The sequence below is a fragment of the Caldovatus sediminis genome, from assembly GCF_014644455.1.
In the GTDB taxonomy this organism is placed as follows: domain Bacteria; phylum Pseudomonadota; class Alphaproteobacteria; order Acetobacterales; family Acetobacteraceae; genus Caldovatus; species Caldovatus sediminis.
On sequence record NZ_BMKS01000006.1, the window covers coordinates 1 to 226,130 of the forward strand.

Annotated in this window: 198 protein-coding genes, 1 tRNA gene, 1 pseudogene and 1 riboswitch (1 of these 201 running past the window's edge); of the genes and pseudogenes, 125 read left to right on the top strand and 75 right to left on the bottom strand. The window is 75.5% G+C overall.

What is annotated here, in order from left to right; genetic code table 11:
- Positions 1-25: 25 nt before the first annotated feature.
- The 5 genes from IEX99_RS11145 to IEX99_RS11165 all read right to left on the bottom strand — a co-directional run bounded on the left by IEX99_RS11145 (position 26) and on the right by IEX99_RS11165 (position 3,090).
- Positions 26-253, bottom strand: coding sequence for a hypothetical protein (locus IEX99_RS11145; RefSeq protein ID WP_188900201.1), 228 nt, complete (start codon positions 251-253; stop codon positions 26-28).
- Positions 254-471: 218 nt separating this feature from the next.
- Positions 472-690 (bottom strand): helix-turn-helix domain-containing protein, encoded by a 219-nt coding sequence (locus IEX99_RS11150; protein ID WP_188900203.1) that lies wholly within the window; start codon positions 688-690, stop codon positions 472-474.
- Positions 674-907, bottom strand: coding sequence for a helix-turn-helix domain-containing protein (locus tag IEX99_RS11155; RefSeq protein ID WP_188900205.1), 234 nt, complete (start codon positions 905-907; stop codon positions 674-676). Before IEX99_RS11155 ends, IEX99_RS11150 begins: the two co-directional genes overlap by 17 nt.
- Positions 908-1,411: 504 nt before the next feature.
- A complete protein-coding gene (locus tag IEX99_RS11160) occupies positions 1,412-1,717 on the bottom strand; it encodes a helix-turn-helix domain-containing protein (RefSeq protein ID WP_188900207.1) in 306 nt (101 codons plus the stop codon).
- 62 nt (positions 1,718-1,779) lie between these two features.
- The gene (locus tag IEX99_RS11165; RefSeq protein ID WP_188900209.1) at positions 1,780-3,090 is read right to left on the bottom strand and encodes a tyrosine-type recombinase/integrase; all 1,311 of its coding nucleotides are present in this window, start codon (positions 3,088-3,090) and stop codon (positions 1,780-1,782) included.
- A 328-nt stretch (positions 3,091-3,418) separates the two neighbouring features.
- On the opposite strand from IEX99_RS11165, the pseudogene IEX99_RS22500 reads away from it, so the two are divergent.
- From IEX99_RS22500 to IEX99_RS11180, 4 genes and pseudogenes are all read left to right on the top strand, one after another.
- Positions 3,419-3,626, top strand: a pseudogene (locus IEX99_RS22500) (IS3-like element ISMtsp5 family transposase); the annotation flags it as partial.
- 174 nt (positions 3,627-3,800) lie between these two features.
- On the top strand, positions 3,801-4,874 hold the full coding sequence (locus tag IEX99_RS11170) for an LLM class flavin-dependent oxidoreductase (protein WP_188900211.1): 1,074 nt from the start codon (positions 3,801-3,803) through the stop codon (positions 4,872-4,874).
- A 94-nt stretch (positions 4,875-4,968) separates the two neighbouring features.
- Positions 4,969-5,937 carry a Bug family tripartite tricarboxylate transporter substrate binding protein gene (locus IEX99_RS11175; protein WP_188900213.1) on the top strand — a complete coding sequence of 323 codons (969 nt, stop codon included), beginning with the start codon at positions 4,969-4,971 and terminating at the stop codon, positions 5,935-5,937.
- Between the two features lie 202 nt (positions 5,938-6,139).
- Complete coding sequence (locus IEX99_RS11180; protein ID WP_188900216.1) at positions 6,140-6,439, top strand: hypothetical protein; 300 nt, start codon at positions 6,140-6,142, stop codon at positions 6,437-6,439.
- 19 nt (positions 6,440-6,458) lie between these two features.
- Here IEX99_RS11180 and IEX99_RS11185 read toward each other — a convergent pair whose 3' ends face one another.
- Genes IEX99_RS11185 through IEX99_RS11195 form a run of 3 tightly spaced genes read right to left on the bottom strand, consistent with a single transcriptional unit; the run spans position 6,459 to position 9,268 of the window.
- Positions 6,459-7,889, bottom strand: a complete 1,431-nt coding sequence (locus IEX99_RS11185; RefSeq protein WP_188900218.1) for a ferric reductase-like transmembrane domain-containing protein — start codon at positions 7,887-7,889, stop codon at positions 6,459-6,461.
- Positions 7,886-8,368: a thioredoxin TrxC gene (gene trxC, locus IEX99_RS11190; protein ID WP_188900220.1), complete on the bottom strand. Its 483-nt coding sequence runs from the start codon at positions 8,366-8,368 to the stop codon at positions 7,886-7,888. Before trxC ends, IEX99_RS11185 begins: the two co-directional genes overlap by 4 nt.
- 12 nt (positions 8,369-8,380) lie before the next feature.
- Positions 8,381-9,268, bottom strand: a complete 888-nt coding sequence (locus IEX99_RS11195; protein ID WP_188900222.1) for an MBL fold metallo-hydrolase — start codon at positions 9,266-9,268, stop codon at positions 8,381-8,383.
- An 85-nt stretch (positions 9,269-9,353) separates the two neighbouring features.
- On the opposite strand from IEX99_RS11195, the gene IEX99_RS11200 reads away from it, so the two are divergent.
- The 6 genes from IEX99_RS11200 to IEX99_RS11225 all read left to right on the top strand — a co-directional run bounded on the left by IEX99_RS11200 (position 9,354) and on the right by IEX99_RS11225 (position 14,479).
- On the top strand, positions 9,354-9,695 hold the full coding sequence (locus IEX99_RS11200; protein WP_188900224.1) for an ArsR/SmtB family transcription factor: 342 nt from the start codon (positions 9,354-9,356) through the stop codon (positions 9,693-9,695).
- Between the two features lie 42 nt (positions 9,696-9,737).
- Positions 9,738-10,274, top strand: a complete 537-nt coding sequence (locus IEX99_RS11205; protein ID WP_188900226.1) for a rhodanese family protein — start codon at positions 9,738-9,740, stop codon at positions 10,272-10,274.
- Positions 10,275-10,467: 193 nt separating this feature from the next.
- Complete coding sequence (locus tag IEX99_RS11210; RefSeq protein ID WP_188900228.1) at positions 10,468-11,256, top strand: sulfite exporter TauE/SafE family protein; 789 nt, start codon at positions 10,468-10,470, stop codon at positions 11,254-11,256.
- A 301-nt stretch (positions 11,257-11,557) separates the two neighbouring features.
- Positions 11,558-12,829, top strand: a complete 1,272-nt coding sequence (locus tag IEX99_RS11215; RefSeq protein ID WP_188900230.1) for an alpha-hydroxy acid oxidase — start codon at positions 11,558-11,560, stop codon at positions 12,827-12,829.
- A 9-nt stretch (positions 12,830-12,838) separates the two neighbouring features.
- Positions 12,839-13,612: an SDR family NAD(P)-dependent oxidoreductase gene (locus IEX99_RS11220; RefSeq protein WP_188900232.1), complete on the top strand. Its 774-nt coding sequence runs from the start codon at positions 12,839-12,841 to the stop codon at positions 13,610-13,612.
- 42 nt (positions 13,613-13,654) lie between these two features.
- A complete protein-coding gene (locus IEX99_RS11225; RefSeq protein ID WP_188900234.1) occupies positions 13,655-14,479 on the top strand; it encodes a TauD/TfdA dioxygenase family protein in 825 nt (274 codons plus the stop codon).
- 120 nt (positions 14,480-14,599) lie between these two features.
- Here the strand turns inward: IEX99_RS11225 and IEX99_RS11230 are convergent, their stop codons facing one another.
- The 3 genes from IEX99_RS11230 to IEX99_RS11240 all read right to left on the bottom strand — a co-directional run bounded on the left by IEX99_RS11230 (position 14,600) and on the right by IEX99_RS11240 (position 16,222).
- On the bottom strand, positions 14,600-15,022 hold the full coding sequence (locus IEX99_RS11230; RefSeq protein WP_188900236.1) for a hypothetical protein: 423 nt from the start codon (positions 15,020-15,022) through the stop codon (positions 14,600-14,602).
- 64 nt (positions 15,023-15,086) lie between these two features.
- Positions 15,087-15,431: a hypothetical protein gene (locus IEX99_RS11235; protein WP_188900238.1), complete on the bottom strand. Its 345-nt coding sequence runs from the start codon at positions 15,429-15,431 to the stop codon at positions 15,087-15,089.
- Positions 15,428-16,222, bottom strand: coding sequence for a glycosyltransferase family 2 protein (locus IEX99_RS11240; protein ID WP_229677960.1), 795 nt, complete (start codon positions 16,220-16,222; stop codon positions 15,428-15,430). The genes IEX99_RS11235 and IEX99_RS11240 overlap by 4 nt, the downstream gene beginning before the upstream one ends.
- 200 nt (positions 16,223-16,422) lie before the next feature.
- Between IEX99_RS11240 and IEX99_RS11245 the strand changes: the two genes are divergently transcribed.
- The gene (locus tag IEX99_RS11245; RefSeq protein WP_188900241.1) at positions 16,423-17,802 is read left to right on the top strand and encodes an NAD(P)/FAD-dependent oxidoreductase; all 1,380 of its coding nucleotides are present in this window, start codon (positions 16,423-16,425) and stop codon (positions 17,800-17,802) included.
- 382 nt (positions 17,803-18,184) lie between these two features.
- On the top strand, positions 18,185-18,475 hold the full coding sequence (locus IEX99_RS11250) for an ACT domain-containing protein (protein WP_188900243.1): 291 nt from the start codon (positions 18,185-18,187) through the stop codon (positions 18,473-18,475).
- 176 nt (positions 18,476-18,651) lie between these two features.
- On the opposite strand, the gene IEX99_RS11255 is transcribed toward IEX99_RS11250, so the two are convergent.
- The 3 genes from IEX99_RS11255 to IEX99_RS11265 all read right to left on the bottom strand — a co-directional run bounded on the left by IEX99_RS11255 (position 18,652) and on the right by IEX99_RS11265 (position 23,877).
- Positions 18,652-20,106 carry a sulfatase-like hydrolase/transferase gene (locus IEX99_RS11255; protein ID WP_188900245.1) on the bottom strand — a complete coding sequence of 485 codons (1,455 nt, stop codon included), beginning with the start codon at positions 20,104-20,106 and terminating at the stop codon, positions 18,652-18,654.
- A 373-nt stretch (positions 20,107-20,479) separates the two neighbouring features.
- Entirely contained in the window at positions 20,480-21,763 is a 1,284-nt protein-coding gene (locus tag IEX99_RS11260; RefSeq protein ID WP_188900246.1) for a capsule biosynthesis protein, read from the bottom strand.
- The gene (locus IEX99_RS11265; protein WP_188900248.1) at positions 21,760-23,877 is read right to left on the bottom strand and encodes a capsular polysaccharide export protein, LipB/KpsS family; all 2,118 of its coding nucleotides are present in this window, start codon (positions 23,875-23,877) and stop codon (positions 21,760-21,762) included. Before IEX99_RS11265 ends, IEX99_RS11260 begins: the two co-directional genes overlap by 4 nt.
- A 461-nt stretch (positions 23,878-24,338) precedes the next feature.
- Between IEX99_RS11265 and IEX99_RS11270 the strand changes: the two genes are divergently transcribed.
- From IEX99_RS11270 to IEX99_RS11310, 9 genes are all read left to right on the top strand, one after another.
- Positions 24,339-24,749, top strand: coding sequence for a DVU3141 family protein (locus tag IEX99_RS11270; protein WP_188900250.1), 411 nt, complete (start codon positions 24,339-24,341; stop codon positions 24,747-24,749).
- Between the two features lie 20 nt (positions 24,750-24,769).
- A complete protein-coding gene (locus IEX99_RS11275; RefSeq protein WP_188900252.1) occupies positions 24,770-25,597 on the top strand; it encodes an ABC transporter permease in 828 nt (275 codons plus the stop codon).
- 21 nt (positions 25,598-25,618) lie between these two features.
- Positions 25,619-26,272 (top strand): ABC transporter ATP-binding protein, encoded by a 654-nt coding sequence (locus tag IEX99_RS11280; protein ID WP_188900254.1) that lies wholly within the window; start codon positions 25,619-25,621, stop codon positions 26,270-26,272.
- On the top strand, positions 26,229-27,473 hold the full coding sequence (locus IEX99_RS11285) for a capsule biosynthesis protein (RefSeq protein WP_229677961.1): 1,245 nt from the start codon (positions 26,229-26,231) through the stop codon (positions 27,471-27,473). Before IEX99_RS11280 ends, IEX99_RS11285 begins: the two co-directional genes overlap by 44 nt.
- The gene (locus IEX99_RS11290; protein WP_229677962.1) at positions 27,463-29,334 is read left to right on the top strand and encodes a polysaccharide biosynthesis/export family protein; all 1,872 of its coding nucleotides are present in this window, start codon (positions 27,463-27,465) and stop codon (positions 29,332-29,334) included. The genes IEX99_RS11285 and IEX99_RS11290 overlap by 11 nt, the downstream gene beginning before the upstream one ends.
- Positions 29,335-29,455: 121 nt before the next feature.
- Positions 29,456-29,698 carry a hypothetical protein gene (locus IEX99_RS11295; RefSeq protein WP_188900256.1) on the top strand — a complete coding sequence of 81 codons (243 nt, stop codon included), beginning with the start codon at positions 29,456-29,458 and terminating at the stop codon, positions 29,696-29,698.
- 85 nt (positions 29,699-29,783) lie between these two features.
- Positions 29,784-30,833 carry a capsular polysaccharide export protein, LipB/KpsS family gene (locus tag IEX99_RS11300; protein WP_188900258.1) on the top strand — a complete coding sequence of 350 codons (1,050 nt, stop codon included), beginning with the start codon at positions 29,784-29,786 and terminating at the stop codon, positions 30,831-30,833.
- A gap of 87 nt (positions 30,834-30,920) precedes the next feature.
- The gene (locus IEX99_RS11305) at positions 30,921-31,601 is read left to right on the top strand and encodes an NIPSNAP family protein (protein ID WP_188900260.1); all 681 of its coding nucleotides are present in this window, start codon (positions 30,921-30,923) and stop codon (positions 31,599-31,601) included.
- 300 nt (positions 31,602-31,901) lie between these two features.
- Complete coding sequence (locus IEX99_RS11310; RefSeq protein ID WP_188900262.1) at positions 31,902-32,243, top strand: hypothetical protein; 342 nt, start codon at positions 31,902-31,904, stop codon at positions 32,241-32,243.
- On the opposite strand, the gene IEX99_RS11315 is transcribed toward IEX99_RS11310, so the two are convergent.
- The gene (locus IEX99_RS11315; RefSeq protein WP_188900264.1) at positions 32,240-33,841 is read right to left on the bottom strand and encodes an MBL fold metallo-hydrolase; all 1,602 of its coding nucleotides are present in this window, start codon (positions 33,839-33,841) and stop codon (positions 32,240-32,242) included. The genes IEX99_RS11310 and IEX99_RS11315 overlap by 4 nt on opposite strands.
- 75 nt (positions 33,842-33,916) lie before the next feature.
- On the bottom strand, positions 33,917-34,087 hold the full coding sequence (locus IEX99_RS11320) for a hypothetical protein (protein WP_188900266.1): 171 nt from the start codon (positions 34,085-34,087) through the stop codon (positions 33,917-33,919).
- 20 nt (positions 34,088-34,107) lie between these two features.
- Between IEX99_RS11320 and IEX99_RS11325 the strand changes: the two genes are divergently transcribed.
- The gene (locus IEX99_RS11325) at positions 34,108-34,923 is read left to right on the top strand and encodes a tripartite tricarboxylate transporter substrate binding protein (RefSeq protein ID WP_188900269.1); all 816 of its coding nucleotides are present in this window, start codon (positions 34,108-34,110) and stop codon (positions 34,921-34,923) included.
- A gap of 11 nt (positions 34,924-34,934) precedes the next feature.
- Positions 34,935-35,747, top strand: coding sequence for an alpha/beta fold hydrolase (locus IEX99_RS11330; protein ID WP_188900271.1), 813 nt, complete (start codon positions 34,935-34,937; stop codon positions 35,745-35,747).
- 3 nt (positions 35,748-35,750) lie between these two features.
- Here the strand turns inward: IEX99_RS11330 and IEX99_RS11335 are convergent, their stop codons facing one another.
- Both IEX99_RS11335 and IEX99_RS11340 read right to left on the bottom strand, forming a co-directional pair.
- Entirely contained in the window at positions 35,751-36,599 is an 849-nt protein-coding gene (locus IEX99_RS11335; protein WP_188900273.1) for an alpha/beta fold hydrolase, read from the bottom strand.
- 83 nt (positions 36,600-36,682) lie between these two features.
- Entirely contained in the window at positions 36,683-38,341 is a 1,659-nt protein-coding gene (locus tag IEX99_RS11340; RefSeq protein WP_188900275.1) for an amidase, read from the bottom strand.
- Positions 38,342-38,547: 206 nt separating this feature from the next.
- On the opposite strand from IEX99_RS11340, the gene IEX99_RS11345 reads away from it, so the two are divergent.
- Together IEX99_RS11345 and IEX99_RS11350 are read left to right on the top strand one after the other, a co-directional pair.
- On the top strand, positions 38,548-39,588 hold the full coding sequence (locus IEX99_RS11345; protein ID WP_229677963.1) for an MBL fold metallo-hydrolase: 1,041 nt from the start codon (positions 38,548-38,550) through the stop codon (positions 39,586-39,588).
- Between the two features lie 113 nt (positions 39,589-39,701).
- Positions 39,702-40,562, top strand: a complete 861-nt coding sequence (locus tag IEX99_RS11350; RefSeq protein ID WP_229677964.1) for a TIGR03620 family F420-dependent LLM class oxidoreductase — start codon at positions 39,702-39,704, stop codon at positions 40,560-40,562.
- Positions 40,563-40,761: 199 nt separating this feature from the next.
- Here IEX99_RS11350 and IEX99_RS11355 read toward each other — a convergent pair whose 3' ends face one another.
- On the bottom strand, positions 40,762-41,661 hold the full coding sequence (locus IEX99_RS11355) for an LLM class F420-dependent oxidoreductase (RefSeq protein ID WP_188900277.1): 900 nt from the start codon (positions 41,659-41,661) through the stop codon (positions 40,762-40,764).
- A gap of 84 nt (positions 41,662-41,745) precedes the next feature.
- On the opposite strand from IEX99_RS11355, the gene fgd reads away from it, so the two are divergent.
- The 4 genes from fgd to cofC are packed head-to-tail and all read left to right on the top strand — an operon-like array spanning position 41,746 to position 45,115.
- Positions 41,746-42,747: a glucose-6-phosphate dehydrogenase (coenzyme-F420) gene (gene fgd, locus IEX99_RS11360; RefSeq protein ID WP_188900279.1), complete on the top strand. Its 1,002-nt coding sequence runs from the start codon at positions 41,746-41,748 to the stop codon at positions 42,745-42,747.
- Positions 42,748-42,750: 3 nt separating this feature from the next.
- Positions 42,751-43,503, top strand: coding sequence for a coenzyme F420-0:L-glutamate ligase (gene cofE / locus IEX99_RS11365; protein WP_188900281.1), 753 nt, complete (start codon positions 42,751-42,753; stop codon positions 43,501-43,503).
- Positions 43,500-44,453, top strand: coding sequence for a 2-phospho-L-lactate transferase (gene cofD / locus IEX99_RS11370; RefSeq protein ID WP_229677965.1), 954 nt, complete (start codon positions 43,500-43,502; stop codon positions 44,451-44,453). Before cofE ends, cofD begins: the two co-directional genes overlap by 4 nt.
- Entirely contained in the window at positions 44,450-45,115 is a 666-nt protein-coding gene (cofC, locus tag IEX99_RS11375) for a 2-phospho-L-lactate guanylyltransferase (RefSeq protein ID WP_188900284.1), read from the top strand. Before cofD ends, cofC begins: the two co-directional genes overlap by 4 nt.
- Here cofC and cofH read toward each other — a convergent pair.
- Positions 45,107-47,473 (bottom strand): 5-amino-6-(D-ribitylamino)uracil--L-tyrosine 4-hydroxyphenyl transferase CofH, encoded by a 2,367-nt coding sequence (gene cofH / locus IEX99_RS11380; protein WP_188900286.1) that lies wholly within the window; start codon positions 47,471-47,473, stop codon positions 45,107-45,109. The genes cofC and cofH overlap by 9 nt on opposite strands.
- A 73-nt stretch (positions 47,474-47,546) precedes the next feature.
- On the opposite strand from cofH, the gene IEX99_RS11385 reads away from it, so the two are divergent.
- Positions 47,547-48,500: an LLM class F420-dependent oxidoreductase gene (locus IEX99_RS11385; RefSeq protein WP_188900288.1), complete on the top strand. Its 954-nt coding sequence runs from the start codon at positions 47,547-47,549 to the stop codon at positions 48,498-48,500.
- Positions 48,501-48,527: 27 nt separating this feature from the next.
- Positions 48,528-49,571, top strand: a complete 1,044-nt coding sequence (locus IEX99_RS11390) for an LLM class F420-dependent oxidoreductase (protein WP_188900289.1) — start codon at positions 48,528-48,530, stop codon at positions 49,569-49,571.
- 27 nt (positions 49,572-49,598) lie between these two features.
- On the opposite strand, the gene IEX99_RS11395 is transcribed toward IEX99_RS11390, so the two are convergent.
- The 15 genes from IEX99_RS11395 to IEX99_RS11465 form a co-directional block, all read right to left on the bottom strand.
- Complete coding sequence (locus tag IEX99_RS11395) at positions 49,599-50,519, bottom strand: tripartite tricarboxylate transporter substrate binding protein (protein WP_229677966.1); 921 nt, start codon at positions 50,517-50,519, stop codon at positions 49,599-49,601.
- A gap of 167 nt (positions 50,520-50,686) precedes the next feature.
- Complete coding sequence (locus IEX99_RS11400; RefSeq protein WP_188900291.1) at positions 50,687-51,637, bottom strand: LLM class F420-dependent oxidoreductase; 951 nt, start codon at positions 51,635-51,637, stop codon at positions 50,687-50,689.
- Positions 51,638-51,679: 42 nt separating this feature from the next.
- Positions 51,680-52,819: a glutamate 5-kinase gene (gene proB / locus IEX99_RS11405; RefSeq protein ID WP_188900293.1), complete on the bottom strand. Its 1,140-nt coding sequence runs from the start codon at positions 52,817-52,819 to the stop codon at positions 51,680-51,682.
- Between the two features lie 91 nt (positions 52,820-52,910).
- Positions 52,911-53,348, bottom strand: coding sequence for a nuclear transport factor 2 family protein (locus IEX99_RS11410; protein ID WP_188900295.1), 438 nt, complete (start codon positions 53,346-53,348; stop codon positions 52,911-52,913).
- Between the two features lie 4 nt (positions 53,349-53,352).
- Positions 53,353-54,138: a fumarylacetoacetate hydrolase family protein gene (locus IEX99_RS11415; protein WP_188900297.1), complete on the bottom strand. Its 786-nt coding sequence runs from the start codon at positions 54,136-54,138 to the stop codon at positions 53,353-53,355.
- 15 nt (positions 54,139-54,153) lie between these two features.
- Positions 54,154-55,059 carry a TauD/TfdA dioxygenase family protein gene (locus tag IEX99_RS11420; RefSeq protein ID WP_188900299.1) on the bottom strand — a complete coding sequence of 302 codons (906 nt, stop codon included), beginning with the start codon at positions 55,057-55,059 and terminating at the stop codon, positions 54,154-54,156.
- A 123-nt stretch (positions 55,060-55,182) separates the two neighbouring features.
- Positions 55,183-56,124: a dimethyl sulfoxide reductase anchor subunit family protein gene (locus IEX99_RS11425; protein ID WP_188900301.1), complete on the bottom strand. Its 942-nt coding sequence runs from the start codon at positions 56,122-56,124 to the stop codon at positions 55,183-55,185.
- On the bottom strand, positions 56,121-56,861 hold the full coding sequence (locus tag IEX99_RS11430; RefSeq protein WP_188900303.1) for a 4Fe-4S dicluster domain-containing protein: 741 nt from the start codon (positions 56,859-56,861) through the stop codon (positions 56,121-56,123). The genes IEX99_RS11425 and IEX99_RS11430 overlap by 4 nt, the downstream gene beginning before the upstream one ends.
- Positions 56,862-56,867: 6 nt before the next feature.
- Positions 56,868-59,735: a molybdopterin oxidoreductase family protein gene (locus tag IEX99_RS11435; protein WP_188900305.1), complete on the bottom strand. Its 2,868-nt coding sequence runs from the start codon at positions 59,733-59,735 to the stop codon at positions 56,868-56,870.
- Positions 59,736-59,852: 117 nt separating this feature from the next.
- Positions 59,853-62,945 (bottom strand): efflux RND transporter permease subunit, encoded by a 3,093-nt coding sequence (locus IEX99_RS11440; RefSeq protein ID WP_188900307.1) that lies wholly within the window; start codon positions 62,943-62,945, stop codon positions 59,853-59,855.
- A 10-nt stretch (positions 62,946-62,955) separates the two neighbouring features.
- Positions 62,956-66,057: an efflux RND transporter permease subunit gene (locus IEX99_RS11445; RefSeq protein WP_188900309.1), complete on the bottom strand. Its 3,102-nt coding sequence runs from the start codon at positions 66,055-66,057 to the stop codon at positions 62,956-62,958.
- Positions 66,054-67,355, bottom strand: coding sequence for an efflux RND transporter periplasmic adaptor subunit (locus tag IEX99_RS11450; RefSeq protein WP_188900311.1), 1,302 nt, complete (start codon positions 67,353-67,355; stop codon positions 66,054-66,056). The genes IEX99_RS11445 and IEX99_RS11450 overlap by 4 nt, the downstream gene beginning before the upstream one ends.
- A 75-nt stretch (positions 67,356-67,430) precedes the next feature.
- Entirely contained in the window at positions 67,431-68,885 is a 1,455-nt protein-coding gene (locus IEX99_RS11455) for an efflux transporter outer membrane subunit (RefSeq protein WP_188900313.1), read from the bottom strand.
- 46 nt (positions 68,886-68,931) lie between these two features.
- On the bottom strand, positions 68,932-69,738 hold the full coding sequence (locus tag IEX99_RS11460) for a shikimate dehydrogenase family protein (protein ID WP_188900315.1): 807 nt from the start codon (positions 69,736-69,738) through the stop codon (positions 68,932-68,934).
- An 8-nt stretch (positions 69,739-69,746) separates the two neighbouring features.
- Complete coding sequence (locus tag IEX99_RS11465; protein WP_188900318.1) at positions 69,747-70,883, bottom strand: acyl-CoA dehydrogenase family protein; 1,137 nt, start codon at positions 70,881-70,883, stop codon at positions 69,747-69,749.
- Between the two features lie 138 nt (positions 70,884-71,021).
- Here IEX99_RS11465 and IEX99_RS11470 point away from each other — a divergent pair, with 138 nt between their 5' ends.
- The gene (locus IEX99_RS11470; protein WP_188900320.1) at positions 71,022-71,732 is read left to right on the top strand and encodes a metal-dependent hydrolase; all 711 of its coding nucleotides are present in this window, start codon (positions 71,022-71,024) and stop codon (positions 71,730-71,732) included.
- A 43-nt stretch (positions 71,733-71,775) separates the two neighbouring features.
- On the opposite strand, the gene IEX99_RS11475 is transcribed toward IEX99_RS11470, so the two are convergent.
- The gene (locus IEX99_RS11475) at positions 71,776-72,327 is read right to left on the bottom strand and encodes a carboxymuconolactone decarboxylase family protein (RefSeq protein WP_188900322.1); all 552 of its coding nucleotides are present in this window, start codon (positions 72,325-72,327) and stop codon (positions 71,776-71,778) included.
- Between the two features lie 241 nt (positions 72,328-72,568).
- On the opposite strand from IEX99_RS11475, the gene IEX99_RS11480 reads away from it, so the two are divergent.
- The 8 genes from IEX99_RS11480 (at position 72,569) to hisA (ending at position 79,117) form a co-directional block, all read left to right on the top strand.
- Positions 72,569-73,444, top strand: coding sequence for a hypothetical protein (locus tag IEX99_RS11480; protein ID WP_188900324.1), 876 nt, complete (start codon positions 72,569-72,571; stop codon positions 73,442-73,444).
- The gene (locus IEX99_RS11485; RefSeq protein WP_188900326.1) at positions 73,441-74,658 is read left to right on the top strand and encodes a CaiB/BaiF CoA transferase family protein; all 1,218 of its coding nucleotides are present in this window, start codon (positions 73,441-73,443) and stop codon (positions 74,656-74,658) included. Before IEX99_RS11480 ends, IEX99_RS11485 begins: the two co-directional genes overlap by 4 nt.
- A gap of 24 nt (positions 74,659-74,682) precedes the next feature.
- Positions 74,683-75,561 (top strand): HpcH/HpaI aldolase/citrate lyase family protein, encoded by an 879-nt coding sequence (locus IEX99_RS11490; protein ID WP_188900328.1) that lies wholly within the window; start codon positions 74,683-74,685, stop codon positions 75,559-75,561.
- Between the two features lie 495 nt (positions 75,562-76,056).
- Positions 76,057-76,683, top strand: a complete 627-nt coding sequence (hisB, locus tag IEX99_RS11495) for an imidazoleglycerol-phosphate dehydratase HisB (protein ID WP_188900330.1) — start codon at positions 76,057-76,059, stop codon at positions 76,681-76,683.
- Positions 76,684-76,690: 7 nt separating this feature from the next.
- Positions 76,691-77,077, top strand: a complete 387-nt coding sequence (locus tag IEX99_RS11500) for a DUF2628 domain-containing protein (protein ID WP_188900332.1) — start codon at positions 76,691-76,693, stop codon at positions 77,075-77,077.
- A 38-nt stretch (positions 77,078-77,115) separates the two neighbouring features.
- The gene (hisH, locus tag IEX99_RS11505) at positions 77,116-77,772 is read left to right on the top strand and encodes an imidazole glycerol phosphate synthase subunit HisH (protein WP_188900334.1); all 657 of its coding nucleotides are present in this window, start codon (positions 77,116-77,118) and stop codon (positions 77,770-77,772) included.
- The gene (locus IEX99_RS11510; protein ID WP_188900336.1) at positions 77,769-78,380 is read left to right on the top strand and encodes a GNAT family N-acetyltransferase; all 612 of its coding nucleotides are present in this window, start codon (positions 77,769-77,771) and stop codon (positions 78,378-78,380) included. Before hisH ends, IEX99_RS11510 begins: the two co-directional genes overlap by 4 nt.
- Positions 78,377-79,117, top strand: coding sequence for a 1-(5-phosphoribosyl)-5-[(5-phosphoribosylamino)methylideneamino]imidazole-4-carboxamide isomerase (gene hisA, locus IEX99_RS11515; RefSeq protein ID WP_188900338.1), 741 nt, complete (start codon positions 78,377-78,379; stop codon positions 79,115-79,117). Before IEX99_RS11510 ends, hisA begins: the two co-directional genes overlap by 4 nt.
- 65 nt (positions 79,118-79,182) lie before the next feature.
- Here the strand turns inward: hisA and IEX99_RS11520 are convergent, their stop codons facing one another.
- Positions 79,183-80,460 carry an MFS transporter gene (locus IEX99_RS11520; protein WP_229677967.1) on the bottom strand — a complete coding sequence of 426 codons (1,278 nt, stop codon included), beginning with the start codon at positions 80,458-80,460 and terminating at the stop codon, positions 79,183-79,185.
- Between the two features lie 220 nt (positions 80,461-80,680).
- On the opposite strand from IEX99_RS11520, the gene IEX99_RS11525 reads away from it, so the two are divergent.
- The 11 genes from IEX99_RS11525 to IEX99_RS11575 all read left to right on the top strand — a co-directional run bounded on the left by IEX99_RS11525 (position 80,681) and on the right by IEX99_RS11575 (position 91,705).
- On the top strand, positions 80,681-81,151 hold the full coding sequence (locus IEX99_RS11525; RefSeq protein WP_229677968.1) for an Lrp/AsnC family transcriptional regulator: 471 nt from the start codon (positions 80,681-80,683) through the stop codon (positions 81,149-81,151).
- 302 nt (positions 81,152-81,453) lie between these two features.
- Complete coding sequence (gene rpe, locus IEX99_RS11530) at positions 81,454-82,146, top strand: ribulose-phosphate 3-epimerase (protein ID WP_188900342.1); 693 nt, start codon at positions 81,454-81,456, stop codon at positions 82,144-82,146.
- Positions 82,146-83,813: a heparinase II/III family protein gene (locus IEX99_RS11535; protein ID WP_188900344.1), complete on the top strand. Its 1,668-nt coding sequence runs from the start codon at positions 82,146-82,148 to the stop codon at positions 83,811-83,813. Before rpe ends, IEX99_RS11535 begins: the two co-directional genes overlap by 1 nt.
- Before the next feature lie 16 nt (positions 83,814-83,829).
- On the top strand, positions 83,830-84,942 hold the full coding sequence (locus IEX99_RS11540; RefSeq protein ID WP_188900346.1) for a glycosyltransferase family 4 protein: 1,113 nt from the start codon (positions 83,830-83,832) through the stop codon (positions 84,940-84,942).
- Positions 84,943-85,112: 170 nt separating this feature from the next.
- Positions 85,113-85,295 carry a hypothetical protein gene (locus IEX99_RS11545; protein WP_188900347.1) on the top strand — a complete coding sequence of 61 codons (183 nt, stop codon included), beginning with the start codon at positions 85,113-85,115 and terminating at the stop codon, positions 85,293-85,295.
- An 80-nt stretch (positions 85,296-85,375) separates the two neighbouring features.
- Positions 85,376-86,953: a bifunctional phosphoribosylaminoimidazolecarboxamide formyltransferase/IMP cyclohydrolase gene (gene purH / locus IEX99_RS11550; protein WP_188900349.1), complete on the top strand. Its 1,578-nt coding sequence runs from the start codon at positions 85,376-85,378 to the stop codon at positions 86,951-86,953.
- Positions 86,954-86,995: 42 nt separating this feature from the next.
- Positions 86,996-88,045, top strand: coding sequence for a DNA recombination protein RmuC (locus tag IEX99_RS11555; RefSeq protein ID WP_188900351.1), 1,050 nt, complete (start codon positions 86,996-86,998; stop codon positions 88,043-88,045).
- Positions 88,042-89,295, top strand: a complete 1,254-nt coding sequence (locus IEX99_RS11560) for a NupC/NupG family nucleoside CNT transporter (protein ID WP_188900353.1) — start codon at positions 88,042-88,044, stop codon at positions 89,293-89,295. Before IEX99_RS11555 ends, IEX99_RS11560 begins: the two co-directional genes overlap by 4 nt.
- Positions 89,292-90,035 (top strand): DUF4336 domain-containing protein, encoded by a 744-nt coding sequence (locus IEX99_RS11565; RefSeq protein ID WP_188900355.1) that lies wholly within the window; start codon positions 89,292-89,294, stop codon positions 90,033-90,035. Before IEX99_RS11560 ends, IEX99_RS11565 begins: the two co-directional genes overlap by 4 nt.
- A gap of 81 nt (positions 90,036-90,116) precedes the next feature.
- Positions 90,117-91,448, top strand: coding sequence for an aspartate aminotransferase family protein (locus tag IEX99_RS11570; protein ID WP_188900357.1), 1,332 nt, complete (start codon positions 90,117-90,119; stop codon positions 91,446-91,448).
- Positions 91,449-91,507: 59 nt separating this feature from the next.
- Entirely contained in the window at positions 91,508-91,705 is a 198-nt protein-coding gene (locus IEX99_RS11575) for a CsbD family protein (protein ID WP_308421488.1), read from the top strand.
- An 80-nt stretch (positions 91,706-91,785) separates the two neighbouring features.
- Here the strand turns inward: IEX99_RS11575 and IEX99_RS11580 are convergent, their stop codons facing one another.
- The gene (locus IEX99_RS11580) at positions 91,786-93,396 is read right to left on the bottom strand and encodes a GMC family oxidoreductase (protein WP_188900359.1); all 1,611 of its coding nucleotides are present in this window, start codon (positions 93,394-93,396) and stop codon (positions 91,786-91,788) included.
- A gap of 50 nt (positions 93,397-93,446) precedes the next feature.
- Complete coding sequence (locus IEX99_RS11585; RefSeq protein WP_188900361.1) at positions 93,447-94,586, bottom strand: LLM class flavin-dependent oxidoreductase; 1,140 nt, start codon at positions 94,584-94,586, stop codon at positions 93,447-93,449.
- Positions 94,587-94,759: 173 nt separating this feature from the next.
- Here IEX99_RS11585 and IEX99_RS11590 point away from each other — a divergent pair, with 173 nt between their 5' ends.
- Together IEX99_RS11590 and IEX99_RS11595 are read left to right on the top strand one after the other, a co-directional pair.
- Positions 94,760-95,494 (top strand): SDR family NAD(P)-dependent oxidoreductase, encoded by a 735-nt coding sequence (locus IEX99_RS11590; RefSeq protein WP_188900363.1) that lies wholly within the window; start codon positions 94,760-94,762, stop codon positions 95,492-95,494.
- A 29-nt stretch (positions 95,495-95,523) separates the two neighbouring features.
- Positions 95,524-96,240 (top strand): DUF1194 domain-containing protein, encoded by a 717-nt coding sequence (locus IEX99_RS11595; RefSeq protein WP_188900365.1) that lies wholly within the window; start codon positions 95,524-95,526, stop codon positions 96,238-96,240.
- A 334-nt stretch (positions 96,241-96,574) separates the two neighbouring features.
- Here the strand turns inward: IEX99_RS11595 and IEX99_RS11600 are convergent, their stop codons facing one another.
- Together IEX99_RS11600 and IEX99_RS11605 are read right to left on the bottom strand one after the other, a co-directional pair.
- Positions 96,575-98,281: a hydantoinase B/oxoprolinase family protein gene (locus tag IEX99_RS11600; RefSeq protein ID WP_188900367.1), complete on the bottom strand. Its 1,707-nt coding sequence runs from the start codon at positions 98,279-98,281 to the stop codon at positions 96,575-96,577.
- A 5-nt stretch (positions 98,282-98,286) separates the two neighbouring features.
- Positions 98,287-100,356: a hydantoinase/oxoprolinase family protein gene (locus IEX99_RS11605; protein WP_188900369.1), complete on the bottom strand. Its 2,070-nt coding sequence runs from the start codon at positions 100,354-100,356 to the stop codon at positions 98,287-98,289.
- A gap of 807 nt (positions 100,357-101,163) precedes the next feature.
- On the opposite strand from IEX99_RS11605, the gene IEX99_RS11610 reads away from it, so the two are divergent.
- Positions 101,164-103,611, top strand: a complete 2,448-nt coding sequence (locus IEX99_RS11610) for a GcvT family protein (RefSeq protein WP_188900371.1) — start codon at positions 101,164-101,166, stop codon at positions 103,609-103,611.
- Positions 103,612-103,912: 301 nt separating this feature from the next.
- Here the strand turns inward: IEX99_RS11610 and IEX99_RS11615 are convergent, their stop codons facing one another.
- From IEX99_RS11615 to IEX99_RS11625, 3 genes are all read right to left on the bottom strand, one after another.
- A complete protein-coding gene (locus tag IEX99_RS11615; RefSeq protein WP_188900373.1) occupies positions 103,913-104,692 on the bottom strand; it encodes an SDR family NAD(P)-dependent oxidoreductase in 780 nt (259 codons plus the stop codon).
- Between the two features lie 374 nt (positions 104,693-105,066).
- Positions 105,067-106,617: a Do family serine endopeptidase gene (locus IEX99_RS11620; RefSeq protein ID WP_188900375.1), complete on the bottom strand. Its 1,551-nt coding sequence runs from the start codon at positions 106,615-106,617 to the stop codon at positions 105,067-105,069.
- Between the two features lie 313 nt (positions 106,618-106,930).
- A tRNA-Gly gene (locus tag IEX99_RS11625) sits at positions 106,931-107,005 on the bottom strand.
- A gap of 217 nt (positions 107,006-107,222) precedes the next feature.
- A riboswitch (SAM riboswitch) is annotated at positions 107,223-107,301 on the top strand.
- Between the two features lie 53 nt (positions 107,302-107,354).
- On the opposite strand from IEX99_RS11625, the gene metZ reads away from it, so the two are divergent.
- From metZ to folE, 3 genes are all read left to right on the top strand, one after another.
- Positions 107,355-108,548, top strand: coding sequence for an O-succinylhomoserine sulfhydrylase (metZ, locus tag IEX99_RS11630; RefSeq protein WP_188900377.1), 1,194 nt, complete (start codon positions 107,355-107,357; stop codon positions 108,546-108,548).
- Positions 108,549-108,651: 103 nt separating this feature from the next.
- Complete coding sequence (gene apaG, locus IEX99_RS11635; protein WP_188900379.1) at positions 108,652-109,119, top strand: Co2+/Mg2+ efflux protein ApaG; 468 nt, start codon at positions 108,652-108,654, stop codon at positions 109,117-109,119.
- 152 nt (positions 109,120-109,271) lie between these two features.
- Positions 109,272-109,910, top strand: coding sequence for a GTP cyclohydrolase I FolE (gene folE / locus IEX99_RS11640; protein ID WP_188900381.1), 639 nt, complete (start codon positions 109,272-109,274; stop codon positions 109,908-109,910).
- A 31-nt stretch (positions 109,911-109,941) separates the two neighbouring features.
- Here folE and IEX99_RS11645 read toward each other — a convergent pair whose 3' ends face one another.
- From IEX99_RS11645 to IEX99_RS11665, 5 genes are all read right to left on the bottom strand, one after another.
- Positions 109,942-111,549, bottom strand: coding sequence for an ABC transporter substrate-binding protein (locus tag IEX99_RS11645; protein ID WP_188900383.1), 1,608 nt, complete (start codon positions 111,547-111,549; stop codon positions 109,942-109,944).
- Between the two features lie 376 nt (positions 111,550-111,925).
- On the bottom strand, positions 111,926-112,912 hold the full coding sequence (locus tag IEX99_RS11650; RefSeq protein WP_188900385.1) for a Bug family tripartite tricarboxylate transporter substrate binding protein: 987 nt from the start codon (positions 112,910-112,912) through the stop codon (positions 111,926-111,928).
- A gap of 28 nt (positions 112,913-112,940) precedes the next feature.
- Positions 112,941-113,132: a DUF6494 family protein gene (locus tag IEX99_RS11655; RefSeq protein WP_188900387.1), complete on the bottom strand. Its 192-nt coding sequence runs from the start codon at positions 113,130-113,132 to the stop codon at positions 112,941-112,943.
- A 96-nt stretch (positions 113,133-113,228) separates the two neighbouring features.
- Positions 113,229-114,686 carry an amidase gene (locus IEX99_RS11660; RefSeq protein ID WP_188900389.1) on the bottom strand — a complete coding sequence of 486 codons (1,458 nt, stop codon included), beginning with the start codon at positions 114,684-114,686 and terminating at the stop codon, positions 113,229-113,231.
- Between the two features lie 63 nt (positions 114,687-114,749).
- Positions 114,750-115,889, bottom strand: coding sequence for a M20 family metallopeptidase (locus IEX99_RS11665; RefSeq protein WP_188900391.1), 1,140 nt, complete (start codon positions 115,887-115,889; stop codon positions 114,750-114,752).
- A gap of 115 nt (positions 115,890-116,004) precedes the next feature.
- On the opposite strand from IEX99_RS11665, the gene IEX99_RS11670 reads away from it, so the two are divergent.
- The 23 genes from IEX99_RS11670 (at position 116,005) to rpsO (ending at position 140,861) form a co-directional block, all read left to right on the top strand.
- Entirely contained in the window at positions 116,005-116,436 is a 432-nt protein-coding gene (locus IEX99_RS11670) for a MaoC family dehydratase (RefSeq protein ID WP_188900393.1), read from the top strand.
- Positions 116,437-116,450: 14 nt separating this feature from the next.
- Positions 116,451-117,032: an LOG family protein gene (locus IEX99_RS11675; protein WP_188900395.1), complete on the top strand. Its 582-nt coding sequence runs from the start codon at positions 116,451-116,453 to the stop codon at positions 117,030-117,032.
- Complete coding sequence (locus IEX99_RS11680; RefSeq protein ID WP_188900397.1) at positions 117,029-117,988, top strand: bifunctional riboflavin kinase/FAD synthetase; 960 nt, start codon at positions 117,029-117,031, stop codon at positions 117,986-117,988. Before IEX99_RS11675 ends, IEX99_RS11680 begins: the two co-directional genes overlap by 4 nt.
- A gap of 201 nt (positions 117,989-118,189) precedes the next feature.
- Positions 118,190-121,039, top strand: coding sequence for an isoleucine--tRNA ligase (gene ileS, locus IEX99_RS11685; RefSeq protein ID WP_188900399.1), 2,850 nt, complete (start codon positions 118,190-118,192; stop codon positions 121,037-121,039).
- A 58-nt stretch (positions 121,040-121,097) separates the two neighbouring features.
- Positions 121,098-121,595 (top strand): signal peptidase II, encoded by a 498-nt coding sequence (lspA, locus tag IEX99_RS11690; RefSeq protein ID WP_188900401.1) that lies wholly within the window; start codon positions 121,098-121,100, stop codon positions 121,593-121,595.
- On the top strand, positions 121,592-122,191 hold the full coding sequence (locus IEX99_RS11695; protein WP_188900403.1) for a DUF3035 domain-containing protein: 600 nt from the start codon (positions 121,592-121,594) through the stop codon (positions 122,189-122,191). Before lspA ends, IEX99_RS11695 begins: the two co-directional genes overlap by 4 nt.
- A gap of 67 nt (positions 122,192-122,258) precedes the next feature.
- Entirely contained in the window at positions 122,259-123,686 is a 1,428-nt protein-coding gene (locus tag IEX99_RS11700; RefSeq protein WP_188900405.1) for a M16 family metallopeptidase, read from the top strand.
- Positions 123,683-124,951, top strand: a complete 1,269-nt coding sequence (locus tag IEX99_RS11705; RefSeq protein WP_188900407.1) for a M16 family metallopeptidase — start codon at positions 123,683-123,685, stop codon at positions 124,949-124,951. The genes IEX99_RS11700 and IEX99_RS11705 overlap by 4 nt, the downstream gene beginning before the upstream one ends.
- 74 nt (positions 124,952-125,025) lie before the next feature.
- Positions 125,026-126,678 carry a glucose-6-phosphate isomerase gene (pgi, locus tag IEX99_RS11710; RefSeq protein ID WP_188900409.1) on the top strand — a complete coding sequence of 551 codons (1,653 nt, stop codon included), beginning with the start codon at positions 125,026-125,028 and terminating at the stop codon, positions 126,676-126,678.
- Between the two features lie 313 nt (positions 126,679-126,991).
- Positions 126,992-128,434: a cytochrome ubiquinol oxidase subunit I gene (locus tag IEX99_RS11715; protein WP_188900411.1), complete on the top strand. Its 1,443-nt coding sequence runs from the start codon at positions 126,992-126,994 to the stop codon at positions 128,432-128,434.
- Between the two features lie 24 nt (positions 128,435-128,458).
- On the top strand, positions 128,459-129,526 hold the full coding sequence (cydB, locus tag IEX99_RS11720; RefSeq protein ID WP_188900413.1) for a cytochrome d ubiquinol oxidase subunit II: 1,068 nt from the start codon (positions 128,459-128,461) through the stop codon (positions 129,524-129,526).
- Complete coding sequence (locus tag IEX99_RS11725; RefSeq protein WP_188900415.1) at positions 129,526-129,642, top strand: DUF2474 family protein; 117 nt, start codon at positions 129,526-129,528, stop codon at positions 129,640-129,642. The genes cydB and IEX99_RS11725 overlap by 1 nt, the downstream gene beginning before the upstream one ends.
- Positions 129,643-129,721: 79 nt before the next feature.
- Positions 129,722-130,687, top strand: a complete 966-nt coding sequence (locus IEX99_RS11730; RefSeq protein ID WP_188900417.1) for an SMP-30/gluconolactonase/LRE family protein — start codon at positions 129,722-129,724, stop codon at positions 130,685-130,687.
- Positions 130,688-130,846: 159 nt separating this feature from the next.
- A complete protein-coding gene (metK, locus tag IEX99_RS11735; protein ID WP_188900419.1) occupies positions 130,847-132,034 on the top strand; it encodes a methionine adenosyltransferase in 1,188 nt (395 codons plus the stop codon).
- 93 nt (positions 132,035-132,127) lie between these two features.
- A complete protein-coding gene (trmB, locus tag IEX99_RS11740; RefSeq protein ID WP_229677969.1) occupies positions 132,128-132,841 on the top strand; it encodes a tRNA (guanine(46)-N(7))-methyltransferase TrmB in 714 nt (237 codons plus the stop codon).
- A 141-nt stretch (positions 132,842-132,982) separates the two neighbouring features.
- Positions 132,983-133,504: a ribosome maturation factor RimP gene (rimP, locus tag IEX99_RS11745; protein ID WP_188900423.1), complete on the top strand. Its 522-nt coding sequence runs from the start codon at positions 132,983-132,985 to the stop codon at positions 133,502-133,504.
- A 5-nt stretch (positions 133,505-133,509) separates the two neighbouring features.
- Positions 133,510-135,102: a transcription termination factor NusA gene (gene nusA, locus IEX99_RS11750; RefSeq protein ID WP_188900425.1), complete on the top strand. Its 1,593-nt coding sequence runs from the start codon at positions 133,510-133,512 to the stop codon at positions 135,100-135,102.
- Positions 135,047-135,862, top strand: coding sequence for an RNA-binding protein (locus IEX99_RS11755; protein ID WP_408869351.1), 816 nt, complete (start codon positions 135,047-135,049; stop codon positions 135,860-135,862). Before nusA ends, IEX99_RS11755 begins: the two co-directional genes overlap by 56 nt.
- On the top strand, positions 135,849-138,632 hold the full coding sequence (gene infB, locus IEX99_RS11760) for a translation initiation factor IF-2 (protein WP_188900427.1): 2,784 nt from the start codon (positions 135,849-135,851) through the stop codon (positions 138,630-138,632). Before IEX99_RS11755 ends, infB begins: the two co-directional genes overlap by 14 nt.
- An 83-nt stretch (positions 138,633-138,715) precedes the next feature.
- A complete protein-coding gene (gene rbfA / locus IEX99_RS11765; protein WP_188900429.1) occupies positions 138,716-139,162 on the top strand; it encodes a 30S ribosome-binding factor RbfA in 447 nt (148 codons plus the stop codon).
- Positions 139,159-139,575 carry an acyl-CoA thioesterase gene (locus IEX99_RS11770; RefSeq protein WP_188900431.1) on the top strand — a complete coding sequence of 139 codons (417 nt, stop codon included), beginning with the start codon at positions 139,159-139,161 and terminating at the stop codon, positions 139,573-139,575. Before rbfA ends, IEX99_RS11770 begins: the two co-directional genes overlap by 4 nt.
- Positions 139,572-140,561, top strand: coding sequence for a tRNA pseudouridine(55) synthase TruB (gene truB / locus IEX99_RS11775; RefSeq protein ID WP_188900433.1), 990 nt, complete (start codon positions 139,572-139,574; stop codon positions 140,559-140,561). Before IEX99_RS11770 ends, truB begins: the two co-directional genes overlap by 4 nt.
- Before the next feature lie 30 nt (positions 140,562-140,591).
- Positions 140,592-140,861 (top strand): 30S ribosomal protein S15, encoded by a 270-nt coding sequence (gene rpsO / locus IEX99_RS11780; protein ID WP_188900435.1) that lies wholly within the window; start codon positions 140,592-140,594, stop codon positions 140,859-140,861.
- A gap of 114 nt (positions 140,862-140,975) precedes the next feature.
- Here the strand turns inward: rpsO and IEX99_RS11785 are convergent, their stop codons facing one another.
- Entirely contained in the window at positions 140,976-141,491 is a 516-nt protein-coding gene (locus IEX99_RS11785) for a hypothetical protein (RefSeq protein ID WP_188900437.1), read from the bottom strand.
- A 591-nt stretch (positions 141,492-142,082) separates the two neighbouring features.
- Between IEX99_RS11785 and pnp the strand changes: the two genes are divergently transcribed.
- The 4 genes from pnp (at position 142,083) to IEX99_RS11805 (ending at position 150,256) form a co-directional block, all read left to right on the top strand.
- The gene (gene pnp, locus IEX99_RS11790) at positions 142,083-144,305 is read left to right on the top strand and encodes a polyribonucleotide nucleotidyltransferase (RefSeq protein WP_373285190.1); all 2,223 of its coding nucleotides are present in this window, start codon (positions 142,083-142,085) and stop codon (positions 144,303-144,305) included.
- A 155-nt stretch (positions 144,306-144,460) separates the two neighbouring features.
- The gene (locus IEX99_RS11795) at positions 144,461-145,861 is read left to right on the top strand and encodes an NAD(P)H-dependent flavin oxidoreductase (RefSeq protein WP_188900439.1); all 1,401 of its coding nucleotides are present in this window, start codon (positions 144,461-144,463) and stop codon (positions 145,859-145,861) included.
- A gap of 328 nt (positions 145,862-146,189) precedes the next feature.
- Positions 146,190-147,629: a lytic transglycosylase domain-containing protein gene (locus IEX99_RS11800; RefSeq protein WP_188900441.1), complete on the top strand. Its 1,440-nt coding sequence runs from the start codon at positions 146,190-146,192 to the stop codon at positions 147,627-147,629.
- Positions 147,630-148,096: 467 nt separating this feature from the next.
- Positions 148,097-150,256, top strand: a complete 2,160-nt coding sequence (locus tag IEX99_RS11805; protein WP_188900444.1) for an acetate--CoA ligase family protein — start codon at positions 148,097-148,099, stop codon at positions 150,254-150,256.
- Between the two features lie 29 nt (positions 150,257-150,285).
- On the opposite strand, the gene IEX99_RS11810 is transcribed toward IEX99_RS11805, so the two are convergent.
- A complete protein-coding gene (locus IEX99_RS11810) occupies positions 150,286-151,911 on the bottom strand; it encodes a glycosyltransferase family 2 protein (protein ID WP_188900446.1) in 1,626 nt (541 codons plus the stop codon).
- Positions 151,912-152,115: 204 nt separating this feature from the next.
- On the opposite strand from IEX99_RS11810, the gene IEX99_RS11815 reads away from it, so the two are divergent.
- The 8 genes from IEX99_RS11815 (at position 152,116) to IEX99_RS11850 (ending at position 158,822) form a co-directional block, all read left to right on the top strand.
- Positions 152,116-152,430, top strand: a complete 315-nt coding sequence (locus IEX99_RS11815; protein WP_188900448.1) for a hypothetical protein — start codon at positions 152,116-152,118, stop codon at positions 152,428-152,430.
- Between the two features lie 49 nt (positions 152,431-152,479).
- Positions 152,480-153,160, top strand: a complete 681-nt coding sequence (locus IEX99_RS11820; protein WP_188900450.1) for a 3-oxoacid CoA-transferase subunit A — start codon at positions 152,480-152,482, stop codon at positions 153,158-153,160.
- Between the two features lie 26 nt (positions 153,161-153,186).
- A complete protein-coding gene (locus tag IEX99_RS11825) occupies positions 153,187-153,831 on the top strand; it encodes a 3-oxoacid CoA-transferase subunit B (protein WP_188900452.1) in 645 nt (214 codons plus the stop codon).
- A gap of 12 nt (positions 153,832-153,843) precedes the next feature.
- Entirely contained in the window at positions 153,844-154,929 is a 1,086-nt protein-coding gene (locus IEX99_RS11830; protein WP_188900454.1) for an acyl-CoA dehydrogenase, read from the top strand.
- Complete coding sequence (locus IEX99_RS11835; protein ID WP_188900456.1) at positions 154,926-155,708, top strand: enoyl-CoA hydratase/isomerase family protein; 783 nt, start codon at positions 154,926-154,928, stop codon at positions 155,706-155,708. The genes IEX99_RS11830 and IEX99_RS11835 overlap by 4 nt, the downstream gene beginning before the upstream one ends.
- A gap of 4 nt (positions 155,709-155,712) precedes the next feature.
- Entirely contained in the window at positions 155,713-156,888 is a 1,176-nt protein-coding gene (locus tag IEX99_RS11840) for an acyl-CoA dehydrogenase family protein (protein WP_188900458.1), read from the top strand.
- Positions 156,889-156,922: 34 nt separating this feature from the next.
- Positions 156,923-157,360 carry an EamA family transporter gene (locus tag IEX99_RS11845; RefSeq protein WP_188900460.1) on the top strand — a complete coding sequence of 146 codons (438 nt, stop codon included), beginning with the start codon at positions 156,923-156,925 and terminating at the stop codon, positions 157,358-157,360.
- A 67-nt stretch (positions 157,361-157,427) separates the two neighbouring features.
- The gene (locus IEX99_RS11850) at positions 157,428-158,822 is read left to right on the top strand and encodes an amidase family protein (protein WP_188900462.1); all 1,395 of its coding nucleotides are present in this window, start codon (positions 157,428-157,430) and stop codon (positions 158,820-158,822) included.
- A 36-nt stretch (positions 158,823-158,858) separates the two neighbouring features.
- Here IEX99_RS11850 and IEX99_RS11855 read toward each other — a convergent pair whose 3' ends face one another.
- From IEX99_RS11855 to IEX99_RS11885, 7 genes are all read right to left on the bottom strand, one after another.
- On the bottom strand, positions 158,859-159,308 hold the full coding sequence (locus IEX99_RS11855; protein ID WP_188900464.1) for a DUF488 domain-containing protein: 450 nt from the start codon (positions 159,306-159,308) through the stop codon (positions 158,859-158,861).
- A gap of 1 nt (position 159,309) precedes the next feature.
- On the bottom strand, positions 159,310-159,933 hold the full coding sequence (locus tag IEX99_RS11860) for a DUF488 domain-containing protein (RefSeq protein ID WP_188900466.1): 624 nt from the start codon (positions 159,931-159,933) through the stop codon (positions 159,310-159,312).
- 171 nt (positions 159,934-160,104) lie between these two features.
- Positions 160,105-161,883: an ABC transporter ATP-binding protein gene (locus IEX99_RS11865; protein ID WP_188900468.1), complete on the bottom strand. Its 1,779-nt coding sequence runs from the start codon at positions 161,881-161,883 to the stop codon at positions 160,105-160,107.
- A gap of 14 nt (positions 161,884-161,897) precedes the next feature.
- On the bottom strand, positions 161,898-163,169 hold the full coding sequence (locus IEX99_RS11870; RefSeq protein WP_229677970.1) for a CCA tRNA nucleotidyltransferase: 1,272 nt from the start codon (positions 163,167-163,169) through the stop codon (positions 161,898-161,900).
- Entirely contained in the window at positions 163,169-163,510 is a 342-nt protein-coding gene (locus IEX99_RS11875) for a hypothetical protein (protein WP_188900470.1), read from the bottom strand. The genes IEX99_RS11870 and IEX99_RS11875 overlap by 1 nt, the downstream gene beginning before the upstream one ends.
- 58 nt (positions 163,511-163,568) lie before the next feature.
- Entirely contained in the window at positions 163,569-164,165 is a 597-nt protein-coding gene (locus IEX99_RS11880) for a CoA pyrophosphatase (RefSeq protein ID WP_188900472.1), read from the bottom strand.
- A 46-nt stretch (positions 164,166-164,211) separates the two neighbouring features.
- Positions 164,212-164,862, bottom strand: a complete 651-nt coding sequence (locus IEX99_RS11885; protein ID WP_229677971.1) for a DUF1285 domain-containing protein — start codon at positions 164,860-164,862, stop codon at positions 164,212-164,214.
- A gap of 145 nt (positions 164,863-165,007) precedes the next feature.
- On the opposite strand from IEX99_RS11885, the gene IEX99_RS11890 reads away from it, so the two are divergent.
- The 11 genes from IEX99_RS11890 (at position 165,008) to IEX99_RS11940 (ending at position 178,123) form a co-directional block, all read left to right on the top strand.
- Positions 165,008-166,027: an AAA family ATPase gene (locus IEX99_RS11890; protein WP_188900474.1), complete on the top strand. Its 1,020-nt coding sequence runs from the start codon at positions 165,008-165,010 to the stop codon at positions 166,025-166,027.
- 55 nt (positions 166,028-166,082) lie between these two features.
- Entirely contained in the window at positions 166,083-166,949 is an 867-nt protein-coding gene (locus IEX99_RS11895; protein WP_229677972.1) for a DUF58 domain-containing protein, read from the top strand.
- A 285-nt stretch (positions 166,950-167,234) separates the two neighbouring features.
- Positions 167,235-170,036 (top strand): DUF4159 domain-containing protein, encoded by a 2,802-nt coding sequence (locus tag IEX99_RS11900; RefSeq protein WP_188900476.1) that lies wholly within the window; start codon positions 167,235-167,237, stop codon positions 170,034-170,036.
- Between the two features lie 5 nt (positions 170,037-170,041).
- Positions 170,042-170,671 carry a LysE family translocator gene (locus IEX99_RS11905; RefSeq protein WP_188900478.1) on the top strand — a complete coding sequence of 210 codons (630 nt, stop codon included), beginning with the start codon at positions 170,042-170,044 and terminating at the stop codon, positions 170,669-170,671.
- Position 170,672: 1 nt separating this feature from the next.
- The gene (locus IEX99_RS11910; RefSeq protein ID WP_188900480.1) at positions 170,673-172,787 is read left to right on the top strand and encodes a hypothetical protein; all 2,115 of its coding nucleotides are present in this window, start codon (positions 170,673-170,675) and stop codon (positions 172,785-172,787) included.
- 70 nt (positions 172,788-172,857) lie between these two features.
- Positions 172,858-173,553: an ankyrin repeat domain-containing protein gene (locus IEX99_RS11915; protein WP_188900483.1), complete on the top strand. Its 696-nt coding sequence runs from the start codon at positions 172,858-172,860 to the stop codon at positions 173,551-173,553.
- Positions 173,554-173,665: 112 nt separating this feature from the next.
- On the top strand, positions 173,666-174,658 hold the full coding sequence (locus IEX99_RS11920) for a magnesium transporter CorA family protein (protein WP_188900485.1): 993 nt from the start codon (positions 173,666-173,668) through the stop codon (positions 174,656-174,658).
- A 5-nt stretch (positions 174,659-174,663) separates the two neighbouring features.
- Positions 174,664-175,437, top strand: a complete 774-nt coding sequence (locus IEX99_RS11925) for a hypothetical protein (protein ID WP_188900487.1) — start codon at positions 174,664-174,666, stop codon at positions 175,435-175,437.
- A gap of 92 nt (positions 175,438-175,529) precedes the next feature.
- Positions 175,530-176,501: an acetamidase/formamidase family protein gene (locus tag IEX99_RS11930; protein ID WP_188900489.1), complete on the top strand. Its 972-nt coding sequence runs from the start codon at positions 175,530-175,532 to the stop codon at positions 176,499-176,501.
- Positions 176,502-176,681: 180 nt separating this feature from the next.
- Positions 176,682-177,269, top strand: coding sequence for a GcrA family cell cycle regulator (locus tag IEX99_RS11935; protein ID WP_188900491.1), 588 nt, complete (start codon positions 176,682-176,684; stop codon positions 177,267-177,269).
- A gap of 137 nt (positions 177,270-177,406) precedes the next feature.
- On the top strand, positions 177,407-178,123 hold the full coding sequence (locus IEX99_RS11940; RefSeq protein ID WP_188900493.1) for a class I SAM-dependent methyltransferase: 717 nt from the start codon (positions 177,407-177,409) through the stop codon (positions 178,121-178,123).
- Positions 178,124-178,136: 13 nt separating this feature from the next.
- Here IEX99_RS11940 and IEX99_RS11945 read toward each other — a convergent pair whose 3' ends face one another.
- The 3 genes from IEX99_RS11945 to IEX99_RS11955 are packed head-to-tail and all read right to left on the bottom strand — an operon-like array spanning position 178,137 to position 180,948.
- Positions 178,137-179,603, bottom strand: a complete 1,467-nt coding sequence (locus IEX99_RS11945) for an ATP-binding protein (protein WP_188900495.1) — start codon at positions 179,601-179,603, stop codon at positions 178,137-178,139.
- The gene (locus tag IEX99_RS11950; RefSeq protein WP_188900497.1) at positions 179,603-180,334 is read right to left on the bottom strand and encodes a response regulator; all 732 of its coding nucleotides are present in this window, start codon (positions 180,332-180,334) and stop codon (positions 179,603-179,605) included. The genes IEX99_RS11945 and IEX99_RS11950 overlap by 1 nt, the downstream gene beginning before the upstream one ends.
- Positions 180,331-180,948: a MarR family winged helix-turn-helix transcriptional regulator gene (locus IEX99_RS11955; RefSeq protein ID WP_188900499.1), complete on the bottom strand. Its 618-nt coding sequence runs from the start codon at positions 180,946-180,948 to the stop codon at positions 180,331-180,333. Before IEX99_RS11955 ends, IEX99_RS11950 begins: the two co-directional genes overlap by 4 nt.
- Positions 180,949-181,070: 122 nt before the next feature.
- Between IEX99_RS11955 and IEX99_RS11960 the strand changes: the two genes are divergently transcribed.
- Entirely contained in the window at positions 181,071-181,973 is a 903-nt protein-coding gene (locus IEX99_RS11960) for a branched-chain amino acid aminotransferase (protein ID WP_188900501.1), read from the top strand.
- Between the two features lie 90 nt (positions 181,974-182,063).
- On the opposite strand, the gene IEX99_RS11965 is transcribed toward IEX99_RS11960, so the two are convergent.
- Together IEX99_RS11965 and IEX99_RS11970 are read right to left on the bottom strand one after the other, a co-directional pair.
- Positions 182,064-182,825: a sulfite exporter TauE/SafE family protein gene (locus IEX99_RS11965; protein ID WP_188900503.1), complete on the bottom strand. Its 762-nt coding sequence runs from the start codon at positions 182,823-182,825 to the stop codon at positions 182,064-182,066.
- Between the two features lie 109 nt (positions 182,826-182,934).
- Positions 182,935-183,924: a Bug family tripartite tricarboxylate transporter substrate binding protein gene (locus IEX99_RS11970; protein ID WP_188900505.1), complete on the bottom strand. Its 990-nt coding sequence runs from the start codon at positions 183,922-183,924 to the stop codon at positions 182,935-182,937.
- Positions 183,925-184,277: 353 nt separating this feature from the next.
- Between IEX99_RS11970 and phbB the strand changes: the two genes are divergently transcribed.
- A complete protein-coding gene (gene phbB / locus IEX99_RS11975) occupies positions 184,278-185,000 on the top strand; it encodes an acetoacetyl-CoA reductase (protein ID WP_188900507.1) in 723 nt (240 codons plus the stop codon).
- Positions 185,001-185,098: 98 nt separating this feature from the next.
- Here the strand turns inward: phbB and IEX99_RS11980 are convergent, their stop codons facing one another.
- From IEX99_RS11980 to IEX99_RS11995, 4 genes are all read right to left on the bottom strand, one after another.
- On the bottom strand, positions 185,099-185,896 hold the full coding sequence (locus tag IEX99_RS11980; RefSeq protein WP_188900509.1) for a calcium-binding protein: 798 nt from the start codon (positions 185,894-185,896) through the stop codon (positions 185,099-185,101).
- 639 nt (positions 185,897-186,535) lie between these two features.
- The gene (locus IEX99_RS11985) at positions 186,536-188,134 is read right to left on the bottom strand and encodes an ABC transporter substrate-binding protein (protein WP_188900510.1); all 1,599 of its coding nucleotides are present in this window, start codon (positions 188,132-188,134) and stop codon (positions 186,536-186,538) included.
- Between the two features lie 226 nt (positions 188,135-188,360).
- Positions 188,361-188,825: a PaaI family thioesterase gene (locus IEX99_RS11990; RefSeq protein WP_229677973.1), complete on the bottom strand. Its 465-nt coding sequence runs from the start codon at positions 188,823-188,825 to the stop codon at positions 188,361-188,363.
- Positions 188,826-188,994: 169 nt separating this feature from the next.
- On the bottom strand, positions 188,995-189,732 hold the full coding sequence (locus IEX99_RS11995) for an IclR family transcriptional regulator (protein ID WP_229677974.1): 738 nt from the start codon (positions 189,730-189,732) through the stop codon (positions 188,995-188,997).
- 206 nt (positions 189,733-189,938) lie between these two features.
- Between IEX99_RS11995 and IEX99_RS12000 the strand changes: the two genes are divergently transcribed.
- The 8 genes from IEX99_RS12000 to IEX99_RS12035 all read left to right on the top strand — a co-directional run bounded on the left by IEX99_RS12000 (position 189,939) and on the right by IEX99_RS12035 (position 199,326).
- A complete protein-coding gene (locus IEX99_RS12000) occupies positions 189,939-191,513 on the top strand; it encodes an acyl-CoA synthetase (protein WP_188900514.1) in 1,575 nt (524 codons plus the stop codon).
- 25 nt (positions 191,514-191,538) lie between these two features.
- A complete protein-coding gene (locus IEX99_RS12005) occupies positions 191,539-192,699 on the top strand; it encodes an FAS1-like dehydratase domain-containing protein (RefSeq protein ID WP_188900516.1) in 1,161 nt (386 codons plus the stop codon).
- Between the two features lie 32 nt (positions 192,700-192,731).
- Positions 192,732-193,697, top strand: coding sequence for a Bug family tripartite tricarboxylate transporter substrate binding protein (locus IEX99_RS12010; protein WP_188900518.1), 966 nt, complete (start codon positions 192,732-192,734; stop codon positions 193,695-193,697).
- Between the two features lie 4 nt (positions 193,698-193,701).
- Positions 193,702-194,928 carry a CaiB/BaiF CoA transferase family protein gene (locus IEX99_RS12015; RefSeq protein ID WP_188900520.1) on the top strand — a complete coding sequence of 409 codons (1,227 nt, stop codon included), beginning with the start codon at positions 193,702-193,704 and terminating at the stop codon, positions 194,926-194,928.
- Between the two features lie 177 nt (positions 194,929-195,105).
- Entirely contained in the window at positions 195,106-196,278 is a 1,173-nt protein-coding gene (locus IEX99_RS12020) for an iron-containing alcohol dehydrogenase (RefSeq protein ID WP_188900522.1), read from the top strand.
- A 207-nt stretch (positions 196,279-196,485) separates the two neighbouring features.
- The gene (locus tag IEX99_RS12025) at positions 196,486-197,085 is read left to right on the top strand and encodes a glutathione S-transferase N-terminal domain-containing protein (protein WP_188900524.1); all 600 of its coding nucleotides are present in this window, start codon (positions 196,486-196,488) and stop codon (positions 197,083-197,085) included.
- Positions 197,086-197,524: 439 nt separating this feature from the next.
- Positions 197,525-198,388, top strand: a complete 864-nt coding sequence (locus tag IEX99_RS12030; protein WP_188900526.1) for an isocitrate lyase/PEP mutase family protein — start codon at positions 197,525-197,527, stop codon at positions 198,386-198,388.
- A gap of 68 nt (positions 198,389-198,456) precedes the next feature.
- Positions 198,457-199,326, top strand: coding sequence for an LLM class F420-dependent oxidoreductase (locus tag IEX99_RS12035; RefSeq protein ID WP_188900528.1), 870 nt, complete (start codon positions 198,457-198,459; stop codon positions 199,324-199,326).
- Positions 199,327-199,555: 229 nt separating this feature from the next.
- Here IEX99_RS12035 and IEX99_RS12040 read toward each other — a convergent pair whose 3' ends face one another.
- From IEX99_RS12040 to IEX99_RS12055, 4 genes are all read right to left on the bottom strand, one after another.
- Positions 199,556-200,383, bottom strand: a complete 828-nt coding sequence (locus IEX99_RS12040) for a formyltransferase family protein (protein ID WP_188900530.1) — start codon at positions 200,381-200,383, stop codon at positions 199,556-199,558.
- Between the two features lie 53 nt (positions 200,384-200,436).
- Positions 200,437-201,771, bottom strand: coding sequence for an aminotransferase class I/II-fold pyridoxal phosphate-dependent enzyme (locus tag IEX99_RS12045; protein ID WP_188900532.1), 1,335 nt, complete (start codon positions 201,769-201,771; stop codon positions 200,437-200,439).
- Entirely contained in the window at positions 201,768-209,321 is a 7,554-nt protein-coding gene (locus tag IEX99_RS12050) for a type I polyketide synthase (protein WP_188900535.1), read from the bottom strand. Before IEX99_RS12050 ends, IEX99_RS12045 begins: the two co-directional genes overlap by 4 nt.
- A gap of 118 nt (positions 209,322-209,439) precedes the next feature.
- Positions 209,440-210,861, bottom strand: coding sequence for a glycosyltransferase family 4 protein (locus IEX99_RS12055; RefSeq protein WP_229677975.1), 1,422 nt, complete (start codon positions 210,859-210,861; stop codon positions 209,440-209,442).
- A gap of 651 nt (positions 210,862-211,512) precedes the next feature.
- Between IEX99_RS12055 and IEX99_RS12060 the strand changes: the two genes are divergently transcribed.
- Positions 211,513-211,779: a hypothetical protein gene (locus IEX99_RS12060; protein ID WP_188900537.1), complete on the top strand. Its 267-nt coding sequence runs from the start codon at positions 211,513-211,515 to the stop codon at positions 211,777-211,779.
- 36 nt (positions 211,780-211,815) lie between these two features.
- Here the strand turns inward: IEX99_RS12060 and IEX99_RS12065 are convergent, their stop codons facing one another.
- On the bottom strand, positions 211,816-212,889 hold the full coding sequence (locus IEX99_RS12065; RefSeq protein WP_188900539.1) for a trypsin-like peptidase domain-containing protein: 1,074 nt from the start codon (positions 212,887-212,889) through the stop codon (positions 211,816-211,818).
- A 352-nt stretch (positions 212,890-213,241) separates the two neighbouring features.
- On the opposite strand from IEX99_RS12065, the gene cueR reads away from it, so the two are divergent.
- From cueR to IEX99_RS12100, 7 genes are all read left to right on the top strand, one after another.
- Entirely contained in the window at positions 213,242-213,649 is a 408-nt protein-coding gene (cueR, locus tag IEX99_RS12070; RefSeq protein ID WP_456304528.1) for a Cu(I)-responsive transcriptional regulator, read from the top strand.
- Entirely contained in the window at positions 213,646-213,858 is a 213-nt protein-coding gene (locus IEX99_RS12075; protein ID WP_188900541.1) for a cation transporter, read from the top strand. Before cueR ends, IEX99_RS12075 begins: the two co-directional genes overlap by 4 nt.
- 321 nt (positions 213,859-214,179) lie before the next feature.
- The gene (locus IEX99_RS12080) at positions 214,180-215,229 is read left to right on the top strand and encodes an NAD-dependent epimerase/dehydratase family protein (RefSeq protein WP_188900543.1); all 1,050 of its coding nucleotides are present in this window, start codon (positions 214,180-214,182) and stop codon (positions 215,227-215,229) included.
- A 63-nt stretch (positions 215,230-215,292) separates the two neighbouring features.
- Entirely contained in the window at positions 215,293-216,348 is a 1,056-nt protein-coding gene (locus IEX99_RS12085; RefSeq protein WP_229677976.1) for a dihydrodipicolinate synthase family protein, read from the top strand.
- Between the two features lie 14 nt (positions 216,349-216,362).
- The gene (locus IEX99_RS12090; RefSeq protein WP_188900545.1) at positions 216,363-217,517 is read left to right on the top strand and encodes a Gfo/Idh/MocA family protein; all 1,155 of its coding nucleotides are present in this window, start codon (positions 216,363-216,365) and stop codon (positions 217,515-217,517) included.
- A 2-nt stretch (positions 217,518-217,519) separates the two neighbouring features.
- Positions 217,520-218,680 carry a dihydrodipicolinate synthase family protein gene (locus tag IEX99_RS12095; protein WP_188900547.1) on the top strand — a complete coding sequence of 387 codons (1,161 nt, stop codon included), beginning with the start codon at positions 217,520-217,522 and terminating at the stop codon, positions 218,678-218,680.
- Between the two features lie 4 nt (positions 218,681-218,684).
- The gene (locus tag IEX99_RS12100) at positions 218,685-219,494 is read left to right on the top strand and encodes a sugar phosphate isomerase/epimerase family protein (RefSeq protein ID WP_188900549.1); all 810 of its coding nucleotides are present in this window, start codon (positions 218,685-218,687) and stop codon (positions 219,492-219,494) included.
- A gap of 15 nt (positions 219,495-219,509) precedes the next feature.
- Here IEX99_RS12100 and IEX99_RS12105 read toward each other — a convergent pair whose 3' ends face one another.
- From IEX99_RS12105 to IEX99_RS12115, 3 genes are read right to left on the bottom strand one after another with little or no spacing between them, the layout of a single operon-like run.
- Positions 219,510-220,961 (bottom strand): enolase C-terminal domain-like protein, encoded by a 1,452-nt coding sequence (locus IEX99_RS12105; RefSeq protein ID WP_188900551.1) that lies wholly within the window; start codon positions 220,959-220,961, stop codon positions 219,510-219,512.
- A complete protein-coding gene (locus IEX99_RS12110) occupies positions 220,958-221,782 on the bottom strand; it encodes a sugar phosphate isomerase/epimerase family protein (protein WP_188900553.1) in 825 nt (274 codons plus the stop codon). The genes IEX99_RS12105 and IEX99_RS12110 overlap by 4 nt, the downstream gene beginning before the upstream one ends.
- Entirely contained in the window at positions 221,782-222,816 is a 1,035-nt protein-coding gene (locus IEX99_RS12115; protein ID WP_188900555.1) for a Gfo/Idh/MocA family protein, read from the bottom strand. The genes IEX99_RS12110 and IEX99_RS12115 overlap by 1 nt, the downstream gene beginning before the upstream one ends.
- Before the next feature lie 95 nt (positions 222,817-222,911).
- Here IEX99_RS12115 and IEX99_RS12120 point away from each other — a divergent pair, with 95 nt between their 5' ends.
- The 4 genes from IEX99_RS12120 to IEX99_RS12135 form a co-directional block, all read left to right on the top strand.
- Positions 222,912-223,775, top strand: coding sequence for a GNAT family N-acetyltransferase (locus tag IEX99_RS12120; RefSeq protein WP_188900557.1), 864 nt, complete (start codon positions 222,912-222,914; stop codon positions 223,773-223,775).
- 102 nt (positions 223,776-223,877) lie between these two features.
- Positions 223,878-224,903 carry a tripartite tricarboxylate transporter substrate binding protein gene (locus tag IEX99_RS12125; RefSeq protein WP_188900559.1) on the top strand — a complete coding sequence of 342 codons (1,026 nt, stop codon included), beginning with the start codon at positions 223,878-223,880 and terminating at the stop codon, positions 224,901-224,903.
- Complete coding sequence (locus tag IEX99_RS12130) at positions 224,900-225,457, top strand: tripartite tricarboxylate transporter TctB family protein (RefSeq protein WP_188900561.1); 558 nt, start codon at positions 224,900-224,902, stop codon at positions 225,455-225,457. Before IEX99_RS12125 ends, IEX99_RS12130 begins: the two co-directional genes overlap by 4 nt.
- A gap of 9 nt (positions 225,458-225,466) precedes the next feature.
- On the top strand, positions 225,467-226,130 hold the start of the coding sequence (locus IEX99_RS12135; protein ID WP_229677977.1) for a tripartite tricarboxylate transporter permease. The gene runs 863 nt beyond the window's last position; the window shows 664 of its 1,527 coding nt (coding positions 1-664); it begins with the start codon at positions 225,467-225,469; its stop codon lies beyond the right edge, outside the window.

Consider the following 226,130-nt stretch of genomic DNA (forward strand, 5'->3'; position numbering starts at 1 on the left):
CGCGGCGGCGGCAGTCATGCTCGCGTCACGCATCGCGGCCGCCCTCCCCGCGCTGCGGCGCCTCGGCGAAGAGCAGCACGTGCGAGTGATCGCCCGGCTCGCCGTCGCGCTTCGGCAGGATCAGCACCCGCACGCCGCCGAGCCGGCCGGCGAGATATTCGATCCCGCGCCCGCTGACGCGGCGCCAGAGTTTCGCGGCGGGCAGCATCGCACCGCCGCTGCGGGAGGGGGTGGTGGGGGTTATGGGGTCCATTCGTCGGGTCCTTGAAGAAGGACCCGATGGACGCGGGCTGCGCGCGGCACTAAAGTGCGGCTCTTCCTAGTCGCCGCCATGTGTTGCGCCGCCGCCGGCCCCCGCCCATCGGGGCCGGCGGTTTCACATCGCGAGCGCGGCCAGCCGCAGCGCGGCGAGCAGCGCGAGCAGGATCAGCGACGCGGCCAGCGGGCCGAGCGCGAGCAGGCGGGCGCGCATCAGGCGCCCTCCCGCTCGGGCGCGGCGTCGCCCCCGTCGAGCAGCGCGCGCAGCGCCTCGGCCGGGATCAGCGTGGCCCGGCCGACGCGGACCAGGCGCAGCTTGCCGGCGCGGGCAAGGCGATAGAGCGTCGCCCGGCTCAGCCCAGAGACGCGCTCCGCGGCGCGGACGCGGTAGGCGAGCGGCGCCAGGCCGGCGCCATCAGGCGGCGCGGCCATGCGGCGCCTCCGCCCGCTCCGTCCCGCCGCGCGTGCCGGCCTCGATCCAGCGTCGCAAGGCATCGCTGGGATAGCGCCAGCGGCCGCCGATCCGGCAGACCGGCGGGCCGTCGCCGGCGAGCCGCAGGCGCCGCAAGGTCTCGGGATGAACGCCGAGCCGCCGCGCCACCTCGGCGGGCGGAAGCAGCGCCTCGATAGGATCGTTGGACGATGACATGGATCCCCTTCGCTCGAAGGGGCGGCCGGAGCGCCGGGAGGTCGCACCCTCGCTTCGTCGGGAAACGTGACTTCGTGCGAAAAGCGCTCTAAAACCTCTTCGGCGGTCCGACCGCCATTTACCTAGCCAGCCTGGCCCCTCGGTGTTGCAGCACCGGGGGGCTTCTTTCGAAGAAGCCCCCTTCGGGGGTTTTCGGCCGCGCCGTCGCACCGTGCGACGACGTGCCCCAAGCAGGCGAATTCTGCACGCCCTCTGCACTCAACACAACATACAATGAAGGCAACGCCGCGCGATCCCGCAGAAAACCTGGCGTTCGCGCGGGAGTTCGGCGAGGCTGAAGCGCGGCCAGCCGCTACGCGGGGGTGCGGAGCCCCCACGAAAGGCATCGAACGCGCCACCGAGTCGCGACACGGCTGCGCAACACCGCGCGCGCAGGCAGAAACCGCGCCGCTTGTCAACCTCGAACGACACGGCCGCGCTGGCGCGGCCAGCATCGCGCCGGCGCTACGGCGCGGCGGCCAGCGCCCGGCGCACCGCCTCGGGCTCGCGCGCGATCACCGCAAGCAGCACGCGCGCCGTGCGGTCCGGCCGCCGCCGCCCCTGCTCCCACGCCTGCACCGCCGTCACGTCGAGCCCGAAGCGCCGCGCGAAGGCCGCCTGGGAAAGCCCGAGCGCATGGCGCAGCGTCGCCACGTCCACCGCCTCCGGCACCCGCGCCTCATACTCGCGCAGCGGCGGCGCCAGCTCGCCGCGCAGATGCGCCGCCGCCTCGCGCAGCCCCTCGACCAGCGCCCTACCGCGCCGGGTCATCCCGCCGGAGCGCGGCGCGGACTTCGGCAATGCCCGCCCGGATCGCTTCAAGGCCGGCGCCCTCACGCCGCCCCCGGCCGCGCCGCCGGCAACGCCACCACCTCCGCCGGCGCGCGCGTGCAGAACGCCCCCCAAGCCTCCATCAGCGCCCGCCGCCGCTCCAGCAGGTCGGAGCGCGCATAGGCCGCCTCGGCCTTGTCCTTGATCGCGTGCGCCAAGGCGCGTTCCACCACCTCGCGCCCCTCCGGCCGCGTCTCGCCCGCCCAGTCGCGGAAGGTCGAGCGGAAGCCGTGCGCCACCGCCGCCCGCCCCTCGGCGTCGCGCCAGCGCGGCGGCTCGCCCTCGGCCAGCCCGTCGCGGCACATGCCCCGGACCAGCATCGAAAGCGCCATGTCCGACAACGGCCGGCCCGCGCGCCCGCCGGGGAACACCAAGGCGTCCGGCCCCGCCGCCAGCGGGCGCACCGCTTCCAGCACCGCGAGCGCCGCCGTGGACAACGGCACCCGATGCGCCCGTCCGGCCTTCATCCGCGCCGCCGGCACGGTCCACACCCGCGCCGCAAGGTCCACCTCGCGCCAGGTCATGCCGCGCACCTCGCCGGTGCGCGCGGCCGTCAGGATCGCGAAGCGCAGCGCCAGCGCCGCCACCCCCTCGCGCGCCCCCAGCGCCGCCATGAAGGCCGGCATGTCCCGCCAGGGCAGCGCCGGGTGGTGGCGCACCGGCTTCGCCTTGCGCGGCGGCGGCAACAGCGCATCGAGATGCCCCTTCCAGCGCGCCGGGTTCGCGCCCGCGCGCCAGCCCTTCGCCGTCGCCGCGTCAAGCACCGCCTCGATGCGCTGGCGCAGCCGCGATGCCGTCTCCGGCGCCCGCTGCCACACCGGGCGCAGCACCCGCAGCACCGCGTCGGTATCCACCTCGGCCACCGGCAGGTCGCCGAGCACGGGATAGGCGTAGGCGGCGAGCGTCGCCGACCACTGCGCGGCGTGCTTGGTGTTGCGCCAGCCCGGGCGCTTCGCCGCGATCAGCGCCTCGGCGGCGGCGCGGAAGGTCCGCCGCTCGGCCTCGGCGCGCGCCCGTTCGGCCGCCTCGGCCTCGGCCCGCGCCCGCCGCTCGGCCTCGCGCGCGGCCAGCGGGTCGCGCCCGGCCTGCCGCGCCGCCTGCGCGCGCGCCCGGGCCTCGGCGAGCGGCACCCCGGGGAAGGTCCCAAGCCCCATGTCGCGCCGCCGCCCGTCCGGGGCGCGGTAGCGCAGCACCCATTGCGCCTTCCCGGGGCCGCGCACCCAGAGATGCAGCCCGCCCCCGACCGAGAAGCGGCACGGCGCGCCGCGCACGAACACCGCCCGCACCTCGGTTGCCGTCGCCGTCCGCCGCATCGCGCCCTCCGCTCCGCCGTGGTTGGGGGCGGGCGGGGTCGGGCTTTTCCCCTGCCGCCCGCCGTGGTGGGACCGACCGCCCGCCGTGGTGGGACCGACCGCCCGCCGTGGTGGGACCGACCGCCGCGCCCTTCTCCGCCGCAGGGGATCAGCGCCCCCCACCCGGCCCGATCCCACCGCCGATCCCACCATAAACGCCGCGCTGGCCTGACACAATGTGCGACGGCCGGAGACGACGAATCGCGGCAAGGCCAGGAAAAAGGCCGCGTTCGGCGCGGCGGTGGGAACGGCCCGAGCCGGCCGGAGACGCCCTCTTGGCGGACACTCCCTCCGCCATGGCGTGCGCCGCCATTTCGGCGGCTTTGCCCGGGGCGTCGCGCGGGGCCTCTCCGCCCGCCACGACCACGGGAGCCAATACATGGCCGACGATTTCCGGAAGGAGACCGCTTGGTCCCGGGCTCGGAAGTTCCCCTGCCTTCGTCCGCGCGCCGGCGGGCAGCCGCAAGAAGAACCTGTTGCGGCTGCGCAGCTTCGACCTGCCGCGGTCAGGGACGAGCAGCTTCAACCCGCGGCGCTGGCCGCATGGGCTTCAACCCGGTATCCTGGAAATTGAGGCGGTACAGCGGCGCGGCGCACAACTCCCGGCCGTTTCCAGTCGTCCGCGATCTGCTCTAGGCTGCCCGCAACAATGCGTCGCGGAGGACCGGTCCATGGAATTCGGCGTGCTGTTCACCTCGCACCCCAACCCGGCCGAGGAGCCCTACCCCCACCGCGCCGTCCACGCCCGCACCACCGCCGAGATCGAAGAGGCGGAGCAGTTCGGCTACGACACCGCCTGGGTCGCCGAGCACCACTTCTCCACCCAGTACGGCATCCTGCCCGACTGCTTCGCCTACCTCGCCTACCTCGCCGCCCGCACCAGCCGCATCGGGCTCGGCGCCGCGGTGATCACGCTGCCGCTCAACGATCCGATCCGCACCGCGGAGAACGCCGCCTTCGTGGACATCCTCTCGAACGGGCGGATGCGGCTCGGCATCGGCTCCGGCTACCGGCCCTACGAGTTCGAGGGGCTGGGCAAGGACTTCGAGGCGCGGCGCGAGATGGTGGCCGAGGCCGTGCCGCTGATGCGCGAGGCCTTCCTGCGCCGGCGCTGGAACCATCAGGGCCGATTCTACCGCGGCCGGGTCGAGGCGCCCTACGAGATGCTCCCGGTGCCGGTGCAGGAGCCGCACCCGCCGCTCTACATGGCCGGCGGCACGGAGCGCTCGATCGCCTATGCCGGCCGGAACGGCTTCGGGCTGATGCTCTCCACCCTGCCCGGCGCCGAGACGCTGGCGCGCCAGATCGCGATCTACCGCCAGGGCCTCGCCGAGGCGCCGGCGGAGCTGCGCCGCAACCCCGCCGCCGGCCAGGTGGACGTCGCCCGCTACGTCTACGTCGCCGACACCGACGCCGAGGCGCGCGCCGACACCGAGGAGGCGATCATCCGCCACATCGCGCATTTCGGCGGCAGCGGCACGGCGGGCTACCTCGGCACGGTGTCGGAGAAGGGCCAGTCGCTGAACTACGACGACCTGCTCGCCACCACGCTGCTGCACGGCTCGGCGGAGACGGTGATCGCCAAGCTGCGGGCGCTGGAGGCGAAGACCGGCCTGACCAGCCTGCTGCTGCACTATCCGCCCTACTACGGTGCGGCGAAGATCCGCCGCAGCCTGCAGCTCTTCGCCGAGCGGGTCATGCCGGCGTTCCGGCCCCCGCGCGGCGCCGTGGCCGCCGCCGATTAGCGCCCGTCCGTCCCCGCGCCGCCCCGGACCGCCCGGGCCGGCGCGGCGCCAGCATGACGCCACAAGTCCGATGTCAAGCCTGGGAGGAAACCGCATGACCATCACCCGCCGCGCCCTTGGCGCAGCGTCGCTGCTGGGCGGGCTCGCCGCTTCCGCCCGCGGGCGGGCGGCGGCCTGGCCCGATCGCCCCGTCCGGCTGGTCAGCCCCTTCGCGCCCGGCGGCCCGCAGGACGTGCCGGGCCGCTTCTTCGCGGAGGTCCTGACGTCCAGGCTCGGCCAGCCCGTGGTCTACGACAGCCGGGCGGGCGCGGGGGGCCTGGTGGGCACGCAATACGTCGCGCAGGCGACCGACGGCCACACCTTCCTCATCACCTCCACCGCCATTGCGACCCTGCCGGCGCTGCGCCGCGATCTGGGCTTCGACCCCTTCACCGATCTCCTGCCGGTGACGCTGGTGATGCAGTCGCCCTTCACCATCGTCGTGCGCGCCAACGGCCCTGCGAGCTTCGCGGAGCTCCTCGCCCGCGCGCGAGAGGCTCCGGGCCGCCTCACCTACGGCACTTCGGGGGTCGGTTCCTCGACCCACCTCGTCGGCGCGATGCTGCTGCAGCGGGCCGGGGTGGAGATGACGCACGTCCCCTATCGCGGGGCGCAGCTCAACATGACCGCGCTGCTGGCCGGCGACACCGATTGCTTCCTCGGCGACGTCTCCGTCCCGCTGCCACACATCCGCGCCGGCACCGCGCGCTGCATCGCAGTGACGACCGAGACGCGGGCGCCGCTGCTGCCGGACGTGCCGACGGTGGCGGAGGTGGTGCCCGGCTTCGCCGCGACGCTCTGGTACGGGTTGTTCGCCGCGAAATCCGCGCCGGCCGAGGCGATCCGGCGCGTCCTGAGCGAGCTCGCGCCGCTCCGCGCCCCGGACAGCGAGCTCCGCCGCCGCTTGTCGGAGACCGGCGCGGAGCTGCTGCTGACCGGGCCGGAGCCGCTGGCGGAACGCCTGCGGACCGAGATCCCGCAATGGCGCGCGGTGGTAGCGGCGGCCGGACTGCGGGTCGAGTAGCCACGGCAAGCCGAGTTGCGCGGCGAGCGGATGCGCGCGCCAGGGCGTGCTTGGCCGGCCGAGCCGGGGGCGCGGCACCTGCCGGCCGTCCCCGGCGCCCTGGGACAGGTCGGCCGGCGTGGCGGCGGAGCACCGAGCGATGGAACGATGGCCTGACGGACGATCCGACGGGGATCCCACACACCCTGCCCAGGGACGGGGCGTGACGGCGCGCGCGACGGGCGCCGTCGCCGCCCTCGGCCTGCACCTCCTGCTCCTGGCGCCGCCGGTCGCGGCGCAGACCGGCGGGGCCGCCGCCGGGGACGCCGCGGCCGGCGAGGCCGCCTACGCCCGCGCCTGCGCGCGCTGCCACGCCGACCCGCGCGCCATCGGCGGACGGGCGGCGCGACTGGACGACCCGGCGCGGCGCGCGGCGCTGGATCGCTTCCTCGCCCGCCACCACGCGCCCGACGCCGCGACGCGCGCCGCGATCGTCGCCTGGCTGGCCGAGGCCGCGCGCTGAGGCCTCGCCCCGGCCGCGATCACGCGCCGCGCAGCGCGAAGGCGAGGACGCCGAGCGCGACCGCGCCGAGCATGAGCAGGAAGGCGCGCCGCAGCCGGCGCCCCTCGCGGTCGCCGGGGGCGCCGTAGTCGAAGCGCTCGTAGCGGATCCGCCCGGCCGGCACGCCGAGCCGCTCGAGCGCGCCCGCCGCCGCCTCCATCATCGGCACCGGGCCGCAGAGCAGCGCCAGGGTCCGGCGCGGGTCGAGGCCGCGGAGCAGCTCGGCCAGCGCCGCCTCGGACACCGGGCCCACCCCGCCGGTCCAGCCGGGCGGCGCCGGTGCGTCCACCAGATGCGTCGCCACGAGGTCGAGCCTGCCGCGCATGGCCGCGATCTCCTCGCGGAACACCTGCTGTTCGGGCCTGCGCGTCGCGACCAGGACGCGCACCGGGCGTGCCTCGCCGCGCGCGGCGAGGTGGCGCAGGATGCCGATGATCGGCGCGATGCCGACCCCGCCGGCGACCAGCAGCAGCGACTCCGCCCTGCGCCCGGCCACCGTCAGCGCGCCGTGCGGCCCGTCGAGCGCCGCCGGCGTGCCGGGGGCGAGCGCGCCGATGCGGCGCGTCATGTCGCCGGCCTCCTGGATCACGAGGCGCAGCAGCGGCCATTCCTCGGGCGCCGAGGCGATCGAGAAGGGGTTGTCGGAGACCGGATGGCGCCGGCCGAACACCACCCAGACGAACTGCCCCGCCGCGAAGCGGAAGGGGGCGCCGGCGTGCTGGCGGAGCGTCACCTCCCACAGCCCGGGGGCGAGGGACCGCACCGCCTCCACCCGCCAGTCCTGGCGCGCGGCGCGCCAGGCGCGCAGCACCCAGACCTCGAGGAGGGAGGCCGCCGCGACCGCCACCAGCGCCAGCCCGACCGCGCCGACGACGGGGTGCGCGCGCAGATAGGTGCCGTGCCGCAGCGCATGGTCCACCAGCAGCAGCGCCGCGAGCGCGGCGAGCGCGCCGTGTCCCGCCCGCCAGAGATGGTAGCGGAAGGCCAGCCGCTCGCGGCCGAGGGCGAGGCCGATCAGCGCCAGCAGCGCGGCCAGGGCGAGCGTGCCGCTGAGCAGCCCCGGCGCGGTCGCCATCCGCCCGAGCCGCGCCAGCGCCGCGCCCGGATCCTCCGCCCCCGCCGCGGCGAGGGCGAGGAGGTGCAGCAGGGCCACCAGCCCCACCGCGATGCCGGCGAGGCGATGGAACCCCATCGTCACGTCGAGCCCGACGCGCCCCGCGATCGCCTCGAACCGCCCGGAGGTGAGGAACTGCAGCAGCAGCATCGCCCCGGCGGCGAGCCCGGCGGCGCTGCCGAGCTCGGCCCAGGCGTCGAGCGGCTCCGGCCCGAAGGCCGCGGCGGCGGCGAGCACCGCCAGCGCCGCGGCGGGGTAGAGCGCCGCCAGCAGCGGCCCGGGCAGTCCGCGCCTCACGCCGCGCCGGTGCGGCGGTCCGCGGCGGCGCCGGCCGCGGGCGGCGCGACCCGGCTGGCCCAGGCGACGATGCGGTTCGCCGGCATCGCGCCCGCCTGCCGCGCCACCTCCTGCCCGCCGGCGAAGAGGGAGAGGGTCGGGATGCTGCTGATGCCGAGTTCGGCGGCGAGGGCGGGGGCCTCCTCGGTGGAGACCTTGACCAGCCGCATGCGCGGCTCCAGCGCGCGCGCCGCCGCCTCGAACTCCGGCGCCATGGCGCGGCACGGGCCGCACCAGGACGCCCAGAAGTCGACCAGCAGCGGGATGCCGCTATGGCGCAGGTGCCGGCGGAAGCGCTCCTCGGAGAGCGCCAGCGGGCGCCCCTCGAACAGCGGCGCGTGGCAGTGGCCGCAGCGCGGCCCCTCGCCGAGCCGCGCCTCCGGCACCCGGTTCAGGCCGTCGCAGCGCGGGCAGACGATCTGGACGGTTCCGTTGGCCATCGGCTCCTCCCCTCACCGGATCGCGGCGGCCGCGCCGCCCTTGGCCCTCACCGGGATGCGGAGGTAGCGCACGCCGTTCTCCTCCGCCTCCGGGAAGCGCCCGGCGCGGATGTTGACCTGGATCGAGGGCAGCAGCAGCAGCGGTGCCGCAAGCGTGCGGTCGCGCTCGGTGCGGAAGCGCACGAACTCCTCCTCGGTCACGCCGTCCCTGACGTGCGGGTTGTGCGCGCGCTGCTCGGCCACCGTGCTCTGCCAGGCGTAGTGGTCGCGCCCCGGCGCCTTGTAGTCGTGGCACATCCAGAGCCGCGTCTCCGGCGGCAGGGCGAGCAGCCGGCGGATCGAGCGGTAGAGCGTGCGCGCGTCGCCGCCGGGGAAGTCCGCCCGCGCCGTGCCGTAGTCGTGCATGAACAGCGTGTCGCCGACGAAGACGTCGTCGCCGATCCTGTAGGCGACGTCGGCCGGGGTGTGGCCCGGCACGTGCAGCACCTCGACCTCGAGCCGGCCGAGCGGGAAGCGCTCGCCGTCGCGGAACAGCCGGTCGAAGTCGCCGCCCTCGGGCTTGAGGTCGCGCGCGTCGAAGACGGGGCGGAAGATCCGCTGCACGTCCTTGATGTGCTCGCCGATGCCGATCGGGGCGCCGGTGCGGGCCTTGATGTAGGGGGCGGCGGTCAGGTGGTCGGCATGGGCGTGGGTCTCCAGCACCCAGCGGATGGCGACGCCCTCCTCGGCGGCGGCGGCGAGGATGCGGTCGGCGAAGGCGGTGTCGGCCTCGCCGGAGCGGTGGTCGTAGTCGAGCACCGGGTCAATGACGGCGCCCTCCCTGGTCGCCGGGTCCCAGACCAGGTAGCTCACCGTGTTGGTGGGCTCGTCGAAGAAGGCGCGGATGACGGGCTTGTCCATGGGGTCCTCCGATGCCCCGGGGCGGGGCTTGACGGCAATATAAGACAACGCTTATTTAGCGCAAGCTTATGGAGCGGACGGACGGATGTCGGCGGCAGCGGCATTGGCCTGGCAGGGCCTGGACGGGCTGGAGGAGAAGGCGGCGGAGGCGGCGCGGTTGCTTCGCCTCCTCGCCAACGAGAACCGCCTGCTGGTGCTCTGCCACCTCGTCGCCGACGGCGAGATGAGCGTCGGCGCGCTGGCGGAGGCGCTCGGCCTCTCCCAGCCGGCGCTGTCGCAGCACCTCGCCCGGCTGCGCGAGGACGGTCTGGTGGCGACGCGGAAGGAGGCGCAGACGGTGTTCTACCGGCTCGCCGACCCCAAGGCGGCGCGCCTCCTCGCCGTGCTGCGCGACCTCTACTGCTGCCCGCCCGATTCCGCCGGCTGAGCCCCGCGACCGCGAACCGAACCGAGGACAGGACCCCGACCCATGCTCAAGACCATCTCTCCCGCCGAGGCCGCCCGCCTGCTGCGCGAGGAGGGCGCCACCCTGGTGGATGTGCGCGAGCCCGACGAGCACGCCCGCCAGCGCATCCCGGGCGCGCGCAACCTGCCGCTCTCGCAGCTCGAGGAGGCGGAGCTCGCCGTGCACCAGGGCAGGCCGGTGCTGTTCCACTGCCGCTCCGGCGCCCGCACCGAGGGCAATGCCGAGCGCCTCGCCGCCAAGGCCGGGCCGGGCTGCCAGGCCTACATCGTCGAGGGCGGGCTGGAGGCGTGGCGGCAGGCCGGGCTGCCGGTCGCCGAGGACCGCCGCCAGCCGATCGAGGTGATCCGCCAGGTGCAGATCGTGGCGGGCTCGATGGTGCTGCTCGGCGTCCTGCTCGGCGCCCTGGTCTCGCCCTGGCTCTACGGGCTCTCGGCCTTCGTCGGCGCCGGGCTGGTCTTCGCCGGCGTCACCGGGACCTGCGGCATGGCGTCGCTGCTGCGGCGGATGCCGTGGAACCGGCCCCGTCCCGCCACGGCCTGACCCCCGCGCGCGGCGGGCCCGGCCCGCCCTCCCGATCGCCGCGGCCGTCCCTCGCGCCTGAGGGGCGGGCCGGCCGCGGCGCGACCCGCGCGGCCCGCCCGGGACAGGGGGGCCGCGAGACCCCGCGTTGTCGCCACCACCCCCGACGCCGCCGCGGCCGACGCCCGGCGCGGCGGCGAGGAAGGCACGTGCCATGCTGACGCTCTCGTTCCTCCAGACCCTGCTCGGCGGCGCCTCCGGCTCGCTGGTCGGATTCTCGCTCGGCCTCGTCGGCGGCGGCGGGTCCATCCTCGCCGTGCCGCTGCTCGTCTATCTGGTCGGCGTGCCGGTGCCGCACCTCGCCATCGGCACCAGCGCCGTCGCCGTCGCGGCCAACGCCGCGGCGAGCCTCGCCGGGCACGCCCGCGCCGGCCATGTGCGCTGGCCCTGCGCGCTCGTCTTCGCCGGCGCCGGCGTGCTGGGCGCCTTCGCCGGGGCGCAGCTCGGCAAGCGGGTGGACGGCCAGGCGCTGCTCGCCGCCTTCGCGGTGATGATGCTCGTCGTCGCCGCGCTGATGCTGCGCCGGCGCGAGCCGGGGGAGGAGCGCAAGGTCCGGCTGAACCGCGCCAACGCCCCGGCGCTCGTCGGCACCGGGCTCGGCGTCGGGGCGCTCTCCGGCTTCTTCGGCATCGGCGGCGGCTTCCTGATCGTGCCGGGGCTGATCCTGGCGACCGGCATGCCGATGCTGCAGGCGGTCGGCACCTCGCTCGTCGCGGTCACCGCCTTCGGCCTGACGACCGCCGCGAGCTACGCCTGGGCGGGGCTGGTGGACTGGACGCTGGCCGCGGTCTTCATCGGCGGCGGTGTCGTCGGCAGCCTGCTCGGCGCCCGCGCGGCGCGCCATCTGGCGCGGCGCCGCGGCGCCCTGGCGCGGGTGCTGGCGGGGCTGATCATCGGCGTCGCGGCCTACATGCTGGCGCGCAGCCTCGGCCTGATCGGCTGAGCCGCGCGCCCGCGCGCGGGGGGAGGCCCGCGCCATCGCCAGCGCCTTCCCCGGCTTCGGCGCCTCGGGCTTCTCGCGCGGGAAGGCATGCCCCTCGCCGGGGAGCAGCGCCGGCCCGGGGCGGCCGCGAGCGCCTCCCCGGCCGCCTCGCCTCTCCGCCATCGCCGCCTCCCGCGTCCCGCCGGAAGGGCCATGCGCGACCCGCCGGCCCCCCTTGGCGGCGGCGGCGCGCGCGGGCAGGGTGCGCAGGATGCCCCGGCGGCGCTCGGCGCCCCGGCGCGAGACAGGGGAAACGCCCGAGATGAGCGCGAGCAGCGGAACCTTGGACCAGGCGCGGAGCGGATCGCCGGCGGCGGCCGGCGCGCCGCGCCCGACCTTCGCCGCCGCCCGCCCGAAGCCGGCCGTCCCGCGCCACCTGCGCCGCTTCCTCGCGCTGCACGACTTCGAGGACGCGGCGCGTCGCCACCTGCCCCGCATGCTCCACGGCTTCGTCGCCGGCGGCGTCGAGACCGACTGGACGCTGCGCGAGAACCGCGCCGCCTTCGGCGACTGGGCCTTCGTCCCGCGCGTGCTGGTGGACACCTCCGGCCGCAGCACCGCGGCCACGCTGTTCGGGCGCGCGTACGCCGCGCCCTTCGGCATCGCGCCGATGGGCGCCTCCGCCCTGATCGCCTACCGCGGCGACCTGGTGCTGGCGCAGGCCGCGGCGGCGGCGAACATCCCGATGATCATGAGCGCCTCCTCCCTGATCCCGCTGGAGGAGGTGCGGCGCAACGGCCCCAACACCTGGTACCAGGCCTACCTCCCCGGCGAGGCCGCGCGCATCGAGCCGCTGGTGGACCGCGTCGCCGCCGCGGGCTTCGACACCTTCGTCCTGACCGTGGACGTCCCGGTCGCCGCCAACCGCGAGAACAACATCCGCAACGGCTACGCGATCCCGCTCAAGCCCAATCTCCGCCTCGCCTGGGAGGGGATCACGCATCCCCGCTGGCTCCTCGGCACCCTGCTGCGGACCATCGCGAGGCACGGCATGCCGCATTTCGAGAACATGGACGCCGGGCGCGGCCCGCCGATCGTCTCGCGCACCCTGATGCGCGCCTTCGGCGAGCGCGACCGGCTGAACTGGCAGCACCTCGAGCTGATCCGCCGCCGCTGGAAGGGCAGGCTCGTGGTGAAGGGCGTGCTGGCCGCGGCCGACGCGAGGATCGCGCGCGAGAGCGGCTGCGACGGCGTCATCGTCTCCAACCACGGCGGGCGGCAGCTCGACGGCGCCATCCCCTCGCTGCGCGCGCTGCCGGAGGTGGCGGCCGAGGCGGGCGGCATGACGGTGATGCTCGACAGCGGCGTCCGCCGCGGCACCGACGTGCTGAAGGCGCTCGCCCTCGGCGCGCAGTTCGTCTTCGTCGGGCGGCCGTTCCTCTGCGCCGCCGCGCTCGGCGGCGAGGAGGGCGTGGTGCACGCGATCCGCCTGCTCGCCGAGGAGGTGAACCGCGACATGGCGCTGCTCGGCATCAACCGCCTGTCCGAGCTGGGACCGGCGCTGATCCGCCGCGTGCGCGGCGGCGGGGGCTGAGGGCGCGCCATGCGCCGCTCCCCCTTCGACCTGACCGGCAAGGTGGCGCTCGTCACCGGCGGCAACGGCGGCATCGGCTTCGGCATGGCGCGGGCGCTGGCCGAGGCGGGGGCCGACGTCGCGATCTGGGGCACCAGCGCCGCGAAGAACGTCGCGGCGCGCGAGGCGCTGGCGCGCGCCGGCCGCCGCGTCCTCGCCCTCGAATGCGACGTCGGCGAGGAGGCGGCGGTCGAGGCCGCCTTCGCCGAGACGCTGCGCGTCCTCGGCCGGGTGGACGCCTGCTTCGCCAACGCCGGCACCTATGGCGGCCGCCGCACGCCCTTCGCCGAGATGTCCGCGGAGGAGTGGCGGCGCGTGCTGCGGGTCAACCTCGACGGCGCCTTCTACACCCTGCGCGCCGCGGCGCGGCACATGACGGCGCGCGGCGGCGGCGGCGCGCTGGTCGGCACCGCCTCGCTCGCCGCGATCGAGGGCGCGCCGCGCAACGAGCACTACGCCGCGACCAAGGGCGGGCTGATCTCGATGATCCGCGGCCTCGCCGTGGAACTGGCGCGGCACGGCATCCGCGCCAACGCCATCCTGCCCGGCTGGATCGAGACGGAGATGACCGCCGGCGCCATCGCCGATCCGAAGTTCAGCGCCGCCGTGCTGCCGCGCATCCCGATGCGGCGCTGGGGCACCGGCGCCGATTTCGGCGGCATCGCGGTCTATCTCGCGAGCGACGCCTCCGCCTACCACACCGGCGACAGCTTCGTCATCGACGGGGGCTACGCGCTGTTCTGACGATACCGGGCGCCTCGCGCACCGTCAGGGGACCGACGACGCATGTCCGACGCCGTCCTGCCGACCTTCCGCCCGCTCACGCCGGTGCTCGGCGCCGAGGTGATCGGGCTCGACCTCTCCCGCCCCATCGGGCCCGCGGTGCGGGAGGCGCTGCGCGAGGCCTTCCGCCGCCACCTGCTGCTGCTGATCCGCGGCCAGGAGGGGGTGACGACCGAGCAGCAGACCCGCTTCGCCGGGATCTTCGGCCGCGTGGAGCTGCGCGAGAAGAACCGCGTCCGCAACGCGGAGGCGGGCGCCCAGCACGTCTCCAACGTCCGCCCCGACGGGGTGTTCGGCCTCGGCGAGCTCGATTTCCACTGCGACCAGCTGTTCCAGCCGGAGCCGCTCTCCGCGCTGATCCTCTACGCGATCGAGGTCCCCGAGACCGGCGGCGACACGCGCTTCGTCAACACCGTCGCCGCGCATGCTCGCATGCCGGAAGCGCTGCGCACGCGCATCGCCACCCTCGCCTGCCGCCACGCCTACACCTTCGCCGGCGCGCTGGCGCAGGACTGGAACGTGGACGACGCGGCGGTGCAGCCCCTCTCCGCCGTGCATCCCATGATCTGGCGCGGGCCCGGCGGCGACGAGCCGGGCGCGATCTGGGTCAACAAGCTGACCACGGTGGAAGTGCTCGGCCTGCCGCCGGAGGAGGGCCGGGCCCTGATCGCCGAGGTGCGCCGCCACCTCTACGACGGGGACCTCGCCTACACCCACCGCTGGCGGCCGGGCGACCTGGTGCTGTGGGACAACCGTCGCCTGCAGCACGCGCGCACGCCCTTCGACCCGGCAGCGCGGCGGACGCTGCGGCGCAGCCCGATCCTCTGACCGGAGCCGGCGCGCGCCGGTTCAGGCCGGTGGCGGCGTTGCCGGCCGCGCTACCGCCCCGCGGAGGCCGGGCGCGAGGCCACCGCTCGCCCGGCTCCGCGCAGGGGCGGCGGGCCGCGATCAGGCCGACTGCTGGACGATCGCGCTCTCCAGCCCGCGCACCCACTCGTTGTAGAGCGGATGCGCCTCGGCGCCGCCGTAGAGCAGGTTGGCGCTGGAATCGATGTGGCGGAATGAGAAGCCGTGCAGGTCGTAGCGGATCTCCAGCGCGATCATGCGCCGGCCGTCGGACCGGCGGGCGACGATCGGGCCGCCGCGGCGCGGCTCGGAGGTCGTCCAGCCCTGCGTCGCGGCCGCGGTCAGGATGATGCGCCGGCGCTCCGCCAGGCCGCCGCGGCCGTCGCTGAGGAATGGGGTGCCGCTGACCGTGTGCACCGGCTGCTGGCGGCACGCCATGAGCGCGCCGCCGCCGAGCAGGGCGGCGGCGAGTGGCGCCGCGGAGCGGAGCAGGCCGCGGCGGTCGGCGGTGGCGTGGCTCGTCATCGGCGTGCGTTCCCCCGCCCGCGTTGTCCCTGGTGCTGCGGCGGCTGCCGTCGTCGCGGGCGGATCAGACCGGCGGCTGCGCCACGATGTCGTTGGCGAGGTTCTGCACCCAGCTGTTGTAGTTCCGGTGGATGCTCGCGCCGTCGTAGAGCAGGTTGCGGCTGTCGGCGTAGCGGATCGAGAAGCGCTGCGCGTCGTAGGGGATGTCCACCACCGCCAGGTGGTCGCGCAGGACCAGCGTGCCGCGGATCAGCCCGGGACGGATCTCCTGCATCTGCCAGCCGCGGCCGGCGCCGGCGCGCCGGATCTGGTTGGCCCGCTGGGCGAGGGTGCGGGCGCAGGCGGCGAGCCCGACCGCGCCGCCGCCGAGGCCCGCCATGGTCCGAAGCAACGGGCGGCGTCCCGTCATCGCGTCTCCGTCTCCGTCCGTCCGCGGTCGCGGCGCCGGCGGCCTTCCCGCCGCGCCCCGGCGAGGCTGCGCAGGAGGCCGGCGGGGTCCATCCCCCGCGCCAGCAGCCTGCCCGCCACCATCATCACGATCCGCGCGATGTCCGCAACGGGTCTGAAATGGCTCGGGCGTCGCGACGAGGCCGGGCCGTAGAGGGCCGGGATGTCCTCCGCCACGACGCGGCATCCGGCGCGCGCCGCGTCGATCAGGATCGCGCTCTCGAAGGCGAAGCGCCGGCCGTCCCGCCGTGCGTAGCGTTCGAGGCCGGCGAGCGCCGCCGCGGGATAGACGCGGAAGCCGCACTGGCTGTCGGGGATCGCCTGCCCCGCCGCCCAGGAGATCCAGAAATCCGCCACCCGGTTGGCCCGGCGCCGCGCCGCCGGCTGCCCGCCCGCGCGCGCCGCCGCCCGGCGCGAGCCGATCACCAGGCAGCCCGGCCGCGCCCGCGCCGCCGCGACCAGGCGGGGCAGGTCCTCGGGCCGGTGCTGCCCGTCGCCGTCGAGGGTCGCGACCAGTCCGGCGCCGAGCGCCAGCGCCCGTGCCATGCCGTGCCGCAGCGCCGCGCCCTTGCCCTGGTTGGGGGCGAGGCGCAGCACCTCGGTCGCGCCCGCCGCCTCGGCCAGCGCCGCCGTGCCGTCGGTCGAGCCGTCGTCCACCACGAGCACCGGCGCCCCGGGCAGGGCGGTGCGGGCGCGGCGGACGACGTCGCCGATCGTCGCCGCCTCCTGGTAGGCGGGGATCACGACCGCCACGCGCACCCGCTCCGGTGCCGCTCGGGCGCCGCCGGTCGCGGAAGGCATGTGGGCGGTGGGGCCGACTATGGTATTGCCTCGGATGCAGGGATCGGGGATCGGGGGCCGACGGCACCCGGCGCGTCGGGCGCGGCGCTCGCGCGGCGGAGGGGGCCGGAGCCCGACGCTAGCCCGGATCGCCGCCCGCAGATAGGCTTGTGATGGCACCACCGCTCGACGACACCCGCCGTCCCGACGCTGCCCCGGCCCCGCGCGCCGCGCCCGAGGCGGAGGCGGCCTGCGACGTGCTCGTCATCGGCGGCGGGCCGGCGGGCTCGACCGCGGCCGCGATCCTGGCGGAGCGCGGGCGCAGGGTCGTGCTGCTCGAGAAGGACCGCCATCCGCGCTTCCACATCGGCGAGTCGCTGCTGCCGCTCAACCTCCGCCTGTTCGACCGCCTCGGCGTGCGCGACCGGGTGGCGGCGATCGGCGTGTACAAGCCCGGCGCGCGCTTCGTCTCCGATTCGCACGGCGGCAAGCACGTGGAGTTCGCCTTCGCCAACGGGCCCAACCCCGACTACCCCTACGCCTACCAGGTGCGCCGCAGCGAGTTCGACGCGCTGCTGTTCCGCCGCGCGCGCGAGGCCGGCGCGCAGGCCGAGGAGGGCGTGCGGGTGATGGACGTGACGCTCGGCCCGCGCGGCGCCGGCCACCGCGTCGTCGCGCGCGACGAGGCGGGGCGGGAGCGGCGCTGGCGGGCGCGCTTCCTGATCGACGCCTCCGGCCGCGACACCTTCCTCGCCGGCCGGATGCAGGCGAAGCAACGCTACCCGCACCACCACTCCGCCGCGCTCTACGGCCATTTCCGCGGCGTCGCGCCGTTCGGCGGCGCGGCGGAGGAGGACGGCAACATCACCATCCACCTCTTCGACGAGGGCTGGATCTGGATGATCCCGCTGCCCGAGGGGGTGATGAGCGTCGGCCTCGTCAGCACGCCGGAGTTCTTCAAGCGCCGCAGGGGGAGCTTCGAGGAGTATCTGCTCGCGACGCTCGCCGGCATCCCCTCGGTCGCGGCGCGCATGTCGGGGGCGGAGCTGCTCTCGCCGGTCACCGCCACGGGCAACTACTCCTACCGCTCGCGGGTGATGCGCGGCGAGGGCTGGCTGATGGCGGGCGACGCCTACGCCTTCATAGACCCCGTGTTCTCCTCCGGCGTGCTGCTGGCGATGGCGAGCGCGGAGATGGGGGCGGAGGCGGCGGACGCCTGGCTCGACGACCCGGCGCGGGCGGAGCCGCTGCTGCGCGCCTTCGAGCGCAAGGTGGACCGGGCGATCCGCACCTTCGCCTGGCTGATCTTCCGCTTCCACACGCCGGTGATGCGCGACATGTTCATGGAGCCGCGCAACCGCTTCCGCATGCGCGAGGGGCTGATCGGCCTGCTCGCCGGCAACGTGCACGCCAACGTCAACCGCGAGCTCCCGGTGCTCGCCTTCAAGGCCAGCTATTACCTGCTGAACGTGCTCTACCGCCTCGGCTACCGGCATCGGGGGGAGGGGCTGGTCCGCGGGGTGGCGGCCGGGTCGGCCGGCGTCGGCCCGTAGGCGGACCCGTCCGCAGGGCGCCGGCCGCCCCTGGCGCGGCATCCCTTGCATCCTCCGGCACCGCTCCGGCACTGGCCCCGAGGCCGGGCCCGTCGCGGGCCGCCCGGTCGGATCTCCCGCCGGAGAGGCGGCGGGCATGGGCGGGACCGACGGAGGCCCGCCGTCCGCGCCGGCCGGGCGTTGCCGCGCGCGCCGTCGGCGCCGCCGCTGGATCTCCCCGTCCCGGTGCGATATAAGGTTCACATGAGTCGCCTCCGGACCTTCATCGGCACGCGAATTACCAACCCGGCCGCCTAGGCGCTCCGGCGCGGGGCGCCGCGTGGCGGCCGGTTCCCGCCGCCCGCCTGCCCCTGTCGACCGACCGATGCCCGGAGCCCTACCGATGAAGGTCCAGTTCGATCCCGCCGCGCTGGTCGCGGCCCGCTTCCTCGTCGTCGCCGAAGCCTCCCCCGGCCTCCTCTCGCGGCTGCTGCAGCCCTTCGCCAAGCGCGACCTCACCCCCGACGCGATGCGCGCGACGCGCGAGGGCGAGACCATGCGCGCCGAGATCGCGCTGCACGCCCTGGAGGCACGCCTCGTGCACCTGATCGCCGGGAACCTCGGCCAGGTGATCGGCGTGCGCGGCGTGCAGACGCTGCTCTCGGAGGCCGAGGAGGACCGGCTGGCCGCCTGAGGCGGGCGCCGGCCGCGCCGCGGCCTCCGGCGCGCGGACGGTGCGGACGAGGCCGCCGGCCGAGGCCGCGCCGGGCATCGGGAAGCCGGCGGGCCTTCGCGCTTGTCCCGCCCGCGCACCCATCCGTCCCGGCGCCGCGGACCACGGGGCGGTGCGCCCTCCGGGGCGGTGCGCGGCTACGCCTCCAGCGCCGCGCGGACCGCCTCGTGCAGCCCGGCGGGGTCGAGGTCGCGCCTCTCGCCCTTGCCGGGGCGGTCGCTGCGCCAGACCAGGTAGTCGGTGGCGAGCCCGTCGCGCGGGCGGTCCGGCAGGGCGGGCAGGTGGTCGCCGTAGACGGCGAGCACCAGGGGACGGTCCGACGCCGCCGCGGCGTCGGCGATGGCGCCGAGCATCGCATCGGCGTCGCGCAGATGGGCGAGCCAGGTGCCGAGCGGGTCCGGCCCCGGCCATGGGCCGTGCGCCTGCATGGTGATGGCGAAGAGGAAGCGCGGCGCGCCGTCGGTCCGCGCCGCCTCGATCTCGGCGACGACGCGCGCGGCGACGGCGGCGTCGGCGATGTGGCGCCCGGCCCGCGGCGCGCCCGCGAAGGCCCGCTCGTCGAGGAAGCGCTCGAAGCCGAGTGTCGGCAGGGCCCGGTGGCGGCCGAAGAAGCGCCGGTCGAAGGGGTGCAGGCAGATGGGCGCGGCGTAGCCGGCGGCGCGCAGCGCCCAGGCGAGCGAGGGCACCGTGCCGCCGCGCGCGAAGCGGAAATAGGGGTGGAAGCGGTCGAGCCCGAGCGCCGGTTCGGGCAGCCCGGTCAGCACGCCGAACTCGGCGCGCATGGTGTTGGCGCCGAAGGCCGGGGCGGCGAAGCGCCCCTGCGCCAGCGCGGCGCGGCGCAGCGCCTCCCAGCGCGGCAGCGTGCAGGCATCGGCGCCGCGCGCCGCGGCGGCGGGGAGGCGGCGCGGGTCGCAGAAGCTCTCGGCCTGGATCAGGACAAGATGGGGCGCGGCGGCCGCGTGCAGGCGCAGCGGCGGCCGCGCGGCGAGGCGGGCACGGCGCGCCGGGCGCTCGGCGCGGGCGAGGGCGCGATGCCGCGCGAGCATCGCGCTCGGCCCGAGGAGCGCCGCATCGGTTGCCGGATCCCCGGTGATCCGGACGGCCGGCGGGCGGATGACGGTCGGCCAGGCCAGGGCTGCGGCTGCGGCGGCCAGCGCGAGGCGACCGGTCTCGCCGAGCCCGGCCACGGGCGGCTCGGCCAGCCAGGCGAACGCCGGGGCGAGGAGGAGGAGCACGGCGGCGGCCGCGAGCGGCGCCGCCCCGACGAAGGGCAGGTAGAGGCCGGGATGCCGGACGACCCCGGGCAGCAGCGCGATGTCCGAGAACACCACCGGCTCGCCCAGCGTCCGCCGCTTCGCCCCGTCGGCCAGGGCGAGACCGAGGGCCAGGGCGAGGACCACCAGTCCCGCAAGCACCGGCCGGGCGGTTGCCGCCAGCAGCAGCGCCCAGAGCAGCGCCGCCGGCGCCACGTCGGCGGCGGCCCGGGCCGGAGGGTGCCGGCCGGCGACGCCGGCGACCCGGCGCACCAGCAGCCAGCCGACGAGCGGCGGCAAGGCGCCGAGCGCGAGATGGGCGAGGGCACGAACCGTCATGCGAACAGGCGGCGGCGCGCCGCGGCGCGGCTGCGCCGGCATCGCCGCGCGGCAACGGCCGCGCCGGTGCGGCGGTCGGCGCACCTTCGGGGCTGCGCCGCGGGCGGAGGTGCCGGTCTCATCGGGAGGGCGCCAGCATAGCGCCGGAGCGGCGCCCCGGCGACCGGGGCGCCCCGCCGCATCGCCGCTCGGGGGCCGCGCCCGAGGGCGCGCCGCCGCGGGCGCCGACGGGCCCATGCCGGCGCGGGCCGGTGCCGACCCGGCGACCGCGCCTCGGGCCCCGGAGGCGGAGTTCCGGTTCGCCCGGCTTCGCCGCCTGGGCGGCGGGCCGCATGCGCGGCCTCGGCATCGGGCGGTGACCGGCGCCCCGGCGTCAGGCCGCGGCGGCGACGGCCGCCGCGGCGCGGCCGTCGGCGAGCGCGAGTTCGCCGGGGCGGGCCTCGAGCCGCTGCACGGCACTCTCCACGCCGATGCGGATGCCAGCCTCGCTGAAGAAGCCGCCACGGATCAGGCAGCGGGCGATCACCACGCGGCGGAAGGCGTCCACGAGCGCGGCATCCGGCGGCCCGGCGCCGGTCCAGTAGGCATCGAGGCGGCCCTGCCAGGTCAGCCCCGGCATGTCGTAGAGCGCGTGGCCCAGCGTCGCGACCGGCTTGCCCGCGGCGAGCGCCTGCATGCCGGCGGTGCTGTTGACCGTCACGACCCCGCGCGCCCGCTCGAGCAGCGGACCGAACGGCGCCTCGCCGAGGTAGAGAACGCGGTCCTCGCGCAGGCCCGCGGCGCGCGCCGCCCGCCGCACCACGGCCCCCCAGCGCACCAGGCCGTTGTCGAGGGGATGGCCCTTCACGACCAGCCGCGCCTCCGGCGGGGCGGCACGGGCGAAGGAGCCGATCACCTCGGCGATCGCCTGCCGCACGGACTGGTAGGGCGAGTGGCGGCGGATCTGGTAGTCGCCGTCGAGCTGGAGCGGCAGGAGCCAATAGGGCAGCTCTTCCCCGAGCAGCCCGCGCATCCGCCAGGCCGAGGCGGCGCGCGCCACCGGCCGCCGCGCGCCGCGGCGCAGCCAGCCGAGATACTCGTGCAGGGGGTGCCAGGGCCGGTGGGTCCGCCAGTGGGGAAAGTCGCGCCGGCCGAGCAGTGCGGCGAAATTATACACGACATCCTCCGCCGCCCGGCGCAGGAAGCGGCCGGAGAGGTCGATCTCCGGCGGCTCGGGCGGCAGGTGGCGGGCCTGCTCGCGGATCCAGCACGGGTCGCGCGGCAGGCGGGAGTGGCCGTTGACGCCGTCGCGCTCGAGGGTGATCCAGCCGGGGCGGAGATAGCCTTCCTCGAAGACGTGCACCGCGCAGCCGAAGGCGCGGGCGATCGGGATGGCGGCCTCGTGCAGCGGGCGGCAGTCGCTGAACATCACGAGGTCGGTCACCGCGTGCTGGCGCACGATGCGGTCGAGCGCCGCCGGCCAGTCCTGCGGGCGCCCCGTGAAGTCGAGCGCGCCGGGGCGCGGCCAGAACAGCCGGTCGCCGGCGTTGAAGTTGACGCGCAGCACGGCGTGGCCGCGCCCGGCCAGCGCCTCGCCGAGTCGGGCGAAGAACGCGGTGGCGAGTCCCTGGAGGAACAGGAAGCAGCGCCTCCGGCGCTCCGGCCGCAGCTTGCTCATGCGCCCTCGGTCCAGCGGCGCAGCGCCGCCTGCGCGCGGCCCTGCCAGCGCCGCAGCCGCGCGATCAGACCCGGCCGCCACGGCGTCGGATCGGCGAGGCGGTCGAGCACCACTTCCACCGGACAGGGGAGTTCCGTCACCGGGTCCACGTAGCGCGGATACAGGATCAGGCAGGCTGCGACTAGTTCATCGATTGTTAAGTCGTACCCGTGTCGCCGGGAAGGCACGGGCGCGCGGTCCTCGGTAAGGCCCCAGCCGGCGTAGAAGGGCGTGCCCCAGCAGACGACCCGCAGGCCGCGCAACAGCGCCTCGAAGCCGGTAAGCGAGGTCAGGGTGTGCACCTCGTCCACGGCGGCGAGCAGCGCAGTCATCGGCGCGTCGCAGACCACGCGGTCGGCGAAGCGCAGGGCCTCGCGCAGCGGCACGCGGCCGCGCCGGAAGCCGGCCTCGACGTCGGGGTGCGGCTTGAACACCAGGAAGGCGTCGGGCCCGGCCGCCTCGCGCGCAGCGCGCAGCAGGTCGAGGTTGCTGCGCACGCCGCCGGGCGCGGCGCCGAGCCGTACCGAGAGGTCGTCCTCGACCTGGCCCGGGACCAGGATCCGCCGCGCGCCGGGCGGGGCGCCGAGCGCGAACGGCGCCGCCGCGGCGCCGCCGAGATTGTATTTGGTCACGCCGCGCTCGAGCAGCGCCGCGCGCAGGGCCGCGGCGCGGGTGAGCAGGGCGGGATCGAACCTCGTCCCGGCCAGCAGCCGCTCGAGCCGGCTCGGCGCGGCGGGGTCGAGGTGCAGGCCGGGCGCGGCGTCGAGCACCAGCGAGGCGCCGGGCAGGAAGCCGGCGCCGAGGCCTGCCGAGCGGATGAAGCCGTCCTCGACGTAGGCGACGCCGAGGCCGGCCGCCGCGGCGCGTTCGGACAGGCCGCGCGGGACCCGGGTGGCCCACACGGCGAGCGTGGCGCCTGCGTCGCCGCGACGCCGCGCCGCCGCGACGGCGGCGCGCACCCCGTTGCGGAACGCCGGCGTGCCGGCCTCCGAGGCGAAGGCGGCGGCGATGCGCCGGCGCTTCCAGAAGGCCATGCCGCAGCAGACCACGATGCGCCGGTTCTCCGCCTCGACGACGCGCCAGTCGGCGAGCTGGCGGAGCGCCTCGGCCAGGGTCCAGGGACGGCTGCGGAAGGGATCGGCGCAGCGCGTGGCGGCGACCAGTGCGGCGAAGAGGTCGGTCGCGTCGCGCGCCGGCCCGGGCCGGCGCGGCACCTGCGGCGCGTCCCGCGTCGCGCCCCAGCCGGCGAACGGGGCGGCGGGGTCGTGGCAGGCCACGGGCACGCCGGCGGCGAGGGCGAGCAGGCCGAGCGGATCGTCGAGCAGGTGCAGCACCGCGGCGGCATCGAGCAGCGTCCAGGGCGCGAGCGGGGCGGGGAGGCAGCCGGGCAGGGTCGGCCGCGCGGTCGGCGGCGCCCCGGGCGAGCGGACGACGCGCAGCGGCCGGCCGATCGCCAGGGCTTCGGCCGCCGCGACGCGGTGCATCGCCGCGGCGGCCGGCGCGCGGTCGGCGCGGCACGGATCCAGGACCAGCACCGCCTCACGGCGGCCGCAGCCGAGGCCCGACTCCGGGCCCGGATCGGGCAGCCCGGTCGGGCCGCCGATGCGGGCCTCGGCGAGCAGTGCCATCGCCTGCGCGGCGTCGGCGCGGAGGGCTGCCCAGGCGGCGAGGGAAGCGGCCGGCGCGCCGAGGCCCTCCGCCAGGACGAGGGCCAGGGGGTCGGCCGCGGCACCCGGCGCGGGGACGGCGAGCAGGGCGACCGGCGCGTGCCGGCGCCCGAAGCGCGGCGCCTGCCAGGGACCGGCATCGAGCAGGACGCAAGCCGGCGCCGCGCCCGTCCCGCCCCCTCGTCCGGCCCGGCCGGCGCGCCAGGGCGATGCCGCCGGCAGCAGCAGCGGCGGCAGCGGCTCGGACGGGGCCTGGCGGTGCCAGCGGCGGGCCGGCTCGATCGCCGTCGCCTCGGGAAAGAAGGCCGGCAGGTGCGGCAGCGCGCGCAGCAGCGCGGCGGGCGCCCGATAGCGGATCGGCGCCAGGGCCGCACGACCGGCGGGCGCCGAGGGCGGGCCGCTCCGCAACCGATCGGCCGGCGGTCCGGTGCGGGATGACGAAGGCACGCGCTGTGTCCCGGCTTCCCTCGGCCAGCCGCGCGGCGGACGCCGTCCCGCCGGCCAGCGGCCCCCCTGCGCTTCCCCTGGCGCTTCCGCGCCCGCCCCTCGACTCCCTCGCCCCCGGCGCTGCGCGGGTGGCGCCCGCGCACCGTCGCGGCTGCGTCAGGCGGCGTCTTGGTGCTATCTACTACGATCCGGAGGGGCGATTGTCACCGCGATCGGCCATGGCCGGGAGCCGCAACCGGAAGCTTTCGGTTCGCCGCGGATCTGCTATCGGGAATACGAAGGGGTCGGCCTGCGGCTGGCGCGGCGGGTTTCGGCCGGTCGGCGGCGAAGGGCTCCGGGGGGCAGGTTTGGACTGCGAGGGGGAGCGGATGCGACAGGCGTTGCGGCACGCCGGCGCGGGGATGCCGAGGGCGCGGCGGGCGATGCCGGTCGTCGCGCTGGCGGCGGTGCTCGCCGCCGGCGGCGGCTGCGCGGAACTGGGCGGCGGCTGGCTCGGCCTCGGCGACGGCGGCGAGGCGGCGGCGCGGCCGGCCGCGGCGGCGCCGGCCGATCCGGTGGTCGCCTTCGCGGCACAGGCGCAGCCGGGCGCCGAAGCGACAGTGGCCGACCCCGCCACCGGCCGGCCGGTGCGGGTCCGGCTGGTGCGCGCCTACGCCGCGGCGAGCGGACGGGAATGCCGCGAGGTGGCCCTGCTCGCCGCCGGCATGCCGGCGGCCGGTGGCGGTGCGCCGCGGCGCCTGGTCTGCCGCGGCGAGGGCGGGGTCTGGATCGAGGCGCGGCCGCTGCTGCGCTCGGGCGTCGCGGCGGCGCCGGGCGCCACGGCCTTCCCGTGATGCGCCGCGGGGCCGTCGGCATGCCGACCCCGGCGGAGCGGGCGGCGGGCGACGTCGTGCCGCTGAGCCGGCTCGCCGAGGCCTGGCGGGTGCAGCAGCGGGTGGTCGGCGCGCTGATCCTGCGCGAGCTGCACGTCCGCTTCGGGCGGCGCAACCTGGGCTATCTCTGGCTGTTCGCGGAGCCGCTGCTGCTCGGCCTCGCGATCTCCACGGTCCACGCGCTGAAGGACCGGGGCGCGAGCCCGAAGAGCGCGCTCTCGGTGTTCGCCTTCTTCGCGATCGGCTACTCGCTGTACTACATGTTCCGCGCCGTGGTCGGGCGCGCCGCGAGCGGCCTGGCCGGGAGCCGGCCGCTGCTCTACCACCGGATCGTCACCCCGCTCGACATGCTGTTCGCGCGCCACCTGCTGGAAGGGGCGGCCTGCGTAATCGTGGTCATCCTGATGTCCTTCGCGGTGGCGGTGGTCGAGGGCCTCGTGCCAGCCGACCCGATGAAGATGCTGGCGGCGGTGCTGCTGATGCTCTGGATGTGCCACGGCCTAGCGCTGCTGGTCGCCGCGGGGGCCGAGCGGTGGGAGGTGGTGGACCGGCTGACGCACCCGCTGATCTACCTCCAGCTCCCGATCTCCGGCGCCTTCTTCCTGGTGGACTGGCTGCCTCACGGCCTGCAGGAGCTGGCCCTCTACAATCCGACGGTGCACATCTTCGAGCTGCTGCGCGACGGGCAGTTTGGCGAGCGGATCCGCACCACCTACGACATCGCCTACGTCGCGGTGTGCTCGGTGGCGTTCCAGCTCCTCGGTCTCTGCGCGATCCGCGCGGTGCGCCCGCACATGATGATGGAATGAGCGGGACGGGAGCCGGCGCGGATGGGCCTCGAGCTGATCAACGTCCACAAGAGCTACCGGGTGCGCGGCGGCGGCGTGCGCGAGGTGCTGCGCGGCGTGACGGCGCGCATCCGCCGCGGCGAGGCGGTCGGCATCCTGGGGCGCAACGGCGCGGGCAAGTCCACGCTGCTGCGCATCCTCGCCGGGGTGGAGCTGCCGAGCTCGGGCGTGGTCCGGCGGTCGATGAGCATCTCCTGGCCGCTCGGCTTCAGCGGCGCGTTCCAGTCGGCGCTGACCGGGGCGGACAACGTGCGCTTCATCGCCCGGATCTACGGCAGGCCGGTGGACCGCACGCTCGGCCTGGTCGAGAGCTTCGCGGAGCTCGGCGAGTACCTGCGCATGCCGCTCGCCTCCTATTCGAGCGGGATGCGATCGCGCCTCGCCTTCGCCGTCTCGCTCGCCATAGACTTCGACTGCTACCTGGTGGACGAGGCGATCGCCCCGGGCGACGCCCGGTTCAACGAGCGGTTCCGCGCCGCCTTCGCGGAGCGGGCGCGCCGCAGCGCGCTGATCCTGGTCACGCACAGCGCGACGACCGTGCGCGCCTACTGCACGAGCGCCGCGGTCCTCGACGGAGGGGTCCTCACCTTCCATGAAGATATCGACGAAGCCCTCGCCACCTACAACGCCCTTTGACGTTTCGGCCACGCCCGCCGACGCCGGCTGGGGCGGCGGCGCGGCGGCGGCCGAGGAGGAGCGGGCGGGCGACCGCGGGCCGCGCCGCGGGCTCATGCGCCGGCTCGGCTCCTGGGCGGCGCGGCGGGCCTTCCTGCTCGCGGTGGTGTTGCCGTCGCTGATCGGCGCCACCTACTTCGTCGGCATCGCCACCGACCAGTACGTCTCCGAGGCGCGGTTCCTCGTGCGCAGCCGCTCCGGGACGCCGGGCGGCGGCGGCGGCGTGCCCGGGCTCGGCAGCCTGCTCGGCGCCGCCGGCCTCGCCCCGGCGAACGAGGAGGCGCATGCGGTGCGCGAGTTCCTCACCTCGCACGCCGCGGTGGAGGGCCTGAAGGGGCGGGTGGACCTGGTCGAGGTGTTCACCCGGCCCGAGGCGGATCTGCTTTCCCGCCTCTGGTGGGACGATCCGGAGCGGCTGACCCGCTACTTCACCTCGATGGTCAGCGCCGTATACGATCCCAGCTCGGGCCTGATCACCCTGCGGGCGCGGAGCTTCCGCCCCGAGGACTCGTACGCGATCGCCGAGGAGCTCCTCGTCCTCTCCGAGGCGCTGGTCAACCGCATGAGCGAGCGGGCGCGCGAGGACGCGCTGCGCGTCGCGCGCGAGGAGGTGGCGGTCGCCGAGCAGCGGGTGGCGGCGGCGCGCGAGGCGCTGACGGCGCTGCGCGCCCGCCAGCAGGCGCTCGATCCGTCGCGCGGCGCGGCGATCGCGACCGAGACGATCGGCCAGCTCGAGGGCCAGCTTACCGTGGCGCGGGCGGACCTCGCGGCGCGGTCGCGCTTCATGCGGCCGGACAACCCCGGCCTGATCGAGGTGCGCAACCGCATCGCCGCGCTGGAGCGCCAGATCGCCGAGGAGCGGCAGCGCCACACCGCCGGCGAGGCGACGCTCGCGACCCAGCTCGCCGAGTACGAGCGGCTGATGCTCGAGCGCGAGTTCGCCGACCGGCAGCTCGCCTCCGCCGTCGCCTCGCTCGAGCAGGCGCGGGTCGAGGCGCAGCGCCAGCAGGTCTTCCTCTCCCGCGTGGTCGAGCCGAACCTCGCGGAATATCCCCTCTATCCAAGGCGCATGATGAATTCCCTCGGACTGTTCATCGGGCTCGCCGTGCTCTACGGCATCGCCAAGCTTCTGATCGCGGGGATGCGCGAGCATGCGGCCTGAGCCGCGCCGCGGCGCCGCCCGCCGCGGCGGAGGCTTCGCGCGCCTCCTGCTGCTGCCCCTGGTCCTGATCGGCTTGGCTGGCGGCCCTCCGGCGACCGGGCAGGTGCGCGCGCCGCAGGCGACGGCGAGCGCGCCGCTGACCGTGCAGCAGCAGCAGCAGCTCCAGCAGATGCTCCAGCAGATGCAGGCGGAGCAGGCGCCGCCGGGCACGGCGCCGGTCGCCTCGCCGGCGCCCTCGACGCTGCTGTTCGACCAGCGCAGCCTCGCCGACATCCCCGGTGCGGCGCGCAGCCGCGAGCGGCTCGGCCAGCCGACCGAGGCGGAGGGCGGACCGCGGCTGGTGCCGCCGCTCGGCGACATCGGGCGCGCCAGCGGGCCGGCGACCGCGGTGTTCGGCGCCACCCTCTTCACCGGCCAGCCCGCGACCAGCAGCGACGCGCCCAACCCGAACTACGTCCTCGCCCCTGGCGACAGGGTGAGCGTGCGCGCCTGGGGGGCGGTGGACGCCGAGCTGGTGGCCATGGTGGACCCGCAGGGGAACATCTTCATCCCGAACGTCGGCCCGGTGAGGATCGCCGGCGTGCGGGTCGGCGACCTCCAGACCGTGGTCTCGGACGCGATCCAGCGGGTCTACACGCAGCAGGTCCAGGTCTACGCGACGGTGCTCAGCACCCAGCGCATCGGCGTCTTCGTCACCGGCTTCGTGCGCCTGCCCGGGCGTTACGCCGGCGTCGGCTCGGACTCGCTGCTCGACTTCCTGGTGCGGGCCGGCGGCGTGGACCCGGGGCGGGGCAGCTACCGCGACATCACGCTGCGGCGCGGCGGGCGCACCGTCGCCACGGTGGACCTCTACCAGTTCCTGCTCGAGGGCCGGCTGCCGACGCTGCTGCTGCAGGAGGGCGACACCATCGTCGTCGGCCGCCAGCGCGCGCTGGTCGGCGCCGACGGGGCGGTGCGCAACAACTTCCTGTTCGAGGCCTCCGGCACCGGCGGCATGAGCGGGCGCGAGCTGATCGCCTATGCCCGCCCGCTGCCCTCGGCGACCAACGCCGTGGTGCGCGGGGTGCGCGGCGCGGTGCCCTTCTCGCGCTACGTCTCGCTGCAGGAGCTGGCGAACCTCCAGCTCCAGGACCAGGACACCGTCACCTTCGCCGCCGACGCGGCGCAGCGGACGATCCGGGTGACGATCGAGGGCAGCCGGATCTACCCCTCGGTGCTGGTCGCGGACCGCGACATCCAGCTCTGCCAGCTGCTCGACCACGTCGCGGTGGATCCGGTGCTCGCCGACACCGACTCGGTCTTCGTGCTGCGGCCGCGGCTCGCCGCGCAGCAGCAGCGCGCGATCAACGAGGCGCTCGACCGGCTGGAGCGGCAGCTCTTCATGGCGGTCAGCCCGACCACGGGCGTGGCCAACATCCGCGCGAGCGAGGCGCAACTCGTCGCCTCCTACATCTCACGCGCGCGGCGGGTGCAGCCCGAGGGGCGGCTGGTGGTCAGCGACGCGGACGGGCGCTGCATGCCGGTGCGGATGGAGGACGGCGACATCGTCGTGATCCCGGAGAAGTCCTCCTCCGTGCTGGTCAGCGGCGAGGTCACGGCGCCGCAGGCGGTGGTCTGGCGCGAGGGCTGGCGCGTCGCCGACTACATCCGCGCCGCCGGCGGCTTCACCCCGCGCGGCAGCAGTTCGACCCTGATGATCCGGCGGCCGAACGGGCAGACCCTGCTCGACCCCGACGTCGCGCCGCGGCCGGGGGACGAGGTGATCGCGCTGCCTTATCTCGACCCGAAGCTGCAGCAGATCGCGAGCGACCTGCTGGCGCTGGTGTTCCAGATCGCCGTGGCAACCCGGGTGTTCCAATAGGCGCGGGGCCGCTGCGGGGCGGCCCGGTTGCAGCGTGATCCCGAAACGGTTGCAGCGGCCGGCGATCACGCTTGCGTTCCACCGCCGCGTCGCGTTTCCATCGCCGGTCGGAGGAGTACCGGTGTCAGCGCAACCGATGCCGCGAGACCCGACCGACGCCGCGGGGATGAACGCCCGGGCGGGCATGGTCACGGCCCTGGCCCGCCCGCCCGACGGCGCGAGCGCGCCCGCGCCGACGTCCGTCGCGGTGCGCCGGGAAGCGGCGCTGTCGCTTGCGCATCTCGCCGTGCTGCTGGTGCGGGGTGCGGCGATCGCCCTCCTCGCCGCGCCGGCCGCGATCGCGCTTGCCCTGCTGCTCCGCTGAGCGCGGCGACGATGCGGATACCGCCCGGAGCGCGCGGCCGCCGCGCGGCATGAGGCGCGCGGCGCCCCCTGGGGGAGCGGCCGCCGTGGCGGGCGGCGCGCCGCCTCCCTTCGTGGCCGAGGCCGCGCGCGGGGCCTCGGCGGCGGGGACGCCGCGCTACGGCACCTTCTCGCGCGGGATCGCGACCCTGCCCGGCCTTGCCGCCTTCCTGCCCGGCGGCCCCGCGGCGATGCTGCGGCTGCGGCCGCGGGCGGACGAGGCGGCGGGGCTCACCGCGCTGCTCGGCTGGGGACGCAAGCCGAGCGCGGCGCGCGCGCAGGGCTTCGCGGCGCGGCATCGCCGCCCCTACTGGTCGCTCGAGGACGGTTTCCTGCGCATGCCCGGCCCGCCGGGACGCCCCGCCGGCCCGCCGCTGTCCCTGCTGCTCGACCGGGAGGGCGTATACTATGATGCCTACGCACCCTCGGAGCTGGAGGCGCTGCTGCGCGAGGCGCCGCTCGGCGCCGACGCGGCGCTGATGGCGCGAGCGGCCGCGGCACTGGGGCGCTGGCTGGCGCTCGGCCTCTCGAAGTACCTGCCGCGCCCGCGGGAGGGTCGGCCGCGCGGCGGCGCGGCGGTGCTGGTGCTGGGGCAGGCGCCGGGCGACCTTTCCCTCTCGCTGGGGATGGCCGAGACATGGGGCCCGGCCGCGCTCTGCCATCTGGCGGCCGCCGAGAACCCGGGGGCGCGCGTCGTCTACCGGCTGCATCCGGACGTCGTGCACGGGCTGCGCCCGCCGCCCGGGGACCTCGCCCTGGTGCGGCGCTGCGCCGTGATCGACGCCTCCGGCGGGCCGCTGCCGGAGGCGCTGGCAGAGGCGCGGCGCGTGTACTGCGCGACCTCGCTCGCCGGCTTCGAGGCGCTGCTGCGCGGCATCCCCGTCACCGTGACCGGACTGCCGTTCTGGGCCGGCTGGGGCGCAGCGGACGAGCGCGCCACGGCGCCGGCGCGCCGCGGGGTGCGGCGCAGCCCGCTCGAGATCTTCGCGGCCGCCTTCCTGCTCTATCCGCTCTATCGCGACCCCCGGAGCGGGCGGCCGCTCGCCTTCGAGGAGGCGCTGGAGATCGTCGCCGCGGCCCGGCGGCGCGGAGCGTGAGGGGCGACGCCGGCCGGACCGTGCCCTTGCACGGCGTCCCGCGGGGCGGGATGGTCCCGATCGGCGAAAGCGAGGAGGGACCGGCGCATGTTCGTCGAGCAACGCATCTACACCGCCCATCCCGGCAAGCTGCCGGCCTGGCTGCAGCTCTACGAGGCCGAGGCGGCGCCGGTCTCGGCGCGCCACATGGGGCCGCTGCTCGGCTTCTTCACCACCGAGTTCGGCCCGCTCAACAAGGCGGTCTTCTTCCGCGCCTACGACGACATCGACGACCGCGCGAGGGGCATGGCGGCGCGCGAGGCCGATCCGGCCTGGACCGCGTTCCGCCAGAAGTCGGCCGCGCTCGGCGCGCTGCGCGAGCAGGAGGCGAAGCTGCTCAAGACCACCGCCTTCTCGCCGATCCGGAAGGCGGGCCAGCCCTTCGAGCGCCGGATCGGCGGCACGACGATGATCGTGGACCACCGCACCTACGACTTCCACCCGGGCAAGGCGAACGCCTGGATCGAGGCGTACGAGACGCTCGCTCTGCCGGTGCAGACGAGGCACCTCGGCCAGCTCCTCCTGTTCGCCGTGACCGAGTGCGGGCCGATCAACCAGGCGGTGTTCATGTGGGCCTATGAGGGCCTCGGCGACCGCGATCGCCGCCGCGCCGCCATGGCCGCCGACCCGGGCTGGGCGGAGTTCGTGAAGGCCACCGCCGGGATCGGGGCGCTGAAGCAGCAGACCAACATGATCCTGAAGCCGACCGCCTTCTCGCCGATCCGCTGACACGACGGCGCGGGCGGGCCGGCGCGCCCGCCCGTCCGTCCTTTGCGGGGAGGGGCGATTCGGTACGCCGCCGCACGCTGCCGGCCCGCGCCGCCACCGCCCCGGCCTCGCGGCCATGCTCGCGGCCGTGTGCGGCACGGCGTGCGCGTACATGCGGGTGATGCGCGCAACCGGGTGCGACGCGGCGTTCTTCTCGATCAACGGCGCGATCGTGCCGCCGAACCCGCGCGGCGTCGACCAGGCGACCTTCCGTGCCTTCCTGCGGCCCTGCGCCCGGCGCATGCCGGAGGGATGGAGGGCATGGCGCGCGTCCTGCACGTCCACGGCATGGGCGTGGACGTGACGCGGGTACTCGACCACCCGTGCGAGGCGATCCCGGTCAGCGACCGGCTGCCGGGCGATCCCTCGACCCGCGCGCTGCGGGCGATGACGCCGCGCTGCCCGATGGGCGGCGTGCACGCGATGGCGATCGCCGAGCGCTCCATCCCGGCGACGCGGGCCGAGGGGCGCGACGCGATCGCGCAGAACGGCGGGGTGCGGAACCTCATCGTCCCACCGGGCTGCACCATCCCGACCCAGACGCCGACGGCGGCGCTGCGGGCGGTGGTGGAGGAGGCGAAGGCGCTGGCGGCGGCCGCCTAGGCCGTCTCGATCGCCTGGCGCAGGCGGCGCAGCAGCGCCTCGCGCGCCGCGTCGTCCGGCGCGTCGTCCAGCGCGCGCTCGATCGAGAGCAGCAGCGCGGCGCGCTCGTTGTGCCAGTCGGGGCGGCCGAGGCGCTCCGCATCGCCGCGACGGCGGCCCTGGACGGGGAGGCGGACCGGCGGCGCGCCGGGCGGCAGTTCGAACGCCTCGTCGAGCGTCGGGCGCAGGATCGCCGGTTCGGGCACGACGCCGCGGCCGGCGACGCGCTTCGCCAGCCCCTCGATCGCCTGCGGCTCGCCGTGCACGAGGAAAACGCCGCCGCGCACCGGTCCGCGCGCCTGGATCCAGCGGCCGAGCTCCGGCGCGTCGGCGTGGCCCGAGTAGTCGGTGATCTCGGCCATTCGCGCGGCCACCTTCACCGTGTCGCCCTGGATGCGCACGGCGGTGGCGCCATCGCGCAGCAGGCGGCCGAGCGTGCCCTCGGCCTGAAAGCCGACGAACAGCACCGTCGCGCGCGGATCGGGGAGCCAGTTGCGCAGGTGGTGGCGGATGCGTCCCGCCTCGCACATGCCGCTGCCGGCGATGACGACGTGGAAGCCCTCCTCGAGCGCAATGGCGCGGCTCTGCTCGCCGGATTCGGTGAAGCGCAGCCGCGGCGAGCGGAGCGCGCGGGACAGCGCCGCGCCCTCCTCCAGCGCGGCGGCGTGGCGGAGGAAGATCCGGGTCGCCCGGATCGCGAGCGGGCTGTCGAGGTAGATCGGCGCCTGCGGCACCTGGCCCGCGTCCATCAGCGTGACCAGGTCCCACATCACCTCCTGCGCCCGCTCCACCGCGAAGGCGGGCACGAGCAGCGCGCCGCCGCGGCGGGCCGCCTCGCGCACGATTCCGGCGAGCCGGGCGCGGCGCTCCTCGGCCGGGCCGCAATGGCGGTCCTCGTCGCCATAGGTGGATTCGCAGATGACGTGGTCCACGCCCTCCGGCCCCTGCGGGTCGGCCTGCAGCACCGAGCAGTCCGGACCGAGGTCGCCGGAGACGAGGACGCGCGTCGGCGGCGCGCCGCCGGGGACGGAGAATTCCAGCTCGATCGAGGCGGAGCCGAGCATGTGTCCGGCGTTCCAGTAGCGGGCGCGCACGCCCTCCGCGGGCTCGATCCAGTCGTCGAGCTCCACCGCGCGGAACTGCTCGATCACGCGCACGGCGTCGGCGGCGGTGTAGATCGGCGTGACCGGCCCCGTGCCGCCGCGGCGGCGGTTGCGGCGGTTCAGCGCCTCGACCTCCATCTCCTGGATGTGGCCGGCATCCGGCAGCAGGACGGAGCAGAGGTCGCGGGTGGCGCGCGTCGCGTGGATCGGGCCGCCGAAGCCGGCCTTGGCGAGCTTCGGCAGGAGGCCCGAGTGGTCGATGTGCGCGTGGGTGAGCAGCACGAAGTCGAGCCCCCGCGGCTCGAAGGGGAAGGGCTCGTAGTTCAGCGCCTTCAGGGACTTCGGTCCCTGGAACATGCCGCAGTCCACGAGGAAGCGCACGCCGGCCGCCTCGAACAGCAGGGAAAGGCCGGTCACGGTGCGCGCCGCGCCGCAGACCCGCAGGGTGACCGACACCGTTCGCCCCCTTCCGCCGTTCGTTGCGATGCTAGGCCCGGGCCGGTGGCCGCTTCAAGCGGCCCCGCCGCGGCGCTAGGCTGGCGCCGGGAACGAGGAGGGGAACGTCGCCATGACACTCGGCAGGCGCTCGGCGCTCGGCGCCACGCTCGGCACGATCGCCGCGGTGCCCGCCGCGCGGGCGCAGGCGCAGGACTGGCCGAGCCGGCCGGTGCGGATCGTCGTGCCGACCGGCGCCGGGGGCATCACCGACATCCTCGCGCATCGTGGCGCAGCGCCTGTCCGAGCGCCTCGGGCAGCAGTTCGTCGTGGACAACCGGCCGGGCGCGAGCGGCGTCATCGGCAGCGAGCACGTCGCCCGCTCGCGGCCCGACGGCTATACGCTGCTCATGGTGTTCCCGAGCCATCCCGTGAACCCCTCGCTCAAGCGGAGCCTGCCCTACGACACCGAGCGAGACTTCGCGCCGGTGACGATGGTGACGATGGTCACGCCGGTGCTGGTCGTGCCCCCGGACCTGCCGGCGCGGAACGTCTCCGAGCTGGTCGCGCTGGCGCGGCGCGAGCGGCTGAACTTCGCCTCGGTCGGCGTCGGCAGTCTCGGGCACCTGACCGCGGAGCTGTTCCGGATCAGCGCCGGCATCGAGCTCGTCCACATCCCGTTCCGCTCCGTTCCCGACGCGCAGACGGCGCTGCTGCGCCGCGAGGTGGCGATGTTCTTCGACACGCCGAGCACCGCGGTGCCCATGGTGGGCGACGGGCGGCTGCGCGCCCTGGCGGTGGGCACCGCGCGGCGTTCGCCGGCGATGCCGGAGGTGCCGACCCTGGCCGAATCCGGCGTGCCGGACTTCGACGTGTTCGGCTGGAACGGCATCCTCGCCCCCGCCGGCACGCCACGGCCGATCATCGGGCGCCTGAACGCTGCGATCCACGCGGTGCTGCGCGAGCCGGAGGTGGCGCGCCAGCTCGCCGAGCAGGGCGCCGAGCCGGCGCCGAACAGCCCGGAGGAGTTCGCCGCGCGCATCTCCGCCGACATCGCCAAATGGGCCCGCGCGGTGCGCGAGGCCGGCATCCGGCCCGGGTAGGAGCGACGCGCATGCCCCGCCACCGCGTCGCGCCCGACTGCGAGCTGTTCTACCGCGACGAGTGCTTCGCCGACCCCTGGGAGGCGCCGGCGAACGCGTTGCTGCTGCACGGCAACGCCGAGAGCGGCGAGGCGTGGAACGCCTGGATGCCGCTGCTCGGGCGGCGCTTCCGCGTGGTGCGGCCGGACATGCGCGGCTTCGGCCGCTCGACGCCGATGCCGCGCGACCACGCCTGGTCGGTGGACGGGATCGTCGCCGACTACGTCGCGCTCGCCGACGCGGTCGGGCTCGACCGCTTCCATCTGATCGCGGCGAAGGTGGCGGGGCCGCTCGCCATCCGCCTCGCGGCGCGGCATCCGGCGCGCGTGCGCAGCCTGGTGCTGCTCGGCACGCTGGTCTCCGGCCGGGAATCGCTCGGCGACCGCCACGCCGCCCGGATGGCGCACATCGAGCGGCACGGCGTGGAGAGCTGGGCGCGCTGGACCATGCCCGGCCGCCTCGGCAGCGCCGCGCCGCCGGCGATGGTGGAGGGCTGGGCGAGGCTGATGGGCGCGACCCCGCTCTCGACCCAGCTCGGCTTCATCGGCGCGGTGCCGTCCATCGACGTGCGCGACGACCTCGCGCGCATCGCCTGCCCGACGCTGGTGGTGACGACGGACGGCAGCGGCCTCGGCTCGGTCGAGGCGACGCGCGAATGGCAGCGCGCGATCGCGAGCTCCGAGCTGATGGTGGTGCCCGGCGATTCCTACCACGTCGCGGCGACGCACGCGGAGCTCTGCGCGCGCGCCGCGCTCGACTTCATAGCGCGGCGCGCGGCGGGCTGAGCGTCAGCCGAGCGACCAGCGTCCGCGCTCGACCGTCGAGAGGAAGGAGGCGACGGCCTCGTTGAAGGCCGCCGGCTCCTCGAGGTTGATCGCATGCCCGGTGCGCGGCGCGACCCAGAGGCCGCAGTTCGGCAGGGTCTGCTTGAGGAACAGGTTGGCCTCCAGGCAGGGCGTGTCCTCGTCGCCCACGGCGAGCAGCGTCGGGACCTGCAGCGCCCTGAGGTCCTGCTCCCAGTCGAAGATCGAATCGCGCATCCCCTGGTAGCGCCTCATGGTCATTCCGGTCCCGAGGCCGGAACGGGTGCGCAGCCGCGCCATGTACTCCGCCCAGCCGCGCGGGTTCTTCTTCTTGAGCTGGATGCGCGTCGGGCCGTGGCCGGTCTCTTCGGCGTGGGCGCCGTCCCAGCCGTCGCGGGTCAGCGCGTCGCCGCGCGCGGCGCAGGTGCGCCGGAACTCCTCCCGCGCCGCGGCGGAGCGCGTCGAGCCGGAGCCGACGCCCGCGAGCACCAGCGCGCTCGCCCTGCCCGGATTGCGCAGGGCGAAGAGCAGGGAGGCGAAGGAGCCCATCGAGCAGCCGACGAGGTGCGCGCGCTCCACCCCGCAATGGCGCATCACCGCGCCGATGTCGGCGGCCGCGAAGTCCTGGCCGTAGAGCCGCTCGTCCTCCGGCACGTCGGACGGCGGATAGCCGCGCGCGGCGAAGGCGATGCAGCGGTACTCGCGCCCGAACCACTGCACCTGCGCCTCCCACTCGCGGTGGTCGGCGCCGAACTCGTGCACGAAGACGATCGGATAGCCGGTGCCGGTCTCCTCGTAGTAGAGCCGGACGCCGTCGGACAGGGCGTAGGGCATCGCGCTTCCTCCCCGCTGCTCGCCGCTCGCGCCAGGGTGCGGGCCGCCTGGCGGGCGGTCAAGCGACGCGGTGCGCGGCAGGTTCAGCCCGGTGCGGGGAAGCGGAAGACGCTCGCCGGCTCCTCGCCGAAGTCGCGCGCGCGGCGCAGGCGCGATCGCATCGCCTCGACGTGCGGGGCGGCGGCGGCGAGGTGGGCGAACTGCCGCTCGTTCAGCGTCAGCCCGGCGCGCCGTGCGGCGGCCATCAGCGCGTCGCGCTCCGCCTGGCCGAGCTCCACCGGCGGCGGATCGGGCACGGGCGGCAGGGCGGTGGAGAATTCCGCCTTCGGGTCGAGCTGCGGCCGGCGCCGGCGCCACGGCGTCGCGCGCTCATAGGCGTAGGCGATGCGCAGCACGGTCGCGTCCTCGAACGGCCGGCCGACGATCTGCATGGCGAGGGGGAGGCCGCCCGCGGTGAAGCCGATGCACTGGACGAGCGCCGGGCCGCCGAGGACGTTGAAGGGCGTCGCGATCGAGGGCTTCCGCCAGAACATCTCCGTCCGCCAGGCGCCGAGCGGCGAGGCGGGGCCCGGCGCGGCGCAGACGAAGGCGTCGAAGCGCGCGTAGAGCGGCGTCATCTCCGCGATCATCGCGCGCCGCTCGCGCTGGGACTGCACGTAGTCGGACGAGTCGAGCAGCACGGCGGCGAGGACGCGGCCGAGGAAGTCCTCGCCGAACTCGCCGGGGCGGCGGCGCAGGTCCTCGGCGTGGACGGCGAACAGCTCGCTCTCGGCGCCGACGATCTTCACGTCGTAATAGGCCTGCGCCGGGCGGATGCGCGCCTCCGCGAGCTCGGCGCCGAGGCCGCGCAGCACGGACAGCGCCTCCTCGAGCGCCGCCTGCGCCTCCGGCGCGATCGGCACGTCCTCCTCGTGCAGGTGGCGGAGCACGCCGATGCGCAGGCCGCGGATGCCGCTGGCGAGGCCGCTGCGGTAGTCGGGCACCGGCCGGCCGGCGCTCGCCGGATCCTTCGGGTCGTAGCCGGCGAGGGCCTGCAGCAGGATCGCGCAGTCCTCGACGGTCCAGGCCATCGGGCCGACATGGTCATAGCTGTAGGAGTTCGCCATCACCCCGTGCCGGCTGAGCAGCCCGTAGGTCGGCTTGAGGCCGACCAGGCCGCACATCGCCGAGGGGTTGCGCACCGAGCCGCCGGTGTCCGAACCCAGGGCGCCGAGCGCGAGCCCCGCCGCGACCGCCGCACCGGAGCCGGACGAGGAGCCGCCGGTCGCATAGTCGCGGTTCCAGGGGTTGCGCGCCGGCGGCCAGGGCAGGTCGAAGGAGGGGCCGCCATGGGCGAATTCGTGCGTGGCCAGCTTGCCGAGCAGCACGGCGCCCGACTCGTGCAGCTTGCGCACCACCGTCGCGTCCTCGCGCGGCACGAAGTCGGCGCAGATCCTCGAATGGCCGGTGGTGCGGATGCCGGCGGTGCAGAAGATGTCCTTCAGCGCGACAGGGATGCCGTGCAGCGCGCCGAGGTGGCGCCCCGCCATGATCTCCTCCTCCGCCTTGCGCGCGGCGTCGAGCGCGCGGTCGGCGGTGACGAGGAGGTAGGCGTTGATCTGCGGGTCCAGCGCCTCGATGCGCGCGAGCAGGGCGCGGGTCAGCTCGACCGGCGAGAGCTGGCGGCGGGCGATCAGGCGCGCCGCCTCGGCGATGGAGAGGAAATGCGGCTCGCTCGTGCTCGGCGGCGTCGTGTCGGGCATTCCCGGCTCCCCGTGGATGCCGGCTGCCCTGGCACCGCGCCCGGTGGCACCGGCAGGGCCGGATTGATTCTTCCGGCCCGGGCTGGAACGCTATGCGGCGGGCGCGGCCCGGGTCAACCTCGCGCCCGTGCACCGATCGCGACCGTTGCGGCGCAGGCGGCGCGGCCGCGCCGTCGGCCTGCCCGCGCGCCAGTCCGGAGAGTTGCGTGACCCCTCGAAGCGTCGAATCCCTCCTGCCCGAAACGCCCCCCGCGCCCGGCGAGGTGAAGGAGATCCTGCCCGGGCTGCGTTGGGTGCGGATGCCCTTGCCCTTCCCACCCCGCCACGTGAATTTGTGGCTGATCGAGGACGGCGCGGGCTGGTTCCTGGTCGATTGCGGCGCGCAGACCGACGACGCGGCCGGGCTATGGGAGCGGGTGTTCGCCGCCGGGCTCGGCGGCCGGCCGGTGACGCGGCTCATGGTGACGCATTTCCATCCCGACCACGTCGGCTTCGCCGGATGGATGGCGCAGCGCTGGGGCGGCGCGCCGCTGCTGATGACCCGCGCCGAGTGGCTGCAGGCCCGGCTGCTGCGCCTCGATGCCGGGGAGGACATGATCGAGCAGCAGATCGCCTGGGCGCGCCGCGCGGGCTGCGCCGAGGACTACCTGCGCTTCCTCGCCGGCCGCGGGCCGCTCTACGTGCGCGCGGTGCTGCCGCTGCCGCGCCAGTACCGGCGCATCGCCGCCGGCGATTCGCTCCGCATCGGCGGCCGCGCCTGGACCGTGCTGACGGGTTCGGGCCACGCGCCGGAGATGGCCTGCCTGCACTGCGCCGAGCTCGGCGTGCTGATCTCGGCCGACCAGATCCTGCCGCGCATCACGCCGCATGTCGGCGTGCAGGCGACCGAGCCGGACGCCGACCCGCTGGCGGACTTCCTCGCCTCGAACGAGCGGCTGCTGTCCCTGCCGCCGGATACGCTGGTGCTGCCCTCGCACGGCGAGCCCTTCCACGGGCTGCACCGGCGCGTCGGGGCGATCGCGGCGCATCACGCGGGGCGGCTGGAGGCGCTGCGCGACGCCTGCGCCGCAAGCCCGCTGAACGCGATGGAGGCGGCGAAGGTGCTGTTCAGCCGCCCGCTCGACCACCGCGCCCTGGGCGCGGGGATCGCGGAGACCCTGGCGCACCTGAACCGGCTGGTGGCGGCGGGCGAGCTCGTGCGGGAGATCGGCGCCGACGGCGTCGCGGTCCACCGGCGTGCCGGATAGCGGTGTCGGCGCACGCACGCCGTCCCGGGAGGCGGACGGAGGGCGTCGCCGGGCCCGGCGCCATCGGCTAGGCTGCGCCCGCGACGGGAATCACGGAACGGGAGGGCAGCATCGTGCAGCTTGGACGCCTGGGCGTGTGGTATCCGACCGACCGGCTGAGCGCGCCGCAGCTCAAGGACCTGCTGCGCAGCGTCGAGGGGCACGGCTACGCGGCCCTCTGGTACCCGGAATCGCGCGGCTACGAGTCGTTCGCGCTGGCGAGCTTCCTGCTCGCCAACAGCCGGCGGCTGGTGGTCGGCAGCTCGATCGCCAACATCTACGCGCGCGATCCCTTCGCCGCGCGGCGCGGCCTGCTGACGCTCAACGGGCTGCATGGCGACCGCTTCGTCCTCGGCCTCGGCGTCAGCCACGTCCCGATGGTCGAGGGGCTGCGCGGCCACCGCTACGAGAGGCCGGTCCCGGCCATGCGCGCCTATCTCGACGGCATCGTCAGGGACCAGGAGGGGGCGCAGGACTGGCCGATCGTGCTCGCCGCCCTCGGGCCGAAGATGCTCGCCCTCGCCGCCGGGCGCACGCGCGGCGCCGTGCCCTACAACGTCACGCCGGAGCACACGCGGCAGGCGGCGGCGATCCTCGGCCCCTCGAAGTGGCTCGCGGTGGAGCAGAAGGTCTGCCTGGAGACCGACGCCGCGCGGGCCCGCGCGCTCGGCCGCAGCGAGCTGGCGCGCTACCTGGCGCTGACGAACTACCGCAACAACTGGCTACGCCTCGGCTTCACCGAGGCAGACCTGGCCGAGGGCGGCAGCGACCGCTTCATCGACGCGATGGTGCTGCACGGCGACGCCGAGAGCATCAAGCGCGGCCTGCGCGCGCACTTCGCCGCGGGCGCGACGCATGTCTGCATCCAGCCCGTGCACGCGGAGGGCGACTTCGCCGCGCGCGAGCGGATGCTGGCGGCGCTGGCGGACACCTGACCGGTCACCGGGCGCCCGCAGCCCGGGAACGCGCCCGGCGGCGCGAAGGCGGAGGGCAGCGGTCCCTCCGCCCGCGCCGGGGTCGGCACGAAATCGCCGCGCGATCCCCGTGGCGGCGACGCCGCTCGGCCCGCACGGCGGTTGCCGCCGCCGCGCGCGGGCCGGGGCCCGCGCCGGGGAAGCCACGGGTGCCTGGCGCTCAGAGCAGATCGGCGACCGCGGCGCGGTAGCGGCGCATCGCGTCCAGGTGCTCCACCAGGGAGCGCCCGGCGATCCGCCGGTGGTGGTAGCGGCCGTAGCTGTTGTTCAGCGTCACATGCGTCACGCCCGCGGACTTCCAGAAGCGGAATTCCTCGCGCCAGTCCTCCTCCGCGCCGCTGCCGGTCGAGACCCAGACCTCGATGCCGACGCTCGCCGGATCGCGCCCCTCCGCCTCGACGTGGCGGCGCAGCGTGTCGAAGGCCCGGCGCGCCTCCTCGCCGGGCGGGTGGGCGAGCATCATCCACCCGTCGCCCCATTTCGCGATGCGCCGGAGCGTCGCGTCCACATGGCCGCCGAACCAGATCGGGATGCGCCGGCGCGGCGGCAGCGGGTTGAGGCCGGCGTCCTCGATGCGGTGCCAGCGGCCCCGGAAGGTGACGTGCGGCTCCGCCCAGAGCGCCCGCAGCACCTGCACCTGCTCCTCCGAGCGTCGGCCGCGGTTGCGGAAGTCCTCGTTCAGCCCGGCGAACTCCACCTCGTTCCAGCCGACGCCGATGCCGAGGCGGAAACGGCCGTGGCACAGGACGTCGAGGCACGCCGCCTGCTTGGCGACCAGGACGGTCTGGCGCTGCGGCAGGACCAGCACCTGCGTCGAGAAGCCGATGCGGGTGGTGCAGGCGGCGAGGAAGCCGAAGGCCACGAAGGGGTCGTGGAACAGGTTGGCCGAGGTGGCGCGCGCCGGGTCCCAGCCCGGCCGGCTGGCGGCGTTCACGCCGAGCACGTGGTCGGGGAGCATCAGGTCGTCGTAGCCCTCGGCCTCGGCGGCCTGCGCGAATTCGCGCAGCGTGCCGGGTTCGCCGCCGACATCGCCCAGGGGCAGTGCCACGCCCAGCTTCATGGGGACGCCTCCTCCGCGCCGGGTTGTTCCCGGCCGGCGAGCCTATAGACTTCCGCCCGGGAACCACAGGCCCGGAGCGGGGACGTGCTGAAGCTCGGTTACAAGGCCTCCGCGGAGCAGTTCGCCCCGGACCGGCTGCTCGAATTCTCGGTGCTGGCCGAGGCGGTCGGGTTCGATTCGGTGTTCGTCAGCGACCACTTCCAGCCCTGGCGGCACACCGACGGGCACGCGCCCTTCTCGCTCGCCTGGCTCGGGGCGCTCGGGGCGCGGACCTCGCGGATCGTGATCGGGACCAGCGTGCTGACGCCGACCTTCCGCTACCATCCCTCGATCGTGGCGCAGGCCTTCGGCACGCTGGGGGCGATGTTCCCGGGCCGCGTCGTGCTCGGCATCGGCACCGGCGAGTCGCTGAACGAGGTGCCGGCGACCGGCGCGCCCTGGCCCGAGTTCAAGGAGCGCTTCGCCCGGCTGCGCGAGGCGGTGACCCTGATCCGCCGGCTGTGGAGCGAGGAGCGCGTGACCTTCGAGGGGCAGTACTACCGCACCGAGAAGGCGACGATCTACGACCGGCCGGGCCGGATGGTGCCGATCTACGTCGCCGCCGCCGGCGCGCTGGTGGCGAAGTACGCGGGCCGCGCCGGCGACGGCTTCATCTGCACCAGCGGCAAGAAGCCCGAGCTCTACACCGAGACGCTGCTGCCGAACGTCGCCGCCGGCCTCGCCCAGGCGCGCCGCGAGGAGCCCTTCGACCGCATGATCGAGGTCAAGGTCTCCTTCGACACCGACCGCGAGCGCGCGCTCGAGGACACGCGCCACTGGGCGGCGCTCGCCCTCTCGAGCGAGGAGAAGCTCTCGGTCGAGGACCCGGTGGAGATGGAGAGGCTCGCCGACGCGCTGCCGATCGAGCGCGCGGCGAGCCGCTGGATCGTCTCGACCGATCCGGAGGAGCATGTGGAGCGGATCGGCTACTACGTCGGGCTGGGCTTCCGCCACCTGGTCTTCCACGCGCCGGGTCCGGACCAGGAGCGGTTCCTCCGGCTCTACGGCGAGCGCGTGCTGCCGCTGCTGCGGCACCGCTTCGGCTGAGGCATGGCGGCGGCCGCGCTGGAGCTGGTCGCGCTGCCGGGCATCCCGATGGTGCGGGCGGGGGACGACCTCGCCGCGCTGATCGCGGACGGCTTCGCGCGCGCCGGCATCGCGCCGCGGCCGGGCGACGTGCTGGTGGTGGCGCAGAAGGTGGTCTCCAAGGCGGAGGGGCGGATGGTGGACCTCGCCGCCGTCGCGCCCTCGCCGCGCGCGGTCGCGCTGGCCGGGGAGGTGCGGAAGGACCCGCGCCTGGTCGAGGTGATCCTGTCGGAGTCCGTGCGCGTGGTGCGCGCGCGGCCGGGGCTGCTGATCGTCGAGCACCGGCTGGGCTTCGTGATGGCGAACGCCGGGGTGGACCGCTCCAACGTCGCGCCGCAGGACGGGGCGGAGCGCGTGCTGCTGCTGCCGCGCGACCCGGACGCGAGCGCCGAGGCGCTGCGCGCGCGGCTCGGCCTGCCGGTGGTGATCAACGACAGCTTCGGGCGCGCCTGGCGGCGCGGCACGGTGGGCGTGGCGATCGGCGCGGCGGGGCTGCCGGCGCTGCTCGACCTGCGCGGGCGGCCGGACCTGTTCGGGCGGCGGCTGGAGGTCAGCATCACCGGCTTCGCCGACGAGATCGCCGCCGCCGCCTCGCTGCTGATGGGCCAGGGCGCGGAGGCGCGCCCCGTGGTGCTGGTGCGCGGCCTCGTCTGGGACGCGCCGCCGACCGCGGCGACGGAGCTGGTGCGGCCGGCGGAGGAGGACCTGTTCCGGTGAGCGGCGGCGGCCTGGTCGTGGCGCTCTCGGGCGGCGTCGGCGGGGCGAAGCTGGCGCTCGGCCTCGCCCGCGTGCTGCCGGCGGAGGAGCTGCTGGTCGTCGCCAACACGGGCGACGATTTCGAGCATCTCGGCCTCGCCATCTCGCCCGACCTCGACACGCTGATGTATGCGCTGGCCGGCCTGGACAATCCGGAGACGGGCTGGGGGCGGCGCGGCGAGACCTGGTCCTTCATGGAGGCGCTCGGCGAGCTCGGGGGCGAGACCTGGTTCCGCCTCGGCGACCGCGATCTCGCCACGCATGTCGAGCGCACGCGCCGCCTCCGGGCCGGGGAGACGCTGTCGCAGGTGACGGCGGCGTTCTGCCGGCGCCTCGGCGTCGGGCCGCGGCTGCTGCCGATGAGCGACGACCGCGTGCGGACGCGCCTGCACACGGAGGAGGGCTGGCTCGACTTCCAGGACTGGTTCGTGCGGCGGCGGTGCCGGCCGGCGGTGCGCGCCATCGCCTTCGACGGCGCGCCGGCGGCGCGGCCGCAGCCGGAGGTGATGGCGGCGCTGCGCGGCGGCGGGCTGCGCGCGGTGGTGATCTGCCCGTCCAATCCGCTCATCAGCGTCGAGCCGATCCTCGCCCTGCCGGGGCTGCGCGAGGCGATCCGCGGCTGCGGCGCGCCGGTGGTCGCGGTCTCGCCGATCATCGGCGGCGAGGCGGTGAAGGGGCCGACGGCGAAGATGCTGCGCGAGTTCGGCATCCTGCCGAGCGCGGCGGCGGTGGCGCGGCGCTACCGCGACCTCCTCGACGGCTACGTGATGGACGAGGCGGACGCTGCCGAGGCGGCGGCGGCGGGCGTGCCGGTGACGCTCGCGCGCACGCGGATGGTCACGCTCGCGGACCGCGAGGCGCTGGCCCGCGCCGTGCTGGCGGCGGCGGATTCCCTGCGGCGCGCGACGTGAACCCGGCCCCCGGCATCTGGGCCGTGCTGCCCGTGAAGGCGTTCGAGGGCGCGAAGCAGCGCCTCGCGCCGCTGCTCTCGCCGGCGCAGCGCCGGGCGCTGGCGGAGATCATGCTGGGCGAGGTGCTTGCGGCGCTGGCGGCGGCGCGCGGGCTGGCCGGCATCCTGGTCGTGACCTGCGACCCGCGGGCGGCGGAGATGGCGGCGCGCGCCGGGGCGCGCGTCACCGACGAGGGCGCGCGCGAGGGCCATACCGGCGCCGTCACCGCGGCGCTGCGGCTGCTCGCGCGCGAGGGCCGCGGCGGCATGCTCGCCGTGCCGGGCGACATCCCCGCCGTCACCGCCGCCGAGATCGAGGCGGTGCTCGCCGCGCACCGTCCCGCGCCCGCCTTCACCATCGCGCCGGCGCGCGACGACCTCGGCTCCAACGCCGTGCTCTGCTCGCCGCCGGACGCGGTGCCGCTGCGCTTCGGCGACAACAGCTTCTTCCCGCACCTGGACGCGGCGCGCGCCGCCGGCATCGAGCCGACGATCGTGCGGCAGGTGCCCGGCATCGCGACGGACATAGACAGCCCGGCGGACCTCGCCGCCTTCCTGCGCCTGCCGCAGGCGGCGCGCACGCGGGCGTTCGCCTTCCTCGCGGCGGAGGGCCTCTCAGGCTAGCGCCGGCTCCCGCCGGCGCGGCGGCGTCTGCACCACGGGGGCGAGCGGCGCGGCGGCGAAGGAGGCGGCGCGCCGTTCCTCCGGCACCGGGCGGTAGAGCGTGTCGCGCTGCTGCGGCACGCGGCCGATGGAGCGGATCAGCGCCTCCATCGCCGCGGGCGGGAATTCCTGGCCGTGCTGCGTGCCGGCGGCGCGCGAGATGCTCTCGTTCATCAGCGTGCCGCCGAGGTCGTTCGCGCCCGCCTCCAGGCAGGTCGCCGCCCCGGCCGGGCCCATCTTCACCCAGGAGGTCTGGACGTTCCGGATGTGCGGGTGCAGGGCGAGGCGCCCGACCGCGTGCATCAGCACCGCCTCGCGGAAGGTTGGGCCGCGCCGCGCCTGGCCGCGCAGGTACATCGGCGCCTCCATGTGCACGAAGGGCAGCGGCACGAACTCCGTGAAGCCGCCGGTCTCCTGCGCCAGGTCGCGCAGCGCGAGCAGGTGCCGGGCCCAGGAGGGCGGCCCCTCGACATGGCCGAACATGATCGTCGCGGTGGTGCGGAGGCCGAGGCCGTGCGCGGCGCGCGCCACCGCGAGCCACTGCGCGGTGCTCACCTTGTCCGGGCAGATCACCGCGCGGACCTCGTCGTCCAGGATCTCCGCCGCGGTGCCGGGCAGCGTGCCGAGGCCGGCGTCGCGCAGCCGCGCGAGGAAGTCGCGCACCGGCAGGCCGAGCGTCGCCGCGCCCTGCGTGACCTCGAGCGGCGAGAAGGCGTGGATGTGCATCCCCGGCACCGCCGCCTTGATGGCGCGGCAGATCGCCTCGTAGGTCGCGCCCGTGTAGTCGGGATGGATGCCGCCCTGCAGGCAGACCTCGGTCGCGCCGCGCGCCCAGGCCTCGACGGCGCGGCGCACGATCTCCTCCATCGCGAGGTCGTAGGGGGCGCCGCGCAGCGCCTCGTGCGTCCTGCCCTTGGAGAAGGCGCAGAAGCGGCACCGGTAGGCGCAGATGTTGGTGTAGTTGATGTTGCGGTTGACGACGTAGCGCACGACCTCGCCGCTGACGGCGCGGCGCAGCGCGTCGGCCGCGGCCGTGACGTGGCGGTAGTCGGCGTCGCGCGCGGCGAAGAGGCGCGCGATGTCCGGGGCGTCGAGCCGCGCGCCGGACGCCGCGCGTTCCACCGCGCGCGCCAGCGCGGCGTCGGCGGCGGCCAGGCGGACGGGCTGCGGGCGCGGCGGGGCGGTCTCGCCCGGCGACCAGTCGTCCGCGCGCGCCAGCCCCTCCGCGTCGCTCATCCGCCGCACGCGCGTCGCGATCTCCGGCGCCAGCCAGCGGTCCGGCGCGGTTGCATAGGCCGGATAGACGGGCAGGCGCTGCACGAGCACCTTGCCCGCCTCCGCCGTGCGCCGCGCGAGCTCCTCGAGGTGCGGCCAGGGCGCCTCCGGGTTCACGTGGTCGGGCGTGACCGGCGAGACGCCGCCCCAGTCGTTCAGCCCCGCCGCGACCAGCCGCGGATAGACGCCGGGCGAGAGGTTCGGCGGCGCCTGGATGTTCATCTCCGGCCCCAGCACCAGCCGCGCCGCGGCGATGGTCCAGAGCAGGTCGTCGAGGTCGGGCTCCGGCGCGCCGGCGAGCCGGGTGCGCGGCTTGGCGCGGAAGTTCTGGACGATGACCTCCTGGATGTGGCCGTGGCGCGCGTGCAGGTCGCGGATGGCGAGCAGCGCCGCGATCCGCTCCGCGCGCGTCTCGCCGATGCCGATCAGGATGCCGGTCGTGAAGGGCACGGCGAGCTCGCCGGCGAGGCGGATCGTCTCCAGCCGCGCCGCCGGGTGCTTGTCGGGCGAGCCGTGGTGCACGCCGCCCCTCATGCAGAGGTGCTCACTCGCGCTCTCCAGCATCAGGCCCTGGCTCGCCGTCACCCCGCGCAGCGCGGCGATCTCCTCGCGCGTCATCACGCCCGGGTTGGCGTGGGGCAGAAGGCCGGTCTCGCGCAGCACCAGCGCGCACATCTCCCGCAGGTAGGAGATCGTCGTCGCGTGGCCGAGCGCGGCCAGCGCCTCGCGCGCCGCCTCCCAGCGCAGCTCCGGCTTGTCGCCGAGGGTGAACAGCGCCTCGGTGCAGCCCGCCGCGGCGCCGGCGCGCGCGATCGCCAGCACCTCCTCGGGCGGGAGATAGGCCGGGCGCCCGGCGCGCGGCCGTTCGGCGAAGGTGCAGTAGTGGCAGACGTCGCGGCAGAGCCTGGTCAGCGGGATGAAGACCTTGCGGGAATAGGAGACGAGCCGCCCGTGGCCGGCGTCGCGCAGCCGCGCGGCCTCCGCCATCAGTTCGGCCAGCGGGGCCGAGTCCAGCCACTCCAGGGGGTAGTCCGCCGCGCCCATCCTCGATCGCCCTTGGCAGGATCGGCCGCATCGTGTGGTATCGCCGGGCCCGATGCAATCCGGGGAGGATGCGATGCGGATCGGCTTCAACGCGCCGACGGCGGGGCCGCTCGCGGCGCCCGAGGCCCTCGTGCGGATCTGCGTCGAGGGCGAGGCGCTGGGCTTCGACTACGCGACCTTCAGCGACCATGTGGTGATCCCGGCCGACATCCACTCGCGCTATCCCTACAGCGACAGCGGCGAGTTCCCGGCCGGAGCGCGGGCGGAGCGGCACGAGCAGCTCACCGAGATGGCCTTCGTCGCCGCGCGGACCTCGCGGCTGCGCCTCGTCACCTCGGTCATGGTGGTGCCGCACCGGCCCGCGGTGCTCACGGCGAAGATCCTCGCCACCCTCGACGTGCTCTCCGGCGGCCGCCTGACGCTCGGCATCGGCGCGGGCTGGCTCAGGGAGGAGTTCGAGGCGATCGGCGCGCCGGACTTCGCCGCCCGCGGCGCGGTCACGGACGAATACCTCGCCGCCTTCCGGGCGCTCTGGACGCAGCCGCATCCCCGGTTCGAAGGGCGGTTCGTCCGCTTCGGCAACATCCTCTTCGCGCCGAAGCCGGTGCAGACGCCGCATCCCCCGATCTGGGTCGGCGGCGAGAGCGGACCGGCGCTGCGCCGCGCCGCGCGCCTCGGCGACGGCTGGTACCCGATCGGCACCAACCCCGCCCATCCGCTCGACAGCCTCGCCCGGCTGCGCGCCGGCATCGCCCGGCTGCGCCGCCTGACGGCGGAGGCGGGTCGCGACCCGAACGCCGTCGCCGTCGCCTATCGCGTGCAGGCGCATGGCCCGGGCGTGCCGGCGCGGGCGGGCGACGGGGAGCGGCGCCTCTTCTCCGGCGGCCCGGCGGAGATCGTCGCCGACCTGCGCGCGCTGCGCGACCTCGGCGTCGGGGATGTGGACTTCGGCTTCGGCGGGGCGGACGCGGAGGCGACGCTGGACGCCATGCGCCGCTTCCGCGACGAGGTCATGGCGCGCCTCTGACGGCGCGGGAAGGGAAGGGAGGCCGCGATGCGGCTCGGCATCACCATCGGCATGATCCGCGGGGCGCGGCCGCGCCTCGAGATGGACCTGGTGGAGGAGGCGGAACGCCTCGGCTTCCATTCGGTCTGGTGCGGCGAGGCCTACGGCACGGATGCCGTCACGCCGATCGCCTGGGTGCTCGCGCGCACCTCGCGCATCAGGGCCGGCACCGGCATCATGCAGATCCCGGCGCGCACGCCGGCCTGCGCGGCGATGACGGCGATGACGCTGCAGGCGTTGTCGGGCAACCGCTTCCTCTGCGGCGTCGGCCCCTCCGGCCCGCAGGTGGTGGAGGGCTGGCACGGCGTGCCCTTCGGCAGCGGCCTCGGCCGCACGCGCGAGTACATCGAGATCATCCGCAAGATCCTGGCGCGCGAGGCGCCGCTCGAATACGAGGGGAAGCACTACCAGATCCCCTATCGCGGCCCCGGCGCCACCGGCCTCGGCAAGCCGCTGAAGAGCATCTGCCACGCCGAGCCCGGCATCCCGATCTACACCGCATCCATCAGCCCCGCCGGGCTGCGGCTCTCGGGCGAGATCGCGGACGGCACGCTGCCGATCTTCATGGCGCCGGAGAAGGCGGACGCGGTGGCCCGGCCGATCCTCGAGGGGATGGCGAAGGCCGGGAGGCAGGCCGACCTCGCGCGCTTCGACATCGCGCCCTACACCAAGATCCGCGTCGGCAGCGACCTGCAGGCCTGCCGCGATGCGGTGAAGCCGGAGCTCGCGCTCTACATCGGCGGCATGGGGGCGCGGGGGAAGAACTTCTACAACGACTACGTGAAGCGCCTGGGCTACGAGGCGGCGGCGGCGGCGATCCAGGACCTCTACCTCGACGGCAGGAGGAGGGAGGCCGCGGCCGCCGTGCCCGACGCGCTGTGCGACGAGGTGGCGCTGCTCGGCCCGCCGGAGCGCATCCGCGACCGGCTGCAGGCCTGGAAGGCGGTCGCGAAGGAAGGCAAGGTCGGCACGCTGGTGCTGACCGGCGCGACCGTCGAGGCCCTGCGCCTGGTGGCGGAGGCGGTGCTGTAGGGGCACCGCGCAGCCGCCCCGGCAGCGTCACTCCGGCCGCAAGCCGAGGCGCGCGAGCAGCCGCTCCTCGGTTTCGATCTGCCGCAGGACTGCCGCGGCGTAGTCGGCGCTGTTGAGGTAGAGCACCGGCATGTCGTAGCGCTCGAGCAGCGAGCGCACGCCCGGATCGTCAATCGCGGCCTTGAAGGCGTCGTGCAGCACGCGCACCACGCCCGGGTCCATGCCCTTCGGTCCGGCGATGCCGTAGGGCGAATCGGAGACGAGATCGATCCCGACCTCACGCAGGGTCGGCAGGTCGGGGAGGCGCCGGTGGCGCTGCGCGCCCCAGCTCACCAGGGCACGCATCGGCCCGTCCGGCCCGACCGTGCCGGCGTCGATCGAGCCCGCGACCGCGGCAATCTGGCCGCCGAGCAGCGCATTCGTCGAGGCGGCCGTGCCGCGGAAGGGGACGTGCAGCCAGTCGATCCCCTTCATTTCGGCGATCTGCGTCATGGTGATGTGCAGGGAGCTGCCGACGCCGGGCGAGCCGTACTCGATGGCGCCCGGATTGGCCTTGGCGTGGTCGAGGAACTCCTGGAAGGTCCGCCACGGCGCGTCGGCACGCACCACCACCCCGAACTGGTAGCCGGCGAGCTGGATGATCCAGGTGAAGTCGGTGCGCGGATCGAACACCGGCCGGGCCGAGAGGAAACGGTGGCGCAGCACCGTGATCGGCATCTGCGCGATGGTGTAGCCGTCCGGCCTGGCGCCGGTGGCGAGGAGCTGCCCGCCCATGGTGCCGGCGGCGCCGCTGCGGTTCTCGACGACGATCGGCTGGCCGAGCGGCTTCTGCGCCGCCTCGGCGAAGGCGCGCATGACGAGGTCGGTCGGCCCGCCGGGCGGATAGGGCACGATGAGGCGGACGGGCCGCTCGGGGAAGGCGCCGCCCGCGGCCGGCTGCGCCTGCACGCGCCGCGCGCCGCTGCCGGCCGCCAGTGCGGCCGCCGCAATCCCCAGACCCACACTCCGCCGCCCGACACCGCATGCCTGCATCATCGTCAGATCCTCCCTGTGTCCCGCCTGTGTCCCGAATAGGGAATGCCTCCGTCGCGTTGCATCATCCGTCGCCCCCGGGATCAGTCCCGCGCGGGCGCCATCACCTCGCGCGCGAAGCGGTCCATGCGATCGAGAGTCTCCCGCAGCGTCGCGGCGCGGAAATCAAAGCTGAGATGCGAGACGCCGAGACGGCGATAGGTCTCCACGTCCTCGGCGATCTGCTCGGAGGAGCCGGAGAAGGGCTTGCGCTCCCTCCCGCCCGGCAGCGGGGCGGCGGTGTGGTTCAGCCGCGGCGCGAAGGCTATGGTGATGGAGCTGGGATCGCGCCCCTCGGCCTCGGCCAGGCGCTGCAGTTCCGCGACCAGGCCGGCGAACTCGGCGGGCCCCAGGGGCGCCGTCTCCACCCCGCCGACCGGCAGCCAGCCGTCGCCGAGGCGCGCCGTGCGGCGCAGTGCCGGCCTGGTGTGCCCGCCGACCCAGATCGGCGGATGCGGCCGCTGCACGGGGCGCGGCCGGAAGCGCAGCGGGGCGAAGGCGTAGTGCGCGCCGCGGTGCTCGACCGGGCCTTCCGAGGTCCAGAGCTTGCGGAAGATCGCGATGTACTCGTCGCTCACCGCGCCGCGCCGGTCGAAGTCGGGCGCGTGCAGCGCCGCGAATTCCTCGCGCATCCAGCCGACGCCGACGCCGAGCGTGACGCGCCCGCGGGAGAGCACGTCCATCGTCGCGATCATCTTCGCGGCGAGGACCGGGTTGCGGTGCGGCAGGACCATGACGCTGGCGATCAGGCGCAGCCGCTCGGTCGCGCCGGCGACGAAGCTCATCACGCTGAGCTGTTCGAGCGCGTCGCCCTCGCTGGGGTGGATGCCGCTCGCGTCGTAGGGGTACTTCGACCTGACGACGGTCGGGAAGACGATGTGGTCGGCGACGGTCGCGGAGGCGAAACCCATCCGCTCGCCCTCCCGCGCCATCGTCGCGACGCCTTCGCAGTTCGCCAGCGCGCCGCGCACCGGAAGGCTGAAGCCGAACTGCATGCCCCGTTTCCCCGACCGTCGCGGCGCGACCTCCGCCCTCCGCTACAATAGCACCAGGTCGTCGCGGTGGATGATCTCGTCGCGCCCGCGCCAGCCGAGGATCGCCTCGAGCTCCTCGCTGCGGTGGCCGGCGATCTGGCGGGCGGCGTCGGAATCGTAGGCGGAGAGGCCGCGCGCCAGCTCCCGCCCCTCCGGGTCCCGCACGCTCACCGGGTCGCCGCGCTGGAAGCTGCCCTCCACGCGGCGCACCCCGGCCGGCAGCAGGGAGCGGCCCTGCGCCAGCGCGCGCGCGGCGCCGGCGTCCACCACCAGCGCGCCGAGCGGGGCGAGCGAGCCCGCGATCCAGCGCTTGCGCGCGCTGCGGCCCTCGGGCGCGGGGAGGAACCAGGTGCAGCGCGCGCCCTGCTCGATCGCGCGCAGCGGATGATCCGTCTTGCCGAGCGCGATCGCCATGGCGCAGCCGGCGCCGGTGGCGATGCGGGCGGCGATCAGCTTGGTGCGCATCCCGCCCGAGGAATAGCCCGGCGGCGGCTCGCCCCCCATCGCCATGATCTCGTCGGTGATCCGCTCCACCACGGGCAGGTGCCGGGCGGCGGGGTCCCTGCGCGGGTCGGCGGTGTAGAGGCCGTCGATGTCCGAGAGCAGCACCAGGGCGTCGGCCTGGATCATCTCCGCCACGCGGGCGGCGAGGCGGTCGTTGTCGCCGAAGCGGATCTCGGCGGTGGCGACGGTGTCGTTCTCGTTGATCACCGGGACGCAGCCGAGCTCGAGCAGCGTGCCGAGCGTGGCGCGCGCGTTGAGGTAGCGCCGGCGGTCCTCGGAATCCTCCAGGGTCAGCAGGAGCTGGGCGGCGGTCAGCCCGTGCGCGGCGAGCGCCGCCTGCCAGGCGCCGGCGAGGCGGATCTGGCCCACCGCGGCGGCCGCCTGCTTCTCCTCGAGCCTGAGGCGCTTGCGGGTCAGGCCGAGCGCGCGGCGGGCGAGGGCGATGGCGCCGGAGGAGACGATCGCCACCTCCGCCCCGCGCGCGCGCATCGCCGCGACGTCGGCCGCGACCGAGGCGAGCCAGGAATCGCGCGGCGTGGCGCTGCGCTCGTCCACCACGAGCGCCGAGCCGATCTTGACCACCACCCGCCGCGCGGCGGCGAGGCTCGGGGTGGCGATGCGCGCGGGGGCGTGCTGCATGCGGGGGCGCATAGCACGCGGACCGCGCCCGGCGAAGCGGGGGCCGGGCCAGGCCGGGGCGGCGGCGCGGGTCCCCGCGCGCGCCGGAGGCTCAGCCGGCCGCGGCCGAGAAGACCGGGCGCGAGCGGCGCTCGACGACCGGCCAGGCGCCGTCCGCGCCGCGGCGCAGCCGGTCGCTGACCGCGGCGATCGAGAGCGCGTCGCCCAGCGGCACCGGCCCCTCCGGCGCGCGGTCGGCGTCGTGGCGATAGACCAGCGAGAGGTAGCGCGCGGTCGCGGTGTTCTCGTCCGCCAGCTCGACGACGAGGTTCTGCACCATGTGCGCGGTCACCCGGCCGGCCGGCCGCTCCGCCAGCGCGGCGCGCACGCCCTCCGGCCCCCGGAGCGCCTTGCCCTGCCGGTGCCAGACGCCTGCCGGGGCCATGCTCCTCGCGACCGTCTCGTGGTCCGGGGCGTCGAGCGCGGCCCAGAAGCGCGCGATCGCCTGGGCGCAGAGGGTGATCAGCGCCGCCTTGCGGATCTCGTCCACCGCGTCACATCCCCTCGCGCACGAAGCGGTTGCGCAGCGTGCCGATGCCGGTGATCTCCACCTCCACCACGTCGCCGTGCCTGAGATCGGGCGAGGTGCCGTCGGTGCCCATCCAGATGATGTCGCCGGGCCAGAGGGTGAGGTAGCGCGTCATGGCGCTGATGAAGGTGGCGACGCCGAACAGCATGTGGTTCGTGGGGAAGCGCGTGCTCACCGCGCCGTTCAGGCGCACGATGGTCTCCGCCGCGTCGAGGTCGAGCTCGGTCTCGATCCAGGGGCCCATCGGCTTGAAGGTGTCGGTGTTCTTCGCCCGCCACAGCGTGCGGTCGCCGCGCTGCCAGGTGCGCTCGCTCACGTCGTTGCCGATGGTGTAGCCGAGCACGCAGGAGAGCGCCTCCGCCTCGCCGAGGTGCTTCGCCTTCTTCCCGACGACCACCACCAGCTCGCCCTCGTAGTGCACCTTCTCCGTCGCATCGCGCGGGATGACGACGTCCTCGCCATGCGCGATCAGCGCGTTGGCGGCGCGGTAGCCGATGTCGGGCTTGGTCGGGATGTTCGGCGTCTCGCCGCGCTTCGCCGCCTGCTCCTTGACGTGCTCGACGTAGTTGAGGCCGGCGCAGTAGAAGGTGCGCGGGATCACCGGCACCTCGATCCTCACCGCGTCCAGCGCGTGGACGCGGCCGGTCGCCTCGTGGCCCTCGAACGGGTCGCCGCGCACCTCGCGGATGCGGTCGCCCTCGAGGATGCCGTAGCCGGTCCGGCCCTCGGCCGTGTAGCGGATCCAGCGCATCGCCCCGCCCCTCCGCTACGCCGCCCGGCGCAGCGAGGGCGGCAGGAAGTCGGGCCGGAACACGCGGTCGGCCAGCACCTGGCACCGCTTCATCATGCGGTGCTCCTCCGGCCCGTAGTCGGGGACCGCGTTGTGCAGCGTGCCGAGGTTGTCCCAGACCAGCACGTCGCCCTCCGTCCAGACATGGGTGTAGAGGAAGCGCGGCTGGAGCTGGTGGGCGAAGAGCTGCTCGAGCACCCGGTCGCTCTCCGCCTCGTCGAGCTCGTTGATCCGCACCGCGTAGCCGGGGTTGCAGTAGAGCACCTTCCGCCCGGTGATCGGGTGGGTCATGAAGATCGGGTGCACGGCCGGCGGGCGCTTGGCGCGCTGCTCCGGGGTCAGCGGCGGGCGCGTGCTGCCCTCGCGCGCGCGCATCTTGTCCCAGAACTTGTTGAAGTCGTGCGTCGCGGTCATGCCGGCGAGACGCGCCTTCAGCGCCGGGTCGAGCTCGTCGTAGGCCGCGTGCATGTTGGCGAAGAGCGTGTTGCCGAGCGGCCTGCCGTCCCGGCGCGGCACCTTCACCGCGTAGAGCACGTTCACGAAGCCCATCAGGTCGCGGTAGGACATGTCCGTGTGCCAGTCCTGGCCGGCGTCGGGGATGCCGATGTACTCCCCGTCCACCTTGATGTTGGAGAGGATGCCGACCTCCGGCACCTCCGGGTCGTGGTGCCTGCCGGTGATCGAGGTCTGGATGCTGCCGAAGCGCCGGGAGAAGTCGCGCAGCGCCGCGGAATCGATCCTCTGCCCCGGGAAGCGCAGCACGCCGTGGCGGCCGAGGGCGCCGAGGATGGCGGCGAATTCCTCCTCGCCGAGAGGCCTGGAAAGGTCGATGTCCGTGACGGTCGCGCCCAGGATCTGGCCGGTCGGCTGGATCGTCGCCATGTCCTCGCTTCCTTCCCGCGCGGGCGGGTGTCGCCCGGATGGGCGGGAGGCTAGCGCGCGGTCCCGCCGGGCGGCAAGGCGAGCGCGCCGCCCGCCGCCCGCCGCCCGCACCGGCGGCCGGCCTCAGCGCGCGGCCGCGGGCGGGTAGTAGAGCGTGACGGTGTGCGTCGCCTCGGCGAACATCAGCCAGCGCTCGACGAGCAGGCCGAGGAGGCCAAGCGCCGCCGCGAGGGTCGCCAGGGCGGCCGCGACGGCGCCGCCCGCGAACAGCGCCAGCGCCAGGAGCGCGACCGGGGCCGCGAAGCCGGCGGCCAGCGCGACCAGGCGCAGCCGTGCCGCGTGCCTGCGCGCGATGCGGAAGCCCATCTCGCGCAGCAGGTAGTTGGTCTCGGTGTGCGGCGGGTCGAGCGCGCGCACCGCGCCGAGCACGCCGAGGCCGGTCGCCGTCTCCGGCGTGCTGGCGGGCGGCGCGGAGTCGATCGCCGCCCAGTAGGCGCGCTTGAGCACGAAGCCGCCGGCGCCGGCGAGGATGGCGAGCGCCGCCGGCGCCGCGCCGCCGCCCCGGAAGGCGCCGAGCATGGCGAGCAGCGCCGCGCCGCTGAACGCCGCGAAGGTGAGATAGCCCGGCACGACCAGCGGGTGCCGCCACTCGCGGACCGGCCTGAGCGAGGCGTAGATCATGCCGGTGCAATAGACGGTCGCGGCCGCGCCGGCGGCGGCGAGCAGGCCGAACAGCGTCGCCATCGCGCGCCGCTCGAGGAGCAGCGCAAGCAGCAGCAGCCCGGCCGGCACGTAGGTCGCCACCGCCGCCACGCCCTCGCGCGACAGCCAGGAGGAGCGCCACTGCGACAGCGCGCGCCAGGCGCGCTCGGGACGGCCGAGATGCGCCAGGGAGGAGAGCAGCCCGGCCGTGACCAGCGCCAGCGCCAGCAGCAGCGCCGCCACGGCGAAGGGCGCGTCCCCCGGCACGAGCCCGAGCGGGCGCAGCAGGCCGAGCCAGAACAGCAGCCCGTAACCCGCGCCGGAGAGGGTGGTGAAGACGACGATGGACGGCGCCGGCCTCATCGCGACAGCACCCTGTCCACCCAGCGCAGCAGCGGATTCGCGATCTCCTCCGCGCGCGGCGCCGCCTCCTGCGGCGGCGCGCCGGCGGCGGCGCGCCGGCGCGGCGGCAGGTACTTGTTGACCGGCCGGTAGCCCATCTCCGGCATCAGGTCGTAGCCGCCGCGCTCGCGCACCAGCCGCGACACCGCGCTCTCCGGGTCGCCGAGGTCGCCGAAATGGCGCGCGCGCGCGGGGCAGGTCAGCACGCAGGCGGGCTGGCGCTCCGCCTCGGGCAGGGTCTCGTTGTAGATGCGGTCGATGCAGAGCGTGCACTTCTTCATCACGCCCGCGTCCTCGTCCAGCTCGCGCGCGCCGTAGGGGCAGGCCCAGGCGCAGAGGCCGCAGCCGATGCAGGTCTCCGGGTTGACCAGCACGATGCCGTCCTCGGCGCGCTTGTAGGAGGCGCCGGTCGGGCAGACGGTGACGCAGGCCGGCTGCTCGCAGTGCAGGCAGGAGCGCGGGAAGTGCACGGTGCGCCCCGCCTCGCCCTCGCCCGCCTCGTAGGCGTGCACGCGGTTGAACCACACGCCCTCGGCGCCGGCGGCGTAGGGGTTGAAGTCGGGCAGCGGCGCGAGGTGGCCGCTGGTGTTCCACTCCTTGCAGTTGACCGCGCAGGCATGGCAGCCGACGCAGGTGTCGAGGTCGATGACGAGGCCGAGCTTCTTCGCGCCCGGCGGGGGGTCCGGCAGGCTGGTCACGGTGCGTCAGGGTCCGGCGTTGTAGCGGAGCAGGTCGGGCGGCGGCGGCAGATGCGCCGGCGCGCGCAGCGGCGGCGGGCGCGGCGCGGTCTCGCCGGCCTCCCCGGGCGCGCATTTCTCGACGCGCACGCGCAGGTCGTACCACGCGGCCTGGCCGGTGACGGGATCGGCGTTGGCGAGGCGCGGCCCCTCCTGCGCCGGCAGCCATTCGCTGATCGCGTGGTTCAGCAGGAAGCCGCGGGCGGATTCCGGCGCGTCCTCGGCCAGCCGCCACGCCCCGGCGCGCTTGCCGATGGCGTTCCAGGTCCAGACCGTGTCCGGGTTCACGCCCTCCATCAGCGTGACCTGGCAGCGCACCCGCCCGGCGCGGCTCGTCACCCACACCCAGTCGTCCTGGGCGAGGCCCATGCGCTCGGCGGCGGCGCGGTGCATGTAGAGGCGGTTGGCGCCGTGGATCTGCCGCAGCCAAGCGTTCATCGAGCCCCACGAATGGTACATCGCCATCGGCCGCTGCGTCACCGCGGAGAGCGGGAATTGGGCGAGGTCCTGCCCCGCGTGCTCGAGCGGCGGGTACCAGATCGGCAGCGGGTCGCAGTAGGTGCGCACGCGCTCGCGCAGGCGTTCGGGCGGCTGCCTCGCGCCGTGGCCCTCGGCGGCGAGGCGGAACCTCTGCAGCGGCTCGGACCAGATCTGCAGCACGATCTGCTCCGCCTTGCCGATCAGCCCCATCGCCTTCGCGCCGTCGAGATAGGCCCGGTTGGCGTGCTTGTAGTAGAGCTGCTCCGGCGGCAGGTGGTCGCGCCAGAAGCAGCCGTTCTCGATGTAGCGGCGGAGCTGGTCCGGGTTCGGCTCGCCGACCCCCTTCGCGCTGCCGTCCCGGCCGCGCCAGCCGGCGAGCGGGCCGATCCCCGGCGCGCGCTCGTGGTTGACGATGTAGTCCGGGTAGTCCCGGAAGCGCGGGCTGCCGTCCTCCTTCACGAAGGCGGGCAGGCCGAGCCGCGCGCCGAGCTCGATCAGCACGTCCTGGAAGGGGCGCACGTCGCGGTCGGGCTTCACCACCGGCTGGCGGATCGCGTCGCCCGCGCCGTGCGCGCTGCCGATCGGGCGGTCGAGCAGCGAGATGCAGTCCCAGCGCTCCAGATAGGTGGTGTCGGGCAGGATCAGGTCGGCGAAGGGGACCGTCTCGGAGAAGTACGCGTCGGCGTAGATGACGTGCGGGATGACGTACTCGCCGTCCGGCCGCCGCGCGGTCAGGAGGCGCGTGATCTCGCCCGGGTTCATCGCGCTGTTCCAGGCCATGTTCGCCATGAACAGGAACAGCGTGTCGATCGGATAGGGATCGCCGGCGCCGGCGTTGCCGATCACCGTGTGCATCAGCCCGTGCAGGCCGAGCGGCGCCTCCCAGGAGAAGGCCTTGTCCACGCGCAGCGGGTTGCCGGCCCCGTCCACCAGCAGGTCGTCGGGCCCGTGCGGGAAGGCGAGCAGGTTGCCCGCGATCGGCGTGTTCGGCGCCACGCTCCTGCCGGCCGGCCCCGGCCCGGGCGGGATCGGCCGCGGGAAGGGCGACTTGTAGCGCCAGGAACCCGGCGTATCCACCGCGCCGAGCAGCATCTGCAGCAGGTGCAGCGCGCGGCAGGTGTGGAAGCCGTTCGAGTGCGCCGAGATGCCGCGCATCGCATGGAAGGCGACGGGGCGGCCGAGCATCGTCGCGTGCCGCCGGCCGAGCGTGTCGGTCCAGGGCTGGTCGAGCACGATCGCCTGGTCGAACGCGACCGCGGCGAGCTCGGCGGCGATGCGGCGGATGCGCTCCGCGCTCACGCCGCAGCGTTCGGCGACCGCCTCCGGCGCGTAGTCGGGGCCGAGATAGCGCGCCGCCATCAGGTGGAACACGGGCTGGGCGCGGCGCCCGTCCGGCAGGGTGAACTCGCCGACCAGTGCCGGCTGCATCCCCGGCGTCGCGGCGTCCAGCGCGCCGCGCGCGCGGTCCCAGGCGAGCGGCCTTCCCGCCGCGTCGCGCGCGAACAGGCCGTCGTCCGGGCCGCCGGGGTTGCGCACCACCAGCCAGGGCGCGTTGGTGTAGCGCACGAGGAATTCGGCATCCACGCGGTCGGTGCGCAGCAGCTCGTGGATCAGCGCCATGACGAACAGGCCGTCGGTGCCGGGGCGGATGCCGATCCACTCGTCCGCCACCGCCGAGTAGCCGGTGCGCACCGGGTTGACCGAGACGAACTTCGCCCCGCGCGCCTTCAACCCGGCGAGGCCGAGCTTGATCGGGTTCGAGTCGTGGTCCTCCGCCACGCCGAACATCATCAGGTACTTCGTGCGCTCCCAGTCCGGCTCGCCGAACTCCCAGAACGATCCGCCGACGGTGTACATCCCGCCCGCCGCCATGTTCACCGAGCAGAACCCGCCGTGGGCGGCGAAATTCGGCGTGCCGAACTGCGCCGCCCAGAAGCCGGTGAGCGACTGGCTCTGGTCGCGCCCCGTGAAGAAGGCGAGCCGGCGCGGGTCGGTCTCGCGCACGCGCCGGAGCCAGGCGGTCGCGATCTCCATCGCCTCGTCCCAGGAGATCTCGGCGAACTCGCCCGAGCCGCGCTCTCCCACGCGCCTGAGCGGCGCGCGCAGCCGCGCCGGCGCGTAGTGGTTCATGATCCCGGCGGAGCCCTTGCCGCAGAGCACGCCGCGGTTGACCGGATGGTCCGGGTTGCCCTCGATGTAGCGGATGCGGCCGTCCTTGAGGTGCACGCGGATGCCGCAGCGGCAGGCGCACATGTAGCAGGTGGTATGCTTCACCTCGTCGCCGACGGGGCGCGAGTAGGCGATGCGTTCCTCGCCTCCCGCGGTCCGCCGCTCGGCCCACCGACTCCCGTCCATCCCCGCTCCCTCGGCTCCTTCACCCAAATAGGCCACGAACCGGCCGGCGGCGCAAAGGGAGGACCGGGCCGTCCGCGGCGCCGGGAACGCGCCTCCGGCATCGCGGCGCCGCCCCGCTCATTCCGCCGGCGCAGCGAGCGCGCGGTGCGCCCGCCGCCGGCCGAGGCCGTCGAAGGCCAGATAGACCGCCGGCGTGGTGTAGAGCGTCAGCACCTGCGACAGGGCGAGCCCGCCGATGATGGCGATGCCGAGCGGCTGGCGCAGCTCCGCCCCGGCCCCCGAGGCGAGGGCGAGCGGCACCGCGCCCAGCATCGCCGCCAGCGTCGTCATCAGGATCGGGCGGAAGCGCTCGCGGCAGGCGGCGAGGATCGCCTCCCGCCCGCCGATGCCTTCCTCGCGCTCATGCTCCAGCGCGAAGTCCACCATCATGATGCCGTTCTTCTTGACGATGCCCATCAGCAGGATCACGCCGATCAGCGAGATCAGCGTGAAGGGGGTGTCCGTCGCCAGCATCGCGAGCAGCGCGCCGATCCCGGCGGTCGGCAGGGTGGAGAGGATGGTCAGCGGATGCAGCAGGTGCTCGTAGAGCACGCCGAGCACGATGTAGATCGCGACCAGCGCGGCCAGGATCAGGATAATCTGCTCGCGGTTCTGCTCCTGCGCCGCCCGCGCGTTGCCGGCGAATTCCCCGCGCACCTCGGGCGGCATGCCGATCTCGAGCGCCGCCCGCTCCACCGCCGCCATGGCGCGGTCGAGCGCCACCCCCGGGGCGAGGTTGAAGCTCAGCGTCGCCGCCGGGAACTGGCCCTGATGCGTCACCGAGAGCGGCGCCGTCGTCCGCTCCACCCGCACCAGCGCGCCGAGCGGCACCTGCGCGCCGGTCGCGCTCGGCACCCAGATGCCCGCGAGCTGCTCCGGGTGCTGCGCGAGGCGCGGGTCCACCTCCATCACCACGCGGTACTGGTTGCGGCTGCGGTAGATCGTCGAGACCTGGCGCTGCGCGAAGGCGTCGTTCAGCGCCGCGTTGATCGCCGCGACGCTGACGCCCAGCCGCGCCGCCGCCTCGCGGTCTATCACGGCGCGCGTGACGAGACCGGTGCGCTCCTGGTCGCTGCTGACGTCGGTCACCTCCGGCAGTTCGCGCAGCCTGCGCAGCAGCGCCTCCGACCAGGTGCCGAGCGCTCCGAGGTCGGGCGAGAGCAGCACGTACTGGTAGGAGGCGCTGCTCGCGCGCCCGCCGATCCAGACGTCCTGCACCGGGCGCAGGAAGGTCTGGATGCCCGGGATCTGCGACAGCGGCCGGCGCAGCCGGTCCACCACCTGCCGCGCCGTCGCCCCGCCGCGCTCCTCCACCGGCTTGAGCGAGACGAACAGCCGCCCCCGGCTGGCCGAGGCGTTGCCGCCGCCGGTGCCGATCTGCGAGCCGACCGCCGCGACCGCCGGGTCGCGCATCAGCACCTGCACCACCCGCTCCTGCATCGTCTGCATCGCCTGGAAGGAAGTGTCGGGCGCGGCGATGGTGGTGCCGAAGATCAGGCCGGTGTCCTGTTCCGGGATGAAGCCCTTGGGCATGACGATGTAGAGCCAGACCGTCACGCCGACCAGCGCCACGGTCAGCGCCACCATCGTTCGCCGGAAGCGCAGGGTCCAGGCGAGGCTCCGCATGTAGCCGCGGGTCAGCGCCCCCATCGCCGCCTCGAAGCCGCGCGCGAGCGGACCCGGGGGCCGCGGCTCGGCGCGCGCGAGGTGCGCGGCCATGGCCGGAGTCAGGCTCAGCGACACGACGGCCGAGATCGCCACCGCGATCGCCAGCACGGCGGAGAACTCGCGCAGCATCCGCCCCATGATGCCGCCCATGAACAGCAGCGGTATGAAAACCGCGATCAGCGAGACGGTGATCGAGACGATGGTGAAGCCGATCTGCCGCGCGCCTTCGATCGCCGCGCGCAGCGGCGGCATCCCGCGCTCGCGCAGCCGCGCCATGTTCTCGATCATCACGATCGCGTCGTCCACGACGAATCCGACCGAAATGGTCAGCGCCATCAGCGTCAGGTTGTTGAGCGAGTAGCCCATCAGCCACATCGCCGCGAAGGTACCGAGCAGCGAGAGCGGCACCGCCGCCCCGGCGGCGGCGACCGAGGAGGCGCGGCGCAGGAACACCGCCACCACGCCGATCACCAGCGCGATCGCGATCAGCAGCGCGTGCTGCACCTCGCGCACGCTGGCGCGGATGGTCTCGGTGCGGTCGCGGATGACGCGGAGCCTGGTGCCGGCTGGGAGCCAGCGCTCGAGCCGGGGCAGCAGCTCGCGGATGCCGTCCACCACCTCGATGACGTTGGCGTCGGCCTGCTTGAAGACGATGACGAGCACCGCCGGCCGCCCGTCGAAGGAGCCGCCCTGCCGCCGGTCGCGCACGTCGAGCACGACATCCGCCACGTCCGAGAGCCGCACCACCGCGCCCCCCGCGGCGCGGAGGATGATGGCGCCGAATTCCTCAGGCGCGGTCAGGCGGTCGTTCACCGCGATGGCGGCGGCATGGTCGCGCCCGTCCACCAGACCGGTCGGCTGGGTCACGTTGGCGGAGCGGATCGCCTGGCGGATGTCCGCGAGCGAGACGCCCGCCGCGTGCGCCGCCGCCGGGTTGACCGAGACGCGGACCGCCGGCTGCTCCGCCCCGCCGATCACCACCTGGGAGACGCCGGGCACCCGCGCGATGTGCTGCGCGAGGATGGTGTCGGCCGCGTCATAGACGGCGCCCGGCGCGACGGTGTCCGAGGTCATCGCCATGATCAGCACCGGTGCGTCGCCCGGATTGGCCTTGCGGAAGCGTGGCGGGTTCGGCAGGTCGGCCGGCAGATCCGAGCCGGCGGCGTTGATCGCCGCCTGCACGTCGCGCGCGGCGCCCTCGATGCTGCGGCCGAGGTCGAACTGCACGACGATCGAGGTGCTGCCGAGCGAGGAGGTGGAGGTCATCTCCGTCACGCCGGCGATCGCGCCGAGCCGCCGCTCGAGCGGTGCCGCGACGGAGGAGGCCATCGTCTCGGGGTCCGCCCCGGGCTGGTTCGCTGAGACGACGATGGTCGGCAGGTCCACGCGCGGCAGCGGCGCGACGGGCAGCGCGAAGTAGGCGACGATGCCGGCGAGCGCGACGCCGATCGCGAGCAGCGCCGTCGCGATAGGCCGGCGGATGAAGGGCTCGGAGACGGACACCGCGGCGCCGCTATTCCGCCGGCGCGACCGCGCCGCGGCCGCCGCCCGCCAGGGCCTCGCGCAACCGCTCCAGCGCGAGGTAGATCGCCGGCGTCGTGTAGAGCGTGATCACCTGCGAGAGCAGCAGCCCGCCGATCACCGACACGCCGAGCGGGATGCGCAGCTCCGACCCCGCCCCGTGCGCCAGCACCAGCGGCACCGCGCCGAGAAGCGCGGCCATGGTCGTCATCATGATCGGCCGAAACCGCTTGATCGCCGCCTCGACGATCGCCGCGCGCGGCGTGAGGCCGCCATCGCGCTGCGCCTCGAGCGCGAAGTCGATCATGATGATCGCGTTTTTTTTCACGATCCCCATCAGCAGTACGATGCCGATCAGCGCGACCACGGACAGGTCGAGCCCGAACAGCCCGAGCGCGAGCAGCGCGCCGATGCCGGCCGAAGGGAGCGTGGAGAGGATGGTGACGGGGTGGAGTACGCTCTCGTAGAGCATGCCGAGCACGATGTAGATCACCACCACCGCCGCGAGGATCAGCCATGGCTGCCCGGCGAGCGCGCGCTGGAACTCCGCGGCGTCGCCGGCGAAGCTCCCGGTCGTCGTTTCGGGCATGCCGAGCTCGGCCTCGGCCGCGCGGATCGCCGCCACCGCCTGGCCGAGTGAGACGCCCGGCGCGACGTCGAAGCCGAGCGTCACTGCCGGGAACTGCGCCTGCCGCGTCACCGTCAGCGGCCCCGCCGCGCGGCCGATGCGCGCGATCTCGGCGAGCGGCACCTGCGCCGCGCCGCCCTGGGCAGGGACGCGGAGCTGGCCGAGCAGCGCCGGGTCGTCGCGCAGCGTCGGCGTCGCCTCCAGCACCACGCGGTACTGGTTCGCCTGGCCGTAGATGGTCGAGATCTGGCGCTGGCCGAAGGCACTGTAGAGCACGTCGTCCACCGCCTGCATGGTCACGCCGAGGCGGCCGGCGCGGTCGCGGTCCACCTCGACGACGATGCGCAGGCCGCCGTCGCGCTGGTCGGAGGCGACGTCGCGCAGCTCCGGCAGCGCAGCGAGCCGCGCCCGCAGCCGCGGCGCGAAGTCGGCGAGCGTCGCCGGGTCGGGGTCCATCAGCGTGTACTGGTAGGGCGCGCTGCCGGCCCGCGCGCCGATCGTGATGTCCTGCACCGGCTGGAGGTGCACGACCACCCCCGGGATGGCGTCGAGCACCGGCTGGAGCCGCCGGATCACCGCGCGGACGTCCTCCGCGCGCTCGTCGCGCGGGCGCAGCACGGCGGTGATCCGGCCGGTGTTGGGCGCCAGGTTCACCGTCCCCGCGCCCACCACCGAGGCGGTCGCCGCGACCGCCGGATCGGCGCGGATCGCGTCCGCCACCTCGCGCTGCAGCGCTGCCATGCGGGCGAAGGAGGCGTCCTGCGGCCCCTCGGCGGTCGCGACGATCAGCCCGGTGTCCTGCACCGGCAGGAAGCCCTTCGGCATCGCGACGTAGAGCCACACCGTGATGCCGAGGGTCAGCGCGGCGAAGGCCAGCGTCAGCCCCTGCCGCCGGAGCGTCCACGCCAGGCTGCGGCCGTAGGCGTCGCGCAGCGCGTCCAGGGCGCGCCCCGTCGCGCGCGCGATCCGCCCCGGCCTCTCCTCCTCCGCCGGGCGCAGCATCCGGCCGCACATCATCGGCGTCAGGGTCAGCGAGACCGCCATGGAGACGATGACGGCGATCGAGAGCGTCATCGCGAACTCCTGGAACAGCCGCCCCACCACGCCCGGCATGAACAGCAGCGGGATGAACACCGCGACCAGCGAGACGGTGAGCGAGACGATGGTGAAGCCGATCTGCCGCGCGCCGTCGAAGGCGGCCTCCCGCGGCTTCTTCCCCTCCTCGATCAGCCGGACGATGTTCTCGATCATCACGATCGCGTCGTCCACGACGAAGCCGGTCGCGATGGTCAGCGCCATCAGCGAGAGGTTGTTCAGGGAGTAGCCGGCGAGCGCCATCACCCCGAAGGTGCCGAGGATCGAGAGCGGCAGGGCGAGGCCCGGGATCAGCGTCGCCCGCAGGCTGCGCAGGAACAGGTAGATCACCGTCACCACCAGCCCGACCGCGAGCGCGAGGGTGATCTGCACCTCCCGCACGCTGGCGCGTATCGTCTCGGTCCGGTCGGCGACGACGGACAGGTTCGCGCCCGGCGGCAGCGCGCGCTCCAGCTCGCGGAGCTGCGCGCGCACGCGCGCCACCGTGTCGACGATGTTGGCGCCGGGCTGGCGCTGCACGTCGATCAGCACCGCGGGCCGCCCCTCGTACCAGGCGCCGTTCACCGTGTTCTCCAGGTCCTCGACCGCGGTCCCGACGTCGCGCAGCCGCACCGGCGCGTCGTTGCGCCAGGCGACGATCAGGTCGCGGAAGTCCGCGGCCGAGCGGATCTGGTCGTTGGCCATGATCGTCGAGGCCTGCCGCGGCCCGTCCAGGCTGCCCTTCGGCGTCGCCACGTTCGCCGCGGCGACCGCCTGCCGCACCTCCTCGAGCGACAGGCCGTAGCCGGCGAGCCGCGTCGGGTCCACCTGCAGCCGCACCGCCGGGCGCATGCTGCCCTGGACCAGCACGCGCCCAACCCCGCTCACCTGAGCCAGGCGCTGCGCCAGCAGCGTATCCGCCGCGTCGCTCAGGCGGTGGACCGGCAGCGTCTCCGAGGTCAGCGCCAGCGTGATGATCGGCGGGTCGGCCGGGTTCACCTTGGAGTAGGTCGGCGGATAGGGCAGGCCGGCCGGCAGGGTGCCGCGCGCTGCGCTGATCGCCGCCTGCACGTCCTGCGCCGCGTCGTCGATGTTCCGGTGCAGCGCGAACTGCAGCGTGATCCGGCTGATCCCGGGCCCGCTGACCGAGATCACGTCGTTCAGCCCGGGGATCTGCGCGAGCTGCCGCTCGAGCGAGGCGGTGACCAGCACCGCGACCGTCTCCGGCGAGGCGCCGGGGAGCTGCGTCGTCACCTCGATGGTCGGGAAGTCCACCTCCGGCAGGGACGAGACCGGCAGGCGCAGATAGCCGAGCAGCCCCGCGAGCAGCACCGCGATCGCGAGCAGGCTGGTCGCGATCGGCCGGCGGATGAAGGGCGCGGAGACGTTCACGGCGAGGGCGCGGCGGGCAGCGGCGCGGCGTCCGCCGCCTGGCGCGGGCGGCCGCGGCGCGGCGGCGGCGCCTCCTCGCCCGGATGCGGCGGGTCCTCGGCGGCGACGCTGACGCGCGCGCCGTCGTGCAGGCGCAGCGCGCCCGAGGTCACCACGCGCTCGCCGGGCCGCAGGCCGCGCCGCACCACCGCGATCTGCTCCGTCTGCACGCCGAGCGCCAGGGGGCGCTGTTCCACCGACGCCCCGTCGGGCCTCAGGACGAAGGCGTAGGGTCCGTCCGGTCCGCGCTGCACCGCCACCAGCGGCACGGTGGTCACGCCGTCCAGCGTGTCCAGGCGCAGCCTGACGGAGACGAAGGTGCCGGGCCATAGCCGCCCGTCCTCGTTGGGGAATTCGGCCTTCAGCCGGATCGTCCCGGTCGCCGGGTCGACCTGGTTGTCGAGCGTCAGCAGCACGCCTTCCGCGACCGTCCCCCCGCCGGCCTGCATCCGCGCCGCCACGCGCACCGGGCCGCGGTCCATCGCCTCCAGCACCCGCCCGATCTCCTGCTGCGGCAGCGTGAAGACGACGTTGATCGGACGGAGCCGCGCGACGTTGACGATGCCCGTTGCGTCGCCCGCCCGCACCAGGTTGCCCGGGTCCACCAGCCGGATCCCCACGCGGCCGTCGATCGGCGAGCGGATCTCGGTGAAGGAGAGCTGGGTCCGCGCGTGGTCGATCGCCGCCCGGGCGGCCACGATCTGCGCCTCGAGCTGCGCCACCAGCGCGCGCTGCGTGTCCTGCTGCTGGCGCGAGACGCCGTCGTTGCGGGCGAGCCGCGTGTAGCGCTCGAGGTCGAGCCGCGCATTCTCGAGCTGCGCCTCGTCCTGGGCCTTCTTCGCCAGCGCCTGGTCGAGCGCCGCCTGGTAGATCCGGGGGTCGATCCGCGCCAGGACCTCGCCCTGGCGCACCTCCTGCCCCTCGCGGAACAGGACCTCGAGGAGCTGGCCGTCCACCTGCGCCCGGACCGTGACGCTGGCCGAGGCCTGCACCGTGCCGAGCGCGTCGAGCATGATCGGGACGTCCTGGCGGGCCGCCGCCGCAACCGTGACGGGCACGGCGGGCCCGGCGCCGCCGCCCGGCGCGCCGCGGCGCGCGCCGCCGCCGGCCACGGCGCCGCGGCCGGCCGCCGGGGCGCCGGGAACGACGGCCGCCGCCTCGGCGCCCGCGTTGCGCTGCTGCAGCAATCGCCAGCCGCCGTAGCCGGCGCCGGACAGCCCGAGCAGGGCGAGCGCGATCAGGACGAAGCGGCGCGGCATGGAAGGCTTCAGCGGCTCCTCTCGACGACGCGGACCTCGGCCCGCGCCCGGGCGGCGCGAGGCGGCCGCCCGGGTTCATCTGGGGACTGTCTGTCCCGATCCCCACCCCCCGCCCAGCGCGCGGAACAGGCCGACCGCCGCCTGCAGCCGCGCCAATCGGGCCTGGACCAGCAGGTTGCGCGCCGTGAATAGGCTCTGCTGGGTCAGGAGCAAAGTAACCAAGTCTATCGTTCCGGCGCGCAGCTGCTCCTCGGCGATCGCGTTCGCCCGCTCCGCGGTCGCCACCGCCGCGGCCTGCAGGCGCTCCTGCTCGGTGGTCAGGCGCAGCGCGGCGAGGGCGTTCTCGGTGTCCACCAGCGCGTCCACGATGGCGCGGCGGTAGAGCGCGAGCAGCTCCTCCTGCCGCGCCCGTTCCGCCGCCACCTGGGCGCGCAGCGCGCCGCCGCGGAAGATCGGCTCGGTCAGCCCGGCGGCGAGGCTGAAGATCTGCGATTCGGGCCGCAGCAGCGCCTCCAGCGCCAGGCTCTGGAAGCCCCCCGAGGCGGTCAGGCGGATGCTCGGGAACAGCGCCGCGCGGGCCACCACGACGCTGGCCTGCTGCGACGCCAGCGCCGCCTCCGCGGCCAGCACGTCCGGCCGGCGGATCAGCAGCTCCGACGGTAGGCCGGGCGACACCGGCGGCACCCGGAGGCGACTGAAGACCCCGCCCCGGACCTCGATCGCCTGCGGCACGCGTCCGGTCAGCAGGCCGAGGGCGTTGCGGCCCTGCTCCACCTGCAGGAGGAAGCCCGGGATCTGGGCGCGCTGCTGCGCGACCACCTGCTCCTGCTGCGCCACCTCAAGCCCGGTCGCCGTGCCGGCCGCCAGCCGGTCGCGGAGGATGCCGAGCACCCGCGTGGCGGCGTCGAGGTTCGCCCGCTGGATCGCCACCTGCTCCTGCGCCGCGAGCAGCGCGAAGTAGGTGTTCGCCACCGCCGCCTGGGTCGCCAGCGCCACCGTCCCGAGGTCGAAGCGGCGCGCCACGGCCGCCAGCTCGGCGGATTCCAGCGCGGCGCGGTTGCGGCCCCAGAAGTCGATCTCGTAGCTGGCGGCGAGACCGAGATCCACCGCCGAGCCGACCCGGCGCCGCGCCACCGCGCCCGACGCGGGCGATTGCGACCGCACCGCCGCGGCCGAGGCGTCCACGGCGGGCAGCAGCGCGCCGCCCACCACGCGGGCCAGCGCGTCGGCCTCGCGAATCCGGGCGGTGGCGGCGGCCAGGTCGAAATTCTGCGCCATCGCCGCGGCCACCAGGCCGTCGAGCTCCGGCGCGCCGAAGCCGCGCCACCAGTCCGGCTCCGGCCAGCGCGCCGGCTCCGCCGGGTCCTCCGCCGCGCGCAGCCGTGCGGGCAGGGCGATGCCCGTGGTGACCGGATCGGGCCGCAGCAGGTCGCAGCCCGCCGCGAGCGGCGCCAGCAGAAGGAGCAGCGCGACGGGCGCCGGGGCCGCGCGCGGCGGCGCGCGCTCCCGGGAGACGCGGGGAGGGGGCATCGGACCGTTCCGCAAGGAACCACGCCGCGGCGCCGACGGGAAGCGCTCAGAGGCGCGCGGCGCCGATCAGGTAGTCCGTCAGCAGCGCCGCCTGGGCCTCGAACATCGCGACGCCGGTGGCGGCGGGGCAGCCCCGCGCCCGCGCCGCGGCGATCAGCGGCGTCGCCTCGGGCGCGGTCACGACGTCGCCGACCGCCGCGTCCGGCCCGATGCGGTCGAGGCGCAGCGGCGGCGGGTCCGCCGCGCGCATCCCGAGGGGCGTGGCGTTGGCGAGCAGGGTGAACCCCGCCGGGTCGTCCCCGCCCGCGGAGACGGGCACGTCCGGCCACGCCGCCCGCAGGCGCGCGATCAGCGCGTCGCGGCGCGCCGGGTCGGCGTCGTGGACGGCGAGCGCGGCGACGCCGCTCGCCAGCAGCTCCGCCCCGATCGCCGAGCCCGCGCCGCCGGCGCCGACGAGCAGCGCCCGCCGCCCGGCGGGCTCGCCCCCCGCCTGGCGCAGCGCGGCGACGAAGCCGGCGCCGTCGAGCATCTCGCCGGCCCAGCGCCCGTCCGCCTCGCGCCGCAGCACGTTGACCGCGCCGAGCAGGCGCGCCCGCCCGGACAGCCGGTCGCAGTGCCGCGCCGCGGCGAATTTGTGCGGCACGGTGACGACGATGCCGTCGAGGTTGCGCAGCCGCTTCGCCGCGGCGACGAAGGCGTCGAAGTCCCCGGCCGCGACATGGCCCGGCACGACGACGCCGTTGTGGCCGCGCGCCGCCATCCGCCGCGTCAGCCCGGCCGGCGACTTCACCTGCGCGATCGGGTCGCCGAGGATCAGGCAGAGCCGCGTCGCGCCGTCGAGGTGGCCGAGCATCCCGCCCCTCAGCCCAGCAGCGCGCGCGCGATCTGGATGCGCTGCATCTCCGACGTGCCCTCGCCGATGCGGAAGCCGCGCGCGTCGCGCCACAGCCGCTCGACCGGCAGGTCGCACGTGAAGCCGGCGCCGCCGAAGACCTGCAGCACGCGGTCGGTGACGCGCCCCGCCATCTCGCTCGCGTAGAGCTTCGCGCGCGAGGCGGCGACGCGGAAGCCCGGATCGCCGGCGTCGCCGAGCCGCGCCGCCTTCTCCGTCAGCAGCCGCGCCGCCTCCAGCTCCACGTCGCTGTCGGCCAGCGCGAACTGGATCGCCTGGTGCTCCGCGAGCGGCCGGCCGAAGGTCCGCCGCGCGCGCACCCAGGGCAGCGCGAGGTCGAGCGCCGCCCGCGCGATGCCGAGGCAGCGGCCGGCGACCATCACGCGGTCGGCGTTCACCGTCGCCATGATCGTCTCGAAGCCGCGCCCCGGCTCGCCCAGCACATGCGTGTCCGGCACGAAGCAGTCGTCGAGCGTGAAGGCCGAGAGGTGGTAGCCCCGCCAGCCGAGCTTGCGGAACCGCCGCGTGATCGCGAGCCCGGGCGCGCCGCGCGGCACGACCAGCGTGGTGAAGCGCCGGGTCAGCCTCGCCTCCGGGTCGCTCACCGCGAGGACGAGGATGTGGTCCGCGCTGTCGGCGTGCGAGACGAACTGCTTGCTGCCGCTCACCACCCAGCCGCCCGCGGCCCTGCGCGCGCGGGTGCGCAGGCCGCCGAGGTCGGAGCCGGCGTCGGGCTCGGTCAGCGCGTAGGCGATCGTCGTCTCGGCGCGCATCAGCGGCCCGACCAGCCATTCGCGCTGCGCCGCGTCGGCGAAGCGGAGCGAGCCGGGCAGGCGGCCGAACGCCTCCGCGAGCGGCATGCTGGTGCGCCCGCTCTCCTCGGCGATCACCGTCTGCGCGACCATGGAGAGGCCGGGCCCGCCGAGCTCCGCCGGCAGGTTGTAGCCGTAGAGGCCGAGCGCCATCGCCTCGCGCCTGAGCCGCGCCATCACCGCGGGGTCCACGGCATCGGCCGCGTCCACCTCCGCCTCCAGCGGCGCGAGGTGGCGGGTGACGAAGCCGCGCACGGTGCGGCGCAGCTGGTCGAGCGCCTCCGGGTCCTCCATGCGGGGATCCTAAGGGCCGCCTCCCCGGCGGCGCAATCCGCCGCGAACGCGCGGGCGCGTTCGCCGTTTCCCACTTGACCGTGCCGCCGCGCGGGGGATTCTCCCGCCCGCGACGCATCATCCCCAGGAGCACCAGCGATGAAGATCACCTGGTTCGGCCATTCGGCCTTCCGGCTGGAGTTCGGCTCGTCGGTCGTGATGATCGACCCCTTCCTCACCGGCAACCCGGCCTTCTCCGGCGACCCCAAGGCCGCCGCGGCGGGCGCGACGCACGTCCTCCTCACCCACGGCCACTCGGACCATGTCGGCGATGCCGTCGCCATCTCGAAGCGCACCGGCGCCAAGGTGGTGGCGAACTACGACCTCTGCATGTGGCTCGGCCGGCAGGGCCTCGAGAAGATGGACCCGATGAACACCGGCGGCACCACCGACCAGGGCGAGTTCGCCGTCTCGCTCACCATCGCCTTCCACTCCTCGGGCGTGCTCGAGCAGAACGGCATGTCGCAGCACCTCGGCCTGCCGAACGGCATCGTCGTGACGCCGAAGGCGAAGGGCGAGCCGGTCGTCTACCACATGGGCGACACCGAGATCTTCTCCGACATGGCGCTGATCGGGGAGCTGTACCAGCCGACGGTGGCGATGGTGCCGGTCGGCGACCGCTTCACCATGGGCCCGCGCAGCGCGGCGATGGCGGTGAAGCGCTTCCTGCCGAGCGTCACCACCGCGATCCCCTGCCACTACGCCACCTTCGGCCTGCTGCTGCCCGACGCCTCCGGCTTCGTCGCCGAGATGCAGGGCGCCAGGGCGCGCGTGCTGGTGCCCGAGAAGGGCGCGCCGGTCACGCTCTGACCGCCGCGTCGCGCGCCCCGCGGCGCCGTCGCGGCGGGGCGCGTCAGTCCCTCGGCAGCGGGTACTTCTCCAGATAGGGCATGTACTCGGGCTCGACGTCGATCCGGAGCGTCGCGAGCAGCCGTACCACGGCGCAGTAGAAGCTGATGGTGATGACGAGGTCCACCAGCCGCTCGTTGTCGAAATGCGCGCGCAGCGCCTCGAAGGTCGCCTCGCTGGCGCCGGGGCCGGCGGCGATCTCGCGCGCCGCGCGCAGCACCAGCTTCGCCACCGGCTCCAGCGCCGTCGGCCGGCCGGCGGTGTCGTCGATGATCGCCCGGATGTCGGCGTCGGTGACGCCGAAGTCGTAGCCGATCTTGATGTGGTGCGACCACTCGTAGGGCGAGCGCGCCACCCAGCCGACTTGCAGGATCGCCATTTCGCGCAGCCGCGGGTCGAGCCTGCTCTTGTGCCGGATGTAGTGGCCGAGGACGTGCTGCGCCCGCGCCCCGCCGGGGCTGTGCACCAGGCAGCGGAACAGGTTGATGTTGCGCGCCAGCAGGTCCTGGTCCGACGGCGCCAGGTCCGCCTTGTCGAGATAGGGCAGTCGCGCCATCGCTCGATTCCTCCCGCGATCGGATCGCGCGCGGAGCTTGGGTGGCGGCGGCGCGCCGGGTCAACCCCCGGGCGCGGCCTCGCCGCCCGCCGCGCCCGTGCGGGGAAGGCGCGGCAGCCCGGCCATGCGGGGACACGGCTTGACGCGGCCCGCGCCAGGGCCTGCGATGGGCGCGCACGGGCCGCGTGCGCGCCGCGGCGGCGCGGCCCGCCCGCCATCGCGAGACAGGGATCGGAAGAGCATGGCTGAGCAGGATTTCGACACGGCGATCGCCGCCGTCCAGCGCGAATGGGTCGGCCGCAGGCGCGTCCAGGAGGACGAGATCGGCCTGACCACCGTGCGCCGCGTCGCCGGCATGCTCGACCTCGACCCGGACTCCTTCCAGCTCGGCACGCCGCTGCCGCCGCACTGGTTCACGATCTTCTTCGGCCCGATCTTCCGCCAGTCCGACATCGGCCCGGACGGCCACGCCCGGCCCGGCGTCGTCCTGCCGCCGATCCCGCTGCCGCGGCGCATGGGCGCGGGCCGGCGCGTGCGCATCATGGGCCGCCTGCGCGCCGGCGAACCCGCGCGGCAGACCACCGAGGTCGTCGCGATCACGCCGAAGAAGGCGCGCACCGGCCAGATCGCCATCCTCACCCTGCGCCAGACCGTCGAGGCGCGCGGCCAGACCATCGCCGTGGACGAGTTCGACGCGATCTACCGCGAGGCCGTCCCCCCCGGCCAGAAGGGCCCCGCGGCGACGCCGACCCCGGCGCCGACCGACGCCGCCTGGTCGGACGAGATCGTGCTCACCAACCCGCTGATCTTCCGCTACTCCGCGATCACCTGGAACGCGCACCGCATCCACTACGACGCCGACTACACGCGCAACGTCGAGGGCTACCCGAACGTCGTGCACAACGGCGGCCTGACGATGCACCTGATCCTCGACGCCGCGCTGAAGCGCGCGCCCGGGGAGCTCACCGGCTACACGGCGCGGCTCGTCCATCCGCTCTTCGCCGGCGAGACCCTGGTCATGGCCGGCCACGCGGCGCGCGAGGGGAAGATGAGCGTCTGGGGCGCCAACAAGGCCGGCGCCCTCTGCGCCCAGCTGGAGCTGGAGTTCGCGAAGTGACCGGAGGCCCGCTGGAGGGTGTGCGCGTCGTGGATCTGACGACCGTCGTCGTCGGCCCGGTCGCCTCGCGCACCCTCGCCGACCAGGGGGCGGAGGTGATCAAGGTGGAGGCGCCGGAGGGGGACATCCTCCGCCACCTCGCCCATGGCAGCCGCACGCCGGGCATGTCCGGCAAGTTCATGAACTTCAACCGCAACAAGCGCGGCGTCTGCCTGAACCTCAAGCACCCGGACGGGCTCGCCGCGATGAAGCGGCTGCTCGCGCGCGCCGACGTCTTCGTCAGCAACGTCCGCCCGCCGGCGCTCGCGCGGCTCGGCCTCGACCACGCCTCCCTGTCGCGGGAGAACCCGCGGCTGATCGTCTGCAACATCGTCGCCTTCGGCCGCGGCGGGCGCTACTACAACCGCCCGGCCTACGACCCGATCATCCAGAGCCTCTCCGGCGTCGCCGGCACCTTCGAGCGCGCGATCGGCGAGCCGCGCTTCGTGCCGATGGTGATGACCGACCACGTCACCGGCCTGATCGCCGCGCAGTGCATCGGCTTCGCCCTCTACCGCCGCGAGCGCACCGGCGTCGGCGAGGCGATCGAGGTGCCGATGTTCGAGAACATGGCGGGCTTCGTCGCCTCCGAGCACCTCGGCGCCGCCACCTTCGACCCGCCCTGCGGCCCCTCCGGCGACGGCCGGCTGCTGAGCCCGGACTACCGGCCGCTGCCGACGAAGGACGGCTACATCACCGTCGCGCCGAACAACAACGCGCAGGCCTTCGCCTTCTTCGACGCCATCGGCCGGCCGGAGCTGAAGACCGATCCGCGCTTCTCCACCGCCGCGGCGCGCACCGCGCATCCGGAGGAGTACTTCAAGGTCCGCACCGAGGGCCTCGCCCGGAAGACCACCGCCGAGTGGCTGGAGATCTTCGCCGCGCTCGACGTGCCCGCCGCGCGCTACAACACCATTGACGACCTGCTCACCGACCCGCACCTCGCCGACGTCGGCTTCTTCTTCCCCGAGGAGCACCCGACCGAGGGCCGCATCCGCCGCACCCGCGTCGCCAACCGCTTCTCCGGCGGCATGCGCGAGGACACGCTCCCCGCGCCGCGCCTCGGCCAGCACACGCGCGAGGTGCTGGCGGAGCTGGGCTACGGCGCCGCGGAGATCGCCCGCATGGTGGAGACCGGCGCCGCCGTTGACCGCCACCGGACCGAGACCGTCTGAGACATCCCCGGAGCCCCGACCCCGATGACCCGACGCGCCCCGCTCCCCACCTGGCGCTCGCTGCTCTTCGTCCCCGCCACCGCCGAGCGCTTCGTCGCCAAGGCCCACACCCGCGGCGCGGACGCGATCATCCTCGACCTCGAGGACTCGATCCCGCCGGCGGAGAAGGAGGCGGCGCGCGCCGCCCTCGCCGGCGCCGCGCGCATTGTCGGCCAGGCGGGCGCGGACGTGGTGGTGCGCATCAACCGCCCGCTCGAGCTCGCCGTGCCCGACATCGCCGCGGCGGTGATGCCGCAGGTCGCCGCGCTGATGCTGCCCAAGGTCATGGGGCCGGAGCACGTGCGCCTGCTCTCCGAGGTGGTCGCGGCGCGCGAGGCCGCGCTCGGCATGCCCATCGGCCACACGCGCTTCCTCGCGCTGGTCGAGACGCCGGCGGCGCTGCCGCACCTCAACGCCATCGCCGCGGCCGACCCGCGCATGGTCGCGCTCGGCGCCGGCGGCGAGGACATGGCGACCGAGCTCGAGAGCCAGCCGACGCCGGATGCGATGTACGTCTTCGCCATGCTCGCGGTCGCCGCCGCCCGTGCCGCCGGCATCCTGCCGATGGGCGTGCTCGGCCCCTTCGCCGACTTCAGGGACCTGGAGGCCTACCGCGCCGGGCTGCGGCGCTCCCGCGCCCTCGGCTTCGCCTGCGCCGCCTGCATCCACCCGGTGCACGTGCCGATCATCAACGAGGAATACGGCGTCAAGCCCGAGGAGCTGGAGCGCGCGAAGCGCCTCGTCGCCACCTTCGAGGACGCGGTCGCGCGCGGCCTCGGCGCCGTCGCCTTCGAGGGGGCGATGATCGACCTGCCGATCGTCGAGCGCGCGCGCCGCCTCATCGCGCGCGCCCGTCCGGGCTGAGCGCGGCGCCGGCCGTGCCGCTCGGCCGCGCGGCATGGTCCTGTCCGCGGCGGTCGAGCGCGACGTCCACCGGCTGGCCGTTGCGCATCGCCCGTCCGCGCCGGATGCCCCGCCCGTCCGGCCGCAGGCCGGTGAGAGGGGCGCAGCCGGTCTCCTCGATGCGGCTGCGGGCCTGGCCCTCGCTGAGGCGGTTCGCGTCGGGCCGGGCGGCGGCGCCTGCCCGGGCGCCGCGCCCCCGGTTCGCACCCGGGGCTCGTGGGCATCGTCGGGGCGCATCGGGACGGGACCGGGGGGCCGGACCTGCGCCCGCGCCGCCGGGCGTGCCGAGCCGAGGGCGTCGCATCGTCGGGGATCTCCTTGCCGGCCCGGAGTCGCGGCGGCCCGGCGGCCGCGATCCCGCCCCTGACGGCCGGGCCGGCGCGGCGTTGCCGTTGCGCGGGCGGTCGGTTCCTCGGCGCGCTTCCCACCCGCCCCCCGCGGGCGTAAACCCGCCCCATGGACGCCTCCCCGCCCGCCCCGACCGCCGCGCGCCGCCGCGCGGAGCTCCACCGGGCCACCGCCGAGACCGACATCCGGATCACCCTCGACCTCGACGGCTCGGGCACGGCCGAGGTCGCGACCGGCATCGGCTTCCTCGACCACATGCTGACCGCGCTCGCCCGCCACGCCCTGTTCGACCTCACGGTGCAGGCGCGCGGCGACCTGCACATCGATTTCCACCACACCACGGAGGACGTCGGCATCGTCCTCGGCCAGTGCCTGCGCCGCGCGCTCGGCGAGCGCCGCGGCGTCCGGCGCTTCGGCCACGCGGTGGTGCCGATGGACGAGGCGCTGGCGGAATGCGCGGTGGACCTCTCCGGCCGCCCCTTCCTCGCCTGGTCGGTGCCCTTCGCCCGCGACAAGGTCGGGGAGATGGACACCGAGCTGTTCGAGGAGTTCTTCCGCGCCCTCGCCTTCAATGCGGGCCTCACCCTCCACCTCGCCCTGAAGGCGGGCGGCAACGCCCACCACGTCGCGGAGGCGTGCTTCAAGGCCGCGGCGCGCGCGCTGCGCGCCGCCTGCGAGCCCGATCCGCGCGCCGCGGGCGCGATTCCCTCGACGAAGGGCATGCTGGAGGGCTGACCCGGCCATGCGCGTCTGGACCGTCCACGCCCCGCCGGAGGCCGCCCCCGCGCGCCGCCCCCGGGCGCCGGTCCTGCTGCGCGAGGCGTTCTCCTGGACCGCCTTCCTCTTCGGCGCCCTCTGGTTCCTCTGGCACCGGATGTGGCTGGTCCTGCTGATCTACCTCGCGGTCGCGGCGCTGATCGCAGCGCTGCTGCCGGAACGCGTCGCGCCCTACGCCGCCTTCGCGCTGCAGCTCCTCGTCGGCTTCCACGCGCGCGACCTGCGCCGCTGGACGCTGGAGCGGCGCGGCTGGCGCCTCGCCGCGATCGTCGCCGCGCGCGACGAGGACGCCGCCTGGGCGCGCCTGCTGGCGGAGCGCCCCGACCTCGCCCGGGCCGCCGCCCGCGCATGACCGGCCGCCGCCGTGCCGCCTCCGGGAGTCCCCCGCCCATGAAGGTCGCCGTCATCGATCCCGGCTCGGGCAACCTCGCCTCGGTCCGCCGCGCGCTCGAGCGCGTCGCGCGCGAGGCGGAGCGGGAGGTGCGGGTCGGCGTCACCACCGACCCGGCCGACCTCCGCGCCGCCGACCGCATCATCCTGCCCGGCCAGGGCGCCTTCGCCGCCTGCCGCCGCGGGCTCGACGCCCTGCCCGGCATGGTCGAGGCGCTGGAGGCGCGGGTGCGCGGCCAGGGCGTGCCCTTCCTCGGCATCTGCGTCGGCATGCAGCTCCTCGCCGAGCGCGGGCTGGAGCACGGCGTCACCTTCGGCCTCGGCTGGATCCCCGGCACGGTCGAGGTCATGGACCCGCGCGGGCCCGACGGCGCGCCGCTGCCCCTGCCGCAGATGGGCTGGAACGCGCTCGACTTCGCGCCCGGGCTCGACCACCCGCTGCTCGACGGGATCGCGCCGGGCGACCACGCCTATTTCGTGCACTCCTACGCCTTCCGGGCGCTCGATCCGGAGGACGTGCTGGCGACCACCGACTACGGCGGCCCGGTTGCGGCGATCGTCGGGCGCGCCAACTACGTCGGCACGCAATTCCATGTCGAGAAGAGCCAGGCCGTCGGCCTGCGCTTCCTCGCCAACTTCCTGCGATGGGAACCATGAGCAGCGGCACCGCCGATCCGCAGGCCCCCGCGCACGGGGGGCACATCCTCGAGGTCGAGCGCTGCGAGCGGCAGCTCACCGACGCCGAGCTCGCCGAGCTGTGCGAGGCGACCGACGCCGCGATCATCGAGGGCGGCGGCTTCGGCTGGATCGAGCCGCAGGGCCGCGCCGCGCTCGAGCGCCACTTCCGCGGCGTGCTGCTGGTGCCGGAGCGCGAGCTGTTCATCGCCCGCCTCGACGGCCACGTGGTCGGCTCCGCCCAGCTCGTCCGCCCGCCGCGCAACAACGAGGCGCAGGCCTTCGCCGCCCAGCTCACCCACGCCTACATCGCCCCCTACGCGCGCGGCCACGGCCTGGCGCGCCTGATGGTGCGGCGGGTGGAGGAGCGGGCGGCGGCGCTCGGCCACCGCGTGCTCAACCTCGACGTGCGCGAGACGCAGACCACGGCGATCGCGCTGTTCGAGTCGCTCGGCTATGTCCGCTGGGGCACGCACCCGGCCTATGCGCGGGTGCGCGGCCAGACGGTGGCCGGGCACTACTACTACAAGCTGATCGAGCCGTCGCGCGGCCGGCGCAGCAACCACGCCCGGCCCTGGGCGCCGCAATGACGCTCACCCTCTATCCGGCGATCGACCTCAAGGCCGGCGCGGTGGTGCGGCTGCGGCGCGGCGAGATGGCCGAGGCCACGGTCTATTCCGCCGATCCCGCCGCGCAGGCGCGCGCCTTCCTCGCCGCCGGCTTCGCCTGGCTGCACGTGGTGGACCTCGACGGCGCCTTCGCCGGGCGGCCGGCCAACGCCGCGGCGGTGGAGGCGATCCTCGCCGCGGTCGGGCCTGCGCTCCGCGTGCAGCTCGGCGGCGGCATCCGCGACATGGCGACGGTCGAGGCCTGGCTCGGGCGCGGCGTGCGGCGGGTGATCCTCGGCTCCGCCGCGGTCAAGGACCCCGCCTTCGCCCGCGCCGCCTGCCGCGCCTTCCCCGGCCGCGTCGCGCTCGGCATCGACGCCCGCGACGGCCGCGTCGCGACCGAGGGCTGGGCGGAGACCTCCACCGTCACCGCCCGCGAGCTGGCGCTGCGCTTCGAGGACGCCGGCGCCGCGGCGATCATCTACACCGACATCGAGCGCGACGGCATGCTGGGCGGCCTCAACCTCGAGGCCACGGTGGCGCTGGCGCGCGCGGTGCGGACGCCGGTGATCGCCTCGGGCGGCGTCGCCTCGCTCGACGACCTCGCCGCGCTCAAGGCGGTGGCGCATGAGGGCATCGAGGGCGTGATCGTCGGCCGCGCCCTCTACGACGGGCGGATCGACCCCGCCGCCGCCCTCGCCCTGCTCGCCGCGCCGTAGCGGGGGGGCCGGCCCCCTGCCGGCCGGTCGGGGACGGCGACGGTCCGCGCCCCCGCCGGCCCGCATCACGCGAAGGCTGGCCGCCCGCGCCGCGACTGCCGCAGCACCAGCCAGGCGGCGATCGCGATCGTCACCAGGTTCCACAGCAGCCCGTTAGCGATCGCCGCGTCATACGACCCGGTCGCGTCGAAGATCGCCCCCGACAGCCACCCGCCGAGCGCCATCCCCGCCAGCGTCGCAGACATGACCAGCCCGATCCGCGTCCCCGCCTCGCGCGCCGGGAACAGGGTCCGGGTAATCATCGCGTAGCTCGGGATGATGCCGCCCTGGAACAGCCCGAACAGCGCGGAGATCACGTAGAGCGAGACCAGCCCGTCGAACGGCAGGAACAGCGCCAGCGCCGCCGCCTGCAGCGTCGCGCCGAGCAGCAGCGTCGCCGCCCCGCCGATCCGGTCCATGATCCAGCCGGAGGCGAGCCGGCTGACGACGCCGAAGCCGAGCATCAGCGCCAGCATCTCCGCCCCGCGCGCCGCGCCGTAGCCGAGGTCCACGCAGTAGGCGACGATGTGCACCTGCGGCATGGACATCGCCACGCAGCAGGAGACGCCGGCGAGCATCAGCATCCCCTGCAGGACGTTCGGACGGATGCCGGCCGCCTCGCGCGTCGGATCCAGCCGCGCCTCGGCGCCGGACGGCGCGGCGGGCGCCGGATGCGCCGCCGGCACCGGCCGGCGCAGCGCCAGCGCCAGCGGCAGCATGGTCGCCAGGCAGAACAGCCCAACGCCGAGATGCGTCTGCCGCCACCCCGCGGTGTCCACGAAATGCTGCAGCACCGGCGGCCAGAACGCCCCCGCGACGTAGTTCCCGCTGGCGCAGAGCGCGACCGCCATGCCGCGCCGCCGCGTGAACCAGTGCGAGACGTCCGCGATCAGGGGCCCGAACACCGCCGAGGTGCCGAGCAGGCCGATCAGCAGGCCGTAGATGGCCGCGAAGGCGGTCAGGCTCTCCGCCTGCGCGACCAGCACGTAGCCGAGGCCGAGCGAGAGCGCGCCGAGGATCACCGGGACGAGGACGCCGAACCGGTCGGCGAGGCGCCCCATCAGGATGCCCCCGAAGACCAGTCCGAGGGCGACGAGGGTGTAGGGCAGCGAGGCGCCGGCGCGTGCCACGCCGAACTCCGCCTGCACCGCGGGCAGCACCACCACCATGGACCACATGCCGACGCCGCCGATGGCGCCGAGCGCCATCGCCGCCGCAAGGCGCCACCAGGCATAGGCGGACTCGATGCCGCCGCCGTCGCGCGCTTCCCCTCGTGGCGCTGCGGAGCCGGCATGGCTGGGCAAGGGCTGCGCTCCTCGGTCTCGCGTTGCAGAGATGCCCGCTGAGCGGAGCCATCCGCGGGGGAGGCTATGGGTCGGCGCCGGCACGGGCAACGCCCCGCTCCGCCGCGCCGGCCGGGCGGCGCCCGAAGGCCGGAGAATTCCGATCTTCCCGACAGCGGAAATCTCGCCAGGAAGAGAACGGCATGCTACGCAGGACGCCGATTCACACGGAACCTCGCCCGTGGCCGCACAGGCCGAACTGGACCGCACCGATCGCGCGATCTTGCGCCTGCTCCAGCAGGACGCCTCCCGCTCGCTCGCCGAGATCGCGGCCGAGGTCGGGCTCACCCCGACGCCCTGCTGGAAGCGCATCCGCCGCATGGAGCAGGCGGGCATCATCACCGGCCGGGTCGCGCTGGTGGACCCGGCGCGGGTCGGCCTGCCGATCTCGGTCTTCGTCGCGCTCGAGACGGGCGACCACTCCGCCGCCTGGATCGCCCGCTTCGCCGAGGCGGTCGAACGCATGCCCGAGGTCGTCGAGTGCTGGCGCCTCGGCGGCGACGTGGACTACCTGCTGCGCGTCGTGGTCCCGGACATGGCGGCCTTCGACGCCTTCTACCGCCGCCTGACGGCGGAGGTGCCCTCGCTGCGCAAGGTCACCTCCCGCTTCGCCATGGAGCGGGTGAAGGCGACCACCGCGCTGCCGATCTAGGCACCGGGCGTGGCGGCCGCGCCGCCTCCGCGCGCGAGGCCGTCCACGATCGGGCCGCCGGCATGCCGCAGGGGACCCGCCGCCGTGACCGCACCCGTGTCAACAGGCCCGCCGCCGGCGCCGCCGCGGCGGAGCGCCTGCCGGCCGAGGCATCCCCCGCCGCGCCCGGCCATCCCCGGCACGCGCGCTGACGCGCCGGGGCGGCAGGCATCGGCCCGCCGTCCCCGGCGGCAGGACCGGAGCCGGGAATTTGCACCACCACCACGGTTGTCCGGCCCCGGCCGTTGCGGCAGAACCGTGACGTGGCCCGCCCCGCCGTCCGCATCGCCCCCTCGCTCCTCGCCGCCGACTTCGCCCGCCTCGGCGAGGAGGCGCGCGCCGCCGCCGCCGCCGGGGCGGACTGGCTGCACCTCGACATCATGGACGGCCATTTCGTCCCCAACATCAGCTTCGGCCCGGTGGTGGTGAAGGCGCTGCGCCGCCACGTCGCCATTCCCTTCGACGTGCACCTGATGATCGCCCCGGCCGACCCCTACCTCGCCGCCTTCGCCGAGGCCGGGGCCGACCTGATCTCGGTGCATCCCGAGGCCGGGCCGCATCTCCACCGCACCCTCCAGACCATCCGGGGCCTGGGCAAGCGGGCGGGCGTCGTCCTCAATCCCGCGACGCCGGTGCAGGCGGTGGAGCACGTGCTCGACCTCGCCGACCTGGTCCTGGTGATGACGGTGAACCCCGGCTTCGGCGGCCAGTCCTTCCTCGAGAGCCAGCTCCCGAAGATCGCCGCGCTGCGGCGCATGATCGAGGCGACCGGGCGCGCGATCGCGCTCGAGGTGGATGGCGGCGTCACGGCGGAGACCGCGCCGCGCTGCATCGCCGCCGGCGCCGACGTGCTGGTCGCCGGCACCGCGGTGTTCGGCGCGTCCGACTACGCCGCGGCGATCGCCGCGCTCCGGGGAGGCGCAGCGCCGCCGCGCCGCGCGGGAGAGGCGCCCTGATGGAAGGCCTGTTCCGCTCCGCCCGCCGCCGCCTCGCCCAGCTCCGCCCGATTCGCGTGCCGGAGGCGCCGGCGCGCGCCTTCCGCGACCTCTGGCCCGGCGACGCCGCGCGCGGCGCCCGCCTGTTGCGCGGCGAGTTCGAGGTGGCCGGCACCGCCCGCCGCCTCGCCCCGGCGGAGGACGGGGGCGCCGGCGGTGGCGGCTGGGACGCGCGCGGCGGGCCGCCGTACTGGCGCGCCGCGGCCCACGCCTTCGCCTGGCTGCGCGACCTGCGCGCCCTCGGCACCGATCCCGCCCGCCTGCGCGCCCGGGCGCTCACCGCCGATTGGCTCGCCCGCGGCGCACAGGAGCGGATTGCCGGGGCGCCCGAGGTCGCCGGCGCGCGGATCTCCGCCTGGCTCGGGCACTGGGAGTTCCTCGCGGCGACCGCGGAGGACGGCTTCCGCCGGCAGCTCATGCAGCGCCTGGCCCAGGACGCCCGCGACATCGTCGCGGCGCTGCCGGCCGAGGCGGAGCACCGCGGCGCGCTGGTCGCGCTGAAGGGCGCGATGGCGGCCGCCGTCGCGCTCGAGGAGGAGCCCTGGCTCGCCCGCTGCGTGCGCTTCCTCCCGGCCGAGCTGGAGCGCCAGTTCCTCGCCGACGGCGGCCATGTGGAGCGCTCGCCGGGCCAGCAGCTGCTCGCCCTGCAGGACCTGGTCGAGATCCGCAACCTGCTGCACGGCGCGGGCGCGGAGGCGCCGCCGCATCTTGGCGCGGCGCTCGATCGCGCGGCGCCGGCGCTGCGGCTGTTCCGCCATGGCGACGGCGGCCTCGCGCTGTTCAACGGCACGCGCGAGGAGGGCTCCTCGCTGCTCGACGTGGTGCTGTCGCAGGCCCAGGCGCGCGGCCGCGCGCCCGCGGCGCTGCCGGAGACCGGCTTCCACCGTCTCCAGGCCGGGCGGACGCTGGTGATCGTGGAGTGCGGCACGCCGCCGCCGGGGCGCGCCGCCGCGGCGCTCGCGCCGGACGCGCTGCCGCGCGGCGCGGACCGATTCGCCCATGCCGGCACGCTCTCCTTCGAGATGTCGGTCGGGCGCGACCGGCTGGTGGTGAATTGCGGCGCCGCGCCGAGCGCCGATCCGGCCTGGCGCGACGCGCTGCGCGCCACCGCCGCGCACTCGACCCTGGTGCTCGCCGACACCAACAGCGCCGAGCTGCGCGAGGAGGGCCTCGGCCGCCGCCCGGAGCGGGTCGAGGTCGAGCGGCACGAGGCGAACGGCGCGCAGTGGCTGGAGGCGAGCCACGACGGCTGGCGCCGCCCCTTCGCCGCGATCCACCGCCGGCGCCTCTACCTCAGCGAATCCGGCGACGACCTGCGCGGCGAGGATGTGGTGGAGGCGGCCGATCCGCCGGCCTTCGCGCTGCGCTTCCACCTGCACCCGGCGGTGGTGGCGGGCCCGCAGCAGGACCCGAGCGCGGTGCTGCTGCGCCTGCCCAGCGGCGCCGGCTGGCGCTTCCGCGCGAAGGGCGGCCGCGTGGCGCTGGAGGAGAGCCTCTACCTCGCCGGCGAGCCGCGGCGCACCACCCAGCTGGTGGTGCACGCCGAGGCGGGGGTGGGCGCGGTGCAGTGGGCGATCTCGCGCGTCAGCCTGCCGGCGCCCGGCGGCGGCGCGCCGGGCGAGGGGTAGGCGCGGCCCGTCCCGCGTGAAGATCGCCCAGGTCACCAACGTGGACTTCTCGCTGCGGCACTTCCTGCTGCCGCTGATGCGCGGCGCGCGCGCGCGCGGGCACGAGGTGGTGGGGATCTGCGCCGAGGGTCCGCTGCTCGACCTGCCGAGGCGGGAGGGCTTCCGCATCCTGCCGGTGCCGATGGCGCGCAGCCTGAGCCCGCTCGCCCAGGCCCGCGCCTTCGCCGCGCTCCTCGCCGCCTTCCGCGCCGAGCGCTTCGACCTCGTGCACGCCCACATGCCGATCTCCGGCCTGCTCGCCCGTGCCGCGGCGCGGGCCGCCGGCGTGCCGCGCATCGCCTACACCGGCCACGGCTTCCTGTTCAACCAGCCGGGCCCCTGGTGGCGCCGCGCGCTCTCGCTGCGCCTCGAGCGCCTCGGCGGCCGGATCACCGACGTCTTCCTCACCGTCTCGGAGGAGGAGGCGGCGGACGCGCGCCGCCTCGGCATCCACCCGCGCGCCGTCGCGGTGCGCAACGGCCGCGATCCCGCCGTCTTCCGCCCCGACCCGGCGGCGCGCGCGGCGCTGCGCGCGGAACTCGGCGCGCGCGAGGGGGACTGCGTCGTCATCGCCGTCTCGCGCCTGGTCCGCCACAAGGGCCATCCGGAGCTCCTGCGGGCGATGGAGAGCGCGCCGCCCAACGCCGTGCTCTGGGTGGTCGGCGAGCGCCTGCCCTCCGACCACGGCGAGGACCTGGAGCCGCACTTCGCCCGCGCCGCCGCCGCGCTCGGGCCGCGCCTCAAGCGCCTCGGCTACCGGCACGACGTCGCGCGCCTGCTCGCCGCGGCGGATGTCTTCGCCCTGCCGAGCCATTTCGAGGGCCTGCCCATGTCGGTCATCGAGGCGATGCTCACCGGGCTCCCCGTCGTCGCTACCGACATCCGCGGCCCGCGCGAGCAGGTGGTGCAGGGCGAGACCGGCCTCCTCGTCCCGCCCGCCGCGGTCGCGCCGCTGGCCGAGGCGATCGCGCGCCTCGCCGCCGACCCCGCATTGCGCGCGCGGATGGGCGCGGCCGGCCGGGCGCGCGCGCTGGAGCGCTTCACCGAGGCCGCGGTGGTCGCGCGCACCCTCGACCTGCTCGGGCTGTAGCCCCCACCGCGCGGGCGGGGCGGCCCCGCTCCGGGAGGCTGCGCTCTCCTCCTCTTGAACCGGCCCCGGCCGGCTTCCTACCTGGGGTTCCGTGGCCGGCCGGGACCGCACCTTCCGGTCGCGGCCGGCCGTCGTGCCCGCAAGCGATCCTGACCCGACCGTTTACGGCCATGACGACGAGACCGACCACCAGAACCACCCGATCCGCCCCGCTGCGAGGCCGGATCTCCCTCCTGCCCGATTCCCCGATCGTCGCCGATACGCTCTCGATGCTCGCCCGCACCGCGGCGATCGGCCTCGTCCTGCTCGCGCTGCTGCTCGGCCTCGACCTCGCCGGCGCGCCGCCGCGCTGAGGGGGCGCCGGCCATGCCCGGTTGAAGCGGTGCCGGGGCGGGGCTAGAGCACGCGCCCACGCCTCGCCCGGGTGCCCGCCATGACCGATCTCGTTCCCGTCCGCCGCGCGCTGCTCTCCGTCTCCGACAAGACCGGGCTCGTGGAGTTCGGCCGCTTCCTCGCCGCGCAGGGGGCGGAGATCCTCTCCACCGGCGGCACCGCCCGCGCGCTGCGCGAGGCGGGCGTGCCGGTGAAGGACGTCTCCGAGCACACCGGCTTCCCGGAGATCCTCGACGGGCGGGTCAAGACCCTGGTGCCGCAGGTGCATGGCGGCCTGCTCGGCCGGCGCGACCTGCCCGAGCACCGCGCGCAGATGCGGGCGCACGGGATCGCGCCGATCGACCTCGTCGCGGTCAACCTCTACCCCTTCGAGGCGACGGTCGCGCGGGGCGCCGGCTTCGAGGACTGCATCGAGAACATCGACATCGGCGGCCCGGCGATGATCCGCAGCGCCGCGAAGAACCACGCCCACGTCGCCGTCCTCACCGAGCCCGCGCAGTTCGACGCCGTGCGCGCCGAGATCGAGGCCCGGGGCGGCACCACCCTCGCGCTGCGACGCCGGCTCGCCGCCGCGGCCTATGCGCGCACCGCGGCCTACGACGCGGCGATCGCCGCCTGGTTCGCGCGGCAGGAGGGCGAGGCGTTCCCGCCGCGCCTCGTCCTCGCCGGCGCGCTGCGCCAGACGCTGCGCTACGGCGAGAACCCGCACCAGCGCGCCGCCTTCTACACGGACGGCACGGACCGCCCCGGCATCGCGACGGCGGTGCAGGTGCAGGGCAAGGAGCTCTCCTACAACAACCTCAACGACACCGACGCCGCCTTCGAGTGCGTCGCCGAGTTCGACCGGCCGGCGATCGTCATCGTCAAGCACGCCAATCCCTGCGGCGTCGCGGTCGCGGACGACCTCGCCGCCGCCTGGGACCTGGCGCTGCGCTGCGATCCCGTCTCCGCCTTCGGCGGCATCGTCGCCGCGAACCGGCCCCTCGACGCCGCGGCCGCCGAGCGGATCGCGGCGATCTTCACCGAGGTCGTCGTCGCCCCCGACGCCGACGAGGCCGCCCGGGCGGTGTTCGCGGGCAGGAAGAACCTGCGCCTGCTGCTGACCGGCGGCCTGCCCGACCCGGCCGCGCCGGGCATCGCCGTCCGCAGCGTCGCCGGCGGCTTCCTCGCCCAGTCGCGCGACGCGGGGCGCGTGACGGAGGCCGACCTCAAGGTGGTGACGAAGCGCGCGCCGACCGCGGCCGAGATGGCGGACCTGCTCTTCGCCTTCCGCGTCTGCAAGCACGTCAAGTCGAACGCCATCGTCTACGCCAGGGGCGGGGCCACGGTCGGCATCGGTGCCGGACAGATGAGCCGCGTGGATTCCGCGCGCATCGCCGCGTGGAAGGCCGAGGAGGCGGCGAAGGCCGCCGGCCTCGCCGAGCCGCTGACGCGGGGCTCCGTGGTCGCCTCCGACGCCTTCTTCCCCTTCGCCGACGGGCTGCTGGCCGCGGCCGCGGCGGGCGCGACGGCGGTGATCCAGCCCGGCGGCTCGATCCGCGACGCCGAGGTGATCGAGGCGGCGGACAAGGCGGGGCTCGCCATGGTGTTCACCGGGATGCGACATTTCCGGCACTGAGCGCGGGGGCGAATCGGGCCACCCCCGCCGAGGGGGGACCCGATGCCCGACTGGCTGCTGCCCCTGCTGGTGCCGGCCGCCGCGGCGCTCGCCGCCGGGCTGCTGGTCGCCGCGTTCCTGCTCGCCCGCCGCCGGCGCGGCGGCGTGGGCGAGGCGCTGGCGATGCTCGCCGGCCGGCTGGAGGCGCTCGCCGCGACGCAGGAACGCCTCGCCGCCGCCACCGCGGACCGGCTGCGCGCGCAGGAACGCCTGATCGCCGACCGGCTGGACGAGGCGGCGGCGCGCACCCAGGCCCAGGCGGCGCGCATCCACGAGCGCCTCGCCGTGATCGACAGCGCCCGCGCCAACATCGAGGCGCTCGGCGCCCAGGTGGGGACCCTGGAACGGATCCTCGGCGACAAGCAGGCGCGCGGCGCCTTCGGCGAGGTGCAGCTCCGCGAGCTGGTCGAGGACCGCCTGCCGCCCGGCGGCTTCGCCTGGCAGCACGTGCTCTCCAACGGCACGCGCTGCGACTGCCTGATCCGCCTGCCCCACCCGCCGGGCCCCATCGTGGTGGACAGCAAGTTCCCGCTCGAGGCCTGGAACGCGCTACGCGCCGCCGCCGAGGCCGAGCGCCCCGCCGCGGCGCGCCGCTTCGCCGCCGATGTGCGCCGGCACGTGGAGGCGATCGCCGCGAAATACGTCCTGCCCGGCGAGACCGCCGAGGGCGCGCTGATGTTCGTCCCGTCCGAGGCGATCTGCGCCGCGCTGCACGCCGAGCACCCGGCGCTGGTCGCCGAGGCGGCGCGGCGCGGCGTCTGGATCGTCTCGCCCAACACCATGTGGGCGGTGCTGACGACGATGCGCGGGCTGATGCGCGACCTGCGCCTGAAGGCGGAGGCGCACCGCATCCGCGTCGAGGTGGACCGGCTGATGGAGGAGCTCGGCCGGCTCGACCGTCGCGTCGCCGCCCTGCGCGGCCATTTCGCGCAGATGCAGCAGGACGTGGCGGAGATCGAGACCACCAGCCGCAAGATCGCCCGCCGCGGCCAGGCGATCCAGCTCGTCGAGCTGCCGGAGGACGCGCCGCCGCCGGCGCGGGCGGCCGGATGAGCGCGCTCCAGCTCCAGTCCGCCGCGGGTCTCCTCGCCCTCGCCGCCCTCGCCTGGGCGCTCGGCGGCTTCCGGCGCGGCGTGTCCTGGCGCGTCGTCGCCGCCGGGCTCGGCCTGCAGGTCCTGCTCGCCGCGCTGATGCTGCACCTGCCGCCCTTCCGTGCCGCCTTCGCCCTCGCGGGCGGCGCGGTCGAGGCGCTGCACCGCGCCACCATCGCCGGCACCAGCCTCGTCTTCGGCTATCTCGGCGGCGCGCCGCTGCCCTTCGCCGAGATCCGGCCGGGCGCGAGCTTCATCCTGTTCTTCCAGGCCCTGCCGCTGGTCCTCGTCGTCGGCGCCCTCTCGGCCGTGCTCTACCACTGGCGCGTGCTGCCGGTGGTGGTGGCCTTCCTGGCGCGCGGGCTGCGCCGCGCCTTCGGCCTCGGCGGCGCCTGCGGCTTCTCCGTCGCGGCCAACGTCTTCGTCGGCATGGTCGAGGCGCCGCTGCTGATCCGCCCCTGGCTCGCCCGCCTCTCGCGCGCCGAGCTGTTCGCGGTGATGACCGCGGGCCTCGCCACCATCAGCGGCAACACGCTGGTGGTGTACGCCGCCCTGATCGCCCCGGTGGTGCCCGACGCCGCCGGCCAGCTCCTCACCGCCAGCCTGGTCTCCGCCCCCGCCGCCGTGCTCGTCGCCCTGCTGATGATCCCGCCCGCCCCCGGCGGCCCGGCGACGCCGGTCGAGGAGGAGGTCCGCGCCCCGCGCCTCTACGATTCCACCATGGAGGCGGTGGTGCGCGGCACCGGCGACGGCCTTTCCCTGCTGCTCGGCATCATGGCGGCGCTGATCGTCTTCGTCGCGCTGGTCGCGCTGGTCAACCAGGTGGTCGAGCCGCTCGCCGGCCTCACCCTGCAGCGCCTCGCCGGCTGGCTGTTCTGGCCGCTCGCCGTCGCGATGGGCGTGCCGGCGGAGGAGGCGGGCGCCGTCGCCCGCTCGCTCGGGGTCAAGGTCGTGGTCAACGAGTTCGTCTCCTACCTCGAGCTCGCCCAGTCCGGCGGCGCCGGCCTCGCGCCGCGCTCGCGCCTCGTCCTCACCTACGCGCTGTGCGGCTTCACCAATTTCGGCTCGGTCGGGATCATGGTCGGGGGCATGACGGCGATGTGCCCGGAGCGGCGGGCCGAGATCGTCGCGCTCGGCCTGCCGGCGCTGGTCTCGGCCACGATCGCCTGCTGCATGACCGGCGCCGTCGCGGGCATGCTGACCCCGCCATGAGCGCCGATGTGGTCTATCCCCCGCTCGACGTGCCGAAGCCGGTGGCGGAGGACGTCTGGATCGTGGACAGCGGGCCGCAGACGGTCTTCGGCGTGCTGCACCTGCCGGTCCGCATGACCGTGCTGCGCCTGGCGGACGGCCGCCTCTGGCTGCACGCGCCGACGCGCTGGCGCTCCGTGCTGGTGGACGCGCTCGAGGACCTGGGGCGCATCCGCCACCTGGTCGCGCCGAACGGCGCGCACTGGACGCACCTGTTCGGCTGGCACAACGCCTGCCCCTCCGCCCTGGTCTGGGCGGCGCCCGGCGTGGCGCGCAAGCTCCGCCGCGCGCGCCAGCCGGTGCCGATCCACGCCGAGCTCGGCGACGCGCCGCCCGGGGACTGGGCCGGGCAGATCGAGCAGGCCGCCTTCCGCGGCCGCGGCGGCTTCACGGAGATCGCCTTCTTCCACCGGGCGAGCGGCACCCTGGTCCTCGCCGACACGGCGCAGGCGCTGGAGCCGGCGCGGCTCGATCCGCCGACGCGCCTCTTCGCCCGCGCCGTCGGCGCGACGCGGGGCGAGACGCCGGCCCATCTGCGCCGGGTGCTCGGCGGCGCCGCGCACCGCGCGGCGAACCGCGCGGCGGCGGAGTGCCTGCTCGCCTGGGCGCCGCGGCGGGTGATCCTCGCCCACGGCGCCTGGTTCCGGGACGACGCGCCGGCGAGGCTGGAACGGGCCTTCGCCTGGCTGCTGCGGGGCTGAGGCAGGCGGCGGGGCGCGGTTGTCTCGCGCCCCCGTCCGTGGAACCCTGGCGGCGACGCCATCCCAGGGACGCCGCCCGTCATGAGCCACCTCGTCCACCGCAGCCTGCGCAGCGATCCGCCCATCGCCGTCTCCGGCCGGGGGATCTACCTCTACGACGCCGAGGGCCGCGAGGTCATAGACGGCTCCGGCGGCGCCGCCGTCGCCTGCCTCGGCCACGCCCACCCGAAGGTGCTCGCGGCGATGAAGGCGCAGATGGAGAAGCTCTGCTACGCCCACACCGCCCTCTTCTCCTGCGAGAGCGCGGAACGGCTCGCCGACATCATGGTCGGCCACGCCCCCGGCGGCCTGACCCACGCCTATTTCTGCTCCTCCGGCTCGGAGGGGAACGAGGCGGCGCTGAAGATGGCGCGGCAGTACTTCCTCGAGATCGGCCAGCCGCAGCGCACGAGGTTCATCGCCCGGCGCCAGAGCTACCACGGCAACACCCTCGGGGCGCTCGCCGCCGGCGGCAACGCGATGCGCCGCAAGCCCTACCTGCCGATCCTCTCCGACGCCTTCAGCCACGTCTCGCCCTGCTACGCCTACCGCGACCGGCGCGACGACGAGTCGGACGAGCAGTACGTCGCCCGCCTCGCCGCCGAGCTGGAGGCGGAGTTCCAGCGCCTCGGCCCCGACACCGTCATCGCCTTCATCGCCGAGACGGTGGTCGGCGCGACGCTCGGCTGCGTCGCCGCCCTGCCCGGCTACTTCAAGGCGGTGCGCGAGATCTGCGACCGCCACGGCGCGCTGCTGATCCTCGACGAGGTGATGAGCGGCGTCGGCCGCTGCGGCACCCTGCACGCCTGGGAGCAGGAGGGGATCGCGCCCGACATCCAGGTGGTGGCGAAGGGGCTCGGCGGCGGCTACCAGCCGATCGGCGGCATCCTCGTCTCCGGCCGCGTGATCGAGGGGCTCGCCGCGGGCAGCGGCGCCTTCATGCACGGCCATACCTACCAGGCGCACCCGGTGGCCTGCGCCGCCGCCGTCGCGGTGCAGGAGGTGATCCGCGAGGAGAACCTGCTCGAGAACGTCAGGCGCATGGGCAAGCGGCTGGAGGAGCGGCTGACCGAGCGCCTCGGCAACCACCGCCATGTCGGCGACATCCGCGGCCGCGGCCTGTTCTGGGCGGTGGAGCTGGTGCGGGACCGCGCCGGCAAGGAGGTCTTCGACCCGGCGCTGAAGCTGAACGAGCGCGTCAAGATGGAGGCCTATGCGCGCGGCCTCGCCTGCTACCCGATGGGCGGCACGATCGACGGCCGGCGCGGCGACCACGTCATCCTCGCGCCGCCCTACACCGTCACCGCCGGGCAGATCGACACGATCGTCGAGCGGTTCGGCGACGCGGTGGAGGCCGCGGTCGCGGGGGTCTGAACCCGCGCCCGGCCGCGGGCGTTCTTCCCCCGGCAACGCATCGCAGAGGGAGACGCCCGATGGTGGACAAGGACCGCATCAAGGGCTCGACGAAGCAGGCGAAGGGCTCGGTGAAAAAGGCCGTCGGCGAGATCACCGGTGACGCCAAGACGGAGGCCGAGGGTCGCGCCGAGAAGGCCGCGGGCAAGGTCCAGAACGCGGTCGGCGGCGCCAGGGACGCCGTCCGCGACGCGCTGCGGGACAAGGACCGCGCCTGACGCGCGGCGCGGGCCCTCCCCGCCGAGGCGGGAAGGGCCTCGCTCCCCATTTCCCGCCTCCGCCTGCCGGCCGGGGCAGGTCAGGCGGCATCGGCGAGGATCATCTCCGACGCCTTCTCGGCGATCATGATCACCCCGGCATTGGTGTTGCCGCTCAGCACGGTCGGCATGATCGAGGCGTCCACCACGCGCAGCCCCGCCATGCCGTGCACCCTCAGCGCCGCGTCCACCACCGCCAGGGGATGGCTCCCCATCATGCAGGTGCTGGTCGGGTGGAAGGTGGTGCCGCCGGTGTTGCGCGCGTGCTCGAGCAGGTCCTCGTCGCTCTGCGCCGCCGGGCCCGGCATGAACTCCTCGGTGACGAGGCGCCGCATCGCGCGCGTCTCGAACACGCGCCGCGCGACGCGCAGCCCGGCGACGATCGTCTCCCGGTCGGCGCGGGTCGCGAGGTAGTTCGGCTGGATCGCCGGCGGCACCGCGGGGTCGGGCGATCGGATCCGCAGCCAGCCGCGGCTCTCCGGCCGGCAGGGGATGGCGACCAGGGTGCAGCCGGGGAAGTCGTGCATCGGCGCGCCGCTGTAGGGCGCGCTGCCGGCGAGGAACTGGTACTGCACGTCCGGGCTCGCCAGCTCCGGCCGCGTGCGCACGAAGAGCCCGATCGGCGCCGCCCCCATCATCAGCGCCCCGCGCCTGAGCAGCGCCCACTCGAACCCGGCGCGCCCCTGGCGCAGCCGGCTGTGGTAGACGTCGTTCAGCGTGTTGGCGTTGCGGCAGCGGTAGATGACGCGCGCGCCGAGGTGGTCCTGCAGGTTCTCCCCCACGCCCGGCAGGTCGTGCACCACCGCGATGCCGAGCGACTGCAGCAGCGCCCCCGGCCCGATGCCCGAGACCTGCAGCAGCTGCGGCGAGGCGATCGAGCCGCCGGCGAGCAGCACCTCCCGCCGCGCCCGCGCGCGCCGCACCGCGCCGCCCTGCACGTACTCCACGCCGACCGCGCGGCGGCCCTCGGCGAGGATGCGCCGCGCCGGGGCGAGGGTCTCGACGCGCAGGTTGGGCCGCCGCATCGCCGGGCGCAGATAGGCGACGGCGGCGCTGCACCGCCGCCGGCCGCGGACCGTGAGCTGCAGCGGCCCCACGCCCTCCTGCACCGCGCCGTTGAAGTCGGGGTTGCGCGGGTATCCCGCCTCCACCGCGCCCTCGATGAAGGCGTCGTGCAGCTCGTGGCGCGCGCGCAGGTCGCTGACGCCGAGCGGGCCGCCGGCGCCGTGGTATTCGTCGGCGCCGCGCTCGTTGTCCTCCGCCTTGCGGAAGTAGGGCAGCACGTCGGCGTAGGACCAGCCGGGATTGCCCATCTGGCGCCAGAGGTCGAAGTCCTCCTTCTGGCCGCGGATGTAGATCAGCCCGTTGATCGAGGAGGAGCCGCCGAGCACCTTGCCGCGCGGCCAGGGGAGGCGGCGGCCGTTCATGTGCGGCTGCGGCTCGGTCTCGAAGTGCCAGGCGACCTTCGGGTTGTAGATGTTGCGGTAGAAGCCCGCCGGGATGTGGATCCAGGGATCGCGGTCCGGCCCGCCGGCCTCGATCAGCAGCACGCGGTGGCGGCCGCTCTCGGTCAGCCGGTGCGCCAGCACGCAGCCGGCCGAGCCGGCGCCGACGATGATGAAGTCGTACTCCGCATCCGCGTCTGCCCGCATCCCCGTCCCCTCTGTGCGCCCGCGGTCCCGTCCGTCCCCCGGCCTCTCCCTCACCCCGCCGCGACGAGCGGCGCGGCGCCCGGCAGCGCGCCGTGCCGGGCGCGGAAGGCGGAGGAGAAGGCCGGCGCCACCTCCGTGGCGAAGCGCGCCAGGCTCTCGCGCTGCAGCGACTTCGGGAAGCCCGGCGTGGTCGAGCCGACCAGGAAGTAGTCGAAGCCCAGCGCGGCCAGCGCCGCCACCCGCGCGCGGATCGTCCCCGGGCTGCCGACCAGGTTCATCGCCAGGTAGGGGCCGAGCGCCTCCGGGTCGGTCAGCTTGCGCAGGTTGGCGAACATGCGGCTGAAGTCCTTGTAGTCCTCGATCCCCTCCCAGGGGTTGCGGTCCACCTCGTAGTGCCGGCATTGCAGCTCGAAATAGGCCGGGAAGTAGCGCCGGCCGAGCGCCTGCGCCTCCGCGTCCGTGTCCGCCACCAGCAGCTTGATCGAGACCGGCAGGTGCACGCCCGCCGTCGCCCGCCCCGTCTCCTCCGCCCGCGCGCGCCAGGTGTGGAGGATCCTCGCCAGCAGGTGGTCGGGGAAGGTGGAGAGGCAGAGCGGCGGCAGGCCGAGATCGGCCATGATCGCCGCGCTGCCCGGGCTGCCGATCGCGCCGTAGAACCGGACCGGCTTCTCCGCCAGCGGCGTCGGGCGCAGCGTGATCGGGTCGGGCACGCGGTAGTACCGCCCTTCGAAGGTGAAGGGCTCGCCCGAGAGCGCGGCGCGGATGATCCGCACCGCTTCCGCGAAGCGGCCGCGCGCCTCGCGCATGTCCACGCCGAAGGCGTCGTATTCCAGCTTCGCCGTGCCGCGCCCGACGCCGATGTGCAGCGTGCCGCGCGTCAGGATGTTGAGCATGGCCAGCTCCTCGGCCACGCGCAGCGGGTGGTGCCAGGGCAGCACCAGCACCGCCGTGCCGAGGCCGAGGTCGGGGCACGCGCGCGCGACGTGGGAGAGCAGCAGCAGCGGGCTCGGCGTCGGGAAGTAGTCGCTGAAGTGGTGCTCCAGCATCCAGGCCGCTTCGAAGCCGAGCCCCGCGCCGAAGGCGCAGAACTCCACCACGTCGTCGTAGAGCGCGCGGTCGGGCTCCGGCCGGTCGGAGGCGGGCGACGCCTGGAAGGCGAAGGTGGGCTCGCGGCGGGACGGTTCGGCCATCGGGGACGGTTTCCTCCAGGCGGCTTCGGCGCCGGGACGAAGGGTGGCGCAGCGGCGCGGCGCTGCCAACCGCCGCCGGCCCGGCGCCCCCCGGCCGTCCCCCTGTCGGACGCGCCCCGGCGATGGCAGGCTGGCGCCCCCGGATCGCCGCGACCGCGCGGAGGGAGGATCGGATGGGACGCTTCGACGGCAAGGTGGTGCTGATCTCCGGCGGCGCGCGCGGCCAGGGCGCGGCCGAGGCGCGCATGCTGGTCGCCGAGGGCGGCCGGGTCGTGCTCGGCGACCTGCTGGAGGCGGAGGGCCGGGCGCTGGCCGCCGAGCTCGGCCCCTCCGCCCTGTTCCTCCGCCAGGACGTGACCGAGGAGGCCGACTGGGCGCGCGCCGTCGCCGCCGCCGTCGAGGCCTTCGGCGCGCTGCACGGCCTCGTGAACAACGCCGGCATCTACGTCCCGAGGACGCTGATGGAGACCGACGCCGCGCTGTTCGAGCGGCACATGCGGGTCAACCAGCTCGGCTGCTTCCTCGGCATGAAGGCGGTGGTGCCGGCGATGGAGCGCGCGGGCGGCGGCGCGATCGTGAACATCTCCTCCGTCGCCGGGCTGCGCGGCTCGCCCGGCGCCATCGCCTACAGCGCGACGAAATGGGCGCTGCGCGGCATGACCAAGGCCGCCGCCCTCGACCTCGCGCCGCGCGGCATCCGCGTGAACTCGGTCCACCCGGGGCCGATCGACACCGAGATGCTGAAGGTGCGCACGCCGGAGCAGAACCGCGCCCGGGTGGAGCTGGTGCCGATGAAGCGCATGGGCACGGCGGAGGAGGTGGCGAAGCTGGTGCTGTTCCTGCTCTCCGACGACAGCGCCTACATCACCGGCGCCGAGGTCGCGATAGACGGCGGCGCCACCCTGTAGCGCCGACCCCGCCGGGAGGAGACGGAGCGATGCGCCGCAGGATCCTTCTCGCCGCCGGCGGCGCCGCCGCCCTCGGCGCCCCCCGCCGCGCCGCCGCGGAGGAGGCGGTGGACGTCGCGATCGTGCTGGCCGTGGACGTCTCCCGCTCGATCGACGAGGACGAGGCGCGGCTGCAGCGCGAGGGCTACCGGCGGGCGGTGAGCGACCCGCGCATCGTCGCCGCCATCCGCGGCGGCATGATCGGCGCCGTCGCCCTCGCCTACGTCGAGTGGGCCGGCATCGAGTACCAGCGGCTCGTCATCCCCTGGACCCGCGTCGCGACGCAGGCCGACGCGAACGCCTGGGCGGAGGCGCTGGAGCGCGCGCCGCGCGTCGCGGAGCGGCGGACCTCGATCTCGGGCGGCATCGCCTTCTCGCAGGCGGTGCTCGCCGCGGTGCCGTGGGAGGCGACGCGCCGGGTGATCGACGTCTCCGGCGACGGGGTGAACAACAGCGGCCCCCCGGTCGAGGAGGCGCGCGACCGCGCCGTCGCGGAGGGCATCACGATCAACGGGCTGCCGATCCTGAACGATCGTCCCCCCCTCGGCGTCGGCCCGGCGCTCGAGGCCTACTTCCGCGATCGGGTGATCGGCGGCCCCGGCGCCTTCGTCATCGCCGCGGAGGACTTCGACAGCTTCGGCCAGGCGGTGCGGCGCAAGCTGCTGCGCGAGATCGCGGCGCGGGGCGACGCGCCGGCGGCGGGCTGAGGGGGCGCGCGCACGCCCCACCGCCGAAGCGCCGCGACCGGGCATATGGCATCCGGATGCCGGCCGTGCTCGCGGCGGTTCCCTGTTCGGGCGACGGCGGTGGCGGTGGATCGGCCCCGGCCGGCGTCCCCCTGGCGTGGCCAGGTCCGGCGCGGTCGGCGGCTTGCGGCGCGGGGGACCGCACGTGCATCACGCGCCCGACGACCGTTCCCGGCCGTCCGCGATCGGCCCGCGGGGCGGACGCATGCATGGGCGACCCCTGCGTCCGGCGGCCCCCGCAAGGGCGGCGCTGCGTTGATCAGGCGGGCTTCCCCGGCACCGGCGGGGCCGCGCGTCAGGGGTCCGTGACGCCGTAGTCGCGCGCCGCGGCCTCGGGGGTCACGTAGCCGTCCAGAAGGTCCTCGCGCAGCGCGGCGCGGTCGCGGCCGGAGGGCGGGCCGTAGCCGCCGGCGCCCGGCGCCTCCACCGTCACCAGCGCCCCCTCGGGGGCGGTGTAGGCGCCCTTGCCGGGGACGCGGCAGCGGGTACCGTCGGGCAGTTCCATCCAGACGCGCCCGGGTGCGCCAGGCTTGCCGCCGGCCAGGCCGAAGGGGGGTGTCACCAGCCGCTCGAAGCACATGGCGCCGCGCAGGTCGCCGCCCAGGATGCGCCAGGACCGCCGGGCGCCCAGGCCGCCGCGCCAGGTGCCGGCGCCGCCGCTGTCGGGCACCAGGGAATACTCCTCGACGCGCAGCGGCGCGCTCATCTCCAGCACCTCGATCGGGGTGTTGAGCATGTTGGAGATGACGGAGGCGATGGCGTTGATGCCGTCCTTCACCGGCCGCGCGCCGAAGCCGCCCTTGGTGCTCTCGTAGCTCACGAAGGGCTCGCCGGTGCGGTAGTCCACGCCGCCGAAGGTGGTGACGCCGCTGGTGCCCTGGGAGCCCGCCATCACCCGGTCCGGCGCGATCCGGAACATCGCCGCGAAGACCATGTCGGAGACGCGGTGCGACATCTCGTGGTTGGCGTAGACCACCGGCGAGGGTTCCTGCGCGTTCACCACGCTGCCCGGCGGGGCGGTGACCGAGACCGGGCGCCAGCAGCCCGAATTCGGCGGGATCAGGTTGGTCGGGTCCACGATCATCTTCAGCGCCGCGTAGACGCCCGAGGCGGTGACGCTGAGCGGGGCGTTCATCGGCCCGGCCACGGCGGGGTCGGACCCCGCGAAGTCCGCCGCGATCGCGTCGCCGCGCTTGCGGAGGGCGACACGGACCCTGAAGGTGCGGTCCTCGGCCTCGCCCGCCTCGACCACGCCGTCGCCGTCGAGGACGTCCTCGAACGCCGCCTCGCCGTCGGGCAGGGCGCGCAGGGCCTGGCGCATCATCGCCTCGGAGTAGTCGAGGATGGCGTCCATGATGCGCAGCAGCTCGTCCGTGCCGTACTTCACGGCCAGGCCCACCATGCGCTCCACCGCGCGACGGTTGGCGGCGACCTGGGCCCGCAGGTCGCCCAGCCGCTCGGAGGGCGTGCGGACATTGGCGAGGATGATGGCCTCGATGCCCGGATCCGGCTCGCCGTTGCGGTAGAGGCGCACGGGCGGCAGGCGCAGCCCCTCGCCGTAGATCTCGGTGGTCGCGCCGTAGCTGCCGGGCGTGGCGCTGCCCACGTCCGGCCAGTGCGCGCGGACGCAGCCGAAGCCGAGCAGGCGCCCGCCGTGGAAGGCCGGCATCACCACGTTCACGTCGGGCAGGTGCGAGCCGCCGCGGTAGGGATCGTTGTGGATGAAGACGTCGCCCTCGGCCACGTCCGGAAAGGCCTGCGCCACGCTGCGCACCGCGTCGGGCATGGAGCCGAGATGGATGGGCAGGTCGGGGCCCTGGGCCACCATCTCCCCGCGCGCGTTGAAGATGCCGCAGGAATAGTCGCCGGCGACCTTCAGCAGGGGGGAATAGGCGGTCTTCGCCAGGACGATCTTCATCTCCTCGGCGGCGGAGAGCAGGGCGTTCTTCACCACCTCGAAGCGGGCGGGGTCGATGCCGCGCAGGACGGGGTTCTCGGCCATCGGTCTCAGCTCCCCCGGGTGATGCGCAGCAGGCCGTGCTCGGCGACGCGGGCGGTCCAGCCGGGCGGGACGACGGTGGTGGAATCCAGCGCCTCGATCACGGCAGGGCCGGGCACGGCGGCACCGGCGGCCAGGCCCTCGCGCCACAGCACGCGCGTCCGTTGCGGCACGCCGCCGAAGATGGCGGTGCGCTCGCGCGCCCCGCGCGCCCCGCCACCGGTGGGCTGGGCGAGCGTCAGCGCCGGCTGCCGCCCGAGCGCGGTGAGGCGCAGGTTCACGAGCTGCACCGGCTCGCGCTCGTTCGCGTGGCCGTAGGTCTGGCGGTGCTTCGCGTGGAAGGCGGCGGAGAGCGCGCGCAGCGTCTCCTCCGTCACCGGCCCGTCCTGCATGGGCACGGTCAGCTCGTAGGCCTGGCGACGGTAGCGGCAATCGGCCAGGCGCTGCAGGGCGCGGCGCCCGGGCGGCACGCCGGCGGCCTCCAGCATGGCCAGGCCGTCCGCCTCCATCGCCCGCACCGCCGCGGCGATGCGCGCCGGGTCGGCGCCCTCGAGCGACATGTAGAGCGTGCGCGAGAAGTCCCGCCGCAGGTCGGTCGCCACCAGCCCCAGCGCCGAGAAGGCGCCCGGCGCGGGCGGCACCACCACCTCCGGCACGCCCAGCTCCTCGGCCAGGAAGGCGGCGTGGACGGGGCCGGCGCCGCCGAACGCCATCAGGCTGAACTCCCGCGGGTCGTGGCCGCGCTCGATCGAGACGATGCGCAGCGCGTCGCACATGCTGGCGTTCACCACCTCGACGATGCGCGCCGCGGCCTGCTGCACGGTCAGCCCCAGCGGGTTGGCCACGTGCTCGGCGATGGCGTGCTCGGCCGCCGCGCGGTCGATCTTCAGCCGGCCGTCCAGCAAGGCGTCCAGGTAGCCGAGCACGATGTCCGCGTCCGTCACCGTGGGCCGCGTGCCGCCACGGCCGTAGGCGGCGGGACCGGGCGTGGCGCCGGCGCTGTGCGGGCCGACCTTGAGCGCCCCGCCCGGGTCCACCCAGGCGATGCTGCCCCCGCCCGAGCTCACCTCCGCCAGGTCCACGACCGGCACGCGGATGGGGTGGCCGGTGCCGGCGATCCAGCGCTTGGCGTTGCTGCCGCCGCCCACCTCGTACTCGGCGGTGACGGTCACCTCGCCGCCCGCGATCACGCTGGCCTTGGCGGTGGTGCCGCCCATGTCGAAGGAGAGGATGTTCGTCATGCCGAGCTGGCGGCCGATCAGCGCCGCCGCCACCACGCCGGCGGCGGGGCCGCTCTCCACCACCGCGGCGGGCATGCGCAGGCATTCCGGCACGTCCAGCATGCCGCCGCTGCTGCCCATCACGTGCAGCCTCGGCAGGCCGAGGTCCGCCGTCGCCTCCTGCAGCCGCGCGAGGTAGCCGGCCAGCAGCGGGCCGACATAGGCGCAGACGGCGGTGGTGCTGGCGCGCTCGTACTCGCGGATCTCGGGCAGCACCTCGGAGGAGAGGAACACCCGCACGCCCGGCAGGGCCTCGCGCAGCATCGCGCCGAGGCGCCTCTCGTGGCTGTCGTTGAGGAAGGAGAACAGCAGCGAGACGCCGACCGTCTCCGCCCCGCTCGCGCGGATGGCCTCCACCAGGGCCGGCACCTCCTCCTCGGCCAGCGGCGTCACCTCCTCGCCCTGCGCGTCGATGCGGCCGGTGATCTCGAAGCGGCGGCGGCGCGGGATCAGCACGCTCGGCCCGTCCTGGAACAGGTCGTAGAGGTCGGCGCGGGCGCTGCGCCGCAGCTCCAGGATGTCGCGGAAGCCGCGGGTGGAGACGAAGGCGGCCCTGGCCCCCTTGTGCTCGAGCAGGGCGTTGGTCACCACCGTGGTGGCGTGCGAGAGCAGGGTCACGGCGTCCGGCGCGATTCCCTGCTCGGAGAGGCCGCGCCTCAGCCCCTCGAGCACGCCCTCGGCGAAGTCCTGGGGGGTGGTGAGGACCTTGGCCACCGCCATGCGGCCGCTGCCTTCCTCGACCAGCGCGACATCCGTGAAGGTGCCGCCGATGTCCACGCCGATGCGCCAGGCCGCCATCGGTCAGCCATGTCTCGCGGCGAGAGCGAGGGGCGAAGGCAGCATGCGCGCGATCCCGTCGTTCGTTGTGCAGGCCGGCGGGAACGATGCTGCGGGCGCGACGCACCGGTCAACCCCGCGGGCGGGGCCTTTCGCCGCGACGACGCCCCGCACTAGCATCGCCGCGCACCGGCGGGCGACCCCCGGACGACGAGGGAGGAGACGCGCACCATGCCCGACGCCATGGCCCCGGCCGTCGCGGTCGCCCGGCCCGGACCCGCCCGCCGACGCCACCCGCGCGCCCTTCTCGGCCTGCAGGGAGCGGCCGAGGTTCCGCCGGCCGGCTGATGCGGCGAGCGGGGCGCGCATCGGCCGTCGCCGGCCCGTCGCGGCGGGCGCGCGAGAACGGGGCGGGGCGGAACGAGGCCGGCCGCAGCCGGCCCGATGCCGAATTCCGGAGACCGCCCATGCCGCAGTGCATCCGGCGCCGCGGTCCTGGCGCGCGGGCCACGGTCTCGCCGACCGGCCCCAGCGCCCAGCACGCTCGGCCGAGGCCGCGCGCGGGGCCGGGCTCCGCGCGCGCCGCGCCCGTTCGCGCCCGGCATGCCCCGCGCCCGGGCCGGGGCCCGGCTGCGGGACGGGCCGCGGCGCCGCCGAACGACCGCCACGCCAAGGCCGCCGATCCGCCGAGAAGGTCGCGCGGGTCCGGGCGGCTCCCAGCCCGGACGGCGCGGCGAACGCGCCGGATCCGCCCGGCGGCGCCCGGGGCCGGCTCCAGGCCCCCGATGGCGGAAGTCCTTCCCTGTCATCCCCGAGGGATCGCATCGCATGCCGTCACTCCCCGATCGGGCGCGCATCGTCATCATCGGCGGCGGCGTCGTCGGCTGCTCGCTCGCCTACCATCTGGCGAAGCGCGGCGCCGGCGCCGACGTGCTGCTGCTCGAGCGGCACCGGCTCACGGCCGGCACCACCTGGCATGCCGCGGGCCTGGTCGGTCAGCTGCGCGCGACGCAGAACCTCACGCGCCTCGCGCAGTACACCACCGGCCTCTACCGCGGACTGGAAGCCGAGACGGGCCAGCCGACCGGCTTCCGCGAAAGCGGGTCGCTCGCCGTCGCGACGACGGCGGCACGCTTCGAGGAGCTGCGCCGTGGCGCCTCCATGGCGCGCCGCTTCGGGCTCGAGGTGCGGGTGCTCGGTCCGTCCGAGGCCGCGGCGATGTGGCCGCTCATGGAAGCCCGCGACATCGTCGGCGCCGTCCACCTGCCGCGCGACGGCTACGTGAACCCGATCGACGTGACGCAGGCGCTGGCCAGGGGCGCGCGCATGGGCGGCGCGCGGATCGAGGAGGGCGTCTCCGTCACGGCGATCCTGACCGGGAACGGCCGCGTCGCCGGCGTGATGACCGACCGGGGGCCGGTGCGCGCCGAGGCCGTGGCGAACTGCGCGGGCATGTGGGCGCACGGCCTCGCCGCCGCGGCCGGCGTCACCGTCCCGCTGCACGCGGCGGAGCACTTCTACGTCGTCACCGAGACGATCCCGGAGCTGCCGCCGGACCTGCCGGTGCTGCGCGACCCGGACCTCTGCACCTACGTCAAGCCCGAGCCGGGCAGGCTGCTGGTCGGCTGGTTCGAGACCCGGGCCAAGCCCTGGGGCATGGGCGGCGTGCCGCCCGACTTCAGCTTCGGCCACCTGCCCGACGACATGGAGCATGTCGCGCCGCTGCTGGAGGCCGCCTCGCGCCGCCTGCCCGTCCTGGAGCGCACCGGCATCCGGCTGTTCTTCAACGGCCCGGAGAGCTTCACGCCCGACGACCGCTATCTGCTCGGCGAGGCGCCGGAGCTGCCCGGCCTCTATGTGGCGGCGGGTTTCAACTCCATCGGCATCCAGTCCGCCGGCGGCGCCGGGCGCGTGCTGGCCGACTGGATCCTCGACGGCCATCCGCCGATGGACCTGTGGGACGTGGACATCCGCCGCGCCATGCCCTTCCAGCGCAACGCGCGCTACCTGCGCGACCGCACGGTGGAGGCGCTCGGCCTGCTCTACGCCATGCACTGGCCGTTCCGGCAGCCCGAGACCGCGCGCGGCGTGCGCCGCTCGCCCATCCACGACAGGCTCGCCGCCGCCGGCGCCTGCTTCGGCGAGGTCGCTGGCTGGGAGCGCGCCAACTGGTTCGCGCCGCCGGGCATGAGGCCAGAATACGAGTACTCCTACGGCCGCCAGAACTGGTTCGCCGCCTCCGCCGAGGAGCACCGCGCCGTGCGCGAGGCGGCCGGCCTCTTCGACCAGACCTCGTTCGCGCAGTTCGTCGTCGAGGGCGCGGACGCCGAGGCCGCGCTGAACCGCATCTGCGCCAACGACGTCGCCGTCCCGCCCGGCCGCGTCGTCTACACCCAGTGGCTGAACGAGCGCGGCGGCATCGAGGCCGACCTCACCGTGACGCGCGAGAGCGAGACGCGCTTCCGCATCGTCACCGCCGCCGCGTCGCAGACGCGCGACTTCGCCTGGCTGAGGAGGCACCTGCCGCCCGAGGCGCGCGTCGCCGCGTGGGACGCCAGCTCCGCCTACGCCACGCTGTCGCTGATGGGGCCGAGATCGCGGCAGATCCTATCCGCGCTGACGTCGGAGGACCTCTCCAACGAGGGCTTCCCCTTCGCCACCGCGCGCGAGATCGACCTCGCCTACGCCCGCGTCTGGGCCACGCGCATCACCTACGTCGGCGAGCTCGGCTGGGAGCTGCACATGCCCGCCGAATACGCCCCCGGCGTCTTCGAGGCGCTGATGGAGGCGGGCGCGCCGCACGGCATGCGCCTCGCCGGCTACCACGCGCTGAACTCGCTGCGCATCGAGAAGGCCTATCGCCACTGGGGCCACGACATCACGGACGAGGACGATCCCATCCAGGCCGGCCTCGGCTTCGCCGTCGCCTGGGACAAGCCCGGCGGCTTCATCGGGCAGCGAGCGCTGCTCGCGCGCCGCGGCTGCAGCCCGACGCGCCGCCTCGCCGCCTTCATCCTCGAGGACCCCGCACCGCTGCTCTACCACAACGAGCCGATCTGGCGGGACGGCGTGATGGTCGGCCACATCACCTCGGGCATGTTCGGGCACACCGTCGGGCGCTCGGTCGGCCTCGGCTACGTCGGCTGCGAGCACGGCGCGGACGCCGCCTTCGTCACCGCCGGCCGGTACGAGATCGAGATCGCCGGCGAGCGCTTCGCCGCGCGGGTCACGCTGAAGCCGCCCTACGACCCCGCCGGCGCGCGCATCCGCTCGTGACGGGACGGGGGAGGGGGAGCCGGAGAGGCTGAGACTCCGGGAAGGCGGCACCGGCGCCCGCCGGCCGCCACGCTGCGCGAGGAAGGCGCGGACACCAGGCGCCGCGGGTCGGGGCACCCGCGGCGCCGCCGATCCGGCGCAGACGGCCGCCCCGGGCCCGATCGGCGGGGACGCTGCGGACGGGCGGGCGGTGCGTCAGGAGTCGCCGGGACGGGGCCGCGCGACGGCCCGCACGATCCCGACGGACCGGTCGTCGGCGGCACGGCCCCGCCGAGGGATGGCGCCACGCCTCGGGCGTCCGTTACGCGGTCGCGCCGCCGTCCACCGGCAGGGCGACGCCGGTCACGTAGGAGGCCTCGTCCGAGAGCAGGAACAGCGCGGCGTTCGCCACCTCCTCCGGCCGGCCGGGGCGGCCGAACGGGATCTGGCTGGCGCGTCGCCGGACGAGGTCCTCGACGGTCTGTCCGGCCGGCGTCTGCTGGTCCGGGCGCTTGACGAAGACCCGCAGCATCGGCGTGTCGATCGGCCCGGGGCAGATCGCGTTCGCCCGGATCCCCTCCGGCGCGAGGCGCTTGGCGAGCGACCGGACGAAGCCGACCACGCCGAACTTCGCCATCGAGTAGATCGGGCTGTTCGGCGAGCCGACCAGTCCCGAGGTCGAGGCGGTGTAGAGCAGGCTGCCGCCGCCGCGCGCGCGCAGATGCGGGATGGCCTCCGCGGTGGTGACCAGCACCGTGCGCAGGTTGAGGTCGATCGCGAGGGCGAAGTCGTCCATGTCCACGCCCTCGACCGTGCTCGGCCCCGGATGTCCGACATGGTTCCAGACGAAGTCGAGGCCGCCGAACCGGTCCACCGTCCTGCGGACGATCTCGCGCGCGAAGCCGTCCTCGCGCAGGTCGCCCGCGAGGGCGAGCGCCTGGCCGCCCGCGGCGGCGATCGCGCCCGCCGTCGCCTCCGCCGCCGCCGCGTCGAGGTCCACGACCGCGACCGCCGCGCCCTCGCGCGCGAAGCGGAGCGCGCCGGCGCGGCCCATGCCGGACGCCGCCGCGGTGACGATGCCGATCTTGCCCGCGAGCCTCATCGCGCCGCCCCGCCCCGGAAGGCCGCGCGCCGCGGCCGACGAACCGTCGCCGGCGCCATGCCGGCGCCGTCCCTGCATTCCCGCATGCTGCCCCAATCCCCGAATCCGGTCGGCCGGCCCCTCCGCCGCGCCCGCGGCCCGGCGGTGTCGCCGCCACCCGGCGGCAGAGTGTCACGCGGTCCCCGGCGGGTCCACGGCCTTCCGGGGGCGACGCCCGCCGGCGCGGCCGGGCTCGTCGCCTCGACCCGGGTCCTCGCCCTCGCGCTCCGCGTCCGGCACGGCCGCGCGCGGCCGTGCGCGTTCCCGCGGATCCGGGCCGAGCCCGCCGGGCGCCGGGGCGCCGCGGCGGGCGTCGCCTGACCCGGAGGCGGGCCTCAATTGCCGCTGCCCGTCTCCGTATCGGCAGCGCGTTCGCCCTGGCGCTGCTCCAGCGGCAGGGCGACGAAGGCGTGCGCCTCGCCCCGCTGGATCTGCAGGGCGATCGCCGGGCGGCCCGCCTCGCGCGCCGCGTTCACCGCCTCGGCGACGTCGCGCGGGCCCGCCACGGGGCGGTCGCCGGCGCGCAGGATCACGTCGCCCTGGCGGAGGCCCCGCTCCTCGGCGACGCTGCCGGGCCGGACGCGCGCGATCTCGGCGCCGCCCTGACTGGCCGGGCCGCCCGGGCGCGGGGCCAGGGCGAGGCCGAGGGCGCCGGCACCGGCAGCCTCGCGCCTTTCGCGCTCGCGGCGAGCGGCGGCGCGCGCATCCGGAGGCTCGCCGAGCGTCACCTGCCGCTCGCTGCGGGTGCCGTCGCGCGCGATGGTCAGCGCCAGCGTCGTGCCCGGCCTCGCGGCGGCGACCGCGCCGGCCAGGTCGCGCGGCCGCTCGACCGGGCGCCCTGCGGCCGCGACCACCACGTCGCCGGGGCGGAGATCGGCGCGCGCGGCCGGCGATCCCGGCTCGACCGCCGCGATCAGCACGCCTCCCGGCTCCTGCAGACCGAGCGCCCGGGCCAGCTCGGCGTCGAGCGGCTGGAGGGACACGCCGAGCCAGCCGCGCTCCACCCTGCCGCGGTCGCGCAGGTCGCCGGCGATCCGTTGCGCGAGGTTGGCGGGCACGGCGAAGCCGATGCCGATGTTGCCGCCGGTCGGCGACAGGATCGCGATGTTCACGCCCACCACCTCGCCCCGCGTATTGAACAGCGGTCCCCCGGAATTGCCCGGATTGATCGGCGCGTCCGTTTGGATGAAGTCGTCGTGCAGGCCGGCGCCGATCTGGCGCCCGTGCGCCGAGACGATGCCGGCCGTCGCCGTGCCGCCGAGGCCGAAGGGATTGCCCATGGCGAGCACCCATTGGCCGACCCGCAGCGCGTCGCTGTCGCCGAAGCGGACGTGGGGCAGCGGCTCGCCCGCGTCCACCTTGAGCAGGGCGATGTCGGTCTGCGGGTCGGCGCCGACGACGCGCGCCGGGAACTCGCGCCCGTCGGCGAGCTCCACGGTCACCCGCTCGGCGTTGCCGATGACATGGTGGGTGGTGACGATATGGCCCTCCGGATCGCTGATGAAGCCGGAACCGAGGCCGATGGCGCGGCGCCCCGGGAGCGGAACCTCGCGGCCCGGCCGGCCCTCGCCGAAGAACCGGCGCAGGAACTCCTCGAGGGGGGTGCCGCGCAGCTCGGGCGGCAGTTCCGGCGCGCGACTCGCCGCGGCGCGGCCGACGACGGCGACGCCGACGACCGAGGGAGCGACGCGCTCGACGAGGTCGGCGAAGTCGGCCGGGCCGGCAGGCGCAGCGAGGGGCGCGGCGAAGGCGCTTCCGCCGGCCGCGGTCTGGGCCGCCCCGCCCGCGGGTTGCAGCGCCAGGGCGGCGGCGAGCGCGAGAGCGGCGGAGCCGCGCGCGAGGGCGCGGCCGGCGCGGCGGCGTGGCGCGGGGATGGGCTCGGGCATGCGATCACCTCGTCGTTCCGCGCGCCGCCGGGGGTCGGGCGGCGCGGGCACCGAGGGAACGTCGGCCGCCCGCGCCGGCTTCCTGTCGCCGCTGGTCGCGGGCGAGCGGCGGGGCGGTCGAAGCCTCGCCCGTCGCCGCGAGCGGTCAACCGGCAGACGATCCGGGCCGCTCAAGGGGGCGGGCCGGGCGCGCCTTCGCCGCGCCCTCGGCAGCACGCCCTCCTGTCGGCCCCGGGACCGCGCGGGACTGCCCGATCAGACGGGATGCCCGCGCCAGGCGCCAGAAATCCGGGATTCGCGGAGGATCCGAGGGTGGAGCGGGCGATGGGAATCGAACCCACGACATTCAGCTTGGGAAGCTGACGTTCTACCTCTGAACTACGCCCGCATTCCGAGCGGGAAGAGTTAGCGCGGGGCGCCCGGAGCGGCAAGCGCCGGGCGCGGCGGCGGTCGCCACGCCGGCCGTTCCCGAGCCGGCGGCGCGGCGGCCCGCCTCCCGCCGCGCCCCGGTCCGGCCGGCCCCATGCCTGGCGAAGCCGGGCGCGCTCCCTTGCCGGCCACCGCGCCTCGGGCTAGAGGGCGCCCATCGTTCCGCCCGCGCCGGGCGGGGCGGCGCTCGCGATTTGTCCGGCCAGCTTGCGGCGAGCCTAAACAAGCGCGCTAAACGGCCGCGGGGCGCGCCCTGGCGCGTCCCCGACCGCGAGGGGCCGGAATTCCGTTCCGAAGGTCCCCCGCCCATGGCCAAGCCCCGCAGCGACCGCACGCTCCGCCCCGCCACGCTCCTCGTCCGCGGCGGACAGATGCGCAGCGGCTTCGACGAGACGGCGGAGGCGCTCTACCTCACCTCCGGCTTCGTCTACGCCAGCGCCGCGCAGGCCGAGGCGACCTTCGCCGGGACCGAGCGGCACTACCAGTACTCGCGCTTCGGCAACCCGACGGTGACGATGCTCGAGGAGCGGCTGGCGCTGCTCGAGGGCGCGGAGGCCTGCCGCGCCACCGCGACGGGCATGGCGGCGGTGCACGCCGCGCTGCTCTCCCACCTCAAGGCCGGCGACCGGGTGGTGGCGAGCCGGGCGCTGTTCGGCTCCTGCCACTGGATCGTCTCCACCCTGCTGCCGCGCTACGGCATCGCGGGCGAGTTCGTGGACGGCGCCGACCTCGCGCAATGGGAGCGCGCGCTGAGCCGCCCGGCGAGCCTCGTGCTGCTCGAGACGCCCTCCAACCCGATGCTCGAGATCGTGGACCTGCGCGCGGTCTGCGCGCTGGCGCACCGGGCGGGCGCGCTGGTGGTGGCGGACAACGTGTTCGCGACGCCGCTCCTGCAGCGCCCGATGGAGTTCGGCGCCGACATCGTCGTCTATTCCGCGACCAAGCACTTCGACGGGCAGGGGCGCGTGCTCGGCGGCGCGGTCCTCGGGCCGCGGAAGTGGGTCGAGGACACGCTGCAGCCCTTCCTCCGCAACACCGGCCCCTCGATCTCGCCCTTCAACGCCTGGGTGATCCTGAAGGGACTGGAGACGCTGCCGGCCCGGCTCTCCGCCATGTGCCGCTCGGCCGCGGCGGTGGCGGACTTCCTCGCCGGGCGGCGCGAGGTCGCGCGCGTGCTCTATCCCTTCCGCGCCGACCACCCGCAGCAGAAGCTCGCCATGGCGCAGATGCGCGCCGGCGGCACGGTCGTCACCTTCGAGCTGAAGGGCGGCAAGGAGGCCGCGTTCCGCGTGCTCGACGCGCTGCGGCTGATCGACATCTCGAACAACCTCGGCGACGCGAAGAGCCTGGTGACGCATCCGGCGACGACGACGCACATGCGCATCGGGGCGGAGGAGCGGGCGCGCCTCGGCATCACCGACGGCACGGTGCGGCTCTCGGTCGGGCTCGAGGACGTGGCGGACCTCATCGAGGACCTCGCGGCGGCGCTCGACGCGCTCTGAGCGTATGCCGGTGCGCGCCCGGGCCGGCCGTCGGGGGCCGGCCGTCGAGGGGTGTGGACAGGCCCGGTCCGGCCGCCGACTATCCCCCCTCGGAAGGAACGCCATGGCGAAACCACCGCCCGACCCACCGCCGGGCCCGCGCGGCGCGCGCCCGGGCGCCGGCCGTCAGGACGCCTTTGCGGAGACGACGCGCGGCATCCGCGTGACCGTGCGCGCCTTCTACCTGGCCGACCAGTCGCAGCCCGAGCGGGGCCACCATGTCTGGGCCTACCGCGTAACGATCGAGAACCTCGGTACGGAGACGGTGCAGCTCCTGCGCCGGACCTGGCACATCACCGACGGGCTCGGCCGCACCCAGGTCGTGCACGGCGCCGGCGTGGTGGGCGAGCAGCCGGTTCTCGAGCCGGGCGAGAGCTTCGAGTACACCTCCGGCACGCCGCTCCCGACGCCCTCGGGCTTCATGCGCGGGCACTATCACATGGTCGTGACCGGCACCGGCGAGGCCTTCGACGTCGTCATCCCGGCCTTCAGCCTCGACAGTCCCCACCTTCCCTCGGGACAGGTCCATTGAGCCGGGAGCACAGCGGCCAGGCCGGGCGCGATGGTTGCCGAGCCGTGGCGACACCTTATCTCAGTTCGACCGACCGGGACCGAGCCGGGGGCGAACGGTGCCACGGCGGGCCGCCGCAACGGGGGCCCACGCCTTTGGGGACATCCGAGACCGTGAACATCCAGACCTTCCCGGCCGCGCCGTTCCGCGCCGAGCCCGCCGCGGACCGCCCGAGCCGCGAGGCGGCCGAGGCCGCCGTGCGCACCCTGATCCGCTGGGCCGGCGACGACCCGGACCGCGAGGGGCTGCGCGACACCCCCGCCCGCGTGGTGCGCGCCTTCGAGGAGTTCTTCTCGGGCTACGACGAGGATCCCGTCGCCCTCCTCGCCCGCTCCTTCGAGGAGACGGAGGGCTACGACGAGATGGTGGTGCTGCGCGACATCCGGCTGGAGAGCCACTGCGAGCACCACATGGTCCCGATCATCGGCCGCGCGCACGTCGCCTACCTGCCGGCGGGGCGGGTGGTCGGCATCTCCAAGCTCGCCCGCGTGGTCGAGGCCTACGCCAAGCGGCTGCAGATCCAGGAGAAGCTGACCGCGCAGATCGCCAACACCATCCAGGACGTGCTCCAGCCCAAGGGCGTCGCGGTGGTGATCGAGGCGGCGCACCAGTGCATGACCACGCGCGGCGTCCACAAGCACGGCGTGAGCATGGTCACCAGCCGCATGCTCGGCGCCTTCCGCGACGACCCGAGCACGCGGCGGGAGTTCCTCGCCATGATCGGCGGCCAGCGCTGGCAGGTGGAGGGCTGAGCGCCCTCCCCGGCCGGCGGCGCCGCCCGCCCTACCGTCCGACCCGCTCGATGTTCCACAGCACCGGGAAGCCGACCTCGAGGACGCCGCGCAGGTTGGCGCGGTAGACCGCGGGGCTCGCGAACTGCCCGAGCGTGACGATCGAGACGTTCTCGATGGCGCGCGCCTGGAGCTGGGCCGCGATCTCGCGCTGCTTCGCCGGGTCGCTCTCGGCGGCGAACCGCTGCAGCAGCGGCACCTGGCCCTCGTCGCACCACCAGCCCGGATAGACGTTGGCGCAGTTGTAGACCAGCGCCGGGTTGGCCATCGGGTTCTGCATGTCGAAGCCGGTCCAGACGATCGGCGTCAGGCTCCATCCGCCCTGCGCCACCGGCTCGCGCCGGGTGCGGAGCTGCGCCACCGTGCTCCAGTCGGTGGAGCGGACGTCGAGGTTGAAGCCGACGCGGCGAAGCTGCTCGATCGCCACCTGCGCGATCGGGTCTATCAGCGCCGAATCGCGCGCGTGCAGCACCACCACCGGCTGGTTGTCGTAGCCGGCCTCGCGCATCAGCGCGCGGGCGCGGTCCGGGCTGGGGTTGCGCAGCGATTCGGTCCCGGCGTCGGTCGCAAAGGGGCCGCCGCACATGAACAGCGTCAGGCACTGGCGGTGGACCATGTCCTCCGGCAGGCCGAGCGCGGCGACCACCTCGGACTGGTCGATCGCCTGCTGCAGGGCGCGGCGCATCCGCACGTCGTTGAACGGCGGCTGGGTGTGGTTGATGGTGATGACGCCGTAGATCTCGCCCCCGCCGAGGCCGCGCGTCACGACGACGCGGCGGTCGCGGCGCAGCATGTCGATGAAGTCGAGCGGGGCGCGCTCGAGGTAGTCGATCTCCCCGCTCTGCAGCGCCGCGACCTTGGTCGAGTGGTCGGGAATGGAGACGAACTCGGCGCGCTCGAAGTGCACGCGCTTGCCGCCGGCGAGGCCGTCCGCCGGCTCCTGGCGCGGGCGGTAGTTGGGGTTGCGGCGGAAGACGACGCGGTCGCCCGGGCGCCACTCCTCGCGCCGGAACAGGTAGGGGCCGGAGCCGATCACCTCCTGGATCTGCTGGTTCGGCGGCGTCTGCGCGATCCGCGCCGGCATCATGAACGGGACCAGCGTCGCCGCCTTGCCGAGCGCCTCGAGGACCTGGCCGAAGGGGCGGGCCAGCTCGAGGACGAAGGTCCGCTGGTCCACCACGCGCAGCTCCTTCGCCGCGGCCATGAGCTGCCGGCCGAGCCCGTCGCGCGCGCCCCAGCGGCGGATCGAATGCACGCAGTCCTCCGCCGTGACCGGCGTGCCGTCGTGCCATTCGAGGCCGGGACGCAGCCGGAAGGTCCAGGTCAGGCGGTCGTCGCTGACCTCCCAGGACTCGAGCATCTGCGGGCGCATCACGCCCTGGCTGTCGGGCGCGACCAGCGTGTCCCAGACCATGAAGCCGAAGGCGCGGGTGACGACCGAGGGGGTGAAAACCGGATCGAGGACCTGCAGCTCGGTGTTCATCACCAGGCGCAGCGGCTGCTGCTGCGAGGATTGCGCCGCCGCCGGTTGCAGCGCGGCGCCCGGGCCGGCGAGGAGCCCGCCGATCGCCGCCGCATGCAGGAATGCCCTGAACCTCATTGTCCCAGCCCTTTCCTCGTTCCGCCCGCTTCGCGCGGGCCCTTCGCCGCCGCCGATGTCCGGCGCCTCGGCGCGGCCACGGCCCCCGGACGCCGCGCGCACCCGAGTGGCCGGCCGGTGTCGCGAACACCGACCTGCCATGCCGAATGCGCGACCCGCGGCAGCGTGCCGCGTCCGCGCGCCGCGTGCAACCGAGCGGGGGCCGATGCGCCGCGGCCACCGCGGCATCCGGGGCGCCGGCAAGGCAGGGGATCGGAGGGCGGGCGCGGCGGGAGCGCCCGACAGTGCGGCGACCGGCCCGGCGCCGCGCGGCCGGGGCGCGCGCCGGGGACCGGCGGCGGCCGCGCCCTGCCGCGACGGCGCGCGTCGCGGCGCCCTACTCCACGCGGATCCCGCTCTCGCGCACGATGCGCTTCACCACCTCGCGCTCGCGGCGGATGCGGGCGGCGAATTCCGCCGGCGTGTCGGTCACCGCGTCGTTGCCGGTGAGCGCCAGGCGCTCGCGCACCGCCGGGTCGCCGGTCGCATGGCGCAGCGCGGCGGAGAGGCGCCCGATCACCGGCTCCGGCGTGCCGGCCGGCGCGAACAGGCCGTTCCAGCTCGTCATGTCGTAGCCGGGATAGCCGCTCTCGGCGATCGTCGGCAGGTGCGCGAGGCTGCCGCGGCGCTCGGCGCTGGTCAGCGCGATGCCGAGCGCGCGGCCGTCGTCTATGACCGGCTTGATCGAGTTCGCGGTGATCAGCACCGCCGCGATGTTGCCCGCGGCTAGGTCGCGCGCCGCCTCCGCGCCGCCGCGATAGGGCACGTGCTCCAGCCGGATGCCGGCGCGGCTCTCCAGCAGCGCGCCGGCGAGATGGCCCGGCGAGCCGACGCCCGGCGTGCCGTAGGTGACGCTGCCCGGCGCCGCCTTCGCCGCGGCGACGAAGCCCGCGAGGTCGCGCCCCGGGAAGTCGCGCCTCACCGCCAGCACGTAGGGCGCCGCCACCGCCTGGCCGACCGGGACGAAGGCGGTCTCGTGGTCGAAGGCGAGGCCGCGGACGATCAGCGGCGCGATCAGGAAGGCGATGCTCTCGAACAGCAGCGTGTGGCCGTCCGGCGGCGCCTGCGCGACGATCCCGGCGCCGATCGTGCCGCCGGCGCCGGTGCGGTTCTCGATCACGATCGGCTGGCCGAGGAACTCCGCCATCCGGGGCTGGAGCAGGCGGATCACCGTGTCGGACTGCCCGCCCGGCGCGTAGGGCGCGACGATGCGGACCGGGCGGCCGGGCCAGCGCTCGCCCCCCGCCTGCGCCGCCGCGGGCCCGGCGGCGGCGAGCAGCGATGCGGGGCCGGCGGCGAGCAGCGCGCGGCGGCGTGCGGTCATGGCGGCGTGTCTCCTCCCCTCGCCCGGCTCAGTCGAGCGCGATCGTCTCCTCGACGACGTGCCGCAGCGGCGCGTCGTCGGAGGTGAGCGTCATCCGCAGCCTGAGCGTCCTGCCCTGCACCTGGCCCTCGCGCACCACGCGCTCGATCTCGCGCTGCGAGGTGACGCCGACCTGCTTGAGGAACTTGCGCACGGCCATGTTGAAGCGGTCCTCGTCCATGGGCGCCTTCTCCCGCCGCGCCTTTGTCCGCGCGGCGCCGGAGAGCATAGCAGGAGGTCGGGCCGGCGTGTCGCCTTCCCTGGCGTCGCCGGCCGGTCAGGAGGGCGGCGGCACCGTGCCCGGGCGCGGGGCGATCGGCAGCAGCCGGTCGAGCCCGGTCAGCCGCTCGAACAGCGCGGCGGCCTGCAGGGCCCGCGCCTCCTGCCGCGGCGGCGCGACCACCTGCAGGCCGACCGGGCGGCCGTAGCGGTCGAAGCCGCAGGGCACCGCCACCGCCGGGCACCCGGCCAGCGTGATCGCGGCGTTGATCAGCGACGCCGCCATGTAGTTCCCGAGCCTCTTGCCGTCCACCGTCTCCGGGTGGCGCAGCATGACGTCGAAGGCGGGCGTCGCGGCGCCCGGCGTGACGAAGACGTCGTGGCGCGCGAACAGCGCGGCGACGCGGCGGTACCAGGCGGCGCGCTCGCGCTCCGCCCAGGCGAGGCGGGAGGGGGTGGCGGCGAGGCCGCGCTCGGTGTTCCAGATGATGTCGGGCTTGATCAGGTCGCGATGGGCCGCGATCTGCAGCTCGCGGTCCACGACGAACTGCTGCGAGCGCAGCACCAGGAAGACCTCCTCCAGCGGCCCGAGATCGGGCGCGGCGAGCTCCACGGTGCAGCCGAGCTCCTCGAAGCGCCGCACCTCGCGGGCGCAGATCTCCCGCGTCTCGCGGTCCACGGCGAGGCCGCCGTTGAAGTCGGGCGTGAAGGCGATGCGCAGCGGCAGGGCGCGCTCGGCCTCGGCGACGGCGCGCGCGTAGGGCACGGCGGGCGCCTCGTAGGTCAGCGGGTCGAGCAGGTCCCAGCCCGCCATGGTGTCGAGGAACAGCGCCACGTCCGGCACGTTGCGCGCCATCGGCCCCTGCACCGAGAGCGGGGAGAAGAGGGTGTTGCTCGTCCCGCGCGTCACCCGCCCCGGCGAGGGGCGGAGGCCGACCACGCCGCAATAGGTCGCCGGCCGGCGCAGCGAGCCGCCGTGGTCGGAGCCGTGGGAGAGCCAGCACTCCCCGGTCGCCAGCGCCACCGCGCCGCCGCCGGTCGAGCCGCCGCAGGTGAGCGCGGTGTTCCACGGGTTGCGCGTGCGCCCGAACACCTCGTTGAAGGTCGAGCCGCCGGCGCCGAACTCCGGCGTGTTGGACTTGGCGATGACGATGCCGCCCTTGCGCTCGATGCGCTCGACCAGCGGGTGCGACCGCTCCGGCACGTGGTCGCGGAAGATCGGCGAGCCGTAGGTGGTGCGCACGCCGGCGACGTCCACCAGGTCCTTGATCGTCACCGGCAGGCCGGCGAGCCAGCCCGGCTCGCCCTCGGCCTCGCGCCCCTCGCCGCGCATCAGCCGCTTCGCGTGGTCGCGCGCGCGGTCGAGGCAGAGGGTGGGCAGCGCGTTCACCGCCGGCTCGACCGCGGCGATGCGCGCCGCCGCCGCCTCGATCAGCTCGAGCGGCGAGACCTCGCCGCGCCGGAGCCTCGCCACCGCCTCGGTGGCGGTCAGGCGGATCAGCGCCTCGTCGGACATGCCGGCTTCCTCCCTCGGACCCGGCGCATTGCAGCCCGGCCCGCGCGGCGCGGCAAGCGCCGGTCAGTCGCCCAGCGTCTCCAGCAGCGCGCAGAGGGTGGCGCCGCGCGGCGCCAGGTCGGGCCAGCGGATGTGCTCGTCCGGCGCGTGCGCGCCGGCGCCGGGGCAGCCGAGCCCGTCCAGCGTCGGCACGCCGAGCGCGGCGGTGAAGTTCCCGTCCGAGCCGCCGCCGCGGAAGGTCTTCGGCAGGTCGTAGCCCTCCGCCGCGGCCAGCGCCCGCGCCGTCTCCCAGAGCGCGAGGATCGCCGGCGTCTCGGCGAAGGGCGGGCGGTTCATGCCGCCGCTGACGGCGATCTCGATGCCCTCCTCCGGGCTGCCGGCCATGCCGAGGATCAGGCGCTCCAGCCGCTCGCCGTCCTCGGCGGTGGCGACGCGGAGGTCGATCTCGCAGGCCGCCTCGGGCGCGATCACGTTGGGGCGGGTGCCGCCGCGGATCGGGGCGACGTTGGTGGTGACGCCGCGATCGAGGTCCACCAGCGCGTGGATCTCCAGGATCCGGCGCGCCAGGGCCACCACCGCGCTGCGCCCGTCTTGCCAGTTCCCGCCCGAATGCGCGCTGCGGCCGCGCACCCGCATCTCGAACCGGCCCACCCCCTTGCGCGCGGTGACGCAGGCGCCCTCGGGGCCCACCGCCGGCTCGGGGATCAGCACGGCGCAGGCGCCGCGCGCCTCGCGCTCGATGATGGCGCGGCTGGTCGGGCTGCCCACCTCCTCGTCGGGGGTGAGCAGCAGCACCACCGGCGCGCGCGTCGGGGTCTTCTGCCGCAGGATCTCGCGCACCGCGTGGAAGGCGAGGAAGCTGCCCGCCTTCATGTCGAAGATGCCCGGGCCGTAGGCGCGCTCGCCCTCCACCCGGAAGGGCATGGAGCGCGCCAGGGTGCCGTGGTCCCAGACCGTGTCGAGATGGCCGGCGACGACCACCGGGCGCCCTCGCCCGCCGGGCGTGCGGGCGATCAGCGTGTCGCCGTAGCCGTCACGGCCCGGAATTCGCTCGATGGTGGCGCCAGCGGCGCACAGCTCGCCTTCCGCGACGTCGAGCAGCCGGTTCACTGCCCGTGGGTCGGTGGTCGGCGTCTCGTGCTCGACCCAGCGGCGCAGCTCCTCGAGCAGGCGTTCGGAGCGGCCGATCGCGGTCCGCGGCATGGGGCGGTTCCTGTCCCGTGACGATCGGCTTCTGGCAGGGGGGGCGCGGCTTGTCCATTCGCCCGGGCGGAGCTAAGCGGCGCTTGCCGCAGTGCAGCATAGGAGCGCCCCCGGAATGGCCGGAGCCGGCCTTTATTTCGAGGACCTGGAGCTCGGTCAGAGCGCGAGCTTCGCCAAGACCATCACCGAGGCCGACATCCTGCTCTTCGCCGGGGTCTCGGGCGACACCAACCCCGTCCACATCGATGCCGAGGCGGCGTCGCGGAGCCTGTTCAAGGAGCGGATCGCCCATGGGATGCTCAGCGCCTCGCTGATCTCCACCGTGCTGGGCACGCGGCTGCCCGGACCCGGAACGATCTACCTCGCGCAGAACCTCAGGTTCCGCGCGCCGGTGCGGATCGGCGCGACGGTGACGGCGACGGTCGAGGTCACCGGCCTCGATCCGGACCGGAAGCGCGCCATCCTCCGGACCGTCTGCACCGTCGAGGGCAGGCCGGTGATCGAGGGCGACGCGACGGTGATGGTGCCGTCGCGGAACGGCGGCTGAGCGGCACGCGTGCGATGCGCCGCGTCTGCGTGTTCTGCGGCTCCGCGGAAGGGCGCAGGCCGGTCTACCGCGAGGCGGCGGCCGCGCTCGGCCGCGCCATCGCGGCGCGCGGGCTCGGCCTCGTCTATGGCGGCGGGGCGGTCGGGCTGATGGGCGTGGTCGCCGAGGCGGCGCTGGCCGCGGGCGCGGAGGTGACCGGCGTCATCCCCGGCGGCCTGCTGCGCCGCGAGGTCGGGCTGCGCTCGATCCCCGACCTGCGCGTCGTGGACACGATGCACGAGCGCAAGGCGCTGATGGCGGATCTGGCGGACGGCTTCGTCGTGCTTCCGGGCGGCTACGGCACGCTGGAGGAGGCGATCGAGACGCTCACTTGGACGCAGCTCGGCATCCACGGCAAGGGCTTGGTCCTCCTCGACGTCGCAGGCTATTGGGGGCGCCTGCTCGCGCTGCTCGACCAGATGGTCGAGGAGGGGTTCCTGACGCCCGTGAACCGAAGCCTGGCCCTGCGCGCGGCGACGCCGGATGCGGCGCTGGACGCGCTGGCGGCGTTCCGGCCCCCGCCGCGGCCGCGCTGGCTCGGCGAGGAGGAGACGTGACCGCTCCGGCGGCAGGCCCCGAGGTCGTCGCCACCTGGAAGGGCCTGCCGGAGGCGCTGCGCGGGGCGACGGTGGCGCTCGGCAATTTCGACGGCGTGCACCGCGGCCACGCGGCGGTGCTGCGCGCGGCGCATGCGGCGCGGCCGGACCTCCCCCTCGCCGCGCTCACCTTCGAGCCGCATCCGCGCGAGCATTTCCGCCCCGACGACCCGCCCTTCCGCCTGACCCTGCCGGAGGTGAAGGTGGCGCTGCTCGGCGCGATCGGAGCGCGGATCGTCTATGTGATCCCCTTCACCGCCGCCTTCGCGGCGATGCCGGCGGAGGCCTTCGTCGAGGAGGTGCTGCACCGGGGGATCGGCGCGCGGCACCTCGCCTGCGGCGTGGACTTCGCCTTCGGCCACCGGCGCGGCGGCGACGTCGCCTTCCTCGCGCGCGAGGCGGAGCGGCGCGGGATCGGGCTGACCGCCGTGCCGCACCTCTCGGACGCGGGCGGGCCGATCTCCTCCACCCGCATCCGCCGCGCGCTGCAGGACGGCTATCCGGAACGCGCGACGGAGATGCTCGGGCGGCCCTGGGAGGTGCGCGGCCGGGTCGAGCACGGCGACAAGCTCGGCCGGGCGCTCGGCTGGCCGACGGCGAACATGTGGTTCGGGCGGCAGCTGGAGCCCGCGCGCGGGGTCTACGCGGTGCGCGTGGCGCTGCCGGACGGGACGCTGCGCGACGGGGTGGCGAACGTCGGGCGGCGGCCGACGCTCGGCGGCGACCCGCGGACCCGGCTGGAGACGCACATCTTCGATTTCGACGGCGACCTGTACGGCCGGGAGATCGGGGTGCGGCTGGAGCATTTCCTGCGGCCGGACGCGAAATTCGCCGATCTGGAGGAGCTGAAGGCCGCGATCGCGGCCGATGCCGAGGCGGCGCGGCGGCTCCTCGGCACCGGGTCGCCCGGCGGCTGAGCGGACGCGGACCGGCGCGGCCGGTCGGGCCGGGCGCCCCCGGGACGCTTGACCCGCGCCCGGCGGGCTCCGCATATGGCGGGGATGATCCGGCGGGCGCAGTTCCGAATTCCCGGCCCGGTCCTCCGCTGAGAGGGCCGGGACCCGACCGACGCGCGCCACCCCTGACGCCGCCCCCGAGGCGGCCCGAGACCTCCGCCGATGACCGACGCCTCCGACGCAGCGACCGCCGCGCCCCGCGACTACCGCGCCACGGTCTTCCTGCCGACCACCCCCTTCCCGATGCGGGGCGACCTGCCGAAGCGCGAGCCGCAATGGCTCGAGCGCTGGGCGCGGCTCGACCTCTGGGCGCGGCTGCGCGCGAAGTCCGCGGGACGGCCGAAATTCGTGCTGCACGACGGCCCGCCCTACGCCAACGGCCACCTCCACATCGGCCACGCGCTCAACAAGATCCTCAAGGACGTGATCAACCGCGCCGCGCAGATGGCGGGGTTCGACGCCGACTACGTGCCGGGCTGGGACTGCCACGGCCTGCCGATCGAGTGGAAGGTCGAGGAGGAGTACCGGGCGAAGGGCCGCGACAAGGACGCGGTGCCGGTGCTCGACTTCCGCGCCGAGTGCCGCGCCTATGCCGAGCACTGGCTCAAGGTGCAGCGCGAGGAGTTCATCCGCCTCGGCTGCTTCGGCGACTGGTGGCGGCCCTACTCGACGATGGACTTCGCCTCCGAGGCGGCGATCGCGCGCGAGCTCGGCAAGTTCCTGCTCAACGGCTCGCTCTACCGCGGGCTCAGGCCGGTGATGTGGAGCCCGGTGGAGAAGACCGCGCTCGCCGAGGCCGAGATCGAGTACCACGACCACGTCTCGCCGACGCTGCACGCGCGCTTCCCGATCCTGCGCGCGGGCGCGGAGGACCTGGTCGGCGCGAGCGTCGTGATCTGGACCACCACGCCCTGGACCATCCCCGGCAACCGCGCCGTCGCCTACGGGCCGGAGATCGACTACGCGCTGGTGCATGTGGAGGGCGTCGCGGACGGCTCGCTGCTCCGCGTCGGCGAGCGGCTGCTGGTGGCGCTGAAGCTGCTGCCGGAGTTCGAGAAGGAGGCCGGCCTCGGCGCCCACACCGTCCGCCGCGTGCTGAAGGGCGCGGAGCTCGCCGGCGCCGTCGCCGCGCACCCGCTGCGCGGCCGGGGCTACGACTTCGACGTCCCCCTGCTGCCCGGCGACTTCGTCACCACCGAGGCCGGCACCGGCTTCGTCCACATCGCCCCCGGCCACGGCGAGGACGACTTCAACCTCGGCCGCCAGCACGGCCTGCCGATCCCGGAGACGGTCAACGACGACGGCACCTTCACCGTCCAGGCGCCGGGCTTCACCGGCCTGCACGTCTTCAAGGCGCACGAGGCGATCTACGCGGCCATGCGCGAGGCCGGCACCCTCGTCGCCAGGGGCCGGCTGACCCACGCCTACCCGCATTCCTGGCGCTCCAAGAAGCCGGTGATCTTCCGCGCCACGCCGCAGTGGTTCATCGCCATGGACGACGCCAACCGCATCCGCGCCAGGGCGCTGGAGGCGATCGCCCGCACCCGCTTCATCCCCGAGGCCGGGCGCAACCGCCTCGCCTCCATGATCGCCGCGCGGCCGGACTGGTGCGTCTCGCGCCAGCGCGCCTGGGGCGTGCCGATCCCGGTCTTCGTCGAGAGGCGGAGCGGCGAGCCGCTGCGCGACCCGGCGGTGATCGAGCGCGTCTGCGCCGCCTTCGCCGAGGAGGGCGCCGACGCCTGGTACAGGCCCGGCGCCGCCGGCCGCTTCCTCGGCGCGGGGCGCGACCCCGCGGACTACGAGCAGGTGACCGACATCGTGGACGTGTGGTTCGAGTCCGGCTCGACCCACGCCTTCGTCCTGACGCCCGAGCGCGGCCTGCCCTTCCCGGCCGACCTCTACCTGGAGGGCTCGGACCAGCACCGCGGCTGGTTCCACTCCTCGCTGCTCGAATCGGTCGGCACGCGCGGCGTCGCCCCGTTCAGGGCGGTGCTGACGCACGGCTTCGTGCTCGACGAGCAGGGCCGCAAGATGTCGAAGAGCCTCGGCAACGTCACCGCGCCGCAGGACGTGATGCGCCAGTACGGCGCCGACATCCTGCGCCTCTGGGTGATGAACTCCGACACCGCCGAGGACCTGCGCATCGGGCCGGAGATCCTGAAGCAGCAGGCGGAGCTCTACCGCCGCCTGCGCAACACGCTGCGCTGGCTGCTCGGCAACCTCGCCGGCTTCACCGACGAGGAGACGGTGCCCTACGCGGCGCTGCCGGAGCTGGAGCGCTGGGTGCTGCACCGCCTCGCCGAGCTCGACGCGCGCATCCGCCGCGCCGTCGAGACGCACGACTGGACCGGCGTCTATCCCGAGCTGCACGCCTTCTGCGCCACCGACCTCTCCGCCTTCTACTTCGACATCCGCAAGGACTCGCTCTACTGCGACCGGCCCGACAGCCACCGCCGGCGCAGCGCGCGCACGGTGCTCGACGCGCTGCACCGCTGCCTCTGCGCCTGGCTCGCGCCGGTGCTGGTCTTCACCGCGGAGGAGGCCTGGCTGGCCCGCTTCCCGGACGAGGAGGGCAGCGTCCACCTGCTCGACTTCCCGCTGGTGCCGGAGGGGTGGCGGGACGCGGCGCTGGCGGCGAAGTGGGAGCGGATCCGCGCGATCCGCGGCGCCGTGACCGCCGCGCTCGAGACCCATCGGCGGGAGGGCGCGATCGGCGCCGGCCTGCAGGCCGCGCCGAGGCTCCGGCTGGCGCGCCAGGACCTCGGGCTGCTGACGCCCGAGGAGTGGGCGGAGGTCTGCATCGTCTCGGCGATGGAGGTCGCGCCGCAGGACGGCGCGCCCGGGGAGGCGGCGCCCCCGGTCGTGGAATTCCGCCCCGCTCCCGGGGCGAAGTGCGAACGCTGCTGGCGCGTCCTGCCCGAGGTCGGCCGCAGCGCCGCGCACCCGACCCTCTGCCGGCGCTGCGAGGACGCCGTGGCGGCGCACCCGGCCTTCTCCCGCGCGGCCGAGTGATGGCGGCGCCCGCCGCGCGCCGGGGCGGGAGCGGCCGCCTCCCGGCTGCCCCCGCCCCGTGAGCCTCCGCCTCGGCCTCCCCGTCGCCGCCGCCGTGCTCGCCGCCGACCAGGCGAGCAAGTGGTGGATCCTGGAGGTCCTCCGCCTGCCGGAGCTGCGCAACGTCCCGCTCCTCGCCCTCGGCCCGGCGGGGATGGACCTCACCATGGTCTGGAACCGCGGCGTCACCTTCGGCCTGCTCGCGGGCGACACGGTCTGGCACCAGCTCGCCCTCGTCCTGCTCGCCGCCCTCATCGCCGGCTTCCTGCTGCGCTGGATGGCCCGCGCCGAGACCCGGCTCGCCGCCGTCGCGCTCGGCGCCGTGGTCGGCGGGGCGGTCGGCAACCTGATCGACCGGCTGCGTTTCGGCGCCGTGGTGGACTTCGTGGACGTCTATGCCGGGTCCTGGCACTGGTACGTGTTCAACCTGGCCGACGCCGCCATCGTGCTCGGCGTCGCCGCCCTCGTCGCCGATGCCTTGTTCCGGCCCAAGGCGACGGCTAAGGAAGGCGCATGAGGCAGCGATCCCTCTTCCGCGCCGCCGGCGGCGCCCGCCCCGCCGCGGCGGCCCTCGTCCTCGCCGCCGGCCTCGCCTCCGGGCTCGCCGGCTGCGGACCGGACACCGCCCGCACCCTCGGCTTCACCCGCGACGCGCCGGACGAGTTCGCCGTCACCACCCGCGCACCGCTCTCCATGCCGCCGGACATGACGGTGCTGCCGCCGCCTCGGCCCGGGGCGGGGCGGCCGCAGGAGGCCTCCGTGCGCGAGCAGGCCGAGGCCGCGCTCCTCGGCGGCGCCGCGCTCGGCGGTCCGGCCGCCCCCGCGCGGCCGACCACCGGCGAGCTCGCCCTCGTCTCCCAGGCCGGCCCTGGGGCGCCGCCCGACATCCGCCGTCGGGTGGACGAGGAGTCGCTGCGGCTGGAGCAGCCGGAGCGCTCCTTCGTGGACCGCCTGATGTTCTGGCGCGCGCCGCCCGCGCCGGGCACCCCGGTGGACCCGCAGCGCGAGGCGCAGCGCCTGCGCGAGAACGCGGCGCTCGGCCGCGCGCCGACCGAGGGCGAGACGCCGATCATCCAGCCGCGCCGGCGCGGCCTGCTCGAGGGCCTGTTCTGATTTTGAGGCCCCCTCGCGCGGCCGAGGGTTTGCGGATCGCGCGCGACGCCCCACCTGTGGCGCCGCCATGCCTCCCGTGACCCGTCGCACCGCCCTCGCCACGGCGGCGGCGGCCGTTGCCACGGCCGCGCTCGCCGCTCCCCCCACCGTCGCCGCGCCGGCTGCCGGGGCGGAGACCGGCCCGCCCGTCCCGCCGCCCGAGCGCCCGCTGTTCGGCGCGCAGGTCTGGCGCCTGCCCCAGAACGGCCTGACCGTCGCCTTCGTCGAGAGCCGGCGGGCGCCGGTCGTCGCCCAGTACCTGTTCTACGCGGTCGGCAGCGGCGAGGACCCGGCCGGCCGCTCCGGCGTGGCGCATTTCCTCGAGCACATGATGTTCAAGGGCAGCCGGAACGTCCCCAACGGCGCCTTCTCGCAGATCGTCGCCCGCGAGGGCGGCAACGACAACGCCTTCACCTCGCGCGACGTCACCGCCTACTACCAGCACGTCGAGGCCTCGCGCCTGCCCCTCGTGATGGAGATGGAGGCCGACCGCGTCGCCGGCGCGCTCCTCGGCGCCGAGGAGTTCGAGGCCGAGCGCCAGGTGGTGCTGGAGGAACGCCGCACGCGCACCGACAGCAACCCCCGCGCCCGCTTCCGCGAAGCCTTCGACGCCGCGCTGTGGGGCCCGCAGCACTGGCGCGGCCGGCCGATCATCGGCTGGGAGGAGGAGATCCGCGCCATCACGCTCGACGACCTGCGCGGCTTCTACGCCCGCTGGTACGCGCCGGAGAACGCGATCCTGGTGGTCGCCGGCGACGTGCGCGAGGCCGAGCTCCGCCGTCTCGTCGAGCGGCACTACGGCGCCGTCCCCGCGCGCGAGGCGCCGCGCCGGGTGCGCGGCCCCGCTCCCGCCACGGCGCGCGAGCCGCGGCTGATCCGCCGCGACCCTGGGGTGCGCGAGGCGGCCTACGCCAGGGCGTGGATGGCGCCGACCCTGACCGCGGGCGAGACCGGGCACGCCTATGCGCTCGAGGTGCTGGCGCACCTGCTCGGCGGCGGCCAGGGCAGCCGATTGCACAAGGCGCTGGTCGAGGCCGGCCTCGCGGTCGCCGCCGCCGCGGGCTACGACGGCGACGCGCTCGGCGTCGGCGCCTTCTCGCTCTACGCCACGCCGCGGCGGGAGGTGGCGCCGGAGCGGCTGGAGAGCGCCGCCGACGACGTGGTGAAGCGGCTGCTCGACGAAGGGCCGAGCGAGGCCGAGGTTGCCCGCTCGATCCGGCAGTTGACGGCGGGGGCGCTGTTCGCCCTCGACAGCCTCGGCGCTGCGCCGCACATGATCGGCGGGGCGCTGGCGATCGGCCTGCCGATCGAGGCGGTGGAATTCTGGCCGGCGCGGCTGCGCGCCGTGACCCCGGCCCAGGTCGCCGAGGCGGCGCGGGCGGTGCTGGCGGCGGCGCCCAACACCGTCGGCTGGCTGCTGCCCGCCGACGCCCCGGCCGGGAGCGTCCGCGGATGAGCGACGCCGCCAATACCGCCCATCGCCTGCCGATCCGTGCCGTCGAGGCGCCCGGCGGCCTGACCGCCTGGCTCGTCGAGGACCATTCCGTGCCCGTCGTCTCCCTCGCCTGGGCCTGGGAGGGCGGCGCGTCGCTCGACCCGGCGGAGCGGAGCGGCGCGTCGGCGATGGCCGCGGCCCTGCTGACCGAGGGGGCGGGCGACCTGCGCGCGGCGGAGTTCGCGGACGCGCTGCGCGACTCCGCCATCGGCCTCGGCTTCGAGGCGCAGCGCGACGGCTTCGAGGGCGCCTTCCGCGCCCTCTCCACCGCGCTGCCCGAGGCGGTGCGCCTGGCGCGGCTGGCCATGACCGCGCCGCGGCTCGACGCCGACGCCGTGGAGCGGGTGCGTGCCCGCGCCGTCGCGGGCGTGCGGCAGGCGCTGGAGACGCCGCGCGGCCAGGCGGGCCGCGCCTTCTGGAGCGCGGCCTACCCCGACCATCCGGTCGGCCGCCCGGTCGGCGGCACGCCGGAGTCCCTCGCCGCCATGCCGGTCGAGGCGATCCGCGAAGCGATCGCGCGCCAGCTCCGCCGCGGCGGGCTGCTGGTCGCCGCCGCCGGCGACATCACGCCGGAGGATCTGGCGGGGCTGCTGCCCGCGCTGTTCGACGGGCTGCCCCCGGCCGCCCCGCCGCCGCCGCCGCCGCTGCCGCCCTTCCGCGCCTTCGGACGCAAGGTGGTCGAGATCGATTCGCCCCAGTCCACCGCGATCTTCGGCCAGCCCGGCCTCGGGGTGGACGATCCGGACTGGGAGGCGGCGCAGGTGGTGCTGCGCGTCCTCGCCGGCGGCGGGTTCACCTCGCGGCTGATGCAGGCGGTGCGCGTGCAGCGCGGGCTGACCTACGGCATCGGCGCCGGCCTCGATGTGATGTTCCGGCGCGCCCAGGTGATCGGCTCGGTGGCGACCGAGAACGGCCGGGTGGCGGAGACGCTGGCGGTCACGCAGGAGGAATGGGCGCGCATGGCCGCCGAGGGCCCGACGGCGGAGGAGGTCGACGAAGCGGTCGCCTACCTCACGGGCTCCCTGCCGCTGCAGTTCACCGACACCCGGCGGATCGCCGGCACGCTGCTGGCGATGCGGCGCAACCGGCGGCCGATCGACTGGCTGGACGGGCGCACGGCGCGCCTGCGGGCGCTGACGCGCGACCGCGCGGCGACGGTGGCGGCACGCCTGCTCAAGCCCGAGGCGCTGTCGGTGGTGGTGGCGGGACGGCCGGTCGGGCTCTGACGCGCGGCGCGCCAGCGGCGACCGTGCGCCGGCCCGGCCGGCGCGCCCCGCCCGGCGGACGGAGGAGGACACGCATGGGCGATGACGCCGCCCGGGCCTGGGCCGCGGTCGAGGCGCTCGGCGCGCGGCCGGAATCGCGCGCGATCCGCCCGCTGTTCGCCGCCGATCCGGGCCGCTTCGCGCGCTTCGCGCACCGCGCCGGCGACCTGCTGGTGGACCTCTCCAAGACCTCGGTGTCGGACGCGGCGCTGGCGGCGCTGCTCGACCTCGCCCGCGCCTGCGGGGTGGAGGCGCGGCGCGACGCCATGGCGCGCGGCGAGCCGATCAACGCCACCGAGCGCCGCGCGGTGCTGCACATCGCGCTGCGCGCGCCGCGCTCGGCGGGATTCCGCGCCGGCGAGGAGGACGCCTCGGCGGCGGTGCACGACACGCTCGACCTGATGCGCGCCTTCACCGAGGCGGTGCACGCGGGCGAGATCCGCGGCGCGACGGGGGAGCGCTTCACCGACGTGCTGAACATCGGCATCGGCGGCTCCGACCTCGGGCCGGCGATGGCGGCGCGGGCGCTGTGGCGCGAGGGGGTGTCGCCGCTGCGCGCGCACTACCTCGCCAACGTGGACGCGCATGCGTGGGAGGCGCTGCGGCCGCGGCTCGACCCGGCGCGGACGCTGGTGCTGGTCGCGTCCAAGACCTTCACCACGCAGGAGACGATGCTGAACGCGCGCCTGGTGCGCGCGTGGCTCGCCGCGGCGCTGGGCGAGGAGAGGGTCCGCCTCCACCTCGCCGCCATGTCCACCAACCTGGAGGCGACCGGGGCGTTCGGCATCGCCCCGGCGCGGGTGTTCGGCTTCCGCGACTGGGTGGGCGGGCGGTTCTCGCTGTGGTCGGCGATCGGCCTGTCGCTCGCCCTCGCGCTGGGGTGGGAGGCGTTCGCGCGGCTGCTCGCCGGCGCGCGGGCGATGGACGAGCACTTCCTCTCCGCCCCGCTCGAGCGCAACGTGCCGGTGCTGATGGCGCTGGTCGAGGCGTGGCACGTCAACGCGCTCGGCTACGGCGCGCGCGCGGTGCTGCCCTACGACGAGCGCCTGGCGCGCCTGCCCGCGCACCTGCAGCAGCTGGAGATGGAGAGCCTCGGCAAGCGGGTGACGCTCGCCGGCACGCCGGTCGCGCGCGCGACCGGGCCGGTGGTGTTCGGCGAGCCGGGCACCAACGCCCAGCACAGCTTCATGCAGCTCGTCCACCAGGGCACGACGCCGGTGCCGGTGGACTTCATCCTGGTCGCCCGCCCGGACCATCCGCACGCGGAGAGCCACCGCGCCCTGCTCGCCAACGGCCTCGCCCAGGCGGAGGCGCTGCTGCGCGGCCGGAGCGCCGAGGAGGCGCGCGCGGAGATGGCCGCTGCGGGGCTGCCGGAGGCGGAGATCGCGCGGCTGCTGCCGCACCGCGTCTTCCCGGGCGACCGCCCGAGCACGACGATCCTGCTGCCGCGGCTGGCGCCGGAGACGCTCGGGCAGCTCGTGGCGCTCTACGAGCACAAGGTCTTCGTGCTCGGCGCGCTGTGGGGGGTGAACGCCTTCGACCAGTGGGGCGTGGAGCTCGGGAAGCAGCTCGCCGGGCCGATCGGGGAGGAGCTGGAGGGCGGGGTGCGCGAAGGGGCGCACGACGGCTCGACGGCGGGTTTGCTGGAGGCGATCCGGCGCGAACAGGGGCTGTCGCCGCCGGCGTGACGCCGCCACGGCGCGGCGGCGAAGCCCCGCCAGCGAAGAATTGACCGCCGCGATCCGGCGCTCCGCGGCGGCGCGTCCGGGTCCAGGGGCCGCATGATCCGCCGGCGCGGCGCGTTCGGCGGGATGCAGGGCGAGGGGAGCGCCACGGCGCGCCCTCCTGCGCCGGAGCCGCGGCCGGCGCGGAGGCGAGGACGCCCGGCCGGTCGCCCGCCACGGGAGAACCCGCGCCGCCATCCGGCGCCGCCGGCTGCCCTCCCCCTCGGCGCGCGCCGCCCCACATCGGGAGCAGTCGCCGATCGCCCAGGGATCCGCCATGCCAACGGACACGCTCCTGGAGGCCCTGCCGAGCGCGCTCGACCTGGCGCGCTTCCAGTTCGCCTTCACCGTCGTCTGGCACTTCCTGTTCCCCGCCTTCACCATCGGCCTGGCGAGCTACCTCGCGGTGCTCGAGGGGATGTGGCTGTGGACCGGCCGCGCCCTCTATCTCGACCTCTGGCGCTACTGGGTGAAGGTGTTCGCCATCGCCTTCGCGATGGGGGTGGTCTCCGGCATCGTGCTGTCCTACCAGTTCGGCACCAACTGGTCGGTCTTCGCCGACCGCACGGGGCCGCTGCTCGGCCCGCTGCTCGGCTACGAGGTGCTGACCGCCTTCTTCCTCGAGGCGGGCTTCCTCGGCGTGATGCTGTTCGGGCTGAACCGCGTCGGGCGGGGGCTGCACTTCACCGCGACCCTGCTGGTCGCGTTCGGGACGCTGCTCTCGGCCTTCTGGATCCTCTCCGCCAACTCCTGGATGAACACGCCGGTCGGCTACACGATCGGGCCGGACGGCCGGTTCCTGCCGGAGGACTGGTGGGCGGTCATCTTCAACCCCTCGTTCCCCTACCGCTTCCTGCACACCGTCACCGCCGCCTACCTGACCACGGCGCTGATCGTCGGCGCGGTCGGCGCGTACCACCTGCTGAAGGACGCCGCCAACGCCCGCGCGCGGGTGATGTTCTCGATGGCGATGTGGATGGCGCTCTTCGTCGCCCCGGCGCAGCTCGTGATCGGCGACCTGCACGGGCTCAACACGCTCGAGCACCAGCCGCAGAAGGTCGCGGCGATGGAGGGGCACTGGGAGACCCGGACCAAGGCGCCGCTCGTCCTCTTCGCCCTGCCGGACCAGGAGCGGGAGATGAACCGGCTCGAGGTCTCCATCCCCGGCCTCGGCAGCCTCATCCTCGGCCACAGCTTCGAGGCCGAGATCCGCGGCCTGAAGGCGTTCCCGCCCGAGGAGCGGCCGACCAACGTGCCGCTGGTCTTCTGGTCCTTCCGCGTCATGGTGGGGCTCGGGCTGGTGATGATCGCGCTCGGCCTCGCCTCCGCCTGGCTGCGTTGGCGCCGGCGGCTCTACACGACGCCCTGGTTCCTGCGCTGGGCGGTGGCGATGGGGCCGTCGGGACTGGTGGCGGCGACGGCGGGCTGGATCGTCACCGAGGCCGGACGCCAGCCCTACACGGTCTATGGCGTGCTCCGCACCGCCGACAGCGTCTCGCCGATCGCGGCGCCGGCGGTCGCGGCCTCGCTCGCGCTGTTCGTGGTGGTGTATTTCCTGGTCTTCGGCGCCGGCACCTGGCTGATCCTGCGGCTCATGTCCCGCCCGCCGCTGCCGGAGGAGCCCGCGGTGCCGGCCGGGGAGCCGATCCGCACCGCCGGCATCACGCCGGCGCCGGCGGTGGAGCCGGGCCGCGCCCTGCCGCGGTCCGGCGGCGGGTGATCCGGCAGGGAGGGGAAGCGCGCCATGCCCGATTGGCTCGATCTCACGGTGGTGTGGGCGCTGCTGCTCGCCACCGCCGTGTTCCTCTACGTCGTGCTCGACGGCTTCGACCTCGGCGTCGGCATCCTGTTCGCCGCGATCCGCGGCCGCTCGGAGCGCGACGTCGCGGTGAACTCGGTCGCCCCGGTGTGGGACGGCAACGAGACCTGGCTGGTGCTCGGCGGCGTCGGGCTGATGCCGGTCTTTCCGCTCGCCTACGCGACGATCCTGCCGGCGCTCTACATGCCGGTGATCGTGATGCTGCTCGCGCTCGTGTTCCGCGGCGTCGCGTTCGAGATGCGCTTCAAGGCGGACAGCGACGAGGCGCGGCTGTGGTGGGACCGCGGCTTCTGGTGGGGCAGCACGGCGGCCGCCTTCTGCCAGGGGATCACGCTCGGCGCGCTCGTCCAGGGGATCGCGGTGGAGGAGGGGGCCTACGCGGGCGGCTGGTGGGATTGGCTGACGCCGTTCTCCGTGCTGGTCGGGGTGGCGCTGGTCGCGGGCTACGGGCTGCTCGGCGCGTGCTGGCTGGTGCTCAAGACCGAGGGCGCGGTGCAGGCGCACGCGCTCCGCCTCGCCTGGCCGCTCGCGCTGGCGACGGTCGGGTTCATCGTGCTGGTCAGCCTCGTCATGCCCTTCCTGCAGCCCGCCTTCCGCGCGCGCTGGTTCGACTTCCCGGCGATCCTGCTCGCCGCGCCGGTGCCGCTGCTGGTCGCCCTCCTCGTCTGGTGGCTGTTCCGCAGCCTCGCCTCCATCGAGCGCGACGCGGCGGCGCGGCCGCCCGCGCCGCCGCGGCAGGTGATCTGGCGCGACGGGGCGCCCTTCCTCGCCGCGCTCGGCCTGTTCCTGCTGAGCTATGTCGGGCTCGGCATCTCCATGTGGCCGCTGATCGTGCCGCCGGAGATCACCATCTGGGACGCGGCGGCGCCGCGCGCGACGCAGGTCTTCCTGCTGGTCGGCGCGGTGGTGCTGATCCCGATGATCCTCGCCTACAATGCCTATGCCTACTGGCTGTTCCGCGGCAAGGTGCGGGAGGGTGTCGGATACCACTGATGCGCGGCACCACGGCGCGGCGGCTGCTCTGGTTCGTCCTGCTCTGGGCGGCGGGCGTCGCGGCGGTCGGCCTCCTCGCGCTGCTGCTGCGCGCCCTGGTGCCCGCGGGCGCCTGAGCGCGCGGGGCTGGCGCGGCGCGCGTCGGGCCGGCAGGATCGCACCCCGACCGAGGACCGCATCGCAGGGGAGACGCCGATGCCCGACCCGACCGCCGCGCCGCGCTGGCAGCCGAGCGAGCGCTATCCCGACCCCGCCATCGTCGCGCTCGATCCGGCGTTCAGGAAGTACCACCTCCCGCTCAGCGCGGTGGAGCGGCTGTGGCACGGCTCGCGCTGGGGCGAGGGGCCGGTCTGGCTCGGCGACGCGCGCTGCCTGCTGTGGTCCGACATCCCCAACAACCGCGTCCTGAAGTGGGAGGAGGAGACCGGCGCGGTCAGCGTCTGGCGCAAGCCCTCCAACAACGCCAACGGCCACACCCGCGACCGCGAGGGCCGCATCGTCGCCTGCGAGCACCTCGGCCGCCGCGTCGTGCGCTTCGAGTACGACGGCGCGATCACCGTCCTCGCCGACCGCTTCCAGGGCAAGCGGCTGAACAGCCCGAACGACGTGGTGGTGAAGAGCGACGGCTCGGTCTGGTTCACCGACCCGCCCTTCGGCCTCTACGCCTACTACGAGGGCGAGAAGGCGGAGCCCGAGCTGCCCCACACCAACGTCTACCGCATAGACGGCCGCACCGGCGAGATCACGCTGGTCGCCGACGACATCAACCACCCGAACGGCCTCGCCTTCTCGCCGGACGAGAAGGTCCTCTACATCGTCGAGAGCCGGAGCGAGCCGCGCAACCTCCTCGCCTACGACGTCGGGCCGGACGGCAAGAGCCTGCGCAACCGCCGCGTCTTCTATGCCTGCCGGCCGGGCGAGACGCCGGACGGCTTCCGGGTGGACCTCGACGGCAACCTCTGGTGCGGCTGGGGGATGTCGGCGGAGTTCGACGGCGTGCGGGTGATCAACCCGGCCGGGGTCCCGATCGGCCACATCCACCTGCCGGAGCGCTGCGCCAACCTCTGTTTCGGCGGGCGGCACCGGAACCGCCTGTTCATGGCGGCGGCGCAGTCGCTCTACGCGCTCTACGTGAACACGCAGGGGGTGAAGGGGGGATAGCGGCCGGGGTCCGGCAGGCGCCGGCGGCGGGCCGGCGCCGGGCCACCGCGCGCCGCCTTGACCCCGCCCTGACCCCCTGCGATACGGCCTGCGCCCCGTCCGGCCGGGGCGCAGCGCGGCGCTGCCCGCTCTCCCGCGACCACAGGAACCACCGACGCCATGCGCGACAAGGGCGAGTTTCTCTTCACCTCGGAGTCCGTCTCCGAGGGCCACCCCGACAAGGTGGCCGACCGCATCTCCGACACCGTGCTCGACGCCTTCCTCGAGGCCGACCCCTATTCGCGCGTGGCCTGCGAGACGCTGGTCACCACCAACCTCATCGTCCTCGCCGGCGAGACCCGCGGGCCGGAGACGGTGACGCCCGAACTCCTCGCGCACCTCGCCCGCATGGCGGTGCACGACATCGGCTACGACCAGGCCGGCTTCTCCTGGAAGCACGCCAAGGTCGAGGTCCACCTGCACGCGCAGTCCGCCGACATCGCGCTGGGGGTGGACGCCGCCGGCAACAAGGACGAGGGCGCCGGCGACCAGGGCATGATGTTCGGCTACGCCTGCCGCGAGACGCCGGAGCTGATGCCGGCGCCGATCTACTACGCCCACCTGATCCTGCGCCGCATCAGCGAGCTCAGGAAGAACAGGGACCCCCTGGTCGCCGGCCTGCTGCCCGACGCCAAGAGCCAGGTCACGCTGCGCTACGTGGACGGCAGGCCGGTCGGCGCCACCTCCGTCGTCGTCTCGACCCAGCACGTCGAGGGGCTGGAGCAGGCGGAGATCAAGCGCATGCTGTGGCCGATCGTGGAGTCCTCGCTCCCCAAGGGCTGGATGTGCCCGGAGGCGGAGTTCTACGTGAACCCCACCGGCAAGTTCGTGATCGGCGGCCCGGACGGCGACTGCGGCCTCACCGGGCGCAAGATCATCGTCGACACCTACGGTGGCGCGGCGCCGCACGGCGGCGGGGCCTTCTCCGGCAAGGACCCGACCAAGGTGGACCGCTCCGCCGCCTACGCCTGCCGCTACCTCGCCAAGAACGTCGTCGCCGCGGGCCTCGCCGACCGCTGCACGATCCAGGTGAGCTACGCGATCGGCATCTCGAAGCCGCTCTCGGTCTACTTCGACCTGCACGGTACCGGCAAGGACGTGGACGAGGACAGGCTCTCGAAGGTGGTGCAGGACCTCGTGAACCTCTCGCCGCGCGGCATCCGCGAGCACCTGCACCTCAACCGGCCGATCTACGCGGTGACCTCGGCCTACGGCCATTTCGGCCGCACGCCGGACGAGGAGAGGGGTACCTTCACCTGGGAGCGCACCGACCTGGTGCCGGAACTGAGGCGCGCCTTCGGGCGCTGAGCGGCGGTTGCCGGGCCGGCCCGCACCCGGCGCGCCCCGCGCGATCGGGGCGGCCCGCGCCGCCCTCGTCTCCGCCGCCGATGACCAATGCCGATGCCGCCCGTCCACCCGCGCCAGATCGCCGATGGCATCCCCGACCGGCTCTACGGCCGCCGTCGCGGCCATCCGCTGCGCCCGCGCCAGCACCGCCTGCTCGACCTGACGCTGCCGCGGCTGCGCCTCCCGCCCGAGGCCGCCGCCGATCCGCGCGCCGCCTTCGCCGTCCCGGTCGGGGCGGTCTGGCTCGAGGTCGGCTTCGGCGCCGGCGAGCACGCCCTGGCGCAGGTCGCGGCGCACCCGCGCGTCGGCCTGATCGCGAGCGAGGTGTTCGAGAACGGACTGTGCTCCCTGCTCTCGCGCCTCGTCCCGGAGGGCGGGGAGGCGACCGCGCCGCTGCCGCCTAACCTGCGGCTCTGGCCGGAGGACGCGCGGCGGCTGCTGGCGCTGCTGCCCGAAGGGGCGCTCGACCGGCTGTTCCTGCTCTTTCCGGACCCCTGGCCGAAGGCGCGCCACGCGAAGCGGCGCTTCGTCCACCCCGCCCTGCTGCCGGCGGTGGCGCGCGTCCTGCGTCCCGGCGCCGACTGGCGCATCGCGACCGACGACCCCACCTACCAGGCCTGGGTCGAAGAGGTCCTCGCCGGCACCGACCGGTTCGAGAGGGTCCTTGTCGCCGACGCGCGCCCGGCGGGCTGGCCGCCCACGCGCTACGAGGCGAAGGCGCTGGGCGAGGGCCGCCGGCCGCGCTACTGGGTGTTCCGCCGGCGCTGAGGTGGGCGGCCGCGGGGCGGAGCGGCCGTGCCCGCCTTCCGGAACCGCTTGCGGCGGACCGGTTCCGTGCCTATATCTCGCGCGACAACACCATCCGATCGCACGGGGGGTGGCCTTGAAAGGGGCCGCCTTTTTTGTTGCTTGGCAGCCGAACTCCCACGCCATGAGGGACTCGAGGCGCGCATCGCCGAGATCGTCGCGCCGACCCTCGAACACATGGGCTACGAGCTCGTCCGCGTGCAGATCAGCGGCAAGGACCGGCCGACCGTGCAGATCATGGCCGACCGGGCCGACGGCCGGCCCTTCCGGGTCGAGGACTGCGAGGCGATCAGCCACGTTCTCGGCGCCGTGCTGGACGTGGCCGACCCGTTCAGCGGCGAGTGGACCCTCGAGGTCTCCTCGGCCGGGATTGACCGGCCGCTGACCCGGGCGAAGGACTGGGAGCGGTTCGCCGGCCACGTCGCGACGGTCGAGCTCGCCGTGCCGGTCGAGGGGCGCCGCCGCTTCAAGGGCATCGTCCTCGGCGCCGACGCGGAGACCGCGCGGCTGCGGCTCGAGGACGGGACGGAGGCCAGGCTGCCGCGGAGCAACATCCGCAAGGCGAAGCTGGTGCTGACGGACGAACTGATCGCCGCGACGGCGGCGGATGCGAAGAGGAATTGAGGACCATGGCCGTGGATGTCGCGATCGCGCGCCCCGAGCTGCTGCAGGTGGCGGAGGCCGTCGCGCGCGAGAAGATGATCGAGCGCGAGGAGGTGCTCGAGGCGATGGAGCAGGCCATCCAGAAGGCCGGCCGCGCCAAGTACGGGCACGAGAAGGACATCCGCGCCACCATCGACCGCAAGACCGGCGAGGTGAAGCTCTCCCGCTGGACCGAGGTGGTCGAGCAGGAGCCGGTCGAGAACGAGGCGACCCAGATCCCGCTGCGCATCGCGCAGAAGATCAAGCCGGGCATCAAGCCGGGCGAGTTCATCGTGGACCCGCTGCCGCCGATCGACTTCGGCCGCATCGCCGCGCAGACCGCCAAGCAGGTGATCGTGCAGCGGGTGCGCGAGGTCGAGCGCAAGAAGCAGTACGAGGAGTACAAGGACCGCGTCGGCGAGATCGTCAACGGCATCGTCAAGCGCACCGAGTACGGCAACCTGATGGTGGACCTCGGCCGCGCCGAGGCGCTGCTCCGCCGCGACGAGTGCATCCCGCGCGAGTCCTTCCGCAACGGCGACCGGGTGCGCGCCTACATCTACGACGTGCGCGAGGAGCCGCGCGGGCCGCAGATCTTCCTCTCCCGCACGCATCCCGGCTTCCTCGCCAAGCTGTTCGCGCAGGAGGTGCCGGAGATCTACGACGGCATCATCGAGATCAAGGCGGTGGCGCGCGATCCCGGCAGCCGCGCCAAGATGGCGGTGGTGAGCCGCGACAGCTCCATCGACCCGGTCGGCGCCTGCGTCGGCATGCGCGGCAGCCGCGTGCAGGCGGTGGTGGCCGAGCTGCAGGGCGAGAAGATCGACATCATCCCCTGGTCGCCGGACCCCGCCACCTTCATCGTCAACGCCCTCGCCCCGGCCGAGGTGACCAAGGTGGTGCTGGACGACGAGAACCGCCGCTGCGAGGTGGTGGTGCCCGACGACCAGCTCAGCCTCGCCATCGGCCGGCGCGGGCAGAACGTGCGCCTCGCCTCGCAGCTCACCCGCTGGGACATCGACATCCTCACCGAGGCCGAGGAGAGCGAGCGCCGGCAGGAGGAGTTCCGCCGCCGCAGCGCCCTCTTCGTCGAGGCGCTCGACGTGGACGACGTGATCGCCGGCCTGCTCGTGACCGAGGGCTTCGGCTCGATCGAGGAGATCGTCGCGGTCGAGGACGAGGAGCTCGCCGGCATCGAGGGCTTCGACGAGAACGTCGCCGCCGAGCTGAAGCGCCGCGCCATGGCCTACCTCGAGAAGCGCGACGCCGAGTTCGACGACCGGCGGCGGGAGCTCGGCGTCACGGACGAGGTGGCCGCGATCGAGGGGCTGACGCCCGCGATGCTGGTCGCGCTCGGCGAGAAGGGGGTGAAGACCCTCGACGACCTCGCCGACCTCGCCTCGGACGAGCTGATCGAGATCGTCGGCGCCGAGGCGATGGACGAGGAGACCGCCAACGCCATCATCATGGCCGCGCGCCAGCACTGGTTCGAGGAGGACGCGCAGGCCGCGGCCGCGGCGCAGGGTGCCGCCGCGGGCCAGGCGGCCGGCGGGGAGGCGGGCCACGCGCAGGGAAGCTGACACCGCCCCGGCCGGGATCCCCGCCCCGCCCGGCCCGCCGCCCGGGGAGGATGCGGACGAGGAGGAGCGCGGCCCGCTGCGGCGCTGCCTCGTCACGCGCGAGCGGCTGCCGAAGGAGGCGATGATCCGCTTCGTCCTGGCGCCGGACCGGACCGTGGTCCCCGACCTCGAGGGCCGGCTGCCGGGGCGGGGAATGTGGTTGAGCGCGCGGCGCGATGTGCTAGAACGCGCCAGCCTCCGCGGGGCCTTTGCCAGGGCCGCGCGCGGGCCCGTGCAGGTGCCCCCGGACCTTCGCGCACGGATCGAGGCCGGCCTCAGGCGCCGGATCCGCGATCTCCTCGGCTTCGCGCGGCGCGCCGGGCAGGCGGTGTGCGGGTTCCAGAAGGCGCAGGAGTGGCTGAAGGAGGGGCGCGCCGCGCTGGTGGTCCAGGCGGCGGACGGCAGCCCGGCGGAGCGCCGGCGGCTCGTCGGGGGGCGCGAGATCGCGGTGGTGACGCCGCTGGACGCGGCCGAGCTCGGCGCCGCCTTCGGGCGCGACCGCGCGGTGCATGTCGCATTGGCGCCGGGGCGGCTGGCGCAGGCGGTCAAGGCGGAGGCCGGCAGGCTGGCCGGGATTGCGGCGGAGGGGATGCGGCAGCGGGGCGCATCCCTCGACGCGGAGAATGAGGGCGAGGCGGAGCGCCTCGCCGGCAGGACAGACGAAGCGAGAAACTACGAAACGGGAACGGGTTCGGATCGGCGGACGGATGAGCGACCATAACGAACAGGATTCGGGCAGGAGCCGGCTGAGCCTTCGGCCCGGCGGCGGCCGCCTGGAACTGGGCAAGACGGTAGACGCGGGCAGCGTGCGGCAGAGCTTCAGCCACGGCCGCAGCAAGGTGGTGCAGGTCGAGGTGCTGAAGAAGCGCGCCGTGACCCCGAGCGCCGGGCGCCCCGGCGCCGCCGCGCCCGGCGCGGCCGCGCCGCGGCCGGGCGGCGGCGCGGCCGCGCGCCCTGGCGGTGCCGGGCGCCCCGGCGCCGCCGCGCCCGGCGGGCGCCCGCTCACCCAGGCGGAACTCGCCACCCGCCAGCGCGTGCTGGAGGAGCAGCGCCGCCTCGAGGCGCAGCGCGAGCGCGAGGCGCGCGAGCGCCAGGCGCTGATGGTGCGCAGCGCGGCCGAGGAGGCAGCGCGCAAGGCCGAGGAGGAGCGCTGCCGCGCCGAGGAGGAGGCAGCGCGCAAGGCCGAGGAGGAGCGCCGCCGCGCCGAGGAGGAGGCGGCACGCAAGGCCGAGGAGGAGCGCCGCCGCGCCGAGGGCGAGGCGAAGGGCGCGCCCGCCGCTGCGCCGGAGGCCGCCGTCGCGCGCGCCCCCGCCGCCGATACCGCCGCCCGACCCGCCCCCGGCGCCGCCGCGCGTCCCGCCGGCATCGTGCCGCGGCGCCCGGCCGCGGCGGCCGGCGCGCCGGCGGGAGCCCCCCCCGGCGAGGTCGCGCCGCGCCTGACCCTGCGCGCCCGGGTTCCCGGCGAGGAGGAGGAGGAGGGCCCGCGCCGCCCGGCCGGCGGCATCCGCCGCCCCGGCGGCGCGCCCGGCGCCGCGACGCGCCGGCCCGCCCCGACCCCCGCCCGCAAGGGCGCGCTGCTGCCGGAGCGCCGGAGCACCGGCCGCATCGACGTCGCCGCCGCGGTGGAGGGCGAGGACGAGCGCATCCGCTCGATCGCCTCGCTCCGCCGCCAGCGCGAGCGCGAGCGGCGCCAGCAGGAGCTGGCGCGCCTGCGCTCCGGCCAGGAGCGGGTGGTGCGCGAGGTAGTGATCCCCGAGACCATCACGGTGCAGGAGCTCGCCAACCGCATGGCCGCGCGCGGCGGCGAGGTGGTGAAGACGCTCTTCCGCATGGGCGTGATGGCGACGCTGACGCAGACCATCGACGCCGACACGGCGGAGCTGGTCGTGACCGAGATGGGCCACAGGCCGAAGCGCGTCGCCGAGAGCGACGTCGAGCTGGGGCTCGAGGGCGCGCCGGACACCGAGGCGGAGCTGCAGCCGCGGCCGCCGGTGGTGACGATCATGGGCCATGTGGACCACGGCAAGACCTCGCTGCTCGACGCGCTGCGCCAGACCGACGTGGCGGCGCACGAGGCGGGCGGCATCACCCAGCACATCGGCGCCTACCAGATCGAGCTGCCCTCCGGCGGCAAGGTGACCTTCATCGACACGCCGGGCCACGAGGCCTTCACCGCCATGCGCGCGCGCGGCGCGAGCGTGACGGACATGGTCGTGCTGGTGGTCGCGGCGGACGACGGCGTGATGCCGCAGACGGTGGAGGCGATCCGCCATGCCCGCGCGGCGAACGTCCCGCTGATCGTCGCCATCAACAAGATCGACAAGCCGGGCGTGCGGCCCGACCGGGTGCGGCAGGAGCTGCTGCAGCACGAGGTCGTCGTCGAATCCCTGGGCGGCGAGACGCAGGAGGTCGAGGTCTCCGCGACGCAGAGGATCAACCTCGACAAGCTGCTCGAGGCGATCCTGCTGCAGGCCGAGATCCTGGACCTCAGGGCGAACCCGAACCGCCCGGCCGAGGGCACGGTGATCGAGAGCAAGCTCGACCGCGGCCGCGGCCCGGTCGCGACGGTGCTGGTGCAGCGCGGCACGCTGCGCCAGGGCGACATCGTCGTGGCCGGCACCGAGTGGGGCCGGGTGCGGGCGATGCTCGACGACCGCGGACGCCAGATCAAGGAAGCGCCGCCCTCGCTGCCGGTCGAGATCCTCGGCCTCTCCGGCGTGCCGGCCGCGGGCGAGCACTGCATCGTGGTGCCGGACGAGGCGCGGGCGCGCGAGATCAGCGAATACCGCCAGCGCCGGGCGCGCGAGAAGGCGGCGCTCGCCGCCGGCGCGGGCCGCGGCACGCTCAACGAGATGCTCGCCCGCATCCAGGCCGGGGAGCAGAAGGAGGTCGCGGTCGTCGTCAAGGCCGACGTGCAGGGCTCGGTCGAGGCGATCGTCGCGACCCTCGGCAAGCTCGGCAACGAGGAGGTGAAGGTCCGCGTGCTGCACGGCGCGGTGGGCCAGATCACCGAGTCCGACGTCCAGCTCGCCAAGGCCTCGAACGCGGTGATCGTCGCCTTCAATGTGCGCGCCACCGCGCAGGCGCGGGAGCTGGCGCAGCGCGAGGGCGTGGAGATCCGCTACTACTCGATCATCTACGAGGTGGCGGACGACATCGAGAAGCTGGTCAAGGGGCGGCTCGCGCCGGTGCAGCGCGAGAAGTTCCTCGGCTACGCGCAGGTCCTGCAGGTCTTCGACGTCAAGAAGGTCGGCAAGGTGGCCGGCTGCCGCGTGACGGAGGGCGTGGTCCGGCGCGGCGCCGGCGTGCGCCTGCTGCGCGACGGCGTGGTGATCCACCAGGGCGAGCTCTCGACGCTGCGGCGCTTCAAGGACGACGTCCGCGAGGTGCAGAACGGCTACGAGTGCGGCATGAGCTTCGCCAACTACGACGACATCAAGGTCGGCGACGTGATCGAGTGCTACGAGACGGAGACGGTGGCGGCGGCCTGATCGCCGGCGCCACCCTCCGGGTTCCGGGTCCGGGGCGCGGCGCCGACGCGGCGCTGCGCCCTTCGCTTCGCAGGACGACGACGATGGCCAGGAAGCACGCCGCGCCGCAGCGGGACGGCGGCGAGCGCCGCGAAGGCCCCTCCCAGCGCCAGCTCCGCGTGGCGGAGGAGGTGCGCCACGCGCTCTCCGCCGCCTTCGCGCGCGAGGAATTCCGCGACCCCGACCTGCAGGGGCTGCAGGTGACGGTGACGGAGGTGCGGGCCTCGCCCGACCTCCGGCACATGACCGCCTTCGTCTCCGGCCTCGGCAGGGAGCTGACGGCGGCGCAGCTCGCCGGGCTGAGGCGCGCCGCGCCCCTGCTGCGCACGCGGGTGGCGCGCGCGGTGCGGCTGAAATTCGCGCCCGAGCTGCACTTCCAGCACGACACCGCGCTCGAGCGCGCGATGCGGATCGAGGCGCTGATGCGCCGGCCGGAGGTGGCGCGCGACCTCGCGCCCCGCGGCGAGGGGGAGGGCGAGGAAGGCGCATGACCGCCCCCGCGCCGCCGCGGGACGGCCCGCCGGCCGACCGCCAGCCGATGATCCGCGTCATCGCCATGCCGGCCGACACCAACCCCTCGGGCGACATCTTCGGCGGCTGGCTGATGGCGCAGATGGACCTCGCCGGCGGCAGCGCCGCGCAGCGCCGCGCCCGCGGCCGCGTCGCCACGGTCGGCGTCGAGGCGATGAGCTTCCTCGCCCCGGTGCGCGTCGGCGACGAGGTCAGCATCTACACCGAGGTGCTCGGCGTCGGCCGCAGCTCGCTCCGCATCCGCGTCGAGGCCTGGCGGCGCCACCTCGACGAGAACCGCCGCGTCACCGAGGCGGTCTTCACCTTCGTCGCGCTGGACGCCGAGGGGCGCCCGCGCCCCGTGGACCAGGCCGAACACCGGACCGAGAGATGAACGAGACTGCGCAGCGCCACCGCCGGGCCCAGCGCCGGCGGCGCGGCCGGCCGCTCGACGGCTGGCTGATCGTGGACAAGCCCGCCGGCATCGGCTCGACCGATGTGGTGAACATCGTCCGGCGCGCCTTCCAGGCGCAGAAGGCCGGGCATGGCGGCACGCTCGACCCGCTCGCGACCGGCGTGCTGCCGGTCGCCTTCGGCGCCGCGACCAAGACCGTCCCCTACGTCGTGGACGGCACCAAGGTCTATCGCTTCACGCTCCGCTTCGGCGAGGCGCGCGACACCGACGACGCCGACGGCCGGGTGATCGAGACCTCGCCCGTCCGCCCGAGCGACGAGGCGATCCGCGCCGCGCTGCCCGCCTTCGTCGGCGACATCCTGCAGGTCCCGCCGGTCTTCTCCGCCGTGAAGGTCGGAGGCGAGCGCGCCTACGACCTCGCGCGCGAGGGCCAGGCGGTGGCGCTCGCCCCGCGCCCCGCGCGGGTGGACCGCTTCGAGCTGATCGGGCGGCCCGATCCCGACACCGCCGTCTTCCTCGTCGAGAGCGGGAAGGGGGTGTACATGCGCTCGCTCGCCCGCGACCTCGCCCGCGCCCTCGGCACGGTCGGCCACATCGCGGCGCTGCGGCGCCTGCGCGTCGGGCCCTTCCGCGAGGAGCACGCGATCCCCCTGGACAGGATCGCCGGTTCCGGCGATACCCCGCCCCCTTCCCCGGACCTCCTGCTGCCCGTGGAGACCGCGCTGGCCGACATCCCGGCGCTGGCCCTCACCGCGGCGGAGGCCGCCCGCCTCTCGCACGGCCAGGCGATCTCCCTGGTCGAGCTGATGGGCCGGGTTCCGCGCGAGGCCGACCCCTCCGGGGGCCTGGTGCGAGCGATGGCGGGGGGGCGCCTGATCGGTCTCTGCCGGCTCGAGGACGGCCTGCTCAAGCCGGAGCGGTGGCTGACCGGGGGCGAGGACATGGCAGCGCCGGGCGCCGCCTGACGGCCCGGCCGGACGACGGAGAGCAGACCGATGTCGATCACCGCGGAGCGCCGCACGGCGCTCATCAACGAGTATGCGACGAAGCCGGGCGACACCGGCTCGCCCGAGGTGCAGGTGGCGATCCTCTCGGAGCGGATCAGCAACCTGACCGAGCACCTCAAGACCCATCCCAAGGATTTCCACAGCCGGCGCGGCCTGCTGATGATGGTCGGCCATCGCCGCGCGCTGCTCGACTACCTCAGGCGCAAGGACCAGGCGCGCTACGAGAGCCTGATCGGCCGGCTCGGCCTGCGCCGCTGAGGCGGCGGCGACGCCCGGCTTCCTCCCGGCCGCGCCGCCGATCCTCCGGATGGTCCGACCCGCCTGCGCGCCGGCGCGAGGGGCGGCGGCGGGAACGCCGGCGCCGCAATCCCCTCATCCGCGGCTCCGCCGGATCCGGCGACGCTCCGGTCCGCGCTGCACGCGCGGCGGCCCGGTCGGGCCGGTCGGGGCGCCCATGGTCGGCGCATCCCAGCAGTAGCTGCGCACGCGGGCGCCGCCAGGGGCGCTCCCCGGCGCGGCGCCTTCTTCGCCCGCGCCGCGCCATTCGATCGCCCGCGTCTCGAGGTCCACCGCGCCGCAGGCCTCGAGCACCTCCGTGGCGCGCTGGCGGTCACCCTCCTGGATCTCGGTCGAGAGGACCGCGCCGCCCCGGCGCAGGCCCTCGCCGATCAGCGCCCGCTCCTCGGGCGAGAGGCGCTCGGCCTCCGGCCGCCAGATCCGCGCGAGCCATTCGAGGAGTCCGTCCTCCCCCTCGTCCCTGGCGCCGCCCGGCGCCGCATGGACCTGCACCCGGGCGCGTTCGAGGCCGAGCTGCCGGGCGAGCGCGTCGGCCGCCTGCCTGGCGGCGGCCTCGCTGTCGTAGAAGGCGGCGATCGTCATCCGGGCCATGCTGCGTGTCCCCTCCGCCGGGCAGGGCTGCGCGGCGGGCCCGGCTGCCGGGCGCCGCGCCCCGGCCAACGTGCCGCCGGCCCGATCGTTGCCCGCCCTCCGGCGCGAGGGCGGAGCCGCGCGGGCGCCGCCGGACCGGGACGAGATTTTCATGGCATTCCGGAGCGCGTCGGGCCATATAGCCCTCGGCCCGCCCCCGGCCTGCGGGGGCCAGGCTGACCGCCGCGCACGCGGCGGGCTGACCGGTGCAGAGAGCCGCGCATCACCGAGACGGGTCGGGGCGACACCATCGTCCCGAGCGGATCGCGGCGGCGTTTCCGGCCACATGGTCAGGGGCGACCCTTGCCCGTCGCCCCGCCGCGGATCCACCTCCCCGCGGCCACCATGCCGCCCGAGACGCCGACCATCCACCCGCGACGAGGAAATGGCGGCGGTCTGACTGGCATCCCACCGCGTCGCACCCGGGTTCGGCGCCCGCCACCACGCGATCTCGCGCGGCGGCCGGGCCCGCCGGGCCTGCCACCCTCGGCGCCGCGCCTCGGGCCCGGCGCCGGAACGGGCCCCCCGCGCAAAGGCGCGTTCGGGGGCCGCATGAGGACGACGCACGTGTTCGACGCCTACTTCCGCAAGGACATCCCCTGGGGGGACAAGACCCTCACCCTGGAGACGGGCAAGATCGCCCGCCAGGCCGACGGCGCGGTGATGGCGCGTCTCGGCGACACCATCGTGCTCTGCACCGCGGTCGGCAACCGCAGCGTGAAGGCGGGCCAGGACTTCTTCCCGCTCACCGTGCACTACCAGGAGAAGGCCTTCGCCGCCGGCAAGATCCCGGGCGGCTTCTTCAAGCGCGAGGGCCGGCCCTCGGAGCACGAGGTCCTCGTCTCCCGCCTGATCGACCGGCCGATCCGGCCGCTCTTCCCGGACAATTTCCGCAACGAGGTGCAGGTCATCGCGACCGTGCTGTCGCACGACCTGGAGAACGACCCCGACATCGTGGCGATGGTCGGCTGCTCGGCGGCGCTGACGCTGTCCGGCATCCCGTTCTTCGGCCCGGTCGGCGCGGCGCGGGTCGGCTGGATCGACGGCCGCTACGTGCTGAACCCGACGGCGGAGCAGCGCGCGCAGAGCCGGCTCGAGCTGGTGGTCGCCGGCACCTCCGAGGGCGTGCTGATGGTCGAGTCCGAGGCGCAGGAGCTGTCCGAGGAGGTCATGCTCGGCGCCGTCGAGTTCGGCCACCGGGGCTTCCAGCCGGTGATCGACGGCATCATCGCGCTGGCCGAGCGCGCCGCGAAGGAGCCCTGGCCGCTGCCCGAGCCGGCCGAGGAGGAGAAGGCGCTGAAGGCGCGCGTGTTCGAGCTGGGGCGCGCCCCGGTCGCCGAGGCCTACCGCGAGACGCAGAAGCTGCTGCGCCACGAGAAGGTGGCGGCGGCGAGGAAGGCGGTGCTGGAGCGGCTCGCCACCGAGGGCGTGGACCCCGAGAAGGCCAAGGGCCTGTTCAAGGAGCTCGAGGCCGAGGTGGTGCGCAACGCCATCCTCGACACCGGCATCCGCATCGACGGGCGCGGCACCCGGGACATCCGCCCGATCGTCGCCGAGGTCGGCGTGCTGCCGCGCGCGCACGGCTCCGCCCTGTTCACCCGCGGCGAGACGCAGGCCTTCTGCGTCGCCACCCTCGGCACCGGGCAGGACGAGCAGATCATTGACGCGCTCGCCGGCGAGTACCGCGAGGACTTCCTGCTGCACTACAACTTCCCGCCCTACTCGGTGAACGAGACCGGGCGGCTCGGCTCCCCCGGCCGGCGCGAGGTCGGCCACGGCAAGCTCGCCTGGCGGGCGCTGCACCCGCTGCTGCCGGAGAAGGAGAAGTTCCCCTACACCATCCGCGTCGTCTCCGAGATCACCGAGTCGAACGGCTCCTCCTCGATGGCGACGGTGTGCGGCAGCTCGCTCGCGATGATGGACGCGGGCGTGCCGCTGAAGCGGCCCTGCGCCGGGATCGCGATGGGGCTGATCAAGGAGGAGCGGGGCTTCGCCGTGCTCTCCGACATCCTCGGCGACGAGGACCATCTCGGCGACATGGACTTCAAGGTGGCCGGCACCGAGGTCGGCGTCACCTCGCTGCAGATGGACATCAAGATCACCTCGATCACCTTCGAGATCATGAAGATCGCCCTCGAGCAGGCGCGCGAGGGGCGGATGCACATCCTCGGCGAGATGGCGAAGGCGATCACCGGGGCGCGCACCGAGGTCGCCGCCACGGCGCCGCGCATCACGGTGATCACGATCAACAAGGACAAGATCCGCGACGTGATCGGCTCCGGCGGCAAGGTGATCCGCGAGATCACCGAGCAGACCGGCACCAAGATCGACATCGAGGACGACGGCACGATCAAGATCGCCGCCACCAGCCCGGAGGCGGCGCAGCGGGCGATCGACTGGATCCAGGGGATCGTGGCCGAGCCCGAGCTCGGCAAGATCTACACCGGCAAGGTGGTGAAGACCGCCGAGTTCGGCGCCTTCGTCAACTTCCTCGGCTCGCGCGACGGCCTCGTGCACATCTCCGAGCTCGCCCAGGAGCGGGTGAACAAGACCACCGACGTCGTCAAGGAGGGCGACCTCGTGAAGGTCAAGGTCATCGGCTTCGACGAGCGCGGCAAGGTGAAGCTCTCGATGCGGGTGGTGGACCAGGCCACCGGCGAGGACATCACCGAGAAGGTCGGCGCCCGGCGGCCCCGCCCGGAGGGCGAGGGCGGCGGCCGCCGCGGCGAGCGGCGCGAGGGCGCGGGCGGCGGCCCGCGCCAGGCGGCCGAGTAGCGGCGGCGCGGGCGGCGACGGGCGGACGGGCCGCCGCGGCCGGCCCCGGCAGGGCGGGCCCGGCCCGCCCGCGGCGGGCGCGTCCCCCGGCCGGGACTCCCGCGCGGGCGTGGACTGCGCCATATCATCCACGGTTCCATGCAGGGTAGCGCAGCGTGAAGGCGATCAACCCGATCCGAATGGGGGGCGTCGAGGTGCTGCCGCTCATCGAGGGCGGCAAGGGCATTTCCGTCTCCAACGGCGCCTCCGCCGGCGCTTGGGCCTGCGAAGGCGGCGTCGGCACCTTCTCCGCGGTCAACGCCGACTTCTTCGACGAGAACGGCGAGCGCGCGCCGCAGGTCTACCACGGCCGGACGCGGCGCGAGCGGCATGAGGAGCTGGTCGCCTACGGCGTCGCCGGCGGCATCGCCCAGGCGCGCGTGGCGCACGAGCGCCGCAACGGCCAGGGCCGCATCCACGCCAACATCCTCTGGGAGATGGGCGGGGCGGAGCGGGTGATCCGCGGCGTGCTGGAGGGGGCGAAGGGCCTGATCCACGGCATCACCTGCGGCGCCGGGATGCCCTACCGCCTGGCCGAGATCGCGCGCGACTTCGGCGTCTTCTACTACCCGATCGTCTCCTCCGCCCGCGCCTTCAACGCCCTGTGGAAGCGGAGCTACCACAAGGCGCGGGAGTGGCTGGGCGGCGTGGTGTACGAGGACCCGTGGCTCGCCGGCGGGCACAACGGCCTCTCCAACTCCGAGGACCCGCAGCAGCCGGAGCCGCCCTATCCGCGCGTGCTCAGGCTGCGCCAGCAGATGCGCGAGTTCGGCCTCGACGACACGCCGATCATCATGGCCGGCGGCGTCTGGTGGCTGGAGGAGTGGGAGGACTGGATCGACAACAAGGAGCTCGGCCCGATCGCCTTCCAGTTCGGCACCCGGCCGCTGCTGACGAAGGAGAGCCCGATCTCCGACGCCTGGAAGCAGCGGCTGCTGACGCTGAAGGAGGGCGACGTGCTGCTGCAGCGCTTCTCGCCCACCGGCTTCTACAGCTCCGCCGTGCGCAACGAGTTCATCCGCGAGCTCGAGGCGCGCAACGAGCGCCAGGTCGCCTACACCGCCGAGCCGGTCGGCGAGCACACGGTGGAGTACGGCGTCGGGCCGCGCAAGCGCCCGGTCTGGCTGACGCCGCGGGACTACGGCCGCGCCCGCCAGTGGGAGGCCGAAGGCCACACCGAGGCGATGCGCACGCCGGACAACACGCTGGTCTTCGTCACCCCCGAGAAGCAGCAGGAGATCCTGCAGGACCAGGTGGAGTGCATGGGCTGCCTTTCGAGCTGCCGCTTCTCCAACTGGTCGCAGCACGAGCCCGACTACTCGACCGGCAAGAAGGCGGACCCGCGCAGCTTCTGCATCCAGAAGACGCTGCAGGACATCGCGCACAACGGCTCGGTCGAGCGGAACCTGATGTTCGCAGGACACAACGCCTTCCGCTTCGCCTCCGACCCGTTCTATTCGAACGGATTCATCCCGACGGTGAAGCAGCTCGTCCAGCGCATCCTGACGGGGCGCTGAGGTCCGCGCGTCCGGCGGCAAGGCGGTCCCCGCGAAGCGGACGGCGCCGGCATCGCGCGCGTCGGCCTGCGCGAGCGGACGCGACGGCGGCACACCAGGATAGTGGCGTGCGCGCCACAGTGCGACGCGAAAGACACTTGTCCCTTGCGGAATCGCTTCGGTCTTGCTTTACATCGAAGCTTCCGATAGCGGTGGAAGGAGCAAAGACGCTCAGAGATCCGCCTGAACGTCGGGGTAGGCCTGGCGGGGCGCCGTGGGGACGGCGTTGCGGCCGCAGGGGGGCAGGCCTCGGGGATTCGGCGGTCCCAGCCCGACGGAGATCGCGCGGATGCTCCGACTTCCACAGGGTTCCGTTCGGCCGCTCCTGGCCGTTTCGCTGCTGGCCGCCGTGGCGCTCGCCGGATGCGGCAAGCAGGAGCGGCCGGCGACGGCCAGCGCCGGCAGCCTGTACAACCGCCCCGACAGCTACGACCCGCCCGGGCCGCCGCACGATCCCTGGGGCCCCTGGATCCGCGAGGCGTCGCGGCGCTTCGACGTGCCCGAGACCTGGATCCGCGAGGTCATGCGCCAGGAGAGCGCCGGCCGCGCCACCGCGACCAGCCGGGCCGGCGCGATGGGGCTGATGCAGGTGATGCCCGGGACCTACCGCGAGCTGCGGGCGCGTTACGGCCTCGGCGACGATCCCTACCATCCCTACGACAACATCATGGCCGGCGCGGCGTACATCCGCGAGATGTACGACCTGTTCGGTTCGCCCGCCTTCCTCGCCGCCTACAACGCCGGCCCGCGGCGGCTCGAGGACTACCTCTGGGGCGGCCGCGGCCTGCCGAGCGAGACGCGGAACTACGTCGCGCGGGTCGGGCCGCGCATCATCGACGCCACCCCGGCCCGCCGCGCCCCGCCCGAGGTGTACGCGGCGGCGGAGATTCCGCTGGACATCCGCCCCGGCCCGCGGCGGATGGACGCCGGCACCATGATGGCGCTGCGCGAGCAGCGCCAGCGCATCGAGGCGGCCTCCATGCTCGCGCGCGCCGGCGCGCCGCCGGCAACGGCCGAGCCCGCCTCGGGCACGGCGCTCGCCGCGGCGACACCTGCCGCCAGCGCGCCGCCGCAGCGCGTGGCGAGCGTGGACCCGCGCGCCGGCATCGTCGTCGCCATGGAACCCATCCCGGACGGCAGCACGCCGGAAGGCGCCGCGGCCCTGGCGCGCGCGCGGCCGGAGGGCATCGGCGCCGGCGGCACGGCGATCTCCGGCCTGCCGGCGCCGCCCCCGCTGCCGGTCGGCGCGGGACCGCCGGCGACCCGCTCCCTGCTCGCGGCCGCGCGGGTGGAGCTGCCGCAGCGGCGGGGTGCGGCGCCCGGAGCCGCGATGCGCGACGCCTCCGCCACGCGCGCGCCGGCCGCGGCGGCGCCGGCCGAGCCGCAGCGCACCGGCCGCGGCGGCTTCAGCCTGATGTCGCAGGCCCAGGCGTCCGTCCTGCCGGCCGCAGCGCGCAACGACCGCCCGCAGCGCGGCACCCCTGGCCCGGGCTGGGGGGTGCAGGTCGGCGCCTTCAGCTCCGCTGAGCAGGCTCGCAACGCCGCCAACCAGGCGCGCGACGCGATCCGCGCGCTCGGTGCGCGCACCGTCGTCCAGCCGGTCTCGCAGGGGCGCAGCACGCTCTACCGCGCCCGCGTCACCGGCCTGTCGCGCGAGGCTGCCAACGCCGCCTGCGAACGGATGCGCAGCCGCGGCGGCTGCATGGTGCTCTCGCCCGACGCGATCTGATCGGCGCGGCGAGGGCGAGGGGCACGGCTCGCGCCCCCGTCCCGCGCCACCATTTGCGGCCTGGCGCGTTCTGCGGCTGAGGACGTGTCCGCGGGTGCGGCGCGCTCGCGGGCAGGATGTGGCGCGAGGTGCGACCGACATGCCGCGACGGCGCGAACGCCGGCGATCGCCGCAGCCGGCTGCCAGGCCCGACAGGCGGCCCCGGGCTCCCGCCGAGCCCGAGTCCCCCATGGCGACGCCCCCCGTCCCCGAAGGCCCGGCCCCCGACCCGGCGCCGGACGCGCCGACGGCCCCGGCGAGCGGCGAGTCGCGCGCAGGCGGAATGGAGGGCGAAGGGGGCGAGGCCGCCGCGGCGCGCCCGTCGGAGATGCCCCGCGGCGACACCTTCTGACGCGCGCCGCCCCCTTGCCCGGCCGCGACGCCTGCCGCAGCCTGCCGCGACCCTGCAACCTTGAGAGAGATGTCGCATGCCGGCCGATCGCGGCACCCGCACGCAACCCGCCGCAGCGCCGGCCCCTGCCGGCCCTGCCGACTTCGCCGCGCTCGACGCGCTGGTGCGCCCGCGCTCCGTCGCCATCGTCGGCGCCTCCGACGATCCGAAGCGGATCGGCGGGCGACCGATCGCCTACCTGAAGCAGCAGGGCTTCGCCGGCGCGGTCTGGCCGGTGAACCCGAACCGCCCGACGGTGCAGGGGCTGCCGGCCTTCGCCTCCGTCGCGGCGCTGCCGGAGGCGCCGGACGTCGCCATCGTCGCCGTGCCGGGCGCGCTCGCGAACGAGGCAGTGGAGGCGCTCGGCGCGCGCGGCTGCCGCGCGGCGATCGTCTTCACCTCCGGCTTCGCCGAGGTGGACGAGGCGGGCGCGGCGGCGCAGGCGGCGCTGGTCGCGACCGCGCGGCGGCACGGGATGCGCATCCTCGGGCCGAACAGCCTCGGCCTGTTCAACGCGGCGATCAATTTCTACCCGACCTTCTCGACCTCCTTCGAGCAGGGCTGGCCGCTGCCGGGGCGGATCGGCATCGCCAGCCAGTCCGGCGCCTACGGCACGCACATCTTCACCATCGCGCGCGCGCGCGGCCTCGGCACGCCGATCTGCATCATGACCGGCAACGAGGCCGACCTCTCGGTCGGCGAGGTGATCGGCTGGATGGCGCAGTCGGAGGAGGTGGACGTCATCGCCGCCTACGCCGAGGGCATCCGCGAGAGCGAGCGCTTCGTCGCCGCGCTCGACCTGGCGCGGCGCAACCGCAAGCCGGTGGTGATGATGAAGGTCGGGCGCAGCGCGCTCGGCGCCCACGCGGCGAGGTCGCACACCGCCTCCATCGCCGGCGACGACGCGGTGACGCAGGCCGTGCTCGACGAGTTCGGCGTGGTGCGCGCGCGCACGACGGAGGAGATGCTCGACATCGCCTACGCCGCGACGAAGCGCATCTACCCGGCGCGCAACACGCTCGGCGTGCTGACCATCTCGGGCGGCGCCGGCGTGCTGATCTCCGACGCGGCGGAGGCGCTCGGCCTCGCCATGCCGCCGATGCCGGAGGCGGCGCAGGCGGAGCTGCGCGCGCTGGTGCCGTTCTGCGGGCCGCGCAACCCGGTGGACTGCACGGCGCAGGTGGCGAACGACTGGCCCCTCGTCGGCCGCTTCGCCGAGAGCGTCGCCGCGGACGGGGGCTATTCCAGCATCATCGCCTTCTTCACCCAGACCGCCGGCTCGCGCACGGTGGGCGAGGCGCTGCGCGAGCAGCTCAAGGGCGCGATCGCCCGGCATCCGGACCGGCTCTGGGTGCTCTCCGCCATCCTGCCGGAGGAGGGGCGCCGGCGCTACGAGGAGGACGGGTTCCTGGTCTTCGAGGACCCCTCGCGCGCGGTGGTGGCGCTGCACGCCATGGGCCGCTTCGGCGAGTCCTTCGCGCGGGCCGGGCAGACCGCCGCCGCGGTGCCGCTGCCCGAGGTGCGCCTGCCCGGGACGACGCCGAGCGAGGCGGTGGCCAAGCGCCTGCTCGCCGAGGCCGGCGTGCCGGCGGTGCCGGAGCGCGCCTGCGGCGACGCGGCGGCCGCGGTCGCGGCGGCGGAGGAGATCGGCTACCCGGTGGTGCTGAAGATCCTCTCCCCCGACATCCTGCACAAGAGCGAGATCGGCGGCGTGCTGCTCGACGTGCGCGACGCCGCGGGCGTGCGCGCCGGCGTCGCGACGCTGCTCGAGCGGGCGCGCGAGCGGGCGCCGGGCGCGCGCATCGAGGGCGTGCTGGTGGCGAAGCAGATCGCCGGCGCGGTGGAGATGGCGCTCGGCATCACGCGCGATCCGGTGTTCGGGCCGGTGGCGATGGTGGGCCTCGGCGGCGTGTTCATCGAGGTGCTGAAGGACTTCGCGCTGCACCGCTGCCCGCTCGACCCGGCGCAGGCGGAGCGGATGGTGCGCTCGCTGCGCGGCTTCCCGCTGCTCGACGGCGCGCGCGGGCGGCCGAAGGCGGACGTGGCGGCGCTGGCGCGGGCGCTGTCGCGGCTCTCCGCCTTCGCGGCGGCGGCCGGGCCACGGCTGCGCAGCGTGGACGTGAACCCGCTGCTGGTGCTGCCCGAGGGCCAGGGCTGCTACGCCGCGGACGCGGTGATCGAGCTCGCCGAGGGCTGAGCGGGCGCGCGGCTCCCTGGCGCGGCGCCTCAGGCAGGCCGGAGAGGGTCCCGCAGCGGATGCGCGATGACGCGCGGCCGCGGCGCGGCCGGCCACCGCGGCGGCGCCGGCGCGTCCAGGGCGACGAGGTGCGCGGCCGCGGCCTCCGTCTCCGCCGGCGCCTCCTCCGCGGCGAGCACGAGGAGCCCCGCGCGCAGCCAGGGCAGGCTCGCCAGGCCGCGCAGCGCGAGGGTCTCGAACAGGCAGGGGCGCCAGCCGCGCGCGGCGAAGCGGCCCAGCCACTCCGCGAGTGGCCGCCAGCGGATCGTCGGCGTGCCGTCCGGCGCGGCCATCGCGGCCGAGAACACCACCCGCCCGCTCCCGTGCGCGTGGCGGACGAGATTGCCGACCAGCGCCTCGGCCTCCGTCTCCGCCGCGCCGATCGGCCGCTGCGTCTCGATGCAGAAGACGAGGTCATGGCGCCGGCCGAGATCGAAGGCCTCGCCGAGCGGGCGCCGCGCGAAGCGGTCCGGCGCCACCAGGAACCGGTCGGGCGCGGCGTCGTCCACGCCGAACACCTCCTCCACCCCCTCCCGGGCCATGAGGGCGCGCAGGTAGCCGCCGGCGCCGCAGCCGAGCTGCAGCGCCGAGCGCGGCCGGTGCCGCGCCGCCAGGTGCCGCAGCGGCGGCAGGTCCAGCGTCAGCCCCGCCGCCTCCGGCATCTCCGGCGGCGTCTCGGCCGCACGGCCGGAGGCGCGCAGCGCCACGGCCTCCAGGGTGCGCGCGATCAGCCCCAGGCCCGACGGGCCGGCCGACATGCCGGCGTAGCGGATCGCGTGCTCGACCGCGATCGGGTCCTCGACGACGGCCTCGGGCCAGGCCAGCGGCCTGCCGCCGTTGCGCGCGTAGTTGATCGCGATCCCGGTCACGTCCTCCGGCCGCGGCGGCCGGTCGGAGACGAAGCGGGCGAACAGGTCGCGCAGGTGCCAGCTGCCGTGCACGGCCGCGGGCGAGCCCGTGGCGGCGAGGTGCGCGCCCCAGCTGTTGATCGCCTTCGCGCAGATCTGGTCGTAGCTGCGGACGGGGAAGTGGCCGAGCGGGAGGTCCTCCAGCACCACGCGCGGCGCCTCGCTCCCCGCCACCTGGATCGCGTGGTTCCCCTTGCCGATCCGCACCCGCTGCGGATCGAGGCCCGCGGTCGGGATCACCACCTTGAACACCGCGTTCGGCTCCGCGCGCAGACGGTGCGTGATCTCGCGCGGCGGATCGAGGCAGCGTCGGCCCGCCTGGTCCGGCGAGGGGACGTAGGTGCGCCAGCGCACGCGCCCGACCGCTCCCTGCGGGATCGCCGCCAGCGCCTGCGCGAGCGCGGCGCGCGAGGGGGCGATCACGAACTCGTCCGCGTCGAGCGGCAGGACCGCGTCGGGGCGGAACAGGGGCACCATGCGGCGGAAGGCCGCGGTCGTCGCCTCGGACTGCGGGAAGCCGTAGGTCGGGCACTCCATCACGATCAGCGGCAGGCCCTCGCGCTGCAGCGCGGCGAGGATCGCCGGCGTGGCGTCCGCCGAGCCGTTCTCGACGACCACCAGCGCGTCGGCGAAGCGGCAGGTGTGGCGGACCCAGGCCTCGATGACATCGGCCTCGTTCCGCACCATGCCGAGGGCGAGGACTCTCACGGGGGGACCTTGCGGGGGCGGATGTCGCGGTCGCTGCGCGTTCGGGGTCGCCGGATGAACAGCATATCGGCGGCGGATTGCCAACCGCCGGTTTCGGCGGCGCCGGGGCGAGGGCATCGCCCGGGCCCCCGCGCGTCATGGCCACCGAGGCCGCCCGTCGCGGCATCGCGGCCGGCGCACCGGCACGGAACGGGAGTGCCAGGGATGCGCGACGACGAAGGCCATGCATGGATGACGCGCGGCTTGCCGCCGCAGGCGTCGCTCTCCGACCACCCGCACCGGCAGCAGATCAACGCGCTGATCGCGGTGATCGCCGCCCGGCTCGGCGCGCTGCGCGCCAGGGGCGTAATGGACGAGGACGAGGCCGAGCGGGCGCTGCGCACCGCCGACGCCTTCCTGCCCGAGGGCTCCGAGGCGCTCGGCCTCCGCCTGCTCGCCGTGGTGCGCCAGGCGGGCGAGCTCGCCGCCGGCGCGGGCCTGCCGCGCGACCCCCTGGACCCCGGCGGCGCCCGAGGCTAGAGCCGCTTCCGCGCGCCACCACGCGGCGCCGCGGAACGCGGGGGAAGCGATGATCAACAAGATCGTCCGCACCATGGCCGAGGCCATGGCGGGCATCAGGGACGGATCCACCGTGCTGATCGGCGGCTTCGGCGCCGTCGGCCAGCCGGACGCGCTGATCGAGGGGCTGATCGAGCAGGGCGCGAAGGACCTGGTCTGCGTCGCCAACAACGCGGGCACCGGGCGCACCGGCCTCGCGCGGCTGATGGAGCTCGGCCGGGTGCGCAAGATCATCTGCTCCTTCCCGCGCTCCGCCGGCTCGGTCGTGTTCGAGGAGCTGTACCGCGAGGGGAGGATCGAGCTGGAGATCGTGCCGCAGGGCACGCTCGCCGAGCGCATGCGCGCCGCCGGCGCGGGCGTGCCCGCCTTCTACACCCCGACCGGCGTCGGCACGCTGCTCGCCCAGGGCAAGGAGGTGCGCGAGATAGACGGGCGGCCCTACGTGCTGGAGCGCGCGCTGAAGGGCGACGTCGCCCTGATCGAGGCGTGGGAGGCCGACCGCTGGGGCAACCTCACCTACCGGGAGAGCGGGCGCAACTTCAACCCGGTGATGGCGATGGCCGCCGAGCTGACCATCGCGCAGGCGATGCACATCCGCGCGCTCGGCGAGATCAACCCGGACCACGTGGTGACGCCCGGCATCTTCGTGGACCGGGTGATCCACGTGGACAGGGGCCCCGACTGGGCCTAGCGTTCGAGCGGAGGAGACACGCCGCCATGAAGCCCTTCTCGCGCGCCCAGATGGCCGCCCGCGTGGCGCAGGACATCCCCGAGGGCTGGTTCGTCAACCTCGGCATCGGCATCCCGACCATGGTCGCCGACCACGTGCCGGCCGACCGCGAGGTGATCCTGCATTCCGAGAACGGCATCCTCGGCATGGGCCCGGCGCCGCCGCCCGACAAGGTGGACCCGTGGCTGGTCAACGCCGGCAAGCAGCCGGTGACGCTGCGGCCGGGCGGGTCGTTCTTCCACCACGCCGACTCCTTCGCGATGATCCGCGGCGGCCATCTCGACCTCTGCGTGCTCGGCGCCTTCGAGGTGGCGGAGAACGGCGACATCGCCAACTGGGCGACGAGCGAGAACGACACCGCGCCCGCCGTCGGCGGGGCGATGGACCTCGCCGCGGGCGCGAAGCGGCTGTGGGTGGTGATGGAGCACACCACGAAGGACGGGCGGCCGAAGCTGGTCGAGCGGTGCAGCTATCCGCTGACGGCGCTCGGCGCGGTGAGCCGCGTCTACACCAACCTCGGCGTGTTCGACGTGGTGAAGGGGCGCGGCTTCGTGGTGGTGGACATGGCGCCGGGCGTCACCTTCGAGGCGCTGCAGGAGCGGAGCGGGGCGAAGCTGCACCTGCCGGGCTGAACGGGGGAACGCATGAGCGAGGCGCTGGCGGGCACGGAGGCGGAGCGCGCCGAATCCATCCGCATGATCCGCGACAGCGCCGCCGCGGTGGCGCCGCGCGGCGGCGACACGAGGCGCGTCCGCGCGCTGCGCTTCAAGGACCCGGGCTTCGACCCCGCCGTGCTGCGCGAGATGGGCGCGCTCGGCTGGATCGGGCTGCGCGCGCCGGAGGCGGCCGGCGGCGCCGGGCTCGGCATGGGCGAGATGTGCGCGCTGGCCGAGGAGCTGGGCGCCGGCCTCGCGCCGGAGCCGCTCATCCCCTCCGTGCTGTCGGCGACGCTGCTCGCGGCGGCCGAGGACCGGGCGGCGCTGCCGCGCCTCCTCGCCGGCGAGACCTACATGCCGACGGCCTGGCAGGAGCGGCCGGACACGCTGGAGGTGCCGGGCAGCCCGGACGCGCCGCGGCGCTTCATCCCGCAGGCGGCGGGCGCCGGCGGCTTCCTGCTGCCGGTGCGCGAGGGCGGGCGGATCGCGCTCTATGTGCTGGACGCCGCGGGCGCGGACCTCGCGATCGAGCGCACGCAGGACGGCGGGAACTACGGCACGCTGCGACCCGCCCTCGGCGAAGCGCGGCGCGTGGCGGACGACGTCGGCGCGGTGCTCGCGCGGGCGCTCGACGAGGCGGCGCTCGCCACCGCCGCCTATCTGCTCGGCGTGATGGAGCGGAGCTTCGACCTCGCGCTGAACTACCTCAGGACGCGCCAGCAGTTCGGGCGGGTGATCGGCAGCTTCCAGGCGCTGCAGCACCGCGCGGCGGACCTCAGGATCCAGCTCGGCCTGACGCGGGCGAGCGTGGAGAGCGCGGCGGCGGCGCTCGACGCCGGGGCGGAGGGCGCGGTGCGCCGCGCCGCGGTCTCGCGCGCCAAGGCGCGGGCGGCGGAGGCCTCGCTGCTGGTCACGCGCCAGGTGATCCAGCTGCACGGCGGCATCGGCTACACGGACGAGTACGACGCCGGGCTCTATCTGCGCAAGGCGATGGTGCTGGCGAACCAGTTCGGCTCCGCCGCGCTGCACCGCCGCCGCTTCATGAAGGACGCGCCGGAGGGGGCCGAGGAATGAGCGAGACGGCGGAGCGCATGCGCGTCGTCGAGGAGCGCGACGGCGCGGTGCTGGTCCTGACGCTCGACTACCCGGCGCGGCGCAACGCGCTGGCGATGCCGCTGCGCGCCGCGCTCGAGGACGCGCTGGAGCGCGCGCACGCGCCGGAGAGCGGCGTCCGCGCCGTGGTCGTGACCGGGAGCGAGGGGACCTTCTGCTCCGGCGGCGACATCTCCCGCATGGAGGTCGCGACCGCGATGGAGGGGCGCGAGCGCATGCGCCGCACGCACCGCCTGGTGCGGCTGATGGCCAAGGGCGGGCTGCCGATCGTCGCCGCGGTGGAGGGCTGGTGCGCCGGCGCCGGCATGGCGCTCGCCTGCGCCTGCGACACCATCGTCGCGGCGGAGGACGCGCGCTTCGTCGCGGGCTTCCACAAGATCGGCCTGATGGCGGACATGGGCCTCGCCCACTTCCTGCCGGCGCGCGTCGGCATGGGCCGGGCGCGGCGCCTCCTGCTCTACCACGAGCAGCTCACCGCGCCGGAGGCGGAGCGCATCGGCCTCGTGGACTTCGTCGCGCCGAGGGGCCACGCGCTGGCGACCGCGCTGGAGAAGGCGCGCTTCCTCGCCGAGGAGGCGCCGGCGCCGATCCGGCTGACCAAGCAGATCCTCGCCGAGGGCCTCGACGAGTCGCTGGAGCAGGAGAAGACCTACCAGGGCCTGCTCTTCACCACCGAGGACCACAAGGAGGGCCGCGCCGCCTTCTTCGCCAGGCGCAAGCCCGTCTTCAAGGGAGCCTGAGCCGATGACCGCAGCCCCCGCCGCGCCGGCCGAGCCCGAGGACCTGAACGCCCTCGACGACGAGGCCTTCCGCCTGCACGTGCGCCGCTGGATCGAGGCCAACTACCCGCCCGAGCTGCGCCACCCGCCCAAGCGCCTGCACTGGAAGGACAACAAGGTCTGGTACTTCAAGCTGGCCGAGAAGGGCTGGCTCTGCCCCGGCTGGCCGAAGGAACACGGCGGCATGGGCCTCTCGCCCTCGAAGCAGATCATCTTCACCGAGGAGCTGGAGCGCTGGGGCTGCACGCGCACCAACGACCACGGCATCGTCCTGCTCGGCCCGCTGATCATCAACTACGGCACGGAGGAGCAGAAGAGGTTCTTCCTGCCGAAGATCCTCTCCGGCGAGCACATCTGGTGCCAGGGCTACTCCGAGCCCAACGCCGGCTCCGACCTCGCCAGCCTGCGCACCGAGGCGGTCGAGGACGGCGACCACTACGTCGTCAACGGCCAGAAGATCTGGACCACCCTGGCGATGGACGCCAACTGGATCTTCCTGCTGGTGCGCACCGACAAGCAGGCGAAGAAGCAGGAGGGGATCAGCTTCCTGCTGGTGCCGATGGACACGCCCGGCATCACCGTCAAGCCGATCATCAACCTCGAGCTGCACGACGAGTTCTGCGAGGTGTTCTTCGACAACGTCCGCGTGCCGAAGAAGAACCTGGTCGGGCGGATCAACAAGGGCTGGGACATGGCCAAGGCCCTGCTCGGCTTCGAGCGGATCTACCTCGGCTCCCCCCGCCAGTCCGCCTACGCGCTGAAGGGGCTGCGCGCGCTCGCCGAGCACACGGGCGCCTGGGAGGAGCCGGAGTTCCAGGACCGCTACGCGCGGCTCCGCCTCGACCTCGAGGACCTGAAGGCGTTCTACGGCGTCTATGTCGCGAAGCTCCGGCGCGGGGAGACGCTCGGGCCCGACGTCTCGATGCTGAAGATCTACCAGACCGAGCTGTTCCAGCGCATCACCGACGCGATGCTCGAGATCGCCGGCGAGAACGCGGGGCTGCTCGGGCCGATCGAGGGCAACCGCGACCTCAACCCGACCGGCCTCTACATCCAGGCGCGGCCGGCGACGATCTACGGCGGGTCGAACGAGATCCAGCGCAACATCGTGGCGAAGAACGTGCTCGGGCTGCCGGGCTGAGCGCGTCGGGCGCGGGCGGGGCGAAGGCGGGGGCATGGGCGGCGCGCTGCGGGCCTGGCAGTTCTGGGCGCTGGCCTCGGCGGCCTTCGCCGCGCTGACGGCGATCCTCGCCAAGCTCGGCGTCGCCGGCGTGCATTCGGACTTCGCCACCTTCGTGCGCACGGTGGTGATCCTCTTCGTCACGGCGGGGATCATGGCCGTCTCCGGCGGCTGGCAGGCGCCGTCCTCGGTGTCGGGGCGGACCTATCTCTTCCTGGTGCTGTCGGGGGCGGCGACCGGCGCCTCCTGGCTCTGCTACTTCCGCGCGCTGCGGCTCGGCGACGCCGCCCGCGTGGCGCCGCTCGACAAGCTCAGCGTCGTGCTGGTCGCCCTGTTCGGCGTGCTGCTCCTCGGCGAGCGGCTGTCGGCATGGAACTGGCTCGGCGTCGCCCTGATCGCCGCCGGCGCGGTGCTGGTCGCCTGGCGCGGTTGACCGCGGCCGCCGGGGCGGCACTCTGTCGGCGCCCTGCCGCGCAGCTCCATCCCGAAGGGTGTCGCCGATGACCGACCTCTGGCGCCTTTCCGCCGCAGACCTCGCCGCCCGCGTCCGCCGCCGCGAGGTCTCCGCCGCCGAGGCGGCGCGCGACGCGCTCGCCCGGCTGGAGGCGGTGAACCCCGCGATCAACGCCGTCGTGGACCTGCGGCCGGAGGAGACGCTGGCCGAGGCGGCGCGCGTGGACGCGATGCTCGCGCGCGGCGAGGACCCCGGCCCGCTCGCCGGCGTGCCCGTCACCATCAAGGTCAATGCCGACCAGAAGGGCTTCGCCACCACCAACGGGCTGCGCATCCAGAAGGACCTGATCGCGCGCGAGGACAACCCGGTGGTGGCGAACCTGCGCCGCGCGGGCGCGGTGATCCTCGGCCGCACCAACACGCCGGCCTTCAGCCTGCGCTGGTTCACCGACAACGCGCTGCACGGGCGCACGCGCAATCCGCGCGATCCCGCGCTCACGCCGGGCGGCTCCTCGGGCGGGGCGGGGGCGGCGGTGGCGACGGGGATCGGCGCGATCGGGCACGGCACCGACATCGGCGGCTCGATCCGCTATCCCGCCTATGCCTGCGGCGTGCACGGGCTGCGCCCCACCCTCGGCCGCGTGCCGGCGTGGAACCCCTCGGGCGCGGAGCGGCACATCGGCGGGCAGCTCATGGCCGTCTCCGGGCCGCTCGCGCGCACCATCGCCGACATCCGGCTCGCCTTCGCCGCCATGGCCGCGCGCGACATCCGCGATCCCTGGTGGGTCGGCGTGCCGCTGGAGGGGCCGCCGGCGCCGAAGCGCGCGGCGCTCTGCCTGCGCCCGGACGGCCTCGCCATCGTGCCCGAGGTCGAGGCCGCGCTGCGCGACGCCGCGCGCCGGCTGGAGGCCGCCGGCTGGACCGTCGAGGAGGCGGAGACCCCGCCGCTGCGCGAGCCGGCGGCGCTGCAGCTCATGCTCTGGCTCGCCGAATCGCGCCGCGGCATGAACGAGGCGATCCGCCGCGAGGGCGAGCCCGCCGCCAGCTTCGTCATGGCGCAGATGGAGGCGATGTGCCCGCTGCCGGACGTCAACGCGCTGCTCGACGCGCTGCAGAAGCGCGCCGGCTTCGTGCGGCAGTGGATGCTGTTCTTCGAGCGCTGGCCGGTCGCGATCACGCCGGTCTCCGCCGAGCTGCCCTTCCCGGACGGGCTCGACGTCTCCTCGCCGGAGGGGTTCCGGCGCTGCTGGGAGGCGCAGCTCACCCAGGTCGGCCTGCCGCTGATGGGGCTGCCGGGGCTCGCCGTGGCGACCGGCCTGGCCGGCCGCGCGCCGGTCGGGGTGCAGCTGCTGGCCGGCCGCTACCGGGAGGACCTGCTGCTCGAGGCCGGTGCGGCGATCGAGGCGGCGGGGGTGCCGCCGGCGCCCGTGGACCCGGCGTGAGGCCGGATTCCCCCGCGGGAACGCGGGGCGCCGCGCCTACAGGTGCCGCACCGAGAGCGCCCCGCCCCACCGCTCGTTGAGGTACTCGCACACCAGCCGGCGGTGGCAGTGATGCGGCGTCGCCTCCGAGCAGAGCAGGCAGGCGCCGTCGAACTGCTCGGGGCGGAAGCGGTGCTCGATCCCGCGCTCCGCCATCAGCGCCAGGAAGCGCGATTCGTAGGTCTTCCAGTCGCCCTTGGCCTTCTTGAAGGCGGCCAGCATGGCGTCGGTCGGGGCGAGCAGCGGCGCGCGCTCGTAGGCGATGCCGCCGATCCGGCGGAGGAACCAGGCGAGGTCGTCCGCCTTGGCGAAGCCCGCGAGCTGCGAGGTCGCGTGCAGGCGCACATCCAGCACCTTGCGGACGCCGGCGCCGATCAGGCGCCCGAAGAAATGCTCGGCGCTCGTGCGGGTGAAGCCGATCGTGGCGACGGGAACGGCGGTCGTCATGTCACTCCGCCGCGGCCGGCTGCCCCGGCGCGGCGGATTGCTCCTCGCGGAAGGCGGCGCGCCGCGCCTGCTCCCGGTAGGCGAGGGCGAGGCGCTCGGCCCGCGACGCGAACAGGTCCTCGCCGGCGCGGCGCGTCGCGGCGAGCAGCCGGTCCTCGGCCTCCGCCTGGGTCTCGATCCGGCCATCGGCGAGGATGTGGCCGACCGCCACGCCGCGTTCCGCCAGCCGGCGGGCGACGAGCAGGCAGCGGTGGCAGTCGAGCGGGTCCTGCTCCGCGCACATCAGCGCGATGCGGTGGCGGGCGGCGCCGGCGATCACCCGCTCGAGCCCGCGCGCGAAGCAGGGCTGGCGGGCCATCCTCTCGTAATCGGCGACCCCCTCCGTGAGCAGCGAGCGGTCGGCCGGCCGGCCGCCGAGCTCGCGCCCGAGGAAGACATAGGCGATGCCGGCGGCCCTGAGGCCGGCGGCGAGCCGCTCCCTGCCGAATTGCGGCGTGTGCCGGGAATGGGGAGCGGAGCGGACATCGGCCAGCGCGGTCACGCCCGCCCCGGCGAGCAGGGCGACGAACCGCTCCCAGGGGTGGTTCGAATGGCCGATGGTCAGGACCGGGGGTGCGTCGGGCATGGGGCCGGAGCGACTCGCGTCAGAGCGGATATACTCCATTGACCTTGGCGAGCCTTCCTTCCCGGCGCCGCTTCCGCGCCTGATGTGCGACGACGGGGGTGGCGGCCATCCGCATCCGTCAGCCGAGCGCGTGAAGGATGCGCGCGCCGCCGCGAAAAGTGCGGCGCCCGCCTACGCCACCCGCTCCGCCTCCGCCCCCGCGAAGGCCTGGGTGCGCACCAGCCGCGCGTAGGGCCCGCCCGCGGCCAGCAGCTCCGCGTGCCGGCCCTGCTCGACCGCGCGGCCGTTCTCCATCACCACGATGCGGTCCGCGTCGCGCACCGTCGAGAGCCGGTGCGCGATCACCAGCGTCGTCCGCCCCGCGCGCAGCCGCGCAAGCGCCTGCTGCACCAGCGCCTCGCTCTCGGCGTCGAGCGCGCTCGTCGCCTCGTCGAGCAGCAGGATGCGCGGGTTCCGCAGCAGCGCGCGGGCGAGCGCGATGCGCTGCCGCTGCCCGCCGGAGAGCCGCCCGCCGCCCGGGCCGAGCGGCGTCGCGTAGCCCTCGGGCAGCGCCACGATGAACTCGTGCGCGGCGGCGGCGCGCGCCGCGGCCTCGATCTCGGCCTCCGTCGCGCCGGGGCGGCCGCAGGCGATGTTGGCGCGCACCGTGTCGTCGAAGATCACCGCGTCCTGGCCGACATAGGCGATGGCGTCGCGCAGCGAGGCGAGCGTCACCGACCGCACGTCGGCGCCGTCGATCCGTACCGCCCCCTCGGTCACGTCGTAGAGGCGCGGCACCAGCGCGAGGGCGGTGGACTTGCCGGCGCCGGAGGGGCCGACAAGGGCCACCGTCTGGCCCGGCTCGGCGACGAAGGAGAGGCCGGTGAGCGTGGCCTCCGGCACGCCCTCATAGGCGAAGCCGACGCGCTCGAACGCGATCCGCCCGCGCCCGGCGGGCAGCGGCGCGGCGCCCGGCGCCTCGACGACGCGCGGGCGCTCGTCCGCCACGGCGAAGACGCGGGCGAGGCCGGCCAGCCCCTCCTGCAGCGCGGCGTTGAGCGATCCCAGCGCCCGCACCGGCCGCGCCGCGATCAGCAGCGCCGCGACGAAGCCGGTGAACTGGCCGATCGTGCCGGCGCCCGAGGCCACGCGCCAGCCGACGAAGCCGAGCACCGCGGCGACCGCGAGGCCGCCCAGGGCCTCCAGCACCGGGTCCACGCGCGCGCGGGTGCGGGCGATCGCGTAGAGCGACTCGCGCAGCCGCGCGAAGGCGCGCGCGGCGCGGTCCTCCTCCTGCCCCTCCAGCCGGTAGGCGCGCACGACCGGCGCGGCGGCGAAGCTCTCGGTCAGCAGCGAGGCCGTCTCGCCCACGCGGTCCTGCATGCCGGAGGAGGCGCGGCGGATGCGCTTGCCGAGCCTCAGGATCGGCACCGCCGCCACCGGATAGAGCAGCGCGGCGAGCAGGGCGAGCTGCCAGTCGAGCCACAGCATCGAGCCGACCAGGCCGACCACGGTCAGCGCGTCGGCGATGCCGTTGATCGCCTTGGTCAGCGCCTCGCGGATCAGGCCGGCGTCGGTGGTGAAGCGCGCGGCGTGGCGCGCCGGGGCCTCGCGCGCCACGGCGGCGAGGTCGGCGCGCGTCAGGGCGCGGAACAGGTCGTTCTGCAGCCCCTCGATCACGCGCAGCACGATGGACTGCACCGTCACCGCCTGGCCGTACTGCGCCAGCGCCTTCAGCGAGGTGAGGGCGACGATCAGCGGCGGCAGCAGCCAGACCACCGTCGGGTCGTCGGCGCGGAAGCGGTCGAAGGCCTGCTGGATGACGATCGGGTAGAGCGCGGTGAGGCCGGCGAGCGCCGCGGTGCAGACCAGGGCGAGCAGGATGCGCCGGCCGTGGCGCGCGACATGGCCGCGCCAGAGGCGGAGCAGGAGGGCGCGGGACGGGGAGTGGGCGAAAGGGGCGGGGGCCATGCGGAGGCGCGATATCAGACCGCCGCCGCCCCGGCCAGTTCGCGCAGCCAGGCGAGGCAGGTGGCGCGGTCGGCGGTGCATCCGCCCGCCAGCCAGCGATCCCGCACCGCCCGGATCAGCGCGCCGATGCGCGGCCCCTCCGGCACGCCGAGGGCGAGCACATCGGCCCCGGTCAGCGGGAACACCGGCACCGGCGTCGCCGCGGCCCGCGCGCGGTCGGCGGCGCGGTCGCGCCCGTCCCGCGCCTCGGCCAGCCACAGCGCGTCCACCGCGTCCGCGCCGCGCAGCGCCAGCAGGCGCCGCGCCTCGTCGTCGTCGAGGCCGGGCTCCGGCGGCGCCTCGCCCTCCGCCAGCAGCCGCGCCAGCCGGTCGCGCTCCTCGCCCGACATCCGCAGCCGGGCGGCGAGCACGCCGATCCGCCGCGGCGGTCCCTCGCCCACGAGCACCGCGAGCCGCAGCACCGGATCGGGCGGCAGGCCGGCCGCGACCAGCCGCCGGAGCGCGGGCAGGCGCGCGGCCCGGCCGCCTTCCACCGCCTCCGGCAGCACCGCCGCCAGCACGCCCGTCGCGGCCATCAGCGCCAGCGCGTCGCAGGGGTCCGGCGCCTCCAGCAGCCGCTTGATCTCCATCCACACCCGCTCGGCCGACAGCCGCGCGAGGCCCGGCACCGCCGCGCGGATCGCCGCCACCGCCGCCGGGTCCGGCGCGCCGCGCCCGTAGCGGGCGTGGAAGCGGAAGAAGCGCAGCGCGCGCAGGTAGTCCTCGGCGAGCCGCGTCGCCGGGTCGCCGACGAAGCGCACGACGCCGCGCGCGAGGTCCTCCCGCCCGCCGAAATAGTCCCAGAGATCGCCCTCCGCCGAGAGCGACATGGCGTTGATGGTGAAGTCCCGCCGCGCCGCGTCGGCGCGCCAGTCCGTGGTCCATTCGACCGTGGCGTGGCGCCCGTCGGTGGCGACGTCGCGGCGCAGGCTCGTCACCTCCACCGGCTGGCGGGCGAGCACCGCCGTCACCGTGCCGTGCGCGAGGCCGGTCTCGAACACCTTGAGCCCCGCGGCGCGCAGCCGCTCGGCGATCGCCTCGGGAGGCAGCGGCGCGGCGACGTCCACGTCGCGCACCGGCAGCCCGGCCAGGGCGTCGCGCACGCAGCCGCCCACCGCCCGCGCGCCGGGCAGGGCCGCGAGCACCGCCCGCGGCCCCGGCCAGGAGAGGAATTCCGGCGGCGGCACGATCCGCGCCTGCGGCGGGTCGCCCTCCGGCGGCGGACGCGCCGCCACGCCGGCGCTCACTACCGCGGCTCCGGCGCGGTCGGGACGGCGGGGTCGGTCCTGCGGGTCATCGGCCGCTGCTCGGGCCGCCGGGCCGGGGCGGCGACGGGACGTCCCGGCTCGGCGCGGCCCGGCTCGATCTCCTCGCCCTCGCCGACCCAGCGCGGGGCGACGTAGATCATCTCCCGATCCACGCTGCGCGACAGCCCGTACCAAATCGCCCCGCCGATGCCGGCGATCACGGCGAGACCCGCCGCCACCAGCACGACCGTCGAGGGCTCGGCCGTCGGGTAGTAGCGTCGCCACACCCAGAAGGCCACGAAGGGCGTGAGGAACAGCAAGAACTGGATCAGGTATGCCACGATCGCCTTCCACCACCCGCGCCCCGCCCTGGCGACCGGCGCCCGCGGGGCAAGGATGTCATGCCCGCAGAACCCGGGCGAGGTTGACGAGCATCGCCGCGGTCGCTCCCCAGATGGTGTGGCGTGGGTGCGGCCACACCCAGAACTCGCGCGCCCGGCCGCGGAATTCGGCGCGCTCGCGCCGCGGCGCCTCCGGGTCCAGGACGACGTCCAGCGGGTATTCGAAGGCGAGCTCCACCTCCGCCGGATCCGGCGCGATCGCGAGCGGAGGCGGCACCAGCCCCACCACCGGCGTCACCCGGAACCCGGTGCCGGTGAGGTGTTCGGGCAGCCGGCCGACGATCTCCGGGATGCGGGGGTCGAGGCCGACCTCCTCAGCCGCCTCGCGCAGGGCCGCGGCCTCGGGCGTCTCGCCGGGCTCGATCCGCCCGCCGGGGAAGGCGACCTGGCCGGAATGGGCGTTCAGATGCGCCGCGCGCAGGGTCAGCAGGACCGCGGGCCGCTCGGGGTAGGTCACGATCGGGATCAGGACGGCGGCCTCGCGCAGCCGGCCCTCCGCCACCAGGGCGGGATCGAGGAGGTCGCTCTGCGTCGGGGCCGCCTGCGCCAGCGCCTCCGCGTCGCGCAGGCGCGCGATGATCTCCGAGGGCCTCATCGCCGCATGGTGCCTGACCGTCGGCCCTCCCCCCTCCGGCGCCGCGCTACTGCGCGGCGACGGCGGTGGCGCCCACCGGCACGGCCTCGGTGGCCCCGGCCTCGCCCGGAGGAACCTCGTCGATCGGGAAGAACACGCCCTCGCTCCAGACGCCGAGCACCTCGCGCCCGTCGGCCATGCGCTCCGGCCGGGCGAGCGCGACCATCTCGTAATAGACGGGGCGGCTGATCCGCGCCTCGAGGCCCGGACGAACGGTGACGTAGGGGCGCGGCTCGCGGCTCTGCGGATCGATCGCGACGCGGATCGGATGGTCCGCGTCGGCGGTGATCATCTCGTCGAGGTTGGTGCGGAAGGTGAGGCAGGAGCGCCCGTCGCACTCGCGCCACCACATCTCGACGGCGACGAAGGGGGCATCCTCGACCTCGATGCGGCCGCGCTCCGCGGGGGTTTCGAGGACGTAGGAGCCGTCGGCCTCGCGCTTCAGCACGGAGGCGAAGAGGCAGACCAGTTCCTTCCGCTGGATGGGACTGCCGCGGTAGTGCCAGGTGCCGTCGCGGGCGATGCGGATGGCGAAGGTGCCGTGATCGTGCCGTTGCCGGGCCGGTCCCCGGCGCGCCGGGCCGGGCGGTCCGACGGCGACGAGGGGTGGGCTCGCCGCCTGCTGCCCCGCGGTCATGATCGTTGCGCCGTCATTCATCGCTTTCTCCGCGTGCCCGAGAGTCATAGGCTTCCCGCGCCCTTGCACGATGGTTTGCCGGCCCCGCCGGGAACCCGTCGCCACCCCGTCCCTTGGGGGCGTCGCCCCCGGCGACGCCGAGGGCAATATAGGGAGCGTGCCCGGCATGGTTGAAGTGGCGGAGCGAGAAGGGATGGCGGGGGCCGATCCGGCGCGCCTGGTCGCCGAGGTGGAGGCGCTCGGCGCCCGCCTCGCCCGGGCGCGCGAGGCCATCGGCCGCGTCATCTTCGGCCAGCAGGCCGTGATCGAGCAGAGCCTGGTCACCCTGCTCTCGGGGGGCCACGTGCTCCTCGTGGGCGTGCCGGGCCTCGGCAAGACCAAGCTGGTGGAGACGCTCGGGGTCGTGCTCGGCCTCGACGCGCGGCGCGTGCAGTTCACGCCCGACCTGATGCCGGCCGACATCCTCGGCTCCGAGGTGCTGGAGGAGGACGCGCACGGCCGCCGCTCCTTCCGCTTCCTGCGCGGCCCGGTGTTCTGCCAGCTCCTGATGGCCGACGAGATCAACCGCGCCTCGCCGCGCACCCAGTCGGCGCTGCTGCAGGCGATGCAGGAGCGGCGCGTCGCGGTGGGCGGCGAGATCCACGCCCTGCCCGCGCCCTTCCACGTGCTGGCGACGCAGAACCCGATCGAGCAGGAGGGCACCTACCCCCTGCCCGAGGCGCAGCTCGACCGCTTCCTGCTCGAGGTCGAGGTGCCCTATCCGGACGAGGCGGCGGAGCGGGCGATGCTGCTCGCCACCACCGGCGCGCGGGAGGCGCAGCCCGTGCAGGCGATGACCGGGCCGGAGCTGATCGCGGCGCAGGCGCTGATCCGGCGCATCCCGGTCGGCGAGCAGGTGCTGGACGCGATCCTGCGCCTCGTGCGCGGGGCGCGGCCGGAGGTTTCGGGGCTCGAGGCGGTGCGCCGGCACCTCGCCTGGGGCCCGGGCCCGCGCGCGGCGCAGGCGCTGATGCTGGCGACGCGCGCCCGCGCCGTGCTCGACGGCCGCCTCGCGCCGAGCGTGGACGACGTGGCGGCGCTCGCCGAGCCGGTGCTGCGCCACCGCATGGCGCTGACCTTCACCGCGCGCGCGGACGGCGTGCGCATCGCCGACGTGATCGAGACGCTGAAGGGCCAGATCGGGTGATCGCGACCTGCGCCGCCGCGGCGCGCGGCGTGGTCCGATCCGGCGGGGAGGGCCGGTGAGCGCCGCCGCCTCCCGCGCCGCGACCCGCGCCGAGGCGCTGGGCGCCGCCCTGCCGCCGCTCGTCGTCGCCGCCGAGCGGGTCGCGGCGACGGTGATGCAGGGCGTGCACGGCCGCCGGCGCGCCGGCACCGGCGACGCCTTCTGGCAGTTCCGCCCCTTCGTCCAGGGCGACCCCTCGAGCCGCGTGGACTGGCGGCAGAGCGCCAAGTCCGACCGCCTCTTCGTCCGCGAGACGGAGTGGGAAGCGGCGCAGACCGTCGCGCTCTGGCGCGAGCCGGGGGAGTCGATGCGCTGGCGCTCCCACCTCGCCGCCGTCACGAAACGGGAGCGCGCGGATCTTCTGCTGCTCGCGCTCGCCGCGCTGCTGCTGCGCGGCGGCGAGCGCGTGCGGCTGCTGCCGAGCCCGGGCCGGCGCAGCTTCGCCGGGCGTGGCGCGCTGGTTCCGCTCGCCGAGGCGCTGGCGCGGCACGAGGCGCCGGCGGAGGACGCGGCGATCCCGCGCCATGCGCGCGCGGTGCTGTTCGGCGACTTCCTCGTCCCGCTCGAGGAGGTGGGCCGCACCGTCGCCTCCCTCGCCGCGCGCCCGGTGCGCGGACATCTCGTCCAGGTCCTCGATCCGGCCGAGGAGACGCTGCCCTATGCCGGACGCATCCGGTTCGAGGGCCCGGCCGCGCCGGAGGAACCGGTGCTGGTGCCGCGGGTGGAAGGGGTGCGAGCGCTCTACGCCGAGCGGCTGGCGCACCACCGGGCCGGGCTCGCCGCCATCGCCGCCGGGGTGGGCTGGAGCTTCGCCGTTCACCACACCGACCAGCCGCCGGAGGCGGCGCTGCTCGCCCTGTGGCTCGCGCTCGCGCCCCAATGACGAACCCTGGCGGCCCCGGCGCCGTTTGGGCAGTGCCTGGGCCTCCGCTCCGCGGCCGCGGGGGCGGCGCGGAGGCCCGTGCCGCCGCGTGACGCCTGAATTCCGCGACGCCGCATCCCACATGTCCGGGATCCCGGCTCCGGCGGGCCGGGGCGTGCTGCTCTGCTCCCCGGCCGGCGCCGGGAACGTCCGGTGCGGACCGCGCCCCCGGCCCGAGGGCACGAAACGGTATGCGAAATGCGCGAGGCCCTGCGGTATGCTTGATTTGATGCGCCGCCCCCTCCGATGCTCTCCCTAGGCCCCGTCGCCTTCGCGGCCCCGTGGCTGCTGCTCGCCCTGCCGGCCCTGCCGCTGCTGTGGTGGCTGCTGCGGGTCACGCCGCCGGCGCCGCGGCGCCAGGTGTTCCCGCCGATCCGCCTGCTGCGCGACCTGCCGGTCGTGGAGCAGACGCCCGCCCGCACGCCCTGGTGGCTGCTCGCGCTGCGCATGCTGGCCGCGGCCCTCGTGGTGCTGGGGCTGGCCCGGCCGGTGCTGGGGCCCGGCGCCGGCGCGGGGGTGGCCGGCGGCGGAATGCCGCTGCTGGTCGTCGTGGATGACGGCTGGGCGGCGGCGCCGGACTGGCCGGCCCGCATGGCGGCGGCCGCCGCCGCGGTGGAGCGCGCCGGGCGCGACGATCGGCGCGGCGCGCTGCTCGTGACCGCCGCCTCCGAGACCGGCGAGCCGCCCTCGGTCAGCGGCCTGATGCCCGCGGAGGAGCTTCGCGCCCGCCTCGCCGCGCTGCGCCCCAAGCCCTGGCCGCCCGACCGCGTCGCCGCGCTCGAGGCGCTGCGGCGGTTCCGCGCCGCCCATCCCGGCGGCTTCGAGAGCCTGTTCGTCGCCGACGGCGTCGAGCATGCGGCGGAGGGCGCGCCGGAAGGCTTCGCGCCCCTCGCCGCCGCGCTCGCCGCGGCCGGGCCGCTCACCCTGGCGCTGGCCGAGGGACGGGCGGTGCGTCGCCTCGACCCGCCGACCGCCGAGGCCGACCGGCTCGGCGTGACCGTGCGCCAGATCCCGCTCGCGGTGGCCTCCGAGGCGGGGGTGCTGGCGCGCACCGGCGACGGCCGGGTCCTTGCGCGCGCCGCGGTGCCGATCCCCGCCGGCGCCGCGGCGGGCGAGGCGACGCTGGAGCTGCCGCTCGAGATCCGCAACCAGGTGGTGCGGCTCGAGCTGGACGAGCCGGCGGGCGCGGCCGGCGTCGTGCTCCTCGACGAGCGCTTCCGCCGGCGCCCGGTCGGTCTCCTCGCCGGCGGCGAGGGCTCGGCGGACGCCCACCTGATCGGCGAGCTGTTCTACCTCGACCGCGCGCTCGGCCCCTTCACCGAGATCCGCCGCGGGGCGCTGGAGCAGATCCTCGCCCGCCAGGTCGCGGTGCTGGTCCTCGCCGACCGCACCGTGCCGGAAGGGCGCGAGCGCGAGATGCTGCAGCGCTGGGTCGAGGAGGGCGGCACGCTGGTCCGCTTCGCCGGCCCGCGCCTCGCGGAGCGCCAGGACCCCCTGCTGCCGGTGGCGCTGCGCGCGGGCGAGCGCCAGCTCGGCGGCGCGCTGTCGTGGGAGCAGCCGCAGCGCCTCGCGCCGTTCCCCGACCATTCGCCCTTCGCCGGCCTGCCGGTGCCGGCCGAGGTGACGGTGGAGCGGCAGGTGCTCGCCGAGCCCTCGCCGCGGCTCGCGGAGCGGAGCTGGGCGCGGCTCGCCGACGGCACGCCGCTGGTCACCGCCGAGCCGCGCGGCGCCGGACGCGTCGTCCTGTTCCACGTGACGGCCAACGCCGACTGGTCGAACCTGCCGCTCTCCGGCCTGTTCGTGGACATGCTGCAGCGCCTCGTCGCGCTCTCCGCGGGCGTGAGGGGGGCGGAGGGCGAGCAGCCCCTGGCGCCGCTGGAGACGCTGGACGGCTTCGGGCGGCTCGGTCCCGTCCCGCCGGCCGCGGCGGCGGTGGCCGCCAACCGCATCGACGGGACCGCCGCCTCGCCGCGCCATCCGCCCGGCTGGTACGGCAGCGCGGGGCAGGGCGAAGGCGGCGAGGCGGCGTACCGCCGCGCGCTCAACCTCACCGCCGGCCTGCCCCCGCTGCGCGCCGCGCCGCCGCCCGCCGGCGCGGCGATCCTCCCGATCGGCGGCATCCCGGCCGAGCGCGACCTCGGCCCCTGGCTGCTCGCCGCCGCCTTCCTGATCCTGGCGCTCGACATGCTGATCTCGCTGGTGCTGCGCGGGCTGCTGCCCGCCGCCGCCTCGCGCCGCGCCGCCCGGGCGGGCGCGACCACCGCGGCCGTGCTGCTGCTCGCGACGCTCGCCGCGGCCGCCGTGCTGCCGCCCGCGGCGCAGGCCCAGCGGGGCCCGGCGCCGGAAGGCGCCGCGGCCCTCGCCACGCGGCTCGCCTATGTCGCGACCGGGGACTCGGCGGTGGACGAGATCGTGCGCACCGGCCTCCTCGGCCTGTCAGACTACGTGAATCGCCGCACCGCCGCGGCGCTCGCCGAGCCGGTCGCGGTGGTGCCTGGGCGCGACGATCTCTCCTTCTATCCGCTGCTCTACTGGGCGGTCACCCCCGAGGCGCCGCAGCCCGACGCGCGCGCCGTCGAGGCGCTGAACGCCTTCATGCGCCATGGCGGCATCATCCTGTTCGACACGCGGACCGAGGGCTCGGGCGAAGGCTTCGCGCCCGGGGCGCGGGCGGCGCTGCGGCGCGTCACGCGCGACCTCACCGTCCCGCCGCTCGCGCCGGTGCCGGAGGATCATGTGCTGAAGCGCGCCTTCTACCTGCTCTCGGAGCTGCCGGGGCGCTTCGCCGGCGGCACGGTGTGGGTGGCGCGCGACGTGGACCGCGCCAACGACAGCGTCTCGCCGGTGATCATCGGCGGCCACGACTGGGTCGGCGCCTGGGCGGTCGACCAGCGCGGCAACAACCCCTACGCGGCGATCCCCGGCGGGGCGCGGCAGCGCACCCTCGCCTACCGCTTCGGGGTGAACCTCGTGATGTACGCGCTGACCGGCAACTACAAGGGCGACCAGGTGCACGTGCCGGCGATCCTCGAGCGGCTGGGGAACTGAGGCCGATGGAGGCGCAGCTCGCTCTGCTGCTTCCGGTCTGGCTGGTCGCGCTGGCGACGCCGGGGCCGGACACCCTCGCGGTCTCGCACGCGGCCCTGTCGGGCGGGCGGCGGCCGGGCCTCGCCTGCGCCGCCGGGGTGGCGACCGGCATCGCGATCTGGGCGGCGGCGGCGCTGTGCGGCCTCGCGCTGCTCTTCGCCCAGGCGGGGTGGCTCTACCGGATCGTCACGCTGATCGGGGCCGCCTACCTCGTCCTCCTCGGCGCGCGGATGCTGCGCGCCGCATGGAACGGAGGGGACGCGGCGGCGGCCACGGTTGCGGCGGGAGGCGCGCCCGCCCCAGCCAAAGCCTTCCGTCGCGGCCTGATCACCAACCTCGCCAATCCCAAGGCCGCGGCGCTGTTCGGCAGCCTGTTCGCGGTGGCGCTGTCGCCGCATCCCGGCCTCGTGGAGGGCGCGACGCTGGCCCTAGCCTTCGCCGGAACCTGCCTCGCCTGGTACGCGCTGCTTGCCGCCTTGCTGGCGCGGCCGCGCGACGCCGTCGCCTACCGGCGCGCCGCGCGGGGCGTGAACGCATTGGCTGGCGCCGCCTTCCTCGGGTTCGGGGTGCGGCTCGCCTGGGCGGAGGCCCGCTGACATGCGCCAGGCTATCGCCGGGCTGGACTTCGCCCCCGTCCTGCCGCTTTGGCTGCTCGTCGCGCTCGGCGTGCTGGCGCTGCTCGCCCTCGCCCCCGCGCTGTGGTGCCGCGCGCGCGGCGCGGTCTGGCGCGTGGCGGCCTTCGCGCTGCTGCTGCTCGCCCTCGCCAATCCCCGCCTCGTCGAGGAGACGCGCGAGACCCGGCCCGACATCGCGCTGCTGGTGGTGGACCATAGCGATTCCGCCCGCCTCGGCGCCCGCGCCGCGCAGATCGAGGCGGCGCGCGCCGCGCTCGAGGCGCGCGCCGCGCGCCTTCCCGAACTGGAGTTCCGCACCGTCACCGTGCCCGAGGGCGGAAACCAGGGCACCCGGCTGTTCACGGCGATCGAGCGCGCGCTGGCCGACATCCCCCGCGCGCGCCTCGCCGGGGTGATCGCGCTGACCGACGGGCAGGTGCACGACGTGCCGGCGCGGCCCGCGCTCGACGCGCCCTTCCACGTTCTGCTCCCCGGCCGCCCCGGCGAGACCGACCGGCGCGTGCGCGTCATCGAGGCGCCGGGCTTCGGCATCGTCGGGCGCAGCGTCGAGCTGCGCATGGTCGTCGAGGATCTCGGCGTGGCCAATGCCTCCGGCGCGGTCGGCCTCGCCATCCGCCGCGACGGCCAGGCGCCGCGCCGGCAGAGCGTGCCGATCGGCCGCGAGCACCGCATCACCGTGCCCATCGAGCGCGGCGGGCCGACCGTCGTCGAGATCGCCGCCGAGCCGCGTCCGGGCGAGGTCTCCGAGATCAACAACCGCCGGGTCGTGACCATCAACGGCGTGCGCGACCGGCTGCGCGTGCTGCTGATCTCGGGCGAGCCGCATGCGGGGGAGCGCACCTGGCGCCGCATCCTCAAGGCCGACCCGAACGTGGACCTCGTCCACTTCACCATCCTGCGCCCGCCGGAGAAGGACGACCTGACGCCGCTCAACGAGCTGGCGCTGATCGCCTTCCCGGTGCGCGAGCTGTTCCAGGTGAAGCTGCGCGAGTTCGACCTGATCGTCTTCGACCGCTTCGCCAACCGCGGCATCCTGCCGCCGGTCTACCTGCGCAACATCGCCGACTACGTGCGCGGCGGCGGCGCGCTGCTGGTCTCCGTCGGGCCGGAGTTCGCCGGCACCGTCAGCCTGGCCGCGACGCCGCTCGGCCAGGTGCTGCCGGCGCGCGCCGTGGGCGGTGCCGAGGCGGTGATCGAGGCGCCCTTCCGTCCGCGGATCAGCGAGCCCGGCCTGCGGCATCCGGTCACCGAGGGGCTGCCCGGCCTCCCGGCGCCGCCGCAGGGGAGCGCCGCGGGCGGCGCGCCGCCGCCCGAGCCGGGCTGGGGCCGCTGGTACCGCCACCTGCGCGCCGACCAGCGGTCGGGCACGGCGGTGATGGAGACGCCGGAGGGCGGGCCGCTGCTGATCCTCGACCGGGTCGGCGAGGGGCGGGTGGCGCTGATGCTCTCCGACCACATCTGGCTCTGGTCGCGCGGCCACGACGGCGGCGGGCCGCACCAGGAGCTGCTGCGCCGCATCGCCCACTGGCTGATGAAGGAGCCGGAGCTGGAGGAGGAGGACCTGACCGCCCGGGTCGAGGGCGGCCGCCTCCAGGTGCAGCGCCGCAGCGTCGAGCCCGGTCCGCCGCCCGAGTTCACCGTCACCGCCCCGGACGGCGCCGTCTCTCGGCACCGGGGCGAGGCGGCGCCCGGCGGGCGCGCGGTGCTCGACCTGCCGGCCGAACAGCCCGGGGTGTGGCAGGTGACGGACGGCCGGCGCACCGCCTTCGCCGCCGCCGCCGCCGCCAACCCGCTGGAGATCGCCGACCTGCGCGCCGACGACGCGCGGCTGCGCCCGCTCGCCGAGGCGACGGGGGGGGCGACGCGCTGGCTCGGCGACGGGGCGGAGCCCGTGCTGCCGGAGCTTCGCCGCGTCGCCGCGGGGCGGGACGCGAGCGGCAGCGGCTGGATCGGCCTGCGGCGCAACAACGACCACACGGTCACCGGCATCGCGGCGCTGCCGCTGCTGCCGCCCTGGCTGGCGCTGCCGCTGGTGCTCGGCACGCTGGTGCTGGCCTGGCGGCGCGAGGGACGCTGAAGAGGGGGCGCGCTCCCCCCACGGCATGCCGGCGCTGGCCTGGCGACGATCCCGGCGTTAGGCTCGCGCCATGCAGCGCGCACCCTTCCGCCTTCCGCTCCTCCTCGCCGCCGGGCTGGCCGCGGCCGGCCTCGCCATCGGCGGCGCAACGCCTGCCCTGGCCCAGCAGCGCGCCCCCGGCGAGCCGCTGCTCCCCAACCAGCCGGAGCCGGAGCGGCGCGCCCCGCCTCCGGCCCTGCCTGGGCTCTCCGCGCGGCAGGCGCCGCAGCCGATTCCGGCGGACCCGGCGCGGGCGCAGTCCCTCTCGCCGAACGCGGCGCTGTTCGACGCGATCGCGCGCGGCGACCTGGCAGCGGCGCGCGACGCGGTGGCGCGTGGCGCCGACCTCAACGCCCGCAACGTGCTCGGCCTGACGCCGCTCGACGCGGCGGTAGACCAGCGGCGCGACGAGATCGCGTTCTTCCTGCTCTCGGCGCGCGGCACCGCCGCGCGGGGCACGGCCCGTCCGCCGGCGAACGCCATCGCCGGGACGGCGGAGGGGGCGGCCGCCATGCGTGGCGCCAACCCGGCGCGGCCGGCGGTGGCGCCGCGCCGTGCCGCCGCCCCGCCGGCCGTCGTGCCCGGGGCCGCGCCGCCCGCCCAGCCGCGCCTCTTCGCCAACGACGGCGGGGCGCCGATCCCCGAGATCGGCTTCCTCGGCTTCGACGCCGGGCGGCCGCCGGGCGCCGCCGCCCCGGCACCCGCGCGCGGGGGCGGACGGGGCTGATCCTCGCCCGCTTCGCCGCGGCCGCGGACGGGGTGGCGGTCGTCACGGGGCCGGGCTAGAAGCCGCCGGACCCCAGCGCCCGCCCGTCCCGTCGAGGGAGCCTGTCCGCCGCATGATGACGACCTGGACCGTGCAGGACGGACGGCCGGTGCTGCGCGAGGGGCCGGAAGGCATCGCCGCCCTCGCCTCGGGCTGCCGCCCCGTCTGGGTGGACCTCGTCGGTCCCACGCCGGAGGAGGAGCGCGCGGTGCAGGGGGCGCTGCGGCTCGAGATCCCGACGCGGGAGGAGATGCAGGAGATCGAGAGCTCCTCGCGCCTCTACAGGGAGGGCGAGGCGCTGTTCCTCACCGCGCCCTTCCTCCACGGCATGGAGACGGGCGAGTACGGCTCGACCGCCATCACCTTCGTGCTCACCGCCGAGACGCTGGTCACGGTGCGCCACGCCACGCCGAAGGCGTTCTCCGTCTTCATGGCGCGGGCGCAGCGCCATCCGGGGCTGCTCGCCTCGGCCGACGCGGTGATGCTGCACCTGTTCGAGCAGGTGGTGGACCGCCTCGCCGACATCCTCGAGCGCATCGCCGCCGACATGGACCGCGCGAGCAGGCTCGCCTTCGGCACCGCGCGGGCGCAGGTGAAGGCGTCGCGCAAGGACGCCGACCTCAAGGAGGTGCTGATCACCCTCGGCCAGGTGGGCGAGGTGACGACGCGCGCCTCGGAGACGCTGCTCGGCCTCTCGCGCATCCTTACCTTCGTGGGCGCGGAGAAGGCGACGGCGGTGCGCCGCGAGAACCAGGGGCTGATCAAGACGCTGGTGCGCGATGTGCGCTCGCTCGTCGAGCACGCGAACTTCCTGAACAGCAAGGCGAACTTCCTGCTCGACGCGGTGCTCGGCATCATCAATGTCGAGCAGAACGAGATCATCAAGACCTTCACGGTGGCCGCGGTCGCGCTCATGCCGCCGACGCTGATCGCCAGCATCTACGGGATGAACTTCCAGGTGATGCCGGAGCTGCGGTGGGAGATCGGCTATCCGCTGGCGCTGCTGCTGATGGTCATCTCGGCGGTGGTGCCGATCTACTACTTCCGGCGCAAGGGCTGGCTCTGAGCGGCATGCGCGGGAGTGTCGCGCGGGCGCTCGCCGCGCTCGGGGCGGTCGCCGCGGCGATGGTGCCGGCGGCGGAGGTTCCGCCGGCCCGCGCGCAGCCGGGCGCGGCGGCGCCTGCCGAGGTTGCGCCGCGCCCGGCCGGCGGCGTGCCGCGGCCGGCGCCTGCCTGTCCGCCGCGCGCGCCGCGCGTGCGCGTCGTGCTCGAGGATCCGGAGCCTACGCTGCTCATCGGGGCCGGCGTGGACGAGCTGCACGGGGAGAGCCGCGAGCCGCGCACGCCGCGGCTGCACCACCTCGCGCTCACCACCTCGCGCGTGGACTGGCGGAGCGAGGTCACCGCGCACTACGCCCGGGCGCCGGAGGGCGGGCCGGTCTGCGCGGTGATCGGCACGCTGACGCTGCACCTCGTGCATGCCGAGCACGTCATCCGCCTCGCGCGCGAGATCCCGGAGGGCGGCTGCCTGTGGCGCGCGGTGCTGGCGCATGAGCGTCGCCACGTCGCGGTGAACCGGCGCGCGCTGCGCTCCGCGGCGCGGCGGCTGCATGCGGTCGCCAAGGAATGGGCGAGGCGCGCGGAGGCGCGCGCCCCGGACGTCGAGGGCGCGGTCACCGCGCTGCAGGAGCGGCTGCGCCGCGCCATCGAGCCGACGCTCGCCGCCATGCGGGCGGAGCGCGAGCGCGGCCACCGTGCGATCGACACGCCGGAGGAGTACGACCGCCTGGCGCGGATCTGCCCCGCCGATCAGGCGGTGCTGAACGAGCGGCTGGAGGCGCGCTGAGCGCCCGCCCTGACCCGCGGCGCGCCGGCCCACCGTCCTTTCGCTTCCCCTGGCGCCGCCTTTCGAGGCACTCTGACCGCAGGAGTTCGCCCATGCCCGAGACCCACACCATCCCGGCCACGCCCGAGACCGTCCGCTGGGGTGCCTTCGACGCGTCCTTCCCGCCGGTGGCCACCGTCGCCTCCGGCGACCTCGTCGTCCTCGAATGCGTCTCCGGCGGGCCGGAGGTGCTGCCGCCGCGCGAGGCGATGCTCGCGGTGCATCCCGCGCTGCCGCGCATCCACGCCGCCTGCCCGCGGCTCGGCGCGCACATCATCACCGGGCCCGTCGCGGTCGAGGGCGCCGAGCCGGGCGACGCGCTGCGCGTGGACATCGAGAAGATCGAGCTCGGCGCCGACTGGGGCTACTGCGGCTTCCGCCCGCTCGTCGGCACGCTGCCCGAGGACTTCCCCTTCCGCCGCGTGCTGCACATCCCGGTGGACCGCGAGCGGCGGGTCTGCCGGCTCCCCTTCGGCCCGCGCGAGGGCGGGACGGAGCTGCACCTCGCGCCCTTCTTCGGCGTGATGGGCGTCGCGCCGCCGCGCGACTGGGGCCAGATCAACACCAAGGAGCCGCGCGCGCACGGCGGCAACCTCGACAACAAGGAGCTCGTCGAGGGCACGACCCTGTGGCTGCCGGTCTGGACCGAGGGGGCGCTGTTCTCCGCCGGCGACGGGCACGGCGTGCAGGGCGACGGCGAGGTCTGCATCAACGCGCTGGAGATGTGCCTGACCGGCCATTTCCGGCTCACCCTCGAGAAGGGCGGCGGGCCGCGGGAGCCGGCGCTGCGCTTCCCGCGCGCGGAGACGCCGACGCACTACGTCAGCATGGGGATGAACGAGGATCTCGACCTTGCCATGAAGCAGGCGCTGCGCGAGATGATCGCCTTCATCGTCGCGCGCACCAACCTCTCGGCCGCGGACGCCTACCAGTTCTGCTCGCTCGCGGTGGACTTCCGGGTGACGCAGACGGTGAACGGCGAGAAGGGCGTGCACGGCATGCTGCGCAAGGGGCTGCTGTTCTGACGCGCCGCCGCCCCCGCTGCCCGGCCGCCCCGGGGCGGGCGCCCGGGCCGCCGCGGCGCGACCGATTGCGGATCATGGGTTTTCCACAACTTTTCGCGTGTCACGCGGTATCCAGAACTTGTGGAGTCCCTGTGCGTTCCCCTACCGTATCTAGTGGTCGGGGGGTCAGGGAGGCCAGCCATGGAATGGTCGGTCGAGGCGATTGACAGGCTGCGGGTGCTGTGGGCCGAAGGGCTATCCACGGCCGAGATCGGTCGCCGGATGGGGGTGTCGAAGAACGCGGTCGTCGGCAAGGCGCATCGGCTGAACCTGCCGGCGCGGCCGAGTCCGATCCGCCGCGATCCGTCCGCGCCGCGGGTGGCGGCGGCGCCGGGTCCGGCGGCGCGGACGGCGGCGTCCTGCGCGCCGGCGGTTGCGCCGCGGCAGGCGCCCGGCGGCGCGTCGGGAATGGCGGCGGCGGGAGGGGGCCTCGCGGAGCGGGGGAGCGGCGGGACCTCGCCCGCAGCGGGCCCGATCGGCCGTGGGCGCGCCGCGGTTCCGGTCGCGCGGGCCACCGCCGTGGCGACGGCGGTGCCGCCGGCGGCCGTGGTGCGCAGCTTTCCGCGCCTTGGCGGGACGACGCGCAGTTGCTGCTGGCCGATCGGCGAGCCGGGCACGCCGGAGTTCCGCTTCTGCGGCGGCGAGGCGATGCCGGGCAAGCCCTATTGCGCCGAGCACGCCGCGGTGGCGTATGTGAGGGCGCGCGACCGGCGCGAGGACGCAGCCTAGGCCCGCCGGGGCCGCGCCGGTCCGTCCTCCGCTGGCCTGCCGGCGGAGGGCCGGAACGTTCCTCCCGCGCAGCGGAGAAGGGCCGCGCTTGCGTGGGAAGCCCGGTTGGTCTAGCGCGTGCGCATTCGGGGGAATGCATGGCGGCCAGTCAGTCGCAGCGGCATCGCCGGTCCGACGGAGGGCACCCGCGCGCCGCGCTCGATGCCAAGGCGGTGCGGGAAGCCTACCGGCGCTGGGCCGGCATCTACGATTCCGTCTTCGGCGGCGTCTCGGCGGCCGGCCGGCGGCGGGCCGTGGAGGCCGTGAACCGGCTCGCCATGCCCGGCGGGCGGCTGCGGGTGCTCGAGGTTGGCGTCGGCACCGGCCTCGCCCTGCCGCACTACCGCCGCGACATCGAGGTGGTCGGCATCGACCTCTCGCGCGAGATGCTCGAGCGGGCACGCGAGCGCGTCGCCAGGGAGCGGCTCGTCCATGTGTGCGGCCTGCTCGAGATGGACGCCGAGCGCATGGCCTTCCGCGACGGCGCCTTCGACGTGGCGGTGGCGATGTTCACCGCGAGCGTGGTGCCCGACGCCAAGCGCCTGTTCGCCGAGATGGCGCGCGTGGTGCGGCCGGAAGGCACCCTGCTCTTCGTCAACCACTTCGCCGTCGAGTCCGGCCTGCGCTGGTGGATGGAGCGCAGCATGGCGCCGCTCGCCCGCGTGCTGGGCTGGCATCCGGACTTCAAGCTCACCGACCTGCTCGATCCGGCGCAGGTGCCGGTCGAGGCGATCGAGCCCTGCCCGCCCGCCGGGCTGTTCAGCCTGGTGCGCGTGCGCAACCTCGGCGCGCCGGCAGTGCGGGCGGCCGCCTGACGGCGGCCCCTCCTCACACCGGCAGCCGCACCCGCGCGCGCAGGCCGCCGAGCGGGCTCTGCTCCAGCACGATGTCCCCGCCATGGGCGCGTGCGATGTCGCGCGCGATGGCGAGGCCGAGCCCGGTGCCGCCGGCCGAGAAGCTGGCGAACGGCCGGAACGCCTGCTCCCGCGCCTCGGCCGGGATGCCGGGGCCGTCGTCGTCCACCGTGACCTGCGCCCAGGCCTCGCCCACCCTGGCGTCGCCGTCCTCGTCCTCGGCCCGCGGCACGCGCGCAACCGCGACCGCGATGCAGCGCGCGTGCTTGCGCGCATTGTCGAGCAGGTTGCCGATGCAGCGGCGCAGCGCGTCCTGGCGCAGCGGCATGACCAGCGGCTCCGGCGGCACGTGCACCGCGACCTCGGCGCCGTCGCGCCGCGCCCGCGCCGCCACGTCCTCGACGATGCGCACCAGGTCGGCCTCGACCACCTGCTCGGTCCCCTCGCCGCGGGCGAAGGCGAGGTAGGCGGCGACCATCCGCTCCATCTCCTCGACGTCCTGGGTGAGCGCCGCGACGTCGTCCTGCCCCTCGCCGCCTCCTGCCGCGCCGCGGCCCGGCAGCATGGCGAGGGCGAGGCGCATGCGGGTGAGCGGCGTGCGCAGGTCGTGGCTGATGCCGGCCAGGAGCTCGGTGCGCTGCGTGACGAAGCGGCGGATGCGCGCCTGCATGGCGTTGAAGGCGCTGGCGGCCTGGCGCACCTCGGTCGCGCCCTCGGGCTTGATCGGGCCGATGTCGCGGCCGAGGCCGAACGCCTCCGCCGCCATCGCGAGGCGCCGGATGGCGCGCACCTGGTTCTTCATGAACAGTGCGGCGACGACGAACAGGATCAGCGACGAGCCGACCAGCCAGATCACGAACAGGTAGAGCGTGCTGGCGAACAGCCGCTTGCGCGGCGCCTCCACGTGCAGCACGCCGTCCGGGAGCTGCACCCGGATGATCACGCTGCGCGGGTCGCTCTGCCAGTCGGTGTCGAAGGGGCGGCGCACGCGCTCGCGCAACGCGGCGTCGAGATCGCCCTCGAGCGGCAGCAGCGGCAGCGAGGCGCCGCGCTGCGCCGGCGGGCCGAGCGTCGCCCCGTCCTCGAAGGCCAGGGTGAGGTCGAGGCGCCACGCCGCCTGGCGGAAGATCCACGCGCGTTCCTCGCGGAGCCCCTCGCGCGACAGCAGCTCCACGACGATCCCGACGTCGCCCGCGACGCCGGCGGCGAGGCGGCGGGAGATCACGTCGAGGTGGCTGCCGTAGAAGACCTGCAGCGCCACCGCCTGGAGGATCACCAGCGGCAGCAGGATGATCAGCAGGCTCCGCCCGAGCAGGCCACGCGGCACCAGCACGCGCAGCAGCCGCGCCAGCGGGCGGGCGCGGAGGGCGAGGCCCGGGGCGGCGATCCCCGCCGTCGCGCCGCGGTCGCCGGCCGTGCCGCGGTCGGCGGCCGCGCGCATCACGGCCCCGGCCGCAGCACGTAGCCGCGGTGGCGGATGGTCTGGAGGAAGCGGGGCTCGCGCGGGTCCGGCTCGATCTTGCGGCGCAGGCGGGTCACCTGCACGTCGATCGCGCGCTCGCCGGCCTCGGGGGTGCCGAGGGCGGCGGCGATCTCCTCGCGCGCCAGCACCTCGCCGGCGCGGCGCGCCAGGGCGGCGAGCAGCGCCGCCTCGCCGCCGGTGAGGCGCACCGGGCCGTCCGGGCCGCGCAGCTCCGCCCGCTCGGGGTCGAACCAGAGGAGGCCGAGCTGGATCGGCGCCGCCGGCGTGGCGGCGGCCGGCGGCGCGGCGCGCCGCAGGATAGTGCGGATGCGCAGCGCCAGCTCCCGCGGGTCGAAGGGCTTGGGCAGGTAGTCGTCCACGCCGTGCTCGAAGCCGGCGATGCGGTCGTCCGGCTCGCCGCGCGCGGTGAGCATCAGGATCGGGACGTCGTGGCCCGCGCGGCGCAGCGACTCGGTCAGGGCGAGGCCGGACTCGCCCGGCATCATCACGTCCAGCACGATCAGGTCGAAGGCGAAGGAGGCGAGCGCGGCGCGCGCCGCGGCGGCGTCGGCCGCGGCGGTGACGCGGAAGCCCTGTTCGGCGAGGAAGCGCTGCAGCAGCGCCCGCAGCCGCGCGTCGTCGTCCACCACCAGGAGGTGGGGAGCCTCGCCAGGGTCGGCGGTGGTAGGAACGGCGGCGGGAAGGTTCATCGGCGCGTCGGCCCGGCGGCGTTCGGTGCCTCGAGCCGGTCGAGCTGGGCGCGCGCCTCCGCGCCCATCAGGCCGCGCATCACGCGGCGGAAGCCCTCGACGGCGGCGGGGCCGGCCTCGCGGTAGGCGCGCATGATGGTCTCGCGCTGCCGCTCGAACAGGCGGCGCTCGAGCGCCGCGCCCTTCTCCGTCAGGGTCAGCAGGCGCTGGCGCCGGTCGCTCTGGCCGGGCGACTGGGTCACGTAGCCCTGCTCGACCAGCGGCGTCAGCACCCGCCCGAGCGACTGCTTGGTGATGCCGAGGATCGCCAGCAGTTCGCCCACGGTGATCCCGGGGCGCCGGCCGACGAAATGCAGCACGCGGTGGTGCGCGCGGCCCATGTCGAGTTCGGCGAGGAGGGCGTCGGCGCCGGCAGTGAACTCACGGTAGCCGAAATAGAGCAGGTCCTGGGCGAGGCGGAGCTCCTCCTCGCGCAGGAACAGGAGCTGGCGCCCGGCGGCGAGCGGCGCCGCGGGGCGCGCGGCGGTGCCGCCCGCCGCCGCCCCGCCCGGCGTTCCGCCGCCCTCGGTGCCGGCGGGCCCCGCTGCCACGCTGTCGCCCCTCTTGGCCGGCATGGGTGCCGCGCTCCCGGTTTTGGTCAGCATTATTGACACATCTCGAGGGCCGATCCTAACATGACCCGGCTGCGAGCAACGAAATTGCGCCGTTCAGGACGCATCTTTGGAGGACCGCCACCATGGCCCTGGTTCCCTACGACGATCGCGACGGCTGGATCTGGTGGGACGGCCGGATGGTTCCCTGGCGCGACGCCAAGCTGCACGTGCTGAGCCATGGGCTGCATTATGCCAGCGCCGTGTTCGAGGGCGAACGGGCCTATTCGGGCCACATCTTCAAGCTCCGCGCCCACACCGAGCGGCTGATCAACTCCGGCCGGCTGCTCGGCTTCGAGATCCCGTGGACGGCCGAGCAGATCGACGCCGCCTGCAAGGAGACCCTGGCGAGGAACGGCCTGACCGACGCCTATGTCCGCCCGATCGCCTGGCGCGGCCCGGAGGAGATGGGGGTCGCCGCCAAGGCCACCAAGATCCACATGGCGGTCGCGGCGTGGGAGTGGGGCGCCTATTTCGGGGTCGAGCAGCGGATGAAGGGGGTGCGGCTGGCGATCGCGGAATGGCGGCGCCCCGACCCGCGCACCGCGCCGACGGCGAGCAAGGCCGCCGGCCTCTACATGATCGGCACGCTGTCGAAGCACGCCGCCATGGACCAGGGCTGCGACGACGCGCTGATGCTCGACTGGAAGGGCGACGTGGCGGAATCCACCGGCGCCAACATCTTCTTCGCGATCGACGGCGCGCTGCACACGCCGACCCCGGTCTGCTTCCTCGACGGCATCACGCGGCGGACGGTGATGGGGCTCGCGCGCGCACGGCAGATCGCGGTGGTCGAGCGCACCATCGCGCCGGAGGAGATGGGGAAGGCGAGCGAGGTCTTCCTCGCCGGCACCGCCGCCGAGGTGACGCCGGTGCGCCAGATCGGCGACCTGACCTTCACGCCGGGCCGGATCACCGAGACGCTGATGAAGGACTACGACGCGCTCGTCCGCATGACGCCCGAGGAGGTCGAGAGGCGCGGCGCGTGACGGCGGGATGACGGGCGGCGGCGGCCGCGCCGGGCGAGGAGGTGCGCTGGGCCGCCGCCGCGCCGCGTCTGCGCGCGCCCGGCGGGGGCGTCACGGCGCGAAAGCGCGGGCGGCGAGGTAGAGGCCGAGCGCGAGCAGCGCCCCCTGCACCGCGCGACGGAACCAGAGCTCGGGCAGGCGGGTGCGCAGCCGCTGGCCCGCCGCCATGCCGAGAAAGGCCGGCGCCAGCCCGGCGAGCGCGGTGAGCCCGCTCTCGAGCGCGAGCATCCCGTGGCGCGCCAGCCCTGCCCCGAGCGGCAGCGTCACGGCCACCACGCCGAGGCCGAAGCCCTGCACGAACTGGGCGGGCGGCAGGCGCAGCGCCGCGAGCCAGGGCGCCGCCGGCATCAGGAAGCTTCCGGTGAGCCCGGCGAGGAGACCGGAGGCGCCGCCCATCACGGGGTGCAGCCAGCGCTCCCGGCGCGGCGCGGGCGGGCGCCACTGGGGGCCGAGCAGGGCAAGGCAGGACGCGCCGACGAGCAGCAGGCCGAGCAGTCCGGAGAGCAGCGCCGCGTCGGACCGGGCGAGCACGCCGACGCCGAACCAGGTGCCGACCGCGGCGGCGAGCGCGAAGGACCAGAGGCGCCGGAGCGTCGGCCACAGCGCCCCGCCGGCGAGGGCCTGCCAGACATTGGTCGCGAAGGCCGGGAGCAGGACCAGGGCCATCGCGTCCGGCAGGCTGCGCGTCAGGGCGAGGACGCCGAGGGCGATGGTGGGCAGGCCGAACCCGGTGATGCCCTTGATCGCGCCTGCGAGCAGGAAGACCGCCCAGACGAGGGCCGCGTCGGCGAGGTCGGGGATCGGCGGGGGCATGCGCGTCGCAGTCTGCGGGGCGCGCGCGGCGGAGGCTTCCGCCGCGGCCGAAGCGCCGTTCCGGCCGCGCGGGCGGCCGGTCCGTCCCGCGCGGTGCCGTCGGCCTGCCTCAGTCGGCGCGCGCGCCGGAGATGCGGACCGCCTCCTGCCACATCGGGCGCTCGCGCTCGGCGCGCTCCGTCACCGCCTCCGGCGTGGACCAGGCGATCTGTGCCCCGGTGTCGAGGAAGCGGCGCTGCATCGCCGGATCCTCGGCGAGCGTCTTCAGCGCCGCGTTCAGCTTGTCCACGATCGGGCGCGGCGTGCCCGCCGGGAAGACGAAGCCCTGCCAGGAGGTGACGACGAAATCCGGGACCCCGGCCTCGACCATGGTCGGCACGTCGGGCAGCATCGGGAAGCGCACGGCCGAGGTGACGGCGAGCGCGCGCATCTGCCCGTCGCGGATGACCGCCATGTAGCTCGCGAGGTTGTCGAGGGCGAAGTCCACTTCGCCCTTCAGCATCACCGGGATCGCCTGCGCCGCGCCGCGGAAGGGCACGTGGATCGCCTCGTAGCCGGCGCGGGCGGCGAGCAGGGCGCCGGAGAGGTGTGGCGTGGTGCCGATGCCCGGCGAGGCGTAGGTGATCCCGCCGCGCTTCGCCTTCGCCCAGGCGATGAACTCGGCGAGGGTGCGCGAGGGGTTGTGCGCGCTCGGCACGACGGCGACGTTGGGCAGTTCCCAGGCGAGGGCGACGGGGGCGAAGTCGCGCTCCGGGTCGTAGGGCAGGCGGGAGTAGAGGTAGCGGTTGATGACGAGGTGCGCGACGGCGGCGATGCCGAGGGTGTAGCCGTCCGGCGCCGCCTTGGCGGTGGCCTCGATGCCGATGTTGCCGCCGGCGCCGGGGCGGTTCTCGACCACGAAGGTCTGGCCGAGCATGGACTGCAGGCGCTCGCAGTAGATGCGCACCAGGATGTCGGTCGAACCGCCCGGCGGCCAGGGTACGATGGCGCGCACCGGGCGGTTGGGCCAGTCGGTGCCCTGCGCGATGGCCGGCGCGGCGAGCGCGGCGCCGACGGCGCTGGCGGAGAGGATCGCGTGGCGGCGCGTGATGGGCGGCATGACGGCGCGTCTCCCGGATTGCGTTGCCGTCTGCATAGCGCGCGCGCGGCCGGGGGGCCAACGGCGAATGGCCGGGGAGCGGTCGGGGACGGGAGAAGAGGGCGGCGCGCCATGGCTGGCGCGCCGCGAGTTGGGGGAGGAAACGTCCAGGATACCCTCCGGACCGCCGCGGCGGCCCGAACTGGACAGCGGTCGGATAACGCGCGGGGCGGGGCGCGGGCTTTGATCCACCGCAAGGGCTCCACCGAATGTGCGCGGCAGCACGGCCCGCGCTTGCGGAGGAACCGGCTTGTCGCGCGACCCCGACCGGGGGTTTGCTGGTGCCCCGACAGGGACAGGGAGGGAGACCGATCATGGCACGCGTCGCACTCGTCACCGGCGGTCAGCGCGGCATCGGCGCGGCGATCAGCGAGGCGCTGAAGGCCGCCGGGCGGAAGGTGGTCGCCAGCTATGCCGGGAACGACGCCGCCGCGCAGGCCTTCACCGCGCGCACCGGCATCCCCTGCTACAAGTTCGACGTCGCCGACTTCGCCGAGTGCGAGGCGGCGGTGCGGCGGATCGAGGTCGAGGTCGGCCCGATCGAGATCCTGGTGAACAACGCCGGCATCACCCGCGACGCCACGATGAAGCGCATGACGCGCGAGATGTGGGACGAGGTGATCGACACCGATCTCGGCTCCTGCTTCAACATGTGCAAGCTGGTGTGGGAGGGCATGACGGCGCGCAGGTTCGGGCGCATCGTCAACGTCAGCTCGATCAACGGCCAGGCGGGCCAGTTCGGCCAGGTCAACTACGCCGCGGCGAAATCGGGCATCCTCGGCTTCACCAAGTCGCTCGCGCAGGAGGGGGCGCGGTCCAACGTCACGGTGAACACCATCGCGCCGGGGTACGTGGACACGGAGATGGTGCGCGCCGTGCCGGAGGACGTGCTGCAGAAGATCATCGCGCGCATCCCCGTCGGCCGGCTCGGGCGGGCGGAGGACATCGCCCGCGGCGTGGTGTTCCTGACCGCCGACGAGGCCGACTTCATCACCGGATCAACGCTATCCATCAACGGCGGGCAGCACATGTACTGAGTCGCGCGACGGCGGCCGTCGCCGGCGGGCTTCCGCACGGCGGAAGCGGGCCGCGGCGGCCGCGACGCGCGCCCCCGCCGCCCGGCGCCCGGGCGCCGTCAGCCGAGCAGCTGCTCCAGCGTCGCGTCCGCGACGCCGGCGAGGAACACCTGCCCTGGGCCCCCGCTCCAGCCCAGCCGCGTTCCGGCCACGCCGTCGAGCTCGTCGGCCATCACCCACGCCTCGCCGGCGGTCGGGCCGAGCAGGACGACGCGATCCACCCCCACCTCGAAATCGGCGATGACGTTCTCGCCGCGCTGCCAGGTCCGGAAGAGGAAGGTGTCGGCGCCTTCGCCGCCGGCGAGCAGGTCCGAGCCCGCGCCGCCGTCGAGCAGGTCGTCGCCGAGGCCGCCCTCGATCGAGTCGTCCCCCGGACCGCCGCGGATCGTGTCGTCGCCCCGGTTGCCGAGGATAATGTCGTTCCCGGCGCCGCTGGTCAGCAGGTCGTCGTCGCTCACGCCGGAGAACCGGATGTCGTTCACCCCGCCGATGAGGTAGTCGTCGCCGGCGCCGCCGTGCACGGTGTCGCCGCCGATCGCACCGAGCAGCGTGTCGTTCCCGACCCCGCCGAAGATCAGGTCGTTGCCGGCGCCGCCATCGGCGCGGTCGTCGCCGGCGCCGGCGCGGAGGGTGTCGCCGAGATTGCCGAAGGGCATGAAGGGCGAGGTCGGGAAGCCGCCGTAGAGCACGTCGTCGCCGGCGCCGCCGACGAGGAGGTTGCCGCCCTCGCCGCCCCAGACCGTGTCCGGTCCGCCGCGGCCGATCAGGACATCGTCGCCTGCGAGGCCCTTGATCAGGTCCGGTCCCATGGTGCCGGTGAGGCTGTCCGCCGCGGTGGTCCCGATGAGGATGGCCATGCCTGTCCTCTTCCTGGCCGCCCCCTTGGTCCTGTCGTGGCAGGAAGGGCGGTTACATTGATAGATTGAATATTAAGGGCAATATTCGATTAGTTATTATTAAACGGTCTGGCGCCCGAAGGATCACCAACCGGTCGGACACAACGGCGCGAGAGCCGGCCGCCGGCTCTCACCCCATGCGCTCCGCCACCCCGCCGGGCCGCCTGCTGCGAGGACGCAGGTGACCGGGGGGCGGTCGGAAGGGCAGTAGCGCACGATCGCGCGACCCGGGCGCGGCCGGTGCCGCGCGGAGGTTCCCGTTCCCCGGTCGGGGCCTCCGAACCGCTGTCCGGAGGGCGGCAGCCGCCGCTTCGGTCCGACGCCCGTCACGGCTCGCAACCCTGGCGACCGTCGCGCGGGCACGACCTGGCGGCCCCGTGGCGCCGACGCCGTGCCGTGCGAAGGGGCGGCGGAACGCCTCGGCGGACCAGGAGCGCCGGCGTGTCGCGCCGCCATGCGGCCCGGGGCGACGCGCTCGGGGCGACCCGCGGCTGGCGCATCGTTCAGGCGCGGCGGGGCAGAGCGACGCCGACCGGCGCCCCTCGCCTCGCGCGGGCGCGCCATCACCACGGCCGGGTCGCCCGGGCCCGGCCGCCGTTCCTATCCGCGCCGGACCGCGTGGGGCAGGAAGGCGCCGTTGTAGTAGGGGGTCACCGAGAGCGGCCGGCGCGCCGCATAGACGTAGGCGGGATGGTAGATCATGTGGATGATCGCGTCCTCGCCGATCGCGATCTCGGCGGCGCGGGCCAGCAGCGCGTTCCGCCTGGCGTCGTCCATCGTGGTCAGCGCCTCGGCGACCAGCGCGTCGGCGCGCGGGCTGGAGTGGCGCGTGCGGTTGGCGGTGCCGAGCCCGCGGTCGCGGTCGTAGGTGTGCACCAGCGCCCGATAGGCGTAGCTGACGTTGTCGGCGCCGTACTGCGCCGCCATCAGGCTGAAGGCCTGGCGCGCCGCCTGCGGGAAGTAGGCGGCGTTGGGCAGGGTCACGACCTCCGTCCGGACGCCGACCCGCGTCCAGAACTGCGCGATCGCCTGCGCCACCTTCTCGTCGTTCGGGTAGCGGTCGTTGGTGGCGTGCAGCGTCGCCCGGAAGCCGTTCGGGTAGCCGGCCTCGGCCAGCAGGCGGCGGGCCCGCTCCGGGTCGTAGGGCGCGACGCCGAGCGCGGCCGAGGTGCCGGGCGTGCCGGGCGGCAGCAGGTTGGAGGCCACCGTCGCGGCGCCCTCCATCACCCGGTCGACGATCGCGGCGCGGTTGATGGCGTAGGAGAGCGCCTGCCGCACCCGCACGTCCTTGAGCGGATTGCGCGTCATCGGCTGGCCGTTGGCGTCGCGGATGTGCGGCGTGACGTCGCGGTCCATGTCCATCGCCACGTACATCACGCGCATGCCGGCAGTCTGCGTGACGGTCAGCGCCTCGTCGCGCCGCAGCCGCGCGATGTCCTGCACCGTCACCTCGTCGATCGCCTGCACGTCGCCGGCGAGCAGCGCGGCCACCCGGCTGGCGTCGGAGGGGATCACCCGGAACTGCGCCTCCTCGAAGGCGGGCGCCGGCCCGAACCAGTGCGGGTTGCGCCGCATGGCGACGAACTCGCCGAAGCGGTAGTCGCTCAGCGTATAGGGGCCGGAGAAGATCCGGACGCGGCCCGCGTTGAAGTCGGCGGTCCTCAGCTCCTCGCCCAGCGCCCTGGAGATGACCGCGATCTCGGCCATGTCCTCGGCCATGAACGGATAGGGCTCGGCGGTGTGCAGGTGGAGCGTCCCGGCGTCCTTCACCTCGACGCGGGTGATGGCGCGGACGAAGATGTGGTAGGCGCCGGCCGAGCCCTCGATCCGCGGCACGCGCCGCAGGCTGAAGGCCACGTCCTCGGCGGTGAGCGGGCTGCCGTCGCTGAACCGCGCGCCGGGGCGCAGCCGGAATTCCCAGACGCGCCCGTCGCCGATCGGCCGCCAGCTCTCGGCGACGCCGGGCTCGGCCTTGCCCTCGGGCGACATGCCGACGAGCCGGGCGTGCAGCGCGCGCAGCAGGTTCTGCTCGCCGGCCAGCCGGAAGTGCGGGTCCATGGAGGTCGGGCTGAGCTTGATCCCGGCCCGCAGCGTGCCGCCGGCGGCATCGGCCTGCGCCCGCGCCACCAGGGGGCGCGCGCCTACCGCGGCGGCAAGGGTCGTGGCGCCGAGCGCCCTGAGGAACTCCGCCCGTTTCATGCGCCGCGTCCCTTTCCTCCGATGGCGGGCACGCGATCTTCCGCGCCGCCGGCGCGCCTTGCAAGCGCGGCGGGCGGCGGCGTCGGCCGCGGGCGGCGCCGCGCCCCCGCCGGGGCGCCGGATCGCCGGGGCACGGCGGGCCGGCCGGGCCGGATCCCGCCCGGTTCCCGGCGATCGCCCGGAAGCCGATCGCGGCCCGTGTCGCGGCGACGGAGCCGAGCCCCTCCTACCGGACGGCGGCGCTGCCCGAAGCCGCCGGCGCCCTCAGGAGCTTCCAGGTGGAGGTCGCGAAGGCGACCAGCGTGCCCTCGGCGTCGCGCGCCTCCGCCCGCAGGAACCAGGTGCCGCCGCGGCGCAATGCCTCGCCGCGGCAGACCACGCGGCCGCCGCGGACCGGCGCCAGGTACTGGACCTTCATCTCCAGCGTCGTGCCCGGCCCGCCGGCCTGGCGGTTGAGCAGGTGCCCCATGGCGATGTCGAGCGCCGTGGCGAGGACGCCGCCGTGCAGCGTGCCCTGGGGGTTGAACAGGAAGTCCGCGGCGTCGAAGGCGACCTCGCAGGCCTCGCCGGGGTAGGTGACCTCCAGGCCGAGGAGCCGGGCGAGGAAGAAGTCGCCGAAGGTCTCGCGCGTGCCGGCGGCGGCGCGCTCGAAGGCGGCGCGCGCCTTCGTCTGGTCAATGCGGCGATCCATCGGGTCCTCTCGAGCGGTGCGAAAGCGTCGGCGCACGGGCGGCCCGTGCGCGGGCCGAGGCGCGCATCATGCAGGCATCGCGTGCGCGGCGACACCGTCGCCGCGCCATCGGCGGCCTGGCCGGGGCCCACCCGGGAGCGGCCGCCCCGCGCCGCGGCGCCGGCCCGCGTCATGCGCCGCGCAGCCGGCGCGAAAGGTCGCCCGCCAGCGCCTTGAGCTCTTCGCCGAGCCTGGCGTAGCCGATCCGGCGCAGCTGCTCGCTCACGCCGACGACGACCAGCGCGTGCGAGACCGGGCCGCGCAGCGCGACCGGTGCTGCGATCACCGTCACGCCCGCGATGTAGCGGCCCTCGTCCACGGCGTAGCCCGCGGCCCGCGCGGCCTCGACGTCGGCGCGCCATTGCGCCGGGCTCGGCGGATCGTCCCAGCGCAGCGCACGGAAGCGCCGCTCGATCTCCGGCCAGGGATGGCCGCCGAAGGCGGCGATGCAGCGGCCGGTGGCGCTGATCAGCGCCGGGTAGCGGCTGCCCACGTCCACCTGCAGGCGGAGCGCCTGGCCCGGCCGCGCCAGGGCGACCACCACGATGTGCTCGAGACCGCTCGCCTCGACGCCGATTGCGGTGACCCCGTGCCGGGAGGCGATCGCGTCGAGGATCGGCTGGGCGAGGTTCGCGAAGCCGTCGTGCCGCAGCATCCCGCGGGCGAGCGAGACGACCCCGCTGGCGAGCCGGTAGCGCTTCGTCTCCGGGTCGAAGGAGACGAGTTCCTCCGCGGCGAGCGCCCGCAGGATGTGCAGGCAGGTGCTGGGCACCAGCCCGAGGGCGCGCGCGACGGCGTGAACGCCGAGCGGCGTGCCGCTGCGCGACAGCAGCCGGAGGATCGCGACCGCGCGCGTTACGGCCGGCACGGCGCGGATCGCGGCGGCCGTGGAAGGCCGCGCGGCCGCCGCCGCGGCGCGCGCCGGCGGCGCCTCCGTCCGGCGTGCGGCATGCGGTGCGGGGTCGCTGCGGTCTCTCGCGCTCATGTTGTCTATATACAACAAAACGATGCATTTGACAACATCTCGGCCATCCTTAGGATCGCCCGAGGGCAGCCGCACCGCGTCGAGGTCCGATGGCGAAGCTCACCGACAGCAGCGACTACGCCTTCGCGCAGGCGAATTTCTCCCCGGAGCGGCTGTGGGAGTTCTTCGACGGCGACCGCGCCTCGCTGAACATCGCCCATGAGTGCGTCGACCGCCACGCGGCGGGCGACGGCGACCGCATCGCAATTCGCATCGCCCACGCCGACGGCCGCGACGAGGCCCTCACCTTCCGCGCCGTCGCCGAGGCCTCCTCGCGCTTCGCCCACTGGCTCGCGGCGCGCGGCGTCGCGCGCGGCGACCGCGTGGCGGTGATGCTGGAGCCGTCGCTCCCCTTCTACGCCGCGCTGTTCGGCGCGATGAAGCGCGGCGCCGTCGCGGTGCCGCTGTTCACCCTGTTCGGCCCCGAGGGCGTGCGCCTGCGCGTCGCCGACTGCGCGCCGAGGCTGCTGCTCGCCGGCGCGGAGAAGGCGGCGGAGCTGGCGGGCGGCATGCCGGGCCTCGAGACGGTCGTCGCCGACGCGGCGCTGATGGCCGCGCTGGAGCGCTTCCCCGCGACCTGGCGCGCCGACACGCGCCCCGAGGACATGGCGCTGTTCCAGTACACCTCGGGCACGACGCGCGAGCTGCCGGAGGCGGTGAGGCACACCCACCGCGCCATCGTCGTGCTGATGGCCGCGGCGCTCTACGGCACCGGCGTCCGGCCCGGCGACGTGTTCTTCTGCCCCTCCTCGCCGGCCTGGGGGCACGGGCTCGCGCACGGCACCCTGGCGCCGCTCGCGCTCGGTGTGACGACCGGGACCTGCGCCGGGAAGTTCGATCCGGTGCGGCTGATGCGGGCGCTGCAGGACTACGGCGTCACCAACCTCTCCGCCGCCGCGACGCACTACCGGATGATGCGCACCTGCGGCCGCGCCGGCGAGTTCCGCTTCGCGATCCGCAAGCTCTCCTTCACCGGCGAGCCGATGGACGGCGAGACCGCGCGCTTCGTCGAGGCGACCTTCGGCGTCCCCGCCTGCAGCATGTACGGCACGACCGAGGTCGGGGTGATCCTGGTGAACTACCCGGGGGCGACCGACTTCGCCGTGAAGCCGGGCTCGCTCGGCAAGCCGGTGCCGGGCCTCCGGGTGGAGGTGCAGCGCCCCGACGGCATGCCCTGCGCGCCCGGCGAGGTCGGCGAGATCAAGGTGCTGCGTCGCGGCGCCTGGGTGCCCACCAAGGATCTCGGGCGTGTGGACGAGGACGGCCACTTCTGGCACGCGGGGCGCGCGGACGACGTGATCATCTCCGCCGGCTGGACGATGAGCCCGGTCGAGATCGAGGACGTGCTGCTGAAGCACCCCGACGTGAAGGAGGCCGCCGCGATCGGCGTGCCCGATCCGGTGCGCGGGCAGGTGGTCAAGGCCTTCGTCGTCAGCCGCGGCCGCGCCGGCGACGAGGAATTCGCCCGCGCGCTGCAGGACTTCACCCGCGAGCGCCTCAGCCGGCACGAGTATCCCCGCCAGGTCGCCTTCGTGGCGGAGCTGCCGAAGACCCCGGCGGGCAAGATCAACCGCAAGGCGCTGCGCGAGGCCGAGGCCGCCGCCGCAGCGGCCGCGACCGCCTGAACCGAGCCACGAGGACCGACCGCCGATGTCCGCCGCCGCCAGCGCCGCCGCACCCGGCACCCGCCTGTTCCCGCGCATCACCGACGAGGCGCTCGACGCGCTGCGCGCGCGCATCGGCAGGCGCATCGAGAACTCGATCGAGCCCTGGTGCCACGAGGCGACGCGCGACAACATCCGCCACTACGCCCACGGCATCGGCGACGACAACCCGCTCTGGTGCGACCCCGACTACGCGGCGCGGAGCGCCTTGGGCGGCATCGTCGCGCTGCCGAGCTTCCTGTTCGCCACCAGCCGCATCGTCTCCGGCTACGTCGGCGGCCTGCCGGGCGTGCACGCCATGTGGGCCGGCGCCGACTGGACCTGGCACCGCTGGGTCCGGCGCAACGAGACGATCACCACCGAGGCCTGGCTGAAGGAGCTGGTCGAGCACCGGACGAGCTTCGCCGGCCGCTCCATCCAGCAGGTCTACCACGTGCGCTTCTTCGGCGACGGCGGCGACCTCGTCGCCGAGGCCGACAGCTGGTGCTTCCGCACCGACCGCGACGCCGCGCGGGAGGAGGGCACCAAGTACCGCGAGCTGAGGCGCAAGCCGCCGCGCCGCTACACCGAGGAGGAGCTGGCCCGCGTCTGGCGCCTCTACGCGGAGGAGCGCCCGCGCGGCGCGACGCCGCGCTACTTCGAGGACGTGCAGGTCGGGGATGCGCTGCCCACCATGCCGAAGGGGCCGATGACGGTGACCGGCTTCATCGCCTTCGCGCAGGGCTGGGGCGGGCTCTACATCCGCGCCAACCGCCTCGCCTGGAAGCAGATCCAGGCCCATCCCGGCCTCGGCATCCCGAACCGCTTCGGCATCCCCGACTGCCCGGAGCGCGTGCACTGGGAGCCGGAGATGGCGCATCTCGTCGGCGCCCCCGGGGCCTACGACTACGGGCCGGAGCGCTGCTCCTGGCTGACCCACCAGCTCACCGACTGGATGGGCGACACCGGCTTCCTGGTGCGCGCGACCTGCAGGCTGCGCCGCCACAACCCGGAGGGCGACCTGCTGTTCATAGACGGCAGGGTGACGGGCAAGCGCGTCGAGAACGGCCGCCACCTGGTCGAGATCGCGCAGGAGGCGCGCAACCAGGACGGCGAGCTTTCCGCCGTCGGCACCGGCCTCGTCGCGCTGCCCTCGCGCGCCGGCTAGCAGCGACGACAAGGATAAAGGAGGACCGTCCCATGAAGCGCAGAAGCATCCTCGCGCTGCCGCTCGCCGGCGCGGCGGCGGCGCTGGCCAGGCCCGCCCCGGCGCAGTCCTGGCCGACGCGCCCGGTGCGCATCGTCGTGCCCTATCCCGCGGGCCAGGGCACCGACATCTTCGGCCGCCGCTTCGCCGAGTTCTACCAGCGCCGCTTCAACCAGCCCTTCGTGGTGGAGAACCGCGCCGGCGCCGGCGGCAACATCGGCTCCGCGCTGGTCGCGCGGGCGGAGCCCGACGGCCACACCCTGCTCTGGGGCACCAACGCCACCCACGCGGCGAACGAGTTCATGTTCCCCTCGCTCGGCTTCGATCCGGTGAACGACTTCGCGCCGATCGCCGCCATCCTCAGCCTCGGCATGGTGCTCTACACCAGGCAGGACTCGCCGGTGGGGTCGCTCGCCGATCTGCTCTCCGCCGCGCGCGCCCGGCCGGGCGAGGTCTCGGTCGGCGTGCCGAGCACCACGGCGCGGGTGGTGACGGAGATGCTGCGCCAGGCCGCCGGCGTCCAGCTCCAGCAGGTGCCCTACAACGGCAGCGGCCAGGCGCTGACCGGCGCGCTGCGCGGGGACGTGCTGGCGGTGATGGACACGATCGCCGCCTCCCTCGGCGCGATCCGCGGCAATCAGGTGCGGCCGCTCGGCGTCTCGCTCGGCAGGCGCTCGGAATCCGTGCCGCAGGTGCCGACCTTCGGCGAGCAGGGCGTGGACGTGGAGGCCACCGCCTGGAACGCCTTCTACGCCCCGAAGGGCACGCCGGCCGGGATCGTGCGGGCGCTGAACGAGGCCTCCAACGCGGCGCTGGCCGATCCGGAGCTGCGCGCCTTCGTGGTGAACGGCGGCGCCGAGCCGCTCGGCGGCACGCCCGAGGACCTCGCCGCGCTGATGCGCAGGGACCGCGCGAAGTGGCAGCCGGTGATCGCGAGCCTCGGGCTCCGGGCCCAGTAGCGCGATGAGCGGGGAGGCGGCGTGGCCCGGCCCGCTCGCCGGGCTGCGCGTGCTCGACCTCACCCGCGTGCTGGCGGGGCCGCTGGCGACGCAGTTCCTCGGCGACCTCGGCGCCGAGATCCTCAAGGTGGAGCCGCCCGGGAAGGGGGACGACACCCGCGGCTTCGCCCCCTTCGTCGGCGGGGAGAGCCACTACTTCCTCGGCCTCAACCGCAACAAGAAGAGCCTGGTGATCGACCTGCGCGCGCCGGAGGGCGCGGAGGCGCTGCGCCGCCTGGCCGCGACCGCCGACGTGCTGGTGGAGAACTTCCGCCCCGGCGTGATGGACCGGCTCGGCCTCGGCTGGGAGGCGCTGTCGGCGCTGAACCCGCGGCTGATCTACTGCGCCATCACCGGCTTCGGGCTGAGCGGCCCGCTGCGCGAGGCGCCCTCCTTCGACATCGTCACCCAGGCGCTGACCGGCGTGCTGAGCGTCAACGGCGAGCGCGGCCGGCCGCCGGTCAAGCTCGGCCTGCCGGTCGGCGACATGTCGGGCGGCATCTTCGGCGCCCAGGCGATCCTCGCCGCGCTGCACGAGCGCCACGCCACCGGGCGCGGACGGCTGATCGACGTCAGCCTCTACGACGGCACGATGGCGCTGCTCGGCTACCTCGCGCAGCTCGCCTTCGCGACCGGGGCGGACCCCGAGCCGATGGGCAACGCGCATCCCTCGGTGGTGCCCTACGGCAGCTTCCCGGCGAAGGACGGCGCCATCATCATCGCCTGCCTCGCCGACGGGTTCTGGCCGAAGCTCTGCGCCGCGCTCGGCCTCGACGACCTCGGCGCCGACCCGCGCCTCGCGACCATGGCCGGGCGGCGCGCGCACCGGGGGGAGATCGAGCCGCGCATCGCCGCGGTGACGCCGGCGCGCAGCGTCGCGGAGTGGCAGGAGGCGCTGACGGCGGCCGACGTGCCGCACGCGCCGATCCTCGGCGTCCGCGCGGCGCTCGCCCACCCCCACGCGGCGGCGCGGGCGATGGTGGTGGAGGTGGAGCACCCGGCCGCGGGGACGCTGCGCCTGCTCGGCCGGCCGGTGAAGTTCCCGGACGCGCCGGCGCCGCAGCCGCCGCTGGCGCCGCCCCCGCTGCTCGGGCAGCACACCGCGGAGGTGCTGCGCGGCGTCGGCTACGCCGAGGCCGAGATCGAGGCGCTGCGCGCGCGCGGCGTGATCGACCGGATCGAGCGTCCCTGACCGGAGCCGGAGGAGGAGCGGAGGGGCGGCCCGCCTATGGCGTTTCCCGCGGGGGCGCGAGGGCCGTGGCCGCGCCGGGGGGCCGCGCCCGCGCGGAGCGGACCCGGCTCTTGCCGCCGGCATCGCTTCCCCGCTGATCTATGCACGCTGCGAGGAACGGACACGGGAGGGAACGCCATGACGACACGCGGCCGCGTGGTCTTCAGCCAGATGGACGAGGTCATCTTCGGCACGCCTGCGGCGCAGGCGGTCGCGGATCTCGTCGCGCGCGCCGGGGCCGAGCGCGTGTTCCTGATGGTCAGCGGCACGCTGAACCGGCAGACGCGGGAGATCGAGGCGATCCGCGCCGCCCTCGGCAACAGGTGCGCCGCGGTGTTCGACCGCGTGCCGCCGCACACGCCCCGCAGGGCGGTCATCGAGGCCACCGCCATGGCCCGCGCCGCCGGGGCCGACCTGATCGTGACGGTCGGCGGCGGTTCGGTCACCGACGCCGCCAAGGCGGTGCAGCTCTGCCTGGCCAACGACGTCGCCTCGGCGGAGGCGCTGGATGCCCTGCGCCCGGTGAAGCGGCCCGACGGCACGATCGGCCCGCCGCCGTGCAACGCGCCGACCGTACGGCAGATCGCCGTGCCCACCACGCTCTCCGCCGGCGAGTTCAGCGCGATCGCCGGCGTGACCGACGAGCGGACGCGGGTGAAGGAGCTGTTCCGCCATCCGCGGATCATCCCGGGCGCGGTCGTCCTCGACCCCGCGATCACCGTCCACACCCCGGAATGGCTGTTCCTGTCCACCGGCATCCGTGCCGTGGACCACTGCGTCGAGGGCATCTGCTCGCCGGAGGCGCATCCCTACGCGGACGCGCAGGCGCTGCGAGGCCTCGCGCTGCTGGTGGGCGGGCTGCCGCGCGTGAAGGCGGATCCCTCGGACCTGCAGGCCCGCATGGACTGCCAGCTCGGGGCGTGGCTCTCGATGGGGCCGCTGGCGACCGGCGTGCCGATGGGGGCGAGCCACGGGATCGGCTACGTGCTCGGCGCCGCCTTCGACGTCCCGCACGGCCACACCTCCTGCATCATGCTGCCGGCGGTGATGCGGTGGAACAAGGTCGCCAACGCGGAGCGGCAGGCGATGGTCGCGGCCGCGATGGGATCGCCGGGGGCTGACGCCGGCGATCTGCTCGACGCCTTCATCGGCGGCCTCGACATGCCGCGCAGCCTGTCCGCGGTGAACATCGGCCGCGAGCACTTCGACCGGATCGCCGAGCAGGCCATGGGCACGCCCTGGGTGCCGCGCAATCCGCGGCGCATCGACGGCCCGGCGCAGGTGCGGGAGATCCTGGAGCTCGCCGCCTGAACGGCCGCGCCTTCGCCGGCGCCGGGAACGGGCGCGCTCCGCCTGCCCGTCTCCCCGCCGGCAGGCGCGCGGCGGGCGGCGCTGGCGCCGCGGCGATCGAGGGGGAGCGCGCCCGATCCCCCCGCGCCGCCATCGCCCTCCGGCTTGCCGGGATGCGCGCGGCGGGGGAAAGTCGCCGCCGCCGCACCAAGGGAACGGGAACGCGCCATGAAGCTCGCCTACTCGCCGGCCAGCCCCTACGTCCGCAAGGTCATGGCCTGCGCCATCGCCCGCGGCCTCGACGGCCGGATCGAGAAGTGGACCGTCGCCACGACCGATCCCGCGCTGGCGACGGTGAATCCCCTCTCGAAGGTGCCGACCCTGCTCACCGACGACGGCGTCGCGCTCTACGACAGCCCGGTCATCTGCGAGTACCTGGACAGCCTGGGGGACGCGCCGAAGCTGTTCCCCGCCTCCGGTCCCGCGCGCTGGACCGCGCTCCGCCAGCAGGCGCTCGGCGACGGCATCCTGGACGCCACCCAGCCCCGCCGGCGCGAGGTCGCGCTGCCGCAGGACGAGGGCCGCCGCGAGTACATCGCGCTGCAGCAGGGCAAGGTCCGCCGCGCGCTCGATGTCCTGGAGGCGGAGGCCGACGGCCTGGGCGACCTGGCCACGATCGGCGAGATCACCATCGGCTGCGCGCTGGGCTACCTCGACTTCCGCTACCCTCACGAGCCGTGGCGCCCGGGCCATCCGAAGCTGGAGGCCTGGTACGCGCGCGTGGTGAGGCTGCCGCCGCTGGCCGGCACCATGCCGCCCGCCGGCTGAGCCGGTCCTCCTCCTGCCCGACCGGGCGGCTCGCCGGGGGGCGGCGACGGGGCGGCCTCCGGCCGCGTCGCGTGGCCGATGCCGCCTCGGCGGGCGGGTTCCGGGGCCGCCCCGCGAGCTGCCCGCCGGGGATCGTGCCCAGGCTGTCGCCGAACGCGAACGCCGCGAGCGGCGGCGCGGCCGCGGCCGACGGCAGCCCGCAGATCGCCCGCGGGAAGGTGGCGTAGCAGACGACGGCCAGGCCGCAGCAGACGCGGCCGTGCGTCACGCTTGGGCCGGACGCGGCGCGAGGGGGCGGGACTGCGAGCCGCCGTCCGCCGCAGCGGACGCGTGCGGCGGGGCAGGCCGCGCCCAGGCCCGGCACCCGCCCGGCCCCGCTTGGGCGGCAGGAGGAACGGCCCTACCGTCGCCGGCGCGATCCCGATCCGAAGGATATCCCATGACACCGCCCGAACGCATGCGCGCCCTGCTCGCCGAGCCCGGCTTCGTCGTGATGCCCGCCGTGTGGGACGGCCTCAGCGCGAAGCTCGCGGCCGGTGCCGGCTTCCGGACGGCCTTCCTCTCCGGTTCCTGCGTGGCGGCGAGCCGCCTCGGGGGTCCGGACCTCGACCTGGTGTCCTTCGCGGAGATGTTCGACTCCTTCAACATGGTGCGGGGCGCGGCGCCGGACCTGCTGGTGCTGGCCGACGGCGACCACGGCTACGGCAACGCCATGAACGTGCAGCGCACCGTGCGCGCCTACGGCCGCGCCGGCGCCGCCGCGGTGCTGATCGAGGACAAGGTCACGCCGCGCGCGCTGACGGCGGCCGGCAAGCCCTGCCTGCCGCGCGAGGAGGCGCGGATGAAGATCCGCGCGGCCGTCGAGGCGGCGAAGGAGTCGGGCGTGCTGATCCTGGCGCGGACGGACTGCCGGCCGACCCAGGGCATCGACGAGGCCCTGGCCCGGATCGAGATGTACGTGGCGGAGGGCGCCGACATCCTGTTCCTCGACTCGCCGGCCGACGAGGAGGAGATTCGCCGCGCCGTCGCCGCCGCGGCCGGGCGGCCCTCCTTCGCCGTGCTCTCGCCGGGGGCGCCGCGCGAGACGCCGTCGCGGGAGCGGGCGGCGGCGCTCGGCCTGAAGATCGGCACCTATCCGACCGGCCTGCTGTCGCCGGCGATCGCGGGGATGAAGGCCGGGCTGGCGGCGCTGGCCGCAGGCGAGGCGGAGGCGGCGGGCGCGCTGCCGCCGGCCGAGCTCCGCGCGACCCTTGGCTATGCGGACTACGACGCCCAGGCGCGGCGCTTCGTCGTGCCGGGTTGAGCGGCGCGCGCGGCGCGACGGGGCATCCGGGCGCGGCGAGACCGCCCGGTTCGGGGAGGAAGGCCAGGATGAAGATCGGAGTCTTCGCCAGCTTCATGTCGCCGCTGGCGACGCCGCAGATGATCCGCGACTTCGGCCGGCGCGCGGAGGGCATCGGCCTCGACTCCCTCTGGATGGGCGAGCACGTCGTGCTGTTCGACCGGAACACCTACGGCTATTCCGGCACGAAGGACGGGCGGATCCCGGTGCCGGAAGGAGGCGGCATGCTGGACGTGACCGCCTCCTTCGGATTCCTGGCGGCCGCGACGACCCGGCTGCGCCTCGGCACCGGCGTCGCTCTCGTCCCGCAGCGCAACCCCCTCTACACCGCGAAGGAGATCTGCACGCTGGACTGGCTGACCGGCGGCCGCATCGACTTCGGCGTGGGCGTCGGCTGGAACAAGGAGGAGGTCGAGGCCTGCGGCTACGGCTGGGAGGACCGCGGCGCCCGCTGCGACGAGTTCCTCGAGGTCATGCGGCGGCTGTGGACCGAGCCGGTGGTGGACTTCGCGGGCCGATGGGTACGGTTCGAGACCTGCCGGCTGGACCCCAAGCCGATCCAGAAGCCGCACGTGCCGATCGTCGTCGGCGGTTACGCGGCCCCGGCGCTGCGCCGCGCGGCGCGTTTCGGTGCCGGATGGTACGGCTTCAACCGCGACCCGGCGGCGGTGCGGGAGGTGATCGCGCGCCTCGACGCGGCGCTGGCGATGGCCGGGCGCAAGCGCGGGGAGGGGTTCGAGATCATCGTCACCCCGCCGATGTCCATGCCGGTCGACGCGATGCAGGAGTACGCGGAACTGGGCGTGGACCGCCTGGTGGTGAACCTCGGGAGCCAGCGGCCGGAGCGGGTGGATCGCCGCATGGCGGAGATCGAGGCGTTGGCGAGGCGGACCGCATGAAGGCCGCGCGTGGGCGCGGCGTCGCCCGACGCCGGCCGGATCCCGCACGGGCGGCGGCGGGCGGGAAGGCGCCGCCCGTTCGAGCGGCGCCGGCCCGGACGGCCGGAGGCACGGGCGAGGCGGGCGTTGCGCGCTCGAGCGGATCGCAGACGGCCGGGCGCGCCAACCGGCTCGTCGTTGGCCGAGCAGAGTCGCGCTCCCGGCTGTTTCCAGCCTTCCGCGATCTGCTCTAGAATCGGGCGGCCCGCGCCGCGCGCCAGTCCTCCGCATCCACCAGGAGCACGCCGCGCCGCCGCGCCGTCCGCAGCGCGGCGGCGGAGGGGAACGGGCAGTACGGGAGGGGGGCGAAGGACCTCTCCTTCGCCGCGCCCGCCTCGATCATCGCCACCGCCTCGCTCGCCAGCCCCGCCCCCATCGCGTGCAGCGCCCGCGCCGCGGTGGCGACGCTGAGGCCCGCCGGCAGCGGCATCGGGCGCTGGACCAGCACCGGCCCGGCGTCGATGCGCGGCACCAGCCGGTGCACCGTGACGCCGAGCGCCGGCGGCGCCTCCTGCAGCGCCCAGAAGGCCGGCATCGGCCCGCGGTGGCGCGGCAGCAGCGAGGGATGCACGTTGATCCCGCCCCGCGGCGCCAGCGCGATGGTCTCGGCCGTCAGGATCTGGTCGAAGTGGAAGGTGACGATCAGGTCGGCCCGCGCCTCGCGCAGCGCCGCGTGGAAGGGCGGCCCGTTCACGTCCCGCACCGCCACCATCGGCACCCCCGCCTCCCGGCAGACCGCGGCGAGCGAGCCGGCGTCGTCCAGCCGCCATGCCGAGAACAGCCGCGGCAGCGCGAATTCGAGCGCGAGCCAGGGCAGCAGGCGCGGCCCGGAGCGCCGCAGGTGCCGCCAGAGCTGCCCGGCCATCCCGCCCGCGGCGCGCCGGTAGGGATCCGATCGCCCGACCAGCACCAGCCGCTCGCGCTGCACGCGGGCGAAGGCGGCGACGGCGGCGGCGCTCGCCGTGCTCTCCAGCGTCAGCAGCGCGATGCGCAGCCGGGGCGTGGCGCCGCCTCCCATGCTCCGCTCCGCCGCGCGCGCCCCCGGCGCTGCCTCGCGATCGGGCCCGCCGCTCACCCCGGCAGCTCGAGGGGGCCGGATTCGGCGAGGGCGGCGGCGGTCGCCTCCACCGCCTCGCGGATCTCGGCCTCGCCGTGCTCGGCGCTGAGGAAGAAGCGCAGCCGCGCGCTCGCCTCCGGCACCGCGGGGAAGAGGATCGGCTGGACGTTGATGCCGCGCGCGAACAGCGCCGCCGAGAGCCGCGCCGCCCCGACCGAGGAGCCGACGATCACCGGCACGATCGCCATCCCCGCCGAATGCCCGACATCGAGCCCGCGCGCGCGCGCGAGGTCGCGGAACAGCGTCGCGTTCGCCTGCAGCCGCCGCACCCGCTCCGGCTCGGCGCGCAGGATCGCGAGCGATTCCAGCGCCGCCGCGGCGAGCGGCGGGGCGAGGCCGACCGAATAGACGAAGCCCGGCGCCGAGTGCTTCAGGTAGTCCACCAGCGCCCGCCGCCCCGCGATGTAGCCGCCGCAGGCGGAGAGCGTCTTGGAGAGCGTCCCCATCCAGATGTCCACCTCGGACGGGTCCACGCCGCACTGCTCGAACACCCCGCGCCCGGTGGCGCCGAGCACGCCGAGCGAATGCGCCTCGTCCACCATCAGCCAGGCCTCGTGCCGGCGCGCGATGGCGGCGAAGCGCGCGAGGTCCGGCACGTCGCCGTCCATGCTGTAGTGGCCCTCGATCAGCAGCAGGGCGCGCTTCGCGCCGCGCCGCGCCGCCGCCATCTCGCGCTCCGCGGCGCGCCAGTCGTTGTGCGGGAAGGCGACGCGCCGCGCGCCGGAGAGCCGCGCGCCCTCGGCGCAGGAATTGTGGATCGCGGCGTCGTGCACGATCAGGTCGCGCGGGCCGAGCAGGTGCCCGATCACCGTCACGTTCGTCGCGTGCCCGGAGACGAAGGCGAGGCACGCCTCGGCGCCGTAGTTCTCCGCCAGCGCCGCCTCCAGCGCGGCATGCACCGGCCGCTCGCCGGAGACCATGCGCGAGGCGGAGGCGGAGATGCCGTAGCGGTCTATCGCCGCCTTCGCCGCCGCCGCGACGCGCGGATCGCCGTTCAGGCCGAGGTAGTTGTAGGAGGAGAAGTTGAGGTAGTCGCGCCCGCCGATGCGCGTGCGCGCGCCCGCGACGCCCTCGTGCGGGCGGAAGAAGGGGTTCTCCAGGCCGAGCGCCTCGCCGGCCGCGCGGATCAGGGCGAAGTCGCGCTGCCCGGGCAGCCCCGCGAAGCCGCGCGGGTCGGAGACCTCCTCCGCCGGCGCCGCCGCTCCCTCCGCGCCGTCGCGCCGCCGCGCCAGGCGCTGCAGCAGGGCGAGCCGCGCGGTCTGGGAGAGGCCGAAGCCGCCGCCCTTCATTCCGCGGCCTCCGCCGGGGCGCGGGCGGCGCCGGGCTCGTGGGCCTCCATCAGCGTCGCCAGGGCCGCCTCGTCGCGGTCCTCCAGCACCACCTCCGCGATGCGCCCGGCAAGCACGGCGAGGGTCAGGTCCTCGGTCACCGCGGCGAGCGGGACCTGCGCGCCGATGCGGCGCTCCAGCGCCATGCGCAGTTCGAGGCCGCCGAGGCTGTCGAGGCCGAAGCCCGCGACCGGCGCGTCGAGCGGCACCGCCTCGGGCGGCAGGCGCAGGATGCGCGCCGCCTCCTCGGCGACGAGGGAGCGCAGCAGCGCGCGCGCCTCCTCCGCCGGCAGGGCGCGCAGCCGCTCGCGCAGGTCCACCGCCGCCTCGCCGCCCGCCTCGCCGCTGCCCGCGGCGCGCAGCGCCGCGGCGAAGGCGGGCTCGGCCAGCACCGGCAGCGCCATGCGCGCCTGCGCCCAGGCGATGCGCGCCAGCCCGACCACCGCCGGCGCGTCCGGGCGCAGCGCCGCGCCGAGCCCGGCCTCCAGCGCCTCCGCCGCCGGCATCGGCGCGACGCCGAGGCGGCGGCGCAGCGTCTCCGCGGTGGCCGGATCCGCGGCGAGCACGCCGGCATCGGCGATCGGCCCCCAGGCGACGGCCACCGCCGGGCGGCCCTGCGCGCGGCGGCGGCGCGCCAGCGCCTCCAGCGCCGCGTTGGCCGCGACGTAGTTCGCCTGGCCCGGATTGCCGAAGGCCGTGGTGGCGGAGGAGAACAGCACGAAGGCCTCCAGCGGGTCGCCCGCGGTCAGCCGGTCGAGGTTCTCCGCCACCGCCAGCTTCGCCGCGAGCACCGAGGCGAAGCGCGCCGCGTCCATGGCGATCGCCGCGCCGTCGTCGAAGGCGGCGGCGGCGTGCACCACGCCGCGGATCGGCGCGCCGGCACCGGCGCGGATCGCGTCCAGCGTGCGCGCCAGCGCCGCGCCGTCCGTCGCGTCGCAGGCATGGAGCGAGGCGCGCGCGCCGAGGGCGGCGAGGGTGCGCAGCGCCGCCTCGGCGCCGGGCGTCGCCGGCCCGCGCCGGCCGATCAGCGCGAGCCGCGCGACGCCGCGCGCCGCGAGCCACTTCGCCGCCTCCAGCCCGAAGCCCTGGATGCCGCCGACGACGAGCCAGACGCCCTCCGCCGCCGGCTGCCACGCCGTCGCCGGCGCCGCCGCGCGCCGCGCCGCCGCCGCCTCGGCCCGCGGCGGCACGATCACGATCTTGCCGATGTGCGCCGAGGCCTGGAGGGTGCGGAACGCCGCCTCCGCCTCCTCCGCCCCGCGCACCACATGGGGCAGCGGCAGCAGCGCGCCCTCGGCGAGGCGCGCGCGGATGTCGCCGAGCAGGCTGGCGGCGAGCTCGGGCCTCGCGCGCGGCAGCGCGTCCACGTCCACCGCGAAGTAGGTCGCGTTGCGGCGCAGCGGGCGCAGCGCGGCGCGGCGGTTCTCCACGTAGTCGCGCTTGCCCAGCTCGACGAAGCGGCCGAAGGGGCGGAGCAGGCCGAGCGAGCGCTCCATCGCCTCGCCGGCGAGCGAGTTCAGCACCACGTCCACGCCGTCGGGCCAGTGCGCGCGCAGCGCGTCGGCGAAGCCGGGATCGCGCGAGTCGAGCGCGATCTCCGCCCCGGCGGCGCGCAGGAAGGCGCGCTTGGCCTCGGTCCCCGCGGTGGCGGCGACGCGCGCCCCGGCGGCCAGCGCCACCTGCAGCGCCGCGAGGCCGACGCCGCCCGCCCCGCCGTGGACCAGCACGCGCTCGCCGGCGCGCAGCCGGGCGCAGTGCTCCAGCGCATAGACCGCGGTGAGGAAGGCGACCGGCACCGTCGCCGCCGCCGCCGGCGAGAGGCCCTCCGGCCGGCGCGCCAGCGCCTCGGCGCGCGTCAGGACGCGCGAGGCGAGGGCGGCGGGGGCGAAGCCGAACACCGCCTCGCCGGGCCGCAGCCGCACGCCCGGCCCCGCCGCCTCGACCACGCCGGCGCACTCCATGCCGAGCGTCGGGCCGGCGAAGCCGTCGAGCAGCACCTCCTCCGGCAGCAGGCCCTGCGCCCACATCAGGTCGCGGAAATTGAGCCCGGCCGCCTCGACGCGCAGCAGCACCTCGCCCGGGCCGGGGGGGCGCGGATCGGCCTGCGGCTCCCAGGCGAGGCTGGCGAGCTGCCCGGGCTCGCGCACCGCGAGGATCGCCGGGCCGGCGGGCGCGGCCTCGCCCTCCGCGGCGCCGGGCAGCAGCCGCGGCACGAGGCGCGCCGCGGCGGTGAGGGAGACCTCCGCCTCGCCATCGGTCGGGCCGAGCAGGTCGGGCAGCAGGCGGCGCGCCGCCTCCTCCGGCGCCAGGCCGGGGCAGAGGTCGAGGCGTCGCGGCGCCAGCTCGGGCATCTCGTTGGCCAGCACCCGGCCGAGCGCGAACAGCGCCGCGGCGGCCGGGCGATGCGCGGCGTCCTCGGGCTGCGCGCCGCCCTGGGTGACGAGGCGGAAGGCGGCGGCGCTGCCCCGCGCCGCCTCGGCCCAGCGCACCGTGGCGGCGAGCGCGGCGGGCAGCTCGCGCCGCCCGGGCGCCGCCAGCAGCGCGACCGTGGCGCCCGCCAGCGCCCGCGGCGGCAGCACCGCGCCGGTCAGGTCGTGCCGCTGCACCGGCGGCGCGCCGGCATCGGCCAGCGCGGCCGCCAGCGCCTCGGCCAGCCGCGCCGAGGCCGCATCGGCGACCAGCACCACCGCGCGCGGCGCGGCGGCCGGCGCGGCGGCGGGAGGCGGGGCGCGCACGGCCGGCACGGTCGCGGCGAGGGGCTCGGGCTCCGCCGCCGCGTGCAGAGCGGGGCGGGCGGCGGACGCGGCCGCAGCGGGCGCCCGCGCGCTGAGCAGCGCCGCCGGCCAGGGCGCGGCGGCGAGCGGCGTCGCCGCCGCCTCCTGCCAGCCCGCCGCCTGCAACGCGGCTCGCCAGCCCGCGGCGTCGCGCAAGGCGGAGCCGCCGGGGCCGCTGCCCTCCCACCAGGCGGGCTCCTGGCCGCCGACGAAATCCCAGACCCGCCCGGCCAGCGGCTCGGCCAGCAGCAGCGCCGCGCCGGGCGCCGCGGCGTGGCGGAGCAGGGCGGCGGCCAGCGGTTCCGCGTCCCGCGCCGCGCCGCCGGTGCGCAGCGCGGCGCCGAGGCCGAGAACCAGGTCCGCCGGGCCGCCGCGGGGGCCGCCGCCGGCGGCCAGCGGGTCCCAGCCCTCCCAGGCGAATTCCACCCGCCCGGCGGCGGCCGGGTGCGGCGTCGCGGCGCGGGCCGCCTCCGCGGGCGTGGCGCCGCCGACCGCGGTGTAGAGCACGCGCCGCCCGCTGCGCCCGAGCGCCTCCAGCGCCCTGCGCGTCAGCGCGCCGCCGGCGCCGAGCTCCAGCACGCGCAGCGGCCGCTCCGCCGGCCAGGCGGCGGCGAGGGCCGCGACCGCGGCGGCCAGCACCTCCGCGAGCCGCTCGAAACCGGCGCTCTCCGGCGGCGGCTGGTCCGCCGCGCCGGGCGCGCCGTCGCCCGTGCCGAACAGCGCCGCCGGAAGACGCTCCGCCGCGCGGGCGATCCAGGCGAGGTCCTGCGCCAGGAGCGGCTGCTCGGCCAGCACCGAGCGCCAGATCTCCACCGCCGGCGGCAGCGGGGGGCCGAGGTCGAAGCGCCATGCCCCGGCCGCCGCGTCGCCCCCTGCCGGCGCGGCCAGCCCCTCGGCGGCCAGCACGCGGAGCAGGGCGCGCTGGTAGGGCGTGGCGCCGAGGGGGGCGCCGGGCGGCGTCGCGGCCAGCGCCGCATGGGCGGCCGAGGCGACGAGGCCCTCCAGCAGCAGCGCCGTCTCGCCGAGGTCGCGCGCCGCATCGGCCGCGCGCGCGGCCGCCAGCGCGACCTCCAGGCCCGGCGCCTGCGGCATCTCCGCCGCGGCGGCGGGCAGCAGCGCGACGCGGAACAGCCCCTCCGCGGCATCGGCCGCGCGCGGCGCCAGGCGCACGCGCTGCAGCCACAGGTCCTCGACGCACGCGACCGCCCCGCCCTCGGCGTCGCGCAGCACGAGGTCCGCCGAGAGGAAGCGGGTGCCGCGCCGTCCGAGCGCGATCTCCGCGCCGGCGATCGGGGCCGCGCCGCGGGCGGCGACCACGCGGCCGAAGCGCACCGGCACCAGGGCCTGCCCGTCCGGCCGGGCGAGCCCGGCGAGCAGCCCGACGAGCCCCTGCAGCGCGCCGTCGAGGCGCACCGGGTGCAGCGTCCAGCCGGCGTCGTCGCCCGGCGCCGTGTCCGGCAGGCGCAGCACGGCGCGTGCGCGTTCGCCCTCCACCTCCACCCGTTCGACGGCCTGGAAGGCCGGGCCATAGTCGAGCCCGCAGCGCGCGGCGAGCGCCACCACCTCCGCCCCGGCGACGGTCCGCGCCGCGGGCGTCACGTCCGGCCCGGCACGGGTCGCCATCGCCGGCAGGCGCGGCGCGGCGGCGAGGCGGCCGCGCGCATGCAGCGTCCAGCCTTCCTCCGACAGCCGGCGCCGGCTCGCGAGGGTGAAGCCGCCCTCGCCGTCGAGGGCGCAGCGGATCTCGCGCGCCCGCGCCGCCTCCAGCGGCAGGGCGCGCAGGATCTGGAACTCCGCCACCTCGAGCGCCGCCGCCTCCGGCGCCCGCGCCGCGATCGCGGCGAGCGCCATCTCGACCATCGCCGCCGCCGGCAGCACCGGCTCGCCGAGCAGCCGGTGGTCGGCGAGCCAGGGCTCCGCCTCGGTGTCGAGGGTGCGGGTCCAGACGGCCGCCGGCTCGGCGCCCGGCTCGGGCCAGCCGAGCAGCGGGTGCTCGCGCGTGGCCTCGGTCAGGCGGCGCGATTCCACGGTGGCGGGGAACCAGACCGGCCTGCGCTCGAAGGGCGTCTTGGGCAGGGCGCGCCGCTCGGCCGGGCCGGCGAAGCCCGGCGCGCCGCGCGGATCGGCGCCGCGGGCGAAGGCGCGGTCGGCGATGGCGGGGAAGGGATCGGCCGCGGGCGGGTCGCGGCGCGAGAGGGTGGCGAGCACCGCGCACTCGCCCGCCGCGGCGTCGCGCAGCGATTCGCGCAGGTAGCTCTGCAGCACGGGGTTGGGGCCGATCTCCAGGAACAGGCCCGCGCCCTCGCCGGCGGCGGCGCGGACGGCGTCCATGAAGCGCACGGGGGCGCGCAGGTTGCGCCACCAGTAGGCGGCGCCGCACTGCTCGCCCGGGAGCGCCGCGCCGGTGACGGTGGAGACGAAGGGGATCGCCGCCCGCCGCGGCGCGAGCGCGGCGAGGTCGGCGAGCAGCCTCGGCCGCACCGGGTCCATCGCCGCCGAATGGAAGGCGTAGTCGAGATCGAGCGGCACGAAGCTCCAGCGCCGCCGCTCCGCCTCGCGGCCGACGCGCTCCAGGGCGGGCTCCGGCCCGGCGAGGGTGAGCGCGGCCGGTCCGTTGATCGCCGCGATCTCCAGGCCCGGGCCGCACGCCTCCAGGACCGGCGCCGCCTCCTCCGGCGTGGCGCCGCCGAGCGCGGCCATGCGCCCCTTCCCGCGCGTCGCGTGCTGGTGGCGGGAGCGGGTGGCGATCAGCCGCGCCGCGTCGGCGAGGTCGAGGACGCCGGCGCACCAGGCCGCCGCCACCTCGCCCACCGAATGGCCGAGGCAGAGCGCCGGCGCGATGCCGTGCGCGCGCAGCGCCGCGACGATGCCGACCTGCACGGCGAAGAGCAGCGGCTGGGCGATGTCGGTGCCGGCGAGCGCCTCGGCCGTCACGCCCGCCTCGAGCATCGCCAGCGGCGAGACGCCGAGCACCGGGGAAAGGGCGGCGTCGGCCTCCGCCACGCCGGCGCGGAACTCGGCGGAGGCGGCGAGCGCCTCCTGCGCCATGCCGGCCCATTGCGCGCCGTTGCCGCTGAACACGAAGGCCAGGCCGCCGCGCACCGCGACGCCGTGCTCGACGCCGGCGGGCGGCCGCCCGCCGTCGCGCCAGGCGGCGAGGGCGGCGGCGAGCTCCCTCGCCTCCGTGCCGCGCAGCGCCAGCCGGTGCGCGAAGAGGTCGCGATGGCGCGCCGCGCCGCGCTTCAGGGCGGCGACCCGCGCGGCGTCGGCCCCGGCGAGCGCCGCCTCCCAACGCTCCGCGAGCGCCCGCAGCGCCCCGGCGGAGCGGGCCGAGAGCAGCAGCGGCGGCTCCGGCGCGGGCGCCGGCACTTCGCCGCGCGCGGGAGCGGCGGCGCCCCTGGCGCGCGCGCGCCGCGGCCGCGGCGCCGGGCCGAGGAGGGCCGTCGCGTTCGTGCCGCCGAAGCCGAAGCTGTTCACGCCCACCACCGCGTCGGCGCGGCGCGGCAGCCGCTCCGGCGCGGTGGCGACGCGGAGGCCGAGGCCGGCGAAATCGATGTCCGGATTGGGCGTCTCGAAATGCAGCGAGGGCGGGATCGCGCCGCGCTCCAGCACCAGCATCGCCTTGAGCAGCCCGGCCATGCCGGAGGCCGCCTCGAGGTGGCCGATGTTGGTCTTGACCGAGCCGACCGGCAGCGGCGCCCTGCGGTGCCGCCCGATCGCCGCGCCGAGCGCGCCGGCCTCGACCGGGTCGCCGGCCTGGGTGCCGGTGCCGTGCGCCTCGAAATAGGCGAAGCGGTCCGGCGCGACGCCGCTCTCGGCCAGCACCTCCGCGAGCAGCGCCGCCTGCGCCTCCCTGTTCGGCAGCGACAGCCCGACGGTGCGCCCCGCCGCGTTCACGCCCGTGCCGAGCAGCACGGCGCGGATCGCATCGCCGTCGGCGAGCGCGTCGCGGAGGCGCTTCAGCACCACCACGCCGGCGCCCTCGGCCCGCACGTAGCCGTCGGCGCGCGCGTCGAAGGCGCGGCAGCGCCCGCTCGGGGAGAGCATGCCGGCCATCGAGAACCCCATGAAGCCATAGGGGCTCAGCAGCATGCTGACGCCGCCGACCAGCGCGGCGTCCAGGCGCGGGTCGTCGCGCAGGGCGCGCGCCGCGAGGTGCAGCGCCACCAGGGAGGAGGAGCAGGCGGTGTCGATCGTCTGCGCCGGGCCGCGCAGGTCGAACACGTTGCTCAGCCGGTTCGCGAGGATGGACAGCGCGTTGCCGGTCATCTGGTAGCGGTCGGCCGCGGCGATGTCGGCGAGGCGCAGCTCGGCGTAGTCGGTCGAGGAGCCGCCGACGAAGACGCCGATCCGCCGCCCGGCGACGCGCGCGGCCGGCCAGCCGGCGTCCTCCAGCGCCTCGGCCGCGACCTCGAGCAGGACGCGCTGCTGCGGGTCCATCTCCGCCGCCTCGCGCGGCGAGAGGCCGAAGGCGGCGGCGTCGAACATCCGGGCCGCGTCCTCGCCGCCGACCGGGTCCAGCACGCCGGCGGCGAAGGTGTAGCTGCGCCCCGGCTCGCCGCGGCGGGGGTGGAGGAAGCGCGCCTGGTCGAAGCGGCCGGGGGGCACGGTGCCGACCGCGTCCCGCCCCTCGGCGAGCAGGCGCCAGAAGGCGTCGAGGTCGGGCGCGCCGGGCAGGCGGCAGGCGGCGCCGACGATGGCGATCGCCTCGGCGGCGGGGCGTCGCGGGGCGGTCATTCGGTGGAGGGAGGCGCGGCGGCGAGGAAGGCGCCGGCGCGCGGGCCGGGCGCGGCGCGCGGCGGCGTTCGCTCCGGCTTCCGATTCGGCGAAGCGGCCATCGGAGGGTGGGTCGGACTCATCGCACACCGCCGTCCGCGGCGGCAACCACGGCGGCGGCCGGGGGCGTCGCCGGCGCCGCCGGACGCAGGCGGCCGCCGCCGGAGCGGGCCGGCTCGCCGCCGCGCCCGGCCGCCGCCAAGGCGCCGTCGGGCGCGGCGACGATGCGCGCCAGCAGATCCTGCACGATCGCGAAATGGTCAGCCCAGCTCGGCGCGCGCCATTGCCGCAACCTGTCCTGCTGGGCGGCGCGGGCGGCCGAGCGCGGATCGGCGTAGTCGAGGATCGCCCGGGCCCAGCCCGGCCCGTCCAGCGGGTCGAGGTAGTCCGGCGCGGCGCCGCCGACCTCGCGCAGCGCCGGGATGTCGCTGACCAGCGCCGGGGTGCCGAGCGCCAGCGCCTCCGCGAGCGGCAGGCCGTAGCCCTCGGCGAAGCTCGGGAACAGCAGGGCGCGGGCGCCGCGCAGCAGCCGCATGGCGGCGAGGTCGGTGACCTGCCCGACCTCCTCCACCAGGCCGCGCAGCGCGGTGCAGCGGTCGAGCAGGTCGAGGACGTTCTCGTTCTCCCAGCCGCGGCGGCCGATCAGCAGCAGGCGCGGCGCGTCCGGTCCGAGCCGGGCAGCGAAGTCCCGCCAGACGTGCAGCAGGAGGAGGTGGTTCTTGCGCGGCTCGATGGTGCCGATGGTGACGAAATAGGGCGCCTCCCGCCGCGCCTCCGGCCCCTGCGGCGACGTGGCGAGCGCGGCGCCCAGCGCCGCGGGCGGCAACTCGAGGCCGAGCGGGGCGACGGCGACCGGCGGTGGGCCGCCCCGGCGGATCAGGTGCGGGCGGAGCACCGCCTCGGTCGCCTCGGAGTTCACGATCACCCCGTCGGCCAGCGCCGCGACCGTGGCCAGGCGCTGCAGGTGCCGCCCGGCATCCCCGGGTCGGGCGTATTCGGGATGGGTCGCCGGGATCAGGTCGTGCACCAGCGGCACGAAGGCGGCACCCTGCTGGCGCAGCCGGAGGATCGGCTCGCGCCGTTCGAGCGAGCGGTGCGACACCGAGAGCAGGACGCTCCGCCGCCCCCCCGCGCTGCGCAGCAGGCGACGCAGCGCGCCGCGGCCGAGCCCGGCGAGCAGCGCCGACTGCGCCGCCGCGCCGATCCGCGCGGCCCGCTTCCGCGCCCGGCCGAGTCCCGGCCCGACCCCCGCCCAGGCCTCGTCGAGCGCGCCGAGCATCGCCTGCACGGTCTGCCGGGGCACCGCGGCGAAATCGCCCCACCCGCTGAGCCCGACGAAACCGACGCGCTCCGGCGGCGCCGCGGCGAGCCAGTAGCGCGCGTAGGCCGCCTCGACCCGGTCGATGCCGGACGGGGTCTGCCTGCGGCCGCAGCTCAGGAGCCTGGAGACGTCGAGCAGGACATGCACCGGCTGGCAATGGCTGGCTGGGGGTGGACCCAAGGGACTGTCTGCCCGGCGAGACGGCGGTTGCAGATCGTCGCTGTCGGGCGCTGCGCGGGGCTGTCGGCGTCTTGCGCCTCGCCCCTTGCGAAGCCCGCCGCCTCGAGCCCCCGCATCTCCCGGCCTGCGATGCAATGCGGCCGAAATCATCGCGAACGGGTGAGGGAATGTCAAGAAAGTCCCCGATCGCTAGAGAACGGGCTCCCCTGCTGCAAGGCAGGGTTGACACGACTCGCGCGCCTCGCCTGGCGGATCGGCGGGCACCCGTGGCACCGGCCTCCGCGCGCGGCCCCGTCGCCGCCGGGCCGGGCACGCGACGAACAGACCGCCTGCGCTCGGCCCGGCGAGCATGCCGGCACGGTGCGGGCCGAGAAGGCTGACGCCGTGGCATCAGTCCGGCTTCCGGGGCGCCTCGCGACGTCCGCCGCCGTGGCCCGGGGGCCGGCGACCGGGCGGGTCCCTGTCCGCGTCGGCGATGGCGTATGGCACGGGGGCGCCGGAACCGGGGGCGCCCTGCGCGCGTCGCCCGCCCGGAGGCGCGGCGCGGGCGCTGCCGCAGCCGTCACGCGGTCTCCGCCAGGGGAGCACCGGCTCTGGTCACCCCCTCTTAACCAGGGCGCGCGCAATGTGGCCGCGGAGATCCGGAGCGGCATGGAAGGCGACCCGACCGCGCTGCAGCTCGTTGCCCGTACCGCAGGGGCCTACCTGCTCGCGGTGCTCGGCGATCCCGAGACGGTCAGGCGCATGGTGGCTCCCGGCCTCGTCGCGGCGATCCTCGGCACGGGGGTGTCCTGCACGCTGGGGCTGGACGAGGCCTACCGGAGCTACGCGATGCGCCTCGCCTTCAATGGGGCGATGCTTCTTCTCTTCTATGTGCTGCCCGTGCTGCAGCAGGCGGCGGCCCGGCTCGGCCTGTAGCCGCGGCGCGCGTCCGACGGGGGCGCGAGGTCGCGGTCACCGCTCGCAGCGGATGAACACCGTGCTCGGGTGCGCGACCTCTCCGACCTCGACGGCGCCGCGCTCCGGCCCGCGGCTCTCGGCGAGCGGCGGCGCGATGCCCGCCCGGCGCAGGAAGGCCAGCGCCTCGCTGCCCTTCACGGCGAAGTTCACGTTCTGCGGAATGTCGCCGGTGTACCGCGCCACCCGCTGCGCGTTCAGCTTGCTCACCACCACCCCGACCACGAGGCCTCGGTGGTCGAGCAGCGGCCCGCCCGAATTGCCGGGCTGCACCGGCGCGCTGATCTGGAACTGCCAGGGGTTGTCGCGCAGCCCCGCCAGCGCGCTCACCTCGCCCGTGGTGAGAGTCGGACCGGAGGAGAGCAGGCCGGAGAGGGGAAAGCCGTAGGTGACGACGCCCTCGCCGCGACGCACCGGCGGTCCGGCGCGGAAGGCGAGCGGCGGGCCGGGATCGCCCGGCACCTCCAGCACGGCGAGGTCGCGCTGCTGGTCCACCCGCGCCGGCGGAACCGCGGCGAGTAGCCGGCCGTCGGCGGCGCGCACCAGCACGCGGTTGCAGCCGGCGATCACGTGCTGGTTGGTCAGCACGCGGTCCCGCGCCACCACGAAGCCGGTGCCGGAGGCGACGCGTGCGCCGGGGTTGACCCGCGCCTCGGGCACCGGGGCGAATCCTCCGCCCGCCGCGGCGACCTGCGCCGGTCCCACCGGCACGACGCGGTTGTCGCATACGTTCTGGTTGGTCAGGCGCGCCTCCCGCCCGTCGGCGAGGACCAGGCGGATGTCGAAGCGGCAGCCGGCCCGCTCATCGGGCAGCAGCCGGAAGGCGCCGTCCGGGGCGAGAGGCCCGCTCAGCAGGTTGCGGCCCCAGTCGCCGCGGCCGCTGCGCACGGCGTGCAGCGCCGTCGCCGTCTGACCGGTGCGGTTCACGACGCGGAACGGCTCGCGCGGGTGGATCTCGCCCTGGGCGGGGGGCGGTCCGGGTTGTGCTGCCGCCGGTCCCGCTGCCGCAGCCAGGGCGATCGCCAGGAGGCATGGCGGCAGGAGGGGCGTGCGGCGCCACGGGCGGAACATGGGGCACAGCATCTCGGGGAGCGGATCGGCGAAGTCAATGCGCCGGCGGCACGGGCGCCCCGGTCGGGGCGGCGGCGCATCGTCGTGCGGGGCAACAGCCGGCGCGGGCGGGACCGGCCTGGCAGGGGGCGCGGACGCCTTGACCTTCCCGCCATGGGAACCCCCATCTGGGGCACGGAGGTGATCCGCCATGCCGCCCGCTCCGTCTTCCCTCGGCGCCCCAGGTCGCGCCTCCGCTCCGGCCGGCCGCCCTCCGCATGCCGCCGTGTCCGGCGCGGGGGGTGGCGGCGGGCCTCCGGTCTCCCCGCGGCGCTCGGACCGCCTCGCCGCCGGCGTGCGGGAGGCCGCATCCATGATGACCATCGGCGAGGCGGCCGCCGCCTCCGGCGTCTCCGCCAAGATGATCCGCCACTACGAGGCGATCGGGCTGATCAGGCCGCAGCGGGCGGCGAACGGCTACCGCGCCTATGCGGAGGCCGACGTCGCGGTGCTGCGCTTCATCCGCCACGCCCGCGACCTCGGATTCCCGCTGGAGACGGTGCGCAGGCTGCTCGCGCTCTGGCGCGACCGCAACCGCAGCAGCGCCGAGGTCAAGCGGCTTGCGCTGGATCATGTCGCGGCGCTGGAGGCCAAGGCAGCCTCGCTGCGCGCCATGGCGGCGAGCCTCCGGCACCTCGCCGAGCATTGCCACGGGGACGAGCGGCCCGACTGCCCGATCCTCGACGAGCTGGAAGGACTGGAAAGGGTCGAGAGAGCATGAGCGAGGAGAAGCCGACCATCGCCCTGAAGGTGGAAGGCATGAGCTGCGGCCACTGCGTCAAGGCGGTGACGGCGGCGATCCAGGCGCAGGACGCTGACGCGAAGGTGGAGGTGGACCTGGAGAACAAGACGGTGAAGGCGCAGACGGACCTGTCCCGCAGCCGCGTCTCCATGGCCATCGAGGAGGAGGGCTACAAGGTCGTCGGCTGACCCCCGCCGGCGGGATCCCCGGCGGGACGGGCGCGGCCTGTCTCGCGGGCCGCTGCTCGCGGCGCCCGCGGCGTCGGGAAGACGTCCACGGGGCCGCCGAGCCGCCGGGACTGCCCGGCGGGATCGCCGCCCCGGCGCGCCCCCGGCGGGACCGGGCGAGCGATGCTGCCCCGGGGCGGGACCCTCCCTGGCGTTGACGCGGGCGCGCGTCCGGTCGTCCGTCGGGGATGGTCCGCGGCCCTGATCGCGGACCGGCGGCGGTTGCTCCCGGCGCGCGGCGCGGCAATCCTCCCGCTCCGTCCGCCGCCGAGGGAGGGAGCCATGGACGAGGACACCGCCGCCGCCACCCCCGCCTGGCCCGAGCGGATCGCCGACGAGGAGGCGCTCGAGGAGGTGCTGAGCCGCCCCGACGCGGCGCTGCGCGCCGACCTCGCCGCCGTGCCGGGCGACCTCCTGGTGCTCGGCGCCGCCGGCAAGATGGGGCCGACGCTCTGCCGCCTGGCGAAGCGCGCCGACCCGGCGCGGCGGGTGATCGCGGTGGCGCGCTTCTCCGAGCCCGGGCTGCGCGAGCGGATGGAGTCCTGGGGCGTGGAGTGCCGCGCCGCCGACCTCATGGACCGCGCCGCCCTCGCCGCGCTGCCGGAGGCGCCGAACGTGGTCTTCATGGCGGCGCGCAAGTTCGGCTCGACCGGCAACGAGCCGCTGACCTGGGCGATGAACGTGCTGCTGCCGGCGATGGTGGCGGAGCGCTTCGCCGCCGCGCGCATCGTCTTCTTCTCCACCGGCAACGTGCTGCCGCTGGTCCCCGTCGCCTCCGGCGGGGCGGACGAGGGGGTGGCGCCGGCGCCGGTCGGCGACTACGCCGCCTCCTGCCTCGGGCGCGAGCGGGTGTTCCAGCACGCGGCGGCGGCGCGCGGCACCGCCTGCGCCGGCATCCGCCTGAACTACGCGATAGACCTGCGCTACGGCGTGCTGCACGACGTGGCGGTGAAGGTGCGCGACGGCATCCCCGTGCCGCTCGCCATGGGCCACGCCAACGTGATCTGGCAGGGCGACGCCAACGCCTGGGCCCTGCGCGCGCTGCGCCATGCCTCGCCCGCCTGCCCGATCCTCAACGTCACCGGGCCGGAGACGGTCGCGATCCGCTGGCTGGCCGAGCGCCTCGGCGAGCGGCTCGGCCGCGCCCCGGCGTTCGAGGGGACGGAGGCGCCGGACGCGCTGCTCTCCAACGCCGCGCGGGCCTTCCGCTGCTTCGGCTATCCGCGGGTGCCGCTGCTCCGCATGGTGGACTGGGTGGCGGACTGGGTGGCGCGCGGCGGGCGGACGCTCGGCAAGCCGACCAGGTTCGAGGTGCGGGACGGGCGGTTCTGAGACGGCGTTGACAGGGGGCGGCGGCGGCGGGACGAAACGCGCGGTTCGGCCGGGGAGGGAGAGGTGCTGCGCTGGAGCGACTGGCCCGCGGGGATGCTGGAGCGGCTGCGCGGGGGCTGCGTGATCCCGGCGCATCCGCTGGCGCTGACCGCGGAGCGGAAGCTGGACGCGCGGCGGCAGCGGGCGCTGTCGCGCTACTACCTGGACGCCGGCGCGGGCGGGCTCGCCGTCGGCGTGCACACCACGCAGTTCGCCATCCGCGAGGCCGGGCTCCACGAGCCGGTGCTGCGCATCGCCGCCGAGGCCGCGGCCGAGCGCGGCGGCACCGCGATCCTGGTCGCCGGCGCGATCGGCCGCACCGCGCAGGCGGTGCGCGAGGCGCGGATCGCGCGCGGCCTCGGCTACCACGCGGTGCTGCTCTCGCTCGCCGCCTTCCGCGGCGCCTCCGAGGACGAGATGATCGCCCACTGCCAGGCGGTGGCGCGCGAGATGCCGCTGTTCGGCTTCTACCTCCAGCCCGCGGTCGGCGGGGTGCCGCTGCCGGCGGGCTTCTGGCGGCGCTTCGCCGCGATCGAGAACGTCGTCGCGATCAAGATCGCCCCCTTCAACCGCTACGCCACGCTCGACGTGCTGCGCGGCGTGCTGGAGGCGGGGGCGGAGGAGCGCATCGCCCTCTACACCGGCAACGACGACCACATCGTCGCCGACCTCCTCACCCCCTTCGCGCTGCGCCACGACGGGCGCGAGGCGGTGCTCAGGATCGTCGGCGGCCTGCTCGGCCACTGGTCGGTCTGGACCAGGGCCGCGGTGGAGCTGCACGCGCGCTGCCGCGCCGAGGGGCGGGGGCCGACGCTGCCCGCCGGCCTGCTCGCGCTCGATGCGCAGGTGACGGAGATGAACGCCGCCGTGTTCGACGTCGCCAACGGCTTCCGCGGCGTGATCGCCGGCTGCCACGAGGTGCTGCGCCGCCAGGGGCTGCTCGAGGGCACCTGGTGCCTCGACCCGGAGGAGGGCCTCTCGCCCGGCCAGGCGGCGCTGATCGAGGCGGTGGCGCGCCGCTACCCGCAGCTCACCGACGACGCCTTCGTCCGCGACAACCTGCACCGCTGGCTTTCCTGAGGAGAACCCGACGCATGGCGGAGCGCCGCATCGGCATCATCATGCATGGCGTGACCGGGCGGATGGGGACGAACCAGCACCTCGTCCGCTCCATCGCCGCGATCCGCGCCGAGGGCGGCGTGCCGCTCGCCGACGGCGACCGGCTGATGCCCGACCCGATCCTGGTCGGGCGCAACCGCGAGAGGCTGGAGGCGCTGGCCAGGGCGCACGGCATCGCGCGCGTCTCGACCGACCTCGACGCCGCGCTCGCCGACCCGCGCGACGCGGTGTTCTTCGACGCGGCGACGACGCAGATGCGCGCCGGCCTGCTGCGCAAGGCGATCGCCGCCGGCAAGCACGTCTATTGCGAGAAGCCGAGCGCCGACAACCTGGCGGACGCGCTCGACGTCGCGCGGCGCGCGCGCGAGGCGGGGGTGAGGAACGGCGTGGTGCAGGACAAGCTGTTCCTGCCCGGCCTGCGCAAGCTGAAGCTGGTGATCGACTCCGGCTTCCTCGGCCGCATCTGCGCGGTGAAGGGCGAGTTCGGCTACTGGGTGTTCGAGGGCGACCTGCAGCCGGCGCAGCGGCCCTCCTGGAACTACAGGAAGGCCGAGGGCGGCGGCATCATCCTCGACATGCTCTGCCACTGGCGCTACGTGCTCGACAACCTGTTCGGCGAGGTGCGCGCCGTCTCCTGCCTCGGCGCGACGCACATCCCGGAGCGGGTGGACGAACAGGGGCGGCGCTACAGGGCCGACGCCGACGACGCCGCCTACGCCACCTTCGAGCTCGCGGGCGGCATCGTCGCGCAGATCAACTCCTCCTGGGTGACGCGGGTGCGGCGCGACGACCTCGCCGTGTTCCAGGTGGACGGCACGCACGGCAGCGCGGTGGCCGGCCTGCAGAAGTGCTGGACGCAGAGCCGGGTGAACACGCCGAAGCCGGTCTGGAACCCGGACGTGCCGCAGACCATCGACTTCTTCGCCGGCTGGCAGGAGGTGCCGGACACCCAGCCCTACCCCAACGGCTTCCGCGCCCAGTGGGAGCTGTTCCTGCGCCATGTCGCGGGCGAGGTGGCGGAGTTCCCGTGGGACCTGATGGCCGGCGCCAGGGGCGTGCAGCTCGCCGAGGCCGGGCTGCAGAGCTGGCGCGAGCGGCGCTGGATCGACCTGCCGAAGCTGGAGGCCTGACGATGCCGACGATCGGGCTGCCGACCGCCTCCGGCCGCATCGAGCCCTTCGCCACGAGCGCGCCGCGCGCGTTCCCGCGGGCGACGCCGCCCTTCCCCCGCGTGGCGCTCGCCGCCGCGCATGTGGTGGCCGATCCGCTGGCCGAGCAGGACCCGTGGCTCGACGCGCGCATTGATTGGGACCGCACGGTCGCCTACCGGCGCCACCTCTGGTCGCTCGGCCTCGGCGTCGCCGAGGCGATGGACACGGCGCAGCGCGGCATGGGCCTCGACTGGGAGGGCGCGAAGGAGCTGATCCGCCGCTCGCTCGACGCCGCGAAGGACGTGCCCGGCGCGGTGATCGCGAGCGGCGCCGGCACCGACCACCTCGCTCCCGGCCCGGACGTGACCGTGGACGACGTGATCCGCGCCTACGAGGAGCAGTGCGGGGCGGTCGAGGCGATGGGCGGGCGGATCATCCTGATGGCCTCCCGCGCCCTGGCGAAGGCCGCGCGCGGCCCCGCCGACTACGAGCGCGTCTACGGCCGCATCCTCTCGCAGCTTCGCGAGCCGGCGATCATCCACTGGCTCGGCGAGATGTTCGACCCGGCGCTCGAGGGCTACTGGGGCAGCCGCGACCACTGGCAGGCGATGGAGACGGCGCTCGCCGTCATCCACGCCAACGCGGCCAAGGTGGACGGGGTGAAGATCTCCCTCCTCGACAAGGACAAGGAGATCGCCATGCGCCGCCGCCTGCCCAGGGGCGTGCGCATGTACACCGGCGACGACTTCCACTACGCCGAGCTGATCGCCGGCGACGAGCACGGCCATTCCGACGCGCTGCTCGGCATCTTCGACCCGATCGCGCCGGCGGTGGGCGGGGCGCTGGCGGCGCTGTCGCGCAACGACCTCGCGGCCTTCCACGCGATCCTGGCGCCGACCGTGCCGCTCTCGCGCCACATCTTCCGCGCGCCGACCCGGTTCTACAAGACCGGCGTGGTGTTCCTCGCCTGGCTGAACGGGCACCAGGACCACTTCGTGATGGTCGGCGGGCAGCAGTCGGCGCGCTCGATCCTGCATTTCGCCGAGCTGTTCCGCCTCGCCGACGCCGCCGGCCTGCTGCGCGACCCGGAGATGGCGGTGGCGCGCATGCGCCATCTCCTCGCGCTGCACGGGATCGCCTGAGCGCATGCTGCCGCTCGCGCTCAACACCGTGACGGTGCGCGAGCGCTGGTCGCTCGCCGAGTGCATCGAGGGCTGCGCGCGCCACGGCATCCCCGGCATCGCGCCCTGGCGCGACAAGCTCGCGGAGATGGGCGTGGCGCGGGCGGCGCGGCGGATCCGCGACGCGGGCCTGACGGTGACCGGCCTCTGCCGCGGCGGCATGTTCCCCGCCGCCGACGCCGCCGGCCGCGCCGCCGCGATCGAGGACAACCGCCGCGCCATCGCCGAGGCGCACGCGATCGGCGCGCGCTGCCTCGTCGTCCTCGGCGGCGGCCTGCCGCCCGGATCGAAGGACCTGCCCGGCGCGCGGGCGATGGTGCGCGAGGGGCTGCACGCCATCCTGCCCGAGGCGCGCGCGGCCGGCGTCGGCCTGGCGATCGAGCCGCTGCACCCGATGACCTGCGCCGACCGCTCCGTGGTCACCACCCTGGCCCAGGCGCTCGACCTCTGCGACGAGCTCGGCGAGGGCGCGGGCGTGGCGGTGGACTGCTACCACGTCTGGTGGGACCCCGAGGTGGCGCGCCAGATCGCCCGCGCCGGCCGGCGCGTCATGGGGTTCCACCTGTGCGACTGGCTGGTGCCGACGACCGACCTCGTCTTCGACCGCGGCATGCCGGGCGACGGCGTCATAGACATCCCGGCGCTGCGCCGGATGGTCGAGGCCGCCGGCTACGACGGGCCGGCGGAGGTCGAGCTGCTCTCCCGCCGCTGGTGGGCGGAGGACCCGGACGAGGTGCTCGCCATCATGAAGCGGCGGCACGCCACCGCCTGCTGAGTCGCGCGGCGCCGGTCAGACGCCGCCGGCAGGGGGCGGCCACTCGGCCTTCGGCATCTCCGCCATCGCGCCGAAATCCGGCTCGACGGTCGCCCCCAGCCCCGGCGTGTCGAGCGAATCGAGCGCCAGCATCCCCTCGCGGATGGCGAGCCGCGGCCCGCGCGGCGTGTCGGCGTAGAGGTCCGGGTGCGCTTCCAGGAACCGCACCGCCTCCGCCTTCGGCCGGCCGGCGAAGCCGTCCACGAAGTGGTGCCCGTTGCGCTCCACATGCGCCAGGCCGAGCAGCGCCACCAGCGCCAGGTCCTGCTGCACGCACACCCCGGCGAGCGTCGTCAGGTCCTCCGCCGACAGGAAGTAGCGGCCGCCGCCCTCGGCCGCGTTCCACGCCCGGCAGCGCGCGAGGTTGACCAGCGACCGCCACACCCCCTTGCACGCCTTGCTCGACACGCCGGCATAGCCCAGCGCCCTGGCGCGGACGAAGGCGTCCAGATCGCCGTCGCTCTCGTCGATGATCACCGGCCGCGCCGCGGCGAGCGCCGCCATGCTCCTCTCCAGCGCCTGTGCGCGCTTCACCGGCTGCTCGATGAACAGGATCGAATCGCGCAGCCGGTCGAGCCGCCGCTCCGCCTCCATGGCGCGCCACAGCGCGAGCGCGCCCTCCGCGTCGGCGTACTGCTCGTTGCCGTCGAGCGTCGCGTGGTAGCCGCCGGGCAGGCGGTCGAGCACCGCGGCGATGCGCGCAAGCCGCTCCACGTCGGCCGCCGCGTCGCCGCCGACCTTCAGCTTGAAGTAGCGGTGGCGGTAGGCGGCGACCACCTCCTCCAGCGTCTCCGGCAGGCCGTCGCCGACGCGCTCCGCCTGGTCGGCGGCGGTGATCGGGTCCACGAGGCCGACCGTGTGCCGCGCATGCACCCGCCGCAGCGGCGCGAGGCCCGCGAGCAGCGCGGCGAAGTCGAAGCCGGCGAGGTCGGGGATGACGGGGTGCGGCGCCATGCCGCCGAGGTTGGCGCGCATCCCGGCCCAGAAGCCCGCGCCGTGCAGCTTGAGCAGCGCATCGAGCGCGGCGCGGTCCACCAGCGCGCGGCCGTAGCTCGCCACCAGCGGGTTCAGCCCCTCGCGCGCGCAGGCGGCGACCTGGTCGGCGTAGGCGTCGGCGAAGTGCCCGAAGGCGGTGTTGGCGCCGGCGGCGAGCGAGGCCTCGCCCGCGATCTCCAGCGCGCGGCGGAGCTGGTGCTCGTTCTGCGCGTCGGTCCACCGCGGGTCCTTGTCGAACCACTTGGCGGCGAGCGTCTCCGCCGCCACGCCCCAGCCCTCGCGCCCGTCCTCGGTGCGGATGCGCGCGCGCACCACCGCCTGGCGGCCGTGCGTGACGGTGACGACGCCGAAGCGGAAGGGCAGGCGCAGGCGGAACGGCCATTCGCGCCGCTCGATCGCGAGGACGCGGAAGCGTGGCGCTGCGGCGGTCATGGGCGGCTCTCCTCCTGCAACCCGCGCAGGTAGCCGATGGCGCGCGCGGCGCAGGTCGGCCCGTCCGGCAGGTACTCGAACGGCTCCACCGCGCAGTCGCCGGCGTAGCCGGCGCGGCGCAGCGCGGCGAGGACCGGGCCGAAGCGGTCGGCGCCCTGGCCCGGGGCGCGGCGGTTGCGGTCGTTCAGGTGCACATGCGCGATCAGGCCGGTCGGCACCCAGCGTTCGAGCAGCGCGGCGGCCGGCTCCGCCTCGCCGTTGCCGGCGGCGCAGAGGTCGAGCATGGTGCGCAGGCCCGGCACGCCGAGGCGCCGCACCACCTCCGCCGCCTCGGCGACGGTCGTCACCCAGTTCGTCTCGCGCCGCGCCAGCGGTTCGAGGCAATAGGTCAGGCCCGCGCGCGCGGCCCACTCGCCGGCGCGGGCCATCGCCTCCTCGGCCCGCGCCGCATCGCCCGGCCCCTCCGCGCGCCGCTGCGCCGGCGAACCGTGCACCAGCAGCCGCGCGCCGAGGTCGGCGGCGAGCCCGATCAGCCGCTCGATCACCTCCAGCGTGCGCGCGCGCACCGCCGGATCGCCGCTGGTGATCGAGAGCCCCGCCGGCGCCACCAGCAGCCAGTGCAGCGAGGTGATCGGGATGCCTGCCTCCGCCGCCGCCCGCCGCACCTCGGCGCGCCGCCCGGCGGAGAGGCGGTGCGGCGCCTCGCGGTCGAGGGTGAAGGGCGCGATCTCGATGCCGTCGTAGCCGAGGGCGGCGGCGAGCGCGCATTGCCGCGCGAAGGGCAGATCCGCCACCACCTCGTTGCAGAGCGCGATGCGCATCACCCCGCCTCCTCCAGCGACACCATCCGGCCCTCTTGCGCGGAACGCCGCGCCGCGTCCAGCAGGCGCGCGGGCAGCACGGCGCCGGCGTGCAGGTCGGCCTCCGGCGTCCGGCGCAGCGCCACGCAGGCAAGGAAGCGCGACAATTCGGCCGCGACGACCCGCACCGGATCGGCCGCCGGGACGCCCACCGCCTCGCGCGGGCCGTGCTCCGGCAGCCAGGCGCCGTTCCCCGCGGGGCGGTGGCGACCGCGGCGGAGCACGAAGGTCTCCGCGGCGAAGTCGATCTCGGCGAGGGCGTCGCGGCCGGCCAGGATCACCTCCTTGCGCGTCTCGGCGCCGGGCACGACCGCGTCCGGCCAGCGCCCGGGCAGCACGCAGCCGGCCTCGATGAACCCGATCGCGCCGCCGGCGAAGCGGAGCTGGATCAGCGCCAGGTCCTCGCGCCCGCGCCCGAGCGGGTCGGCGAGCTGCGCGAACACCCCCGTCACCCGCAGGCCGGCGAGCCAGGGCAGCAGGTCGGCGAAATGCACCGCGTCGTTCAGCAGCGCCCCCGAATCGCCGCGCGCTCGCTTCAGCCCGGAGAACCGCGCCGCGAGGCAGTGCAGCGGGCCGAACAGGCCGCGCAGGACGAACCGGCGCAGCGCCCGCGCCTTCGGGTGGAAGCGGAAATACAGCCCGACCTGCGCCACGCGCCCGCGCTCGCGCGCCAGCGCCGCGAGGCGTTCCGCCTCGGCCGCGGTCTCCACCGCCGGCTTCTCCAGGAACAGGTCGCGGCCCGCGCGCAGCACCGCCTCGGCGAGCGCGGCGTGGGTCGGCACCGGCGTCGCGACGATCGCCGCGGCGCAGCGCGCCAGGCCCTCCTCGACGCTGGCGGCGAAGCGCAGGCCGGGGAACTCCGCCGCGGCGGCGGCGCGCATCGCCGGATCGGGATCGTGGACGACGACCTCCCCGCCGCGCCCGAGCGTCGCGAGCGCGCGCAGATGCACCCGCCCGAAGGCGCCGCAGCCGAGGAGGAGCAGACCGTCCGCCATCGCGGCGAGTGGAGGCGCCCTCGGCGGGCGCCGTCAAGGCGCGCCCCCCGCGGCCGCTTGACGCGCCGCCGCGCGCCGCCGAGCGTCGCGGCGCCATGCACGGATTCCGCCCGCTCGAGCGCGCCGACCTGCCCCGCGCCGCCGCGCTCTCCGCCCTGATCGGCTGGAACCAGACCGCCGCCGACTGGGCGCTGTTCCTGCGCCACGGCGCGGCGCGCGCGCTCGACGACGGCGATCCCGCGGCCCTCGCCGCCACCGCCGCGATCATCTCCTACGGCGCCGAGGTCGCCTGGATCGCGATGGTGCTGGTCCGCCCGGACCGGCGGCGCCAGGGGCTCGCCACCGCCCTGATGCGCTGGGCGGTGGAGTCGCTGCGCGGCGTGCCCTGCGTCGGGCTCGACGCCACCCCGGCGGGGCGCGAGGTCTATCGCCGCCTCGGCTTCCGCGACGCCTGGGGCTTCCGCCGCTGGGCCCTGCCGGAGGCGCTGCCCGCGGAACCCGGCGTCCCGCTCCGCCCGCTGCGGGAGGCCGACTGGCCGGCGCTCTGCGCCCTCGACGCCGCGGCCTTCGGCGCGCCGCGCGAGGCCCTGCTGCGCGATTTCGCGGCGCGGATGCCGCGTGCGGCGTGGGTCGCGGTGGACGCCGCCGACGCGCCGCGCGGCTTCGTCCTGGCGCGCGACGGGCTGCGTTCGCCGCAGCTCGGCCCGCTCATCGCGCCCGACGAGGCCACGGCGCGCGCGCTGATGGCCGCGGCGCTGGCGGCGCTGCCGCCCCCCGCGGCGCCCGGCGCGGCGCGCGCGGTGGCGGACCTGCGCGACGCCGCCGCCGGCGTCGCCGCCTGGTGCGCCGCGCACGGCGCGGTCGCGCAGCGGCCCTTCACCCGCATGGTGCTCGACGCGGCCGCGCCGCCCGGCGATCCCGCGCCGCTGGTCGCCGTCGCCGGGCCGGAATTCGGCTGACTCCTGCGCCTTGACGCCCGCGCGCGGGGCGCCGCACCATCCGCGCCGCCAGCGGGTCGCCCGCCCGCCGACCGCGACAACGGGCCTTCGAGGGAGGCGAAGATGCAACGCAGGGAATTCCTCGCGGCGACCGCCGCCGCCGCGCTCGCCGGCACGGCGCCGGTGCGCGCCGGCGCGCAGCCGCTGCCGAACCTCCCCTGGCGGCCGGAACGGCCGGTGACGATCATCGTCCCCTGGGCCGCCGGCGGCAGCACGGACCAGATGGCGCGCATCGTCGCCGCCGAGCTGGAGAACGCCATCGGCCAGCGCTTCGTGGTGGTGAACCAGCCCGGCGCCTCCGGCTCGATCGGCACCCGCAACGCGCTGGAGGCGCCGAGGGACGGCCTGACCTGGGCCGCCGGCGCGGCGGTGGACGTCGGCTGCTACAAGGTGCTCGGCCTGCTCGATACCGAGCTCAAGGACTGGCACCTGTTCCTCGCCGTCGCCAACGTCAACATCGTCGTCGCCAACCCGAACAGCGGCTTCCGCGACTTCGGCCAGCTGCTGGAGGCGCTGAAGGCGCGCGGCCAGTCCATCGGCGTCTCCACCGCCGGCGTCTCCTCGGCCGGGCACAACTTCATGGAGGCGATCCGCGCCGCGACCGGCATCCAGTACCGCCACGCCACCTACGACGGCGGCGCGCCGGCCACCGTCGCCGCCGTCTCCGGCGAGGTGCCGGTCGGCGCCGTGCTGCTGGTCGAGGCGGCGGAGATGATCAAGGCGCGGCGCCTGATCCCCCTCGCCGTGCAGGCCGAGCAGCCGGTGACGCTCGCGGGCTACGGCGAGATCCCCTCGATCCGCCGCTGGATCCCGGACATCCCGGCGCCGCTCAACTACTTCGGCATCTGGGTGCCGAAGGGGGTGCCGGAGCCGGTGGTGCAGACCATGAGCCGGGTCTGGGAGGAGCGCATCGCCAACAGCCAGCGCCTCAAGGACTACGCGGCGCAGCGCGCGGCGCTGTTCACGCCGCTGCACGGCCAGCAGGCCTACGACGAGGCGTGGAAGATGGTGCGCCAGACCGCCTGGCTCTACTACGACGGCGGCAAGGCGCGGATCTCGCCGGACACGGTCGGAATCCAGCGGCTTTGAGCGAGCGCGGCGCGGCACCGCCGGAGGTCCACTCCCCCCTCGCCGGCGAGCGGGCGCCGGTCTCCCCGCGCGCCGACCTGGTCGCGGCGGCGGTGCTGCTCGCCTTCGGGCTCTCCGTCGTCGCCCTGGCGCTGAGGATGCCGACCTTCGTGGAGCAGTCGGGCACCGGCCTGACGGCGCCGGGCATCGTGCCGGGGTTCCACGGCACGGTGATCGCGCTGCTCGCGCTCGTGCTCGGCCTGCGCGCGGTGCGGCGCGGCGCGCTGCGCGACGGGGGCGGGGCGGCGGGCGCCGGGGCGCCGCGGCGCGAGGACGCGCTGCGGCTGGGCTTCGCCGCCGCGCTCGGAACGCTCTACGCGGGGTTCCTGATCGGCCGGCTGCCCTTCTGGCTCGCCACGGCGCTGTTCGTCTTCGCCTTCACCGCGGGGTTCGAGTGGCGGCACGGCGCGGCCGGACGGCCACGCCGGCTGCTCGAGGCCGCCGCCATTGCGCTCGGCACCGGGTGGGTGGTGCAGTTCGTCTTCGAGGAGCTGTTCCTCGTGCGCCTGCCGTGATCGCCGACGATGCTTGACGCGCTCGGCATGCTCGGCGCGGGCTTCGCCCATGTGCTGCAGGGAGGCGCGGCCGTCCATGCGCTCTGGGCGACGCTGGTCGGCATCCTGGTCGGCGCTCTGCCCGGGCTGACCGCGACGATGGGCGTGGCGCTGCTCACCACGCTCACCTTCTCGATGGACTCCTCCGTCGCGCTGCTGGTCCTGGTCTGCGTCTATGTCGGCGCGATCTATGGCGGGTCGCGCAGCGCGATCCTGCTCAACATCCCCGGCACCCCGGCTTCGGCGGCCTCGACGCTCGACGGCTACCCGCTGGCGCGGCAAGGGCTCGCGGGGCGGGCGATGGGCATCTCCACCGCGGGATCCTGGCTCGGCACGCTATTCGGCGCGCTCTGCCTCGCGCTGTTCGCGCCGGTGATCGGCGAGTACGCGCTGGAGTTCCAGTCCTACGAGATGTTCTGGGTGGCGATGTTCGGCATCGTCATCGCCGGCTCGCTCTCCGGCGGCGACCCGCTGAAGGGCTACATCGCGGGCTTCCTCGGCCTGTTCGTCGCGACCATCGGGCAGGAGGCGAACCACGCCTATCCGCGCTTCGCCTTCGGCAGCACCGACCTCGCCGGCGGGCTCGGCCTGCTGCCGGTGCTGGTCGGCGTGTTCGGCGTGGCCGAGGTGCTCT

Bases quoted from the DNA above. Each gene is read 5' to 3' on its own strand.
- IEX99_RS11145 (WP_188900201.1), bottom strand. From the start codon at position 253: ATGGACCCCATAACCCCCACCACCCCCTCCCGCAGCGGCGGTGCGATG.
- IEX99_RS11150 (WP_188900203.1), bottom strand. From the start codon at position 690: ATGGCCGCGCCGCCTGATGGCGCCGGCCTGGCGCCGCTCGCCTACCGC.
- IEX99_RS11155 (WP_188900205.1), bottom strand. From the start codon at position 907: ATGTCATCGTCCAACGATCCTATCGAGGCGCTGCTTCCGCCCGCCGAG.
- IEX99_RS11160 (WP_188900207.1), bottom strand. From the start codon at position 1,717: ATGACCCGGCGCGGTAGGGCGCTGGTCGAGGGGCTGCGCGAGGCGGCG.
- IEX99_RS11165 (WP_188900209.1), bottom strand. From the start codon at position 3,090: ATGCGGCGGACGGCGACGGCAACCGAGGTGCGGGCGGTGTTCGTGCGC.
- IEX99_RS11170 (WP_188900211.1), top strand. From the start codon at position 3,801: ATGGAATTCGGCGTGCTGTTCACCTCGCACCCCAACCCGGCCGAGGAG.
- IEX99_RS11175 (WP_188900213.1), top strand. From the start codon at position 4,969: ATGACCATCACCCGCCGCGCCCTTGGCGCAGCGTCGCTGCTGGGCGGG.
- trxC (WP_188900220.1), bottom strand. From the start codon at position 8,368: ATGGCCAACGGAACCGTCCAGATCGTCTGCCCGCGCTGCGACGGCCTG.
- IEX99_RS11195 (WP_188900222.1), bottom strand. From the start codon at position 9,268: ATGGACAAGCCCGTCATCCGCGCCTTCTTCGACGAGCCCACCAACACG.
- IEX99_RS11200 (WP_188900224.1), top strand. From the start codon at position 9,354: ATGTCGGCGGCAGCGGCATTGGCCTGGCAGGGCCTGGACGGGCTGGAG.
- IEX99_RS11205 (WP_188900226.1), top strand. From the start codon at position 9,738: ATGCTCAAGACCATCTCTCCCGCCGAGGCCGCCCGCCTGCTGCGCGAG.
- IEX99_RS11210 (WP_188900228.1), top strand. From the start codon at position 10,468: ATGCTGACGCTCTCGTTCCTCCAGACCCTGCTCGGCGGCGCCTCCGGC.
- IEX99_RS11215 (WP_188900230.1), top strand. From the start codon at position 11,558: ATGAGCGCGAGCAGCGGAACCTTGGACCAGGCGCGGAGCGGATCGCCG.
- IEX99_RS11220 (WP_188900232.1), top strand. From the start codon at position 12,839: ATGCGCCGCTCCCCCTTCGACCTGACCGGCAAGGTGGCGCTCGTCACC.
- IEX99_RS11225 (WP_188900234.1), top strand. From the start codon at position 13,655: ATGTCCGACGCCGTCCTGCCGACCTTCCGCCCGCTCACGCCGGTGCTC.
- IEX99_RS11230 (WP_188900236.1), bottom strand. From the start codon at position 15,022: ATGACGAGCCACGCCACCGCCGACCGCCGCGGCCTGCTCCGCTCCGCG.
- IEX99_RS11235 (WP_188900238.1), bottom strand. From the start codon at position 15,431: ATGACGGGACGCCGCCCGTTGCTTCGGACCATGGCGGGCCTCGGCGGC.
- IEX99_RS11245 (WP_188900241.1), top strand. From the start codon at position 16,423: ATGGCACCACCGCTCGACGACACCCGCCGTCCCGACGCTGCCCCGGCC.
- IEX99_RS11250 (WP_188900243.1), top strand. From the start codon at position 18,185: ATGAAGGTCCAGTTCGATCCCGCCGCGCTGGTCGCGGCCCGCTTCCTC.
- IEX99_RS11255 (WP_188900245.1), bottom strand. From the start codon at position 20,106: ATGACGGTTCGTGCCCTCGCCCATCTCGCGCTCGGCGCCTTGCCGCCG.
- IEX99_RS11260 (WP_188900246.1), bottom strand. From the start codon at position 21,763: ATGAGCAAGCTGCGGCCGGAGCGCCGGAGGCGCTGCTTCCTGTTCCTC.
- IEX99_RS11270 (WP_188900250.1), top strand. From the start codon at position 24,339: ATGCCGGTCGTCGCGCTGGCGGCGGTGCTCGCCGCCGGCGGCGGCTGC.
- IEX99_RS11275 (WP_188900252.1), top strand. From the start codon at position 24,770: ATGCCGACCCCGGCGGAGCGGGCGGCGGGCGACGTCGTGCCGCTGAGC.
- IEX99_RS11280 (WP_188900254.1), top strand. From the start codon at position 25,619: ATGGGCCTCGAGCTGATCAACGTCCACAAGAGCTACCGGGTGCGCGGC.
- IEX99_RS11285 (WP_229677961.1), top strand. From the start codon at position 26,229: ATGAAGATATCGACGAAGCCCTCGCCACCTACAACGCCCTTTGACGTT.
- IEX99_RS11290 (WP_229677962.1), top strand. From the start codon at position 27,463: ATGCGGCCTGAGCCGCGCCGCGGCGCCGCCCGCCGCGGCGGAGGCTTC.
- IEX99_RS11305 (WP_188900260.1), top strand. From the start codon at position 30,921: ATGTTCGTCGAGCAACGCATCTACACCGCCCATCCCGGCAAGCTGCCG.
- IEX99_RS11310 (WP_188900262.1), top strand. From the start codon at position 31,902: ATGGCGCGCGTCCTGCACGTCCACGGCATGGGCGTGGACGTGACGCGG.
- IEX99_RS11320 (WP_188900266.1), bottom strand. From the start codon at position 34,087: ATGCCCCCGGCGCCGGTCGGCACGACGATCCGCACCGGCCGGCTCGGC.
- IEX99_RS11330 (WP_188900271.1), top strand. From the start codon at position 34,935: ATGCCCCGCCACCGCGTCGCGCCCGACTGCGAGCTGTTCTACCGCGAC.
- IEX99_RS11335 (WP_188900273.1), bottom strand. From the start codon at position 36,599: ATGCCCTACGCCCTGTCCGACGGCGTCCGGCTCTACTACGAGGAGACC.
- IEX99_RS11340 (WP_188900275.1), bottom strand. From the start codon at position 38,341: ATGCCCGACACGACGCCGCCGAGCACGAGCGAGCCGCATTTCCTCTCC.
- IEX99_RS11355 (WP_188900277.1), bottom strand. From the start codon at position 41,661: ATGAAGCTGGGCGTGGCACTGCCCCTGGGCGATGTCGGCGGCGAACCC.
- cofE (WP_188900281.1), top strand. From the start codon at position 42,751: ATGGCGGCGGCCGCGCTGGAGCTGGTCGCGCTGCCGGGCATCCCGATG.
- cofH (WP_188900286.1), bottom strand. From the start codon at position 47,473: ATGGGCGCGGCGGACTACCCCCTGGAGTGGCTGGACTCGGCCCCGCTG.
- IEX99_RS11385 (WP_188900288.1), top strand. From the start codon at position 47,547: ATGCGGATCGGCTTCAACGCGCCGACGGCGGGGCCGCTCGCGGCGCCC.
- IEX99_RS11390 (WP_188900289.1), top strand. From the start codon at position 48,528: ATGCGGCTCGGCATCACCATCGGCATGATCCGCGGGGCGCGGCCGCGC.
- IEX99_RS11400 (WP_188900291.1), bottom strand. From the start codon at position 51,637: ATGCAGTTCGGCTTCAGCCTTCCGGTGCGCGGCGCGCTGGCGAACTGC.
- proB (WP_188900293.1), bottom strand. From the start codon at position 52,819: ATGCAGCACGCCCCCGCGCGCATCGCCACCCCGAGCCTCGCCGCCGCG.
- IEX99_RS11415 (WP_188900297.1), bottom strand. From the start codon at position 54,138: ATGCGCTGGATCCGCTACACGGCCGAGGGCCGGACCGGCTACGGCATC.
- IEX99_RS11420 (WP_188900299.1), bottom strand. From the start codon at position 55,059: ATGGCGACGATCCAGCCGACCGGCCAGATCCTGGGCGCGACCGTCACG.
- IEX99_RS11425 (WP_188900301.1), bottom strand. From the start codon at position 56,124: ATGAGGCCGGCGCCGTCCATCGTCGTCTTCACCACCCTCTCCGGCGCG.
- IEX99_RS11435 (WP_188900305.1), bottom strand. From the start codon at position 59,735: ATGGACGGGAGTCGGTGGGCCGAGCGGCGGACCGCGGGAGGCGAGGAA.
- IEX99_RS11450 (WP_188900311.1), bottom strand. From the start codon at position 67,355: ATGCCGCGCCGCTTCGTCCTGATCGCGCTCGCCCTGCTCGGGCTGTCC.
- IEX99_RS11455 (WP_188900313.1), bottom strand. From the start codon at position 68,885: ATGCCCCCTCCCCGCGTCTCCCGGGAGCGCGCGCCGCCGCGCGCGGCC.
- IEX99_RS11460 (WP_188900315.1), bottom strand. From the start codon at position 69,738: ATGCTCGGCCACCTCGACGGCGCGACGCGGCTCTGCCTGATCCTCGGC.
- IEX99_RS11465 (WP_188900318.1), bottom strand. From the start codon at position 70,883: ATGGAGGACCCGGAGGCGCTCGACCAGCTGCGCCGCACCGTGCGCGGC.
- IEX99_RS11470 (WP_188900320.1), top strand. From the start codon at position 71,022: ATGAAGATCACCTGGTTCGGCCATTCGGCCTTCCGGCTGGAGTTCGGC.
- IEX99_RS11475 (WP_188900322.1), bottom strand. From the start codon at position 72,327: ATGGCGCGACTGCCCTATCTCGACAAGGCGGACCTGGCGCCGTCGGAC.
- IEX99_RS11480 (WP_188900324.1), top strand. From the start codon at position 72,569: ATGGCTGAGCAGGATTTCGACACGGCGATCGCCGCCGTCCAGCGCGAA.
- IEX99_RS11490 (WP_188900328.1), top strand. From the start codon at position 74,683: ATGACCCGACGCGCCCCGCTCCCCACCTGGCGCTCGCTGCTCTTCGTC.
- hisB (WP_188900330.1), top strand. From the start codon at position 76,057: ATGGACGCCTCCCCGCCCGCCCCGACCGCCGCGCGCCGCCGCGCGGAG.
- IEX99_RS11500 (WP_188900332.1), top strand. From the start codon at position 76,691: ATGCGCGTCTGGACCGTCCACGCCCCGCCGGAGGCCGCCCCCGCGCGC.
- hisH (WP_188900334.1), top strand. From the start codon at position 77,116: ATGAAGGTCGCCGTCATCGATCCCGGCTCGGGCAACCTCGCCTCGGTC.
- IEX99_RS11510 (WP_188900336.1), top strand. From the start codon at position 77,769: ATGAGCAGCGGCACCGCCGATCCGCAGGCCCCCGCGCACGGGGGGCAC.
- hisA (WP_188900338.1), top strand. From the start codon at position 78,377: ATGACGCTCACCCTCTATCCGGCGATCGACCTCAAGGCCGGCGCGGTG.
- IEX99_RS11535 (WP_188900344.1), top strand. From the start codon at position 82,146: ATGGAAGGCCTGTTCCGCTCCGCCCGCCGCCGCCTCGCCCAGCTCCGC.
- IEX99_RS11545 (WP_188900347.1), top strand. From the start codon at position 85,113: ATGACGACGAGACCGACCACCAGAACCACCCGATCCGCCCCGCTGCGA.
- purH (WP_188900349.1), top strand. From the start codon at position 85,376: ATGACCGATCTCGTTCCCGTCCGCCGCGCGCTGCTCTCCGTCTCCGAC.
- IEX99_RS11555 (WP_188900351.1), top strand. From the start codon at position 86,996: ATGCCCGACTGGCTGCTGCCCCTGCTGGTGCCGGCCGCCGCGGCGCTC.
- IEX99_RS11560 (WP_188900353.1), top strand. From the start codon at position 88,042: ATGAGCGCGCTCCAGCTCCAGTCCGCCGCGGGTCTCCTCGCCCTCGCC.
- IEX99_RS11565 (WP_188900355.1), top strand. From the start codon at position 89,292: ATGAGCGCCGATGTGGTCTATCCCCCGCTCGACGTGCCGAAGCCGGTG.
- IEX99_RS11570 (WP_188900357.1), top strand. From the start codon at position 90,117: ATGAGCCACCTCGTCCACCGCAGCCTGCGCAGCGATCCGCCCATCGCC.
- IEX99_RS11575 (WP_308421488.1), top strand. From the start codon at position 91,508: ATGGTGGACAAGGACCGCATCAAGGGCTCGACGAAGCAGGCGAAGGGC.
- IEX99_RS11580 (WP_188900359.1), bottom strand. From the start codon at position 93,396: ATGCGGGCAGACGCGGATGCGGAGTACGACTTCATCATCGTCGGCGCC.
- IEX99_RS11585 (WP_188900361.1), bottom strand. From the start codon at position 94,586: ATGGCCGAACCGTCCCGCCGCGAGCCCACCTTCGCCTTCCAGGCGTCG.
- IEX99_RS11590 (WP_188900363.1), top strand. From the start codon at position 94,760: ATGGGACGCTTCGACGGCAAGGTGGTGCTGATCTCCGGCGGCGCGCGC.
- IEX99_RS11595 (WP_188900365.1), top strand. From the start codon at position 95,524: ATGCGCCGCAGGATCCTTCTCGCCGCCGGCGGCGCCGCCGCCCTCGGC.
- IEX99_RS11600 (WP_188900367.1), bottom strand. From the start codon at position 98,281: ATGGCCGAGAACCCCGTCCTGCGCGGCATCGACCCCGCCCGCTTCGAG.
- IEX99_RS11605 (WP_188900369.1), bottom strand. From the start codon at position 100,356: ATGGCGGCCTGGCGCATCGGCGTGGACATCGGCGGCACCTTCACGGAT.
- IEX99_RS11610 (WP_188900371.1), top strand. From the start codon at position 101,164: ATGCCGTCACTCCCCGATCGGGCGCGCATCGTCATCATCGGCGGCGGC.
- IEX99_RS11615 (WP_188900373.1), bottom strand. From the start codon at position 104,692: ATGAGGCTCGCGGGCAAGATCGGCATCGTCACCGCGGCGGCGTCCGGC.
- IEX99_RS11620 (WP_188900375.1), bottom strand. From the start codon at position 106,617: ATGCCCGAGCCCATCCCCGCGCCACGCCGCCGCGCCGGCCGCGCCCTC.
- metZ (WP_188900377.1), top strand. From the start codon at position 107,355: ATGGCCAAGCCCCGCAGCGACCGCACGCTCCGCCCCGCCACGCTCCTC.
- apaG (WP_188900379.1), top strand. From the start codon at position 108,652: ATGGCGAAACCACCGCCCGACCCACCGCCGGGCCCGCGCGGCGCGCGC.
- IEX99_RS11645 (WP_188900383.1), bottom strand. From the start codon at position 111,549: ATGAGGTTCAGGGCATTCCTGCATGCGGCGGCGATCGGCGGGCTCCTC.
- IEX99_RS11650 (WP_188900385.1), bottom strand. From the start codon at position 112,912: ATGACCGCACGCCGCCGCGCGCTGCTCGCCGCCGGCCCCGCATCGCTG.
- IEX99_RS11655 (WP_188900387.1), bottom strand. From the start codon at position 113,132: ATGGACGAGGACCGCTTCAACATGGCCGTGCGCAAGTTCCTCAAGCAG.
- IEX99_RS11660 (WP_188900389.1), bottom strand. From the start codon at position 114,686: ATGTCCGACGAGGCGCTGATCCGCCTGACCGCCACCGAGGCGGTGGCG.
- IEX99_RS11665 (WP_188900391.1), bottom strand. From the start codon at position 115,889: ATGCCGCGGACCGCGATCGGCCGCTCCGAACGCCTGCTCGAGGAGCTG.
- IEX99_RS11670 (WP_188900393.1), top strand. From the start codon at position 116,005: ATGGCCGGAGCCGGCCTTTATTTCGAGGACCTGGAGCTCGGTCAGAGC.
- IEX99_RS11675 (WP_188900395.1), top strand. From the start codon at position 116,451: ATGCGCCGCGTCTGCGTGTTCTGCGGCTCCGCGGAAGGGCGCAGGCCG.
- ileS (WP_188900399.1), top strand. From the start codon at position 118,190: ATGACCGACGCCTCCGACGCAGCGACCGCCGCGCCCCGCGACTACCGC.
- IEX99_RS11695 (WP_188900403.1), top strand. From the start codon at position 121,592: ATGAGGCAGCGATCCCTCTTCCGCGCCGCCGGCGGCGCCCGCCCCGCC.
- IEX99_RS11700 (WP_188900405.1), top strand. From the start codon at position 122,259: ATGCCTCCCGTGACCCGTCGCACCGCCCTCGCCACGGCGGCGGCGGCC.
- IEX99_RS11705 (WP_188900407.1), top strand. From the start codon at position 123,683: ATGAGCGACGCCGCCAATACCGCCCATCGCCTGCCGATCCGTGCCGTC.
- pgi (WP_188900409.1), top strand. From the start codon at position 125,026: ATGGGCGATGACGCCGCCCGGGCCTGGGCCGCGGTCGAGGCGCTCGGC.
- IEX99_RS11715 (WP_188900411.1), top strand. From the start codon at position 126,992: ATGCCAACGGACACGCTCCTGGAGGCCCTGCCGAGCGCGCTCGACCTG.
- cydB (WP_188900413.1), top strand. From the start codon at position 128,459: ATGCCCGATTGGCTCGATCTCACGGTGGTGTGGGCGCTGCTGCTCGCC.
- IEX99_RS11725 (WP_188900415.1), top strand. From the start codon at position 129,526: ATGCGCGGCACCACGGCGCGGCGGCTGCTCTGGTTCGTCCTGCTCTGG.
- IEX99_RS11730 (WP_188900417.1), top strand. From the start codon at position 129,722: ATGCCCGACCCGACCGCCGCGCCGCGCTGGCAGCCGAGCGAGCGCTAT.
- metK (WP_188900419.1), top strand. From the start codon at position 130,847: ATGCGCGACAAGGGCGAGTTTCTCTTCACCTCGGAGTCCGTCTCCGAG.
- trmB (WP_229677969.1), top strand. From the start codon at position 132,128: ATGCCGCCCGTCCACCCGCGCCAGATCGCCGATGGCATCCCCGACCGG.
- nusA (WP_188900425.1), top strand. From the start codon at position 133,510: ATGGCCGTGGATGTCGCGATCGCGCGCCCCGAGCTGCTGCAGGTGGCG.
- infB (WP_188900427.1), top strand. From the start codon at position 135,849: ATGAGCGACCATAACGAACAGGATTCGGGCAGGAGCCGGCTGAGCCTT.
- rbfA (WP_188900429.1), top strand. From the start codon at position 138,716: ATGGCCAGGAAGCACGCCGCGCCGCAGCGGGACGGCGGCGAGCGCCGC.
- IEX99_RS11770 (WP_188900431.1), top strand. From the start codon at position 139,159: ATGACCGCCCCCGCGCCGCCGCGGGACGGCCCGCCGGCCGACCGCCAG.
- truB (WP_188900433.1), top strand. From the start codon at position 139,572: ATGAACGAGACTGCGCAGCGCCACCGCCGGGCCCAGCGCCGGCGGCGC.
- rpsO (WP_188900435.1), top strand. From the start codon at position 140,592: ATGTCGATCACCGCGGAGCGCCGCACGGCGCTCATCAACGAGTATGCG.
- IEX99_RS11785 (WP_188900437.1), bottom strand. From the start codon at position 141,491: ATGGCCCGGATGACGATCGCCGCCTTCTACGACAGCGAGGCCGCCGCC.
- pnp (WP_373285190.1), top strand. From the start codon at position 142,083: ATGAGGACGACGCACGTGTTCGACGCCTACTTCCGCAAGGACATCCCC.
- IEX99_RS11800 (WP_188900441.1), top strand. From the start codon at position 146,190: ATGCTCCGACTTCCACAGGGTTCCGTTCGGCCGCTCCTGGCCGTTTCG.
- IEX99_RS11805 (WP_188900444.1), top strand. From the start codon at position 148,097: ATGCCGGCCGATCGCGGCACCCGCACGCAACCCGCCGCAGCGCCGGCC.
- IEX99_RS11815 (WP_188900448.1), top strand. From the start codon at position 152,116: ATGCGCGACGACGAAGGCCATGCATGGATGACGCGCGGCTTGCCGCCG.
- IEX99_RS11820 (WP_188900450.1), top strand. From the start codon at position 152,480: ATGATCAACAAGATCGTCCGCACCATGGCCGAGGCCATGGCGGGCATC.
- IEX99_RS11825 (WP_188900452.1), top strand. From the start codon at position 153,187: ATGAAGCCCTTCTCGCGCGCCCAGATGGCCGCCCGCGTGGCGCAGGAC.
- IEX99_RS11830 (WP_188900454.1), top strand. From the start codon at position 153,844: ATGAGCGAGGCGCTGGCGGGCACGGAGGCGGAGCGCGCCGAATCCATC.
- IEX99_RS11835 (WP_188900456.1), top strand. From the start codon at position 154,926: ATGAGCGAGACGGCGGAGCGCATGCGCGTCGTCGAGGAGCGCGACGGC.
- IEX99_RS11840 (WP_188900458.1), top strand. From the start codon at position 155,713: ATGACCGCAGCCCCCGCCGCGCCGGCCGAGCCCGAGGACCTGAACGCC.
- IEX99_RS11845 (WP_188900460.1), top strand. From the start codon at position 156,923: ATGGGCGGCGCGCTGCGGGCCTGGCAGTTCTGGGCGCTGGCCTCGGCG.
- IEX99_RS11850 (WP_188900462.1), top strand. From the start codon at position 157,428: ATGACCGACCTCTGGCGCCTTTCCGCCGCAGACCTCGCCGCCCGCGTC.
- IEX99_RS11855 (WP_188900464.1), bottom strand. From the start codon at position 159,308: ATGACGACCGCCGTTCCCGTCGCCACGATCGGCTTCACCCGCACGAGC.
- IEX99_RS11860 (WP_188900466.1), bottom strand. From the start codon at position 159,933: ATGCCCGACGCACCCCCGGTCCTGACCATCGGCCATTCGAACCACCCC.
- IEX99_RS11865 (WP_188900468.1), bottom strand. From the start codon at position 161,883: ATGGCCCCCGCCCCTTTCGCCCACTCCCCGTCCCGCGCCCTCCTGCTC.
- IEX99_RS11880 (WP_188900472.1), bottom strand. From the start codon at position 164,165: ATGAGGCCCTCGGAGATCATCGCGCGCCTGCGCGACGCGGAGGCGCTG.
- IEX99_RS11885 (WP_229677971.1), bottom strand. From the start codon at position 164,862: ATGAATGACGGCGCAACGATCATGACCGCGGGGCAGCAGGCGGCGAGC.
- IEX99_RS11890 (WP_188900474.1), top strand. From the start codon at position 165,008: ATGGTTGAAGTGGCGGAGCGAGAAGGGATGGCGGGGGCCGATCCGGCG.
- IEX99_RS11900 (WP_188900476.1), top strand. From the start codon at position 167,235: ATGCTCTCCCTAGGCCCCGTCGCCTTCGCGGCCCCGTGGCTGCTGCTC.
- IEX99_RS11905 (WP_188900478.1), top strand. From the start codon at position 170,042: ATGGAGGCGCAGCTCGCTCTGCTGCTTCCGGTCTGGCTGGTCGCGCTG.
- IEX99_RS11910 (WP_188900480.1), top strand. From the start codon at position 170,673: ATGCGCCAGGCTATCGCCGGGCTGGACTTCGCCCCCGTCCTGCCGCTT.
- IEX99_RS11915 (WP_188900483.1), top strand. From the start codon at position 172,858: ATGCAGCGCGCACCCTTCCGCCTTCCGCTCCTCCTCGCCGCCGGGCTG.
- IEX99_RS11920 (WP_188900485.1), top strand. From the start codon at position 173,666: ATGATGACGACCTGGACCGTGCAGGACGGACGGCCGGTGCTGCGCGAG.
- IEX99_RS11925 (WP_188900487.1), top strand. From the start codon at position 174,664: ATGCGCGGGAGTGTCGCGCGGGCGCTCGCCGCGCTCGGGGCGGTCGCC.
- IEX99_RS11930 (WP_188900489.1), top strand. From the start codon at position 175,530: ATGCCCGAGACCCACACCATCCCGGCCACGCCCGAGACCGTCCGCTGG.
- IEX99_RS11935 (WP_188900491.1), top strand. From the start codon at position 176,682: ATGGAATGGTCGGTCGAGGCGATTGACAGGCTGCGGGTGCTGTGGGCC.
- IEX99_RS11940 (WP_188900493.1), top strand. From the start codon at position 177,407: ATGGCGGCCAGTCAGTCGCAGCGGCATCGCCGGTCCGACGGAGGGCAC.
- IEX99_RS11945 (WP_188900495.1), bottom strand. From the start codon at position 179,603: ATGCGCGCGGCCGCCGACCGCGGCACGGCCGGCGACCGCGGCGCGACG.
- IEX99_RS11950 (WP_188900497.1), bottom strand. From the start codon at position 180,334: ATGAACCTTCCCGCCGCCGTTCCTACCACCGCCGACCCTGGCGAGGCT.
- IEX99_RS11955 (WP_188900499.1), bottom strand. From the start codon at position 180,948: ATGCCGGCCAAGAGGGGCGACAGCGTGGCAGCGGGGCCCGCCGGCACC.
- IEX99_RS11960 (WP_188900501.1), top strand. From the start codon at position 181,071: ATGGCCCTGGTTCCCTACGACGATCGCGACGGCTGGATCTGGTGGGAC.
- IEX99_RS11965 (WP_188900503.1), bottom strand. From the start codon at position 182,825: ATGCCCCCGCCGATCCCCGACCTCGCCGACGCGGCCCTCGTCTGGGCG.
- IEX99_RS11970 (WP_188900505.1), bottom strand. From the start codon at position 183,924: ATGCCGCCCATCACGCGCCGCCACGCGATCCTCTCCGCCAGCGCCGTC.
- phbB (WP_188900507.1), top strand. From the start codon at position 184,278: ATGGCACGCGTCGCACTCGTCACCGGCGGTCAGCGCGGCATCGGCGCG.
- IEX99_RS11980 (WP_188900509.1), bottom strand. From the start codon at position 185,896: ATGGCCATCCTCATCGGGACCACCGCGGCGGACAGCCTCACCGGCACC.
- IEX99_RS11985 (WP_188900510.1), bottom strand. From the start codon at position 188,134: ATGAAACGGGCGGAGTTCCTCAGGGCGCTCGGCGCCACGACCCTTGCC.
- IEX99_RS11990 (WP_229677973.1), bottom strand. From the start codon at position 188,825: ATGGATCGCCGCATTGACCAGACGAAGGCGCGCGCCGCCTTCGAGCGC.
- IEX99_RS12000 (WP_188900514.1), top strand. From the start codon at position 189,939: ATGGCGAAGCTCACCGACAGCAGCGACTACGCCTTCGCGCAGGCGAAT.
- IEX99_RS12005 (WP_188900516.1), top strand. From the start codon at position 191,539: ATGTCCGCCGCCGCCAGCGCCGCCGCACCCGGCACCCGCCTGTTCCCG.
- IEX99_RS12010 (WP_188900518.1), top strand. From the start codon at position 192,732: ATGAAGCGCAGAAGCATCCTCGCGCTGCCGCTCGCCGGCGCGGCGGCG.
- IEX99_RS12015 (WP_188900520.1), top strand. From the start codon at position 193,702: ATGAGCGGGGAGGCGGCGTGGCCCGGCCCGCTCGCCGGGCTGCGCGTG.
- IEX99_RS12020 (WP_188900522.1), top strand. From the start codon at position 195,106: ATGACGACACGCGGCCGCGTGGTCTTCAGCCAGATGGACGAGGTCATC.
- IEX99_RS12025 (WP_188900524.1), top strand. From the start codon at position 196,486: ATGAAGCTCGCCTACTCGCCGGCCAGCCCCTACGTCCGCAAGGTCATG.
- IEX99_RS12030 (WP_188900526.1), top strand. From the start codon at position 197,525: ATGACACCGCCCGAACGCATGCGCGCCCTGCTCGCCGAGCCCGGCTTC.
- IEX99_RS12035 (WP_188900528.1), top strand. From the start codon at position 198,457: ATGAAGATCGGAGTCTTCGCCAGCTTCATGTCGCCGCTGGCGACGCCG.
- IEX99_RS12040 (WP_188900530.1), bottom strand. From the start codon at position 200,383: ATGGGAGGCGGCGCCACGCCCCGGCTGCGCATCGCGCTGCTGACGCTG.
- IEX99_RS12045 (WP_188900532.1), bottom strand. From the start codon at position 201,771: ATGAAGGGCGGCGGCTTCGGCCTCTCCCAGACCGCGCGGCTCGCCCTG.
- IEX99_RS12050 (WP_188900535.1), bottom strand. From the start codon at position 209,321: ATGACCGCCCCGCGACGCCCCGCCGCCGAGGCGATCGCCATCGTCGGC.
- IEX99_RS12060 (WP_188900537.1), top strand. From the start codon at position 211,513: ATGGAAGGCGACCCGACCGCGCTGCAGCTCGTTGCCCGTACCGCAGGG.
- IEX99_RS12065 (WP_188900539.1), bottom strand. From the start codon at position 212,889: ATGTTCCGCCCGTGGCGCCGCACGCCCCTCCTGCCGCCATGCCTCCTG.
- cueR (WP_456304528.1), top strand. From the start codon at position 213,242: ATGATGACCATCGGCGAGGCGGCCGCCGCCTCCGGCGTCTCCGCCAAG.
- IEX99_RS12075 (WP_188900541.1), top strand. From the start codon at position 213,646: ATGAGCGAGGAGAAGCCGACCATCGCCCTGAAGGTGGAAGGCATGAGC.
- IEX99_RS12080 (WP_188900543.1), top strand. From the start codon at position 214,180: ATGGACGAGGACACCGCCGCCGCCACCCCCGCCTGGCCCGAGCGGATC.
- IEX99_RS12090 (WP_188900545.1), top strand. From the start codon at position 216,363: ATGGCGGAGCGCCGCATCGGCATCATCATGCATGGCGTGACCGGGCGG.
- IEX99_RS12095 (WP_188900547.1), top strand. From the start codon at position 217,520: ATGCCGACGATCGGGCTGCCGACCGCCTCCGGCCGCATCGAGCCCTTC.
- IEX99_RS12100 (WP_188900549.1), top strand. From the start codon at position 218,685: ATGCTGCCGCTCGCGCTCAACACCGTGACGGTGCGCGAGCGCTGGTCG.
- IEX99_RS12105 (WP_188900551.1), bottom strand. From the start codon at position 220,961: ATGACCGCCGCAGCGCCACGCTTCCGCGTCCTCGCGATCGAGCGGCGC.
- IEX99_RS12110 (WP_188900553.1), bottom strand. From the start codon at position 221,782: ATGCGCATCGCGCTCTGCAACGAGGTGGTGGCGGATCTGCCCTTCGCG.
- IEX99_RS12115 (WP_188900555.1), bottom strand. From the start codon at position 222,816: ATGGCGGACGGTCTGCTCCTCCTCGGCTGCGGCGCCTTCGGGCGGGTG.
- IEX99_RS12120 (WP_188900557.1), top strand. From the start codon at position 222,912: ATGCACGGATTCCGCCCGCTCGAGCGCGCCGACCTGCCCCGCGCCGCC.
- IEX99_RS12125 (WP_188900559.1), top strand. From the start codon at position 223,878: ATGCAACGCAGGGAATTCCTCGCGGCGACCGCCGCCGCCGCGCTCGCC.